Source organism: Herbiconiux aconitum, from assembly GCF_024979235.1.
In the GTDB taxonomy this organism is placed as follows: domain Bacteria; phylum Actinomycetota; class Actinomycetes; order Actinomycetales; family Microbacteriaceae; genus Herbiconiux; species Herbiconiux aconitum.
In genome coordinates, this window is sequence record NZ_JANLCM010000002.1 from 455181 (window position 1) to 682197 (window position 227017).

Below are 227017 nucleotides of genomic sequence, written 5' to 3' on the forward strand. Positions count from 1 at the left end.
CCGGTCGGCAGCCAGATCGGCAGCTCGGTCCAGGGCTCGATCCCGGCGGCGAGGATGCGGTCCTCCGGCACCCAGCGCAGCCGGGCATCCGAACCGGTCGCGGTGATGCAGGCGGTCAGCAGTTCGCCGAGGGTGTGCTGTCCGGCCGGCGTCACGACGTTGAAGGGCCCGGATGCGCCCTCGAGGCCGGCATCGAGCGCGAACTCCGCGAGGTCACGGGCGTCGACGTATTGGATGCCGGCGTCCGGATGCCCGGGCGCGAGCACGTCGCCGCCGCGCGCGATCCGCGTCAGCCACCAGGGAAGCCGCCCGATGTTCTCGTAGGGGCCGAGCACGAGACCGGGGCGCAGCAGGAGTGCCCGCTTGCCGAACACCTCCTGCAGCGCGAGTTCGGCCCCCGCCTTGCCGCGCGCGTAGTCGACCTCGAGCGCGGGCGGCACCCCGAAACCCGTGCCCGGGGTGCCGAGGTGGCGGCCGGCCGCCACGGCCTCGGCGTCGCCGTCGGACGGGTTCGCCGGCACGAGCGGCGCCGACTCGTCGGCACCTGCCGGCAGCGGATCGGCGTGCACCGAGCGGCTCGAGACGAGCGTGTAGCGATCGGCGAGCGGCGCCAGCGCCCGCGCGCTGTCGCGCACGGCGAAGGGCTCCCACGACCAGGTGTCGACCACGAGGTCCCACCGGCCGGCCCGGGATGCCTCGTCGAGCAGGCCCGCCAGGGCGCGACCACCTGGTTCCCGTCGATCGCCGATGACGGAGGTCACACCAGGCGCCGTCGGATGCGTGCCGCGGGTGAGCGTGGTCACGGCGGCACCGCGGGCGAGCGCGGCCTGCACGACGGCGGTGCCGACGAATTCGGTGCCGCCCAGCACGAGGATTCTCATGACCCGAGTCAACCGCACCGAGCCCGCCATGGCGACGCCGTCTGCTCGGAGCAGACGGTCACTTTCGTGCCCTAGTCTCGTTCGGAGAAGTCCGGGTGCCGTTTCGGCCAGCCTCCAGGAGACCCTCATGCGTTCGCGAACCCTCGCCCTCGCGATCCCCGCGCTCACCGTCGTCGCGGGTGCGCTCGTCGTCGCCGGGTGCACCGCGCATCCGACCGACGCGTATTCGAAGATCGCGCACCTCGACCAAGGCACCGTTCTCGCCAAGGGCGAGACGCCGCCCGTCGTTCCGGGAACCGATTCGGAGATCGTGCGCTCCTCGCTGCGGTTGCTCGCCGTGCACGACGAGACGGAGTTCTGGGTGGGTGTGACGCGCGACGACGACGTCTGCTTCATCGCGGAGGGCACCCTCTCCGGCGAGCAGACCGAGGCGAGCTGCGTCGACGCCGAGAGCTTCGGCCGCTACGGCGCGACCCTGCGGCTGGAGTCGCCGGAGCAGCGCGTGTGGCTGCACACCGAGTACATGACGGTGGGCACGAACTGGACCGAGATCTCGGCCAACATCGCCGTGCGCAGCTGACCTAGCTCTACCGCACCGACCGGGATCTCCGGACTTCTCCACGCGACGCGCCGACCTCGCCCGCAGGGCTCGGTGCTTCGCGTCTGGTTGGGAGAAGTCCGCGCCGGGTCAGGCGTCGCGGCGCTTCGCCGCCCGCTTCTCTTCGGCGGCGGCCTCCTTGGCGGCCACCTTGTCAGCTCGCGCCCGCGCCGCGACGAGCGCCTCGCGCTCACGCTTCAGCGCCTCACGCAGCTTCTGCTCCGCCTCGCGTCGGGCCTGGGCGGCCGCGCGCACCTTCTCGTCCTTCGGGTAGAAGTCACGGCGGTCGGCCGTCGCCCGGTCGAGGGGGGCCGGGTCATCCGGCGTGCCCTCCGACCGCCGCTGCAGGTGCTGCGCGATTCCGTCGAGGATGCGCTGCAGCCCGTACTCGAAATCGTCGAAGCCGTCGTCGTCGCGCTCCAGGTCGTCGAGGTAGGCACCCGAGGCGAAGACGGGACCGAGGTAGGGAAAGCGCTCCTCGGTGACGAGGGTGGCGAGCGCGGCGCCGTAGTTCGTGCCCGGCACCGCGGCCTGCGGCCCGGCCTGGGCAGTGGCCTGCCGGATGTCGCGCTCGAGGGTGCCGAAGGTGCGGCTGTAGCCGGTGGCGAGGAGGATCGTGGCCATCTTCTCGGTGTCGGAGAGGCCGGTGTCGCGGAGGCAGCGCAGCCCCCAGTCGACGATCCGCAGGTTGTTCGGGGTGATCGGCACGCCGCCGATCGGGATGTCGGCGTACCACGGATGCGCTCGGAAGACCGCCAGCGTCAGCGTCACCCACTCGTGCAGTTCGGCCCGCCAGTCGGAAACCCTGGGCTCCGGCGGCGTCGGGATGTCGAGCGCGGCATCCTGCATCAGCAGCAGCAGGTCGTCTTTGCTCGTGATGTAGCGGTAGAGCGACATCGTGGTGAAGCCGAGGGAGGTGGCGACCCGGTTCATCGAGACGGCGCCGATGCCCTCGGCGTCGGCCAGTTCGATGGCGGCCTCGACGATGCGCTCGATGCTCAGCTCGCGGCGCGGACCTTTGTGTGGCTGCTCGGCGACGCCCCAGGAGAGGGCGACCGCGTGCGGGAGGGCGACGTCGTCGAGATCGGTCATCGTGGTTCCCTCCCGCCGCGGCAGATGCGCCTGAGCTGTCATTCTAGGGGCGACTTCCCGGCCTCACTGGGAGGTGCGGCGACGGTACGCGAGCGTCGCGGTGAGGTAGCTCGCCACGAGCACGCCGACCAGCCAGGCGAGGGCTTCCCACAGTGACGCGCCGGGCTGCTGGCCGCTCAGCAGGGCGCGGAGGGTCTCGATGATCGGCGTGAAGGGCTGGTTCTCGGCGAAGCCGCGGAGCCATTCCGGCATGGTGTCGACCGGTACGAATCCGCTCGAGACGTAGGGCAGGAAGAGAAACACGAAGTTGATGCTCGCGGCGGCGTCGACGCTGAGGAACAGGCCTGCCGCAGAGGCGAGCCAGGTGAACGCGACGATGACGAGCGTGGCGAAGCCGAGCGCCCCCAGCCAGCCCAGCGCATCCGCCGTGGGCCGGAATCCGAGCAGCAGCGCGACTCCGACGACGGGGATGCAGGCCGCGAGGTTGCGCAGCACACTCGCCATCACGTGGCCGAAGAGCACTGCCGGTCCGAAGATCGGCAGGGTCTTGAAGCGGTCGAAGGTGCCGCTCGTGAGATCCTGCGCGACACCGATCGCGGTCGATGCCGAGCCGAAGCCGAGGCAGAGGATGAGCACGCCCGGCACGACGTAGTCGATGTACCTGCCGCCGTCGTCGATCGCTCCGCCGAACACCACGACGAACACGAGCATGATGGCCACCGGGATGGCGAAGGCGGTGACGAGGCTGTCGACACTGCGCACCGTGCGGCGGAGCTCCCGAGCCACCATCGCGCCGATGTCACTGAAGCCGCGCCCGAGGGCTGTGCCGTGCGCGGGGGCTCCGCGGAATCCGCCAGGACCCGAGGATGTCGCCGGGGCAAGAGCGCCGTCGGAGCGGGTCAGGGTAGGGGAGTAACTGGTCATGCTGCCACCTCGTTCGTCTGGTCGGTGCGGGTGTCGGTCTGGTCGCGGGTCTGGTCGTCGGCGCGCACGTGTCCGGTCAGGGCGAGGAAGACGTCGTCGAGCGATGGCTTCACGATGGTGATGTCGGCGACGTCGAGGCCGTGCGCCGATGCCCCGTCGAGCGCCTCTCGGATCGTGCGCACCGGGGTGTCGCTCGCGATCGCGATGCCGAATCCGTCGGTGTCGGCGGCGGCCTCGCCGAGCCCGGCGGCGATCGCGGTGCGGGCGTCGTCGGCGTTCCCGAACAGCACCTCCACCCGGCCCCCGCTCACCCGTGACTTCAACTCGTCGGCGGTGCCGGAGGCGATGACCCGGCCGTCGTCGAGCACGGCGACGTGGTCGGCCAGCTGGTCGGCTTCCTCGAGGTATTGCGTGGTGAGCAGGATCGTGGTGCCTGCGGCGGCCAGCGCACGCACGACCTCCCACATCTGCGCCCGACTTCGTGGGTCGAGCCCGGTGGTGGGTTCGTCGAGAAAGACGACGGGCGGCTCGGCGATCAGGCTGATGGCGAGGTCGAGGCGTCGCCGCATCCCCCCGGAGTAGGTGCCGGCGCGTCGGCCCGCGGCCTCCGTGAGGTCGAATTGCTGGAGCAGCTCGTCGGTGCGTCGGCGGGCGGCGCGACTGCCGAGGTGGGCCAGGCGCGACATCATCAGAAGGTTCTCGCGGCCGGTCTGGAACGCGTCGACCGAGGCGTACTGCCCGGTCAGGCTGATGACGCGGCGCACGCGCTCAGGATGCTTCGCGACGTCGATCCCGCCGATGATCGCTCGTCCGCGATCGGCTGCGACGAGGGTGGTGAGGATGTTGACGGTGGTGGTCTTGCCCGCGCCGTTGGGTCCGAGCAGGGCGAAGATCTCGCCCGCCGCGACGGCGAAGTCGACGCCTCGTAGCACGGCGTGCGCGCCGTACGACTTGGCAAGGCCGGTCACCTCGATGACAGGGTCGGTGCTCATGGTTTCTCCATTCGTTCTGTGTATGCCTTACACACGTGTACAAGATACACAGTGTGTATAGGGTACGCAATACCCTTCGAACGCAGCCTGAGAAGGCCACCGGATGCGATGCGGCGGCTTGAGGTGCACGCCGAGCGGCGCGCAGACTCGAACCATGGAATCGCAGCTCTCCGTCGACGTCGTGTCCGTTTTCACCGACGCGGAGGGAGGTCATGGCAATCCGCTCGGACTGCTGCGGTCGTCGGCCGAGACGCGTGGCCGCGAGCAGGAGATCGCCACGGCTCTCGGGTTCAGCGAGACGGTGTTCGTCGAGGAGATCGAGGAGGGGCCGGCGCCGCACGGGCGCAGCGCGCGCATCCGCATCTTCACCCCGGCGGCAGAATTGCCGTTCGCAGGGCATCCGTGTGTGGGCACGGCCTGGTGGCTGGCCCGGGCGGGCCTCCCGGTCTGCGCGCTCCGGGTGACGGCGGGCGATGTGGCGGTGCGGTACGACGGCGAGCTCACCTGGATCACCGGCCGCGCATCCTGGGCGCCGGAATTCACCTGGCATCCGCTGGCGACGCCGGCCGAGGTCGATGCCCTCGACCCGGCCGACTTCGGTGAGGGCAAGCACTACTTCTGGGCGTGGGTCGACGAGGGGTCGGGCCACCTGAGGTCGCGGATGTTCGCGCCCGCAATGGGCATCGCCGAAGACGAGGCCACCGGTGCTGCGGCCGTACGCATCACGGCGCAGCTGGGCCGTGACCTCGCGATCGATCAGGGTGCCGGTTCACGCATCCTCACCCGTCGTCTCGGTGGCGACGACATCGCCGTCGGTGGACGCACGGTCGAGGCGCCCTCCGTCACCGTCGACCTCACCCCGACGCACTGAGCCGCGGATGTGATGACACCCGGACGACATTTGTTCTGGAGTAGCAAGAAATAGACGATTCTGCAAGTGGCTCGACCCGTCTATAGCAGCGAACTCAGCTCAATGGGCGGGCGTCAAAGGCCGCGGAGTGGTTTGTTTTGACGCCCCGCAAAATATCGTCTACGGTCGGGAGAGCCGACGAGATCGGCTTGTGTGCGATGACGGACACCGAGGATGGAGCAGTTCGACGATGAATGGTGTTTCTGGCAAGGGAACGGGCCTGTGGCTCGTCGGTGCACGTGGAAGCGTGGCCACAACTACGGCGGTGGGAATTGCCGCCCTGAGCCGCAACCTGGCGGGGCCCGTCGGCCTCACCACCGCGAGCGAGGACTTCGCCGGTGTGCCCCTCGCGGCATTCGGTGACATCGTCATCGGCGGACACGATGTCGGCACCACTCCGCTTGCCGAGAAGGCGCTCGCGCTGAGCGCTGCCGGCATGATTGACGGCGCGCTCGTCGCTGCTGTCTCCGACGACCTCACGGCCTTCGACCCCAACATCCTCCCGGTGCCCTCCGCTCCCACCCAGCAGGGCGAGATCGAGGCGCGCGCCCTGGACATCCTCGACTTCAAGGCCAAATTCGACCTCGCACACGTTGTCGTGATCGACGTGTCATCCACCGAACCGCTGCCCGCCTACCGCAGCGAGTTCGAGGATCGTGCCCTGCTCGAGGCATCCCTCGCGACCCCCGGGGTGACTGTGCTCCCGCCGAGCTCGATCGGCGCCCTCGCGGCTGTGCAGGCCGGGGCCGCCTACGCGTGCTTCACACCCTCGACGTCGCTCAATCTGCCCGTGCTGTGGCAGTGGGCGACGGATGCCGGAATCCCCTTCGCCGGACAGGACGGCAAGACGGGCGAGACCCTGCTGCGCACGGTGCTCGCCCCGATGTTCACCTCACGCGGTATGAAGGTTCGCTCGTGGGCGGGGACCAACCTCCTCGGTGGCGGCGACGGTTCAACCCTGGCGGACCCTGAGGCGGTGCGTTCCAAGCTCGCGTCGAAGAATCGCGGCCTCCACGCCCTTCTCGGCAACGACGTCGTCGCCCCGCTGCACATCGACCACGTTCCCGACCTCGGTGACATCAAGACCGCGTGGGACCACGTGAGCGCTGAGGGTTTCCTCGGTAGCCGCGTCCTCCTTCAGACCACGTGGAGTGCCTACGACTCGATGCTCGCGGCGCCCCTCGTGATCGACCTCGCGCGCCTGCTCTCTCTCGCGCAGGCGACCGGCGAGTCAGGCCCGATGGGCGCGGTCGGCTGCTTCTTCAAGGACCCCTGGGGCAGTGACGTCCACGCGTTCGCCGAGCAGTCGAAGGTGCTTGTGGAGTGGGCACAGCGCGTAGCGACGCGCCTGCCGGTCGGTACCCCGTAATGCCCCTGAGTGACTACCGGGAACTCGTGCGCGCCCCGGCGGCTTTCTCGGTGCTCGGTGACGCGATCGTGGGCGCCAGCTGGGCCGGTCGCCCCCTGCATGGTCGCGCGCTCGGCATCCCCGTGGCCTCGGTGCTCCTGTACTGGGCAGGCATGGCGCTCAACGACCTGGCCGATGCCGACCTCGACGCGGTCGAACGGCCCGAACGCCCTATTCCCTCTGGTCGCATCACGCGCCGTGCGGCGGGGATCACCGCTGCCGTGCTCGCCGCGGGCGGGATCGCCGCGGCTGGCATCTTCGGTGGCCGCCGCTCCGTGGCCATCGCCGTGCCGCTGACGGCAGCTATCGCCACATACAACCTCGCCGCCAAGAATGGCCCATTCGGGCCCGTGGTGATGGCGGCCTGCCGCGGACTCGATGTGCTGATGGGCGCAGGTTCCGACCGGATGCTCGCCGCAGCGCCCGCCGCAGCGATAGTGGCAGGGCATACCGCCAATGTCACCGTGCTCTCCCGCGGTGAGGTGCACGGATCGACAAGTCGCGCCGTCGCGGGATCGGTTGCCGCCACGGCTGCCGTCGCTCTGGCCACGGTCGCCGTGCCGGCTCCGGCCGCCGCTGCACCCGACGCGTCACTCGGCCGCACCGCCGGCGCCGTCGCAACCGCACGCTTCGGCGTCACCGTCGGGCTGCCGCAGTCGGCGGCTGCTGCTGAGCCGACCGCGGGCACCATTCGCACGGCGACGCGAGCCGGCATCATGGGCATGATTCCCCTGCAGGCAAGTCTCGCAGCGCGTGCCGGTAACCTCGTCGCCGCGATCGCGATCGCGGGCCTGGATCTCGTACTCGAATCCCGCGCCGCCCGCGCTCGTTCTGCCCGGCAAGGTCAGGAGGGGGGCTCGATCACGTGATCGCCCCGCTCCCCATCCTCGGCTATGGCACCAACGGCTTCACCGACCACACCCTCTCCGACACCCTCGACGTGCTGTCGGGCTACGGGTACGGCGCCGTAGCGCTCACACTCGGGCACCCGCACTTCGATCCCTTCGGCGACGACTGGGAAGCCCGAGCTCGGGAGCTGCGCGACGATCTCGCCGAGCGTGGCATGCGTGTGGTCGTGGAGACCGGCGCGCGATACCTGCTCGACAAGCACGTGAAGCACCGCCCGACCCTCGTCGATGTCGACGCCGGCCGGCGCATGACCTTCCTCGCCCGCGCGATCGAGATCGCGGAGGTACTCGGTGCCGACTGCGTCTCGATGTGGTCCGGGGTCACGCCTGACGGGATGTCCGACACCGAGGCGTGGCGACTCCTGGTGGAGCGCACGGCCGACGTCGTGGCCCTCGCGTCCGTGCGTGGCGTGCGACTGGGCTTCGAGCCGGAGCCTGGCATGCGCGTCGAGACGGTCAGCGACGCGCTCGCCCTACGGTCGGAGCTCGGCGACCCCGACGCGTTCGGCATCACCGTCGACCTCGGGCACTGCGTCGCGGTGGAACCCGGCGGTGTCGCCGAAGCACTGCGCCAGGCGGGAGACCTGCTCGTCAACGTGCAGGTCGACGACATGATGCCCGGTGTCCACGAGCACCTCGAGCTCGGCACCGGTCAGCTCGATGTCGATCTCGCGTTTCGAACGCTGAGCGAGATCGGGTACACCGGAGTTGCTGCGATCGAGCTCCCGCGGGATTCGCACGCCGCACCCCGACTGGCCAAGGAGAGCATCGCGAGGATGCAGCAGGCTCTCGACGCCATCACCCACGATGTTGTGAGGAGTGCACGATGACAGCAGAGGAGTGGATGGCCCGAGCGCGCGAGGCCGTGCGCGAGAAGCCGACGGCAGCCCTCCGCTGGCTTGCTCAGGCCGGCATCGGAGTCGGTCGCGACCTCGTGGACGAGGCATCCGACCCCCACGGCCAGATCCTCGGCACGACGGCGGATGCCGCGCGCGCAGAGCTCATCGCCGTGCTGGCCGAGGCGCAGACCCCGCAGGAATTCGCGGTCTCCGTCGAGACGCTCTACGCCCAGGGAGACAACGATGTGAAGCGCGGTGTACTGCGCGGCCTGAACCTGCTCACCGAGCGGGGTGCACTCCCCGACGAGACCGTGACCGCGGGAGTCGCGTTGGTTCACGACGCCTTGCGCGCGAACGATCCGCGGCTCGTGGCATCCGGAATGGGCGCCTTCGCCGGCGCGCACCTCGACCAGGACACCTGGCGCCAGGGCGTCATCAAGCTCGTCTTCATGGACGTGCCGTTCTCGGCAGTAGCCCGGCTCGACGAGCGCCGCGACGCGGAACTCGGACGCATGGCCCGCGACCTCGTGCGCGAGCGCAGCTCCGCCGGTCGCGTCATCACCACAGACCTCGGCACTCTCGCCGAGCCGATCGCGAAGGGATAGCGCGATGCGCATCTTCGACCCCCACGTCCACATGTCCGCCCGGACGACGGATGACTACGAGGCCATGTACGCGGCTGGCGTTCGCGCCGTCGTCGAGCCGGCGTTCTGGCTCGGACAGCCGCGTACGGGCGTGACGTCGTTCGTCGACTACTTCGACCTCATCACCGGGTGGGAGCGTTTCCGCGCGTCGCAGTTCGGCATCCGTCACCACGCGACGATCGGGCTGAACCCCAAGGAGGCCAACGATCCGCGCTGCCGTGAGGTGATGGCCGAGCTGCCCCGGTTCCTCGTGCGCGAATCGGTTGTCGCGATCGGCGAGACCGGCTACGACTCGATGACCGCCGCGGAGCAGGACGTGTTCGAGGAGCACATGTCGCTCGCGCTCGAGTACGAACTGCCCGTGCTCGTGCACACGCCACACCGCGACAAGCTCTCCGGCACGCAGCGCACTCTCGACGTCGTCGCGGCCTCCGGAGTTGCTCCCGAGCTCGTCGTGGTCGACCACCTCAACGAGCTGACCGTCGACATCGTTGCCGACAGCGGATGCTGGATGGGCTTTTCGATCTACCCGGACACCAAGATGGACGAACAGCGCATGGTCGCGATCCTCCAGCGCATCGGCACTGACCGCATCCTCATCAACTCGGCGGCGGACTGGGGCCGTTCCGACGTGCTCAAGACGCTCAAGACCGGCGAACTCATGCTCGAGTCCGGGTTCACCGAGGCCGACGTCGACCGCGTGCTGTGGCAGAACCCGATCGACTTCTACAGCCAGAGCGGACGCGTGGATGTCACGCCCCTCCCCGGGTTCGAGGCCTTCATCGCCCCACCGCTGTTCGAGGGCAACTCGGTGCAGCGCGGCGCTCCCGCGACGACGCCGGATGCGGTCCGGGCATGAATCGGGTACAGCCGTGATGCACCTGTCGTACTGCACCAACGTGCATCCCGCCGAGGACCTCGACGGCGTGATCGCCCAGCTCAGGGAGTTCGCAGGCCCGGCGAGGCGACAGGCGGGGTTCGACACCCTCGGCGTCGGCCTGTGGCTGCCGGCGCAACTCGCGCACGAGTTGGCCACCGATGAGTCCGCACGCGATCGACTGCGCGCCGTGCTCGACGAGCAGGGTCTCGAGGTGCGCACGCTCAACGCCTTCCCCTACGCGGCCTTCCACGCCGAGGTCGTCAAGCTCGACGTCTACCTGCCGGACTGGACCGACCCGCGGCGGCTCGAGTACACGATCGATGCCGCGCGTGCGCTTGCTGCCATGCTGCCCGCGCGGGCAGACGGCAGTATCTCGACCCTGCCCCTCGGCTGGCGTACCGGTTGGGGGCCCGAGCAGGATGCCGCAGCCACCGAGGCGTTCGCGGTGCTCGTTGCCGCCCTCCGACAGATCCACGACACGACCGGTCACACGATCCGCATCGCTATCGAGCCGGAGCCCGGGTGCATCCTCGACAACGTCGCGGACATCGTCGACTGGCTCTCCGCGCGCACGGATGTCATCGACCCCGAGTTCGTGGGAGTGTGCCTCGACACCTGCCACCTGGCTGTTTCCTTTGCCGATCCCGTCGCCGCTGTTGCTGCCATTCACGACGCCGGGCTCACGGTCGTGAAGATCCAAGCCTCGGCCGCTCTCGAGGTTCTGACGCCGGCCGACCCCGCGTCGCGCGAGGCGATCGCCGCCTTCGCCGAGCCGCGCTACGTGCACCAGGTTCGCGAGAACCAGGGCGACCGGATACTGCGCGTCGATGACCTCGACGAGGCTCTCGCGACGCTCCCGGCCGATGGCCCGTGGCGCGTGCACTTCCACGTGCCTCTGCAGATGGTTCCGGATGCCCCGCTCTCGGCAACCACGGATGTGCTGCTCTCAGCAGTCGACGCCGTCGTCAGCTCCCGCCCGGAACACGATGTGCACGTCGACGTCGAAACCTACACCTGGTCGGTGCTGCCCGAGCCGCCGGCGGACCTCGCAGCGGGCATCGCGAGCGAGCTCCTCTGGGCACAGCGCGAACTGATGGGAACCCGAACAGAATGACCACTCGCCCGATCCTTCTTCTCGACATCGTCGGACTCACCGCCCCGATCCTGAAGAACATGCCGCGCCTCGCGGCCCTCGCGAGCAAGGGTGCACAGGCGAGCCTCGGCACGGTGCTGCCCGCGGTGACGTGTTCTGTGCAGTCGAGCATCCTGACCGGCACGATGCCCTCCGAGCACGGCATCGTCGGCAACGGCTGGTACTTCAAGGGGCTCGGCGACATCTACCTGTGGCGCCAGCACAACAAGCTCGTGCACGGCGAGAAGATCTGGGAGACCGCTCGGCGCACGCAGCCGGGTTACCTCGCGGCCAATGTCGGCTGGTGGTACGCGATGGGTGCGACGACGGATGTCACGATCACCCCTCGCCCCATCTACCACGCGGACGGCCGCAAGTCCGCTGACGACTACGTAAGACCGCCCGCCCTGCACGACGACCTCGAGAAGCGGCTCGGCGTGTTCCCGTTGTTCCAGTACTGGGGGCCGACTGCCACGATCACGTCGTCACAGTGGATGATCGACGCGACCCGGTACATCCTCGAGGGTGGCGGCACCGGCGGGGCGGTGCCCGAGCTCACGATGACCTACCTCCCTCACCTCGACTACGACCTGCAGCGCTTCGATCCTGAAGGCCCGGAAGCCGCGAAGGCGGCAGCAGAGTTGGACGCCGCGCTCACGCCGCTCCTCGACCAGGCCGAGGCCCAGGGCGTGACCGTCGTCGCCCTCGCGGAGTACGGTCTTTCGGCGGCCACCAAGCCCGTCGACATCAACCGCGCTCTGCGCCGCGCGGGCCTCCTGGAGGTCTACGTGCAGCAGGGCCTCGAGCAGCTGGACCCGTGGACGTCCCGCGCCTTCGCCGTTGCCGACCACCAGATCGCTCACGTCTACGTGGACGACCCCGAGGACATCCCCGCCGTCCGCGCAATCCTCGAGGCGCTCGACGGAGTGGACGAGGTGCTCGACCGCGAGGGACAGGCTCGCTACGGTCTCGACCACGAGCGTGCCGGCGACCTGGTCGCCGTCGCCGAGCCCGGTGCCTGGTTCACCTACTACTTCTGGCTGGACGACGCGAAGGCGCCGGAGTATGCGCGGGGTGTCGATATCCACCGCAAGCCCGGCTACGACCCGTCCGAGCTCTTCTTCAACCCGTCTGACCCGCTCGTGAAGGTGAAGGCTGCGGCCAACCTCGCGAAGAAGGCCGTCGGCCTGCGCTACGCGATGAACGCGATCTCCCTCGACCCGTCGATCGTCAAGGGCACCCACGGGCGCCTCCCGAGCGGCCCGGCGGACACCCCGATCATCCTGTCGTCAGACCCGACGTTTCTAGTGGGCGAGGGCGACACGGTCCCGGCAACGTCGGTGAAGGGTCTGATCCTGAAGGCGCAGGGCCTGAGGTAAGCCGTTTCGGGTGGCTAGTGGGCGATCACCGGCTCGGGGGCGGCATCCGTCGCGGCCGCGGCGGGGGAGTGCGAGAGCGAGAGCCCCTGCCCCTTGCGGCGGAACAAGAGGGCAGCCAGCACCGCGCCGAACGCGAAGAAGCCGGCGCCCCACCAATACGCGGTGGAGTAGCTGGCGATGGCGGCGTCGGCCGCCACCTGGGCGGTGGCCGGCCCGTTCGAGGCGATGAAGTCGGCTGCGGCGGTGGCCGCGAGCGTGTTGAGCAGGGCCGTGCCGATCGACCCGCCCACCTGCTGGCTGGTGTTGACCATCGCCGAGGCGACGCCGGCGAATTGCCGGTCGACGCCGAGCGTCGCGGTCTGCATCGCAGCCGGCATGATCGACCCCATGCCGAACCCGAGGATCATCAGGGGCGGCAGGATGTCGGCCGCGTAGACGCTGTCGAGGTTGAGGTGGGTGAGGTAGATCATGCCCGACATCGCCACCAGCATGCCGAAGGGCACCATGATCTTCGGCCCGAAGCGGGGCACGAAGATGTTGGTCGAGAGCTGCGCCGCGAGCACGAGCATGCCGATCATCGGCAGGAACGACAGACCCGTCTGGATGGGGGAGTACCCGAGTGACGCCTGCAGGTAGTAGGTCACGAACAGGAAGATGCCGAACATTCCCGCGCCCGCGATCAACACGGAGCTGTAGGCCGCGCCGCGGTTGCGGTCGAGCACGATGGAGAGCGGGAGCAACGGATGCGCCGCGCGGCGCTGCCAGAGCACGAAGGCGATCAGCAACACGCCGCTCGCGGCAAGGAACCCCCAGGTCAGCGGCGAATCCCAACCGTCGGTCTCGGCGTTCGAGAAACCGTAGACCAGCGAGAACAGGGCGCCGGAGACGAACAGGGTGCCCGGGATGTCGAGCTTCGGCCGCGGCCCGGTGCGCGTGAGGCTCGTGACGAGGATGGCCGCACCGATGACCGCGACCACGGCGATGACGACGTTGATGTACAGGTTCCAGCGCCAGTCGAACGCCTCGGTGAGGAAACCGCCGAGCAGGAGGCCCACCGCTCCACCCGCGCCTGCGATGGCGCCGAAGACGCCGAAGGCGCGGGCGCGCTCCTTCGGGATGGTGAAGGTGGTGGTCAGCACGGCCAAGGCGGTCGGCGCGAGCAGGGCGCCGAAAGCCCCCTGCAGGGCGCGCGCGGCGACCAGCGTGCCGAAGCTGTCGGCGGCGCCACCGAGGGCGGAGGCGACGGCGAACCCGATCAGTCCGATGATGAAGGTGCGCTTGCGGCCGATCAGGTCGGAGAGGCGCCCGCCGAGCAGCAGCAGGCTGGCGAAGGCGAGGGAGTAGGCGGTGATGATCCACTGACGGTCGCCGTCGGAGAACCCGAGGTCGGCTTGAGCGGCGGGGAGGGCGATGTTCACGACGGTGGCGTCGAGCACCACCATGAGCTGCGCGAGGGCGACGGTGACCAGGGTCCACCAGCGGCGGCTGGAGACCGTGGGAGCGCCGACGGGAGCGGCGTTGTCGGAAGGATTCTGAGGCATGAGGAAGACTATATACGGTACTGGGCAGTTTCGGATCTATTCGGTCTAGAATTAACCCGAACGTCAGGAAAGGAGATCGCCGCAATGACGCAGAACGATTTCGACGACGCATCCGAGGCCACCGCATCCGCTGCCCCCTCGCCGGAGGTGCCCGAGCAGGTCAAGCTCGGCCGCAAGCGCGACCACACGCGCGATCCCGAGATCCTGGAGGCCGCACTCGACGTGCTGGCCGAAGAGGGGTACGACGGGATGACCATCGACATGGTGGCCGCCCGTGCCAAGGCCGGAAAGGCGACGCTCTACCGTCGCTGGGCCTCGAAGGGCGAGCTCGTGGTCGACGCCGTGGCCTGCATGAAGAAGAACGACCTGCAGCCCGATCGGCTGCCCGACACGGGCACTCTCCGCGGCGACCTCGTCGGCATGATCAAGCAGCGGTCGATCGCCGATGCTGAGCGCAAACTCCAGATCATGGGCGGTCTGATGTCGGTGCTCTCGCGCTCACCCGAGATGTCGGAGGTGATCCACGCCGCCATCATCGAACCCCGCGTCGAGGCGAACCGGGTCCTCCTGCGCCGGGCGCTCGACCGTGGTGAGATCGCACCGGACTGCGACATCGACACACTGGCTCTGGTGTCGCCCTCGATGGCGTCGTATCGCACACTGGTGCTGAAGAAGCCGGTCGACCGCGAATTCCTGATCTCGGTGATCGACGGTGTCATCCTGCCGGCGGCGGGCATCCGATCGCCGTCGTCTGCTACCGCCTGACCATCGCCGAACTGCGGTCCCAGAGCGCCGCGGCCAAGGCCGGATCGTCGACGCCCTTCTTCAGGCGCGCCGGTTTGCGTTTCGCGAAGTAGCCGCCGCTCGGCCAGTCGAGATCGGGGGTGGTGGTGGCGAGCCACACCAGTGTGTCGGCGCCCTTGGCGGGCGAGAGGATGACGCGGTTGAGCACCGAGCCGTACATCACTCGCAATCCGCTCTGCGATCCGGCTGAGAAGCTGGTGGCCACCACCCCGGGGTGGAATGCGGCCGAAGAGATGCCCCGATCGTGGAAGCGCTTGTGCAGTTCCCGGGTGAACAGGATGTTCTCGAGCTTGGCGTTGCCGTACGCGAGTTCGGGTCGGTAACGGCGCCGGGATTCGAGGTCGTCGATGTCGAAGTCGCTGTAGAGGCGGTGCGCGACGCTGGAGGTGGCGATGACCGTGGCCCGGCTCTCGGCCAGCCGGTCGGCCAGCAGCATGGTGAGCAGGAACGGCGCCAGGTGGTTCACCTGGAAGGTCTTCTCGTGGCCGTCGACGGTTCCTTCCCGCGGCCCCATCAGGCCACCGGCGTTGTTGGCGAGCACGTCGATGCGCGGGTAGCGGGCGAGCAACTGCCCGGCCAGCTCGCGCACGTCGTCGAGGCGGGCGAAGTCGGCGGTGAACGAGGCCGCGCCGAGCTCGGCGGCCACCGCGGCCGTCTTGTCGGCCGAGCGTCCGATAACGACGACCTCCTCGCCCTGGCGGGAGAGTTCGCGCGCCGCGGCGGCTCCGATCCCGTCGCTCGCCCCGGTGATCACGACCGTCCTGCCCGCCATGGTCTGAGACTAGCCCGACTCCCCCGTGTCGGTGGCCGCGACTAGCCTGATGGTGACCTCGAACGGAGGTCGGGCAAGAAGGAGAGCGGATGATCGTCGCCGGCGGAGCAGAGCACCCCCAGACGGTGCTCTACAGCGCCACCGACCTCACCGCTGCCGCGAAATGCGAGTTCGCGTTGGTGCGCCGGCTCGACGCGAAGCTCGGTCGCATCCCACCGGTCGCCGATGGTGCCGACGCGATGCTCGAACGCGCGGCCCGGTTGGGTGACGCGCACGAGGAGCGCGCACTCGAGGCATTCCGGCGGCGGTTCGGGACTTTCGACGGCGTCTCGCCCGCTGGCGTCGCCGAGATCGAGCGGCCCGAACGCACCACCCCCGAGGCGCTGCTCGCGCGGCAGGATGACACGGTCGCGGCCCTGCGCCGCGGTGCCGACGTGGTGTTCCAGGGCACCTTCTTCGACGGCCGATTCCTCGGCTTCGCCGACTTCCTCGTGCGGGTTCCGGATGCGGCCGGTGCGGCGGGCGCATCCACCCCGGTGTACGAGGTCTACGACACGAAACTGGCCCGGCATGCGAAGGTCACCGCGCTGCTGCAGGTGGCCGCCTACGCCGACCAGCTGGAGCGACTCGCTGTGCCCGTCGGTGCGCAGGTGCATCTGCTGCTCGGAGACGGATCGACCTCGACGCACGAGCTGCGCGACATCCTGCCGGTCTACCGCGACCGACGCGCGCGCTTGGAGGCGCTGCTCGACGAGCGGTTGACGGCGCCGCCGGTCGAGTGGGGCGACCCCCGTTACACCATCTGCGGCCGCTGCGAGGTGTGCGCTCCCGAGGTGGAGGCGCATCGCGATCTGCTGCTGGTGGCGGGCATCCGCATCACCCAGCGAACGCGGTTGCGGGATGCCGGCATCACCACGATCGATCAACTCGCCGAATCGGAGGGGCAGGTGGCCGACCTGCCCGAGTCGACCCTCGAAGCACTGCGCGACCAGGCGCGCATGCAGGTCGCCGGGCGCGCGGGCTTGGCGTACCGGGTCTACGATCCGAACGGGTTGGCCGGACTGCCCGTGCCCGATCCCGGCGACATCTTCTTCGACTTCGAGGGCGACCCGCTCTACTCCGAGAACGCCGGCCCCGACTGGGGGCTCGACTACCTGTTCGGGGTGGTCGAGCACGCGCCCGCGACCCGTGGTGGCGCCGGCATCGGCGAGACCGTCTTCCGTCCGTTCTGGGCGCACGATCACGCCGAAGAGAAGGAGGCCCTGCGGGCCTTCCTCGACTATGCGACCGAGCGCCTCCGCGAGCATCCGGGCATGCACATCTACCACTACGCCAATTACGAGCGGGCCCACCTGCAGTCGCTCACCGCCCGGCACGGCGTCGGCGAGGAGCAGCTCGACGAACTGCTCCGCCGCAACGTGCTGGTCGATCTCTATCCCGTGGTGAAGAAGAGCATCCGGGTGAGCTCGCCGTCGTACAGCCTGAAGAAGCTCGAGCCGCTCTACATGGCCGAGCTCTACCGCAACAGCGAGGTCACCAACGCGGCCGATTCGATCATCGCCTACGTCGACTACGTCGAGCTGCGCGAACGGGGACGAACGGATGCGTCGGCCGCACTCGCCGCCGAAGCCCAGTTGCACGAGATCGCCGACTACAACGAGTACGACTGCGTCTCGACCCTGCGACTGCGTGACTGGCTGCTCGCGCGAGGTGCCGAGAACGGGGTGACCCCGGCAGCCGACGAAGCGCTCTTCGCGGCGAGCGACCTCACGCTCGATGGCGTGGCCGGCGCGTTCGCCGCAACGCCGCCACCCGCGAACGCGGTGGAGGCGGCCGCCCCCTTCGAACCGAGTGCCCTGCACAAGGCGCTCAGCGCGCGGCTCGACCATGCCGACCCCGCCCACCGCACGGCCGACGAGACGGCGATCGCCCTCGCCGCCGCGGCCATCGACTATCACCGCCGCGAAGACAAGTCGTTCTGGTGGGAGCATTTCAACCGGCTCGACCAGCCGGTCGAGGAATGGGCCGACACGCGCGACGTGCTGGTGGTCACGGCTGGCGTCGTGGAGACGGATTGGTACCGCAGGCCCGGTCAGCGCACCGATCGGCGCGAGGTGCGCCTGCGAGGGCAGCTCGCGCCCGGAAGCCGGCTCGAACCGGGGGAGACCGGGCGGTTCTTCGTCTACGACCCGCCGCATCCGTGGCCGTCGCCGCGTTCTCGGGTGAGCGACCGCGTGGCGCACTCGCGCACGTCGCTCCTCGACGTGATCGTTCTGCCGAACGGCGTGACCCAGTATCTCTTCGAGGAGCGTCAGACCATGAACGGCGTCGGCTACTCGGCGCTGCCGGTGGCCATCACGCCCTCAGCACCTCCGAAGACGACCTCGTTGCAGATCGCGATCGCGGAGTGGGGGCAGCAGCTCGCCGATGCGCTGCCGGGCTTCCCGGCCGATGCGGCGCTCGACCTGCTGCGCCGCCGACCGCCGCGGCGGAGCGACGGGCGAGCGCTCGAGCCCGTGCGCGAAGGCGCGCGCGGGGCGATCGACGGCATCCGCGACTCCTTGCTGGCGCTCGACGACTCCTACCTCGCCGTTCAAGGCCCGCCCGGCACAGGCAAGACCTATACCGGTGCGCGTGTCGTCGCCGACCTGGTGAATCGGCACGGTTGGACGGTGGGGGTCGTGGCCCAGTCGCACGCCGTGGTCGAGAACATGCTCGACGCGATCGTGGCGGCGGGCGTGGCACCGGATGCGGTGGGCAAGGCGAGCGAGTCGCCCGACGTGTCGTTCACCCGGCTGCAGCGAGACGGGCTCGGTTCCTTTCTCGGGCGGGCGCGGGCCGCCGGTTCCGGTTCGGTCATCGGCGGAACGGCGTGGGACTTCACGAACACGGGCCGCGTCGACCGCCGCCAGCTCGACCTGCTCGTCGTCGACGAGGCCGGACAGTACTCGCTCGCCAACACCATCGCCGTGAGCGTCGCCGCCCGCAACCTGCTGCTGCTCGGCGACCCGCAGCAGCTTCCGCAGGTGACACAGGGCACGCATCCCGAACCCGTCGACACCTCGGCGCTCGGCTGGCTGACCGAAGGGCACGACGTGCTCCCGGCGGAGCTCGGCTACTTCCTCGATGTGAGCTGGCGGATGCACCCGGCCGTCTGCGAACCGGTCAGCCTGCTCTCCTACGAGGGGGAGCTGCACGCCAAGCTCCCGGCGACCACCGATCGCTCGCTCGCGGGGGTCGCGCCCGGTCTGCACCTGCATCCGGTGATGCATCACGGCAACTCGACGGAGTCGGTCGAAGAGGCCGAGAGGGTGACGGAGATCGTGCGGGGGCTGATCGGAAGGGAATGGAGCGACCCGGCCGACACCGGAGCGCGTGCCCTCACCGAGACCGACGTCATCGTCGTCGCCGCGTACAACGCTCAGGTCGAACGATTGCGGGCCGTGCTGACGGCCGCAGGGCTGCCCGACGTGCCAGTGGGCACGGTCGACAAGTTCCAGGGGCGCGAAGCGGCCGTGGCCATCGTGTCGCTCGCCGCATCATCCGCCACGGATGTTCCGCGCGGCATCGGCTTTCTGCTCATGAAGAACCGCCTCAACGTCGCGGTGTCCCGCGCGAAATGGGCGGCCTACCTGGTGTTCTCACCCGAACTGGGTGACCACTTGCCGGTGAATGCGGCCGATCTGGCCACCCTTTCGGCGTTCTTGCGCCTTACGCGAGAGGCTCCCAGCGCCCCTGAACCTGCCGGGTGACCTGCCAGGCGATCGGCTCCGCCGAGACCCGTGCTCCGTCGATGCCCTGCTCGGCGATCAGGTAGGCGGCTTCGTCGGTGTCGGCGGTGAAGCGCACGGTGACGCGCGGCGATCCGCCCACGACAGCGATGTCCGACGCCTCGACGGTGGTGAAGTCGGCGATGGCCTGGGTGAGGGTCGGAAGTACCTCTTCGGGGCGCACGCCCAGTTCGAGGGTTCCGACGATCATGATGACACGGTAGGAGGGCATGGTCCCAGCGTAGGGGGAAGGCATACGGTGGGCAGATGGAGCTCGTCGAATTCCGTGTCGAGGGGGAGGCTCCCGTTTCGGCGCGACTGGCCTTCAGCCGGGTGGTGCCGCGCGACGACCGCACGCTGTTCCGTGGCTACCTCCGGGTACTCCCCGCCGTGGTCGACGTCTCCGACCAGACCGGGCCGTGGAACCATCCCGGCGAGCAGCGCACGGTGCACCTCTCCGACGGCGGCGAGTTCCGCGAGGAACTCGTGCGCTTCGCGCCCCCCGACGACCCGGATGCGACGGGACTGTTCGAATACCGTGTCACCGGATTCACGAAGGCGCTCAGCCGGCTGGTGTCCGACGCCTATTCGAGCTGGCATTTCGAACCCAGCCCGGGTGGATCGGTCATTCGGTGGAGCTACGGCTTCCGGCCCCTGCCGCGCCGGCGCTTCGTGGTCGAGCGGGTGATCGGTCCGATCTGGCGCCGCTACATGCACCGCTCGATGAAGGAATGCGTGCGCGTCGCGGCTGGTGCGTGAAATCATCGGACGATGAGCTATCTCGCATCCGACGACCGTTACTCGACGTTCCCGTACCGCCGCACCGGCCGGAGCGGATTGCTGCTCCCCGCGGTGTCGCTCGGCCTCTGGCAGAACTTCGGCGACGCGACTCCGCTCGACACGCAGCGAGCCATCCTGCGCCGTGCCTTCGATCGCGGGGTGACCCACTTCGATCTGGCGAACAACTACGGCCCGCCCTACGGCAGCGCCGAGACGAATTTCGGCCGCATCTTCTCCCAGGACTTCCGGCCCTATCGCGACGAACTCGTGATCTCGAGCAAGGCCGGCTACGACATGTGGCCCGGTCCCTACGGCGATCACGGCTCCCGCAAGTACCTACTGGCCTCTCTCGACCAGTCGCTGGCGCGGATGGGTCTGGACTACGTCGACATCTTCTACTCGCACCGGGCCGATCCCGACACGCCTCTCGAAGAGACGATGGGCGCGCTGCACACAGCGGTGCAATCGGGTCGGGCGCTCTACGCCGGCATCTCGTCGTATTCGCCGGAGCGCACCGTCGAGGCGGCGCGCATCCTGGGCGATCTCGGCACTCCGCTGCTCATCCACCAGCCTTCGTACTCGATGTTCAACCGCTGGATCGAAGAAGGATTGCTCGACACGCTGGAAGACCTGGGGGTGGGGTGCATCGCCTTCTCGCCGTTGGCGCAAGGACTCCTCACCAAGAAGTACCTGGGCGGAATCCCCGCCGAGTCTCGGGCGGCGCGCGAGGGGTCGATGTCACAGCGGATGCTCTCCGACGAGACGCTGGCCCGCGTGCGTTCCCTCGACGAGATCGCCTCGAGCCGCGGTCAGTCGCTCGCGCAGCTGGCGCTGTCGTGGGCGCTGCGCGACGAGCGGGTGACCTCGGTGCTGATCGGCGCCTCCTCGGTCGAGCAGCTCGACGACAACCTCGACGCCACGAACGACCTGGCATTCGACGCGGCCGAACTGGCGCGCATCGACGAGTTCGCAGTGGATGCGGGTATCAATCTCTGGCAGTCCTCCAGCGCGGTCTGAGCGCCGGATGACCGCGGTGCTCCTCACCGGGTCGCGGGCGCCCGCCACCCTCGACCTCGCGCGCCGTTTTGCGGAGGAGGGTGCCTTCGTCGTCGTCGCCGACAGCGAGCCGACGCTCACCTCGGCATCGCGGGCCGTGGGAGCCGCCTACCGAGTGCCCTCGGCGCGGTTTCGGCCGTGGGAGTTCGCGGAGGCCGTCGCGGGAATCGCCCGACGCCACGCGGTCGACCTCGTGGTGCCGACCTGCGAGGAGACGTTCTGGCTCGCCGCTGCCGTCGACGGCGCGTCGGCGGGCCTGCTCTCCGAATTGCATCTTTCCGAATTGCGCCCCCGGCTGTTCGCCCCGTCGATTGACACGTTGCGGCGCCTGCACGACAAGGCGGCCTTCGCCCGGGTGCTCGACGAGATCGGGGCGAGCCGTCCGGCGACCGAAGTGATCGACTCGCGCATCGCGTGGCGACGGCGGGCGGCGGCCCGGGCCGCGCATCCCGAAGCCGCCTTGGTGGTCAAGCCGGCCTTCTCGCGTTTCGGAAGTCGCACCCGCTTCGTCGGCCCGGGCGAGCCGTTGCCCGCAATCGATCGGATCACCCGCGATGAGGCCTGGCTCATTCAGGAGCGGCTCGCCGGCGCCGAGTTCTGCAGTTACGCCGTCGCCGTGGAGGGGCGGGTGACGGCATTCGTCGCCTACCGGCCGGTGTGGCGTGCCGGTGCGGGAGCCGGTGTGGCCTTCGAACGCCTGGACGCCTCGGTGGGGCCGGGAGCGGAGGCGCGCGCGATCGCCGAGCTACTCGCTGCCCACCTCTCGCTCACCGGCCAGTTCGGGCTCGACCTGATGGCGACGCCGGCCGGGGTGCGAGTGCTGGAATGCAATCCCCGGGCGACCAGCGGCGTGCATCTCTTCGCGCACGGCGACGGACTGGCCGGTGCGTTCTCGGGAGTCGCCGCCCACCCGCCGAGTCTCGCGTCGGCGCGGCTCGCGATCCCGCACGCGATGTACGCCGTGGCGGGCATGAAGCGACCCGCCGACGTCGCGAGCTGGGTGGCGCAATTACGGTCACCGGATGCGCTCCGGCCGCCGGGCGATCGCGTTCCGATGGCGACGCTCCTGCGCTCGGTGGCCGTGCAGTGGAGAACGTCGCGACGGGCACGGGTGGGGCTGACCGAGGCCTCGACGTACGACCTCGAGTGGAACGGAGAACTCGTTCCGGGCCGTTCCGGCGCGGTGCCGTCGAGGTTCGCCGCCGCCGAGCCGTCGGCTCCGCCGTCGAGGTTCGTGACCGACGACTCGGCCGCTGCGACGTCGCGGAGCTGTCAACCGTCAGCGGATGGCGTTCACAGCGGAGCGATGGCAGCCTTCGTCGATGGCGTGCGTGCAGCGGGTGGCACCGCCGCCTTGGTCGCGAACGTCGACGTCGAGATGGGGAGCACCGAGGTCGGGGGAGAGGTTCTCCCGGTGACGAGTCCTGCTCGGCGGCGCCCGGGCGCGTCACCCGCGAGTGGACCACCGAGCTACGTCGTGTCGCCGTTCACCCACTACGTGCACTACGCCCGCGAAGAACTGGGCGAACTGCCGTCGCCTGCGCTGCGAGTCGTCGCTCGCCTGACGCTCGGTGCCCTGAGCGCTGTGCTGCGCGCCGGCCGGGTCGACGAGGTCGTGATGGTGGGCAACGCCTTGCTCTCCACAAACCTCCTGCCCGATCCCGAGGAGCGCGCCGTCGTCGAGGTGACCGCACGGCTCGTCGCGGAGCATCCGGGTCGTGCGATCGCCTGGCGCAGTGTGCACGGTCGGGGGAGTCAGTTGCCCGAGACGCTTCGGCGCGCGGGCTACCGGCTCATCCCCTCGCGGAGTGTGCTCTTCGCGGCCACCCGCGACACGGAATGGTCGACCCTCCGCGACGTCAAGCGCGACCGCGCCCTCCTCGAGGGCTCCGGGTTCACGGTTCGCCGCCTCACGGCACGCGATGCCCGCCCGCCGACGCCGGCTACCGCTGCCACCCCGCCGCCACCCGACCCCGTCCACACCCGTATCGCCGAGCTCTACCGGCAGCTCTACATCGCGAAGTACTCCACCTCGAATCCGCAGTACACGGCTGAGTTCGTCGCCCTCGCTCAGCACACCGGGCTGCTCGAATTCACGCTGCTCGAACGCGACGGCCGAATCGTGGGCGTGTTCGGCTCCCGAGTGGCCCACGGTTTGCTCACCGCGCCGCTCGTGGGCTACGACACATCCGTCCCGCAAGAGATCGGCCTCTACCGGATGCTGAGCTACCTGATCGCCCGCAACGCCCACGACGAAGGCGTCGACCTGCACAACTCCAGCGGCGTCGCCGACTTCAAGCGCAACCGGGGAGGGGAGCCCGAACTCGAGTACACCGCGGTCTCCACCCAGCACCTGCCCGCGCGGCAGCGTGCCGCCTGGGCCGTGCTCGACGCCGTCGTGAACCGACTCGCCGTGCCGATGGTCACTCGTCACCACCTCTGAGCGGTACAGCGCAAACACCACCACTGTGAAAGCGAGCGGTGCACATGCTCTGGTTGCGCGAGCATGGGGCCGGTAGGCATGAGGTGTGAGTTCCGTCCATTCCGATGCCGCGCGTGTGCTCGGTGCCCGCATCCGAGACGAGCGTCACCGCTTCGCGATCAACCAGATGGAGCTCGCCGAGCTCGCCGGTCTGCATTTCACGAACCTCGGCAAGATCGAACGCGGTCAGGCGAACCCGTCGCTCCACACCATCCTCAGGATCGCGGGCGCGTTGAACGTCAACCCCGCGGTGCTGCTCGACGGACTGTCGGCCGACATGCTGCCCGACCGGCCGCACAAGGTCACGGTGGCCGATCTGATCCGAGCCCGCGAGGCCGGCGAGAAGCCGACGCCGTAGCCCGGCCGACCGGCATCAGAAGCTCACCCGCCAGAGATACTCATCTCCGTTCGGGCGGAACCAACGGATGATCAGCACCGCCGACTGGGGCAACGACTCGCCCCGGATGCGCAGCAGCACCTCCTGCCCCGGGGCGAGGAGAAGTGGTGCGGTCGCGCGCATCAGCCCCGAGCCCAGCAGGCTGAACGACAGGCCCCGAATGGGCTCGTCGCTGATGTTGCTGAGTCGATAGCTCCGGGGTGCATCGCGTCGATCGAGGCGGAGCGGTACGGGGTAGGCGACGGAATCGGTTTCGTGATGAGTGATGTAACTGCTTGCCATGCCCAGAGCCAAACCCCCACCACCGACAATGGAGCCCTTCAGAGGCCCCTCGGCGACCAACTGTGGATAACTTCGTCAGGAAGGGTCGGCTGTGTCGGAGGAGTAGCGGGCCAGGGCCTCGTCGATCGGGCCGTCGAAAACCAGCCGCCCTTTGTCGAGATAGAGCCCCCGGGTGCAGAAGCGGCGCAGGTCGCGCTCGTTGTGCGACACGAAGAAGAGGGTACGCCCGCCCTCCAGCAGTTCCTCGATGCGTCGGTAGCACTTCTCGCGAAAACCCTTGTCACCCACGGCGAGCACCTCGTCGACCAGGATGATCGGCTCCTCCAACTGGGCGATGACCGAGAACGCGATCCGCACGCGCATCCCGCTCGACAGGTGCTTGTAGGGGGTGTCGAGGAAGTCGCCGATCTCGGCGAAGGCGATGATGTCGTCGAATCGGGCATCCACTTCGCGGCGGGTCATGCCGTGCAGCCCCGCCGTGAGGTAGACGTTGTCGCGCACCGAGAGGTCTTCGACGAATCCGCCCGTGATCTCGATCAGCGGAGCGACGCCCTCGTTCACCCGCACGTGCCCCTCGTCGGGCAGCACCACCTCGGCGACGAGCTTCAGCAGCGTGGACTTGCCCTGCCCGTTGCGTCCGATGACGCCGATCGCCTCGCCCTGCCGCACCGTGAAGCTCACGTCGCGCAACGCCCAGAATTCGCCCGGCCGGGAGCGGCGGGTGCTGCCGGCGAAGAGGTCTTTGAAGCTCCGGCGGGCGCGCTTGTTGCGCTTGAACCGGATGCCGACGCGGTCGACCGAGATGACGTCGCCCTGCACGCTCAGATCTCCTTCAACACGCTGCGCTCGGACTTCTGGAACACCAGGATGCCGATGGCCAGCAGCACGAGGGCCATGCCGGCCCCGACGCCGACCTGATACCAGTCCAGCTGATCGGAGAAGAACCCGGCCCGATAGAGAGAGAACACCCCGCTCAGCGGGTTGAAGGCGGCCCAGGGCTGCAGCCCCTCCGGCAGGTCGTGGGTGCCGTAGATGATCGGCGACGCGTAGAAGAGAAAGCGGAGGGCCAGCTTCACGGCCCGCTCGAGGTCGCGGAAGAACACCACGAGAGGGGCGACGATGAGCGCGACACCGACGGTGAGCACCGCCTGCAGCACGATGCCGAGCGGGAAGAGAAGGATGTCCCAGTTCACGGTGGCGCCGGCGAACACGGCGAACAGCACGAGCACCGGGATGCTGGCCAAGAACTCGATGCCCTTCGACAGCACCAGCCGGTTCACCCAGATGGTGCGGGGGATCTTGGTCGAACGGATCAGCTTGGCTTCCCTCAGGAAGGCGCGCGTCGAATCCGACACGGTGCCGTTGAACCACATCCACGGCAGCAGCGCCGACAGCAGGAACACGATGTAGGGCTCGGTGCCGACCGGGCGGTGGAACACCTGCGTGAAGACGAACCAGTAGATGCCGGCCATCACGAGCGGGTCGAGGATCGACCAGACGTAGCCGAGCGCCGATGTCGAGTACCGCACGCGCAGGTCGCGACGGGTCAGCAGCCACAACGAATGACGGTACCGCGACCACCCGCCGCTCTTGCGAGACAGCGGCGCCAGTGTCGCTGCGCTCACGTGCCGGGGCCCTTCCGTTGTCGGTAGGCCCCTACTCTATTTCAGACGAACAGGTTTGCTCGTTCCAGGTCTTCCTGGAAGTCGACCTCGACGGCGTACAGGTCGGAGATGTCGACCGGCTCGATCAAGACTCGGTCTTTCTCGATGGCGAGCTCGAGGCCGCGCTCGAAGTAGTCCTGGTCGTTCACCTTCTGCAGGTGACGGATGAACGAGGCCTTGTCGCGTGCCGAGATGTAGTTGATGCCCACGGCTTCGCCGAGTCCGCCGACCACCGTCTTCGAGAGCTCGTCGATGTAGCCCTCGGCCGTCGTCGTGTACTTGACCTCTTCATCCGACACCTTCGCGGTGTTGACCATCACGAAGGACTGGTCGCGCGCGATCATCGGCACGGCCCGGTCGAGAACGCTCGGGTCGAAGACGACGTCGCCGTTCATCCAGAGCACGCCGCCCGACGTCGAGGCCTGGAGCGCACGCAGCAGGCTCTTCGAGGTGTTCGTCTGGTCGTACTCCTCGTTGTAGACGAAGGATGCTTCGGGGAACGCCTCGATGATGTGCTCGAGCTTGTAGCCCACCACGATGGTGACCTTCGCGTTGGAGTCGAAGGCGTGCCGGATGTTGTCGAACTGCTGGCCCATGATGGTGCGGCCGTCGCTGAGTTCGGTGAGCGGCTTCGGAAGGGAGCGGCCGAGCCTGCTCCCCATTCCTGCGGCAAGTATGACGACCTGAGTGGTCACGTTTGTCTCCTCTGGTTGGCGGTCATTGCTGACCATGAAGTGCTGGGAGAGGACGGACATGAAGCAATATCGCTACCGAGCAACACCGCAGAGTTCAGGCCCGATTAACCTCTCGGAATCGATCCAGACACCTCGTCATGCCTCAGAACAGTGTACTGTGCCCCCATTTCGGGGCAAGGGCAGGTCTGTGTATCGTTTCTGTTTCGTGATGCGGCCCCCGGGCCCAAGAGATGTCAGACTGAGGGCTTCGCGACTGAGTCCTTCACGCAAGGACGACGAAGCCCGATGCAGGGCAGTAGAGGGATTGATAGGTTAGTGCGGTGAGCTCAGAGTCAGACACTCCAGATGCCGGGGGAGCACGGTCTGGCGGCCCACGCGCCCCTCGTCGCGCACCCGCGAAGGCGGCCGGCACGGCGTCGGCGAGCACGGGTCGTGCTCCGGTGAAGCGCACCGCCGCGAAGAAACCCTCCACCCCGGTGAAGCCGACGACCCCGGCGAAGCCCACCACGGCGCGCCGCCCCTCCACGGCTGCCAAGCCCGTTCCGGCCGATGGCCCTGAGGTCGCCGCCGCGGCGACCTCCGCTCCCGCACCGGCCCGCAAGAAGCCCGCCGCGCCGCGGAAACCGGTGCAGCGCAAGACCGCGGCCACGACGGCAGCCGCAGCGCCCGAATCCGACGTCGTCGAAGCGCCGCCGACGACCGCCCCCGGCGACGAGAGCGTCGTCATCCCTGCCATCCCGGCACCGGTGTCCGCGTCCGCCCCCGACATCGCCTCCGCCCCCGACACCGTTCCGGCTCCCGCCGCCCGCACGCCGCGCGTTCCGCGCACGCCCCGCAAGCCGCGCACCGCCGTGTCGACCCCGCCACTCGTCGTGCGCGACATCGACCCGAACAACATCGTGCTCTCGATCTCGGGCCTCATGAAGAAGTTCGGCAGCACCACCGCCGTGGCCGGCATCGACATCGACGTGCCGCAGGGCTCCTTCTACGGCATCGTCGGCCCCAACGGTGCAGGCAAGACGACCACGCTCTCGATGGTCACCGGGCTCCTGCGGCCCGACGGCGGAACCATCACGGTGCTCGAGCAAGACGTCTGGCGCGACCCGGCGTCGGCCAAACGTCTGATCGGCGTGCTGCCCGACCGGCTGCGGCTCTTCGACCGCCTCACCGGCCGTCAGCTCCTCTACTATTCGGGCACGCTCCGCGGGCTCGACTCGGCGACGGTCGCCCAGCGCAGCGACGATCTCGCCGTCGCTTTCGGCCTGGAGGACGCCCTCGGCCGCCTGGTCTCCGACTACTCCGCGGGCATGACCAAGAAGATCGCGCTCGCCTGCTCGATGATCCACTCGCCGCGCATCCTGGTGCTCGACGAACCGTTCGAATCGGTCGACCCGGTGTCGGCCGCGAACGTTGTCGAGATCCTCCAGAAGTACGTCTCGGGCGGTGGCACCGTGGTGCTCTCCAGCCACAGCATGGACATGATCCAACGCGTCTGCGACCGTGTCGCCATCATCGTCGAAGGCCAGGTGCTCGCGAAGGGCACGGTCGACGAGGTGCGCGACGGCGGCACCCTCGAACAACGATTCGTCGAACTCGCGGGCGGCCGCAAGAGCGCAGAAGGCATGGAATGGTTGCTGAGTTCCTCCGACTGAGGCTGCGCCTCCTCGCCAACAACGTCAAGCGGCCGACGCCACAGCTGGTCGGGGTGATCATCGGAACGGCGTACGCCGTGATCATGGGCATCGCCCTCATCGCCGTGCTCTTCTCGCTGCGCACGGGCGAGCCCGAACTCACCCGCAACATCGTCGTGATCGGCGGTTCGGTGGTGGTGGCCGGGTTCTTCCTGCTGCCCTTGTTCTTCAGCACCCGCGACCCGATGGATCCGCGGTCGTTCTCGCTCTACGGGGTGAGTGACGGTTCGGTCGCGTTCGGGCTCTTCGTCGCCGCCTTCCTCAGCGTGCCGTCGGTGATCGTCACCCTGGTGAGCCTCGCCACCATCGCCACCTGGTCGCAATCGCCGGGCTCGGTCGTTCTCGCCGTGGTCTCGGCCGTCGTCGGCGCGCTCACCTGTGTGCTCGGCGCGCGGCTCGCCACCTCGATCTCGGCCTTCGTGTTCGTCACCCGCCGGGCGCGGGAGATCGGCGTGACCGTCGGCGTGCTCGCGATCATCCTCATCGTGCCGGGCATCCTGCTGCTGATGCTCACCGGCTGGGGCAACGACGGCGGCGGCTTCTTCTCCGCGCTCGAGAACGTTCTGGGCTGGACGCCACTCGGCGCCGTGTGGGCCATCCCGGCCGACGCGGCGAACGGCCAGTGGGTCTTCTCGGTGCTGAAGCTGCTGATCGCCCTGGCGACCCTTGCGCTCCTCTGGCTCGGCTGGAAGGGCCTCGTGGCCCTGATGATCGTGACCCCGGGCCACCAGAACGAGACCCGCGAGCACGCCGGTCTCGGCTGGTTCGGCCGCACCCCCACGACGCGTACGGGCGCCATCGCCGCCCGCTCGCTCACCTACTGGGGCCGTGACGCGCGCTATTACGCGCAGCTCGTGATCGTGCCCGTGGTGCCGATCATCGCCGTCGTCGTGTTCGTCTTCGTCGGCATCCCGATCGAATACACGGCTCTGCTACCCATCCCGTTGATGTGCGTCTTCCTCGGTTGGGTGGTGCACAACGACGTCGCGTTCGACCACACGGCCATCTGGCTGCACGTCGTCGCCGGGCGCGTCGGCGTCGCCGACCGCATCGGGCGGATGATCCCGGTCGTGCTCATCGCCATCCCCCTGATCGGCATCGGTTCGTTCCTCAGCGTCGTCTTCGCCGGCAACCCGGATGCGCTTCCCGCGGTGCTCGGCACCAGCACCTGTCTGGTGCTCACCGGCCTCGGTCTCGGCAGCATCTTCTCGGCGCGCTTCCCCTATCCGGCCAGCCGCCCCGGCGACAGCGCCTTCACGCAGCCGCAGTCGACCGGAGCCACCTCGGTGCTGGCCCAGGGATTCTCTCTCGGGGGCACCCTGATCCTGTCGACGCCCGCCGTCGTCTACGGCGTGCTGGGCGTGTTCGTCGACCCCGAGTACTTCTGGGTGTCGCTCTGGACGGGTCTCGGCATCGGCGTCGTTGTGGTCGTGATCGGCGTCGCGTGGGGCGCACGCATCTTCACCCGCCGTGGGCCCGAGATCCTGGCTGCCGCACAGCGCAACTGATGCTGGAGCGATCTACAATCGTCTTCATGGTCAATCCCGTTTTCGACAGCATCTCCGAGCCCGGGGACATCCCATCCGGGGGTGGCACGGCAACGCTCGATCGTGAGCTCCAGGAGCTGATCGAGGCAGAACAACTCGATCCTGGAGACCACGAGCGCTTCTCGCACTACGTGAAGAAGGAGAAGATCCTCGAGTCCGCGCTCACCGGCAAGCCGGTGAAGGCGTTGTGCGGTAAGAAATGGACCCCGGGTCGCGATCCGGAGAAGTTCCCGATCTGCCCCACCTGCAAAGAGATCTACGAGAAGCTCATCGACGAGTAGTCGGCGCGTCGACGTACACGGTCGGCAACGCCGGGTCGCCGGCCGCGAGGCGGAACGCCTCGGCCGGCAGTTCGCGGAGCGCCGTGGCCCGGCGCTCCCGTGCCGCTTCGACGCCCTGCCCGCCCGTGTAGGCCGGGTCGGCGACGCCGTCGGTCATGAGCGCTGAGTGCAGCGTGCGTCCTCGCACGATCGCGGGCGCCGTGGCTCCGACGTAGATGGTCTCCGAGGAGGCGGTTCCGGATGCGTCGAGCAGCCGAACCGGATGCTTGCGGCCCCCGTGGGTCGCCTTCTCCGGCGACTTCTTGGCCACCGAGATCCACTCGCCCTGCGAATCCTGTCGGGCCACGAGCTTGTAGACCATGCCGGCAGCGGGGGAGCCGGAGCCGGTGACCACGGAGGTGCCGACACCGAAGGAGTCGACCGGCGTCGCGGCGAGGGCGGCGATCGTGTACTCGTCGAGGTCGTTGGTGACGGTGATCTTGGTGTCGCGGTTGCCGAGTTCGTCGAGTTGAGCGCGCACGGTGGAGACCAGGGTGAGAAGGTCGCCCGAGTCGAGCCGCACGGCCCCGAGTTCGGGCCCGGCCACGCGCACGGCCGTGCGCACCCCTTCGGCCACGTCGTAGGTGTCGACGAGAAGCGTCGTTCCCGCGCCGAGAGCGGCGACCTGCGCGCGGAAGGCCTCCTCTTCGGTGTCGTGCAGCATCGTGAAGGCGTGTGCCGCGGTTCCCATCGTCGGCACGCCCCAGGTGCGTCCGGCCTCGAGATTCGAGGTCGCCGCGAAGCCCGCGATGTAGGCGGCGCGGGCGGCGGCGACGGCCGAGCGCTCGCCCGTGCGCCGCGACCCCATCTCGGCGAGCGGACGGCCGCGGGCGGCGGACACCATGCGCGACGCGGCACCGGCCACCGAGGAGTCGTAGTTCAGCACGCTGAGGATGAGGGTCTCGAGCAGCACGCCCTCGGCGAAGCTGGCCTCGACGACGAGGATCGGCGAGTTGGGGAAGTAGATCTCACCCTCGCGGTAGCCGGTGATCGTTCCGGAGAACCGGTAGTTCGCGAGCCACTCGAGAGTGGGGGTGCTGACGACCCGCTGCTCCCTCAGGAACTCGAGTTCGGCATCCTGGAACCGGAAATCACCGATGAGTTCGAGCAGGCGTCCCGTGCCGGCGACCACGCCGTAGCGGCGGCCGGCCGGGAGCGAGCGGCCGAAGGCCTCGAAGACGCTGCGCCGGTCGTGGGTTCCGGCGCGGATGGCCGCGTCGACCATCGTGAGTTCGTAGCGGTCGGTGAGCAGGGCGGTCGACGAGGTCACCCTTCCGAGCTTAGGCCGTGGCACTCGGGCTAGGCTGTCCTATCGTGAGTGATGCCCCCATTGGAATCTTCGACTCCGGCGTGGGAGGTCTGACGGTCGCCCGGTCGGTGCGCGACCAGCTGCCGCACGAATCCATTCTCTACGTCGGCGACACCGCCCACTCGCCCTACGGGCCGCGCCCGCTGGCCGAGGTGCGCCGCTTCGCGCTCGAGGTGCTCGACGACCTGGTGGCGCAAGACGTGAAGATGCTCGTCATCGCCTGTAACACGGCGTCGGCGGCGATGTTGCGGGATGCCCGTGAGCGCTACAGCGTGCCCGTGATCGAGGTCATCCAGCCGGCCGTGCGCACCGCGGTGTCGGTGACGCGCAACAACAAGGTCGGCGTGATCGGCACCACCGCCACCATCACCTCGCGCGCTTATGACGACGCCTTCGCGGCCGCACCGCACCTCGAGCTTTTCAGCCAGGCCTGCCCCGAATTTGTGGAGCACGTCGAAGCCGGCGACACCACGAGCCGCGAGCTCGTGGCCCTCGCCGAGAAGTACTTGACACCGCTGGTGGAGCAGGGGATCGACACCCTCGTTCTCGGCTGCACGCACTACCCCTTCCTGAAGGGTGCGATCTCCTACGTGGTGGGCGAGGACGTGCGGTTGGTGTCGAGCGACACCGAGACCGCGAACGACGTCTACCGCACCCTGGTGCGGGCCGGCATCGAGCGCACCTCGCCCGGCCGGGCGGTCTACCGTTACGAGGCGACCGGGGGCAGCGCCGAGGAGTTCATCCGCTTGTCCGAGCTGTTCCTCGGGCCCGAAGTCTCGTCGGTCGAGCTGGTGGCGACCGGCACCATTCCCATCACCGATTCCACAAGGAGCCATTCGTGACCGACATCATCCGCAAAGACGGCCGAACCCCCGACCAGCTCCGCCCCGTCACCATCGAGCGTGGATGGAGCGACCAGGCCGAGGGGTCGGCGCTGATCTCCTTCGGCAAGACGAAGGTGCTCTGCACCGCCTCGTTCACCAACGGCGTTCCGCGCTGGAAGTCAGGATCGGGCAAGGGCTGGGTGACCGCCGAGTACGCGATGCTTCCGCGCTCCACGAACGACCGGATGGACCGCGAGTCGGTGAAGGGCCGCATCGGTGGCCGCACGCACGAGATCTCCCGCTTGATCGGCCGCTCGCTCCGGGCCGTGGTCGACATGAAGGCGCTGGGCGAGAACACCATCGTGATCGACTGCGACGTGCTGCAGGCCGACGGCGGCACCCGCACGGCCGCCATCACGGGCGCGTACGTCGCCCTCGCCGACGCGATCGAGTGGGCGCGTGAGAAGAAGTTCATCGGCCAGCGGTCACAGCCGCTGCTCGACACGGTCTCGGCGGTCTCGGTGGGCATCATCGACGGCGATCCGATGCTCGACCTGGCCTACGTCGAAGACGTGCGGGCCGAGACCGACATGAACGTCGTCGTCACCGGACGCGGGCTCTTCGTCGAGGTGCAGGGCACCGCAGAGGGCGCGCCATTCGACCGCACCGAGCTGAACGCGCTGCTCGACCTGGCGCTCGTCGGCACGACGGAGCTGGCCGTGCTGCAGAACGCGGTGCTGGCCGCCGGCGCCGTCGCAGGCCAGGGCGAGTAGCGGAGGGCATCCGGATGCGCGTCGTGCTCGCCACCCACAACGCCCACAAGGTGCAGGAGTTCCAGGGCATCCTCGGGTCGGCACTGCCGGAGCTCGAGATCGTGGCCTACGACGGCCCGGAGCCCGTCGAAGACGGCACGACCTTCGCCGAGAACGCCCTGATCAAGGCGCGGGCAGCGGCCGCCCACACCGGACTTCCGGCCATGGCCGACGACTCGGGCATCTGCGTCGACGTGCTGGGCGGCGCCCCCGGCATCTTCTCGGCCCTCTGGGCGGGCCACGGGCGCGGGTCTTCGGCCAACCTCGACCTGCTGCTCGACCAGCTCGCCGACATCGCCCCCAGACATCGTGCGGCTCACTTCGACTGCCACATCGCGATCGTGGTGCCGGCGACTGGATTCGAACAGGTCGTCTCCGGCCGCTGGCCCGGGCGGCTCGCCACGACAGCGCACGGCGGGGGCGGCTTCGGTTACGATCCGATCTTCGTTCCTGAGGGCCTCGACGTCACGGCCGCGGAGTTGCGCGCCGAGGAGAAGAACGCGATCAGTCATCGGGCACGGGCGTTCGAAGCCGCCATCCCGGTACTGAGAACGAGCCTCATTCCCGAGTAGCCGCGGCAGTGGCATCCGGCTCTCCCGGGCGGCTACCGTTGATGGTGATGACGAACGATTCCGGCGCGCACGAGCACGCGCACGAGCACGGAGGCGCCTCCGGCTGCGGGCCGGGCTCGGCGCACGCCGAGGCGGCAGCGCGCGACGAGGCGGCCCGCGCGGCCGCCGACGGATCGGGGCGCACCTCGGGTGCAGGAGGCCACGGCCACAGCCACGGCTCCGGTGCGAACCGCTCTCGTCTCACCATCGCCATCGCCATCGTCGCCACCGTCTTCGTGGTGGAGGTGTTCGGCGCCGTCTTCACCGGCTCGCTGTCACTCTTCGCCGACGCCGGCCACATGCTCTCCGACCTGATCGGCCTGATCATCGCGCTGATCGCCACCATCGTGGCCGCCCGGCCCGCCAACGACCGGCACAGTTACGGCTACCAGCGGGCCGAGGTCTTCGGTGCTCTCGCCAACAGCCTCATCCTCATCGTCGTGGCCGTGTTCGTCACCTTCGAGGCCGTCACCCGCCTGATCTCCTCCGAACCGGGGGAGGTGCGGGGCGGCCTCATGCTGATCATCGCGTGCATCGGCCTGGTGGCGAACTTCGCCTCGCTGATGATCCTGCGCGGGGGCGCCAAGTCGTCGATCAACATGCGCGGCGCCTATCTGGAGGTGCTGGGCGACCTGCTCGGGTCGATCGCCGTCATCCTGGCCGCCGTCGTCATCCTCACCACCGGATTCGAGAAGGCCGATGCGATCGCGTCGCTCCTGATCGCCGCCATGATCGTGCCGCGTGCCATCTCGCTCCTCCGCGACGTGGTCTCGGTGCTGAGCCAGTCGACGCCCTCGGCGATGGACGTGCAGGAGATCCGCACGCACATCCTCGAGGAGCCGGGCGTGGTCGACGTGCACGACGTGCACGTCTGGGCCATCACCTCAGGTCAATACGTGTTCTCGGCGCACGTGGTGGTGGCGCGGGAGGTCTTCGAGCGGGGCGAGACCGGACCGCTGCTCGACTCGCTCGGCTCGTGTCTCACCGCGCACTTCGACGTCGAGCACTCGACCTTCCAGCTCGAGCCGGCCGAGCACGCGCGGCACGAAGACCAACAGCACCTCTAGGCGAAGGCCTCAGGGGCGGTTGTCGACATCGTTGCCGAACACCTCGGGCTCGAGGGTGAGCTTCTCGGCGGCGGCCTTGATCTCCATCTCCTCGGCCAATCCGGCGGCGGCGTTCTTCTTGGCCTTGCTCCGCTCGCGGAGGTAATGGATCGTCGTGGGCACCACGGTGAGCACCACGACCCCGATCAGCACGATGTCGAGGTACTTCTCCGTGAACTCGCGCACCGGCTCGATCTGGCCGAGCGCGAAGCCGAGCAGCACGATGCCCGAACCCCAGATGAGGGCGCCGATGGCGTTGTAGAGCGAATAGCGGCGGTAGTTCATGTGGCCGACACCGGCGGCGATCGGGGCGAAGGTGCGCACGATCGGCACGAAGCGGGCCATGATGACGGCCAGGGCGCCGAATCGTTCGAAGAAGGCGTTCGTACGCTCGACGTTGCGCACACTGAACAGGCCCGACTCCTTGCGTTCGAACACCCGGGGGCCGAGCTTGTGCCCGATCAGATAGCCGACCTCACCACCGAGGAACGCGGCCAGCGAGATGGCCAGACACACCCACCAGATATCGATGCCGAACTTGCCGCCCACGGCGAGCACTCCCGTGAAGAAGAGCAGCGTGTCGCCCGGAAGCAGGAATCCCACGAGGAGACCGGTCTCTGCGAACACGATGGCGCACACCACGAGCAGGGCCACGGGGCCGAAGACTCCGCCCAGGAGGGTGTTCGGGTCGAGCCAGGGGATGAGGGCGTTGGGTACGGCGGCGATCACAGGGGGTTCTCCAGTCGTCGGGGTGGTCCGTCCACCCGGCGGGCCCAGACATCAGGCACGGGCACATCGAGAGTACGGGAGAAGGGACTTGAACCCTCACGCTCGAAAGCACAGGAACCTAAATCCTGCGTGTCTGCCAATTCCACCACTCCCGCAAAGCTAATTCCAGTGTAGGGGGTGCGTATTGAGCATCCTTGGAGTATGCCGTTCAGCGCGCCGCGCGCGGGATGTGCGGGAGATACCGTGGCACGTTCCGAATCAGGATGCCTGCGCCCACCAGACCGATCACCCCGACGAGCCCGGTCGCCAGCGAGAGCGAAGCCACCGCCACGATGGCCGACACCGCGAGGGGCGCGGCGGCGGCCCCAGCGTCGGCCGTGAAGCGGAAGGCGCCGAGGAACGGAGCCGGGTTCTCCCGCGGCGCGAGGTCGGCGCTCAACGTCATGATGATGCCGCTGCCGACGCCGTTGGCGACGCCCATCACGATGGCCACCACGACGAACCACTGCACCGCACCGGGCAGGTCGTGGGTGAACGACAGCGTGATCAGGGCGAGCCCCATCCCCACCATCGAGGGCACGACGCTCCACAGTCGCCCGAAACGGTCCATGATCTGCCCACTGGTGTAGAAGAGCGCGAAATCGGCAGCGGCGCCGATGCCCACGATGAGCGCGGTCGACGATTCCGAGAGGCCGATGCTCACTGCCCAGAGGGGCAGGATGGCCATCCGGCTGGCGCGAAGGGCGCCCACGACGCCGGCGCCGCTGCCCATGCGCAGCAACACCCCGCGGTTCTGCCAGATCGTGCTGAACAGGCCCACCGATTCGGCACGCACCTCGAGCTCCCCGGCATCCGGCTTCGCCCTGCCCCGCGTCTTCGTCGAGCCCGCCGCCGTCGCGGTCGGGTCGGGCATCACGATCAGCACCACGGCCACGATCACGGCGCAGCTGATGTGCAAGACGAACGCGGCCTGCACCGAGCCGGTGAGTGCGATCACGGCGGCCCCGAGGAACGGGCCGATGAACCAGCCCGCCCGGAACGAGCCGCCGAGGGTCGAGAGGGCGCGAGCCCGGATGCGCACGGGCACGAAGGTGGTCATGAACGCCTGGCGGGCGAGCGCGAACACGGCGGCCGAGAGGCCGAGGAAGAAGATGGCGACACCGAACAGCGCGGCGGTGGCGGCGAACATCGCGACCGTGACGGAGGCGATCGAGAGCACCGCGGCCGAGATCATCGAGACCCGCTCGCCGATCTTCGACACGAGCCAGCCGCTCGGGATGTCGCCGACCAGCTGCCCGACCACGATCATCGCAGCGATCAGGCCGGCACCCGCCAGCCCGGCTCCGAGCGACGAGGCGACGGCCGGGATGATCGGGATGATGGCGCCCTCGCCGATGCCGAACAGGAGGGAGGGAAGAAGGGCAGGGAGCGCGATCGACCGGAACCGGAAGTCGTCGGCCGCCTGCACACTCATTGCAACTACTTTACGCCTGCTAAGCAATACTCCCTCCCTGGGCTGGCAGCGCCCACTCGATAGACTGTCGGGACGATGTTAGACATTGACCTTTCAGAACAGATCGCCCAGCTCCGGAGCACCTTCAGCGACATCCGATCGGTCGTCGACGTCGACGCTCTACAGGCCGAGATCGCGCGCCTGAGCGAGGAGGCCGGCGTTCCCGATCTGTGGGACGATACCGACAAGGCGCAGAAGGTGACCAGCGCCCTCAGTCACCGCCAGGGCGAACTCGCGCGCATCGAGTCGATCGAGAGCCGCCTCGACGACCTCGAGGTGCTGATCGAACTGGCGAACTCGGAGAACGACGAGGAGTCGGCCGAGGAGGCCAAGGCCGAACTCGTCTCCCTGCAGAAGGTGCTCGGCGACCTCGAGGTGCAGACCCTGCTGAACGGCGAGTGGGATGCGCGGCCCGCCGTCGTGACCATCCGCTCCGGCGCAGGGGGAGTGGATGCCGCCGACTTCGCCGAGATGCTGATGCGCATGTATCTGCGCTGGGCCGAGAAGCACAACTACTCCACCACGGTGATGGACACGAGTTACGCCGAAGAGGCGGGCATCAAGTCGGCGACCTTCGAGATCGACGCGCCCTATGCCTTCGGAACCCTGTCGGTCGAGGCCGGAACGCACCGTCTGGTGCGGATGAGCCCCTTCGGTGCGGCGGGCAAGCGCCAGACCAGCTTCGCCGCCGTGGAGGTCATCCCGCTGATGGAGGAGGCCGGTGCGATCGAGATCCCGGAGAACGACATCCGCGTCGACGTCTTCCGGTCGAGCGGCCCAGGTGGCCAGTCGGTCAACACCACCGACTCCGCCGTACGCATCACGCACCTTCCCACCGGAACGGTGGTCTCGATGCAGAACGAGAAGAGCCAGATCCAGAACCGTGCCGCCGCCATGCGCGTGCTCGCCTCCCGGCTGCTCGTGCTGCAGCGCGAAGCCGAGGCGGCCCAGAAGAAAGAACTGGCCGGAACCATCACCGCGAGCTGGGGCGACCAGATGCGCAGCTACGTGCTCGCGCCCTACCAGATGGTGAAAGACCTGCGCACGGAGTACGAGGTCAACAACCCCTCGGCCGTGTTCGACGGCGACCTCGACGGGTTCATCGCTGCGGGCATCCGGTGGCGTAAGCGCAAGACCGAGTAGGTGCCGCGCGAACCCGTCGGCGGCCGTTTCTATGAATCGGCGTGTCCAGCGAGTCGTGCGCTGCAAAAGGGCGAAGCCCTGCTTAGTCTCAACACGTCATGATTCGGTTTGATCACGTAACCAAGACCTACAAGGGCACCAAGCGGCCGGCCCTCAACTCGGTCGACCTCGAAATCCTGCGCGGGGAGTTCGTCTTCCTGGTGGGGGCGTCGGGGTCGGGTAAGTCGAGCTTCCTCCGCCTGATCCTCAAGGAGGACAGGCCGACCAGTGGAAACATCCACGTGCTCGGTCAAGACCTCAATGCCATCTCGAACCGCAAGGTTCCCTACTTCCGCCGCAACCTCGGGGTCGTCTTCCAGGACTTCCGGCTGCTGCCGTCGAAGAACGTCTTCGACAACGTGGCGTTCACGCTGCAGGTCATCGGCAAGTCGCGCGGCTTCATTCAGGAAGCGGTTCCGGATGTGCTGCAGATGGTCGGTCTGGCCGAGAAGGCGAACCGCCTGCCGCACGAGTTGTCGGGCGGTGAGCAGCAGCGTGTCGCCATCGCTCGCGCCGTGGTGAACAAGCCTGCCATCCTGCTGGCCGACGAGCCCACCGGTAACCTCGACCCCTCCACGAGTGCGGGCATCATGACGGTTCTCGAACGCATCAACGCCGGGGGCACCACCGTGGTCATGGCCACCCACGACAACGCGATCGTCGACCACATGAAGCGGCGGGTGATCGAGCTCGTGACCGGCCAGATCGTGCGCGACGAAGACCAGGGCGGCTACGGCATGACCGCCGAGATCGCGCTGCAGGACTCGGGGCTCACCGCCGAGATCGCGCTCTCCGAAGGGCTCGTGCGCCCGGTCGGTCCGGCGCAGCCGCACGTGGCTCCGCCGCGCTATGCGCCGCCGGTGCCCACCTCGACCCAGGCCACGCCCGTGGTCGCGCCACCGCCGCTGCAGCCCGTTTCGCCGCCGATGCCGGCCTCGCAGCCCGTGCCGGTCCAACAGCCGGTGCCCGTGCAGCAGCCTGCCGCCGAGCCGGTCACCGTGCCTCCGACCCCGCAGTACGCGCAGTTCGACCGGCCGCAGCAGCCGGCGCCTGCTCCGGCCGCACCCACGCAGACCGGCCCCGTCGCACCGGCAGGTGCGCATCCGGGAACCCCGCCGATGCCGGTGAATCCACCGCAGCCGGATGCGAGTGACCCGGCCACCGAATCACTCACCCTCGCCGAGAAGCTCGGCCTGCGGGCGCCCGGCGCCCCGGCCGATCAGGCGAACGACCAGAACGTAGGACCGACGACGTGAGATTCGCACTCATCCTGGGTGAGGTCGGCACCGGCCTCCGGCGCAACGTCTCGATGGTCATCTCGGTCGTTCTCGTCACCTTCATCTCGCTGACCTTCGTGGGCACGGCCGGTCTGATGCAACTGCAGATCAACCAGATGAAGAACTTCTGGTACGACAAGGCGCAGGTCGCCGTGTACATGTGCACCGCGACATCCGGCGGCGACAATTGTGCGGGTGGCGAGGCCAACGCCGACCAGATCGCGGCGGTGAAGGCTCAGCTCGACTCGCCGACGCTGGCGCCCTTCATCCAGCAGTACTACTTCGAAGACCACGAGCAGGCCTACGAGAACTTCAAGCAGCAGTTCGCCGACAACCCGGTCACCGCCTACGTCACACCCGACCTGCTGAGTCAGACCTACTGGGTGAACCTCAAAGATCCGCAGCAGTCGGACGTGCTGGTCGAGAGTCTCTCCGGCCTGCCCGGCGTCGACGGAGTGACCGACCAGCGGAGCTACCTCGAGCAGATCTTCAACATCCTGAACATCGCCAGCATCACCGCTCTCGGAATCGCGATCATCATGCTCGTCGCGGCGGTGCTGCTGATCGCCACCACCATCCGGCTCTCCGCCTTCTCGAGGCGGCGGGAGATCGGCATCATGCGGCTCGTCGGAGCATCGAACCGCTTCATCCAGACACCCTTCATCGTCGAGGGGGTCATCGCGTCGCTCATCGGCTCGGTGCTCGCCGGCCTCGCGTTGGTGCTGGTCGTGAAGTTCTTCGTGCAAGACCAGTTGGCGACCGCATTGCCGTTCACCTCCTTCATCGGCTTGGGGGAAGCGTTCTTCGTGGCGCCGATTCTGATCGTCGGTGGCGCGCTGCTCGCTGCCTTGGCGGCCAAGGTCGCGATCACCCGGTATCTGAAGGTCTAGAATGGTGGGCTGCCCCATTTCGGGCATCCACCCCTGATCGAGGAGACGCCGTGCCACGCGAACGCGGAGAGAAGGTCGTCGCGACCAACCGCAAGGCGCGACACGACTACACCATCGAAGACACCTATGAGGCGGGCCTGGTTCTCACCGGCACCGAGGTGAAGTCGCTGCGGGAAGGCCGGGCCTCGTTGGTCGACGGCTATGCCTTCGTCGAGGGCGGAGAAGCCTGGCTCGACGCCGTGCACATCCCGGAGTACAACCAGGGCACCTGGAACAACCATCCGCCGCGCCGCAAGCGCAAGCTTCTGCTGCACAAGGAGCAGATCCTCAAGATCCACAACAAGACCAAAGAGGGCGGCTACACCCTCGTTCCGTTGAAGCTGTACTTCAGCGACGGTCGCGCGAAGGTCGAGATCGCGGTGGCGAAGGGAAAGCGCGAGTACGACAAGCGCCAGGCCCTCCGCGAGCGGCAAGACAAGCGCGAGGCCGATCGCGCCATCTCGAGCCACCGCAACCTCGGCGACTGACTCGCCCTCACCCCTCTCCGCGTCATCCCGCCCCGTCGAAACGACGGAGTTTCGCCGCGAAACGCACACACTACGGTGTGACACCCCGAACCCCGGGAGGAACTCCGTCGTTTCGACGCGGTAAGACGCGGTAAGGGGGAGGGGTGTGGGTCAGTCGGGGAGGTCGTAGGTGGCGCCCGTGAGGTGCTCAGCGGCGGCCCAGAGAGGGCGCGCGATCGCGGGGTCGCGGGCGTAGGGCTTCGCGCCGACGACGGCCGGACGGCCCTTCAGCTGTCGCCAGCCGGCGGGGCCCCAGTACTGCCCACCAGCGGCGGCGGCGTCGGTGGCGGCGGCCACGATCGGCCAGGCGCCCGCATCCTTGCCTTGGGCGATCACACGATAGCCCGGGCGGAGGAGTGCCGGGGCGCTCTTCGGGGTGGGCAGGATGTCGCGTCGCGGTGCGAGCTCGTCGACCGAGTACCCCGGATGCGCCACCAGGCTCGCCACCGGAGCTTCCGCCAGGCGGAGCCGCCGGTCGAGCTCGAACCCGAAGGTCATTACGGCGAGCTTCGACCGCCCGTAGGTGCGGAACTCACGGAATCGCCCCGCCTCCGACTGCAGGTCGTCGAGATCGAGGCGGAAGAACTCGTGACTGATGCTGCCGAGGTGCACGATGCGACCGGGCGTCGGCTGGGCCAGGAGAGCCGGGAGCATCCGCCCGATGAGGGCGAAGTGGCCGAGGAAGTTCGTGCCGATCATGGCTTCGAAGCCGTCAGCCGTGGTCTGTCGGCCGTGGGAGGCCAGCACACCCGCGTTGGCGATCAGAGCATCGACGCGGGGGAGCGCCGAGAGCTCGGCAGCGGCATCCGCGATCGAGGAGAGATCGGCGAGGTCCAGGCGCACGAAGCGCGCGTCGGCCGCCGGCACCTGGGCGGAGAGGGAGCGGAGGGCTGCCGCGCCGCGTTCGGCGTTGCGGGCCGCGATCACCACCGTGCCGCCGGCTGCGGCGAGCTGCTCGCTCGCCCAATAGCCGAGGCCCCCGGTTCCGCCGGTGATCACGAAGGTGCGGCCCGTGAGGTCGGGCACGACGGGGGCGCCGCCTTGCGAGGCCACGGAGCGGGAATCTGCGCCGCTCACGCGAGCGCGGTCTGCGACGAGAAGCGGGCGTGCACGGTGGCCTCGATCACGATCGCGCTGGGCCGCAGTTCCATGCCTCCGCCGCCTGGCGCCCCTTTGGCCATGGCCATGGCGGCGAACTGCGTCGCCGGTGCCGGGTTGTCGAGCAGGCCGGGATCGGAGATCGAGATCGGCACGACATCGCCGAGCCCCAGCGCCGCGGCGTATTCGCGGGCCTTGGTGACGGCATCCACGACCGCGCCCCGACGGGCCTCGGCCTGCAGTTCCTCCTCGGTCTCGCGGGAGAGCAGCCAATCGATGCCGTCGATCGCGATGCCGTCGCGGATGGAGACGACGTCGATCCACTCGGACAGGGCTTCGAAGTCGTCGAACTCGGCGTCGACGAAGACGGCGCTGTGGAACTCCACCGGCAGCCGGGTGGCGTCCTGACTCCAGGGGCGCTGCCCCCAGACGCGGATGTCTTCGGAGTGCCAGCCGATCACCGGCCCGTCGTGCTCGTCGAGGATCGACTCGAGAGACCCCGTGAGCGACTCGTGCGCCGCCCGCGTGGCCGCGAGCACACTGTCGCGTTTGGAGCCCTCGAAGCCCACCCCGATGCGCACCCGGGCGCGTTCGGGATTGCGGCGCAAGCGGCTCGACCCGGCCACGGTGATGATCGTCTCTGACATGCCTCCACGATATTCCATGCGAAAGCACCGGCTCGTCCGCGTTCAACCGCGGTGCGGAACTCGTGCGGGAGAATGAATCATGAGCTCAGCGTCACCCTCCGGATCTCTCGTTCCCGGCACCGTCAATTTCCGCGACGTGGGCGGCCTGGCCGCTGGTTCGGCCCTCGTGCGCAACGGTCGGCTGTTCCGATCGGATGCGCTGCACAGCCTGGGTGAGACCGGCCGCGCCGCGGTGCGCTCCCTCGACGTGCGCACCGTCATCGACCTCCGCGACGAACTCGAGGTGACGGCTGAACCCGACGAACTCGGCGGCCTCGACGTCACGGTCATCCACGACCCGGTGCTCGAGGGCTCGGCGATGTCGCTGGTGGCGCAGGGCGCCGACCTCGCGGCTCTGTACCGGCACATGACCGAACAGAGCGGCGCGGTGCTCACTCGCTGCGTCGGCCAGATCGCCCGCGCTGCCGAGGGTGGAGTCGTGGTGCACTGCACAGCCGGGAAAGACCGCACGGGCATCGTCGTCGCCCTTACGCTCGCAGCTCTCGGGGTCTCCCGCGGCGACATCGTGCGCGACTACGCGGTCACCGAGCAGAACCTCGCCGGCGCCTGGCTCGACGGCATGGTGGAGCGCGCCTCCCACCATGGCATCACGGTCGACGACGCCATCCGAGAACTGATCGGCGGCAGCCCGGCGACGGCGATCGAGGCCGTGCTCGACGAGGTCGACGAGCGCTACGGCTCCGCGGAGGGCTTTCTGCGTGCCCACGGATCGAGCGACGACGATCTGATCGCCCTGCGGCGCACACTTCTGGTCGAATCTGTCGTAGACTAGAGGGCTGCTTCAGGGTGAGAGCCTTGGGCAGCGCTTGGCAACTCAACAGCGTGCACCAGTGACCCACCAGGGGGATGATCGGTTTCGACATCGCCTGCGAAACTGCGAGAAGCGGGTCGAGGATGCGGGGTTATCTCGTTAACGCCCTCCGCAAACTATAAGTGCCAATTCAAACAGCACTGTTGCGGCCAAGAAGGCCTCCTTCGCCCTTGCGGCGTAGGACTTCCTTCCTAGCTAAATAGCAACTGTCGGTCCGGGAATGCTCTCTACCCGGGTTCCGGCATTATCTAGAGAGATTGCTGCGTGGTTATGCCTTAGGGCCACGCGGGACTTGCACTAAGACTGGGCTCGTCGACCTAGATGCCTGTAGCAAAGGTCGGAGCCGAGCAGAACGCCTCAACAGGCTACGCCCGTAGAAGGCGCAGAATCACAGCGATGGACGGGGGTTCAATTCCCCCCATCTCCACCACCGGTCACTGGTGCACGTTCGTTGGGATTGCCACCTTCTGTGCCTGCCACGTCTTCAGGCGGCAACCTCCTGTTCATCCGGCTACGACATCATCGGGTTCGTGTCTGAGGTGCAGCGGTATCGGGAACTCGCTGAAGCGTTGCGCGAACGGATAGCCGCGGGCGAATTCGCCCACGGGAATTCGTTGCCGAGCGAGCAGGCGTTCGCGGTCGAATACGGGGTGACGCGCACGATCGTGCGCAGCGCCCTGCGCTGGCTGGAGCAGCGCGGACTCGTCACCGCGCGCCGCAACATCGGGTGGTTCCTGCGTGCGCCGCACCAGGTGCAAGGGTTCGACCGGCTGCGCTCCTTCACGCAGTGGGCGGAGGGGCGGGGCATGCTGGCCGGCGCGCGCATGGTGAGCCGGGAAAGTGGGCCGGCGACCGAGCGTGAGGCGCAACTTCTGCGCATCCCGATCGGCGAACCGGTGCTGCGCTGGAGCCGGATTCGCACGCTCGACGACCGCATCGTGATGCTCGAGCGTTCGAGTTGGGCGCCGTGGGTCGCGCCGCTGCTCGAGACCTTCCCCGATGACGGAGTGTCGTCGACCCAGGCTCTCGCAGAGGCGGGGGTGGCGGTGGTCTTCGGCAACCACCGGATCGAAGCCGTGGCCGCGTCGAGCGAGGAAGCTCGCCTGCTCGGGGTGCGCCGGTCGAGCCCCTTGCTGCAGGTGCGACGCGAGGTGTTCGCGAAAGATGGGCGTGTCGTCGAATTCGGCGTGGATCGCTACCTTCCGAACACGATCGCCTTCGAGGCGCAGGCGGCCGGGACAGCAGACCACGCCGAGCGCGGACGACGCTCGGGGCCGGGGATGGCCGCGGGAGCAGCGATCCTGTTCGGCGCCCTCGTGGCCCACTGCGTACCGTGGGCCATCGCGGCCAACGATCTCGTGTCGGCGGCGAGCGATCTGGTCGCGTGACGTTTACCTCCAGGTCACGAGAACCGGCTGCACTGAGCGGCATGCCCCATCGTCGAATCGCACCACTCCTCCTCGCCGTGTTCGCCGCACTCCTCGCGCTGCTACCGGCCGCGCCCGCCGTCGCGCACACCTACTCCGCGACGGTGTACGCCGAGGTCACCGAACCGCAGCCGGGGCTCGTGCATGCCGTGCTCGACATCGAATACGTGCTGCTCGCCGTCGACGGCGGCGCGGCGATGGGCGATTCGGACTTCACCGAAGCCGCCTACGACGACGTGCAGGCGAGCGGGCAGGATCCCACGAAGCTCACCCCGAAGGTTCTCGACGAGTACTCCGACACCGTGCTCGGTTACGTGCAGCCCCGTTTCGACATCGCGGTCGCTCCGGGCGCGGGTGAAGAGCCTGAGCCCTGTGCGAGCGACCTCGTCGAACCCCTCTCGATCGTGCTGATCGAGAACGTGCCGCACGCCCACTTCGTGCTCGACTACGACTGCCGGGCGTCCGTCGGCGCCGCGGCCCCCGCGTACCGGATCTCCACCCAGCTGTTCCCGAGCACCGGCCCGGGCGGCAAGACGACCACGGTGCTCAGCTACGACACCCGGTCGGGCTCGGGCGTCGCGAACCTCGACACCGACACGAGCCCGACCGTGACCACCGTGCAGGACTGGGGATCGCGGATGTGGGAGTTCTTCCTTCTCGGCGCCGAACACCTGCTGACCGGACTCGACCACATCCTGTTCCTGCTGGCGCTCATCGTCGGCTCGCGACGTCTGCGCGACATCGTGCTCGCTGCCTCGGCGTTCACCGTGGCACACTCGCTGACCTTCATCCTCGCCGCGCTCGGCGTCGTGTCGGTTCCCGCGATCATCGTGGAGCCGCTCATCGCGGCCTCCATCGCGTTCGTCGCGATCTGGTACCTGTACGGCGTCTGGCGTCGACGGCCGACGGTGATCGTGGAGACGGCGATGGTGCCGCCGCGCGCGCCCATGCGCGGCGCGGATTGGCTGCGGGTGGGCGTGGTGTTCCTCTTCGGCCTCATCCACGGTGTCGGTTTCGCGGGCGCGCTCGGCATCGACGAGCCCTTCAGTTGGGGCCTTCTCGGCGCCCTGCTCGTCTTCAACGTCGGCATCGAGGTGGTGCAGCTCAGCATCATCGCGATCGTGTTCCCGATCATGGTGCTGCTTCGGCGACGCTTCTCGCCGGTCGGCTTCTGGGTCGGAGTCGCCGTCTCGGCGGGAGTGGCGGTCGTCGGTCTGTACTGGTTCGTCGAGCGACTGGTCAATGCAGCCTGATCGGCGGGCCCCTGCGCTCAGTGCGCACAGTGGGCCCGCGAGTTCGGCGGAAATCGGGCGGGGAGAGCCCTCCTGACCGCTTCCGTTCACCTCCGCGTCGCTTGGCGGCGGTGGTCTTCATCCGTATCAATCGGCACTCGTCATCGGAGTCTCATGCCTCTTCGCACACCCCCCTTACCTCCCCATCCTCGACACCCGTGGCTCCGCCGCGGTCTCGCGGCGACGATCGCTGCGGGTCTCGTGACGACAGCGGTCGTGGTCGCCGGTCCGGCGTTCGCCGCCGCTCCCGGCCCGGACGACGCCACCCACGAGACGGCGAGCACGCCGGCTCCGAGCGCCGACCAGGTCGACGTCGTGGACACGGTCGCTCCGATCGTGAACGCGGTGACCACCCCCGCCGGCAAGGCTGAGCTGAACGTCGAGTACGTCGCTCCACAGGCCGAGGCCAGCGATGACCTCGATGCGGCGCCCGCCACCTCGATCTCGGTGACCGGACCGGATGGCGTCACCGCCCCGCTCGACCTCGCGACCCTCGCCTTCACGCCGAACGTCGACGGCGTCTACAGCCTCGTCTACCAGGCCGTCGACGCCGCGGGCAATGTCGGCACGATCCAGTATCCCGTCGCGGTCGGCGATGCGTCAGCCCCCGAGTCGGCGCAGAAGGCGGATGCTCTGCCCGCTTCGACCGCCGACGGCGTGAACGACTGGAAGTTCTCGGCCATCGGCGACATCCACGACAACTGGGACGAGCTCAAGGAGGCCTACGACTTCTGGGCCACCCAAGACGTCGAGACGACCCTCTGGCCCGGTGACCTCACCAACGGCAACTCCGAAGAGGAGTACTCCCAGCTCAAAGACGTCATCGACTCGGAGGACCACTACGGCATCGAGCACTACGTCTCGCTCGGCAACCACGACACGACGAGCGGCGCCGACCTCGGCGACTACGCGCTCTTCGAGACCGCGACCGGGCAGCGCCCGAACGCCGACTACACGGTCAACGGCTACCACGTCATCACGGTGAGCCCCGGCTCGGGCGAGTTCGCCGAAGACGCGGATGCCGCGCCCGGCACCGACTCCTCCGGCATGCCCACCACTGCGGCCAGCGGTTCCTACGGCTACGCGTCCACGTGGCTCAACACCCGCCTCGCGGCCGACACGGCCGCGGCTCCCGAGAAGCCCGTGTTCGTGCTGGTGCACGCCCCGCTCCGCTGCACGCACTACGTCTCGAACGAGTGGTACGGCTCGGGACTGGCCACCGGCTGCGGCGACAATTTCGACTCGCTCTTCGAGAGCTACCCGCAGGCTGTGGTCTGGTCGGGCCACATCCACACGCCGAACCACATCCCCACCTCGCTCTGGCAGGGCACCCAGGCCGGCGGCGGTTTCACCACGGTCAACGCCCCGCCGCTCGCGTACTACGAGATGGAGACCGGCGTCGTCAGCTCGGTCTCGAACGACGTCTCCGACTCGACGCCGGATGACGCGGGCAACAACCGCGAGACCGCGATCGTGGAGGTCGACGGCAGCAAGGTGACCATCACGAACTACGACCTCCAGGCCGACATGTGGGAGCCGACGGTCTGGGAGTGGGACGTCGCCGAGTCGCTCGACACCTCCAAGAGCTACGAGGAGCGCTTCCCGCTGGGAGACGCCCGTGCGAACCACACGGCAGGCCCGGTCTGGGATGCGAGCGACGCGATCACCGTGACGAACGTCAAGGAGAACACCGCGCAGGTCGACTGGACGCAGGCCGAGGCCGCGCCGAACGACGTGCACGACATCGTACAGAAGTACCTCGTCGAGGTGATCGACCCCGAGACGCGGGAGACCGCGGTCTCGTTCTACCGCTGGTCGCAGTACTACGTCATGCCGCTGCCTGACAGCGTCGGACACGAGGTCTGGGATCTCAAGCCCGGCACGGAGTACACGGTGCAGATCACCCCGATCAACGCCTGGTCGAAGGCCGGTGCGCCGCTGACGACCACGTTCACCACCACGGGCGAGAGCACGCACGAGACGTCGACCTTCGAGGACCACGGTGCCGCGATGCCCGCAGCCGACATGCTGGACATCGACTTCGACACCGTCAAGGACGTCTCGACGAACCCGGTGCCGTACGCGCTGCTGGATGCGACCGGAAAGGCCCCTGCGACCGGACAGCCGGCCCAGGTGCTGGTCAGTGCCGCCGACAAGCTGAAGCTCGTCGACGGGTACACCACGAGCGCGGCGTTCGTCGCGAACGGCCCCGGAGACGTCTTCACCTACGGCAACCCCGCGCTGGTGTCCAACGTCATGCGGATCACTCCGTTGAGTGCGACCCGCGGCACGTTGACCGACATCGCGGTCATCCAGGGCGCCGAATACGAGCTGGTTCGCCAGGTGATCACCTACGGACAGCCCTACCACGCCGCCCTGCGCTTGGACGGCGCCAACATGGACGTGTGGTTCGACGGCAAGAAGGTCGGAGGGTCGGATGTCTCGGCAGACCTTCTCGCGATCATGGCGGCTCCGCAGTACGACTACTACATGGTGGCCGGCGGCTCGACCGACGGCACGGGAACGATCGTCAACCCGTTCGACGGTGAGCTGAGCGTGGCGCGTGCCTACTCGACCGCCCTCACCGACGTCGAGATGGCCCGCATCGCCCACCAGGCGCAGCCGAGCACGGACTTCGTCCTGCCCGCGGTGCGCGCGGTCTCCGCGCCGGTGGGCGCCGGGACGGCGGGTGTCGAGTCCTCGTTCCCCGCCCTCGAGTCGGTGGACGACTCCGGCGTGGTCGCGGAGACGTCGATCACGGTTCTCGGACCGTCGGGCGACGAGCTGGGGTCGACGACCGGTGCGGCGGGTGCCTTCACCCCCGAGCTGCCGGGAGGCTACACCCTCGTGTATGCGGCCACCGACGGCGCCGGCAACGAGAACTCGGCACGGTACTCGGTGACCGTCGCGGCCGACCCGACCGTGCCGGCCGACCCGACGAACCCGGGCGACCCGGCCGATCCTGCCGACCCGACGAGCCCGTCCGCTCCCACGGACCCCTCCGGTTCCGCGGGTGCATCCGATCCGTCGGATGCGAGCGGGGCGTCGCAGAACGCCGGGGCACTCGCCAACACGGGTAACGCCCTCGGCGCACCGATCGGCCTCGCCCTCGGCTTGCTGCTGCTCGGGGCGGTCACCATCGTGGTCATGAGGCGGCGGCGAACGACGTCGTAACCATCCTGCGATCGCAGGCACCACCGCGCGGTGCGGGCAGGTTCGTTCTTCGACGAACCGGCCCGCACCGTCGGCGTTTCAGCCCAGGGCTTCGCCGGTGGGGTCGGGCGCCGACACGTCTTCGAGCGCCAGACCCCCGAGCGGGGTGCCTTGCCAGTGCGTGGTGATCCAGCCCTCCGCAGCCGAGCCCTCGAGCGTCACGACACCGGTGTTCTCGAGCGGATGCGCGCGGCTGAAATCCGCGTCGAGGTTCGACGACGACCAGGACGCCCAGGTGCGGATGGCGGCGCCATGGCTCACGACCGCGATCGTGCCCTCATACTGCTCGCTGAGCGCGGAGATCGCGCCGTCGTACCGCTCGTAGAACTCGGTTCCGTTCTCGCCTCCGGGGATGCGGGCGCTGAAGTCGGTCCACCAGGTGAAGATCGTGCCCATGTAGCTGCGGATCGCCTCCTCGTCGGAGCGGCCCTCGAGGGTGCCGGCGTCGATCTCCTGGATGCCCTCGAGCACGACCGGGCGGAGCCCCAGCGCCCGCGCGAGCGGAGCAGCAGTCTCCTCGGTGCGGAGCATCGTGGAGACGAAGACCGCCTCGATCTCCTCGTCGGCGAGAGCGGCCGGAACCGCGGCCGCCTGCTCGCGCCCGAGGTCGGTGAGACCGGGGCCGGGCACCACGGTGCCGAGGGCGCCGCGCACGTTGTCGATGGTCTGGCCGTGTCTGATCAGAAGGAGTCGCATCCCTGCCAGCCTACGGCCACCACCCCGACGTCGCTGCGGTCAACCCAATCGCTCCCGCAGGCGCATCGCGTCGAACGGCGCGTGACCACGGGCGTCGTTGTCGAAGTACAGGTAGACGTCGCGAGGGCGATGGTCGGTTGCGCCGCTGCCGTCGAGCCAACCCTTCGTGCGTGCGGCCCATCCGTCGAGCGACGAGTCGTCGTAGCCGCTCGCGTAGAGTTCCTCGGCGCCGTGCAGACGCACGTAGACGAAGTCGGCGTTGACGGCGTCGATCACGGGCCAGCGACCGGCCGTGTCGGCGATGACCGACCCGACGTCGTGGGCTGCGAGAAGCGAGGCAAAGTCGGGATCGGTGTAACTCGGGTGCCGCACCTCCAGACAGTGCCGGAGGGGCGCATCCGTCTCGATCTCCAGCCAGTCGCGGCCGTCGAGCCGCTCGTCGTGCCGCCGGGCGAGTTCACGGGCGGCACCGGTCGTGCGAGGAAGCAGCGTGAGGAAGTGCTCCAACACCTCCGGGTCGAACGGCAGGCGCTCGGGCAACTGCCAGAGGAGCGGTCCGAGCGTGGGCCCCAGCGCGAGCACCCCTGACGCAAAGAAGTTGGCCAAGGGAGTCTCGACCTCGCGCAACCGTTTCATGTGGGTGATGAACCGACCGCCCTTCACCGCGAACACGAAGTCGCCGGCACCTCCGAGCGCCAACGCCGGTAGCTCTCCGGCCGCTGCAGCGAATAGAACGAACCGTTGATCTCCACGGAGTCCAGACGCTCGGCCGCGTATTCGAGCTCGCGGCGCTGCGCGAGCCCTTTCGGGTAGAAGTCGCCGCGCCATCCCGGGTAGCGCCAGCCCGAGATGCCCACGAGTGCCCGGGTGCTCTGCGCGTCCATATCGCGGAGCGTACGCTGGGGTGGTCGTCTCCGAAAGGATGCAGCATGACGGATGCCCCGCAGAGCTTCGTGATCGTCGGCGCCGCCCTCGCGGGTGCCAGCGCCGCCAAGACGCTCCGGGAGGAGGGCTTCGACGGGCGGATCGTGCTCGTGGGTCTCGAGGAGCATCATCCGTACATCCGCCCTCCGCTGTCGAAAGAGTTCTTGAGCGGTGCTGCCGAACGGGATTCCGTGTTCGTCGAGAAGCCCGAGTGGTACGGCGAGCACGAGGTGGAATTGCGCCGCGGTGTGCGTGCTCTGAGCGTCGACCCGATCGACCGTCTCGTGGCGCTCGATGACGGCCGCGAGCTCCATTACGAGAAGCTGCTGCTCGCGACGGGGTCGCATCCGCGCCGTCCGCCGCTCGAGGGTCTCGATCTGCAGGGCGTGCATCTGCTGCGCACGCTCGACGACGCAGAGGTGCTGCGCGCGGAGCTGGCCGGGGGCGGCCGCAGCGTGGTGTCGGTCGGTGCCGGCTGGATCGGCCTGGAGGTCGCGGCGACGGCGCGCACCCTCGGAAACGACGTCACGGTGCTGATGCGGGGGGCAATGCCGCTCGCTTCGGTGCTCGGCGACGAGGTCGGTCGCGTGTTCGCTCGGCTCCACAGCGACAACGGCGTCGAGCTGCTGGGCCACGTTTCGGTCGCCCGACTCCTCGGAACGGGCGGAACCGTCATCGGCGTCGAACTCGCCGACGGCACCGTGCTCTCAGCCGACCTCGTGGTGGTGGGCATCGGTGCGGCTCCGAACCTCGAGCTGGCGGAGTCGGCCGGACTCGAACTCACCACAGGCGTCGCGGTCGACGAGCACCTGCGCTCGAGCGATCCGCACATCTGGGCGGCGGGCGACATCGCCGACGCCTGGCATCCGCTCGTCGGTCTGCGCCTGCGCACCGAGCACTGGGCGAACGCGCTGAACGGTGGAGCGGCGGCGGCCCGCTCCATGCTCGAGCAGGACTCGGTCTACGACGACATCCCCTACTTCTACACCGATCAATTCGACCTCGGCATGGAGTACTCCGGCTTCGGGCTGCTCGCTCGTGGTGCCGAGGTCGTGTTCCGTGGCGACACGGATGCGCGCGAGTTCATCGCCTTCTGGCTGGCCGACGGCAAGGTGGTCGCCGGCATGAACGTGAACGTCTGGAACGTCAACGAAGCGGTGCAGGATCTCATCCGCCGCGGCACCGTCGTCGATCGCGCCGCCCTCGCCGATCCGGGCGTGCCGTTGGCCGATCTCTGAAGGTCAGCTGATTCCCGGCAGACCGTGTCCTCCGCGTTATCTGCCGTTGTTACGGTGGAGCCAGATCCGGTCCTCCGACCGGCGCGCACCGTGAACGGGAGTGATGGGAATGAAGCTCCACGCAGTCACGACGCTGGGCCTGGCGGCCCTCGGTCTTGCCGCCGTGATGTCGCTCGGCGCGTGCGCCTCGGGCGCCTCGTCACCCGCGTCGAGCCCCGCCTCGACCAACGGTGCCGGAGAGGCCGACCCGGCGACCGAGGCCGATCTCGTGGGCGCCTGGGTGACGAGCGAGAGCTACGGCTCGCCGAACACGCCCTTCCTCGACTTCGCCGACGACGGCACGTGGACGGGGTCAGACGGCTGCAACGGTGTGCAAGGCGAGTGGGCGGTGGCCGCCGACGGATCACTCACCGTCTCGGCAGGCCCGAGCACCTTGATCGCGTGTGATGGAGCGGCACTGCCCGCGATGCTGAGCAGCGCCGCCGTCGCCTTCATCGACGGCGATTCGCTCGTTCTCGCCGACGCCGAGGAAGAGGCCTTGGTCACCCTCGTGAGGGCACCTGACGGAATGGTTCCGGGTGCCGGCGGCGTCATCGGAACGTGGACGGCGGATGCGCCGGACGGCGTCGACGTGTTCCTCACCTTCACCGACGGCAAGGTCACCGGCAAAGACGGGTGCAACAACCTGATGGGCTCCTGGAGCGCCGGTGAGGGGAGCTCGGTCGTGCTCTCCGGATTGGCCTCGACGATGATGTACTGCGAAGGCGTCGACACCTGGCTCTCGAAGGCCGTCGGCCTCACCCTCGACGGCCGCACCGCGGTCGTGCTCGACGACACCGGAACCATGATCGGCACGCTGACCAAGCAGGGCTGACAAAAGCTCGTTTCTCTGTAAGATGATGGATAGCTGAGCAGCGCTCACTATCGACCATCGAAAGAGAGATCATGAGCCGATCGAATCCCATCCGTGCGGCAGTCGCCGCCTCCGTCCTTCTCGCGACCGGCACGCTCGCGGGCTGTGCCGGAGGTGGGGGAGGTGCCGCGGGCTTCGACGGCGTACAGTCCGCGACCATCCAGATCGAGTCAGAGGGAACGTTCGCGAATCCCGACGACGGCCAGACGGCCGAGGAGGCCGGGCTCGGCTCGGGCTTCTTCATCTCGGCCGACGGTCTGGCGCTCACGAACAACCACGTCGTGGCCGGCGCCGGCACCACGAAGGTGTACGTGGGTGGGGGCGATGAGGAGTTCAGCGCCGAGATCCTCGGCTCGTCGGAGTGCCTCGATCTCGCGGTCATCAAGGTCGACGGAACGGGCTTTCCGTTCCTCGGCTGGCAGAAGGGCGAGATCACCACGGGTGAAGAGGTCTACGCCGCTGGGTTCCCCCTCGGCGACCCCGACTTCACGCTCACCAAAGGCATCGTGTCGAAGAACGACACGGCCGGGCAGTCGGCCTGGGCGTCGATCGATCACATCATCGAGCACGACGCGAAGATCCGGCCCGGTAACTCCGGCGGGCCGCTGGTGAACGCCACCGGCCAGGTCGTCGGGGTGAACTACGCCAGCGTCGCCGAACTCGACTCGAACTTCGCCATCCATCGCGACGAGGCGCAGAAAGTCGTGAAGAAGCTCATCGCCGGAGAAGACGTGTTGAGCCTCGGCGTGAATGCGCAGGCGTTGCCGGTGGATGACGAAGGAACAGCACTCGGCGTCTGGGTCAGCTCGGTCAAGGCCGGTTCGCCGGCGGATGCGGCGGGCGTGCTGCCGGGCGACATCCTGATGCGTATGTCGGGCACGACGCTGGCGGCCGAGGGTTCGCTCGAAGAATACTGCGACGTCATCAAGACGCAAGGCGTCGACGGAACGATCGACGTCGATGTGTATCGCCCCTCAGAAGACGCGCTCTACCGCGGCCAGTTCAACGGCAAGGAGCTGGCGGCGGTGACCGTGCCCGGCATCGGTGCCCAGTCGGGCGGCGGAACCGACGACCGCGACTACGTCACGATCACCGACGACTCGGGCGTGCTGAGCGTCGAGGTGCCGGCCGACTGGACAGACGTCGACGGAGCCGCCTTCGAAGGGATCGGCGGGCATCAGTTCATCGACGTGCGGGCGAGCACCAACCTGCAGCAGTTCTCGGAATCGTGGGGAACCTCGGGGGTCACCGTGTCGGCCGCCGAGATGGCCGACGACCTCACTCCGCAGGCCGTCTTCGACTCCTACGCGGGCCTCACCGGCCAGTGCACGGCGACGGATGCCGACGTCTACTCCGACGGGGTCTACGAAGGTCAATACCAGTACTTCTCGCAATGCGGCGGGCAGAGCGACTTCGTCATCGTGGTCGCGTATCCCGAAGATCAGAGCTTCGTGCTCGTGGTCACGGTCGCCATCGCGAGCGACGCCGATCTCCCGGCCATCGAACGCGTGATGGGCAGCTTCGCGGCGACGTTCTGAAGCCCCGCTGGGGTGGCTACTCGGCCACCCCAGCGAGGGAGCCCACGACCTTGGCCTCGGGGTCGCCGATGAGACAGGAGACGAGGCGGTCGTCACCATCGGTCCACGATTTCTCAGTGGGCGTGAAGTAGGTGTACCCGTAGACGGAATCGTCGTAGGAGATGCCGACGAACGGCTGGAAGAGCTCGAGACACTGGGCGTCGGACTGCTCGTCGATCGCGTCATCACCCGGGAATTCGTCGCCGGCGAGTTCGAGTTCGCCGTAGACCTCGAAGTCGTGCTCATCGGCGCAATCGACGAGAGGCACCTCGCTCACCTCAGTTCCGTCGGTGTCGTTCAGACACTGGCCCACCGAGAGCGTGAAGACGTCGGTGTCGGTCTGCTCGATCTCCTCACCGGACTGCGAGTCCGTGGCAGCCGGTGCAGCGCTCGGGAACAACTCAGAGCACCCCGAGAGGGTCAGGCCGAGGGCGAGAATCGCTGCGACGCTGAGAGTGAGCTTGCCGGAGGGAGAAGTCGCCATGCTCCATTCAACCCTGTTGACCGGCGATCAGCGCGAGTGCTTCGCTGTGGAGCAGTCCGTTGGTCGCCAGAGCGCTGCCGCCCCACGGTCCGTCCTCGCCGTCGGCGGAGCTGAAACGTCCGCCGGCCTCCTGCACGATCGGGACGAGAGCCGCCATGTCGTAGGGCTTCAGGTCGAACTCGGCGGCGATCTCGAGTTGGCCCTCGGCCACCATCATGTACGACCACATCTCGCCGTAGGCGCGGGTGCGCCAGACCGCGCGCGCGAGCGCCGTCAGCTCGTCGAGGCGACCCTCCTCGTCCCAGCCCTTGAAGCTGTTGTAGCTGAGTGAGGCGTCGGCGAGCGCTGCGATGCCGGAGACGTGGATGGGGCGGGGCGATCCGGTGCGGTCGTCCAGCGCATCCGTCGTGAAAGCACCGAGCCCGGTGGCACCCCACCAGCGGCGGCCGAGAGCGGGGGAGCTGACCACGCCCACCACGGGCACGCCGTCGACGGCCAGAGAGATGAGGGTCGCCCAGACGGGGACGCCGCGCATGAAGTTGGCGGTGCCGTCGATCGGATCGAGAATCCACTGCCGCGACGATTCGCCGGCGCTGCCGAACTCCTCCCCGAAGATCGAGTCGTCGGGTCGCTCGGTCGACAGCGCATCGCGGATGGCCTGCTCGACGGCCCGATCAGCGTCCGTCACCGGTGTGCGGTCGGGCTTTGTCACGACCGTGAGGTCGGTGGCGCGAAAACGTTCCCGGGAGATGGCATCCGAGAGGTCGGCCAGCCGCAATGCGAGGGCGAGATCGTCGGGGGAGGCGGCAGCGGCAGGCGTGGTCGAAGTCACGCATCCAGGCTATCGGGCGCCCCAGTCGCTCCGGGACTGATCAGGCCGTGTGGTCGATGAGTTTGCGCAACGACTCGATGCGTGCCTTGCCGCTCTCGCCCAGCTCACCGGCCTCGACGCGGTCGATGATCTCCCAGTCGTGGGCTTCGGTGAGCGGAATGCCGCCGGGAGGTTCGCCCTCGGGCACGCGGGCGGTGGCGGCGAACGATTTCAAGATGTTCGCCGGATCGACATGTCCGAGACCGAAGGAACGCACGCCGGGGGTGTCGATGATCCACCCGGTGCGGCCGTCGGCGGCGCGCAGCCGGAGACAGATGGTGGAGGAGGAGGTGTGCCGGCCGCGTCCGGTGACGGTGTTCACGACTCCGGTGGCGCGGTCGGCGCCCGGCACCAGGATGTTGACGAGAGTCGACTTGCCGACGCCGGAGTGGCCGACCGTCACCGTCGTCTGTCCGACCAGCAGGTCGGTCAGCTCCTCGACCGGAACCGAATCGCGCGAGAGCGTGACGATCCGGAGGTCGAGGGCGTCGAATTCGGCCAGCAGAGGTGCCGGGTCGGCCAGGTCGGTCTTCGTGATGCAGAGGATCGGCGTGATGCCGGCGTCGAAAGCCGCCACGAGGTAGCGGTCGATCAGCCGGGCCCGCGGTTCGGGGTTGGCTGCCGCCACCACGATCAGCATCTGATCGGCGTTGGCCACGACGACGCGTTCGACGGCGTCGGAGTCGTCGGCACTGCGCCGCAGCAGAGTGCTGCGCTCGTGCACGCGCACGATGCGCGACAGTGTGCCCTGATCGCCGGTGGTGTCGCCGACGAGGTCGACCCAGTCGCCGGTGACGATCGGGGTGCGGCCGAGTTCGCGGGCGCGAGACGAGGTGATCTCCCGCTCGTTCGGTGTGTCTTGGTCGATCAGCACCGAGAAGCGCCCGCGGTCGACCGTCATGATGCGACCGGACAGGGCATCCTTGTGCTCGGGGCGCGTCTTCGTGCGGGGCCGGTTGCCCTTGGGATTCGGGCGCATCCGGATCGACGACTCGTCGAACTCGTCGTCGTCATCCTCGTCGCCGTCGGCCCACCAGCTCATACGCCACCCGTGAGCATGGCGCGCCAGAGCTCGGGGAACTCGGGCAGGGTCTTCGACGTGGTGCCGATGTCGTGAATCAGCACACCCTCGGTCGCGAGGCCGATGACCGCGCCGGCCGTAGCCATCCGGTGGTCGGAGTAACTCGACCAGATGCCGCCGTGGAGCGGTCGCGGCGAGATGGCGAGGCCGTCGGAGAGCTCTGTGACGTCGCCACCGAGCTGGTTGATCTCGGTCGCCAGCGCGGCGAGCCGGTCGGTCTCGTGGTGACGGATGTGCCCGATGCCCGTGATCTCGCTCGGCCCGCTCGCGAGCGCGGCGAGCGCGACGACGGTGGGGGCGAGCTCGCCGCCGGTGCTGAGGTCGAGCGTGACGCCGTGGATCGTGTCGCCGCCGATGACGGTCAGGCGGTCGCCGTCGCGCTCGACGGTGGCGCCGAAGAGGGGAAGGATGTCGGCGAGGTCGGCGCCGACCTGGGTCGTCGCCTCCGGCCACCCGGTGATCGTGACGCGCCCGCCCGTGACGACTGCGGCCGCGAGGAACGGCGCGGCGTTGGAGAGGTCGGGCTCGATGGCGACCTCGGCCCCGGCGATGCGGCCGGCCCGAACGGTCCAGCTGTCGCCTTCGGCGCCGACCGCCACGTCGACACCGCGAGCCCGAAGCGCGGCGATCGTCATCTCGATGTGCGGCTGGCTGGGCAGACGCGAGCCGGAGTGCTGCAAGTCGAGGCCGTCGTCGAAGCGCGCGGCTGCGAGCAGCAGCCCGCTGACGAACTGGCTCGAGGCGGACGCATCGATCGTGAGCGCACCGCCGGCGACCTTCCCGGTGCCGTGCACGGTGAAGGGGAGCGCGGCGCGGCCGTCGTCGCCGATGTCGACGCCCAGCGAACGGAGAGAGGTGATGGTGGTGGCCATCGGCCGGCGCCGGGCGCCCTCGTCGCCGTCGAAGGTGGTGGGGCCGAGGGCCAGGGCTGCGACCGGGGGCAGGAAGCGCATCACCGTTCCGGCCAGACCGCAGTCGATGGTCGTGCTGCCGAAGAGCTCGTCGGCCGGCGTGATCGTGAGATCCGGGCCGAAAGCGCCCGATCCGGCGACCTGCGTGATCGTGGTGCCGAGCGATCGCAGAGCCTCGACCATGAGGTCGGTGTCGCGCGAGCGCAGGGGCGCACGGAGGAGAGAGGGGGAGTCGGCGAGAGCCGACAGCACGAGTTCACGGTTGGTGAGCGACTTCGATCCGGGCACCGAGACGATGGCATCGACGGGCGCAGCAGCGTGAGGCGCCGGCCAATGCTCTTCGGTGGTCTGGGGCGCGTCATCGCCGTAGGGATTGAACTCCGGCTTGGAATATCTCGAAACAGGCATCGGTTATCAGAATAGTCGGCAGAGAAAATCCTGGAGGTAATGCGCGTGGTGGCAACGTCGGTGCTCGCAGACCCGGTCGAGATCTCGCTCGGGGTGGATGTTTCCGCCCCGGTCGTAGACTGGAGCGTGATGAGCACACCCACTCCAGATCCTCGCGCCCTATTCGAAGAGCAGGCCATTCCGTTCCTCGATCAGCTCTACGGCGCGGCGCTGCGCATGACCCGAAACCCCAGTGACGCTCAAGACCTCGTGCAAGAGACGTTCGTGAAAGCGTTCGCGGCGTTCGCGCAGTTCGAGCAGGGCACCAATCTGAAGGCCTGGCTCTACCGCATCCTCACGAACACGTTCATCAACACCTACCGCAAGAAGCAGCGCGATCCCTACCAGGGCTCCACGAGCGACATGGAGGATTGGCAGCTCGGAACAGCCGAGTCGGCCACCGCCAGTCTCTCCAGCCGTTCGGCCGAGGCCGAAGCGATCGATCACCTGCCCGACAGCGACGTCAAAGAAGCGTTGCAGTCGATCCCAGAAGACTTCCGTCTGGCCGTCTACCTGGCTGACGTCGAAGGCTTCTCCTACCAGGAGATAGCCGACATCATGAAGACCCCAGTGGGAACGGTCATGAGTCGCCTGCATCGTGGCCGGCGACTCCTGCGGGGTCTGTTGACTGATTACGCACGGGAGCGCGGTTTGGCCACCGCGTCCGTCAAAGGGAGCAAGAAATGACTGACTGCGGCTGCGACAAGGCACGAGCGGAACTCGAAGAGTATCTGCGCAACGAGATCTGCCGAACGGATGCCTCGGAGATCCGAGCTCACCTGGAGACCTGCGAGGGGTGCCAGTCGGAACTCCACATCGGCATCGTGCTCACCCAGACCGTGCAGCGCGCCTGCAAGGAGACCGCGCCCGAGGAGCTGAAGGACCAGCTCCTCGCGCGGTTGCGCACCCTGCAGGTGCTGTAGGCGCAGGGTCGAGAACGGGGTACCCTCCGCCTGGGGCGGGGAACTTGGTACCGCGCCGCATTCTTCGGGCTCGCCCGGCCTTCGGCTGGGCGGGCCCTTATTGCTCGCGCCGCCGCTACTGCGGCGCGAGGCGACATGTTCGGCTGAGGTCGGAGGGCCCGGCCTGCGGTCGGACCCTCCGGCCTCGGCCTCACCCTGGGTCGTCCGGGAGCGGCCCGCGGCCTGCGGTCTCGTGCCCCATGACTTGGGAAACGAGAACGAGAACGAGAACGAAACGACGGAGGGGGCGCGGAATTGCGGGCGGAGGCTCCGTCGTTTCCGGTGTGGGGCCCGAAACTCCATCGTTTGGCACACGAGAGCGCGGGACGGCACGCAACGGGCCCTACTCGACGACCCAGGGTGAGCGCGCGGCCGCGTCAGCGACCGCACGCGAACATGTCGCGGCGCGCCGCAGAAGCGGCGGCGCGCCCTGAAGGGGCCGCGCAAAGCACGGCCCCTTCAGCAGCTAGCACTCCTAGTGCGCCACAGCCCGCGCGATCAGCTGCGCCTGCTCCACCGCGTGACGCTTCGCCGACCCTGCCGCGGGCGATGCCGCCGCGGGGCGGGACACGACCGCGATGGTGCGCCCGTCGAGGTGGCGCGCCAGTTCGGTGCAGATGAACGGCCAGGCGCCCTGGTTCTGCGGCTCGTCCTGCACCCACACCAGTTCGGCGTTCGGGTACTGCGCGATCACGGCGTTGATCTCCTCGAGCGGCAGCGGGTAGAACTGCTCCACCCGCACCAGGGCGATCGTGTCGTCGGGGTTCTTCTGCAGCTCGCTGGCGAGGTCGTAGTAGACCTTGCCCGAGTGCAGCAGCACCTTCGTGACGGCGGCCTTGTCGGTGATGCGCACATCGTCGATCACCGGCTCGAACCGCCCGGCGGTGAGGTCGTCGACCGAACTCGTCGCGCCGCGGAGCCGCAGCATCGCCTTCGGGGTGAAGACGATGAGGGGCCGGCGCGGACGGTCGTAGGCCTGACGGCGCAGCAGGTGGAAGTACGACGCCGGCGTGGAGGGTCGCGCCACCACCATGTTGTCTTCGGCGCACATCTGCAGGTAGCGCTCGATGCGAGCGGAGGAGTGGTCGGGGCCCTGACCCTCGTAGCCGTGCGGAAGCAGCAGCACGAGGGAGGAACGCTGTCCCCACTTCTGCTCGGCCGAGGAGATGAATTCGTCGATGATGGTCTGCGCACCGTTCGCGAAGTCGCCGAACTGCGCCTCCCAGAGCACCAGGGCATCCGGCCGCTCCACCGAGTAGCCGTATTCGAAGCCCATCGCGGCATATTCGCTGAGCAGCGAGTCGTAGATCCAGAAACGTGCCTGGTTGTCGGTGAGGTTCGCCAGAGGCAGCCATTCCTGACCGTTCTCGCGATCGTGCAGCACTGCGTGACGCTGCACGAAGGTGCCGCGGCGGGCATCCTGACCGGCGAGACGCACCGGGGTGCCCTCGACCAGCAGCGATCCGAGCGCGAGTAGCTCGCCGAAGGCCCAGTCGATGTTGCCCGACCGGCTCATCTCGAGTCGCTTGGACAACAGCTGCTGCAGCTTGGGGTGCACCGAGAAGCCCGAGGGCGGGTTGTCGAAGGCGTCGCCGACGAGGTGGATGGTCGACTCGGCGACCGCCGTCTCGAACGGTGTCTTCGAGCTGTCGTCGCGCTGGGCCTCGGGTCGCTCCAGGTCGGCGATCGCGTTCGTGTCGCCTGTGATCACGGGGATCGACGAGGTCTGGGCCGCGTGGGTCTCGGCGAAGGCGCGCTCGAGGCGGTCTTGGAAGTCGCGGTGAGCGGCTTCGTACTCCTCCTCGGTGATGTCGCCACGACCGACCAGCGACTCGGTGTAGAGCTTGCGTACGCTGCGCTTGGCCTCGATGAGGTTGTACATCAGCGGCTGCGTCATCGACGGGTCGTCGCCCTCGTTGTGACCGCGGCGGCGGTAGCAGATGAGGTCGATGAACACGTCGCGGTGGAACTGCTGGCGGTATTCGAAGGCGAGCTGCGCCACGCGCACCACCGACTCCGGGTCGTCGCCGTTCACGTGGAAGATCGGCGCCTGGATGGTCTTCGCGACATCGGTCGAGTAGACCGAGGAGCGCGACTCCGACGGGGGCGTGGTGAAGCCCACCTGGTTGTTGATGTTGATGTGGATGGTGCCGCCCGTGCGGTATCCGCGCAGCTGCGACATCTGCAGCGTCTCCACCACGACGCCCTGGCCCGCGAGGGCAGCGTCGCCGTGGATGAGGATGGGCAGGGTCGAGAAGGTGCCGATGGGCTTGCGATCCTGCTTCGCCCGGGCGATGCCTTCGAGCACGCCGTCGTTGGCCTCGAGGTGCGAGGGGTTCGCCGCCAGGTAGACCGGGATCTCCGTGCCGGCCGACGAGGTGAAGGTGCCTTCGGTTCCGAGGTGGTATTTCACGTCGCCGGAACCCTGAACCGTGCGGGGGTCTTGCGTGCCCTCGAACTCGCGGAAGATCTGGCCGTAGGTCTTGCCGGCGATGTTGGTGAGCACGTTCAGACGGCCGCGGTGCGCCATGCCGATCGCGACCTCGTCGAGGCCCTCCTCGGCTGCGCCCTGGATGATGCGATCGAGCAATGCGATCGTCGACTCGCCACCTTCGAGCGAGAATCGCTTCTGGCCGACGTACTTGGTCTGCAGGAAGGTCTCGAAGGCTTCGGCCTCGTTGAGCTTCTCGAGGATGCGCATCTGCTCGTCGTGGCCGGGCTTCGCGTAGGGGCGCTCGACCTTCTCCTGGATCCAGCGGCGCTGACCGGGGTCTTGGATGTGCATGTACTCGATGCCGATCTTGCGGCAGTAGGAGTCGCGCAGCACGCCCAGGATGTCGCGCAGGTAGGCCTGGCGGGTGAGGCCGAACTCGCCGGTCACGAACTCTCGGTCGAGGTCCCAGAAGGTCAGCCCGTGGGTGGCGATGTCGAGGTCGGGGTGCGAGCGCTGGCGGTATTCCAGCGGATCGATGTCGGCCATCAGGTGCCCGCGCACGCGGAAGGCGTTGATGAGCTCCTGCACGCGCGCCGTCTTGTCGATGGCGCTGGCCTCGTCGACACTGATGTCGGCGGCCCAGTGGATCGGCTCGTAGGGGATGCGGAGCTCGGCGAAGATGTTCTCGTAGAACTTGCGCTCACCGAGCAGCAGCTCGTGCACCTTCTTGAGGAACTCGCCGGAGCCGGCGCCCTGGATGACGCGGTGGTCGTACGTTGACGTGAGGGTGATGATCTTGCCGATGCCGAGATCGCTGAGCACCTTCGGCGAGGCGCCCTGGAATTCGGCCGGGTACTCGAGAGCACCGGCGCCGATGATGGCGCCCTGCCCCTTCATGAGGCGTGGCACCGAGTGCACGGTGCCGATGCCGCCCGGGTTGGTGAGCGAGATCGTGGTGCCCTGGAAGTCGGTGGCGGTGAGCTTGTTGGCCCGGGCGCGCTGCACGAGGTCTTCGTAGGCGGCGAGGAACTCGTTGAAGCCCATCGTGTCGGCGCGCTTGATGCCGGGAACCAGAAGCGCCCGCGAGCCGTCGGGCTTCGGCAGGTCGATCGCGATGCCGAGACCCACGTGGGCCGGGGCGACGACCGACGGCTTGCCGTCGACCTCTTCGTAGTAGACGTTCTGGCTCGGGAACTCCTTGAGCGCCTGCACCAGCGCCCAGCCGATGAGGTGGGTGAAGGAGACCTTGCCGCCGCGGGCGCGGCGCAGGTGGTTGTTGATGACGATGCGGTTGTCGATCAGGAGCTTCGCCGGGATGGACCGCACGCTGGTCGCGGTGGGAACCGTGAGGCTGGCGTCCATGTTCGTCGCGAGCGACTTCGACATCCCGCGCAACGGGGTGACGGTGTCTTTCTCGGCGTCTTCGGCGGCATCCTTCGCCGCTTCTTCGGGCGTCATCGGCCGGGCGCTCGGCGCCTCGGCCGGGATCGGCTGCGGTTTCGCCTCGACGCTCGTGGTGCGCGCGATCGGCTGGGTCAGCTGGCGGGAGTCGGCTCCCGACGCCTCGGCGATCTGCTGCGATTCGGTCTTGGCCGTGGGCGGCGTCGCGACCGCTTCGGCTGGGGCGGACCCCTCCGCGGGTGCAGCCCCCTCTGCGGGCGCTGCGGATGCCGCGGGGGGCGTCACGCCTTCTGCCGGTGCTGCACTGCCTCCGGAGACGTGCGATCGGTAGCTCTCCAGCACCGGCCACCACGACTTGTCGACCGAGTTCTTGTCGACGAGGTACTGCTCATACAGCTCGTCGACGAGCCACTCGTTCGCCCCGAATTCTCCCGATGTTCCGTCATCGGTGCTCGTACCCGTCAATTGGCTAGCCAAAGCCGATCGCCCACTCTCCGTTTGCCTCACGTCCGTGGCACGTGCCGGTGTCTGCTGCGTTGCTTCTCCACGCGTGGACACGTGCTTCTTCAACCCTAAACCTTTCGCGGCTGTGGTCTGATCATCAGGCGTCGGGGTTAGCGTTGAGACATGGAGTTCTATGGCGGGGCCGGGCACACCGACCTCACGTATTCAGACGTCTTCCTCATCCCGTCGCGCTCGGCGGTGACGAGCCGACTCGACGTCTCGCTCGCCCCGGCCGACGGCACGGGCGCCTCGATCCCGATCGTCTCGGCCAACATGAACTCGGTCACCGGCCCGCGCCTCGCCGCGACTCTGGCTCGCCGTGGCGGCCTCGGCGTGCTGCCGCAGGACATGCGCTTGCAAGATCTGGATGCCGCCATCCGCTGGGTGAAAGATCAGCCGGTCGCGTTCGACACACCCTTCGATTTCCGGCCGTACGACACGGTCGAACAGGCCCTCAAGACGGTTCCCGCCGTGGCCGGCCACGGCATCGTGCTGCATGACGACGACGGAACGTTCGTCGGCTGCATCATGGCTTCCCGGCTCGCCACTGCGCTTCCGGATGCGCAGCTCGGCGACCTGGTGCACGGCGCCCTCACCTCCATCTCCGCCGACGACGTGGCGGGTGCGCGCGAGGCCTTCGACGCCATGGTCGCCGCCGACATCGACTTCGCGCCGGTGATGCAGCACGGCGCCGTGGTCGGCACCCTGAGTCGCACGAGTGCGCTCCGCTCCACGATCTACCAGCCGGCGGTGGATGCGAACGGGCGGCTCCGCGTAGCCGCCGCGGTCGGCATCAACGGTGATGTGGTGACGAAGGCGCGCGCCCTCGTTGCCGCGGGCATCGACGTGCTCGTGGTCGACACCGCACACGGGCACCAGGAGGGCATGCTCCGCGCGCTGCGGTCGCTGAAAGAGGCGAAGCTGGGCATCCCGATCGCCGCCGGCAACGTCGTGACTGCGCGCGCCGTCGCCGACCTCGTCGACGCGGGCGCCGACATCCTGAAGGTCGGAGTCGGCCCCGGCGCCATGTGCACCACCCGCATGATGACCGCGGTCGGGCGGCCGCAGTTCTCCGCGGTGCTCGAGACGGCAGCCGCGGCGCACGAGCTCGGGGCGCACGTCTGGGCCGACGGGGGAGTGCGCTACCCGCGTGACGTGGCGCTCGCCCTCGCGGCGGGCGCGTCGTCGGTGATGATCGGCTCCTGGTTCGCGGGAACACTCGAGGCGCCCGGCACCCTCGACCGCGACGCCGAGGGCCGTCTCTACAAGGAGAGCTGGGGGATGGCGTCGACGAAGGCCGTCAAGGAGCGCTTCGGCCGGCTCGACGCCTATGAACTGGCGCGCAAGACGCTGTTCGCGGAGGGCATCTCGTCGAGCCGGATCTACCTCGACCCGCTGCGGCCGTCGGTCGAGGATCTGCTCGACATGATCACCTCCGGAGTGCGGAGCTCGTTCACCTACGCCGGTGCCGCGACGCTCGCCGAGTTCCACGACCGAGCGCTGGTGGGCATCCAGTCGGCCGCAGGCTACGAAGAGGGGAAGGCGTTGCCGGTCAGCTGGTGAGCCCTCTGCCCAGCCCTGTATAATCGCACGGACAATGGACGACCCTCCCTCTGCCCATCATCATCCTCCGTCACCGATCATGATCGAACGCGATCGACTCCATTCCGGAGGCCCCCGTGGCCTTTGAGTTGATCATGCTGGGGGTCGGCGTTCTGCTGACGGTCGGCACCGGTTTCTTCGTCGCTTCCGAGTTCTCGCTGGTCAACCTCGACCGCTCCGACCTCGAGGCGCGCACCGCCCGCGGAGAGAAGGGGCTGCAGCCGGCCATCACGGCGCTGAAGCACACCTCGACGCATCTCTCGAGCGCCCAGCTCGGCATCACGCTCACGACTCTGCTCACCGGTTACACGATGGAGCCGGCCATCTCGAGCCTGCTGCGCGACCCGCTGACGGCCGTCGGCATCCCTGTTTCGGTGGTGCCCGCCATCAGCGCCACCATCGGTATCGTCATCGCGACCCTGTTGTCGATGATCGTCGGCGAACTGGTGCCGAAGAACTTCGCGCTCGCGCTGCCGCTGAAGACGGCACGCATCGTGGTGCCGTTCCAGCTCGCGTTCACCATGGTCTTCAAACCGGCGGTGGCACTGCTGAACAACACGGCGAACGCCTTGCTCCGGCTGGTCGGCATCGAGCCGAAAGAGGAGCTGTCGGGCGCACGCACGGCCGAGGAGCTCTCCTCGCTGGTGCGCCGCTCGGCCCTGCAGGGGAGCCTCGACGAAGACACCGCGACGCTGCTGAACCGCACGCTCCTGTTCTCGTCGCACACGGCGTCGGATGCGATGACCCCGCGCCCACGCATCGCGAGCGTCAGACGCAGCGACTCGGCCGTCGCGGTGCTCGACATCGCGCGCTCGACGGGGCATTCGCGCTTTCCGGTGGTCGACGACGACATCGACGATGTCGTGGGCCTGGTGCATGTGAAGCAGGCCGTCGCCATTCCCCGCGAGCGGCGCAGCGAGGTGCCTGTGGCCGCGATCATGACCGACACCGTCCGGGTTCCCGAAACGATGATGCTCGACGTGCTGCTCGGCGAACTGCGTGGTCGTGGCTACCAGATGGCCGTCGTGGTCGACGAATACGGCGGAACCGCGGGTGTCGTGACCCTCGAAGACCTCGTGGAGGAACTCGTGGGCGACCTCGCCGACGAGCACGACCGCACGCGGGCCGGTGTCGTGCGATCCCGCGGTGCAACGACGTTCCCGGGCATGCTGCGACCCGACGAGCTCGCCGACCAGGCCGGCATCCGCGTGCCCGAGGAAGGGCCGTACGAGACGGTCGCCGGTTTCGTGATGAGCGAACTCGGTCGACTGCCGGTCGTGGGAGACACCGTCTCGCTCCCCGAGGGAGCGCTCCGTGTGGAGCGGCTGGACGGGCGCCGGATCGACCGACTGCGCTTCATCCCGTCACCGGATGAGGCGGAGTTGACCGCTGAGGAGGCGGCGCCCGGCCGGCTCGCGCAGGAATCCGCGCACGCTGACGACGATCGAAAAGACAAACGCAAGCACGAGCGAAAGGAGGCGACCCGTGGCTGATTGGCTCGGAATCGTCTGGCTCGTGGTGCTGCTCGCCGGCAATGCCTTCTTCGTCGCGGCCGAATTCGCCGTCATCTCCGCGCGTCGCTCGCAGATCGAACCCCTTGCCGAGCAAGGCAAGTCGAGCGCGAAGACGGCCCTGTGGGCGATGGAGCACGCGACGCTCATGCTGGCCACCAGCCAGCTGGGCATCACCGTGTGCTCGCTGCTCATCCTGAACGTGTCGGAGCCCGCCATCCACCACCTGCTGGAGGTGCCGCTCCACCTCACCGGTCTGCCGGAGGAGGTCATCGGAACCGTCGCGTTCATCATCACGCTGCTGCTGGTGTCGTTCCTGCACGTCGTGCTCGGCGAGATGGTGCCGAAGAACCTGTCGTTCTCGATGCCCGACCGGGCCGTGTTGGTGCTCGCGCCGCCGCTGGTCGGCATCGCCCGCATCTTCAAGTTCATCATCGTGGCGCTGAACTCCACCGCGAACGGCGTGCTGCGGCTGTTCCGCGTCGAACCCAAGAGCGAGGCGGCGAGCGCGTTCACGCTCGACGAGGTGTCGACGATCGTGGCGCAGTCCACAAGGGAAGGCGTGCTCTCCGACCGCGCCGGAACACTCTCGGCAGCATTCGAGTTCACGGCGAAGACGGTCGCGGAGGTCGCGGTGCCCCTCGAATCACTGATCAGCCTGCCGGTTTCGGCGACTCCCGCCGACGTCGAGCGGGCCGTGGCGAAGTACGGATTCTCACGCTACGTCGTGCTCGATGCCGACGGGCTGCCTGCGGGATACGTGCACCTGAAAGACGTGATCGACCTCGACGACGACGAGTTCGACGACCCGATTCCGGCCAAGCGCATCCGGCAGCTGCCGTCGCTCTTCGAGAAGACCGATCTCGAAGACGCGCTCGCCTCGATGCGTCGCACCGGTGCGCACCTGGCGCGGTCGTTCACCGAGTCCGGGCTCACGAAGGGTGTGCTGTTCCTGGAGGACATCATCGAGGAGCTGGTCGGAGAGGTGCAGGACGCGACCAGGAGATAGTGTCGCTGGCGTGAAGTCGCTGTCGCGGCCTCGCGCTCACCTTGGGTCATCGAGTAGGGCCCGTTGCGTTCCACTGCGCGCGGAGGTATTGCGCCGGCCAGTAGTCGATGTCGACGCCGAGCTCGTGCGCGGCCCGCAGCGGGAAGTGCGGGTCGCGCAACAGTTCGCGGGCGAGCATGACGGCGTCGGCCCGGCCACTCGCCACCACGTCGTCGGCCTCCTCGGGCGTGGTGATCAGGCCCACCGCCGAAACCGTGACACCGGCCAGCGACTTCACGGTGGACGCCAGCGGCACCTGATAGAGCGGACCGAGCGGGATGCGCGCCCCGGCCACGTTGCCGCCGCTCGACACGTCGAAGACGTCGGCTCCGGCATCCCGAGCCCATCCGGCCACGACGGCGGTCTGCTCCTCGTTCCAGCCGCCCTCCGTCCAGTCGGTCGCCGAGAACCGCACGAACAAGGGCAGCTCCTCGCCGATCTCGGAACGCACTGCGCGCACGGTCTCGAGCAGAAGGCGCGACCGATTTTCCAGCGATCCGCCGTACTCGTCGGTGCGGACATTCGACAACGGCGAGAGGAACTGGTGCAGCAGGTAGCCGTGTGCGGCGTGCAGTTCGAGCACCGCGAATCCCGCGTCCACGGCCCGCCGGGCCGCCGCCCGGAACGCCTCGACCAGGCCGTGGATCTCCTTCACGCTCAGTTCCCGGGGCGCGGCGTAGTCACCGAACGCGACCGCCGAGGGGCCGACGGTCGGCCAGCCGCCGTCGGCAGCCGGCACGGTGCCTCGGCGGCTGTCCCAGGGTCGGAAGGTCGACGCCTTTCGGCCGGCGTGGGCGAGCTGAATGCCCGGAACCGCGCCCTGCGAGCGGATGAACGCGGTGATGCGCGCGAAGGCGTCACGCTGTGCGTCGTTCCAGAGCCCCAGGTCTTGCGGTGCGATCCGCCCCTCGGGAGTCACGGCGGTGGCCTCGGTGAAGACCAGCCCGGCGCCGCCCGTCGCGAAGGAGCCGAGGTGCACGAGGTGCCAGTCGGTGGGCACGCCATCGCGTTGCTCGGCCGAGTACTGGCACATGGGCGCCACCCAGATGCGGTTGCGCACGGTGACCGAACGGATGTCGAGGGGGGCGAAGAGCGCCGACGCAGCCACGGATGACCTTTCACGGAGGGGGTTCGGCAGAGCGTCGCCGACTCTTCGATTATCACCCCGCGCAGACCTCCTCCGGCCGCCCTATCGTGGTCACATGACGACGGATGCGCACGACACCGAGACGCCGGACACGCCGGAGACACCCGGAACCCCCTGGCGGGATTGGACCGAACTCGACGCGGCGGAGTGCATCGTGGTTCCCGGAGCCTCCGACGACAAGTACTCCCGCGGTGTTCTCGGCGTGGTCACCGGCTCGGCCGAGTTCCCCGGAGCCGCCGTGCTCGGCGTGGAAGCGGCGGTGCGCACCGGGCTCGGCATGGTTCGCTACCTCGGCCCCGGACGGCCGAGCCGGCTGGTGCTCCAAGCACGGCCCGAGGTGGTGACGATGTCGGGTCGGGTGCAGGCCTGGCTGGTCGGGTCGGGAATGGATGCGGCGCAGCGGAGCGCCGAGACGGCCATTCTCCTCGACCACGCGCTCGATGACGGGGTGCCGCTCGTCGTCGACGCCGGCGCCCTCGATCTCAGCGGGAGAATAGACGGCCCCGCCGTGCTCACCCCGCACGCGGGCGAGCTGGCGACCCTGCTGAGTGCCCGGGGAACCGAGGTCGACCGCGCGACGGTCGCGGCGCATCCGGAGCACTGGGCGGCGGTCGCCGCCGACGCCACCGGCCACGTCGTGCTCCTGAAGGGGCGCCTGACGCATGTCTGCGCCCCGGCCCGCGAAGGCACCGAGCGCGTCGCTGTTCGTATCGAAGCGCCGTCGAGCTGGGCGGCGACCGCCGGATCGGGCGACGTGCTGGGCGGCATCGTGGGCGCGCTCGTCGCCACGAACGCCAGTGCCCTCCAGCAGCTCGACGAGACGGCTGCCGCCGAGCGTCTCGTCGCCCTCGCCGCGACGGGGGCGTACGTTCACGCCTGGGCCGCTGAACGCGCCTCCGACAAAGGCCCGATCGCCGCTCTCGACATCGCGCACGCCGTTCCTCGCGTCATCGCACGGCTCGCAAGCGGCACTCGCGACTGACCGGGTCAGCGCGCGGGCGAGGCCACGAGGTCGACGTCGATGTAGGCCGTGTCGTCGAGATCGAGCACCCCGAAGTCGGGCACATCGATGCCGTACGACGCCAGATCGACCGGGATGCTGCCGGTCATCATGCCGGAGTCGCCGTCGAACGCGAGGGAGACCTCGGCCTCCACGGGGTTCGTGATGCCGCGCACCGTGAGTGCGCCGACGATCGATACGGTGCGGGGAGCGGGCACGGCATCAGCGGACGCGTCGATGGCGTCGCCGAGGTCGACCGGTTCGGTGAGCACGAACGAGGCCGTCGAACCTCCGCCGGCCAGGATGAGTGACTGGAGCAGCGCATCCATGCCGCCGTCGTCGCTGGCGAGCGTCGACAGATCGACCATGAACTCCGCGTCGGTCAGCCGGTCGCCGCTCATTTCGATCACGCCCGAGAGCTCGGAGGTCTCACCGCTCACCACGTGGTCGCCCGACGACGAGATGCGGTATCCCACGGTCGACGCGGGGTCGAGGTGCCAGGAGCGGGACTCGTCGCCGGTGCCGGTCGTGTTCTGCTCCGGCGAGTCGAACACCGTGGGCACCACCTGCTGCACCGAGGCGCCCGGGTCGAGGGAGACGCCGCGGCTCACGATGGGCAGCGCGACGACCGCCACGACGCCGACGGCGGCGACCCCTGCCACGAGGGCGAGGGCATATTTGGCTGTGCTGTTCACGAAGGACTTCCGGTTCGGGTCGACGCCACAGTCAACCAAGCGAAGGTGTTCGGCGGCTGAGAGCGCGCGGAGCGGCACCTGAGTCCTTCGTCACCCTCCTTTCAGAAAGCTCAGAATAGGATCGACGCGTGCTGATACGCGTACGACGACTCGCGGCAAGGCCTGTCGTCCTCTGGGCCGCATTCCTCGCCACTCACCTGTGGCTCGGGTATGCGGGCCTCACCCATCCGAATCTGCCCTTCGGCGACGTCACGAACGTGTACCTGCCGTGGGTGGAGCAGTCGCTCGACGGATTCCGGCTCGGGATCGACGGGCCGTGGGTGTATCCGATCCTCGCCTTCCTGCCCATGCTGGCTTCGATGGTGCTGGGCCCGGGCCTGTACGGCATCGGCTGGATGATCATGGTCACCATCGCGAACGCCGCGATCTTCGCCTTCCTGATCACCCGCCGCCACCCCGGAACGGTCGACGGCCCGTTGCGGCTGACCGCCGCCTGGTGGTGGCTCGCTTTCCTGCTGCTGCTCGGCCCGGTCTCGGTGGGGCGGATCGACATCTTCACCGTCGACCTCGTGATCGCGGGGCTCCTCGTCATTCGCAACCGACCCGCCGTGGCCGGAGTTCTCCTCGGGCTCGCGACCTGGGTGAAGGTCTGGCCCGCGGCGCTCATCGCCGCCGGGATCATTGCGATGCGCAGCCGCCTCCGCGTGGCAGTGGGTGCCGTGATCACGCTGGTCGGTGTGGCCGTGGGTGCGCTCGCCTTCGGTGCCGGGATGAACGCCTTCAGCTTCGTGAGCGAGCAGACCGGCCGCGGCATGCAGGTCGAGTCGCCGGCTTCGAGCCTCTGGATGTGGCTCGCCTTCGCCGGCGACCACTCCCGGGTCTACTACGACCACGAGATCCTCACCTTCCAGGTCACCGGCCCCGGGAGCGAGCTCGCCGCCAAGCTGATGACGCCGCTGTTGGTCGTCGCGGTCGCCGCCATCCTCGTGCTCGCCTTCTTCGTGGTGCGCTCCGGGGCGGCTTCGACGGTGGTGCTGCCGCCGCTCGCACTCGCCCTGGTGACCGCTCTGATCGTGTTCAACAAGGTCGGGTCGCCGCAGTTCATGGTGTGGCTGTCGGCGCCGATCATCCTGGGCATCGTCACGCAAGGGCGGCGCTTCTTCGTGCCGGCGATCACGGCGTTCGTGATGGCGGGCCTCACGCAGATCATCTACCCGATCGCCTACGACCAGGTTCTCGGCCTCGATCCGGTGATGCTCACCGTGCTCACCCTGCGCAACCTCTTGACCGTCTGCCTCCTCGTGCTCGCCGTGGTGATGCTGTGGCAGAGTAGGAAGACATCGAGAGAGGTGGATGACGATGCTGGTGGCCTTTTCCGTGGCACCTTCCGGCGGGCCGTCGCAGAGCGATAGCGTGCACGACGCGGTCGCGGCCGCGGTAGCCGTGGTGCGAGCCTCCGGCCTCCCGAACTCGACTGATTCGATGTTCACCACGATCGAGGGCGAGTGGGACGAGGTCTTCGACGTCGTGAAGCGCGCCACCGAGGCCGTACAGGCCTTCGGGCCGCGGGTCTCGCTCGTGCTGAAGGCCGACATCCGCCCGGGTCACACCGGTGAACTCACCGGCAAGGTGGAGCGCCTCGAGTCAGCCCTCGAGCGGCGAGACTCCTAGGTTCAGCCAGGCAGCACGTCGTCCTCGAAGTCATCCGCCGTCTGGTTGCCGAGGTATTCGTCGCGGGGGAGCAGTCCGTCTTGGATGGCGCGCTTGCGCAGGGCCACCTTCGTGCCCACGTCGATGCCCACCACGCGATATTTCTCACGGATGCGCTTGAGATACGACTTGGCTGTCTCCTCGGAGATGTCGAGCGCTTTCGCCACCTGTTTCACCGGCTCACCACCGCCGTAGAGCGCCATCACTCGGCGTTCTTGAGCCGAGAGGCGCGGTGACGACTCGAGGTCGTCGGCTGCGAGGGCCAGGTCGAGTTCGGTGGAGATGAAGCTGTCGCCGGCGGAGGCCGCGCGGATGGCCTCCACGATCATGTCGGCCTCTTCGCTCTTCACGAGGTAGCCGAGGGCTCCGGAAGCGATCGCCTCGCGCACCACGACGGGCTCGGAGTAGGTGCTCATCAACACTGTCTTCACTCCGGCCGACTTCAGCGCGCGGAGCTTGACCGACACCGGGAGGTTGTCTTTCAGGTCGAGGTCGAGCAGCACCACATCGACGGGGAACTGCGGATGGGTGAGCAGATCGGGCCAGGTCGTCACCGCTGCCACCATGCTGATGTCGTCGGCGGCGCCGCGGATCCACTCGGTCAACGCGCCGAGCAGCATGCGATGGTCGTCGACGATGGCCAGGCGGATCGGTTCGCGGGTTATCGTCACGAGTTCTCCTTCCGTCCGGATCACCGTGAGGCATCCGGAACGACAACATGAGCGTCGACACTGACCCGCAGGCGGCCGGCACGGGCATCCACCGAGTACTGGCCGACACGGGAAAGTGCCGACCAGACAGCCGGGTCGATGCGGCGTCGGGCAATCCCGCCGACCGACATGACTATCGGGAGCCCCATCCTATCGTCAGCCGTTGATCTGCTCGGAACATCCTGGCCGTTCACCGACAGGTCGATGGTGGGGTTCGAACGACCCGATTCGTCGACGATCAGCCAGATGGCCGAGAGCAGGCCGTCGCGCTGCACGGGCTCGAGGTAGCCGGCGAGACCGCCCGGGTCGCTCAACGTCACCGCGGGGGCGAGGTATTCGGATTCGGTGATGGCGTGGTGGAGCCAGGTCTCGCGCCGACCGGCCACGAGGGTGCGTCGGAGATCGGTGGCGAGCGAAGAGGCCGTGGAGGCGAGTTCGCGATCGAGCGGCAGATCGACGCGCCCGGTCGCGACATCCTGCAGCAGCTCCTCGGCGGCGAGGTCGAGGCGGGCGAGTTCGGAGGAGGCGAGGAGTCCGAGACCGAAGCGGGGCGCATCGATCGTGCTCTCGATGACGGTGCGGTCGAGTTCGCGCTGCACCAGCTGACCGAACGACCGCACGATCACGATGCCGGCGAAGGCGGGCATGACGGTGAGCACGAGCTGGGCGAAGCCGAACGCGGCGCTCTGCGGTTCGGTGAATGACTGCCAGCCCAGGAAGGTCAGGGAGATCGCGGTGAGCCCGATGGTGGCGGCGAGGATCGACCCGAGTGGCCGGAAGGTGACGCAGGCGAGCAGGCTGCCCCCCACGCCGATGCCGATGGTGAGGTAGTTCTCCGGGTCGTCGCCGAGCAGCAGTGCCGCGTAGTCGAGACCGAGAGCCACGGCGTCGACGGCGAGGAGCGACCGGAAGGCCCACGGCGCCAGAACGCCCCGGCTGCGTCGGGCCATCAGCACCACCGCCGCGAAGGCCGCGATCACGATCACCCACGCCACGAGCGTGAGCAGCCGCCAGTCGTTCGCCGCCCAGGTCCAGGCGAAGGAGACCAGGCCCCGGATGAGCATCATGATGCCGACGATCACGGCGCCGATGCCGAGATATCCGATGCCGAGTCGCGAGTCGCGTTCGATGTCTTGCCGCACAGCGTCGACCGCGCGCGGGCCGATGCGGCGAGCACGCACGAGCTGGGTGAGCACCCCGCCGTCGGGCGTGCGGGCGCGGCTGCGGCCCGGGGTGGTCATTTGGGCACCTCCAGCACCACGGTGGTGCCCGATCCGGGTGCCGAGAACAGGCGCACCTTGCCGCCGACGTCGCGGATGCGCGCGATCACCGATTCGGCGAGCCCCAGCCGCCCGACGTCCACCGCTTCGAGATCGAAGCCCACGCCCGAGTCGGTGACCATGGCGCGCACGGTCACGTCGTCTTGCGTGATGGTGACATCCGCCGAACCCACCTCGGCGTGTCGGCGCACGTTCTCGAGGCATTCGGAGAGCGAGAGCAGGAAGGCGTCGAGCACGTGGCTCGGCAGCAGGATCTGCCCGGCGCCGTGCCAGGCGACCTGGAGCCCCATGCGGCCGAAGCGTTGCTTCACCGACTCCAGGGTGTGGCCGAGGTCGCCGGTCTCCACCGGTTCGAGGGTGTAGCCGCCGGAGGCGCGCGGCATCGGAGTGCCGCCGAGCCGCAGCTGACGGAGCAATCGCGCGTCTTCACCCGCCTGGTTGCGGAGCGCATCCGGGTTCACACCGATGCCCGAGTGCGCCAGCAGGGTCAGCGTGGCGAGCACTGTGTCGTGCAGCAGCCGCGCACCCTGGCGACGCTGCGCCTCCATCTCGCTGGCTTGCCGCTCGACGGCGTGGGCGCGGCCGAGGCGCGCCATGCCGTCGAAGGCGCGGCGAAGGCTGGCCGAGATCCAGGCGGCGGCCACGAAGAGCGAGATCCACCCCACCGCCAGCGCGAGGATGACCACGGCTGCGCGCCCGGACGGCCAGGTGGCGAGCGTGACCAGCACCAGCACCGGCACGTAGCCGGCCAGCACGAGCAGATGGAGGCGCGTGGAGGTGGCGATGGTGGCGATGAGGGAGGGCACAGCCGTGGCTGCGAAGAACGTGATTCCGCTCGCTGTCGGCGCGTCGACGCCGGGGGTGCCGGGGAGGAGGAAGGCCGCGAGCGCCGCGAGGGCCAGCAGGTAGGTGACGAGGGGCCAGAGCAGCGAGCGGGATTCGCCCACCAGGTAGAAGCCGGCGCCCGTCACCACCATGAGACCCAGGCTCGGTGCGAACCCGCCCAGCTGCCCGAGGTTCGGAACCGCGATGGTGAGCACGGCCGCACCCGTGAACATCATTCCCAGATTGCGCGCCGAACGGGTGAGGAGCTTGCGGCGTTCACGATCCGTTCTCGGCATCAGGCCTCCTGGAGACCTGTGAGGTGGGGACTCCATCGACGGTGCAGCAACACAGTCTGCATGATACAGCCGCCCCGTACCCCCTGAACTGGGGAGAGTGGATATCGACAGCTGTCGCTAACCTCGAGATAGATCCTGGGGGGAATTGGCCGGGGAACCGTTGGCAAGGCGGTTCCCCGGCCGCACTTTTGTGTGCGGGGCGATTCAGATCGCCAGCAGGCGGGTGATCTCGCGTCCGACGAGGTCGAATTCGATCAAGAATCCGTCGTGGCCGAAGTTCGATTCGATCACCACGGGCACGTCTCCGTCGATGTTGTTGGGGAGATGCTCGGCGATCAGCTCCTGGTCGGGCACCGGGAAGAGACGATCGCTGTCGATGCCGATCACGAGGGTCTGAGCCGTCACTGACTCCAGAGCCGGGATGACGCCGGCTCGTCCGCGCCCGATGTCGTGCGAGTTCATCGCTTCGACCAGGGTGATGTAGCTGTTCGCGTCGAAGCGGCGCGTGAATTTGTTGCCGTGGAAGTCGAGGTAGGACTCCACGGCGAACCGCCCGCCACCCCCGAGCGGGCTGATGCCGCTCTGCCAGCTGCGCTGGAAGCGATCGTTCAGTTCCGACGGGCTGCGGTAGTTGAGCAGCGCCATCCGCCGCGCCAGCGCGAGGCCTTGGTGCGGGCCCTCGCCGTCGGGAGCGTCGTAGTAGGCGCCGCCGTGGAAGAGCGGATCGGCTCGAATCGCCTGGATCTGCACCGAGTTCAACGCGATCTGGTCGGCCGAGCTGGTGGCGGGTGCGGCGATCACGGCCATCCGCGTGACTTCGTCGGGGTAGCGAACACCCCACTCGAGCACCTGCATCCCGCCCATCGAGCCGCCGACGACTGCGAACCAGCGGTCGATGCCGAGCACCTCGGCGAGGCCGTGCTGTGCTCGCACCTGGTCGGCGATGGTGGTGTACGGGAAGCGGGCGCCCCATTCGGCGCCGTCGGGCGCCATGGATGACGGGCCGGTGCTGCCCTGGCAGCTGCCCAGCATGTTGGGGGCCACCACGAACCAGCGATCGGTGTCGATGGGGAGGCCGGGGCCGACGAGGCCCGGCCACCATCCGTCGGTCGGATGCCCGGGCTCGGCCGGGTGATTGAGGTTGCTGTCGCCGGTCAGCGCGTGCAGCACCAGGATCGCGTTGTCCCGCGCTGCCGAGAGCGTGCCGTAGGTCTGGTAGGCGAGATGTGTGTGGGGAACGACTTCCCCGTGCTCGAAGGCGAATTCCCCGATGTCGGCGAATTTCCGTCGCCCGACCGGGTCTCCTTCGCGCCACGCCCCGGAGGCCGGCGGTTTGCCGAGCACAGAGCGGATCTGCGCCTCGGTGATGAACCCACTGGGAACGGTGTCTTCGTTAGTCTGCCAGTCCATGTCCCTACGATTCTGGCCGAACAAATGGCCCGGGGCGTGTTTGTTACGCCCCGGGCCATTCGGTGAGCGCTACAGCGCGTTCGCCTTGACTGTCTCGCGTGCCGCGGCGAGCCCGGTCTCCAGATCGGCCTTCAGGTCGTCGACGTTCTCGAGACCCACCGAGAGCCGCACGAGGCCGGGGGTGACGCCCGCGGTCAGCTGCTGCTCGGGGGTGAGCTGCGAGTGCGTCGTCGACGCCGGGTGGATGACGAGAGAGCGCACGTCGCCGATGTTGGCCAGGTGGCTGAACAGCGTGAGGCTGTCGACGAAGGTGCGTCCGGCATCCACTCCGCCCTTGAGTTCGAAGGAGAGCACGGCACCGACGCCCTTGGGGGCGTACTTGTTGGCGGCCGCGTACCAGGGGCTCGAGGGCAGGCCCGCGTAGTACACCGTGGCGATGTCGGGGTGGCCGTCGAGCCACTCGGCGATCTCCTGAGCGTTCTGCACGTGACGCTCGACCCGGAGCGAGAGGGTCTCGATGCCCTGGATGAGCTGCCAGGCGCTGGCCGGTGCGATCGAGGAGCCGAGGTCGCGGAGCAGCTGCACCCGCGCCTTGATGATGTAGGCGATGCCGTCGCCGAGCACCCCGGTGTAGCTCGCGCCATGGTAGGAGGGGTCGGGCTCGGTGAGACCGGGGAACTTTTCGACGTTCTTCGACCACTCGAACTTTCCGCCGTCGACGATGATGCCGCCGATGACGGTGCCGTGCCCGCCGAGGAACTTCGTGGCCGAATGCACCACGATGTCGGCGCCGTGCTCGAACGGGCGGATCAGGTAGGGCGTCGCGATGGTGTTGTCGACGATCAGCGGCACGCCGCTTTCGTGGGCGACGTCGGCGACGAGGGCGATGTCGAGGATGTTGATCTTCGGGTTGCCGATGGTCTCGGCGAAGAACAGCTTCGTGTTGGGGCGCACCGCGCGGCGCCACTCCTCGGCGTCGTCCTGGTTCTCGACGAAGGTGGTCTCGATGCCGAGCTTCGCGAGGGTGTACTTGAACAGGTTGTAGGTGCCGCCGTAGATCGACGACGACGACACGATGTGGTCGCCGGCCTGGGCGATGTTCAGCACGGCGAAGGTCTCGGCGGCCTGTCCGGAGGCCACCAGCAGCGCTGCTGTTCCGCCTTCCAGTGCTGCCACGCGCTCTTCGACCACGTTCTGGGTGGGGTTCTGGATGCGTGTGTAGATGTTGCCGAACTCGGCCAGCGCGAACAGGTTCTGCGCGTGCTGCGAGTTGTTGAAGACGTAGGAGGTGGTCTGGTAGATCGGCGTCGCACGCGCGTTGGTCACGGGGTCGGGCTGGGCGCCGGTGTGGATCTGCTTGGTCTCGAACTTCCAGTTCGCAGCGTTGTCGCTCATGGACTTCTTCCTCAAAGTCGGGTGATGGATTGCCTGGAAGCCTAGGTATCCGTGGCGAACGGGTCAATCAACGCGACACGCGGCGTAACGCGCCGCGTCAGCCTCGATCGCGCTCGGCGAACAGCCAACGGGCACGGGGCTCGACAAGCGGTCGGAAGATGCGGCGCACGATCGGTGTCGAGAGCACGACGGCGATCAGGATGCTGAACAGGATCATCCCGATCAGCAGCAAATCGGACTGCGGGCCGTCGAGCATCCCGGACTCCCGGATCGGGTAGAGCACGAAGGTGTGCAGCAGGTAGACGTACATGGTGGCCTGACCGAGCGGCGAGAACCAGGTGGTGCGCCGGGGGACGAGTGTGAGGAAGGCGAAGATCAGCACCACGGCGAGCGCGATGGCGCCGAGCCGAAGCGCCCCCGCCCACCACTGGTCGTAGCCGAAATCGGGGTAGGCCTGCTGGAAGAGCAGCACGCGGCGAATCTTCAGCTCGCGCCAGAGCGGCACGTCGAGGGCGATCACGAGCGCGAGCACGCCGAAGACGACGATCGCGCCGGCCCGCACGAGCCACACCGTGCGAACGGATGCCCGCAGCCAGATCTCGGTGAGAGGCAGCTGGCGCAGCTTCCAGCCGAGCACGAAGAACGGCAGCAGCGCGAGCGTGCGGTCGAGCGCGAAGACCCCGCCGACCCCCGGCAGATAGCCGCTGGCCACCGACACGATCACCGAGATGAGAAAAGCGAAGCGCACCAGCGCGAGGTAGGGGAGGGTGACCCGCCAGATGATCAGGGCGATGAGGAACCAGAGCGTCCAGGAGGGGTTCACGAAGTCGACCAAGGCCCGGCCGGCCCGGAGACTGTGGATGACCGACCAGATCGCTTCGAAGATCAGATAGGGCAGCACCAGGTCGGTGATGATGCGCTTCAGTTGCTTGACGCCCGGCGGGTCGGCTTTGGCGAAGTATCCCGCGACGGCCACGAAGACCGGCACGTGGAAGGCGTAGACGAAGAGGTACACGCCGTAGGCGGTGTCGGATTCGGCGATCAGTTTCAGGATGGCGTGACCGATCACCACAAGGGTGATCGCGATGAAACGCGCGTTGTCCCACATCGGCACCCGGGTCGTCGCAGCGGGCTGCACGAGCGCGGGCGTGGCCGGGACGGACATCATTCCACACTACCTTTGAAGGCAAGGACGGCACCGGGTGACCCCGGTCGGCGAGAGGATGCGGATGAAGCGCGCAGTGGTGACCGGGGCGAGTTCGGGGATCGGGGCCGCCACCGTGCGGCTCCTGCGCGACCACGGCTGGAACGTGGTGGGTGTGGCCCGCCGCGCCGACCGACTGGAGCAGCTCGCCGCCGAGACGGGCGCCGAGGTCTTCGTGGCCGACCTCACGAAGCAGGCCGACGTCGACGCCTTGCGCGACCACCTCGCCGCCACCGGTGGCGTGAGCACGCTCGTCAACAACGCGGGTGGAGCGATGGGCCTGGACTCGGTCGAGGCTGCTGATCCGGCTGACTGGCAGGCGATGTTCGACGTGAACGTGCTTGCCGTGCAGCGCGTGACCGCGGCGCTGCTGCCGCTCCTGCGCGCATCCGTCGAACCTGGTGGAGCGGCCGACATCATGACGGTGTCCTCGATCGCCGGCCACATCGCCTATGAAGGCGGTGGGGGCTACAACGCCTCGAAGTTCGCGGTGCACGCGATGATCGATGTGTTGCGGCTCGAGCTGAGCGGTGAACCCATCCGGGTGCTGGAGATCGCGCCTGGCATGGTGAAGACCGAGGAGTTCTCGCTCAACCGTTTCAAGGGCGACCAGGCGCGGGCCGACAAGGTCTACGACAACGTGCCCGATCCGCTCTCGGCCGACGACGTGGCGCGCACGATCGTGTCGACCCTCGAGCTGCCACCGCACGTCAGCCTCGATCTCGTGGTGATCAAGCCGGTGGCGCAGTCGGCGGCCTACAAGGTGGCGCGCGGGCAGTTGAAGGTCAAAGCGGCGGAGTAGGCACCGGCGCGGGTTCCGGCTCGGGCTCGGGCTCGATCGGCACGGTCGCGTCGGCGAACGCGAGCTTCGGCACGAAGAACAGCAGCACCCCGGCCACCAGCGCCCCGCCGGCGCAGATCGCCCACACCGTCATGTAGCCGGAGAGACTGGACGCGGTCGCCGTGACCGCCGTGGAGGCTCCCTGGAACAGCACCACGCCGAAGACCGCTGAGGCGAACGAGCCGCCGATCGTCTTCGTGGTGTTCGTCAAGCCTGCGGCGATGCCGGTCTGGCCCCGGGGAGCGGCGGCTGCGGCCGCGGCGGGGAGTGCTCCGACCAGTGCGCCCGATCCGATTCCGGCGATGAACATGTTGACGAACACCTGCCAGGTCTCGGCGTGGAAAGGAAGGAACAGGGCATAGCCGAGCGCCACCAGGAAGGTCGCGCCGATCAGGGCGACCCGCGGACTCGACCTTCGGGAGAACAGCGGGAACAGCAGCGCACCGATGATCATCGACAGCAGATACACGCCGATCAGGATGCTGCGGCTCGACGATCCGAGGCCGAGTCCGTAGCCGTTGACCGGGTCGGTGCCGGCGAAGGTGCTGAGCGGTGCCTGCGCGCCGAGCAGGCTGATGCCGATGAGAGCGGCCGTCACCTGCACCGGCCACATGGTCGGCTGTCGGAGCACGCGGAGATCGATCGCCGGATCGGGCTGCTTCAACTCGTAGAAGCCGAACGGCACGAACACCAGCACGCCGATCACCACCAGCAGCCACACCCACCAGGTCTCGGGTCCGTTGATGCGCAGGAAGGTGAGGCCGCTCGTGATGAGCAGGAGCCCCAGGGTGAGGATCGTGAAACCCACCAGGTCGAGCGTGCGACCCGGCACCGGTGACGATTCGGGCACCCCGAACAGGATGGCGAAGAACACCAGCGTCACGGCGATGGCGGGAACCGAGAGCGTGAGGGGCACGTTCTTGCCGAAGACGTCGAACAGGATGCCGCTGGAGAGCGCTCCGATGATGGCGCCCGCCTCGAGGGCCACGACGAGGAGTCCGGCGGCTCGGCGGGTCTGCGAGGCTGCGCTTCCGGTGCGGCGGCCCCGGTCGAAGATCAGGGCGACCTCGAGCGGAAGCCACACGACGTAGAAGCCCTGGAGCGCCCAGGCGATCAGGAAGCTCGTGAAGTCACCCGCCGCGACGAGCCACCAGCTCGCCGCCGCCGTCAGCACGGTCGAGATGAGGAGCATCCGCTTGTGCCCCACCATGTCACCGAGCTTGGCGAGCACAGGCACGACGATCGCCGAGAGAAGGAGTTGCGCGGCCTCGAACCAGTTGAAGTCGGCGTCGCGGATGCCGAGGTGCTGCACCAGATCGGGGATGAGTGGAACGTAGAACCCCTGGATGATGCCACTCGTGATCTCGACGAGAAACAAGAACCCGATGAGCGATGCGGTGACCCCCACGGCCCCACTGCGGAATCCGGGGAACCCGCTCGACGACGATGCCATGAACGGATGCTAGTGGCTGGCGGGATGCAGCGGGGAAGCGGCTCGCTCTCGCGATGCTGCCGCGCGCTTCGCGCTTGCCGACGGTGGGTCGTGGCCGGGTTCCTAGGAAGGTTCCGGATGCGCGTGACCGGGCGCGTACGCATCCATCTGTTCGTCCCAGCCACGTTCCATTTCGGGCAAGCGCGGAGCGCGCGGCAGCAGATCGGCGTGGCAGGTCGAGTGTCAGTGGCTCATGCTTGAATTATTCTCATGAAGAGTTTGTTCGTGGCCCGCACCGAGGAGCTCGACGCCCGCCTCGATGCCGTCATCGACGAGCTCCGCGAGGTCGACCTCCTGACGGCCGGGTTGGATGCGCGGCGGGCCCGGGGCCTGGCCGCGGCGGCGGTGATCGCTGACGAGCGGGCCGGGTTGGTGTCGCCGGTCGGCCGGGAGTTCTCGGCCGCGCGGGACGGTGAACGCACACTCGTGGCGGTCGAGATCGCCACGGCGACATTGCGGTCGGAGCGCACCGTGGCGCGGATGATGAATGAGGCCGAGCAGCTCGTGCGCGACTACCCGACCACCCTCGCCGCCCTCGAAAACGGCCGCGTGTCGGCGTTACACACCCGGCATCTCGTCGCGCACGCCTGCACCCTGCCCGCGGAGGCCCGGCCCGAGTTCGAGGCCCGGCTGCTCGCGGAGGCGGTCGTGTTGCCGGCGCACCGTTTCGCCGAGCGGGCCCGCCGGATGCGGGAGACCGCGCACCCGGAATCCATCATCGTGCGCAATAGGCAGGCGCGGGAGGAGCGGAGCGTGTGGTTGTCTCCCGAGTGCGACGGGATGGCGACCCTCACCCATCACCTGCCCGCGGTCGACGCGGTCGCGATCGATGACCTGCTCGATAAGATCGCCCGCGCCGAACGCTCCGACACCGACCCGCGCACCCACCCGCAACGCCGCGCCGACGCCCTCACCCGCCTGGTGCTCACCCCCGGCAATCCGGCCCGGCCCGCGTCGATCACCGCCGCCGTGCTCGTGACGGTGCCGGCGGCGACGGTCGCGGGGGTGTCGGATGAGCCGGGCGAGCTGCACGGTTACGGCCCGATCGACCCCGACACCGCCCGCCAGATCGCGGCGACCGCCCCGACGTTCCTCCGGGTCCTGACCCACCCGGTGACGGGGGAGCCGACGGTGGTCACCCGGCACTGGGGCCGCGCCACCGCCGACCACCTGCCCACGCGCGACGCAGCCACCCGCCCCACGACCGGCGTCGGCCGCCGCACTGGCACTGCTGCCCCCTTGACCACTGGCGCCACCCGCCCCACCGCCCGCACCGGCCGCCACGCCGAGGGCACCACCCTTCCCACCCCCGGCACCGGCCGCCACACCGCCGAAACCCACCCCACCGCCGACACCGGTCGCCACGCCGAGGGCACCACCCACCCCACGACCGGCGCCGGCCGACACGATGAGACCGGGCGCGACCGCTACAGCGCCCCACCCGAACTGCGGCTGGTACTGGCCGCGATCGACCAGACCTGCCGATTCCCCGGCTGCGGGCGCCGCGCCAACCGGTGCGAACTCGACCACACCCGCGACTGGGCCCACGGCGGCGGCACCACCGCTGAGAACCTCACCTACCTCTGCTCCCGCCACCACCACCTCAAACACGACACCGGCTGGACCGTCAAGCCCGACCCCGACCGGCCACGCCACCTCAACTGGCGCAGCCCCCACGGCCGCCACCACCACACCGCACCCCCACGCGCCCCCGCCGACGGGTAGACCACGCGGGCGGCCAAGCCCGCACATCGGGATCGAAGCCACGGTCGTCTCCCGTCATCCAGCCTGCGCGGGAACATTCATATCGCATGTGGCGATGTCCGCTGCGCCGGATTTTCCGTTCGCTACCTTCCCCCGCCTCTGGATTCGCCGCACCGTCGGCCTCGGGCGTAGCGGGGCTTCACGGTGACAAGGCTTGCCCTGCACAGTTCATGCGCCGTGCCTCGGCATCGTCACGTCAACGACGGCGCTGTCCACACCTGTACCGCCGGGCGGGCGGGCCGTGGGCGGTGCGGATAGCGGATGTGAAGCCCGGGCACCCGCGCTCAGCGAACCACAGGGTCGAAGCGCGTCGCCGACGCCGTCGGGTCACCCGAGCCCGAACTCATCAACACCGACCTTGCCGGGCAGACAGACCGCGGGCTCAAGTGGCTCGGCTCCAAGACGCACGCGTCAGGCAGAGCGCAGTTGCGACAGCCAGGCATCCGGTAGCGTGGCTGCATGAATTCCGGCGCGAACGACCTTGAGACTGTAGAAGACGCGCCGGCGGCGCCGGAGCGGGAGGTACTCGGCTGGCTCGAGTTCGGCGACGCCTCGCGGGCACTGGCGCGCGACATCGTGGAGTCGGGCTTCGAACCCGATTTCGTGATCGCGATCGCGCGCGGCGGCCTCATCCCGGGCGGTGCACTCGCCTATGCGCTGGGCGTGAAGACCTGCGGAAGCCTGAACGTGGAGTTCTACTCCGACGTCGAGGAGACCCTGCCCGAGCCGATCATCCTGCCCCCGCTGCTCGACAACGAGCCGCTGATCGGCAAGAACGTCCTGCTGGTCGATGACGTCGCCGACTCCGGTCGCACGTTGGCTCTCGTGGTGGAGTTGCTCGAGAAGGTCGACATCACCGTGAAGTCGGCCACGCTCTTCCTGAAGCCCCGCTCGGTGATCGCGCCCGACTTCCATTGGAAGGTGACCGATCGGTGGATCGTCTTCCCGTGGTCGGCACATCCGCCGGTGAGCAACGATCTGCAGACCGAAGCGTGAGCATCCATCTGGTCGGCGGCGGCTGGCCGCTGGTCGACGACGGAGCCGTCTACCGCCCCTTCTTCGAGGAGGTGACGGCGCACGCCGAAGCCGCCGGCAAGCTCGACGGCGCGCGGGTGGTGCTCGTGCTGGTGCGCGATGGCGACGGCCCGCAGAAGTATGCCGAACTCGTCACCGCCTACCAGCAGCTCGCCAAGATCGAGCCGGTGGCGGTCATTTCGGCCGAGGGGCGCCCGATCGAACCTTCGGTGTTCGCCGAGGCCGACGGCATCGTCGTCTGGGGTGGGCTCACTCCGGCCTACCGGCAGTCTCTGGAGCCGTCGTTCGGCGAGATCAGGCGACTCGTCGCATCCGGAGTTCCCTATCTCGGATTCTCGGCCGGTGCAGCGATCGCAGCAGAACACGCGATCGTGGGCGGCTGGAAGATCGATTCGGTCGAGATCGGCACCGAAGACGCGTCGGAAGACCTCGAGCAGCTCACCGTCGAGCAGGGCATCGGGTTGATCGACCTGGCCGTCGACGTGCATGCGGTGCAGTGGGGTTCGGTCTCGCGACTGATCGCTGCCGTCGAGGCCGGTGCGGTCGACGGCGGAGTGGCGATCGACGAGCACACGGCGCTGATCGTGGGAGAAGGCCCGCTCCGCGTCGCCGGACGAGGCAGCGTGTGGAAGGTCACTCCCGACACGGGCAGCGTGCGCGTATCGACCGTGGGCGCCGACGCGAGCTGAGGATGACGGCGCTCTCGCTCTCCGAACTGGCCGAGAACGGCCTGATCGATCCCGGCTGGGCAACCGCGCTCGAGCCGGTGGCCGGCACCATCGCCGAGCTCGGCGAGTTCCTCCGGGCCGAGAGTGCCGCCGGGCGCGGCTACCTGCCGGCCGGGGAGAACGTGCTCCGTGCCTTCGCCGCGCCGCTGCAGGATGTGCGCGTGCTGATCGTGGGGCAAGACCCGTATCCGACACCGGGGCATCCGATCGGCCTGTCCTTCGCGGTGGAGCGGCACGTGCGCCCGCTCCCGCGCAGCCTCACGAACATCTACCGCGAGCTGAACGACGACCTCGGCATCCCGCCCGCCGAGCACGGCGACCTGTCGTCGTGGGGCGCCAACGGGGTGATGCTGCTGAACCGGGTGCTCACCGTGCAGCCCGGTGCCCCCGCCTCGCACCGTGGCAAGGGCTGGGAGAAGGTCACCGAACACGCCATCCGGGTGCTCGTCGAACGCGTCTCCCCACTCGTCGCCGTGCTCTGGGGAAAGGATGCCGCGGGGCTGGTGCCGATGCTCGGCAGCGTGCCCTCTGTCACCTCACCGCACCCGAGCCCGCTCTCGGCGAGCCGCGGATTCTTCGGCTCGAAGCCGTTCAGCCGAGCCAACGAGCTGCTCGTGGCTCAGGGTGCGCCGACGGTCGACTGGACAGTGGCATGACCTCCTGCTCGGTAGGCTGAATCCATGTTGGAAGAGGAGTATCAGCCCCGTCGCAAACTGCCCCGGGAGCTGCGCCCGGCACCCGCGGAGCACCCCCCGCTCGAGGTGCCCTTCGAGTTCACGATCCGGGATGCGACCGAGACCGATCTGCCCTACATCCGCGAGATCTACAACCACTACGTGGCCAACACCGTGGTGACCTTCGACGAAGACGCCATGACGCTCAAGGAGTGGCGGCACAAGTTCGCGTGGACGCAGAAGCAGAAATACCCGTTCCTGGTGGCGCTGTCGCCGAGCGGTACGCTGCTCGGCTTCGCCTACGTCTCAGCCTGGAAGCAGAAAGCCGCCTACCGCCGCACCGTGGAGAATTCGATCTACCTGGGGCCGGCCGCCACGGGTAAGGGTCTCGGCCGGGTGCTGCTCGGGGAGCTGATCGAACGGTCGCGCGAGGCGGGCATCAAGGAAATACTGGCCGTCATCGCCGATCAGGGCGCTGAGGCGTCCATCAAACTGCACGAGAGTTTCGGCTTCAAAGAAGTGGGCCGACTCGGCCGGGTGGGCTTCAAGTTCGGCCACTGGCTCGGCACGGTGCTGCTGCAGAAGTCACTCAAGTGATGGCGGTGCCGCCGCCTGGCCGGTCACGCTTCGCGACGGGCGTGCCGCGGCCACTGCGCGGCGTTCAGCCGCCGTCGCCTGGAGCTCCTGCGCGGCCGCCCTGCCTTCGGCCGTGAACTCGTAGAGACGCCGGCGAGGACCGCTCCGATCGATCTCGGTCTCCCACGATCCGACGATCCAGCCTTGGCGTTCGAGGCGCTCGAGGATGGGGTAGACCGTTCCGGAAGGCCGCGCGGTGCGCTTGACGAGCAGGAGTCCCCAGAGTGGCTCGGTCTCGCCGAGGAGAGCCTCCAGGATGTCGAGCGTCGGGGCGGTGACGCGCTGCAACGGTTCCATGCGCCCAATCTAGCGATGTACGCCCGATCCAGCTCTGGAGAAGAGGGCCTCAAGCAGTCAGCCGAGTTTGCCGGTGGCCGGCGCGCCGTGGTTGCCGCCGAGTTCGAGCAGCAGCACGCCACCCACCACCAAGGCGATGCCGACGAGCTGCTGCCAGGTGAGCAGTTCGCCGAAGGCGAGCCAGCTCACCACAGCCACCAGCACGACTCCCGCTCCCGCCCACACCGCGTAGGCGATGCCGAGCGGAACGCCGGCACCCAGCGTGAGGCTCAGCATGGTGAAGGCCAGCAGATAGCCCGCGGCCACGATGAGATAGGCCCACCACTTCGATCCTTCGCCCGAGGCCACTTTGAGGAAGGTGGTGGCGATGACTTCGGCCACGATCGCCACGGACAGGTACAGATAACCCACGATTGCTCCTCCGGATGGTCGCTCGCTCGGACGCCCCCGAGGAGACGTTACATGTATCCTCTCGTTCCATGACGGAGATCCATCGCCTCACCGCGCTCGAACAGTACCGGCTCCTGCAGAAGGGCGAACTCGGGGTCGTAGAGGTCGTCGACCACTACCTCGAGCGCATCGAGCGGCTGAATCCGGAGCTCGGCGCGTTCCATACGGTGACCGCGGAACGGGCACGGGCCCGGGCGACCGAGGTGGAGACATCCGTTCCCCGCACCGCGCCGCTCTGGGGGCTGGCGTACGCCGACAAAGACCTGGTGCGTCGCGCCGGCGTGCGCACCACCTTCGGGTCGCGGCTGTTCGCCGAGTTCGTGCCCGACGAGTCCGACGAGCTGCCCTTGCTGCTCGACCGCGCCGGCGCGATCAGCCTGGGCAAGACGGCGACGCCGGAGTTCGGCCTGCCGAGCTACACCGAGAACCTCGTGGCGCCGCCCGCACGCGATCCCTACGACCTGCGGCTCGGTGCCGGCGGCTCGAGCGGGGGAGCGGCGGTGGCCGTGGCGGCCGGGATGCTGCCGTTCGCGCCGGGTTCAGACGGCGGCGGGTCGATCCGCATTCCCGCCGCAGCGTGCGGGCTGGTGGGGTTGAAGCCCTCGCGCGGCCTGGTGCCGGCCGGATCGGGGCAGGACTCGCTGGCCGGGCTGCCGGTGGCGGGGCCGCTCGCACGCACGGTGGGGGATGCCGCGTTGCTGCTGGATGGCATGATCGCTCGCCGAGGCGACCGCATCCTGCACCACCACACGCTGCGTGCACCGAGTGACGGCGGTCCGTACCTCGCGGCGGCGGTGCGTGGGGAGGGGCGGTTCCAGATCGGCTTAACGACGGGCTCGCCGTGGGACACCGAGTACGACATCACGATCGCGCCGGAGGCCCGTGATGCGCTCGACACGGCCCGAGACGCGCTGGTCGAACTGGGGCACGGCATGGAGGAGTTCCAGGTGGAGCCGGCGCCGGAGTACGCGGAGGCGTTCCGGGTCATCTGGCAGGTGGGGGCGTCGCAGATACCGGTCGACGAGGCCGCCGAAGAACTGCTCGAACCGCTCACCCGATGGCTGGTGCATCGGGGGCGCTCCATTCCCGCTTCGGATCTCGCCCGCGCACTGGCGACACTCTCGGGCTACGAGCGGTCGATCATCCGGCAGTTCGACAGCTACGACGCCGTGCTGATGCCCACGCTCGCGATGACACCGCGCCCTCTCGGCTGGTACGACCAGGAAGACGGCGACCGCAACTTCGCCCAGCAGGTGCAGTACACCCCGTTCACCTCGTTCGTGAACGTCGCCGGGCTGCCCGCGATCACCCTCCCGGTGCATCGCACGATCGACGGCCTGCCGATGGGCGCCCAGCTCATCGGCCGCCCCGGGGGCGAACCGACGCTGCTGGCGCTGGCCCGTCAGCTCGAACGCCGCCTGCGCTGGGATCGCACCCACCCTCCCCAGTGGTGAGGGCGGGATGCCTCACACGAGGGCGCGGGACTTGTCGACGCTCTCCAGCAGCGATGTTCGCAGGAGGAAGGCTCGCGCGCGCTCCGGATCGGCCGCGAGTGCCGCCATCGCCTCCTGGGCCGAAGCGCGCTTGACCGGATCGCTCTCCTCCAGCCGCTTCTTGTTCGCGATGGTCTGCTGCTGCACGAACTCGACGTTCAGGGTCTTGCGGCGCTCGGCGTAGGCGTCCAGCAACCCGGGTGACGCGCCGGCGCTCACGTCGGCCAGCGCTCGCACGAATTCCGTGGCGTCATGGATGCCGCAATTGAGCCCGAGGCCGCCGATCGGGTTGTTGGCATGGGCCGCGTCACCCGCCAAGAAGACGCGCCGGTCGCGGAAGGAGGCGGCGACACGCTGGTGCACGCGGTAGGACTTGCGATGCAGCAGCTGATCGGCCGGGTTGCCGTGGAGCGAGAGACGGGCGAGCCGTTCGCGAACCGCGTCGTCGGAGAGGGCTTCGTCGTCTTCCTGACCCGTGGGCGCCGGGAAGACGGCGCGCCAGCGCCCGCCCGGCTCCTCGCCGGGCACCTTGAAGAGGTTGACCCACTCTTCGGGGTCGGAGAAGTAGTTGCGGTAGCTGCAACCGAATTCCGCTTCGAAGTCGAACGCCGTGGTGAGCACGAGAAATCTCTCCGGCCAGGTGTATCCCTCGAACTCGATCCCGAGTGCTTTGCGAACAGTGCTGCGAGCCCCGTCGGTGCCGATCACGACATCGGCCTGGAGCTCGGTCTCCACGCCGGCCTCCTCGACGAGGAGGGTCACGCCGGCGGCGTCCTGGCGCAGGTCGAGCGCCCGGGTTCCGCGGCGCACGTCGGCATCGCCGAACTCCGCGAGCCGTTCCAGCGCCCGTTCCACGAGCTTGTGCTGCTCGAGTTGCACCACGAACGGGAAGCGCGTGACGTCGGCGAGGAGCTGGTGATCCAAGCGCGCGGTAAGTGCGCGGGTCGGGCGGTCCCAGTGGTCGAAGTACCGGGCGACCAGCCCGAGTCGCACGACCTCGTCGGCCAATCCGACCACGTCGAGCATCTCGAGCGTCGACGGGTGGATGGTCGCAGCCCGCGGATTCTCGTCCACGGCCTGGTCGGCTTCGATCAGGGTGACGCGGAATCCGCGCTGGGCGGCGGCGAGCGCGAGAACGGCTCCGACCGGGCCTGCTCCGACGACCGCGAGATGCTCACGCGACATCCGTCACCCCCGGAATGCTCGACGCCAGGCGAGAGGGAGAGGCATGAGTGCTGATGCGCTCGTACAGCCAGCGTCCGGATCGCCCGAACCAGGGCTGGTCGGCGAGCCGCTCGCGGAGGGGCCCGCTGCGCGCTCGTGCCCGCTCCGGTGACTCCATGACGTCAAGAGTACGGAGTTCGTGCAGGGCGAAGTGCGTCCACGGACCGCCCTCGCCACTCACGACGCGGTAGCGGCGCACGCGCAGCCAGTCGTCGGCTTCGAGCAACATCGGCACGTGTTCGCCGCCGTACCATTCGTCGAATTCGGCCACGTGCTCGTCGGGCACGGCGAAGGCCACGGCGGAGAGGTAGTCGCCCGTCTCGCGGGAGCCGGCATCCTCGATCTGGCGAAGGGTGTACCGGGTGAAGCCGTTCACGATCGACAGCATTTCCTCGGTCACGGCCGACGGGGTGGTCTTCAGCGCTCGGTAACCGTCGGTCGTCAGTGCGTCGAGCGTGTCGAGCTCGTAGATGGCGAGGTAGTCGGGCGACCCTTGCAGCGCGCGGTAGCGGCGTGCTCCAGAGAAGCCCGGAAGAGCCATGCGGGCGGGGATGTGGTCGGTCTCGTACCACTCGTGGAAATCGCTCGACCGGCCGGCGGGCGGTTCCATCTGCGAGAAGAGGATGGCGGGGGTCAGTGGGTCGTGCATGTCACTCCCTTGATCGGAGGCGGCGTGTTGCGGCTTCGGGTGACGCGCACCTCGCCCATGGTGATGACGACGGCCACGGCGGGGATGTCGCCCCGCTCCAGGGCTCCGAACGCGGTGTCGACGCTGCAGCCGACGGGCGCATCGAGCACGACGAGGTCGGCTGGCGCGCCGACTCGCAGGCGACCGGCATCCAACCCGTAGACATCCGCCACGTTGCCGGTCGATGCGGAGACCGTCTGCGCCGCGCTCAGCGGGCCGAGCGAGGCGAGTTCGGCCATGCTGCGGAGCATGCCGAGCGGCAGCACACCGGTGCCGGTGGGCGTGTCGGTGGCGATGAGGATGCGACGGAAGTCGTCGATCTCGAGTGCGCGCTCGGCGACGTCGATCGCCGACCGCAGGTTGCCGGCCTGCACGAGCTGCAGCGCGATGCCACGCCCCTCCTGCACGATGCGCCGATTCTCCTCCACGGTCAACGAGGTCGGTCCGCCATTGACATGGCCGGCGACATCCGGCTCCATCTCGATGAGCAGGTCCGCATCGATCTTCGCCTTGCTGCCGGGAATCGACCCGCCGCCCGAGTGGCACATCACGACGATGCCCTCGGCTCGGGCGTCATGCACCATCGGGATGTACTCCCGCGCGTCGGCGAAGGCACCGAAGCCGCCCTTCGCCAGACGCACGCCCAGCGAGCGCAGCTCCGCGAAGTCGGCGCGGGTCAGACCCGGCTCGAGGATCACGGCGCCGGCGTGCACGGTCATGCCGCCGGGGTGGTAGTCGAGGAAGCTCCGCTGGGCGGCCACGGCCAGCGCCTTGACCCCCGCGACATCGCGCGGGCGACCCGGCACGTGCACTTCGCTCGCCGAGATCGAGGTCGTGGTTCCCCCGTGCACATAACTTTCGAGGAATCCGACCGTCTGCTGCCGGGGGGTGTAGTCGCCGAAGGTCGAATGCACGTGGCTGTCGATCAGACCCGGGATCAGCGTCGCGCCGGCAGCGTCGACGATCGTCGCATGGTCGGCCGGCACCACATCGGCGCTGTCACCGATCCAGGCGATGCGGTCGCCTTCGCAGACGACGGCATCGCCGGCGAGCTCAGCGCCGTCGAGCGACCCGTCGTGCGACCCTCCGATGTTGATGACCGCGAGGCTCACCGCACACCGTCGCCGATGGCCTCGGCCACGGTCAGTCCGCCGGTCCGGGCGTGCGGGCGTCCCCCGGTGGCGACGGCGACCGCGATGACCAGCTCGCCGGGCTTCGGCGCATCCGGGAGCGATAGGGTCACGGCGTCGTAGTGGCTCCGCACGTACAGAGCGTCTTTGTAGGCCAGCGGGATGTCGAGGGCGACACCGGCGGAGCCGACCTTCGTGACCGAGGAGATCCACGCGGCTCCGCCACCGACGGCATCGCGGAAGGCGTCGCCGAACACGGTCGTGATGCAGGCCACGACGTGCTCCTGCTCGCCGGCGATGCCGGCGATGCCACCCTTGCCGTAGCTCTCGACCGGCCGGCCGCCGAGCAGTGCTGCCGCTCGCTCGCCGAGCTCGGTTCCCAATGCGGCGCTCGGTGTGGTCAGGTCGGAGAGGTCCTCCTGCCAGAGGCCGGCGAACGGATTCTCGATCACCACGGCGACGGCGGCCTTGAAAAGTGGCCCGTCGAGCGGAGCGCCGCCCGCGTGACGGATCTCCTCGACCTGGCTGTGCCAGGAACGCACGCGGTAGGCGGTGGTGACGTCGGACGTGGATCGTTCGATCATGCTGTCTTTCCTTCGTTGGGCAGTGCGCCGATCCAGTCGGCGACGGTGGTGACCAGTCGGTCGCGGGAGTGTTCGAACCAGTGCGAGTCGGGTCCGGGTTCCGACGGGAGTTCGGCGGCGGTCACCGAGGGAGAGATGCCGTCTCGCGCGAGGGCGCGCAGCTCGTCGAACTCCCAATGGGCCACCACCGGGTCGTGCTCGTCGCGCAGCAACGCGAGCGGATACGGGATGCGCGGAAGCCACTCCACGGTGCGGGCACCCGCGACCTGCGTGTCCCGGTAGCTCAGGAAGTGGCGCGCCGTGACGGGCACGGCCCGGCCGAAGATCCACGGCATCCTGGTCGGCAGTTCATCGTCGGGATGACCGGCGACGACAGCCTCGCGCGCCTCACGGCGAAGCGTGAGGTAGGTGTCGTCGTCACCGACGAGCAGGTGGCGGGTCTTCCACGGGAGGTTGGAGAACGCTCCTGTCAGCACGACGCCGCGGAGCTCCGGACGCCAGAGGGTGGCAGCGAGGTAGGCGGCCTGTGTGGAGCCCAGGCTGTGGCCGTGCAGCACGATCCGGGTGTGGCCGCGGGCGATGGCCGCCCAGAAGGCCGCCTCGATGTCGCGCACGCTGTCGTAGAACGAATCGGTGTTGACACCGTCGCCGGACTGGCGGGTGCGGATGCGCAGACTCGCGATGCCCCGTTCGGCCAGTCCTTCAGCGACGTGGGCGTGCATCGGGTGTTCCGGCTGTTCACCGCTACCGTGCACCGACAGGAAGAGCGGGGTCTCCGCAGGCGGGCCCGGCTCGATGAGAAGTGCTCGCGCCACGCGACCGTCGACGGTGGTGACGTCGAGCTCGCCGGTGTTCGCCATCAGCCGGCCACCGTGAGGGAGTCCACATCGACGGCGCCGGCGAAGCCGTTGTACTTCGTCATCGCATCCAGCCAGGTGCTGAAGGTGGCCGGCGCGATCGCGGTGCCGTAGCCGCTGATGGGTGATTGCTTGGCGACGTCGACGCTCACCTTCGTGAAGTCGGCGACGGTCTGGTAAGCCTCGTCCTTGTTCGCGCTGATCCAGGAGGCCGCGTCGTCGAGCGCCGCACGGAAGCGCTCCGCGAGTTCGGGGTTCGCCTTTGCCCAGTCGCTGGTCGTGATCCAGAAGCTCTGCCCGACGTAGTCGCCGCCCAGGGCCTTGTCGACCGAACCGAGAATGGGCATGCCCGCCCCCTCGGCTTGCGAGATGAACGGATTCTGCAACTCGGCGGCGTCGATCTGCCCGGCCTTCAGCTGGTCGACCATGTTCGGAGTCGCCACCTGGATGAACTGCACCGTCGACGGGTCGACCCCCTCGGAGTCGAGCCAGGCCTTCGTGAGGAGGTTGATGTTGCCGGTGAGGGTCGGCGTGCCGATCTTCATCCCGGCGAGCTGACTGGCTTCTGTGATGCCGTCGCGACCGGCCACCTCGAAAGACGGCACATCGGATTCGGTGTCGTTACCCGAGATGGCGACGATGCCGACACCCGCGGAGGCGGCGTTGATGATCATCGGGGCGACGCTGAATCCGATGTCGTACTGCTTGCCGAGCAGGGTGGGGATGACGGTGATGTCGGCGAGGGACGTCACTTCGGCGTTCACGTCGTGAGCGTCGAAGTAGCCCTGCTCTTGAGCCACGGCGACCAGGAGTGAGCTCGCCGTGTTGTTCGCGGCGATGCGAACCGTTCCGTCGGAAGCGGACCCTGAGGCGGGAGTGGCGCTGGAGTTCGAGCTGCAACCGGCGAGACCGATCACGGCGGTGATGGCGACGGCGAGAGCCGCGGCCGTTGCTGTACGACGCATGATTACTCCTGAGTGGTCATCCGCTGGGGCGGAGGGGTGGTCGGTGGTTGAAGGTGACTCAAGTAACGTACTTCGGTAATGCACTATTTGAGTTTCAACCATGTTGCAGCCTTGTTACAGCTTACTCAAGTGATTGACCTACATTAGGTAATTAGGCAGCATGGTCACATCGTCAGCGAAAGGTGCCGCCCATGCCTCCCACCACCCCCCTCGTCGCCAGCGCATTCGCGTGCGAGAACGTCTCTGTGACCTATGACACGAGGAACGGACCGCTCCGTGTCTTGGAGAACGTCTCGTTCACCTGCGCACGGGGCGAGTTCGTCACGCTGCTCGGGCCGTCCGGAACGGGCAAGACGACGCTGCTGCGCATTCTCGCCGGGCTGCTGCCGCCGGGAGACGGGTCGTCGGTCTCGCTCGACGGTGAGCCGCTCACCGGTCCTGCCGACGGTGTCGCGCTCGTGTTCCAGAACTACGCGGCTTCGCTCCTCCAGTGGCGCACCGTCGAACGGAATGTCGGGCTCGGGCTCGAGGGTCGTGTCGGCAAGGCCGAGCTCGGCGACCGCGTGCGTGCGGCCCTCGACCTGGTGGGCCTCGACTCGCGCCGGCGGGACTACCCCTGGCAGCTCTCCGGCGGCATGCAGCAACGCGTGCAGATCGCCCGAGCACTCGTGACGCGGCCCGAAGTTCTGCTCATGGATGAGCCCTTCGGTGCTCTCGACGCCATGACCAAGGCGCAGCTGCAGGATCAGCTGCTCGAACTCCGGGCGTCCACCGGGGCAACCGTCGTGTTCGTCACGCATGATCTCGACGAGGCCGCCTACCTCAGTGACCGCGTGATGGTGCTGTCGGGCACCCCCGCATCCATCACGGCCGAATTCGAGGTCGACCTGCCCGCCCAGCGCGATCAGATCAGCACGAAAGAGCTGCCGGGTTACCTCAGCGCACGGCACCGCATTCACGACGCGATCGGGGCGCTGCACGCATGAGCGCCCCTACCGTCACCGCGGCGCGCGGCGACGCCTCTGCACCGGCCACCCGCTCCGTGATCACCCGGGAACGGCCGGCGCGATCCGGTCGAGCACGTCGCCTCCTGCTCGGCGCGCTCCCTCCCGTCGCCCTCGTCGTGCTGTGGCAGATCGCCAAGTCGACGGGTCTGCTCGCCTACGACAGCGTTCCCTCACCGATCGACGTGGCCGCGGCTCTCGGCGAGCTGCTGGTGAGTGCGGTCTTCTGGGATGCCGTCACCCACACCCTCCTCGCCGTGTTCGCCGGCTGGGCGATCGGATCGGCTGTCGGCCTGGTGCTCGGTGTTGCACTGGGCGTCTGGCGAGGCGTCAGAGTGTGGTCCATGACCTCGGTGCAGGTACTGCGGGCCATCCCCGCCATCGCCTTCGTCTCGCTCGCCGTCATCGTCTTCTCGCAGACCCTGCAGATGGAGATCGTGATCGCCGCCTGGGTCGCCGTCTGGCCTGTGGCCATCAGCACCATGCAGGGCATTCTCGGTGTGAGCCCCTTGCACCGCGAGGTCGCGCATTCGCTCCGGCTCAGCACCGCCGCCCGCGTGGTCAAGATCGATCTGCCCTCCGCGGCCCCGAGCGTTTTGGTCGCGCTGCGGCTGTCGCTCGGAGGCGCACTCGCCCTCGCGATCGTGGCCGAGATGATCGGCAACCCCGCGGGCATCGGCTACCAGCTCGTGCAGCAGCAGTTGGGGCTGCGCCCAGACGCGATGTTCGCCTACGTCATCGTGACGGGTTTCATCGGACTCGGGCTCAATGCACTCATCCAGGCCGCCGCACCGTTCGTTCCCGGCGCCATCCGCAGATCAGGAGCAGACGCATGAGCCTCACCGTCAAGTCCGCACGCTCCCGCGGCGGCGGCCGCCGTGGCGGCATCCTCGTGCTGGGACTCGCGCCCCTTGCCGTGCTGCTCGCGCTCTGGCAGGTCTTCGGCACCATCGCCCCCAGCCCCTTCTTCCCTCCGCCCTCCGCATGGATCGGGGCGCTCACCCCACTGCTCGCGGGCAATGCCCTGCTGCTCGGCATCCTCTCGACGCTCGGCACTTACGCGGAGTCGCTGGCCATCGCCTTCGTGCTCGGAACCGCCATCGGCATCGCCATCGGACGCAGTCGTCTGGCCGACCGGGCCTTCGGACCGCTGCTCGACTACCTGCGCTACCTGCCGGCGGTGGCGGTCGTGCCGGTCATCGTGCTGTTCGCCGGATACACGCAGGAGATGAAGGTCTACGTCGTCGTGTTCGGAGCGATCTGGCCGATCCTGCTGCAAGCACGCATGGCCGCGGCTTCGATCGACCCGATCCTGAACGACGTGCGCCGGTCTTTGCGCCTGTCGCGGCGGGCGGCCTTCGTCAAGATCACGCTGCCCTCCGTCATGCCGAGCGCCCTGCTCGGGCTACGCCTCGCCTCACCGCTGACGCTCATCCTGGTTCTGGTCGTCGAGATCAGCACCCAGGTGTCGGGCCTCGGCCGGATGCTCGGCGTGGCCCAGCAGAACTATGCGACCGCTCAGGTGTTCGGTCTGATCGTCGTGATCGGGGTGATCGCCCTGGTGGTGGACGCGGTCATCGCCGCGATCGAGCGCTGGACGCTGCGCTACCGGCCAGCGGCCGACTGATCCGCGACCGGGACGCGCCGAGAGGCGCTGAGTTCAGGAGTGCGTGACGACGTCGATCCCGGTGAAGAGGGGGGTGATCCGAGGGTCGGCGTCGAGCCCGACGTAGGAGGCGAAGGTGGCCAGCGCCCCGATGCGTCCCGCGTCGTCCAGGCTGTCGGACAGACGCCGGATCTCCTCGTGCACGTGCTGGTCGATCTCCCGCAGCTTCTCGACTCCCAGGGGCGTCGTGCTGACCACGACGACGCGCTTGTCGTCGCTGATTCGGGAACGCTGCACCAGCCCGTCCTCCTCGAGTCCACGCACGGTGCGCGACACCAAGGCCGGCGGCACCGACAGGCGCTCGGCGAGTCCGGAGACCGAGATCGGCTCTGCGGCGCCGAAGGTCTGCAGCAGCGCTTGATGGCTGAGTGGCTGCAATCCGCCGCGCACGGCGCAGTCGTCGAGGATCTTCAGCACCTGCCGCAGCACGAAGCGGCCGTGGGCGATCGCGGCCACGTGTCCGGGGAAGTCGCGATGGCTCGCCTCGTCTGCCCCGACGGCCCACACCTCGCGCACGCTCTCTGCAGTCATGGGACAACTATATGTGCCAGGTACTTGACACAGGACGAGCATTGGACGGGTGTCGCCAGAGGACCGTGTCTTCAGAAAAGAGTCAGGCAATCCTTACTTAGGCATGCCTATACTTAGTGCAACATGTACATCATCGCCTCCGACGCCACCATCGTCTCCCGTGCAGCCGGCCGTGTGCTCATCGCCGGTACCGAAGCGAGCCTGGACGAGATCCGCGCCATCGTCGCGACGCTCACCGAGAAGGCTCGCGGTCAGGTGTTCATCGAGGTGCCTTCGGCAGAGCACGTCGATCCGATCGCCACGCCCGAGTGCGTGACCGTCACCTGGCTGCCCCGCGACGCGCGTTCGGGCGACATGGGCTCCGGCCTCGCGTGCGCCCCCGGACAGGCCGTCGGCCGCGCCGTGCGGGCCTGGGTGGGCGAGATGTCGACCGGCGACGCCGAGATCGACGGCGATGCCGTGTGCGTCTGGGTCGGCCGCGACGTGCCGAACGACTTCGCCACCGTCTGATCCGATCTCGGAACGACCCGCTTCAGCGCTTTCGCGGCAGGTAGTTGCCGTCTTCGAGCCCGGCTTCGATCTCGAAATGGTTGCTCAGCGGATCGCGACCCGCCAGCCAGTAGAGCAACGGGAACACCAACCCGTACTCCTTCCACTGCCGTCGATGAACGGCCTCGTGCCGAAGAACGGCCGGCGCATCGTTCGTGTCGGTGAGGTAGACCCCGCCCACACACGTTCCGCCGCGCCGGAACGCCCAGCGTGGCATCCCGACACAGACGAACAGGCCGTCGACCCGCCGGATGCGCCCGGTGCTGAACAGCACACCGAGCGCCAACCCGACAACGGTGGCGTAGAGGTAGCCGGCACGGGCGACAGGGGGAGCGTAGAGGATGCGACGGAGCCGCTCCATCAAGCGCTGTCGTCCCGTCCGTAGGTCTCGAGCAGGCGCAACCACACCTCACTGATGGTGGGGTAGGCGGGAACGGCGTGCCACAGCCGGTCGAGCGGCACCTCACCCACGATGGCCACGGTGGCGCTGGTCAGCAACTCCTGCACGTCGGGCCCCACGAAGGTGACCCCGAGCACGACTTTGCGGTCTTCGTCGACGACCATCCGCGCGTGCCCCGTGTACCCGTCGCTGTGCACGCTGGCGCCGGCGACGTAGCCGATCTCGTAATCCACCACCTTGGTGCGGTAGCCCGCCTTCTCGGCTGCGAACGAGGTGAGCCCGACGGATGCGACGGGCGGGTCGGTGAAGGTCACCTGCGGCACCGACTGGTGGTCGGCCGTCGCCACGTGCCGCCCCCAGGGGGCGTCGTGCACGGGCCGTCCGGTGGCGCGCGCGGCGATGACGTCGCCGCAGGCGCGCGCCTGGTACTTGCCCTGGTGGGTCAGCAACACGCGATGATTGACGTCGCCTGTCGCGTAGAGCCACTCGCCCTCGAGGGGTTTGCCGTCGTCGCCGAGCACGAGGAGGGTGTCGTCGGTCTCCAGCCACTGGTGCGGGGTGAGCCCGATGTTCTCGAGGCCGAGATCGCCGGTGCGTGGCAGGCGACCCGCGGCCACGAGCAACTCGTCGGATTCGATCACGGTGCCATCGGCGAGAGTCGAACGCACGACGCCGTCGGCGCCGCGCTCGACGGCGGTCGCGGACTCGCCGATCCGCACGTCGACACCCATCTCGCGCAACGAGCGGGTGACGGCCTCGCCCGCGAAGTCCTCCTCCTTCTCGAGGAGCTTGCTGCGCGCGAGCACGGTGACGGTCGTGCCGAAGGACGCGTAGGCGGTCGCCATCTCGGCCGCCACCACGCCGCCGCCGACGATGACGAGACGCTTGGGCACCGAATGGGCGCTGGTGGCCTCGCGGCTGGTCCAGGGGTCGGCGTCGGCGAGACCCGGGATGTCGGGCAGCAGAGAGGTCGACCCGGTGGAGACCGTGATGGCCTTGCGGGCGCGGAGTTGCGTCACCTCGCCATCCGGCCCCACCACCTCCAGCTCTTTGACACCGGTGAAGGTGGCGTGGCCGCGGAGGAGTTCGATGCCCGCTCCCTTGACCCAGGCGACCTGGCCGTCGTCGTTCCAGTTGCTGGTGAAGTAGTCGCGGCGCTTCAGCACGGCCTCGACGTCGAGATCGCCCGTCACGGCCTGCTTCGCGCCATCGACGTGCTGCGCGGCGCGTTTCGCCTCGCCGGGGCGCAACAGCGCCTTCGAGGGCATGCAGGCCCAGTAGGAGCACTCGCCGCCGACGAGTTCGGCTTCGACGAGCAGCGCGGTCAAGCCGCCCTGCACGGCGCGATCGGCGACGTTCTCGCCGATCGCCCCGGCTCCGATGACGATGAGGTCGTATTCCGTGGTCATGGTGTCACTCCTCCGTGTGCCGACACGTTTTCAGGCGCAGAATCATCGTACGAGCGCGGAGACGATGCGGAGGATGGTCGGCAGATCCTCCACAGCAGCCTCGGGCGCCGAGGGGGCGAACTCGGTGATGCCCGCGCCCACGAGAGTGAACTCCTCGCGGATGGCGCGGATCGCCGCGGTCAATTGGGCGGTGGTCACCCCGAAGGGCTCGGGGAAGGCGACCCCGTCGATCTCGCTCGGGTCGAGCACGTCGAGGTCGACGTGCAGGTACACCTCGGTGGCGCCGGTGTCGCGGAGAGCCGCGATGACGGCATCCGCGGTGTCGAATCGGTCGGGGGAGAGCAGCGCGATGCCGGCCTCCTCGGCGTAGTCGGCCTCGGCGTCGTCGAGAGCGCGGGTGCCCGCCAGCACCACCAGTCCGGGGTCGAGGATCGGCTCCGCCGTCAGTTGCTCCGGTCCGCCGCCGAGCAGCGTGCGCAGCACCATGCCGTGGAAGGCTCCGGATGGCGAGGATTCGGGTGTGTTCAGATCGGCGTGCGCGTCGAACCAGACGACGGCGACCGGACCGGTGGAACGCGTGACGGCGTGCCGGATGGCGGCGAACTCCACCCCGCAGTCCCCACCGATCACGACCGGCACCTCCGCCACCTCGCCGAGCACGGCCGCCGCCGCATCGGCCACCCTGCTCAGCGACGAGAACCGGTGCACCCCCGTCTCCAGGGATTCACCGGCTCCCGCCGGCACCTCGACCACGCGGGTGGTCGTCGAGGGCAGATCGCCGCGGATGGCCTCGGCGCCGTCGATCAGCCGCATCGCCCGGCTCGAACCAGAGCCTTGCCATTGGGGAACGACGACGAAGGTCGCGGACATGAGTGGTGCCTGCCTATTCGCCGCTCGTGACGGCCTTGGCCGAGCTCGTTTTCAGGGCTGCGAGCCGGGCCTCGACCTCGGTCAGCTCGCCGATGTCGTCGAGGCTCTCGAACTGCGCGTCGAGGCTGGATGCGTTGAGCTCCTCCTGGCCCCGCACGCGGGCCTCTTCGCGACGGATCTTGTCCTCGAAACGACCGAGGTCGCTCGTGGGGTCGAGCACGTCGATGTTCTTCAGCGCATCCTGAACCTGGCCCTGAGCCTCGGCCGTCTTGGCGCGGGCGACCAGGTTGTCGCGCTTGGTCTTCAGCTGGTTGAGCTTGTCCTTCATCGAGGCCAAGCCCGACTTCAGCTTGTCGACCGACTCGGTCTGCGACGCGATCGACGGCTCGGCGCTCTTCGCCTCGTTCTCGGACTGCAGCTGACGGGTCAGCGCCACCTTCGCCAGGGCGTCGAACTTGTCGGCGTCCACGATGTTGCCGGTCGCACGGTATTCGTCGGCCTTCGTGCTGGCGGCGAGCGCCTTACGGCCCCAGTCCTCAGCCGCGGCGACGTCGTCGCGGTGATCCTCTTCGAGCAGACGCAGATTGCCGATGGTCTGCGCGATCGCGCTCTCCGCGTCGGCGATGTTCTCGGTGTAGTCGCGCACGAGCTGGTCGAGCATGAGCTGCGGGTCTTCGGCCTGGTCGATCAGGGAATTGATGTTCGCCTTCGCGAGCTGGGCGATGCGACCGAAGATGGATTGCTTACTGGACATCGTGATCTCCTTCTGTGCTGACTTGTCGAGGTACTGACGCGGATGCTGGTGGGAACGAGGGATCGGCGAGTGCTGGGCGGGTCAGAATCGACCTCCGCCCCCGCGCCGGCCGCCGGAGCTGCCGCCGCTTGACCGCCCGCCGGAGAAACCGCCTCCGCCTCCACGGCTGCCGCCACCCCAACCGCCGCGGGAGCTTCCGCCTCCGCCCCAACCGCCGAAGCCTCCGCTGGAGCGGCCGCCTCCGCCGCCGAGGAGGCTGCCGATGATGCCGCCGAGCAGTGCGCCGCTGAAGTCTCCTCCGCCTCCGCCGCCGGTCGGCATGCCCTGGTTGCCGGAGGTCTGCGCCCAACTGACGTCCTGCTGCGCCGACGCGGTCGCCCGCGATGCGAGGCTGGCCGCCGTTGACGCCTCCCGGAGCGAGGACTCCGGATCGGTGGTGGCCAGCGCGAGCGACTGGTCGAGGTGACGCTGGGCCTCGGAGAGCCGCGTGCGCGCATCCGGCCCCACCGCACCGCGTCGCGTCTGCAGGTAATTCACTGCTGCGGCGACCTCGCTCTGCGCCGTGGCGATGGCTCGGTCGCGCTGTGCGATCAGTCGCGAGACCCGCTCCTGCTCGGTGCGGGCGGTGGCGAGCGCCTGGTCGAGCGGGGTGTTGGAGGCCTCGAGGGCCATCCGTGCGTTCAAGGGGTCGCGCGCGCCGGTGGTCTGGGCTCGGTGCACGGCAACTCCGAGTGCCGTGGCGAGACCCGGCAGGTTCGGGTCGGGGGAGGTACCGGAGGCTTGGATGCGGGCCGCCTCGGTGATGTCCTGCTGTGCGTCGGCGATCGCGGCGGCGAGGCCGGCGCCGGCCTTCTGCAGATCGGTTTCGAGAGTGGCGATCGACGTCACCAGGGTGCTCGCCTGCGCGACCGCCTGCCGCGCCGCGCTGATGCTCAGGGCAGCCTGGGCGGAGTCGCCCGCGGTGATGGCGGTGGCGGCTGACGCGAGCTGGGCGTCAGCGAAACTGCGCAGCTGGTCGGCCTGCTCGATGCTGCCACCGGCCGTGATGAGCGCCGGCGGGTCGTACTGCTCGGTGAGGCGGGCGAGCCGCTCGCGCGCCTGGGTTCCACTGCCGGAAAGAGCCGCGAGTTCGGTGTTCGCGGTCGCCAGCGCCGTCGCGGGGTCGCGCTCGAGGTCGCGCAACGCCGTGAAGGCGTCGGCCTGGGCGTCGAGAGCGTCGGCAGCCTCGTCGCAGATGGCGATGATCTGCTGCGACCAGGCGCGGCGCTCCTCGTCGGTGTCGGGTTCGGCGTCATCGAGCCTCTGCTTGAGGGCGAACGCCTCGGACAACTTGCCCTTCACCGTGGCAAGCACGTCGGAGAAGTTCTTGGTGGCTTCGGCGCCGAACTGCGCGACGGCGAAACCCAGTTCCTCTTCACTCGTCGTCACGGCGTCGTCGAGATCGACGAGCACGGCACCGACCTCTCGATCGAGTTCTTTCTGCGTCGGGCCCGCGGCCGCGGCCTTCGCGGTGACGCCGGCGTCGATCTTCTTGCGGCGTCGCAACACGACCACGACGATGATCGCGGCCACCACGACGATGATCAGGATGGCGACCACCCAGACGAGACCGCCGCCGAAGCCGCCCTCCCCGCTGCCACCGCCTCCGCCGAGCTCCCGGCCGATGCCCTGAGCGGCGCCGATGCCGGCTCCCGCCCAGTCGTCGTCGCGCAGCGCGGGCACGATGTCGTCGGTCTCGATGGCGGCGAGCTGATCGTCGCTCAGGGGGAACCCTTGATCGACCGAGAGCTGGTACACCCGGTCTTCGGTTGCCACGGCGAGCAGCACGTCGTTGGTGCCGAACTGGTTCTTCTCCGCGACGTCGTTCGCCCACTGCTGGCGGTCGGAGGGGTTGGTGAAGCTGTCGGTGTAGACCACGAAGAGGTTCACGCCGTGCTCGGTCGACAGGGTGTCGAGCGCATCCTGGAGCGCCGCCTGATCAGAACCGAGCACTCCTGATTCGTCGAGGATGTAGGCGCCGTTCAGATCGACTGGGTCACCCGCGAAGGCGGGCAGTGCCGGGGCCAGCACGGAGAGCCCGATCGCGGCGACGACGACGGCGAACAGTGAGCGGAGCGTCGCCGCTCGGCGATTCCGGTGCGGGGGTCTCATTGACCCAGATTCTAGGAGAGCGGGGAGGGGGCCGTCTATGCGAACTGGATGTTCTCCCGACGATTCCCGGGAGCTGCGCAGGCGAGCGGGAATCGGATGCCCGCTGCGGCATGTGTCGCTTCGTTACGCATCCGGATGCACTGCCCACTCGGCATGGGCAGGATGAAGGGGTGAATTCCGCAGCCCGCCTCAGCGTCGTCGTCGTGACGCGCGAGCGCCTGCACGCTCCGGACTATCACGCCTATTCGAGCATCCTGATCGAGCGGGCCGTCGCCGCAGCGGTGCAGTCCGGCTGGCAGGTCGACGTGGTCGCGGCACAAGACGAGGGGCGCGACGAGACGCTCCGCCGCACCGACGACTCCGCCGCCCTCCTCATTCTCGGAGGAGAGGATGTCGCGCCCGAGTTCTACGGCGCCGCCCGCGGCTACCGCGGCGAGGGCGCACACGCCGAGCGCGCCGACGAGGCCCAGATCGCCCTCGTGCAACGCGCCGTGCAGCGGGGCACGCCGCTGCTCGGGGTCTGCCGCGGACACCAGATCATCGACGTCGCCCTCGGCGGAACCCTCATCCAAGACCTGGGTGAGGGGTCGTCGCACCGCCACGACGACGTGCCCATCGAGCGGGTCATGTCGACCCACGAGGTGCACATCGCTGCGGGCAGCCGACTGCTGGACGGCCTGGGTCCGGTTGCTCAGACGCGCAGTGCGCATCACCAAGCCGTCGACCGTTTGGGTGCGGGGCTCGCTGTCGTGGCCCGCGCATCCGACGGACTGATCGAGGCGATCGAGCACACGAGTGCGCCGGTGCTCGGTGTGCAGTGGCACCCCGAAGACCCGGGCGCCCCACGCGGCCAGCTCGCCGCCCTCCTCGGCACGCTCGCCGTGCCCGCCTCGCTCGCGGCCTGACCACCGCCTGACCGCCGCCTGGCACGTCGCCAGGCGCGTCGGCGACGCGGACTATAACGCCGCCGCCACGCATCCGGCTGTTAGAAACGCCGGTGAGTTGCTATTGTGATCAGCGTTGTTGCTGTTGCGTGTGTGACTGATGTGAATTGGCGCCGCGTCACCGATCGTTCGGGGGAGTCATGCGGGTCACCGCGTCAAGCACGTTCCGCGGTAAGCGCGGGTTGGGCGCTGCTGCGCTGGTGTCGGCGATGGCGCTGGCCGCCACGCTGCTCGTCACCTCGCCCGCTGCCGCCGACGACTACCCCTCCTGGGACGACGTGGTCGCCGCGCAGGCGAACGAAGGCGCCAAGCAGAGCCAGATCGCCGAGATCCAGGGGCTGATTTCCGGTCTCCAGGCACAGGTCGACTCGGCCCAGGCGGTGGCGCAGAAGGCGTGGGAGGCCGATCAGGTGGCGCAGAAGGCCCTCGCCGACGGCACGGCGAAGGCGGCATCGCTTCAGTCGCAGGCCGACGCCGCGAAGATCGGGTCCGAGGAGTCGAGCAAGCGCGCCGCCGGTCTCGCGGCTCAGTTCGCCCGCAGCGCCGGCAACGACCTCACCTCGCACCTCATGGTCTCCGGGGGAGACACCGAAGACCTGCTCTACCAGCTCGGCACGATGTCGAAGCTCAGCGAGACCAGCCAGGGCGTTTTCGACAAGGCGAAGCAGGATGCGAACACCGCGTCGTCGCTCAGCCGCCAAGCGGCCCTCGCCCAGTCGGAGCTCGAAGGTCTCGCATCGGCCGCGGATGCCTCGTTGCAGGCCGCGCGCGACGCCCAGAAGGTGGTGCAAGGCGCTCTGCTCGACCAGGAGGAGCACCAGGCCGAGCTCACCGTGCAGCTGGCCGCCCTGCAGCAGAACACGGCCCAGACGGTGGCCGACTTCAACACCGGGCAGGCCGTCGCAGCAGAGAAGCAGCGGCTGCAGGACGAGCAGGATGCCCGCGCACGCGCCGAGGCGGCTGCGGCCGCGGCTGCTGATGACGGCGACAGCGGCTCGGGCGGCGGTGGCGGTGGTGGTGGCTCCGACAGCGGCAACTCCGGCGGTGGTGGCAGTGGTGGCGGTGGAGACATCAACATCACGCCGCCCGCGCAGTCCTACAGCGGCGATGCCGTGGTGGCCTTCGCCGAGCAGTTCGTGGGCGTGGTGCCCTACGGCTACGGCGCCGACCCCAGCGACAGCTTCGGGTGCGACGGCCTGACGCAGTACGTCTACGGTCAGTTCGGCATCCGGCTTCCCCGCTTGGTCAGTCGTCAGGCCGCCATGGGCGTGCAGGTCTCCCCGCAGGACGCCCTGCCGGGCGACCTGGTGGTGTGGCCCGGGGCGCACATCGGCATCTACGACGGTCACGGCGGCGTCATCCACTCGCCCGACTGGGGTCGCTACGTCACCCACAACCCGGGCCTCTGGGGCAGCTACTACTTCGTGCGCTTGCTCTGATCCCTACCGCGCTCACGCCTTCGGGCGTAGCGTGCACGGCATGAGCGATCAGAGCGATTCCACGAAGCCCGGCACCGACCCCGACGAACTGCCCGATGGTGCGGGCAACGATGCCGAGTCGTCGCAGCAGAAGAACCACGACGCGGAGACCCAGGAGGACACGGCATCGGGAGGCCCCGCCGACTGAGGCGGGTGGCGAATGGTGCCCCCAGTAGGATTTGAACCTACGGCCTTCTGCTCCGGAGGCAGACGCTCTATCCCCTGAGCTATGGGGGCCCGGGTGCCTGACTAGGTTAGCAGGATGTGGAGCCCCGCTCGGTCAGGCTCCGGCCCGTCGTCGATCGGCACACAACCGTGACAGGATCGTGATCATGCAGCGATCCGTCACCGCCTACATCGACGCGACCGTCGACCAGGCGACCACCGTCGTGTTCTCGATCGCCGCCGCACCCGACGCGACGTTCGCTCGCGAGATCATCGACTTCCGGGTCGACGGCCGCCCCATCGAACCACTCGAGATCACGGATGCGCACGGCACCCGCCTGCACCAGTTCGAGGTGGTTCCGGGCCGCTTCACCGCGGTCTACGAGGCGACCGTCGAGGGCGAAGCCCCGGATGCGCCGGTGGAGCCGGTCGACCTCATCCGCTACCTCCGGCCGAGTCGCTACTGCGAGTCCGACACCTTGATGCCCACGGCGCTGGGCGAGTTCCGCGGGCTGTTCGACCGCGACCTGCTCGAAGCCGTGAGCTCCTGGGTGGGGTCGGAGCTCAGCTACGTGCCGGGATCGAGCCTGCCGACCGACGGCGCCGTGCAGACCCTGCTGTTGCGTAAGGGCGTCTGCCGCGACTACGCCCACCTCGTGATCGCGTTGCTGCGCGCGCTCGATGTGCCGGCGCGACTGGTCTCGGTGTACGCGCCGGGGCTCTACCCGATGGATTTCCACGCGGTCGCCGAAGCCTTCGTCGAGGGCGCCTGGCACGTCGTCGACGCCACCACCCTGGCACCGCGTCAGTCGCTCGTTCGGATCGCGACCGGGCGCGACGCGGCCGACACCGCCTTCCTCACCAACCACGGCGGCAACCTCGTGCTCGACCGCCTCGAGGTCACGGCCGTCGTCGACGTGCTGCCGTACGACGACATCACGCAGCTGGTGCGTCTGCGCTGAATCCCGGTGCCTGGCCGTCAGGTGCGCGCGATAGGCTTGTCCGCCGTGACTCCCGAAGACCTCTCCGCCGCTCTGTTCACCATCGTGACCGACCGTCTCGACTCCGTCGAGGGCGTCACGATCACCGAGTCGGATGTCGCGCTCGAACGCCCTCGCAACCGCGACCACGGCGACTGGGCCTCGAACATCGCGATGAAGCTCGCCAAGCGCATCGGCACGAATCCGCGCGACTTGGCGGGGGAGCTCGTTCCGCTGATCGAAGCGATCGACGGCGTCGCTTCGGTGGAGGTCGCCGGCCCCGGCTTCATCAACATCACGCTGGAGACGGCGGCAGCAGCCGAGATCGCCCGCACGATCGTGGAGGCCGGAGACGGCTACGGCCACAACGAGGTGCTGGTGGGGCACACCATCAACATGGAGTTCGTCTCGGCGAACCCGACCGGCCCCCTGCACATCGGCCACACCCGCTGGGCCGCGCTCGGTGACTCGATCGCCCGCGTGCTGAAGGCATCCGGAGCCCAGGTCACCACCGAGTACTACATCAACGACGCCGGCAGCCAGATGGATGTCTTCGGTCTCTCGGTGCTGCACGCCGCCAAGGGCCTGCCGACGCCTGAGAAGGGCTATCCGGGCCCCTACATCCAGACGCTGGGTGAGCGCGTGCTCGCCGCCGTTCCCGACCTGCTCGACAAGCCCGAAGACGAGGCGGTCGCCATCGCGCGCGATCTCGCCTACGAGTATCAGCTGGCCGAGATCAAGCAGTCGCTGGCGAACTTCCACGTGCACTTCGACGTGTTCTTCTCCGAGCGGTCGCTGCACGCCCCGGATGCCGCGACGGGGCTGACGGCGATCGACGACGCCGAGGCCCGTCTGCGCGCCCAGGGTCACGTCTACGAGGCCGACGACGCGGTGTGGGTGCGCACCACCGATTTCGGCGACGACAAAGACCGCGTGCTCACCCGTGGGAACGGCGTCGTGACCTACTTCGCCGCGGATGCCGCCTACTACCTGTCGAAGAAAGACCGCGGCTTCCCCGAGAAGATCTACCTGTTGGGCGCCGACCACCACGGTTACGTCGGCCGGTTGAAGGCTCTCGCCGCCGCCGCGGGCGACGACCCCGACACCGGCCTCTCCGTGCTGATCGGCCAGCTGGTGAACCTCAACGGCGCGAAGCTCTCCAAGCGCGCCGGCAACATCATCGAACTCGACGACCTGCTGGCCTGGCTCGGCGCCGACGCGCTGCGCTACTGGCTCGCTCGCTACCCGGCCGACTCGCCGCTCGCGCTCGACGGTGAGAAGCTCCGCTCGCGCACCAACGACAACCCCGTGTTCTATGTGCAGTACGCGCACGCCCGCACCCGGTCGGTGGCCCGCAACGCGGCCGATGCCGGGGTGACCCGCGATACTTTCGAGCCCGCGCTTCTCGTACACCCCACCGAGACGGCGCTGATCGGCGTGCTGCAGGAGTTCCCGCGCATCGTGGCCCACGCCGCCGAGCTGCGCGAACCGCACCGGGTCGCCCGCTACCTCGAGGAGCTCGCCGGCTACTACCACCGGTGGTACGACGCGACCCGCGTGCTGCCCTTCGGCGACGAACCGATCTCGGCCATCCACGCCACGCGCCTCTGGCTGAACGACGCCACCGGCCAGGTCATCCGTAACGGACTGGCCCTGATCGGGGTCTCCGCTCCCGACCGCATGTGATGTGAAGATAGGGGCATGAGCACCGAGTTCCACGTGGCCCCCACCGAGCCCGCCGCCCCGAAACGGCACTCGTTGCGCTGGTTGTGGTGGCTCATCGGCATCGTCGTGGTGCTTGCGGTGCTGGTCGTGGTGGCCGACATCGCCATCCGTGCCTATGCCGAGGGACAGGCCGAGTCGGAGATCGAGTCGCAGCTGCCCGACACGGTGCAGGGCGATGTCGACGTGCAGATCGGTGGCTTCTCCTTTCTCGGCCAACTCCTCTCCGGCAGCTTCGGCGAGGTGCAGCTGGATGCCCCTGAGCTCACCGTGAACGGTGTGCCGATCTCGGCGCACGTGGTCGCGCGCGACGTGCCCACCGATCTCAGCCAGCCGGTGGGCGACATCGAGGCGGCGGTCTCGCTCGATCAGGATGCGGTGAACGGCATCGTGGAGCTGCCGGGCGACGCGACGCTCGGCCTCGATGACGGAGGTGTGTCCTACGAGGGAACGGTGACGATCTTCGGCCTCGAGCTGGGCTACCGGGTGACCGGCGAGGTCACGGCCTCCGGCACCGACGTCGTGATCCAGCCGCAGAACGCGACGCTGACGCAGGGGTCCAACGACGTCGACGTCGATCTCGGATCGATCCTCGGCGGTCTCACGAAAGATCCGATCACCGTCTGCGTGGCGCAGTACCTGCCGCAGGGCGCCGAGGTCGATTCGCTCGAGATCTCCGACGGGCGGGCCACGGCGCACCTCACCGCGCGCGACTTCGTGCTGAGCGAGGACAGCCTGCGCACCCTCGGCACCTGCCCCTGAGCGATCACCGGCCGAACCCCGCGTAACACAGGGAAGGCACCCGGTAGAATTTTGTCATCTCCGAGAGTTCGGACGGCTTCAGGGACCAATCCGGGTCCGCTCGCCCCAGTGCCTCCCCGCACAGTGCTTCCGTGCACCGTGCCAATCCGTCGAACCCGTCCTGGGTGACGACACAGTAAAGGGATTCCCATGACGTCCAGCCCGCTGGCCCCTGCGTGGCTCGCCCACCCCGACGACGCGAACGCGTTGCCGGCGCCGATCTGGTCTCGCACCGCAGCCCGCGCGGCCGACGGCGAGATCGAGATCGGCGGCGTCTCCGCCGGCGCCCTCGCCGCCCGGTTCGGCACCCCGCTCTACGTCGTCGACGAGACGGATGCGCGTTCCCGCGCCCGCGAGCTGCGTGACGTCTTCGCCGCGGAGGCTGCCCGCGTCGGGAGCTCGGCGAAGATCTACTACGCCGGAAAGGCGTTCCTCAGCATCGAGGTCGCCCGCTGGATGGCCGGCGAGGGCCTCTCGATCGACGTCTGCAGCGGAGGGGAACTGGCCGTCGCCGTGGCCGCGGGGGTCGACCCAGCCCGGATCGGGTTGCACGGCAACAACAAGTCGCTCGCCGAGATCGACCGCGCGGTGAGCGCCGGGGTCGGCGTGATCGTGATCGACAGCGCCATCGAGGTGGAGCGGGTGGCCGAGGCCGCCCGCCGGCACGGCCGGGTGCAGTCGGTGCGCGTGCGGGTGAACAGCGGAGTGCACGCCCACACCCACGACTTCCTCGCCACCGCCCACGAAGACCAGAAGTTCGGCGTGCGTCTCGACCAGGCGGAGGAGTTCGCGGAGGCCATCCGTTCGCATCCTGAACTCCACTTCCTCGGCCTGCACTGCCACATCGGTTCGCAGATCTTCGGGTCGGAGGGTTTCGCCGAGTCGGCGGCCCGCCTGCTCGACGCCCACGCCGCGCTGCTCGGCGGCGGCGAGGTGCCCGAGCTGAACCTCGGCGGCGGGTTCGGCATCGCCTACACCACGGCCGACGACCCGACGCCCATCGCCGAGCTCGCGGCCGCCATCGTCGACGCGGTGGCGGGGGAGTGCGCGCGTCTGGGCATCCCCGTTCCCGCCCTCGCCTTCGAGCCGGGCCGGTCGATCATCGGCACCGCCGGCGCCACGCTCTACGAGGTGGGCACGATCAAAGACGTGCTCGTCAGCGTGCCGGGTGAGAACGGCGCGCACGCCGACGAGGTGCGCAAGTACGTCAGCGTCGACGGCGGCATGAGCGACAACGCGCGCCCCGCGCTCTACGGCGCCGATTACTCGGTGCGCCTCGCCAACCGGGTGTCGGATGCCGACCCCGCCCTGGTGCGCATCGCCGGCAAACACTGCGAGAGCGGCGACATCGTGGTGCAGGCCGACTACCTGCCGAGCGACGTGCAGCCCGGCGACCTGCTGGCGGTGCCGGCCACCGGCGCCTACTGCTGGTCGCTCTCGAGCAACTACAACTACCTCGGCCGCCCCGCCGTCGTCGCGGTCGAAGGCGGACAGGCGCGGCTGATCGTGCGTCGCGAGACCGAGCACGACCTGCTCGCGCGCGACGCCGCCTACACCGGAGAACGAGTCGGAGACCAATGATGATCGAATACCGCAACCTCCGGATCGCCCTGCTCGGCGCCGGCTCCGTGGGCTCCCAGGTGGCGCGCCTGCTGCTCGAACAAGGCGACGAGCTCGCCGCACGCGTGGGGGCCGGCCTCGAGCTCGTGGGCATCGCCGTGCGCGACGTCGACGCCCCGCGCGACACCGACCTGCCGCGCGAGCTGTTCACCACGGATGCGCACACCCTGATCCAGTCCGCCGACATCGTGGTCGAGCTCATGGGCGGCATCGAGCCGGCGCGCGAATACATCCTGCTCGCCATCAACTCCGGCGCCGACGTCGTGACGGGCAACAAGGCGCTGCTCGCCACCCACGGGCCCGAACTCTTCGACGCCGCTGCGCAGGTGGGCGCGCAGCTCTACTACGAGGCCGCGGCCGGCGGCGCCATCCCGATCATCCGGCCGCTCCGCGACAGTCTCGCGGGCGATCGGGTGCGCCGCGTGATGGGCATCGTCAACGGCACCACGAACTTCATCCTCGACCGGATGGACACCGAAGGCGACACCTTCGAGGGCGCCCTGGCCACCGCGACCGCGCTCGGCTACGCCGAGGCCGACCCGACCGCCGACATCGAGGGCTACGACGCCGCGCAGAAGGCCGCCATCCTCGCCAGCCTCGCCTTCCACACCGCCGTGCCGGTCGAGGCCGTCTACCGCGAGGGCATCACCGCGGTCACGGCCGACGAGGTCGAGGCTGCGAAACGCGCCGGGTTCGTCGTGAAGCTGCTCGCCATCTGCGAACGGCTGACGGATGCGTCGACCGGCATCGAGGGCGTCACGGTGCGGGTGCATCCCGCGCTGATCAGCCGCCTGCATCCGCTCGCCGCCGTGCACGGAGCGAAGAACGCGGTGTTCGTGCAGGCCGAGGCCGCTGGAGACCTGATGTTCTACGGCGCGGGTGCCGGCGGCCTGGAGACGGCTTCGGCCGTGCTCGGCGACCTCGTCTCGGCTGCTCGTCGGCACGTGGCCGGTGGTCCGGGCGTGGGGGAGTCGACCCACGCGAACCTGCCCATCCTCGGCATCGGCGCGGTGAACACGCGCTACCAGATCACCCTGCTGGTGACCGACAAACCCGGTGTGCTCGCGCAGGTCGCCGGCCTGTTCAGCGAGCACGGCGTGTCGGTGGAGGCGGTGCAGCAGACCGTCGCGTCGGCCGAACCCGGGCGTCCACCGGGCGAAGCACTCACCGCTACCCTTGTCATTGTGACGCACGAAGCCCCCGAAGCCGCCCTGTCGGCGACGGTGGCGGCTGTTTCCTCGAACGACGCGGTCGTTCGGGTCGAATCAGTCCTACGAGTTGAAGGAGACACGCCCTAGTGGCCGACGAAACCCCCCGCATCCCGTCCCGGCCGATCCCGTCACGGCAGTGGCGCGGGGTTCTGCGCGAATACGCCGACCGTCTCGACATCACGGATGCGACCCCGATCGTCACCCTCGGTGAGGGCGGCACGCCGCTCATCCCGGCGCCGGCGCTGTCGGCTCGCACGGGAGCGAACGTCTACGTGAAGTTCGAAGGCATGAACCCCACCGGCTCGTTCAAAGACCGTGGCATGACGATGGCCATCTCCAAGGCCGTGGAGCACGGCGCGAAGGCCGTCATCTGCGCCTCGACCGGCAACACCTCGGCCTCCGCCGCCGCCTACGCCACCCACGCCGGCATCACGGCCGCCGTGCTGGTGCCCGAGGGCAAGATCGCGATGGGCAAGCTCAGCCAGGCCATCGCCCACAACGCGCAGCTCATCCAGGTGCAGGGCAACTTCGACGACTGTCTCGACCTGGCCCGCGATCTCTCGGCGAACTACCCCGTGCACCTCGTGAACTCGGTGAACCCCGACCGCATCGCCGGCCAGAAGACGGCCGCCTACGAGGTGGTCGAGGTGCTGCAGGATGCGCCCGACTTCCACATCGTGCCGGTCGGCAACGCGGGCAACTACACCGCCTACACCCGCGGCTACACCGAGGAGCTCGAGCGCGGCGCCACCACCAAACTGCCGCGCATGTTCGGCTTCCAGGCGGCTGGCTCGGCCCCGATCGTTCTCGGCCACCCGGTCACGAACCCCGAGACCATCGCGAGCGCCATCCGCATCGGCAACCCGGCCTCGTGGGAGCTCGCCCTCGCGGCACGCGACGCGACCTCGGGCTACTTCGGCGCGATCAGCGACGAGCACATCCTGGCCGCCCACCGCATCCTCTCGGCCGAGGTCGGCATCTTCGTCGAACCCGCGTCGGCGATCAGCGTGGCCGGACTGCTCGAGCGATCCGAAGCCGGAGTCATCCCGGCAGGCTCGACCGTGGTGCTGACGGTCACGGGTCACGGCCTGAAAGACCCGCAGTGGGCGCTCCGTTCCGAGGACGGCTCCGAGGTCACCCCGACCATCGTGCCGGTGGACTCCGCCGAGATCGCGAGCGTGCTGGGTCTCGCCCGCGACGCCTCGCAGAACGGCGACTCGTGACCCTCGCCGGTGCGTCGCCGGTGTCGTTGGCCGGCCGCACCGTGACGGTGCGGGTGCCCGGCACCACGGCGAACCTCGGCCCCGGCTTCGACACGCTCGGACTCGCGCTCGCACTCTACGACGAGCTGACCGTCTCGGTGCGCGAGGAGCCCGGCGCTTTCGTCGAGGTGAACGGCGTGGGCGAGGGCGAGGTGTCGACCGATGAGACGAACCTCGTGGTGCGGGCGATCGCGCACACCTTCGCCGCTTACGGGCAGCCGCTACCCGGGCTCCACCTGGTGGCGAGGAACGCGATCCCGCACGGTCGCGGGCTCGGCTCCTCGGGCGCCGCGATCGTGTCCGGCGTGATGGCCGCCAAGGGTCTGCTGGAAGGCGTCGTCGAGATCGACCCGCTCGGGCTGCTCGCCCGCGCCACCGAGCTCGAGGGCCACCCCGACAACGTGGCGCCGGCCCTGTTCGGCGGTCTCACCATCGCCTGGACCACGCCCGACGGCCCCCAGTTCAAGAAACTCATCGTGCATCGCGGCGTCTCGCCGCTCGTGCTGGTGCCGCAGGAGACCATGTCGACGGCGCTGGCCCGCAGCCTCCAGCCCGAATCGGTGCCCCACGCCGATGCCATCTTCAATGTGTCGCGCTCGACGCTGCTGATCGCGGCGCTCATCCAGAGCCCCGAGCTGCTGTTGGCCGCCACCGAAGACAAACTGCACCAGAGCTACCGCGCGAGCGCGATGCCCGAGACGGATCGGCTGATCCAGGAATTGCGCGCGGCCGGGTTCCCGGCCGTCGTCTCCGGGGCGGGGCCGAGCATCCTGGTGCTCTGCAGCGACCCGGGTCAGCGACTCGCGGCCGCTGAACTGGTGGGTTCGCGAGCCGCGACACCCTGGCAGGCGTTGGTTCTGGCTGTTGACTTCAAAGGTGCTACAGTTGTGCTGCACCCGGACGAAGTCAAGTAGCCCTCAGGTATTCGCTACTGAGTAGGCGCTTCGAATCCCGTCCCGGTCGCATTTCTTCCAACTCATTTCCTGCCGCGTGCAGAGACGTATCCGGCTCCGATTCTCCGTGTGGAGAGTCCTACCCTGGTGCGTTCCCGTTCGTGGACAGTTCTCTGCCTGGCTTTTCGTAGCCGACAGGGGAAGGACACAATCTCCGTGACTGACGTCAACACCCAAGCCGACCTCTCGACCTTGAAGGTCTCCGAATTGCAGGCCATCGCGGCCCAGCTCGGAATGGCCGGCGCTTCCAAACTCCGCAAGGGCGATCTGGTCGAGGCCATCCGCCTGGCCCAGGCGGGGGCTGCCGAGCAGCCCGCCGCGCTGCCCACGCTCGACTTCGAGGCGGCTCCGGCCGCCGCCGAGACCGCGCCGGTGGCCGAGAGCGCCCCGGCCGAGACCGCGCCCGAGACTCCGGATGCGATCGGCCCGATCGTTCCCGACGAGCTGCTCCTCGCCGCTCCTGTCACCACCAACCCGCCCAAGGAGCCGATCGTCATCGAGCTGCCCGAGGGCCCGGTGTCGCCCAAGCGACGCGGATCGCGCCGGGTCACCTCGGTCGACGGCGGCATCGCCATCGAGCGCAGCACCGGCCGCTCCACCGGCAGCCGCGTCTCAGCCGGCTCGCACGTGAATGCCGACTCGGCGGCCGAGACGCCGTCGGCGCCCGTCGTCGACGACGCCGTCGCCCCGGTCACCACCGACGCGCCGACCGCGTCCACCACGACCGAGCAGACGGATGCGTCGGCCGACGCCGCCAGCGACACCCAGGGCGAGCAGAGCGAGCGCTCCGAGGGCCGCCAGAGCGGCCGCAACCGCAACCGTCGCAACCGCAACCAGAACTCCGACGGCGGCCAGCAGGGCGGCAACGCCCAGGGCGACGCCCAGACCGGCACTGGCCAGACCGGCACTGGCCAGAACGGTCAGAACCAGCGGGGCAACCAGAACCAGAACGACCGCGCCGCCCAGAACGAGCGCGGGCAGAATGACCGCACCGACCGCAACGCGCAGAACGAGCGCGGCCAGAACGAGCGCAACAGCCAGAGCGAGCGCGCTCAGCAAGACCGCGATGCGGCCAAGCAGGATGCGCAGCAGGGCGACCGCGGTCAGGGCCAGAACCAGCGCGGCGCCGGCGACGACGACCGCAGCGAGCGTGGCGCCCGCAACCGTTACCGCGACCGCAAGCGTCGCGGTCAGGGCGGCGGCGACGAGATCGAGCCCGAGATCTCCGAAGACGACGTGCTCATCCCGGTCGCCGGCATCCTCGACATCCTCGACAACTACGCCTTCGTGCGCACCAGCGGCTACCTGCCGGGCAACAGCGACGTCTACGTCTCGCTCGGCCAGGTGAAGAAGTACAACCTGCGCAAGGGCGACGCCGTCGTCGGCTCGATCCGCCAGCCGCGCGAGGGCGACAGCAACGGTCGCCAGAAGTACAACGCGATCGTGCGCATCGAGTCCATCAACGGACTGCCCGTCGAAGAAGCCCTGAACCGCGTCGAATTCGGCAAGCTCACGCCGCTCTACCCGCAGGAGCGCCTGCGCCTCGAGACCGAGCCGGGCAAGCTGACCCAGCGCATCATCGACCTCGTCGCTCCGATCGGCAAGGGTCAGCGCGGCCTCATCGTCGCGCCGCCCAAGGCCGGCAAGACCATCGTGCTTCAGCAGATCGCCAACGCGATCTCGACGAACAACCCCGAGGTTCACCTCATGGTCGTGCTCGTCGACGAGCGGCCCGAAGAGGTCACCGACATGCAGCGCACCGTCAAGGGCGAGGTCATCGCCTCGACCTTCGACCGTCCGGCCGAAGACCACACCACGGTCGCCGAACTCGCCATCGAGCGCGCCAAGCGCCTGGTGGAGCTCGGTCACGACGTCGTCGTGCTGCTCGACTCGATCACCCGCCTGGGCCGCGCCTACAACCTGGCGTCGCCGGCCTCCGGTCGCATCCTCTCCGGTGGTGTCGACGCGTCGGCGCTCTACCCGCCGAAGCGCTTCTTCGGAGCCGCTCGCAACATCGAGAACGGCGGCTCGCTGACCATCCTCGCCACCGCGCTGGTGGAGACCGGTTCGAAGATGGACGAGGTGATCTTCGAGGAGTTCAAGGGCACCGGCAACTCCGAGCTGCGCCTCTCGCGTCAGCTCGCCGACAAGCGCATCTTCCCGGCGGTCGACGTCAACGCGTCGAGCACCCGCCGCGAAGAGCTGCTGATGGGCGCCGACGAGACCAAGATCACCTGGAAGTTGCGTCGCGCCCTCGCCGGTGTCGACCAGCAGCAGGCTCTGGAGATCGTTCTCGGCCGGCTGAAGGAGACCACGTCGAACGTGGAGTTCCTGATGCAGGTGCAGAAGTCGATGCCGACGCCGGCGCAGAACGGCAATGGCCACAACGGCTCGTCGCACAACGGGGCTGCGCACAACTGATGTTCGAGTCCGTCAGCACGCTGCTGGCCGAACACGACGACCTGCAGCAGCAACTCTCCGATCCCGAGCTCCACAGCGATCCGGCGCGGTCGAAGCGGGTCAACCGGCGCTATGCCGAGTTGAGCCGCATCGTCGCCGCGCATTCCGCCTGGAAGCAGGGTGTCGAAGACCTCGCCGCAGCGCGGGAGTTCGCGGCCGACGACGAGAGCTTCGCCGAAGAGGTGCCGGCACTCGAGGAGAGCCTCGCCGAGGCGGAGGAGAAGCTTCGGCGCCTCCTCATTCCGCGCGATCCGGATGACGCGCGAGACGTGATCATGGAGATCAAGGCCGGCGAGGGCGGTGCCGAGAGCATGCTTTTCGTCGCCGACCTGCTGCGGATGTATCTGCACTACGCCGAGTCGAAGGGCTGGAAGACCGAGCTCCTCGAACGCACCGAGAGCGATCTGGGTGGCTACAAAGACGTGCAGGTCGCTGTCAAGGGTCGGTCGACCGACCCCGCCGAGGGCGTCTGGGCGCACCTGAAATACGAGGGGGGCGTGCACCGCGTGCAGCGCGTGCCGGCCACCGAGTCGCAGGGGCGCATCCACACCTCCGCTGCCGGTGTTCTCGTGTTCCCCGAGGTCGACGAGCCCGAAGAGGTCGAGATCAACCCCAACGATCTCAAGATCGACGTCTTCCGTTCCTCCGGTCCCGGTGGCCAGTCGGTCAACACCACCGACTCCGCCGTGCGCATCACCCACCTCCCCACCGGGATCGTGGTCTCGATGCAGAACGAGAAGAGCCAGCTGCAGAACCGCGAGGCCGGCATGCGCGTGCTGCGTGCGCGCATCTTGGCGAAGCAGCAGGAAGAGCTCGATGCCGAGGCGTCGGCCGCCCGCAAGAGTCAGATCCGCACGGTCGACCGCTCCGAGCGCATCCGCACCTACAACTTCCCCGAGAACCGCATCGCCGATCACCGCACCGGATACAAGGCCTATAACCTCGATCAGGTGATGGACGGCGCGCTCGAGCCGATCATCCAGTCGGCCATCACGGCCGACGAGGAGAGCCGTCTCGCCGCCGTGGGCACCGACGTCTGATGACCGCCATCGACACCGCTGAACGCCCCGTGACCGTGCGCTCGCTCTTCGAGCGCTCGGTGGCGATCCTTTCCGCGAGCGGCATCGTCGACCCGCAGGTCGACGCCGAGCTCCTCATCGGGCACGTGCTGGGCACCTCGCGGGGTCGCGTTCAGTCGCTCGCGGTGACGGATGCTCCACTCGGCGTCGAAGACAGCCTCGCCATCGTTGACGCGGTCGAGCGCCGCGCCGCGCGCGAACCCCTGCAGCACATCACCGGTGTCGCCTGGTTCCGTTCGCTCGAACTCGCGGTGGGCCCGGGCGTGTTCGTGCCGCGGCCCGAGACGGAGTTCGTCGCGGGCCTCGCCATCGATTCGCTGCGCGCCGTCGTCGCCGCCCCGGATGCGCGACCGGTCGCCGTCGACCTCGGAACCGGGAGCGGCGCCATCGCGCTCGCCCTGGCGACCGAAGTGCCGCACGCCGACGTCGTGGCCGTGGAGAACTCGACCGCGGCGTTCATCTGGGCGAAGCAGAACCTGCGCACCGTGGGGGCCGAGAACGCACGTCTGGTGTTCATCGACCTGGCCGACGCCCTGCCCGAACTCGACGGAACCGTCGACGTCGTGGTGTCGAACCCTCCTTACATCCCGACCGGAGCCGTTCCGCGCGACCCCGAGGTGCGGCTGCACGATCCCGAGCACGCGCTGTACGGGGGAGTGGACGGCCTCGAGGTCGTGCGCAGCGTCTCCGCGACAGCACGCCGTCTCCTCCGTCCGGGCGGCAGCCTGGTGATCGAGCACGGCGACCTGCAGGGCGACGAGATGCGTGCCCTGCTCACCGCTGACGGTTGGCGCGCCGCGGCAACTCATCGCGACCTCACCGGTCGCGACCGCGCCACCACCGCCCTCCGCTGACCGCGGCCCACTAGGCTCGGATTTCCGACCCGCTTCAGGAGGACCCATGGATCCGATCAGTATCAGCGTCTCCCTCATCGCCTTGGTGATCTTCATCATCACGGTGGTGTCGATCGCGAACAACCCGAACCACGGCGGTTTCGGAAAGTTCCTGTGGATACTGGTGGCGTTCTTCCTGTCGATCCTCGGCTCGATCCTGTGGCTCATCTTCGGGCGCGGGCGCGTCAACAAGTAGCGAGGTGCACGCGGGCGTCCAGAGACCCCGACTATCATTAGGGGCGAGATGGCTGCCATTTACGACTGCTCTGCACCGACGGAGCTTCTCACCGGAATGCGGCTCGCACGGGCGGCACTCGGCAAGGGCGAACTCGTCGTACTGCCGACCGACACGGTGTACGGCCTCGCTGCCGACGCCTTCGACCCTGCCGCGGTGCAACGGCTCCTCGATGCGAAGGGCCGCACCCGGCAGTCGCCCCCGCCGGTGCTGATCCCGGGCCTCACCACCCTCGACGCCCTGGCCACCGACATCCCCGATTCCGCGCGCGAGCTCGTGACCGAGTTCTGGCCGGGCGGTCTCACTGTCATCCTGCGCGCCACACCGTCGTTGCTGTGGGACCTGGGGGAGACCGGTGGCACCGTCGCCCTCCGCATGCCGGGCGACCCGCTGGCACTCGAGTTGCTGGCCGAGACCGGCCCGCTCGCCGTCTCCAGCGCCAATCTCACCGGTCAGCCGGCTGCGACCACCGCCCAGGAGGCGTTCGAGATGCTCGGCGACAGCGTCGAGGTCTACTTGGATGGCGGTGAGCGCCCACAGGCGGTCGCCTCCACGATCGTCGACGCCACCGATCCCGACGGCCGCATCAGAATCGTGCGACTCGGAGCAGTGTCGGCCGAGCGCATCGGTCACGTGGTCGGCGATCTCCTGCTGCCGGAAACCAGCGTCTGACGCATGCGGTTCTATCTCCTCGTCGCTCTCGTCTCCGCGGTCGTCACCTTCGGGTTGACCTGGGTGATCTACAAACTCAGCCACAAATATCGGCTGTACCCGAAGATCCGCGAACGCGACGTGCACACCCGGCCCACCCCGCGCCTCGGCGGCATCGCGATGTTCATCGGCGTGGTCGTGGCCTTCGTGGTGGCCTCACAGATCAGCTGGTTCCGCCTGGTGTTCGCCGAACCGGGCAAGGTCTGGGCCATCCTCGGCGCCGCCCTCATCATCGTGCTGATCGGTGTGGCCGACGACATCTGGGATCTCGATTGGCTCACGAAGCTGGCCGGGCAGATCATCGCCGCAGGGCTCCTGGCCTGGCAGGGCGTGCAGATCGTGTCGCTGCCGATCGGCGGGTTGACCATCGGATCGAGCGGGATGTCGCTGGTGATCACGATCCTCGCGGTCGTGCTCGTCATGAACGCCATCAACTTCATCGACGGACTGGACGGCCTGGTGGCGGGTGTCGCCCTCATCGCCAACGGCGTCTTCTTCATCTACAGCTACCTGCTGGTGCAAGACACCTCGCCGTTCGACTACTTCAACCTCGCCTCGCTCATCACCGCTGTGCTGATCGGCGCCTGTGCGGGCTTCCTGCCGCTGAACTTCCACCCGGCGAAGCTGTTCATGGGCGACGCCGGAGCACTCCTCGTGGGCCTTCTGATGGCCACCAGCGCTATCGCCGTCACCGGCCAGGTCGACCCGGCGCAGCTCGGCCGCTCGCAGCTGTTCCCGGCGTTCATCCCGATCCTCCTGCCCTTCGCCATCCTGGTCATCCCGCTGCTCGACTTCGGTCTCGCAGTGTTCCGGCGGCTGCGCGCCGGCAAGAGCCCCTTCAGCGCCGACCGCCAGCACCTCCACCACCGGCTGCTCGACATGGGGCACTCGCACCTGCAGGCTGTGCTGATCTTCTACGCCTGGACGGCGGTCATCTCCATCGGCTGCCTGCTCTTCTTCGTACTGCAGCCCTACTGGCTGGCCTTCATCTTCCTCGGCGTCGGCCTCGTGGTCTGCACGGCCGTCACGCTGAGCCCGCTCAGCCGGGAAAAGCGACGCGAGATCGAGGCACAGTCGGCGGATGCGGGTACCCTCGAAGCCGAAGTGAAAGCCGGCGACGATCCGCTCGACGCGGCCGCCGACGAAATCAAGGAGCCCTAAACCGTGACCGACCCGACGAACGCGACCGAGCCTGCGAACGGCACCGAGCCTGCGAACGGCACTGAGCCGGTGATCCGCGGGAACTACCCGACGCCATCCTCCAACAAGGTCTTCTCGACCATCCTGCGCTGGGACATCGTGCTCGCCGTCGCGATCGCCGTGATCGGGGGAGTGATCGGCTATCTCGTCGACGGCTGGCCCGGTGCGATCAGTGCTCTGATCGGCACCGCGCTGGTGCTGGTGTTCGCCGGCATCACGGTGGCGAGCATCCTCGTGGCCAACCGCTTCACTGCGTCGCCGCTGTACACCACGCTGTTCTTCGTGATCGTACTGGGCTCCTGGATGCTCAAGTTCGTGCTGTTCATCGTGATCGTGCTGCTGCTCCGCGGGCAGCCGTGGACCAACGGCACCGTGCTCTTCCTGAGCATCGTCGCAGCCGTCATCGGAACGCTCGTGGTCGACGTCGTCGTGGTCGCCCGCACGCGCATGTCGTACGTTTCTGACGTGAAGCTTCCCAACGGGGAATGACGCCACTACGATTCGTCAGGATGCCCTAAGTATTGATAGGGTTATGACGATCGTTCCGCTGTCCAGCAATGCCGTCGAGGCTTGTATACAGCACACCCCCCAACCGTTCGTCGTCGCGAGAACCGTGAAAAGTTCCACGCCCCGAAACAGGAGATAGCGCTGATAGCTAACGCTGTGAACCTGCTAGCCCCAATGGCAACCTCCGACGATGGTGGTTTCCACGGTCCGTCGATCGAGGAGTTCTTCCCCGAGGCCATTTTCTTCGCTGGCACGCCGTTCGAAATCAACCGAATCATCATCATCCGCTTCATCGCGATGCTGGCCATCATCCTGATCTTCTGGATCGGCACGCGGCGCATGAAGGTGGTGCCTGGTCGCTTCCAGAGCGTCGTCGAGATGGGCCTGGACTTCACCCGGGTGAATATCGCCGAAGACCTGCTCGGCAAGAAGGACGGACGTCGCTTCCTGCCGCTGATCACGACGATCTTCTTCATGGTGCTGTTCGCCAACCTGACGGGCATCATCCCGTTCTTGAACATCTCGTCGAACGCCATCATCGGCATGCCGCTCGTTCTCGCCCTTGTGGCCTGGTGCGCGTTCATGTACGCCGGCATCAAGAAGCATCCCGGCGCCTTCTTCAAGAACGCCCTGTTCCCGCCCGGAGTGCCCCCGGCGCTCTACCTCATCGTGACGCCGATCGAGTTCGTCTCGACGTTCATCCTGCGGCCGATCACGCTGACGCTGCGACTGCTGATGAACATGCTCGTCGGCCACCTCCTGCTGGTGCTGTTCTTCTCGGCCACGCAGTTCTTCTTCTTCACCGCCACGCAGACCAGCCTCTTCTACGGTCTGTTCGGTGTGGGAACGCTGGCCTTCGGCTTCGTCTTCACGCTCTTCGAGATCCTGGTGGCCGTGCTGCAGGCCTACGTCTTCGCACTCCTCACCACGGTCTACATCCAGCTCGCGCTGGCTGACGAACACTAATACGGCGCCAGGCACCCGCCTGCTCCACCATCACGAAAGGGAACAACAATGGCAGACACAGCCATCCTCGCCGAGGTCTCCGGTAGCATCGCCACCGTCGGTTACGGCCTCGCCGCAATCGGCCCGGCCATCGGCGTGGGCATCGTCGTCGGCAAGACCATCGAGGGCGTCGCCCGTCAGCCCGAACTGGCCGGCCGACTCCAGGTGCTGATGTACATCGGTATCGCGTTCACCGAGGCTCTGGCCTTCATCGGTATCGCCACCGGCTTCATCTTCGGCTTCTGAACCTCTTTCACCCTAGGAAGGAGGCGCCATGCTTAAGACCATTCTCGTAGCAGCCACCGAAGAAGCACAGCCGAACCCGTTGCTTCCGGAGGCCTACGACATCATCTGGTCGCTGGTCTGCTTCGTCGTCATCCTCTTCTTCTTCTGGCGGCTCGTGCTGCCTCGAATGAAGAAGTTGCTCGATGAGCGCTCCGCCGCCATCGAGGGCAACATGGAGAAGGCCGACGAAGCACAGCGCGAGGCCGAAGCTGCTCTCGAGCAGTACACGGCTCAGCTCGCCGAGGCTCGCGCCGAGGCCGGCAAGATCCGTGAGCAGGCCCGTTCCGATGCCCAGCGCATCGGTGCGGAGATCCAGGCCCAGGCCCAGACCGACGCCGAGCGCGTGAAGGCGAACGCCCAGGTGGCCATCGAGGCCGATCGCCAGTCGGCGCTCGTTTCGCTGCGCACCGAGGTCGGCAGCCTCGCCATCGACCTCGCGTCGGGCGTCGTGGGGGAGTCGCTCTCCGACGACAAGAAGGCGACGGCACTCGTCGACCGCTTCCTGGCCGATTTGGAAGCATCCGACACTGCAGGAAAGAAGTAATCACCGATGGGTAGCGCGACCAGAGTAGCCCTCGTGGAGGCCAAGGCTCGTCTGGCGAGCCTCGGCTCGCGGGTCGATCTGGCCACGGGAGAAGAGCTCTTCGCCGCGGGCCGGATCATCGGGGATTCGACACACCTGCTCGGTGCTCTGTCCGACCCGGGCGTCGACGTGCCGATCAAAGTGGCACTCGTGCGGCAGTTGTTCGCACCGGGCTACGGCCCAACCACGGTGGAGCTGCTCGAGGGCATCGCGTCGAGCCGGTGGTCGAGTCAAACCGACCTGCTGGCCGGCATCGAGGAGATCGGCATCCGTGCCGTTGCGGGCTCCGCGCCCACCTCGGCCGCGATCGACTCCGAACTGTTCGAGTTCGGCCGCGCGATCACGAGCGATGCGAAGCTGGAGCTCGCGCTCGGGTCGAAGCTCGGTTCCACCGATCAGAAGCGCGGCCTGGTCGAGCGTCTGCTCGGCGGGCGAGCATCTGAGCAGACGGTCGCCATCGCGCGTCAGCTGGTCACCCAGCCGCGTGGTCGGCGCATCGGTGAGCTGATCCGTTACGCCTCCACGATCGTCGCCGACCAGTCGGGTTCGGCGGTCGCGACGGTCACCACGGCTATTCCGCTCGGTTCGGCTCAGCTCCAGCGTCTGGAGACGGTGTTGGCCTCGCAGTACGGCCGCCGCGTGCAGCTGAACGAGGTGATCGACGCGTCGGTCATCGGCGGAATCCGCATCCAGATCGGCGACGACGTCATCGACGGAAGCGTCGCCACGCGCATCAACGATTTGAGACTTCAGCTCGCTGGCTAATCGGCGGGCACAGGAACACACTGGGGGCATACCCCATCAGAAAAGGGAAAACGATGGCTGAACTTACGATCCGCCCCGATGAGATCCGCGACGCTCTCAAGGACTTCGTCGCGGCGTACGAGCCCGGCAAGGCCGCGACCACCGAGGTGGGCTACGTCATCGACGCCGCCGACGGTATCGCGCACGTCGAAGGTCTCCCGGGTGTCATGGCGAACGAGCTGATCCGCTTCTCGGACGGCACGCTCGGCCTCGCCCAGAACCTCGACGAGAACGAGATCGGCGTCGTCGTGCTCGGCGAGTTCACCGGCATCGAAGAAGGTCAAGAGGTCACACGCACCGGTGAGGTGCTGTCCGTTCCGGTGGGCGACGGCTACCTCGGCCGCGTGGTCGACCCGCTCGGCGTTCCGATCGACGGCCTGGGCGACATCGCCACCGAGGGTCGCCGCGAGCTCGAGCTCCAGGCCCCCGGCGTCATGGCCCGCAAGAGCGTGCACGAGCCGATGCAGACCGGCATCAAGGCGATCGACGCCATGATCCCGATCGGCCGCGGTCAGCGCCAGCTGATCATCGGCGACCGCCAGACCGGCAAGACCGCCATCGCGATCGACACGATCATCAACCAGAAGGCCAACTGGGAGTCGGGCGACGAGAACAAGCAGGTTCGCTGCATCTACGTCGCGATCGGCCAGAAGGGCTCCACCATCGCCTCCGTCAAGGGTGCGCTGGAAGACGCCGGAGCGATGGAGTACACCACCATCGTCGCGTCGCCGGCCTCCGACCCGGCCGGCTTCAAATACCTCGCCCCCTACACCGGCTCGGCCATCGGTCAGCACTGGATGTACGGCGGCAAGCACGTGCTGATCATCTTCGACGACCTGTCGAAGCAGGCCGAGGCCTACCGCGCCGTGTCGCTCCTGCTGCGCCGCCCGCCGGGACGCGAGGCATACCCCGGCGACGTGTTCTACCTGCACTCGCGTCTGCTCGAGCGTTGCGCCAAGCTCTCCGACGAGCTGGGTGCCGGATCGATGACGGGTCTCCCGATCATCGAGACCAAGGCGAACGACGTGTCGGCCTACATCCCGACCAACGTGATCTCGATCACCGACGGCCAGATCTTCCTGCAGTCCGACCTCTTCAACGCCAACCAGCGCCCCGCGGTCGACGTCGGTATCTCGGTGTCGCGAGTCGGTGGCGACGCGCAGGTGAAGTCGATCAAGAAGGTCTCCGGAACGCTGAAACTCGAGCTGGCGCAGTACCGCTCGCTCGAGGCCTTCGCGATGTTCGCCTCCGACCTGGATGCGACCTCGCGACGTCAGCTCGCCCGAGGCGCCCGCCTCACCGAGCTGCTCAAGCAGCCGCAGTACTCGCCGTTCCCGGTCGAGAAGCAGGTTGTGTCGATCTGGGCCGGAACCAACGGCAAGCTCGACGAGGTGCCGGTCGACGACATCCTGCGCTTCGAGGCGGAGTTCCACGACTTCCTCGACCGCAACACCGAGGTGCTGACCGTGCTCCGCGACACGAACGTGCTCTCCGACGAGACCGTCGCCGACCTCGAGAAGGCCGTCGACGACTTCAAGCTGGAGTTCCAGACGGGCGAGGGCAAGCCGCTCGCTTCGGTGGGTCGCGAGGAGTTCGCTGCCACCGCTCCTGAGGATGTCAACCAGGAGAAGATCGTGAAGGGTCGCCGCTAAGCCATGGGCGCACAACTTCGGGTCTACCGGTCGAAGATCAAGTCGGCCCAGACGACCAAGAAGATCACGAGGGCGATGGAGCTGATCTCCGCGTCGCGCATTCAGAAGGCGCAGACGCGGGTGAAGCAGTCCACGCCGTATTCGCGGGCGATCACGCGCGCCGTCTCGGCGGTGGCGACGTATTCGAACGTCGAGCACCCGCTGACGACCGAGCGCGAGAAGCTCGACACCGCGGCGATCGTCATCTTCACGTCCGACCGCGGTCTGGCCGGCGCGTTCTCGTCATCGGTGCTCAAGGAGGCGGAGCAACTCGCCGAACTCCTGCGCAGCGAAGGCAAGCAGGTCGTCTACTACCTGGTGGGCCGGAAGGCCGTCGGCTACTTCAGCTTCCGCAGGCGCGACAGCGCTCGGTCGTGGACCGGTGGAACCGACCAGCCGGTGTTCGAGACCGCCAAGGAGATCGCGGATGCGGTCGTCACGGCCTACAACCTCGACGACGAAGAGGGTGGCGTCGACGAGATCCACCTCGTCTACAACCGCTTCGTGAGCATGGTGAGCCAGGTTCCCGAGGTCGTGCGACTGCTGCCGCTCGAGATCGTGGAGGGCGAGGCGCCCGAGGCTGACTCCCACGAGGTCTTTCCTCTCTACGAGTTCGAGCCGGATGCCGAGACCGTACTCGACGCGCTGCTGCCGATCTACGTCGAGAGCCGCATCTTCAACGCGATGCTGCAGTCGGCCGCGGCCGAGCACGCCGCTCGCCAGAAGGCGATGAAGTCGGCCAGCGACAATGCCGACAACCTGATCCGTGACTACACGCGACTGGCGAACAACGCTCGTCAGAGCGAGATCACGCAGCAGATTTCCGAGATCGTGGGTGGGGCCGACGCACTGGCCCCCGCCAAGAAGTAACCGAAGAGAAGAGAAAGCACTATGACTGACACTGCCGTTGCGCCAGTCCAGGCTGAGGAGACGCCGGGCGGCGCCGGACGTATCGCCCGTGTCACGGGCCCGGTCGTGGACATCGAATTTCCGCACGACTCGATCCCCGAGCTCTACAACGCTCTGAAGACCACTATCACCATCGGCGAAGACTCGCACGAGATCACGCTCGAGGTCGCTCAGCACCTCGGCGACGACCTCGTTCGCGCCATCGCCCTGAAGCCCACCGATGGTCTGGTGCGCGGCCAGGAGGTGCGCGACACCGGTGCCGCCATCTCGGTTCCGGTCGGCGACGTCACCAAGGGCAAGGTCTTCAACGTCATCGGCGAGGTGCTGAACGCTGCTCCCGGCGAGAAGATCGAGATCACGGAGCGCTGGCCCATCCACCGCAAGCCCCCGGCGTTCGACCAGCTGGAGTCGAAGACTCAGCTCTTCGAGACCGGCATCAAGGTCATCGACCTGCTGACGCCGTACGTGCTCGGCGGAAAGATCGGCCTGTTCGGTGGTGCGGGCGTCGGCAAGACCGTGCTCATCCAGGAGATGATCCAGCGCGTCGCGCAGAACCACGGTGGTGTGTCGGTGTTCGCCGGTGTCGGCGAGCGCACCCGTGAGGGCAACGACCTCATCAAGGAGATGGAGGAGGCGGGCGTCTTCGACAAGACCGCCCTTGTCTTCGGCCAGATGGACGAGCCGCCCGGAACCCGTCTGCGCGTGGCGCTGTCGGCGCTGACCATGGCGGAGTACTTCCGCGATGTGCAGAACCAGGACGTGCTGCTGTTCATCGACAACATCTTCCGCTTCACGCAGGCGGGCTCGGAGGTGTCGACCCTGCTGGGCCGCATGCCTTCCGCGGTGGGCTACCAGCCGAACCTCGCCGACGAGATGGGTGTGCTCCAGGAGCGCATCACCTCGACGCGTGGACACTCGATCACGTCGCTCCAGGCGATCTACGTGCCGGCCGACGACTACACCGACCCGGCCCCGGCCACCACCTTCGCCCACCTCGACGCCACCACGGAACTCTCCCGTGAGATCGCGTCGAAGGGTCTGTACCCGGCGGTCGACCCGCTGACGTCGACCTCGCGCATCCTCGACCCCCGTTACTTGGGCGCCGACCACTACCGCGTGGCCACCAACGTCAAGCAGATCCTGCAGAAGAACAAAGAGCTCCAGGAGATCATCGCGATCCTCGGTGTCGACGAGCTCTCCGAAGAAGACAAGATCACCGTCTCCCGGGCTCGCCGCATCCAGCAGTTCCTCTCGCAGAACACCTACATGGCGAAGAAGTTCACGGGTGTCGAGGGTTCGACCGTTCCTCTGAAAGACACGGTTGAGTCGTTCGACGCGATCACCAAGGGTGACTTCGACCACGTGGCTGAGCAGGCCTTCTTCAACGTCGGCGCCATCTCCGACGTCGAAGAGAAGTGGGCTCAGCTCCAGAAGGAGAACGGCTAGTCATGGCTGCTCCCCTGAACGTGAGCGTCGTCGCGGCCGACCAGGAGATCTGGGCGGGCGAGGCGTCAATGGTGATCGCGAAGACCGTGGAAGGCGAGATCGGTATCCTCGCCGGCCACGAGCCGCTGCTCGCGATCCTCGCTGCCGGCGAGGTGCGGGTGAACACGACGAGCGGTGAGCGCCTGGTGGCACGCGCCGACGACGGGTTCCTCTCGGTCGAGAACGACACCGTCACGATCGTCGCCCGCGACGCCGAACTGATCAAGTAGACGTCTCCCGTCTGACCAGCCGCATCACGACCGCCGCGTCCGCTCCTCGGAGCCGGGCGCGGCGGCGTTTTTGGTGAAGAAGCGCTTCTCGTGAGGGAAGCGCCGTTTTCGTGAAAGAAGCACCGTGCTCATCGTCCTCCCTCCATCGGAGACCAAGCGCGACGGAGGCAGCGGTGGCGCGCTCGATTTCGCCGCGCTGTCGCATCCGCGCCTCACCGCAAAGCGCCGTGCTCTCACCCGACGGGTGTCTCGCTTGGCACGCACGCCGGACGAGATGATGGCTCGGCTGAAGCTCGGCCAGAAACTCGCCTTCGAGGTGGAACGCAATCGCACGCTCTCGACGGCTCCGACGATGGCTGCGATGGATCGCTACACCGGGGTGCTCTACGAGGCGTTGGATGCGCCGTCGCTTTCGCCCGAGGCCCGCGCCTTCGCCGAGTCGCACGTGCGCATCCATTCCGCCCTGTTCGGGCTCCTGGGAGCGGGAGACCCTATCCCGGCATACCGCCTCTCGTCGAACGCACGACTCGGTGAGCCGACACTCAAGGTCAGTTGGTCGAGCGCGGTCTCGAAAGAGTTCGAGGCGCACCGCGGTGAGCTCGTGCTCGACCTGCGCTCGGAGTCCTACGTGGCACTCGGGCCCATTCCGCCCACCACGCCCTCGTATTTCCTGCGCGTGGTGACGACGGGGGAGGACGGCGCCCAGCGCGCCCTCAACCACTTCAACAAGAAGGGCAAGGGAACCCTTGCGCGGGCGATCGTGGAGAACGGCCTCGACTTCGCCGACGTCGACGCGCTCATCGCGTGGGGCCGCGCATCCGGACACCACCTCTCGCTCGCCCCGAACGGCGAACTTCTGCTGCTGGTGTGAGCCGAACCGTCTCAGGCATGACCGATGCTTTCGTGATCGAGCAGCCAGGCCTTCGTCTTCACGCCCTCACCCCAGCTGTACCCCGTGATGCGCCCGGTGGCTGAGAGCACACGGTGGCAGCCCACCAGCAGAGGAGTGGGGTTGGAGGCGATCGCACCGCCCACGGCACGCCCTGAGCCGGTCTTGCCGACGGCTGCGGCGATGGCGCCATAGGTGGTGACCTGGCCCCAGCGCAGGCGGGCCAGTTCTTGCCAGACCGACACCTGGAATGGCGTGCCCCGGTGGGCGACCGGAACCGAGAATCCGCGCCGATAACCCTGGAAGTAGTCGAGCAACTGGGCGATCGCTTCGTCGGCCACGGCCGTGGAGTCGTAGGCCAGACCATCGTGCGGAAGGGAGCCGTTGTGCTCGATCGCCACCCCTGTGATCGCCTCGCCGTCGCTGGTCACCTCGATCCGGCCGATCGGGGACTCGCAGCGCTGGAGATAGGGCGATGCGGAGCGGAGTTGAGTGAGAGTGTCCATGGCCCCGACGGTAGGCCGCGAGATGAACGCCGACGGGCCGGCGGAGGTATCTGTGGATGATTCCGACCACTCCCGAGAACAGGGAGGAGAAGACAGCGCAGGCAGGCTGGCTAAACTCGTTCTCGTGCCTACTCGCTTGTCGACCTACTTCCTCCGAACCCTCCGCGACGATCCTTCCGACGCGGAGGTGACCAGCCACATCCTCCTCGTGCGGGCGGGCTACATCCGCCGCCAGGCGCCGGGCATCTTCGCCTGGCTGCCGCTGGGTCTCCGGGTGAAGGCGAAGATCGAGGCCATCATCCGCGACGAGATGGCGGCGGCCGGAGCCTTCGAGGTGCACTTCCCGGCGCTGCTGCCCAAGGAGCCCTACGAGGTCACGGGGCGCTACGAGGAGTACGGGCCCGGGATGTTCCGGCTCTCCGACCGCCGCGACGCGGGTCTCGTGCTGGCCCCGACCCACGAAGAGGTCTTCACACTGCTGGTCAAAGACCTGTATTCGAGCTACAAAGACCTTCCGCTCACGATCTACCAGATCCAAGACAAGTACCGCGACGAGGCTCGGCCTCGGGCAGGTCTCCTGCGCGGTCGCGAGTTCACGATGAAAGACGCCTATTCCTTCGATGCCTCCGACGCAGGTCTCGACGCGTCGTACCAGGCGCAGCGCGACGCCTACGAGCGCATCTTCCAGCGGCTCGGTCTCGAATACGTCATCGTGCAGGCCGATGCCGGCGCGATGGGCGGGTCGAAGAGCGAGGAGTTCCTGCACCCGACACCGGTCGGTGAAGACACCTTCGTACGGTCGGCGGGCGGCTATGCCGCGAACGTCGAGGCATTCACCACGATCGCCCCGGCCCCCAGGTCTTACGAGAAGCTGACACCGGCCGAGGTGCTCGACACGCCGGACACGCCCACCATCCAGACCCTCGTCGACCGGGCCAACACGGCGCATCCACGACCCGATGGCCGGCCGTGGACGGCCGCCGACACCCTCAAGAACGTGGTGCTGGCGCTCACCCACCTCGACGGCACGCGCGAGCTCGTGGTGATCGGCCTGCCCGGAGACCGCGAGGTCGACATGAAGCGCGCCGAGGTGGCTTTCGCGCCGGCCGAGATCGAACCGGCGACCGACGCCGACTTCGCCGCCAACCCCGGACTGGTCAAGGGTTACATCGGGCCGTGGTCGCCTGAGGGCGCCGTTCTGGGCGAGAAGTCGAGCACGGGCATCCGCTATCTGGTCGACCCCCGGGTCTCCGACGGCAGCGGCTGGATCACCGGTTCGAACGTGCACGGCAAGCACGTCTTCGGCCTCGTCGCCGGCCGCGACTTCCAGCCCGACGGCACCGTCGAGGCCGCCGAAGTGCTCGCGGGCGACCCCGCGCCCGACGGCTCGGGCCCCGTCGAACTCGCCCGTGGCATGGAGATCGGCCACGTCTTCCAGCTGGGCCGCAAGTACGCCGACGCGCTCGGGCTGAAGGTGCTCGACGAGAACGGCAAGCTGGTGACCGTGACCATGGGGTCGTACGGCATCGGCGTGACGCGCATCCTCGCGATCATCGCGGAGCTCAACAACGACGACAAGGGCCTGATCTGGCCTCCGGCGGTTGCGCCGTTCGACGTGCACGTGATCGCCACCGGCAGAGACCCCGAGATCTACGAGGCGGCGGAGCGCGTGGTGGTCGATCTCGAGGCCCAGGGTCTCGACGTGCTGTTCGACGACCGGCCGAAGGTGTCGCCCGGTGTGAAGTTCGGCGACGCCGAATTGATCGGCGTTCCGAAGATCGTGATCGTGGGCCGCGGGGTGGCCGAAGGGCTCGTAGAACTCTGGGATCGCGCAAGCGGAGAGCGAACGCAGGTCGCTCTGGATGCTGTGGGCGCAAGCTTCCGGTAGTCTGTGCGTTTGACTGCCGGAGTTTTCGGCACCTGAGATCTGAACAGAGGAGGCCGGAAATGGACATCGACCTCAGCGTCTTACGTCTCTTGGAACGCGAGCGAGAGATTCCCTTCGAGGAACTCGTGGGAATCATCGAGCAGGCCATCCTGACGGCATTCCTCAAGCACACCGATCGACCGGCCACAACCGAAGACGGCACCCCTGCTGCCCGCGTGCACCTCGATCGCAAGACGGGACACATCGGCATCTTCGTGCCGGAATTCGACGAAGACGACGTGCTGATCGGCGAAGCCGAGGAGAACCCGAGCGACTTCGGTCGCATCGCGGCTTTCGCGGCGAAGCAGGTCATCAACCAGCGTCTGCGCGACATCGCCGACGACCACGTGCTCGGCGAATTCAAGGGCCGCGAAGGCGACATCATCGCCGGCGTGATCCAGCAGGGCCCGAACCCGCGCATGGTGCACGTCGACCTCGGCACGATCGAGGCCATCCTGCCCCCCGAGGAGCAGGTGCCGGGCGAGAACTACACGCACGGTTCCCGCATCCGGGTCTACGTGACGAGCGTGGCGAAGGGGCCGAAGGGCCCGTCGATCACCGTGTCGCGCACGCACCCGTCGCTCGTGCGCAAGCTCTTCGCCCTCGAGGTGCCGGAGATCGCATCGGGCGTGGTGGAGATCGTGTCGCTGGCCCGCGAGGCCGGTCACCGCACGAAGATCGCCGTGCGGGCCACGGAACCCGGCGTGAACGCCAAGGGCGCCTGCATCGGCGAGCTCGGCCAGCGCGTGCGCGCCGTCACCTCTGAGCTCGGCAACGAGAAGATCGACATCGTCGACTACTCCGACGACCTGCCGACTTTCGTGGCCAACGCGCTCTCGCCGGCGAAAGTGTCGAGCGCCTTCGTGATCGACGAATCGCTCAAGGCCGTTCGGGCTCTCGTGCCCGACTACCAGCTCTCGCTGGCCATCGGCAAAGAGGGCCAGAATGCCCGCCTGGCCGCGAAACTGACCGGTGCGAAGATCGACATCCAGCCGGATTCGATCCTCGACGGCGACTGATCGCCGCCGATTCCGGGAGTCGGTCAAACGGGCTCCCGGGAATATGGAGTACGATGGAACCCGTTAGAACGTGCGTCGGATGTCGTGCGCGCGCCACACGATCCTCACTTCTGAGGGTCGTTGCCAAGGAAGTTGTTCCTGAGGGACAAGCTCTGGTCGTCGACGAGTCGGCCACTCTTCCCGGGCGAGGCGCATGGTTGCATCCCTCAAGCGAGTGCTTTCACACCGCGGTCACGCGACGCGCTTTCGGGCGTGCGCTCCGCGTTGAGGGTGCGCTCGACACGACAACATTAGAGAACAGGCTGAACGGCACCGTGAACCCATGAGTGACAACTGATGAGCGGCTCGAAATGAGACCCGTCCGCTATTAATGGTCTGCCCTGTCTGGGTAGACCCCAGACAGGAGAATTGTGGCTGCAAAACCACGTGTACATGAAGTCGCCGCCGAACTCGGCGTCGACAGCAAGGTCGCCCTTGCAACCCTCAAAGAGATGGGCCAGTTCGTCAAGGGCCCGTCGTCGAGCATCGAGCCCCCCGTGGCCCGACGTTTGAAAGAGGCTTTGATCGCTGCCGGCGCGACGTCGAACGGCGGCGCTCCCGCTGCTGCGGCGCCCGCTGCCGCGCCGCGCTCCACCTCGTCCGGGCCTCGCCCCGGCGCGCGTCCGGGTGCTCCGGCTCCGGCTGCACCGGCCGCTGCCCCGGCTCCGGCCGCCTCGTCGGCGCCTGCCCCGGCGGCCAGCGCACCGGCGGCACCCGCTGCTCCGGCAGCGCCCGCTCCGGCAGCTGCCGCGCCCGCCGCCCCCAAGGCGGAGACGCCGGCAGAGGCACCGGCCGCTCCCGCGGCCCCGGCAACCGGTTCAGCCGCACCGTCCGGTTCGGCTGACGCCGCTGCGCCCCGCCCCGGCGGACCGCGTCCGGGCATCCCGCGCCCCGGCAACAACCCCTTCTCGAGCCAGCAGGGCATGCAGCGTCCCGGCGCTCCGCGCCCCGGCAACAACCCCTTCGCCAGCCAGCAGGGCATGCAGCGCGGCGGTGCCTCCGGTGGCGCCGGTGGCGCGGGCGGCAACTCCGCCATCCCGCGTCCTGGTGCACCCCGTCCCGGCGCCCCGCGCCCTGGCGCTCCTCGTCCGGGCGCTCCGCGTCCCGGCGGGCCGGGCGGATTCCGTCCCGGCGGCGCCGGAGCCGGCGGCTTCCGCCCCGGCGCGGCCCAGGGTGGCGGCGCGCGTCCGGCTCCCGGTACGCCCGGCTACCGTCCGGGCGGCGCGCCCGGTGGTGGCGGCGGCTTCGCACCCCGTCCGGGTGCAGGCGGTCGCGGCCGTGGCCCCGGTGGTGGAACCGCCGGTGCGTTCGGTCGCGGCGGAGGCAAGAGCAAGGCTCGCAAGTCGAAGCGCACGAAGAGAGCAGAATTCGAACTGCGCGAAGCCCCGTCGCTGGGTGGCGTGAGCGTACCCCGCGGCGACGGCAACACCGTCGTGCGGTTGCGTCGTGGCGCCTCCATCACCGACTTCGCCGACAAGATCGACGCCAGCCCCGGCAACCTCGTGACCGTGCTGTTCCACCTCGGTGAGATGGCCACGGCGACGGAGTCGCTCGACGAGGCCACCTTCCAGGTGCTCGGCGAAGAGCTCGGCTACAAGATCATGGTCGTCTCCCCGGAGGAAGAAGACCGCGAGCTGCTCGAGGGCTTCGACATCGATCTCGACCAGGAGCTGGAAGACGAGACCGACGAAGAGCTCGAGATCCGTCCGCCGGTGGTCACCGTCATGGGTCACGTCGACCACGGTAAGACGCGCCTGCTCGACGCGATCCGTAACGCGAACGTGGTCGCCGGTGAGGCGGGTGGAATCACCCAGCACATCGGTGCCTACCAGGTCGTCACGGAGCACGAGGGCATCGAGCGCCCGATCACCTTCATCGACACCCCGGGTCACGAGGCGTTCACCGCCATGCGTGCACGTGGTGCTCAGGTCACCGACATCGCGATCCTCGTGGTGGCGGCCGACGACGGCATCATGCCGCAGACGATCGAGGCTCTGAACCACGCCCAGGCGGCCAACGTGCCGATCGTGGTCGCGGTGAACAAGATCGACAAGCCCGACGCCAACCCGGCCAAGGTTCGTCAGCAGCTCACCGAGTTCGGCCTCGTGGCCGAAGAATACGGTGGAGACGTCATGTTCGTCGACGTGTCGGCGCGCAACGACATCGGCATCCAGGATCTCCTCGACGCCGTGCTGCTCACCGCAGACGCCGGTCTCGACCTGCGGGCCAACCCGAACAAGGATGCCCGCGGCGTGGCGATCGAAGCCAAGCTCGACAAGGGTCGTGGTGCGGTCGCAACCGTGCTCATCCAGTCGGGAACGCTGCGCGTCGGAGACGCGATCGTCGCCGGAACCGCCTACGGACGAGTCCGCGCGATGGTCGACGAGAACGGCGACACCGTCACCGAAGCCACCCCGTCCCGTCCGGTTCAGGTGCAGGGTCTGTCGACCGTGCCCCGCGCCGGCGACACCTTCCTCGTCACCGAGGAAGACCGCACCGCCCGTCAGATCGCTGAGAAGCGTGAAGCCGCCGAACGCAACGCCTCGCTGGCCAAGGCCCGCAAGCGCATCTCGCTCGAAGACTTCACCCGTGCCCTCGAAGAAGGCAAGGTCGAAGCGCTCAACCTCATCATCAAGGGTGATGTCTCGGGTGCCGTCGAGGCCCTCGAGGAATCGCTCCTCAAGATCGAGGTCGACGACTCGGTTCAGCTCCGCATCATCCACCGCGGTGTGGGTGCGGTCACCGAATCCGACGTCAACCTGGCGACCGTCGACAACGCGATCATCATCGGGTTCAACGTGCGGCCCGACACGAAGGCACGGGAACGTGCCGCTCGCGAAGGCGTCGACATCCGGTTCTACTCGGTCATCTACAACGCGCTCGACGACATCGAGAACTCGCTCAAGGGCATGCTCAAGCCCGAGTTCGAAGAGGTGCAGTCGGGTGTGGCGGAGATCCGCGAGATCTTCCGTTCTTCCAAGTTCGGAAACATCGCCGGTGTCATCGTGCGATCGGGAACGATCACACGCAACGCCAAGGCTCGGGTCATCCGCGAAGGCGTCGTCGTCGGCGACAACCTCGCCATCGAATCGCTGCGTCGATTCAAGGATGACGTCACCGAGGTGCGTACGGACTTCGAAGCCGGTATCGGTCTCGGCAAGTTCAACGACATCCAGATCGGTGACGAGATCGAGACGATCGAACTCAAGGAGAAGCCGCGCGTCTAGCGTGAGCTGACGGAGGAGTGGTGAGGCGGATGTCTCACCACTCCTTCTTCGATATCGACAGAAAGGCAGGACGCTCATGGCTGATCCGGCTCGGGCCGCCAAAATGGCGGATCGTATCAAGGTGATCGTGGCCAAGAGACTGGAACGCGGAATCAAAGATCCGCGCCTCGGGTTCGTGACCATCACCGACGTCCGGGTGACCGGCGACCTGCAGCACGCCTCGATCTTCTACACCGTCTACGGCACGGATGAGGAGCGCGCCGATTCGGCCGCTGCGCTCAAGTCGGCCACGGGGATGCTGCGGAGCGAAGTCGGCAAGAACATCACCGCTCGGCTCACGCCGTCGCTCGAGTTCATCGCCGATGCTCTGCCCGAGAACGCTCAGGTGCTCGAAGGGTTGCTCGCCGAAGCTCGGGCTCGGGATGCTGAGGTCTCGGGTTTGGCCAAGAGTGCTCAGTATGCGGGCGAAGAAGATCCGTATGTGAAGCCTCGGGTTCTCGACGAGGACGCCGAATAGGGTCCCGGACGACGACGACGGGGGTATTTCACTCTCCGCCTAGGGGTTGAGCGGAGCTCAAAGGCGGCGGAGAGCAAAATACCCCCGTCGTCGTCTGCATTCAGGGGAGGGTGAATTCATCGTCGGCTGACGCCACGATCAGGCCATCGGTCAGGAGGCCGGTGATGGCTCGTCCTCTCTGCGCTGGGTCTGGCACCGCTTCTGCGAAGCGTGTGCCGGCTACGGGGTGCGCTGTGGCTCGGAGGAGCTTGAGGATGGCGCCTCGGGCCTGGCGGTCGGAGCCCTCGTACTTCTTCTGCTTGGGCTTGCGGGTGATTTCTCTGTCGGGGTAGCCGGCTGTGCGCCAGGCGCAGACGTGCGCGAGCGGACAGATCTCGCACTTCGGCGAGCGGGCGGTGCAGACGAGGGCGCCGAGTTCCATCATGCCGGCATTGAAACGGGCTGCCGCCGAGTCGTCGGCGGGGAGCAGGGCGGTCATGGCGGGGAGGTCGCGTTTGGGGTTCGGGGTCGACGCATCCGGGTGGCCGTCGACGGCGCGGGCGATGACCCGGCGGATGTTCGTGTCGACCACCGGATGGCGGGAACCGAAGGCAAAGACCGCGACAGCCCGCGCTGTGTAGTCACCGACGCCGGGGAGGGACAGGAGGGCCTCGACGTCGTTCGGCACGGCGCCGCCGAAGCGCTCGGTGATGGCGACCGCACAGGCGTGGAGGTTGAGAGCCCGGCGGGGGTAGCCGAGCGACTGCCAGGCCCGCACTGCTTCACCCGCGGGTTCGGCTGCCAGATCGGCGGGCTCCGGCCAGCGGGTGAGCCACTCGTCGAGGCGGGGGATGACGCGGATGACCGGGGTCTGCTGCAGCATGAACTCGCTGACGAGGGTTCCCCAGGCGGGGAATCCGGGCCGACGCCAGGGGAGGTCGCGGGCGTGCACGGCGAACCAGTCGACGACCAGCGACGCGAGATCGCCGGCGGAAGCAGTGGTCGACGGAGGCACCCGTCCACCCTACGGAACGTAGACTCGAAGCATGGTGCAGACCGCTACTCCGGCGAGCGACTTCGCCGACGCCCTGATGGGGGAGATCCGTCACAACTACCGGCTCGGCCGGGTGCTCGTGGCCGTCGACGGAGTGGAGGGCACGCGTGCCTTCGCCGACGAACTGGCGGCCTCCTACCGTCGCGCCGACGTGAACGTGGTGCGGGCCTCGCTCGACGATTTCCAGCGCCCCCGTGCCGCCCGCGAGCTCCGCGGAGCCGATTCGCCCGAAGGCTACTACTTCGACCGTTACGACCTCTCCACCCTGCAGCGCGTGCTGATCGAACCGTTCCGCTTCGCCGGGAGTGCGGGGTTCCAGACCGCGTCGTTCGACGCCGCACGCGATGTCGACCGCGAATCGAAATGGCTCACGGCGCCCGCCGATGCGGTGCTCATCCTCGACGGTCCGTTCCTCCAACGCCCGGGCATGCCCGGCCTGTTCAACTTCACCGCTTTCCTCGAAGGCCGTCAGTTCGGCCTCGACCCCGCCGTCATCGGCGCCGACGAGCTCTACCAGGCCGAGGCCGGGCCGCGGTTCGGTGCGAGCGCCATCATCGACGTGGCCGACCCCGAGCATCCGCGGCGCACTTTCGCCGACTCCTGCTGACCACACCCGACCTGTTAGCGTGTCAGGCGTGCCGAATCAGCCTCCCACCCGCTCCAACCGCCCGGATTCTGCACGCAGCGGCATCCTGCTCGTCGACAAGACCGGTGGGCTCACCAGCCACGACATCGTCGCACGCACCCGTCGCCTGGCCGGCACCCGCAAGGTCGGGCACGCGGGCACGCTCGATCCGCTTGCGACCGGGCTGCTCATCCTGGGGCTGAACAGCTCGACCCGGCTGCTCACCTACGTCGTGGGCCTCGACAAGGAGTACCTGGCCACCGTGCGGCTCGGCGCCGCCACCACCACCGACGACTCCGAGGGTGAGACACTGACGACGGGCGATCCGGACGCGGTAGCCGCCCTCGACACCGAGTCCCTGTCCGCCGCGTTCGCCACCCAGCAGGGTCACATCGTGCAGGTGCCGAGCTCGGTCAGCGCCATCAAGGTCGACGGCAAGCGCGCCTACGCCCGGGTGCGGGCGGGGGAGGACGTGGTGCTGGCCGGACGAGCCGTCGAGATCGCCGAGATCGAGTTGCTGGGGCCGCCGCGACCGGCGATGGGCGAGGACGGGCATCCGGTCGTCGACGTCGACGTGCGAGTGGTCTGCTCGTCGGGCACGTACATCCGGGCGATCGCGCGTGACGTCGGCACCGCTCTCGGCGTGGGTGGGCACCTGACGAGCCTTCGGCGCACCAGGATCGGGCCGTTCCCGGTGGCGGCCGCGCAGACCCTCGAGGAGCTCGGCGCTGTGGCCGAGCGCGACGAAGCGCTGCCGTTGCTCGGGCCGGCCGAGGTGGCGCGTCAGCTGTTCCCGGTGCTCGAGGTCTCGGCCGCCCAAGCCGCCGCGCTCGGTCACGGGCAGCGGATCGACGTCGCGGATGCGCAGCCCAGCGGCCCGGTCGCGGCCATCACCCCTGAGGGCCGGCTGCTCGGTCTCATCGAGATCGCCGGAGGCCGGGGCAAGAGCATCGTGAACTTCCCCCCGGACGAATACAGTCCGCCCGCCCAGCCCAGTTCGCCCGCCCAGCCCAGTTCGCCCGCCCAGCCCAGTTCGCCCGCCGAGCCGTCAGGAGACACCGCGTGATCGAGTGGTTCACCATCGTGCAGGTCGCCGTGGCGCTGGCTGCGGGCCTGCTCTGCGTCGTGCTCGGGCTCGCCGGGCGCAAGCCCAACGACCTCACCTTGGGCGCTGCGGCGCTGGTCGAACTCCTGCTGATCGTGCAGCTGTTCGTGGCGATCTTCTCGCCCCTGTTCGGCAACGATCCGCGCGGTAGCCTGCTGGAGTTCTACATCTACCTGATCTCGGCCGTGCTGCTGCCCATAGCCGGCGGCTTCTGGGCGTTGATCGAACGCAGCCGCTGGAGCACGGTCATCCTGGGCGCCGTCTGTCTCGCGGTCGCGGTGATGGTGTACCGGATGAATGTGATCTGGTTCGTGCAAGGCGCGTAGGCGCGTCTGCGGGTGCCATAAACTCGTAATGCCATGGCACAAGAGACACTCGTTGAACGACCCAGAACCCGCGCACGTGGAATCGGGCGGGTGCTCATCATCGTCTACGGCATTCTCGCCCTCGCGGCCACCGGCCGCTCGGTGTACGAGATCATCGCCAAGTTCGACGAGGCGCCGTTCGCCTACACGCTCTCGGCCCTGGCGGCCGTGGTGTACATCGTGGCCACCATCGCGCTGATCGCCCCGGGGCCGGTCTGGTACCGCGTGGCCTGGATCACCATCAGCTTCGAGCTCGTGGGCGTGTTGACCGTGGGCACCCTGAGCCTGTTCCTGCCCGATCTGTTCGCGAAGGCGTCGGTGTGGTCGTGGTATGGCATGGGCTATCTGTTCATCCCGCTGGTGCTCCCCGTGCTCGGCATGCTCTGGTTGCGGCGGACCAAGTGAAGACCTACCGCGGCCTCGCCGACGCCCCACTCGGTCTCGGCCCGTCGGCCGTCACCATCGGCAAGTTCGACGGCGTGCACGCCGGCCACCGGGCGGTGATCTCCGAGCTCCTCTCGGTGGCGGAGTCTCGCGATCTCACGTCGATCGTCATCACCTTCGACCGGCATCCGCTGGCCCAGCTCGATCCGCAGGCCCGGCCGGATGCGCTGGTGAGCACCGAGCAGAAGCTCGAGCTGCTCGCCGAGACCGGCGTCGATGTCACCATCCTGCTGCGCTTCGATGCGGCGCTGGCCGCGATGCCGCCGCGCGAGTTCGTGTCGCGCGTGCTGCACGACATCTGCGGCACCCGCGTGGCGATGGTGGGCCAGGACTTCCGCTTCGGCGCCCGCGGTGAGGGAACCATCGAGACCTTGCGCACGCTCGGCACCGAGTTCGGCTTCGACGTCGATCTCATTCCCGAGGTGAAGCCGGGGGAGGCCCGTAAGGTGTCGTCGACCTGGATCCGCGAGTTGCTCGCCACAGGCGACGTGCAGCGGGCGGGTGAACTTCTCGGGCGCACTCCGTCGGTGCGCGGCGTGGTGGTGCACGGAGCCGCGCGCGGGCGCGAGCTCGGCTACCCGACCGCGAACCTCTCGCCGGAGTCGGAGGGGTTGATCCCGGCCGACGGGGTCTACGCCGGCTGGCTCACCGACCTCAGCAACGAGGGGCGGCGCTATCCGGCCGCCATCTCCGTCGGCAGCAACCCGACCTTCGCGGGCGTTCCGCCGAAGCAGGTCGAGGCCTACGTGCTCGACGAAGAACTGGATCTCTACGATCACGTGGTGGACGTGTCGTTCGTCTCCCGCATTCGAGGCCAGGTGCGCTTCACCGGCATCGAGCCGCTGATCGCGCAGATGAGCGACGACGTGGCGGGCGTTCGGGCCCTGTTGAGTGACGCCCCCTAGGGGCGGCGGACGCGACGGCGGCGCCGCGGCCGACCTCGGCGGCACCGTGCGTCCGCTCTGGCGAGGCCGCGTGCTCGCGCTCCTCGCCATCGTGTTCGTGGCGCTGAACCTGCGAACCGCGGTGGCAGCGCTCTCGCCCATCTTCGAGGAGATCTCGGCCGACATCCCGCTCACGAGCGTGGGCATCGGTCTGCTCGGTATGCTGCCGCCGATCTGCTTCGCGGTGGTGGGCCTGTTCGCCCCGGCGCTGCACCGCCGCTTCGGTCTCGAGCGGGTGGTGATCGGCGCACTGACAGCGATCCTCCTGGGCCAGCTCGCCCGCGGGGCGTCCGGATCGTACCTCGTGCTCGCTCTGGCGAGCACACTCACCTTCGCCGGAATGGGCGTGGCGAACGTGCTGCTGCCCCCGCTCGTGAAGCGCTACTTCCCCGACCGCATCGGGCTCCTCACCTCGCTCTACGCGACCGCACTGGCGATCGGCGCGTCGGCTCCAGCCCTGGTCGCCGTGCAGGTCAGCGACTCCGCAGGGTGGCGCATCGCGGTGGGCATGTGGTCGGTGCTGGCCGTGCTCGCCCTGCTACCACTCGTGCTGCTGAGTGTTCGTGAAGGGCGCGCGCGGCGCGCGGGGAGCGACGGACCGGCCGCGGCGGATGCTCCCGACGCAGCCACCTTCGGCCGGGTCTGGCGCTCGCCCATCGCCTGGTCGTTGATGCTGGTCTTCGCGGTCACCGCCCTGAACTCCTATGCGTTATTCGCCTGGCTGCCCGAGATCCTGCTCGACGTCTCGAGCGTCAGCCAGGAGCAATCGGGCGCCCTGTTGTCGCTCTTCGCCGTGATGGGTCTCCCGGCGGCGCTGCTCGTTCCGATCCTGGCGGTGCGGATGCGCAACGTCTTCCCATTGGTCGGCGCCGGGGTCGTCTTCTACATCGTGGGGTACGGCGGTCTGCTGCTCGTGCCCGACACCGGCACCTGGGTCTGGGTCGCGTTCGCCGGCATCGGCGGGATGCTCTTCCCGCTCTGCCTGGTGTTGATCAACCTGCGCACCCGCACCCACGAGGGCTCCGTGGCGCTGAGCTCCTTCGTGCAGAGCTTCGGCTACGCGCTGGGGGCGCTCGGGCCGCTCCTTCTCGGAGTGCTGCACGAGGCATCCGGCGGCTGGACGATTCCTCTGCTCTTCCTGCTCGGAACCGCCCTCACCCTGACGATCTGCGGCATTGTGGTCTCGAAACGCCGGATGCTCGAAGACGAGTGGCACAATTGATCGGTGCGCTGACCACGAATCTCGTGCAGCGCGGCAACGACGAGAGAAGTACGGAGACGTCGTGACGATAGAACGAGCGGTCAGTCCCGCCCAGCGTGCCATCCAGGTGCTGGGGGACGACCTCACCGAAACAACACTGAAGCGCTACCTCGAAGGCATCCCCGGCATCGACGCCGTGGGCCTCGAGCAGCGGGCCGCCGGTCTCGGCACCCGGTCGATCAAGACCACGTCGAAGGCCTGGGCCCTCGACAAGATCATCGAGCTGATCGACCTCACCACGCTCGAGGGTGCTGACACCCCCGGCAAGGTGCGGTCGCTGGTGGCCAAGGCGCTGCTGCCCGACCCCTCCGACCTCAGCACCCCCCGGGTCGCGGCGGTCTGCGTGTACGGCGACATGGTGCCCTATGCCGTGGAGGCGCTCGGCGCCGCCCACTCGGCCGGAACCGACGAGGGCGTCAACGTGGCCGCCGTCGCCACCGCTTTCCCCTCCGGTCGCGCGTCACTCGCCGTGAAGCTCGCCGACACCTCGGATGCGGTGGCTGCGGGCGCGGACGAGATCGACATGGTGATCGACCGAGGAGCGTTCCTTTCCGGCCGGTTCGGCCAGGTCTTCGACGAGATCGTGGCCGTCAAGGAGGCGTGCCGCCGCGCCGACGGCTCCTTCGCGCACCTCAAGGTCATCCTCGAGACCGGCGAGCTCAACACCTACGACAACGTGCGCCGGGCCTCGTGGCTGGCCATCTTGGCCGGCGGCGACTTCATCAAGACGTCGACCGGCAAGGTCGCCCCCGCGGCCACACTGCCGGTGACTCTCTCGATGCTCGAAGTGGTGCGCGACTGGCACCGCCTCACCGGCGAGAAGATCGGCGTGAAGCCGGCCGGCGGCATCCGTTCGTCGAAAGACGCGATCAAGTACGTGGTGACCGTGGCCGAGACCGTCGGAGAGGAATGGCTGCAGCCGCACCTGTTCCGCTTCGGTGCGTCGAGCCTGCTGAACGATGTCTTGCTGCAGCGGCAGAAGATGAAGACCGGGCACTACTCCGGCGCCGACTACGTGACGATCGACTAGGACCTGACATGACATTCCTCGAATACGCGCCGGCGCCCGAGTCGACGGCCATTCTGAACCTCAAGCCCGAATACGGGCTCTTCATCGGCAACGAGTTCGTGGCGGCCGAGGGGGAGTCGTTCGCCACCATCTCGCCGGCCACGGAGAAGGAGATCGCCCGCGTCGCGAACGCGAGTTCCGCCGACGTCGACCGCGCTGTGGCGGCCGCACGTCGGGCCTACGACAAGACCTGGTCGAAGATGTCGGGTCGTGACCGCGGCAAGTACCTGTTCCGGATCGCCCGCCTCGTGCAGGAGCGAGCCCGTGAACTGGCGGTCGCGGAATCGCTCGACAACGGCAAGCCGATCAAGGAGAGCCGCGACGTCGACGTGCCGCTCGTGGCCGCGTGGTTCTTCTACTACGCCGGCTGGGCCGACAAGCTCGACTACGCGGGCCTCGGCGGAAACCCGCGCTCGCTCGGGGTGGCCGCGCAGGTCATCCCGTGGAACTTCCCGCTGCTGATGCTGGCCTGGAAGATCGCGCCCGCGCTGGCGGCCGGCAACACGGTGGTGCTGAAGCCCGCCGAGACCACTCCGCTGACCGCACTGATCTTCGCCGAGATCGTGCAGCAGGCCGAACTGCCGCCGGGCGTCGTGAACATCATCACCGGCGCCGGCGAGACGGGCCGCGCGCTCGTCAACCACCCGGATGTCGACAAGGTCGCCTTCACAGGATCGACCGACGTCGGCCGTCAGATCGCCCGCTCCACCGCGGGGTCGGGCAAGAAGGTGACGCTCGAGCTCGGCGGCAAGGCGGCGAACATCGTCTTCGACGACGCGCCGATCGATCAGGCCGTCGAAGGCATCGTCAACGGCATCTTCTTCAACCAGGGGCACGTCTGCTGCGCCGGATCGCGTCTGCTCGTGCAGGAGAACATCCACGAAGACGTCGTCGAGCGGTTGAAGAGCCGGCTGTCGACGCTGCGCCTCGGTGATCCGCTCGACAAGAACACCGACATCGGGGCGATCAACAGCGCCGAGCAGTTGCAGCGCATCCGCGAGCTCTCCGACATCGGTGAGGCCGAAGGCGCCGAGCGCTGGACGGCGGAGTGCGCCATTCCGGAGAACGGGTTCTGGTTCGCGCCGACGATCTTCGACAACGTTTCGACCAGCTCCCGCATCGCGCGCGAGGAGATCTTCGGACCGGTGCTCTCGGTGCTCACCTTCCGCACCCCGGCCGAAGCCATCGCTAAGGCCAACAACACGCCCTACGGCCTGTCGGCAGGCATCTGGAGCGACAAGGGCAGCCGCATCCTGGCTGTGGCCGACAAGCTGCGTGCCGGCGTGATCTGGGCGAACACCTTCAACCGCTTCGACCCGGCGTCGCCGTTCGGCGGTTACAAGGAGTCGGGCTACGGCCGCGAAGGCGGCCGGCACGGCCTCGCCGCATACCTGAAGGGCGCGAAATGACGCACATCGCTGTTCCGAAGACCTACAAGCTGTTCATCGGCGGCGCGTTCCCGCGCAGCGAATCGGGTCGCACCTACGAGGTCGCGACGCCGAAAGGTGTCTTCCTGGCCAACGCCTCGAAGGCGTCGCGGAAGGACGCGCGCGATGCGATCGTGGCCGCGCGCGGCGCCGTCTCCGGTTGGGCCGGTGCCACTGCGTACAACCGCGGCCAGGTGCTCTACCGGGTGGCCGAGGTGCTCGAGGGCCGTCGCGCCCAGTTCGAAGACGAGATCGTGCGTCAGGAAGGCGTGTCCGCATCCGTCGCCCGCGCCCAGGTCGACGAGGCGATCGACCGCTGGGTCTGGTACGCCGGGTGGACCGACAAGTACACCCAGGTCGCCGGCAACGCGAACCCGGTGGCCGGGCCGTATTTCAACCTGACCGTGCCGGAGCCCACCGGCGTCGTGGCGATCATCGCCCCGCAGGATTCCTCGTTGCTCGGTCTCGTGAGCGCCGTGGCGCCCGCGCTGGTCTCCGGCAACGCGGTGGTCGTGGTGGCGAGCGAGGCCTTCCCGCTCTCGGCCATCACGCTCGCCGAGGTGCTCGCCACGAGCGACCTGCCGAAGGGCGTGGTGAACGTGCTGACCGGGTCGCCGGCCGAGATCGCGCCCTGGCTCGCCACGCACGCCGACGTGAACGCGCTCGATCTCGTGGGCGCCGGTGCGCTCGACTGGATCGACCTCGAGATCGCCGCGGCCGACACCTTGAAGCGGGTGTATCCGCCCGAGAACGGCCCGGATGCGGCGTCACCCGCTCTCTCGCGCATCACGGCTTTCACGGAGACGAAGACCGTCTGGCACACGAAGGCGCTGATCTAACAACAGCGCGGGTTTCACCATCCAATGAGCCCGCACGGGATGGCAAGCCGCGGGCCATTCTCGACGACCCAGGGTGAGCGCGCGGCCGCGTCAGCGACCGCACGCGAACATGTCGCCTCGCGCCGCAGTGGCGGCGGCGCGAGCAATGAGCGACGCGCGACCGCAGGCCGCGCATCGCGAAAAGCGGCGAAGCGGTACCCGGTTCGAGCGCCCCGAAGACTCGGGTTCCGTCAGGGTGCTGGGAGTGACGGGCGGATCGAGGTGCGCGGGGATAGCGTTCAGGGGATGGAACCCGCACGTAGAGCACTCGTCACCGGCGCCACTGGATACATCGGCGGACGACTCGTGCCGCGGCTGCTGGACGCGGGATTCACGGTGCGTGTGCTGGTGCGCAATCCTGACAAGTTGCGCGACGTTCCCTGGGCCGACCGGGTGGAGATCGTCGAGGGCGACCTCGGTGATCCCGCGTCGCTCGAACGCGCCTGCGTCGACGTGCAGGTGTTCTACTACCTCGTGCACTCGATGGGCGGTCGTCAGGACTTCGAGGAGACCGAGCGCGAGTCGGCGCAGAACGTCGCCACGGCCGTCGCCGCTGCGGGCGTCTCACGGGTCGTCTACCTCGGCGGCCTGCACCCCGACGAGGGCGAGCTCTCGCCGCACCTGCGTTCGCGGGTGCAGGTCGGGCGCATCCTGCTCGACTCCGGCGTGCCGACGGCGGCTCTGCAGGCGGGTGTGGTGATCGGATCGGGGTCGACCTCGTTCGAGATGATCCGTCACCTCACCGAAGTTCTGCCCTACATGCCGGCACCGAAGTGGGTGCGCAACTTCATCCAGCCGATCGCCGTGCGCGACGTGCTCCACTACCTCGTGCACGCGGCCGACCTGCCTCCCGAGGTGAACCGCACCTTCGACATCGGTGGGCCCGACGTGCTGCGCTACGGACAGATGATGAACGGCTACGCACTCGAGGCCGGGCTCAAGCAGCGACCGATCGCCGCCCTGCCCGTGCTGACGCCGTGGCTCGCCTCGCAATGGGTGAACCTCGTCACCCCGATCCCTCGGGCACTCGCGATGCCGATCATCGCGTCGCTGCAATTCGACTGCGTCACGCACGAGCACGACATCCGCTCGTACATCGACGATCCGGAGGGCGGGCTCACCCCGTACCGCCGTGCGGTGCGCCTGGCCCTCGAGAAGACCAAGGGTGGCGCGGTGGAGACCAGCTGGCAGGGCGCTTTCGTCGACGGCTCGGTGAGCGATCCGCTGCCGAGCGACCCCGACTGGGCCGGCCACACCGTCTACCTCGATGTGAAGAAGCGCCGGACCGCCGCGCGCGTCGACGACCTGTGGAAGGTGATCGAGGGCATCGGCGGCCAGAACGGGTGGTACTCCTTCCCCCTGGCCTGGGCGGTGCGCGGCTGGATGGACAAGCTCGTCGGCGGCGTCGGCCTCCGCCGCGGACGGCGCAGCGCGACCGAGCTGCACACCGGCGACGCACTCGATTTCTGGCGCGTCGAGCAGATCGATCGCGGCTCGTTCCTCCGACTGCGCGCCGAGATGCGCGTGCCCGGTCGCGCCTGGCTCGAGATGCGTGCGAGCGCGACGGATGACGGTGGCTCGGTCTACGATCAGCGGGCGGTCTTCTTTCCGCGCGGGCTCGGCGGGCGACTCTACTGGTTCGCCATCCTCCCGTTCCACGGTGTGATCTTCAACGGCATGGCGAACCGCATCACGGCCACGGCGCTGGCGACGGGCGAGGCCGAGAAGGTGAGCGGGTAAACTGTGATGATCTTCAGCAGGAGGCTCAGATGACGTCCGGAAAAGCGAAGACGGTGTTCGTCGGTGACTCTCTCACCGAGGGCGGCCGCTGGCAGGAATGGTTCCCCGAGGTCGAGGCGGTCAATCTCGGCATCGCGGCCGACACCACCGAGGGGCTGATCGACCGGCTCGACGAGGTGGCCGCGCACGACCCCGACACCGTGGTGCTGCTCATCGGCACCAACGACGTGGCCAATCGGCGTGCGGTGGAGCAGGTGGTGCGCAACATCGAGACCATCCTGGTGAACCTGCGCCAGGCCCTGCCGGATGCGCGCATCCTGGTGCAGTCGGTGTTGCCGCGCGGCCGGGAGTACGCCGAGTTCGTGAAGGAGATCAACCGCCACGTGTGGCAGTTCGCCGCCACCGTGAAGGCGCACTATCTCGACCTCTGGCCGGTGATGGCGCTCGACGACGGCGAATTGAACCCCGAGTACACCACCGACCGCCTGCACTTGAACGACGCCGGCTACGAGGCCTGGCTCTCCGAACTGATTCCGGCGCTCGAGCGCGTGCACGATCTGCCGCCGTCGAGCCGTCCGATCCGCCTGCCGGAGCTCGGCAAGGTCGACCAGTAGCGGGCACGCCGACGTCACCGCCGGGTGCGCTCAGAGGCGGGCGATCAGGCCGTCGTAGAAGCGGATGCCGGTGAAGAATGTCTGCACGTGCATCCGCTCGTTCTTCGCATGCAACGTGCCGCGCTCGTCGGCCGACATCTCGAAGGGGCTGAACCGGTAGACCGTACGGCTGACCCGGGAGAACTGGCGGGAGTCGGTGGCACCGGTCTGCACGTACGGCGTGACGACCGCCGTGGGGTAGGCCGCGGTGATCGACTCCGCGAGCAGATTCCAGACCGGACCCTCCATCAGCGAGACCGGGGCGGGGTCGTTGGCGCTCACGATCTCGACCCGCACCAGGGGGTCGGCGATGGCGCGTTCGAGATGACGGCGGGTCTCGCCGACCGTCGAGCCGATCGCGATCCGCACATTCAGCACGGCCTGCGCCCGCTCGGCCAGAGCATTCGCGGCGAGGCCGGCGGAGAGCTGCGTGACCGCAACGGTGGTGCGCACGATGGCGGCGGTCTCGTCGCTCATCCGCAGGAAGACGGCGACCAGGAGCGGCCGGAACACGCGCACGTTGGTGAAGACGAATTTGAGCGGATGGCGGCCGTGCGCGCCGACAGAGGCGATCATCCGTTCGGTCACGTCGTTCATCCGCGCCCGGAACGGCCGGTCGGTCAGCCGCACGATCGCGCGAGCGAGCCGCGCGGTCGCCGTCAGTCGCGGCGGCGTCGACGCGTGCCCGCCCTGCTGCTCCACGGTGAGGGTGAAGCTCGTGGTGCCTTTCTCGCTCACGCCCACGACCGCGATCGGCACGTCGACGGTGGGGAAGAGACGGTCGACGACGGCGCCGCCCTCGTCGAGCACGAAGCCCACCGTCACCCCGCGCTCCTGCAGCAGCGCGACCACCGCCTCGGCGCCGGTGCCCGCGGTCTCCTCGTCGTGTCCGAACAGCAGGTAGAGGTCGTACTGCGGGGTGAAGCCGGCAGCGGCGGCGGACTCCGCGGCCTCGAGGATGGTGGTGGCCGACCCCTTGTTGTCGAGCGTGCCTCGCCCCCAGAGCACGCGATCGGCGCCGCTCCCGGTGACCTCGGCGGCGAACGGCGGATGCGTCCAGCCCTCGTCGGTCGCGGGCACCACGTCGTAGTGCGCCATGAGAACGGATGCCGGCCCGGGCTCCCGGCCCGCCCACCGGTAGAGCAGGGTGTGCCCGGCGACGACCTCTCGGTCGAGCACGCGATGGATCGCGGGGTAGAGGCGCTCGAGAGTGTCTGCGAAGGCCTCGAACGGCGACCAGTCCGGGGCGGCTGAATCCAGGGGCGAGACGGTGCGGATGCGGATCAGCTCGCGCAGCCGGGAGAGGGCCGCTTCGTTTCGGGAGTCGTCGCGGGTCACGGGATCCTCTCGGAAAGCGGCGGCCGGGCGCCGAGCTGGGTGACGGCCACCGCCGCGCACGCGACGCCTGCCTGCGCGGCCGCCTCGAGCCGCGCGGCATCCATGGCGTCGGCCGTGACCGGTCCGGAGCGCAGCAGCGAGTGCACGAAACCGGCTCCGAATGCGTCTCCGGCGCCGGTGGTGTCGACGGGCGTGACCGGCACCGCCGCCACGCGCACCCGCACTGAGCTGTCAGAGCCGCGGCTCGCGACGAGGGCGCCGGCACGGCCGAGGGTCAGCGCCAGGATCTCGTGCCGCTCGAGCAGAGCGGTCACCACCTCGTCGGGGTCGTCGGCGCCGGTGAGCGCGCGCCCCTCGTCGAGGTTCGGCAGCACGACGGTCGCGCCGGCGGTGGCGGCGAGGAGGCCTTCGGCGCCGTGTTCGGCGATGAAGCCCGCCGATCCGGGGTTCACCGACACCGAGAGGCCCGCGGCGCGCGCCTCCTGCACCAGTGCGGCGAAGGTGGTGACCGCATCCGGTGTTCCGTCGCTGAAGACGGAGTACCCGGTGAAGTGGAGGTGACCACCCGGCCGGAACAGCGCGCGATCGACGTCGGCCGGTGAGGTGAGCGCGTTCGCACCGCGCTCGGTGAGCATGGTGCGGGTGCGATCGGATTGCAGGATGACGACGATCGCGCCGGTGGGCAGTTCGACGCCGGTGAGGTGCGGGGTGACGCCGTGCTGCTGCAGCAGCAGCTCGTGGCGGCCGACGTCGGTTGCGTTCACGTGCCCGGTGAAATCGACCCGACCGCCGAGGTGCCCGAACCAGGCCGCGGCATTCGCCGCCGATCCGCCGGCGTGCCGCTCGATGCGGGCCGAGGTGTCGGTATCGGGCCGGATGTCGCCCGAGGGAGTCACGATCACGTCGTCGATCACGTCGCCGAAGACGACGACGTGCGGGGCTCCGCGGTCGTGGTCAGTCATCCACGGAGGCGTTCAGAGCGCTCCAGGCGATCGCGATCTCGGCAGCGAGCCGCACGTTGTTGCGGGCGATGTCGAGGTTCACTTCGAGACTCCTGCCGCCGGACGCGTCGACGATGAAGCCGAGCAGGAACGGCGTGACCGCCTTGCCCGTGATCCCGGCTGCGTCGGCGGCGGCGAAGGCGGCCGCCAGCGCGCTGTCGTGCTCGGTCGGGTCCCATTGCAACTCGTCGGGGATCGGATTCGCCACCACGATGCCCTGCCCGTGGCCCAATTCGTCTTGGCCGCGCATCACCCGGGCGATCTCGGCGGCGTCGTCGACCTGCCAGTCGAGCGTGTGGCCCGAGGCACGAAGCCAGAAGCTCGGGAAGTCGGTGGTGCGGTAGCCCACCACCGGCACACTGAGCGTCTCGAGCCGTTCGAGGGTGGCCGGGATGTCGAGCACCGACTTGACGCCCGCCGACACCACGGTCACACCGGCGAGTGCCAGCGAGCTGAGATCGGCCGATTCGTCGAACGACTCGGATGCGCCGCGATGCACGCCGCCGAGACCACCGGTGGCGAACACTCGCACTCCGGCTCGCCCCGCGAGGTACGCCGTGGCGGCGACGGTGGTCGCTCCGCTGGCGCCCTTGGCGGCGAGGATCGGCAGGTCGCGCACGCTGGCCTTCGCCATGTCGTCGCCCGCGATGCGACGCACTCCCTCGTCGTCGAGCCCGATGCGCGGCACTCCGTCGAGCACGGCGACGGTGGCGGGAACGACCCCGGCCTCGCGCAGGATCTGCTCGAACTCCTGGGCGGCCTCCAGGTTGCGGGGCCGGGGGAGTCCGTGCGAGATGATCGTCGACTCGAGGGCCACAACGGGCCGCCCGTCGTCGAGCGCCTCGGCCACCTCGGGGGAGACCTCGAAGGGATGCACGGTGCGACTCATCGACCGGCCCGTGCTCAGTGGAGCCGGGCCTTCAGCGCGGCGACCGGGTCGGCCGCGGTGAGAACCCCGGGGCCGAAGCGCAGCATCGTGATGGTGTGGGAGACCGGCCCGGCACCGGCGCTGAGGCGCGTGGCGACCGTTGCGCGTTCCCAGATCAGGATGGCCTCCTGGGCCAGCTGCACGGTGAGACCGAGTGGCTGGGTGTTGCCGGAGCGCACATCCGGGAGCGAATAGCCGCCCAGGGCAGCGAGCGTCGCGTAGACCTCGGAGACCTCCTTCTGCGGCAGCGGCACGGCGCCCTGACCGGCGAAGACGGCGAGGAACAGACGGGCGGCGAGCTCTTCGGGATCCGCCGTCCACAGCCCCTCGGGACCAGCGAACTGAGGACCTGATGCAGCCGAGGGAAGTGTCATGACTTCACCATATCGACCGCCGCGTAGGATTGGCGAGACATGAGCAATCGATACGCCACCCCGGCATTCACCCGCCCGGCACTCGCTCCAGGAATCCTCGGTGCGATCGCGCTCCTGGCCTTCATCGCCGTCGTGGGGGACTCCGGCTGGTTCACCATCGCGCGCTACGTCGTGAGCATCCTCGCCCTCATCATGTGCGTGTTCGCCTGGCAGGCGAAACAATGGTGGTGGCTTCCGCCGCTCGCCGCGGTGGCTGTGTTGTGGAATCCGGTGCTGCCGATCGACCTGCCCGTGTTGGCCTGGCAGATCGCCCACATCCTCGGCGCTGCGCTCTTCGTGGCGAGTGGCCTGTTTATCAAGGTCCATCGCGTAGACTGAGAGGGCAACGGGGAATCCCGCTCTTCGTGCCGACCGCGACTCATGTCGCGTTGCTCGGCCCAGGCCTCCGTTTCGTATTGCCCGCAAGTCTGAAGCGGCACCGCTCCGGTGCCGGCCGATCGACTGGCCGCGTGGTCTCCGGCGAAGACGAGGCCCCGCCCTTACTCCACAGGAGAACGATGTCAAGGTCCGGCACCCGCCGAACACGCAGTGCAGACAACACTGGTCTCATTCCGATCCTCGCCCGCAAGGTGCGCGAGGTCGAAGCCGCAGCGCAGCGGGGCAAGGTCGCTCCGGCGAACCGCACGAAGTTCCTCGTGGTGGCGCTGCTGATGCGCGAGGAGCGAGCCACGATCAAGACGGATGCCGCGTTGAGCGACTCTGAGCGCGCCGAGCAGTTGAAGCGGCTCGACGGCATCGCCTCGATCCTCGCCCGCACCGCTGCCCGCGACACTTCGCTGATCGCGCTGCTCGAGAACGATGCTGCCCTCTCTCCCGCGGCGAAGAAGCTCCGCCGCGAATACCTCGAAGACGCCGGCTACGACGTTCCCGAGGAAGAGCCCGAGGCTCCCCGCCCGGTGGCCACCGTCGTGCCGCCCGAGCTCGCCGAGCGCCAGGTGGTGCCGGTCTCGGTGAAGTCGCGGCAGCTGGCCAACCCGTTCATGGCACCCGACCTCACTCCCTCGAAGCCGCACGGTGTCGGCCGCCTCTCGAACTGGGAACTGCTCGGACCGCTGTACCGCGCGTTCGAATACGGAGCCGGCGGCCAGGCGGCCAGCATGGAACTGCCCGAGGCCCCCACGATCGACCGCCTCTCACCCCCTGGGCGTGAGCTGATGGTGCACCAGTCGCGCTTCCTTCAGAGCGTGCAGGCCGGGCACCGCACCTTCCTGCTGGCCGACGAGCCCGGTCTCGGAAAGACGGCGCAGTCGCTCTTGGCCGCATCCGTCGCCGACGCCTATCCGCTGCTCGCCGTGGTGCCGAACGTCGTGAAGATGAACTGGGCGCGCGAGGTCGAGATCTGGACCCCGCACCGCCGCGCCACCGTCGTGCACGGTGACGGCGACACCCTCGACGCCTTCGCCGACGTCGTGATCGTCAACTACGAGGTGCTCGACCGCCACCTCTCCTGGCTCGGCACGCTCGGCTTCCGCGGCATGGTGGTCGACGAGGCGCACTTCATCAAGAACATGTCGTCGTTGCGCTCGCGCAACGTGCTCGCGCTGGCCGACCGCATCCGCCGCACCGCTCCCGGCGGCAACCCGTTGATGATGGCGCTCACCGGAACGCCGCTGATCAACGACGTCGACGACTTCCGGGCCATCTGGCAGTTCCTCGGCTGGATCGACGGCACGAAGCCGACCCCTGTGCTCATGGAACGCCTCGAAGAGGTGGGCCTGACGCCCGCCGACACCGGATTCTTCACCGAAGCCCGCGAAGCCGTGATCGACATGGGCATCGTGCGGCGCCGCAAGATCGACGTGGCCGCCGACCTGCCCTCGAAGCGCATCGTCGACCTGCCGGTGGAACTTGACGACGACCTCGGGCGAACCATCCGCGAGGCCGAGCGTGAGCTCGCCGCCCGCCTGGTCACCCGGTACCGCCGCCTCATCGCCGCGCGCGCCAATGCCCGGGGCGACGACGTCGACGACATCCCCGACGACGACCTGATGCGGCTGGTTGCCCGTCAGGAGCTGGAAGACACGCAGGCCACCGAACAGGGTCTCAACGTCTTCACCATGGTGCGTCAGATCGGAACGGCCAAGGCCGGACTCGCGGCCGACTACGCCGCGCAACTGGCGCGGTCGGTGGGCAAGGTGGTGTTCTTCGCCAAGCACATCGACGTGATGGATGCCGCGGAGGAGCTGTTCGCGAAGCGCGAGCTCAAGACGGTCTCGATCCGCGGCGACCAGTCGGCGACTCTGCGGCAGCGCCAGATCGACGCGTTCAACGACGACCCCGAGGTCTCGGTGGCGGTCTGCTCGCTCACGGCCGCCGGCGTGGGGCTGAACCTCCAGGCTGCGTCGAACGTGGTGCTCGCGGAGCTGTCCTGGACCGCCGCCGAGCAGACGCAGGCCATCGACCGGGTGCACCGCATCGGTCAGGAGGAGCCGGTGACGGCGTGGCGGATCATCGCTGCGCAGACCATCGACACCCGCATCGCCGAGCTGATCGACTCGAAGCAGGGGCTCGCGGCGCGCGCCCTCGACGGGTCGGACGAAGAGATCGGTTCGTCGGACAGCGTGCAGCTGGATGCGTTGGTGGGCCTGCTACGTTCGGCGCTCGAAGCGTAGAGCGGCGCTCCCGATCGCGGCAGGGGGAATCGGGGTGTGACACTCCGCTTCGTCGCGGACATGTCTGTTGTGTCGGTCACCGTAGCAGGTGACCGGCTCGACGAAAGGCACCCCATGCATTCCCTCCGCCACGCCCTCCTGCCCGCAGCGGCCCTCACCCTCACCGGTGGACTCCTCTTCGGCATCACCGGCTGCGCCCCCACGCCGACCTCCGCCCCGCCCCGGCCGTCGGCCATGAGCTCGATCATCACGGTCGGCTCCACGACCGACGACGGCACGATCATCCTCGCCACCACCTCGGTGGGCGACAACACCTTCGTGCTCGGTCAGAACGGGTCGGCCATCCGCTTCGGCGCCTCGTTCCACGGCACCGACCCGAACCAGAACTGGGAGACCTTCGGCGACCCGGTCGCTGTTGCGGCCGACGATCTCACCGTGGTGAACCCGGGCAATTTTCCGGACGCCGCTCCCGGCGGGCTCGCGACCGTGACGGGGCAACTCGGATCGGACGTCACCGCCCTCGACATCGTCACCCACGCCGGCGACACCGTTGAGGCATCCGTCAGCAGCGGCTACTACGTTGCCGCCTGGGAGGGACGTGATTTCGACGACCGCGACACCCTCGATGCCACCTTCGTGCTGCATCTGGTCGACGGCTCCACCTCCACCGTGAGCTACGCCGACGCGACCGAGGAATGACGACCACCCGGTGAGGTGCACCCTGAACACCGACCACGAGAAGCCCGGTGAGGCGATCACGAACGAGGATCGCCTCACCGGCCTGCACTGTGCCCATTACGCCGATCTCGTGCGGTATTTCTTCCGCCGCGGAATGCACTCCGACGCCGACGAACTCGCCGCCGAGGTGTTCGTGATCGCCTGGCAGAAGCTCCCGGCCGACATCGAGAACCCGCGCCCGTGGCTGTTCGGCGTCGCCCGCAAGGTGCTCGGCAATGCACGACGCACGCGGGAGCGCAAACGGTCTCTCGATGTGCCGATCGACCCGGATGCCGGCGACGCCGACGTGCCCCGCGTCTCCACCCACTCCGGCGCGATCGCCTTGCGCGTCGACCTTCAGCGGGCCTGGAACCGGCTCGCCGAGAGCGATCAGGAGATCCTCGCGCTCACCGCCTGGGAGGGTCTGACCGCCGCCGAAGCGGCCCACGTTCTCGGCCTGCGGCGCTCGGGCGCCGCGATGCGGCTCTCCCGGGCACGCGAGCGGCTCCGGCTGCTCCTTTCTCCGACTCCGACTCCGACTTCGACTGAGCAGGTGTGACATGAACGACGAATTCCCGGAGCGGGAGCTGCTCCGCACGATCGATCCCGCCCCACGTGCCGTGTCCGACGGCGATCGCCTCCGCAATCTGAACGAGGTGCTCCGTCGTGTGGAGGACGCACGAGCCCGGCCACCGCGTCGGCCCGGCCCGCTGCTCCGTGGCGCCTTCTGGTTGCGCATCGCCGTGCCCGTGGGGTTGGCCGCGGCCGCGGCTGCGGTGGTGGTTCCCCTCGCGTTCCCGGAGGGCGGCGGCGCCCCGGGGATCGGGGTGGTGCAGTCGGCTGCGATCCGGGTGGGCACCACCACCGACGCCGGCGTGCGCATCCTCGCGAACACCACCGTGGGAAGCGCACAGTTCCTGCTCGGTCGCCGGGGTGACGACATCCGTTCCGGAGCGTCGTTTCGGGGAAGTGATCCCGACGACAACTGGGAGACCTTCGGGGCGCCCCGCGAGGTGGCTTCCGACGACTTCACCCTGGTCAATCCGGGCAATTTCCCGGATGCCGCCCCGGGAGGAATCGCCACCGTCACCGGTCAGGTGGGCGCAGACGTCACGGGTCTCGACATCCGCACCCATGCGGGTGACGTCGTGGCCGCGACGATCGTCGACGGGTACTACATCGCCGCCTGGGAGGGTCGCGACTTCGATGGAGTGGACACGCTCGACGCGGAGTTCCTCCTCCATCTCGCCGACGGCAGCACCACCAGGGTGCCCTACGCACAGGCTTCAGAGGAGGGCGCGCGATGACGGCGACGGCTGACCCGCAGACGATCCCGGGCTCGACGGCGGTTCGGTCGTGGCGGTGGGTGGCGGCAGGTCTCGTCATCGCCGCCGTGGGCGGCCTCCTGGCGGGCGGCCTCACGAGTTTCGGCCAGACCGTGCTGCCCGATCCGCTCCGCCCGTTCGCGAACTCGGCGGGCGGCTGGTCGATGATCGCTTTCGCACTCGTCTGGTTGGGCCGGGCGAGGCCGCTGCTGGCAGCAGTACTGGGCATCGTCGCCTTCGAGGCACTGGTCGAGGGCTACGCCCTGGTATCGCTCTGGCGAGGCTACTTCTACGAGGCTCCGTTCAGCGGCATCTTCTCGCTGATCGGCCTGGTCTGTGGCCCGGTACTCGGGGTCGCCGCTTCGCTCGCCCGTCACGGCTCGGCCCGCTGGGCGACGCTCGGGGTGACGCCCCTGGTCGCCGTGCTGTGGGGCGAAGCGGTGTACGCACTCATCAACGTCGCCGAACACACCGGCGCCACGTATTGGCTCATCCAGGCGGGTCTCGGAGTGCTGTTCCTCGTGATCGCCGTGCTGAGGCGTCGGCCGCGACCCCTGGTCGCCGTGCTGGCTGCGGCGGTGTCGGCCGCAGGAGCCGGCGTCTTCGTCGTGCTCTACTCGCTGCTCTGACCGGGCGAGTGGAGTCGCGCATCCGGCGCCGTCCTCGCTGCCGGAGCGTATACACGCTTCCGCGTGCGTTGGCCACGGGTGATGTGCGATCACACCTTCCGATACGGTGTAACCACAACGGGGGATCTGCGCTGGCTTTGTCGCGCCCATCTGGGCGTCGGTGGGCACGGGCTCTCACGAGAGCGAGGACGATCGATGACGCATCATTCAGCCGACAGCGGAGCACCGAGCAACGAGGCGACCGCACCGACCACGCCGACCGCGAGGGGCGGTGTGCTTCCCGCCGGAAGGCTCTCGCGCCGAACCGTCCTGGCAGCCGCGGCGTGGACGACTCCCGTGATGGTGATCTCGGTCGCCGCGCCGGCAGCCGCCGCGAGCGGCGAGGGGTTCGACCTCACCTTCGACTCCTACCAGGCCGGAGACAGCCTGACGGTCTACAGCGCCGACTTCAGTCGCCGATGGGAGGCCGGCGTGCCGATCGGAACCGTCGTGAGTAACCACGGCACGATCGCCTCCCCACCGGGCGCGACGCTGACCGTGAGTTGCGACTCGCGCATCTTCCAATTCACCGGCATGCGCGGAGATTTCGGCGGCGGCTCAGGCTCTGACCCCCTTACCATCCTGTCGAACACCACGTCGGATAATCGTTCGACCATCACCGGGGTGATCCCGTACGCCATCCCCGCCGGCACCGATTCGTTCACCGGTTTCCGGGTGGCGATGGAGTTCGACACGATCGCGGTCTACCCGAACGACGCCGTGCAGCCGATCCTGAACACGACCTGGGTCATCGGGTCACCCGCGGGCGACCTCGACACCACCAACGATGCGGTGAGCTACCCCGCATACACGGATGTCGCGCCGGGCGCAGCCTGGGGCGTGCTCGTCGATGCCGTCTGGGAGCGGGTCGACTTCGCCGGGGGAACCGGATACAACCATCGGGCCACGAGCGCCACGATGACCTCGACCGGCCCGAACCCGGCCGTCGCCGGTGCGGAGATCCAGATCCTCACCGACCAGCGGGTCAGCACCGCGATCTCGGTCGATGACATCCAGCTGAACGGGCAGCCGGCCGGCGGAGCGATCGTGTTCGATCGCGACGACACCTGGTTCGGCCAGCAGATCTACAAGTACTACAAGACCACGGTCGATCTCGTCGAAGGGGATGTCGTCACCTTCTCGCTGAGCTACACCGACGGCAATCCCACGACGGTTCCCGACAACCTCAGCGGATCGCAGGTGAACTTCAACGGCATCGTGCTGAACGACGTCAACCGCCGGGCCACGAACCGCGGCTTTGCGAGCAACACCGACCGAACCGGTTTCGAAGCGACACCCTGAGCGAGCGGGTCCCGGCTGGGCTGACAGCCGGGACCTGGATGCTCAGGGCAGCTCGCTGCGCCGGCGCAGACCGCCGTTCTGGTCGAGCTCGATCACCGTGTCGATGCCCAGGCGTCGGAGGAACGCGTGGTCGTGGCTCACCACCAGCACCGCACCCCGGTAGGCGTCCAACGCCTCGGCGAGCTGCGCGACGCTCGCGATGTCGAGATTGTTCGTGGGCTCGTCGAGGATGAGCAGCTGAGCGGGCGGGTCGGCCAGGAACAGCTTGGCGAGGCTGACCCGGAATCGTTCGCCGCCCGACAGCGAGCCGACCGGCCGGTCGACGGCCGCGCCACGGATCAGCAGGCGCGCCAACTGGTTGCGGATGTCGCCGGGTGCCGACTTCGGGGCAGCCTCCCGCACGTTCTCCAGGGCCGAGCGCGCGTCGTCGAGGCCGTCGAGCCGCTGCGGCAAGTAGCCGAACCGCTCGGTGGCCAGGGTTCCGGTGACCCGGCCATGCGCGGCCAGGGCCTCGAGTGCTCCGTCGGTGCGGGCGTGCGCTGATGCACCGCCGCCGACCAGCTGCTCGAGCAACGTCGTCTTCCCCGCGCCGTTCGGCCCGATGACCGCCACACGCTCCGGCCCTTGGATGATGATCGTGTGCTCGCCGTCGGTCAACTCCGCCACACGGCGCCCGCGTGGCACGTCCGGATCGGGCAGGGTGAGGTGGATGTGCTCCTCGTCGCGCACCCGGCTGGCGGCCGCATCGACCGCGGCCTGCGCCGACTGCACCTTGTCGTCGAGGGTGGACCGCATCGACCCGGCCGAGGCCTGCGCTCTGCTGGCCCGGGCGCCGGCGAGGATCTTCGGGATGCCGCCGCTCGCCTGCGTCTGCTTCGCGGTACGTGCCCGTTGGGCCAGCTTCGACTCGGCCTCCAGACGCGTCTTCTTCTCGACCTTCAACGTCTGCTGAGCGCTCTTCGCGGCTTGGGCGGCAGCGGCCTGCTCCTGCTCGAGATGCTCGGTGAACTGGCTGTAGGGCCCGCCGAACACGTCGAGCCGGCCGGAGTACAGCTCCGCCGTGGCATCCATGTGTTCGAGCAATTCGAGGTCGTGACTCACGACGACGAGGGTGCCCGACCAGGTGTCGACGAAGGCGGCGAGTTTGGCGCGGGTGTCGCGGTCGAGGTTGTTCGTGGGTTCGTCGAGGAGGGTGATCGGTGTGTGACGGATGCGCAGACCGGTGATGGCGATCAGCATCGCCTCCCCGCCCGAGACCTCACCGACGCTCCGACCGAGGTCGGCAGCCGAGAAGCCGATCTCGTGCAGGGCCTCATCGGCCCGGGACTCGATGTCCCAGTCGTCGCCCACCACGTCGAAGTGCCGCACGTCGACGTCGCCGCCCTCGATCGCCTTCAGCGACGACAACACCTCGTCGATCCCGAGAAGCGAGGCGACGGTGGCGTGCTGACCGAGCGTGAGCGTCTGAGGAAGGTAGCCGACGCCGCCGACGGTGTCGATACGCCCGGACGTCGGGGTGAGGATGCCCGCGACCAGACGCAGCAGTGTCGACTTGCCGGCGCCGTTCTGGCCGACGAGGCCCGTGCGGCCGGTCGTGAGGGTGCCGTTCAGGCCCTGCAAGGCGGGCGTGCCGTCGGGCCAACTGAACGAGAGGTTGTGAAAGGTGATGGCGGATTGCGTGGACATGATGAGATCGCCGAATTCTGCCCGTCATCGGGCCGAGAAGGAACAGGGAACAGAGCTGTGCCGTCGCATCGGTGGAGCCACCGTGCGTCGGTGGCTACGCTCTGTCGACCTCGATATCCATGCCCACCATCATAAGTCACCGCTCCGGATTCTTTCCGGTCACCCTCGCGCACCCCGACCAGCTCGCCGAGGTCGTCGCCTGATCACCGTGCCGTCAGACGCGTTGGTCGCGCTCGAAGAGCCAGAGGTTCCAGTCGGCGAACTCGTCGACGGTCATCAGTTCCGCGTCGTCGACGAGGGTCACGAAGGCCGCGACGTCCAATCGACCGCCGCTCACCTCGATGCGGGAGCCGTCGCGGATGCGCACGACGGATCTCTCGCCGAAGGCCTCCAGCAACCACGTGTCGTCGTCGATCTGCTCGCAGGAGTTCGAGGGGGAGCCGCCGGCGTCAGGATTGAGGATCCAGCCGCAGACCTCACTCGGGATGCTCTGCCCCGCGATGAGTGGCGACGTGCTGATGGTGATGTCGTCGTCACCGACCTGGTAGTCGTCGCGCACCGGCTCGTCGGGATCGCGAGCGATCCTGACCTCGGTGCGGTAGTCGGTCGGGAGCACGATCTGCACGCTGTAGCCCGCCACCGCATACGGTCTCGTGAACAGCTCGTTGCGCCGGGCGATCTCGGCCGCATCGTCGGCCGTTCGCTGCTCGCTCTGCTGCACCTGTGCGTTCGCGAAAGGGATCGAGACCACCGCCACCTGAGCGACGACGGCGAGGATGCCGACCACCCGTGCGAGTCGAGGCAGCACGATCAGACTGGTCACCCCGGCAGCGATGCCGAGCGTGAGAGGCAGCATCGGAACTCCTCCGAGGAGAGAGACCGCTGCTTCGGAGACGCTGACGGTCACCCCGAACGCAACGAGGGTCGCCGCGAGGAGGATGTTCCACGCGATGCTGGCACGACCGGTGGTCGCTCGGGTGATCGCGGCGATCACGACCACGTAGAGCACCGGAATGGCCACCACCACGACGATCAGAACTGCGACGTCGGAAAAGGCCCCGACCAGAAGGCCCCAGACAGCGATCTGCGCCCAGAGGGCGGTCACGATTCCGATGATCAGCGGGTGCAGGTATCGCAGGGCCGGGGCGGGGGCTTTCGCCTCCGCGATCTTCACATCCACTCGAGCCCCCGTCGATCAACGATGAACCGACTGTACGAGCACACCCATGCCCGCGGCGGAATGTGCCGCCGTCCCAGCGTGTCCGGACCGCGCGGGGCGAGAATGGCGGGGGGCACCGCAGAAGAGGAGATCGCAATGCACATAGTCACCGTGGGAGGCACCGGAACCACCGGGGTGCCCCTGGTCAACGACCTGCTCGGCGCCGGGGTGCACGTGAAAGTGCTGACCCGGGATGCCGCCCGTGCTCGCGAGGTGCTCCACGACTCCGACCTGCTGACGCTCGCCACCCCCGACTTCGCCGACGCCGAAGCCGTGGCGGGGGAGATGCGGGGCGCCGACGCCGCATTCGTCGCGATGCTCGCTCTGGGGCCCGACGGCGAGACCTCGAGGCGGGTTCTGACCGCCGCACACGAGGCCGGTGTGCCGTATGTGCTCCGCATCTCGGTGCTCAGCGCGTCACCGACATCACTCGCCCTCAACCAGCGAAGCCACGCCGCGATCGACGAGTTCGCCGCCTCACTCGCCTTCGCCTACACGGCCCTCCGCCCGGCCTTGTTCATGACATCCGTTCTCGCCGTCGCCGCCGACATCAGGGCGACCGGCTCCTGGTCGCAATCGGCGACGACCGGCCGCAACCCCCTCGTCGACCCGCTCGACGTGTCGCTGGTGGCAGCCCGGATCCTCCGGAGACCCGAGCTCCGAGACCCCGTCATCGAGGTCACCGGGCCGCAGATCCTCTCCTGGCCGGATGTCGCGGAGATCCTGACGGGGGTGCTCGGAAAGCCCGTGTCGTACGTGCCGATTCCCGAAGACACGATGCTCTCGCGTCTGGCCGACAAAGGTGTGCCCGAGCTGATGCGAGAGGTGGCCGCCTCCCGCGACCAGGCCAACGATGCCGGCGAGAACGATCGACTCAGCTCCGCGGTGATGTCGATCCTCGGGCGGCCGCCCCGCGACCTCGGGTCGTATCTGCGCGATCACCGGAGCTCATTCCAGTGACATCGGCGCCGTTCAGGTGATTCCCGCCGCCCGTAGGAGGTCGACGCCGATCGGCCCCGGGTTGTACGCCACCTCCCAGCGGAAGCCGTCGGGGTCGGAGAAGTAGCCGGAGTATCCGCCCCACTCCCGCTCCTCGGCGCGACTGACGAGCGCTCCGGCGGCAGCTGCGGCAGCCAGCACCTGGTCGACGCCGCCTCGATCGGGCATGTTGTGCGCGAGCGTGAGGGGCGGGATGCCGGGACCGGTCTGGATCGGCCCGACTTCCGCCTCGAACTGCGATGCGCTCCACAGCGACAGCGTCACCATCGGGGCGACACGGAAGAACATCACCTCGCCCGGCGACTCGAACTCAGGCTCCCAGCCCAAGCCGTCGACGTAGAACCGACGGGTGGCCGCGACCTCCGCGACGGCGAGGGTGATGAAGGTGACACGGGCATCCATGACGACGTCTCCTCGGGGTGATGTGTTCGTTCACCGCGCGCAGCGGAAACCGATGTGGGTCATGGACGTGTCGTCCGACTGCGGCGAGCGTGCGGCGGGGCGATAGCGCAAACAGTACTCGGGCGAGCACAGATGCGAGCCGCCCTTCAGCACCCGGCGCGGCTCCTCCTCGGCGACCGGCAGCGCGAGGTCGGGTCGCAGACCGCGCTCGGGCGGCTGCGCATCCGCTGGCTGGTGCCGCGAGGTGTAGAGATCGCTGGTCCATTCCCAGACGTTGCCGGTCATGTCGAACAGCCCGAATGCGTTGGGCGGGAAGGTGCCGACCGGAGAGGTGCCGACCCAGCCGGCAGCGCCCGTGTTGAGAAAGGGGAACCGCCCTTGCCAGTGGTTCGCCCGGAGGTCGTCGGCCGAGTCGGGATCGTCGCCCCACGCGAACGCCGCACCGTCGATGCCGCCGCGAGCGGCGTACTCCCATTCCGCCTCGGTGGGGAGCCGCTTGCCCGCCCAGGTGGCGAAGGCGCTCGCATCGCGAAAGGCCACTTGAACCACCGGATGCTCGAGCCGGTCGTCGATCCGGCTGCCCGGCCCGAACGGCTCGTTCCAGCGGGCTCCCGGCACCCAGGCCCACCACTGGCGCCAATCGTGCAGATCGACGGGCCCCCGGGTCGGGGTGAACACCATCGCCCCTGGTGCTCGCTCCTCGTCGCTGAGCGTCGGAAAGACGGCGGCGTCGAGCGGTTCCTCGGCCACGGTGACGTAGCCCGTGGCTTCGACGAACTCGGCGAACTCCCGATTGGTGACCGGATGCTCGTCGAGGGCGAACGAAGCGATCGTGCGTGCGTGCACCGGGCCCTCGTCGGCGTAGAAGGCGGTGGAACCCATCCGGAAGGTGCCGCCCGGCAGGTCGATCATGGTCACGAGGGCGTTTCGGTCCAAGGGAGCTTCGCCATGAGATCCCTTCATTGTCTGATGCCGACCCTAGTGAGCCCCCAGCACCCGCCGCAACCGAAATCCGCGCACTGTCCTCGCGCGCGCCGGCCCGTGTCTAACGAGCCACGAGTGTCGACTGGATGCGCGCTGCCACTGCCTCGCGAAGGGGGCGCACAGCATCCGTGTCCCACGCCTCCGGGTTCGGGAACGACCATTCCAGCACCTCGCCGCGAGGGGTCGACGGCAGGGTGAGGCCAGGCTTCATCAGCACCACGACGTCGGCCTCCTCGAGGTCGGCGGGCGTCACGGCGCGGGGCACGTTGGCCGAGATGTCGACACCCAGTTCCGCGACTGTCGCGGCAACCGCCGGATTCACCTCATCGGCAGGCGAGAGCCCTGCTGATGTCGCGGTGAACCGGTCGCCGGCCAGGTGGTCGAGCAGCGCGGCCCCGAGCTGGGAACGACCGGCGTTGTGCTGGCAGATGAACAGAACCGTGGGTGTGGTGGTCATGAATCGCTTTCCGTGAAGGGGTGCTCGGTCAGGGGCGTGCGCGGTCGAATCGAGGGGCGACGCTGAGCTCGGCCAGAAGGGCGAGCACGCGGCGTTCGATTTCGTCGCGGATCGGACGGATATCCGTGGCGGCGAGCCCGGCGGGGTCATCGAGTACCCACTCTTCGTACCGTTTGCCGGGGAAGATCGGGCAGGCATCGCCACAGCCCATCGTGATCACGACGTCGGCGGCGCGCACGATCTCATCCGTCCACGGCTTCGGGTATTCGTTCGAAATATCGATCCCGCGCTCGGTCATCACGGCGATCGCCTCGCCGTTGACCCGGTCGCCAGGTTCTGAGCCGCCTGACCAAGCGACCGCGTCGTCTCCGGCGTAGTGCTCGAAGAACCCGAGCGCCATCTGCGAGCGGCCGGCGTTGTGTACGCAGAGGAACAGCACGGTGGGTTTTCCGCCGAGGTGCTTTCCCTCGACCCGGGCGAGTGCGTTCAGCCGCTGGCGCGCGAATCGCTCGGCCAGCAGAGGCAGGAACGTGGTGATCTTGGCGCGGCCGGCGAATTGATCGTAGGAGGAGGAGAGGAACCGTTCGATCGTCTCCACGCTGAACGTGCCGGCGAAGTCGCGTTCGAGGCGAGTCGCCGCGGTCTTCAACGCGTACTGCTGGTCGAGAGTGATTTCGGGGTGCATGATGGACTCCTTTGTCAGGATGCGGCTTCGTCAGGATGCGGCCAGCCGCGGAGCGAGTTCTGCGATGCGACGGCTCAGCTCGGAGTAGGCGGCGTCGAAGGCGGCAGCGGTGCCGATCCGAACCGGGTCGGGGATCGACCAGTGGAGGTTTCCCGACATGCCCAACTCTTCATGGGCGTTGTCGCAGACGGTCACGACGAAGTCGGTGTCGGTCAGAAGGTCGTCGAGGAGGCGCGGCTGCTCACCCGAGAGCGTCAGCTGGTGGCGTTCGGCGGTGGCGATTGCCCCAGCGTCGATGCGGTCGGCCGGATGCGTGCCCCCGGAGGCCACCGGGATGCTCGACTGCTGGTTCCACAGCGCAGCCGCGAGCTGAGAGCGGGCCGAGTTGGCCGTGCACACGAACACCACGCGGTCGGCGTGCTCCGCGGCTCCCGGAGTGAGTCCGTCGAGCGCGCTGGCGGTCAGGCGCACGTAGGAGCGTCGCTTGTCGGCCTCCGAGCGGGAGCGGGACACCATGCCGACGGCTTCGAGCGTGTTCAGGTGGTGGGTGATGAGATTGGCGGGGATGCCGAGCGCGACCCGGATCTCGGTGGGGGAGAGGTCGCCGAGCGTGAGCAGGTCGACGATGCGGAGCCGGGCCGGCTCGCTGAGCGCGGCGTGCTTCGCGGCACGCCATTCCGTGGTTCCAGTTATCTCAATGTTCATTGTTTCAATCTTGACTGAACTAGTTGGTCTGAGTCAAGATGAGCCGACATGAAAAGCGAGCAACGTCATCCTCCAGTTCCTTCCCGGCCGCACCTGGTGCGCCGGGTGGCTGCCGAATTCGTCGGCACCGGACTGCTCGTGACGGTGGTCGTCGGTTCCGGCATCGCCGCGCAGCAGCTCTCGCCCGGCGACGTCGGGTTGCAACTGCTGGAGAACAGCCTCGCGACCGCGCTCGGACTCACCGTGCTGATCCTGATGCTCGGACAGGTATCCGGGGCGCACTTCAATCCGGTCGTCTCGATCGCGGACTGGCTGATCGCACGGCGCGGTGAGGGCGGGTTGCCTCCTAGAGACCTCTTTGCCTATCTGCTGGCTCAGATCGGGGGAGGAGTCGCGGGCACGGTTCTGGCCGGCGTCATGTTCGACATCGCCCCGGCGCTCTCGACCACCGAGCGTGCCACCGGCGGGCACCTGGTCGGGGAGGTCGTCGCCACTGCGGGCCTGGTGCTGCTGATCTTCGCACTCGCCCGCAGCGGCCGGAGCGCGGTCACCGCGGCTACGGTGGGCGCGTACATCGGGGCGGCGTACTGGTTCACCAGCTCGACGTCGTTCGCGAACCCGGCCGTGACGATCGCCCGCATGGTCACCGACACCTTCGCCGGCATCGCTCCGGCATCCGTGCCGCCGTTCATCCTGATGCAACTGATCGGCGGTGCACTCGGCCTCGCCCTGCTGCTCGTGTTCTACCCCACCGCATCGAACGGCGCCGGCGACGTCATCGTGCCGCCCGCGACACCCACCGAAGCCACCGTCTGAAAGGCACACCCCCATGCATCTTGTAGCGATCGGCGGAAGCGACGCCGGAATCTCGACCGCATTCCGCGCCCGCGAACTCGACCCCTCCGTCGACGTGACCGTCGTCGTCGCGGACGCCTACCCGAACTTCTCCATCTGCGGCATTCCGTACTACTTCTCCCGCGAAGTGAACCCGTGGCAGTCGCTCGCGCACCGCACGCACGCCGACCTCGAGGCGACCGGGATGCAGCTCCGGCTCGACACGCTCGCCACTGGAATCGACGTCGCCGACCGACGACTCACGGTGCAGGACGCCGACGGGCACGAGTCGACGATCGCCTACGACGAGCTGATGGTCGGCACCGGGGCCTCCCCGTCGACGGCCGGCATCGCGGGTATCGGCGCACCCGATGGGCTCGGCCCGGCCCAGGGCGTGCACCTGCTGCACTCGATGGGCGACACCTTCGCACTCGAGCGCTACCTCGACGAGCACCAACCCGAATCCGCGATCATCGTCGGGGCCGGCTATGTGGGCCTCGAGATGGCCGAAGCCCTCACGGTGCGCGGCCTCCGGGTGACCCAGTTGCAGCGCGGCCCCGAGGTGCTCTCCACCCTCGACCCCGAACTCGGCACTCTCGTGCACGGCGAACTCACCCGGCATGGCGTCGACGTCGTGACCGGAGCCCGAGTCGAATCGGTCGCCCGAGACGGCGGCCGACTCGCGGTAACCGGGTTACAGGATGGTGCGGGCTTCACCCGCACCGCCGACCTCGTGCTCGTCGTCGTCGGCGTGCGCCCCAACACCAGCCTCCTCGCTGCGGCCGGAGCGGTCACCGGCGCCGGGGGAGCGGTCGTTGTCGACGAACGGATGCGCACCGGCCTGCCCCACGTCTGGGCGGCGGGTGACGGCGTGGTCACCCACCACCGCCTCCTCGGCGTCACCTACCTCCCGCTCGGCACGACCGCGCACAAGCAGGGGCGGGTCGCCGGCGAGAACGCGATCGGCGGAGATGCCCGTTTCGCCGGCAGCCTCGGCACCCAGGTCGTGAAGGTCTTCGACCTGGTGGCGGCGCGCACGGGTCTTCGCGACCACGAAGCATCATCCGCCGGTTACACGCCCCTCAGCGGCACCGCGATCGCCGACGACCACAAGGCCTACTACCCGGGCGCGAAACCGCTGAGCATCCGCATCACGGGCGACACCGACTCCGGACTCCTGCTCGGTGCGCAACTCGTCGGCGCCCGCGGTGCGGAGATCGCGAAGCGCGTCGACACGTATGCCACCGCGCTCCATCACAGCATGACCGTCGACGCGATGAGCGACCTCGACCTCTCTTACACCCCGCCGCTCGGCTCCCCGTGGGACGCCGTGCAGGTGGCCACCCAGGCTTGGACCCGCCACCGCCACCTGACCCCCACGCCCTGACCACCCCACCGCACCGCCACCGTCACCCGTCGACGGAAGCCCGCCCCAGCACATCGAGCATCCACGCGTACTCCTCCGCGATCTCCTTCCACCGCTCGTACCGACCGCTCACCCCGCCGTGTCCGGCCGACATCTCCGTGCGCAGCAGCACCGGAGCCCCGACCGCCCGCAGGCGTGCCGTCCACTTCGCCGGCTCCACGTAGAGCACCCGGGTGTCGTTGAGGCTCGTGACCGCGAGAATGCGCGGATAGGCCTGCTCGGTGACGTTCTCATACGGCGAGTAGGACTTCATGTAGGCGTAGACCTCCGGGTCGTGCAGCGGGTCGCCCCACTCGTCCCACTCGATGACCGTCAGCGGGAGTGACGGATCGAGGATGGAGGTCAGGGCGTCGACGAACGGCACCTGGGCCAGGATGCCCGCGAACAACTGCGGCGCCAGGTTCGCGACGGCGCCCATCAGGAGACCACCGGCGCTCCCGCCCTGCGCCACCAGGCGGTCGGGAGCGGTCACACCCACGTCGATGAGGCGCTCGGCCGAGGCGACGAAGTCGGTGAAGGTGTTCTTCTTCGCGAGGGTCTTGCCGTTCTCGTACCAGTGCCGGCCGAGCTCCCCGCCACCGCGCACGTGCGCGATGGCGAACACCACGCCACGATCGAGCAGCGACAGCCGTGCCACCGAGAAGCCCGGGTCGATCGAGGCCTCGTAGGAGCCGTAACCGTAGAGCACGAGGGGCGCGGGGGAGCCGGCATCCAGCACGCCCTCGCGCGCGACGATCGACAGCGGAACCTGTGTGCCATCGGGCGCCGTGGCCCATTCGCGCCGTTGCACGTAGTGGGCGGGGTCGTAGCCGCCGAGCACCGGATGCTGCTTCAGCAGCGTCGAGACGCCGGTCGTGACGTCGTAGTCGAACACCGAGGAGGGCGTGACGAACGAGGTGAAGCCGTAGCGCACCGTCGGCTGCAACCACTCGGGGTTCCCGGCGGTGCCGACCGAGAACAGCGGCTCGTCGAAGGCGATCTCGACCAACGCCGAACCGTCGATCTCCGCGGCTCCGGCCTGCAGGGGCAGAACGCCGATGCGGGTGAGTCCCTCGCGCCGGTAGTCGACCGTGAGGTGCGCAGCGAAGGCCTCCACGTCTTCCAGACGCGCGGCGGGGTCGTGCGCGAAGATGGTGTGCCAGCCGGCGCGGTCGAGCGGATGCGCGGGGTCGACGTCGATCAGCTCGAAGTTCTCGGCGCCGTCGTTGTGCAGGATGAGCAGACGGTCGCGCCCGTTCACGACGGCGTGCTCGACCGAGTACTCCACGCCTTCGCGGCGCGGCCAGACCACCTCGAACGCGGCATCCGGATCGGTGGTGTCGAGCAGCAGCACCTCGCTGGTGATCTTCGAGCCGATCGCGATCTCGAGGTATTTCTTGCTGCGGGTGAGGCCCACACCCACCCAGTAGCGCTCGTCGGGCTCGGTGAAGACCTTCTCGTCGTCGGTTGCGGCAGTGCCCACCCGGTGTCGCCAGATGGTGTCGGGGCGCCAGGCGTCGTCGACCGTCGGGTAGTAGACGCTGCCCCCCTCTCCCGAGAAGACGGCGCCCGGGAAGGTGTCGGCGATGACGTCGGGGAGGTCCTCCCCGGTGCGGAGATCGCGGATGCGCAGGGTGTAGCGCTCGTCGCCGACGACGTCGACGGCGTAGGCGAGCAGATCGCCGTCGGGGCTGACGTCGAAGGAGCCGAGCGAGAAGAAGTCGTGGCCTTCAGCCTCCACGTTGTCGTCGAGCACGATCTGCTCACCCGCGATGGTGGCGCCTGGTTCGACGGCCGGCGGAGTCCAGTCGTCGTCGCCGGCGATCGGGGCGCGGCAGTGCACGCCGTACTGCGAGCCCTCCGAGGTGCGGGTGTAATACCAGTACCGGCCGTCACGCACCGGCACGGAGAGGTCGGTCTCGAGCGTGCGCGACTTGATCTCGTCGAAGATCCGCTGCCGCAGGCCTGCGAGATGCTCGGTGGCGGCGTCGGTGTAAGCGTTCTCGGCCTCGAGATACGCGATCGTCTCGGGGTTCTCCTTCTCGCGCAGCCATTCGTAGTCGTCGACGACCACGTCGCCGTGGTGCGTGCGTTCGAGCGGGATCGTGCGGGCCACGGGAGGGAGAGCATCCATTCCCTAAGCGTAGAGCGAACCGTCCGCAGAGCGATCCCGAGTTGACCTCGGCGAGGGCGGATGCGATTATCGTGACGGTTCCTGTTCGGGCCACCCGACGCGCATGAACTTCCGATGAATTCCGAGCTGCGCGCCGCACGCGATCGATGCTGGAGAGGCACGGGTGGATCTGACCGTCATCGTCGTGCTGGTGATCGCTCTGGCGTTGTTCTTCGACTTCACCAACGGCTTCCACGACACGGCGAACGCCATGGCGACGCCCATCGCCACCGGAGCGCTGAAGCCCAAGGTGGCGGTCGCCCTCGCGGCGAGCTTGAACCTGGTGGGCGCCTTCCTCAGCACCGAAGTGGCCAAGACCATCTCGAACGGGCTGATCAAAGAGGGCGACGGCGGCGTGCTGATCACCCCGGAGATGATCTTCGCCGGCCTGATCGGCGCCATCGTCTGGAACCTCGTCACCTGGCTGTTCGGTCTGCCCTCGAGCTCGTCGCACGCGCTCTTCGGGGGCCTGATCGGCGCTGCCATCGTGGGTGCGGGCTTCGGCGTGGTCGACTACACCACTCTGGTGAGCAAAGTCATCCTGCCCGCCCTGATCGCGCCGGTGGTGGCCGGACTCGTCGCCTTCACGGCCACCCGTCTCGCCTACGCCATCACGCGGATGCCCGCATCCAGTGCCCAATCGGGCGTGCGCGGCCGGTTCCGCTACGGCCAGATCTTCTCCTCGTCGCTCGTCGCTCTCGCGCACGGCACGAACGACGCCCAGAAGACCATGGGCGTCATCACCCTGATGCTGATCGCCGCGGGCCTGCAGGAGTCGGGCACGGGTCCGCAGGCCTGGGTCATCGTCACCTGCGCCGTCGCGATCGCGCTCGGCACCTACATGGGCGGCTGGCGCATCATCCGCACCCTGGGCGCCGGCCTCACCGATGTGAAGCCCGCGCAGGGCTTCGCCGCCGAGACGAGCACCGCGGCCACCATCCTGGCGTCCACCCATCTCGGATTCGCCCTCTCCACCACCCAGGTGGCCTCGGGCTCGGTGATCGGCTCGGGACTCGGCCGCCGCGGCTCCTCCGTGCGTTGGCGCACCGCGGGGCGCATCGGTCTCGGCTGGGCGATGACGCTTCCGGCCTCGGCCATCGTGGGGGCGCTGGCCGCGTTCGTGGCCACTATGGGCCCGGCAGGCATCATCATCGATCTCGTGGTCGGCCTGGCCGTGATCATCACGATCTTCCTGCTCTCCCGCCGCAACCGGGTCGACTCGAACAACGCCATCAGCGAAGTCGATGCGGCCACCATCGCCGTGCGGAGCCCGAAGGCCACCCGCCGCAAGAGGAGGGTGACCGGATGATCGAGTGGGGTTCGTTCCTGGCCGTCGCCGTCGCGTCGCTGGTCTCCACCGCCGTGGTGGTGAGCCTGTATTCCTTCGGCCTGCGATTTCGCGGGCTCACGCATCCGGATGCCCGCACGGGCGAACAGGTGCGGCCCGCCTACGCGACGGTGCTGTCGTATCTCTGCTTCGCCTTGAGCGCCTGCGCGGTGCTCTACGGCATCTATCTGATCGTGCCGTTCTTCCACGGGTAGGCCGCCCGCTCGTACGATGGGCACATGACTCTGGAGTCCACCACCGGTTCTGCCGCCGTTCCCGATGCCGTGCCGGTCGCTGCGATCGTTCCCGCGCTCCGCACCGCCTTCGAACGCGGGGTCACTCGTTCGTTGCGGTGGCGCGCCGAGCAGCTGACCGCGTTGAAGCGGATGCTCGTGGAGCGCTCCTCGGAGTTCGAAGACGCACTCTTCCTCGACCTCGGCAAGAACCCGACGGAGACGCAGCTCACCGAGATCGGCATCGTGATCGCCGAGATCGAGCACACCCTCACGCACCTGCGCCGCTGGCTGCGACCCCGCCGGGTGGGTGTTCCCCTGGCGATCGCACCGGCATCCGCGTCGACGATGCTCGAACCCCTCGGTGTGGTGCTCGTGATCGCACCGTGGAACTACCCGCTGCAACTGCTGCTGGCCCCGATGGTGGGTGCTCTGGCTGCCGGCAACGCGGTGCTGCTCAAGCCCAGCGAGCTGGCCCCGGCCACCTCCGCACTGATGGCGTCACTGGTGCCCGACTACCTCGACCCCCGAGCCGTTGCCGTGGTCGAGGGCGGGGTGGCCGAGACCACGGAGCTGCTCGCGGAGCGCTTCGACCACATCTTCTACACCGGCAACGGCGCGGTCGGCCGCATCGTGATGACCGCCGCCGCGAAGCACCTCACGCCGGTGACCCTCGAACTCGGCGGCAAGTCGCCGGTCTACGTCGACGACACGGTCGACCTGGCCGTGACCGCTCGCCGGATCGTCTGGGGCAAGTTCCTGAACGCCGGCCAGACCTGCGTGGCCCCCGACTACCTACTCGCCACGCCGGGCGTGTCGGCCGCGCTCACGCCGCACCTGGTCGAAGCGATCGGCGAGCTCTACGACGGCGACCCGCGATCGAGTTCGAGCTACGGCCGGATCGTGAACGACCACCACTTCGCCCGGCTCACCGGATTGCTCGAGGGCGAACGCATCCTGAGCGGCGGTCGCTCCGACGCGCGCACCCGCTATCTCGCGCCGACGATCCTCGGCGATGTCGGGCGCGATTCCCCGGTGATGCAGCAGGAGATCTTCGGTCCGATCCTGGCGATGGTGCCGGTGGACGGCCTCGACGACGCGATCGCGTTCATCCGGGTCGGTGACAAACCGCTCGCGCTCTACGCGTTCACCAACTCGCCGTCGACGGCGCGCCGCATCCTCACCGAGACGTCGTCGGGTGCCGTGGGCTTCGGCGTGCCGGCGGCCCACCTCGGGATTCCTGGACTTCCCTTCGGCGGCGTGGGGGAGAGCGGGATGGGGCACTACCACGGGCGGCGCAGCGTCGAGACCTTCAGCCACGAGAAGGCGGTGCTGCGGAAGCGCCTCACTCCCGACACGCTGCGACTGATCTACCCGCCGTACACCGAACGCAAGGACGGTTTCATCCGGGGGCTGTTGCGCAAGCTGAGCTAGAGTCGGTGGCGTCCAGCCACAAGCGACACGACACAAGCAATGGAGCTCACCCGTGACATCCTCACCGGCGTCCGCAGAACGAACGCAGAACACACCGCAGCCCGGCGACGAGACGCCCGCCATCACCCGTCTGGAGACCGACAGCCTGGGTTCGATCGAGATCCCGGCTGACGCGTACTGGGGCATCCACACCGCCCGCGCGCTGGAGAACTTCCCGATCAGCCGGCGGCCCATCTCGGTCTACCCCGATCTCATCAACGCCCTCGCGATCGTGAAGCAGGCTGCGGCGCGCGCGAACCGGGAGATCGGCGTGCTCGATGACGAGAAGGCCGAGTGGATCGAGGATGCCTGCGAGCGCATCCGTGCGGGGGAGTTCCACGACCAGTTCGTGGTGGGCGTCATCCAGGGCGGCGCCGGCACCTCCACGAACATGAACGCCAACGAGGTCATCGCCAATGTGGCACTCGTCGCCCACGGCCATGCGCCGGGCTCCTACGACGTGCTGCATCCGCTCGACGACGTGAACCGCAGCCAGTCGACCAACGACGTGTATCCCACCGCGGTGAAGCTGGCGATGTGCTTCTCGCTCGACCGCCTGATGGCCGAGCACGCTCAACTGCGCGACTCCTTCGGTGCGAAGGGGCTCGAGTTCGCGAACGTGCTGAAGGTCGGTCGCACGCAGTTGCAGGACGCCGTGCCGATGACCCTCGGCCAGGAGTTCCACGGATTCGCCACGACGCTCACCGAAGACCTCGAGCGCATGCGGCACACTCTTCCGTTGCTCTGGGAGATCAACCTCGGCGCCACGGCCATCGGCACGGGCATCACGGCCGATCCGAACTACGCGGCCACGGTGTGCCGGCATCTGCGGGCGCTCACCGGTTTCGAGCACGTGACCGCCATCGACCTCGTCGAGGCCACGAGTGACGCGGGCGTGTTCATGACACTGTCGGGTGTTCTGAAGCGTTCGGCCATCAAGCTGTCGAAGATCTGCAACGACCTGCGGCTGCTCTCCAGCGGGCCCCAGGCGGGCCTCGGCGAGATCAACCTGCCGCCGCGCCAGGCCGGATCGAGCATCATGCCCGGCAAGGTGAACCCGGTCATCCCGGAGGTCGTGAACCAGGTGGCGTTCGCCGTCGCCGGCGCCGATGTCACCGTGATGATGGCGGCCGAGGGTGGGCAGCTGCAGCTGAACGCGTTCGAGCCGGTGATCGCCCACTCGCTGCTGCAGAGCCTGGCCTGGATGACCGGCGGATGCCGCACCCTCCGCATCAACTGCGTCGACGGCATCTCCGCCAACCTCGACCGGCTCGACACGATGGTGTCGACCTCCGTGGGTGTGGTGACGGCGTTGACGCCGTACATCGGTTACGCTGCCGCTTCCGCCCTGGCGAAGGCTGCCCTGCTGACGCACCGCAACATCGCGGACCTCGTGGTGGAGGCCGACCTGATGAGCCGCGAGCGCGTGATGAAGTTGATCTCGCCCGCCCGCCTCTCGGGCCTGGAGACCATCACCTCGGCGATCCCGATCGTCGACGACGAGGGGTGAGGTGAGGAATACTCTGTTATGATCTGACGGTATGAAGCTCTCTCGTCGCACGTCGTTTCCTCTCTTCGGCATCACGCTCGGCGCATCCCTAGCGCTGGCGACCGTGGTGCCGACGACTGCCCACGCGGCGACGCCGGTGCGACAGGTCATCCCGCACGACAGTGCGACTGGCATAGGGGACAACCCGTTCGATGTCGCTGTGGATACGGGACTGCACAAGGCCTATGTCCTCAACAACGGCGACAAGACCATCTCCGTCATCGACACCCAGAACGACGCGGTAGTGACTGTGATCGGCCGCGGCACTCCGGCCGGGATCGGTCGAAGTTTGACGCACGTTGCAATCGACAGCAGTGCCCATGAGGCCTACGTGGTGGACGTGAGTGGCCAGACGGTGACCGTGATCGATACGTCGACTGACAAGATCGTCCGGGTCATCCAGCCCGACAGGACGCAGGGAATCGGTTCGATTCCCATGGGCGTGGGGATCGACTCGATGACTCACCGAGCGTATGTCGCGAATCACGGAGACAGCACTGTCTCCGTCATCGACACGGTCTCGCACTCCGTGGTCAAGGTCATGGCCCTCGCTGCCGGGTCGAATCCGAACGGCATCGCCGTCGACCAGATCGCCCATCGCGCCTACATCGCCAACGAGGGCGACGGTACGGTCTCGATCATCGATACGACAACCGACACCGTGTTGACAACGATCGGCCACGGCGGAGCGACGGGGATAGGCGACAAGCCGCGAGGGATCGCGGTCGATCCGGTCAGGCACAAGGCGTATGTGACTCAATTCACCATTGGCACCGCCGAGGGCACAGTGGCAGTAGTCGACACAGTGACGAATAGGGTCACGAAGGTGCTCCCGCACGCTGCAGCCGGCGGAATCGGGATCGGGTCGCATCCGTCCCACATCGCGTTCGATCCGGTCTCGTCCACTGCATACGCAGCGAATACGACGGACGGCACTGTTTCGGTGATCGACACAGTGTCGGATCTCGTCACCGAGGTCATCGGCCATGACAGCTCGACTGGAATCGGCGCGAGCCCCTACGGACTCGCCATCGATCCAGGCACGCAGCGGGTCTATGTCGGGAACAGCGACGACGACACCGTGTCGGTGATCGGCATCCAATCCACGGCGGCCGTGGTGAGGATCGGCGGAGCCGATCGGTTCGCCGTGTCCGCAGCGACCTCAGCCGGCACTTTCGCACCAGGCGTTCCGACGGTATACGTCGCGTCTGGCGAGAATTTCCCCGATGCGCTGTCCGCATCCGCGGCCGCTGGGGTCAAGAAGTCTCCGGTGCTCTTGGTGACCAAGGACAGCATTCCCGCCGTGGTCGCGGCAGAACTCAGACGACTAAGACCAGGCAACATCGTGATCATGGGTGGCACCAACACCATCAGCGACGCGCTGTCCGCCGCCCTGAGCGGGTTCGCGCCCGCTACTCGGGTCGGCGGCGCCGATCGGTACGCGGTGTCCGCCGCCCTCTCCACACGGGAGTTCGGCGTCGGTGTTCCGGTCGCGTACGTCGCATCCGGCCAGAATTTTCCCGACGCACTTTCCGGCTCGGCCGCTGCGGGACATCTGAACGGCCCAGTGCTGCTCGTCACGAAGGATGGCGTCCCTGGAACTGTCGCGACGGAGTTGGAGCGCCTGAAGCCCCGGAAGATCGTCGTTCTCGGCGGACCGAACAGCGTCAGCGACGCCACACTCACCGAGGTCGTCGCCCACACACCACCAGGCACACCCGCAGCACGCCTCAGCGGTGCCGATCGATATGCCGTCTCCGCGGCCGTCTCCGCCGACACATACCCCACCGTCGCATCCACTGTTTACGTGGCTTCTGGCGCTGTCTTCCCCGACGCTCTCTCCGGATCGGCTGCTGCCATCGTGAACAACGCGCCGGTGCTCCTCGTCACCAAAGACGGCATCTCCGACGCCGTCGCAGCAGAACTCGAACGACTCAATCCACGTCGCATCGTCGTGCTCGGCGGACCCAACACGGTCAGCGACGCGGTCGTCTTCCAGCTCGCCCGCTACATTTTCACCCTGTGACAGCCTTGGTGAGCATCACCCCGAACGGATGACGACCGCGCCGGAGCGCGGCGGTACTGTCGGCCCAGTCGCACCTCGACGAAAGGCAGGCGGATCGACATGTGCAGATGGCTGGCGTACACGGGGGAGCCCCTCCAACCCTCGACCGTGATCCTCGACTCCCCGCACTCGCTGGTGGCGCAGTCGATGAACTCGCCGCTCGGCGCGGAGACCGTCAACGGCGACGGATTCGGGTTCGGCTGGTATCCGGTCGACGGCGGCCCCGGAGCCCTGCCCGGCTACTTCCACAGCACCGAGCCGGCCTGGAACGATCAGAACCTTCGGGAGCTCACCCGCAGCATCCGGAGCCCGCTGTTCTTCAGTCACGTGCGCGCAGCCGCAGGCCCGCCCATCCAGCAGACCAACTGCCACCCCTACCGCTACGAGAACTGGCTGTTCATGCACAACGGCTACCTGGCCGAATTCCCGAAGGTGAAGCGCGATCTGACGTACGCGGTGGATCCGTCGCTGTACCCCCACATCCTCGGCACCACCGACTCGGAGGTGCTCTTCCACCTGGCGTTGTCGCTCGGGCTCCGAGACGACCCGATCGGCGCGCTGGGCGCCGCCATCCGGATGGTCGAATCGGTCGGTCATGACAACGGCATCCCCTTTCCGATGCAGGGCACGATCGCGGTCACCGACGGCGAGACCGTGTGGGCCTTCCGCTACTCGTCGCAGGGCCGCAGCCGTTCGCTCTACCACTCGGTCGACATCGAGATCGTGCGCGAGATGTATCCCGACGCGGAGCGTCTGAAGCTGTTCGGCAGCCGCGCGCGTGTGATCGTCTCGGAGCCGTTGAACGACACGCCGGGCGTGTTCGCCGAGGTTCCCGAATCGACGGTGGCGGTCGTGGACAGCTCGGGATACCGCCACGAGCCGTTCCTGGTCAGTGCGTGAAAGTCGAGACCAGCCCTTCGGTGGGCATGGGAGATTCCAGCGCGTCGAGGTAGTCGACGGCCTCACGGATGTCGTTCATGAGACTCTCGGCGAGATTCATGCTCAGGCCGTTCCGCACGACGATGCCTTGCACCACGAGGTCGCTGAGGTCGTCGGGCATCGGGTAGGCCGGGATCAGCCAGCCCTTCAGCCGCAGCCGCTCCGACAGGTGGTAGAGGTTCCACTTGTCGGTGTGCCCCTTCGCCAACTGCCAGGCGAAGACGGGGATGTCGGTGCCGTCGTTCCACAGGTCGAACGCGGGCATCGCACCGATCTCGTGAGCGAGGTAGACCGCGACATCCTGTGACGCCTTCTGCACCTGGTAGTAGCCGTCCCAGCCGAGCCGGAGGAACAGGTAGTACTGCAGCAGAACCTGGGCGCCGGGCCGCGAGAAGTTGAGCGCGAACGACGGCATGTGGCCGCCGAGGTAGGTGACGTCGAACACGAGGTCGGCCGGCAGCCGGTCGACGGTGCGCCAGATCACCCAGCCCAGACCCGGATAGACGAGTCCGTACTTGTGGGCGGAGGTGCTGATCGATGCCACCCGTTCGAGCCGGAAGTCCCAGGGCAGCTCCGGCTGCAGGAACGGCGCGATCATGGCCCCGGATGCGCCGTCGACGTGGATGGGCACGTCCAGCCCGGTCTCGTTCTGGATGCGATCGAGCGCCGCAGCGATCTCGGCGACGGGTTCGTACATGCCCGTGTAGGTCACCCCCATGATGGCGACCACGCCGATGGTGTTCTCGTCGACGAAGCTGTCGAGGTCGTGGCCGTCGAGCACCTTGTGTTCGAGGGAGATGGGCACATAGCGTGCTTCGACGTCCCAGTAGTTGCAGAACTTCTCCCAGCACACCTGAACGGCGCTGGAGAGCACCAGGTTGGGCTTCTCGGTGGAGAGACCGGCGGCGCGGCGGGACAGCTGCCAGCGCCGCTTCATGGCGAGGCCGCCGAGCATGCAGGCCTCGGAGGAGCCGATGGTGGAGGTGCCGATCGCGTTCGCGGCATCGGGCGCATTCCAGAGCGCGGCCAGCATCCTCCAGCAGCGGGTCTCGATCGCGGCGGTCTGCGGGTATTCGTCCTTGTCGACCATGTTCTTGTCGGCCGTCTCGGCGTAGAGCTTCTGGGCGAACGGGTCCATCCAGGTGCCCACGAAGGTGGCGAGGTTCAGGCGCGAGTTGCCGTCGAGCATCGCCTCGTCGTGCACCACCTGGTAGGCGGTCTCCGGAAGTGATTGCGTCGCCGGGAGCACGTCGAGGGGGAACTCCATCACCTCGCCGACCCGAGCGAACATGGGGTTCAGTTGATTCTGGGTGCCGTTGCCGGTGAATGCCCGGGGTGCGCCACTCGACGTCGGAGCTGGGGTGATAGTCGTCATGCACCGACAGTAGGAAGCGTCGGCGCGCGCGTCGTCATACGAGCTGCATGATGTCGTCGGCTCGCGGCGCGGTCTACCCTCACCTCATGCCGGCCGCCCGCGTGATCCGCCTCCGACGCGAGGCCTGGGGGTTCGCGATCGGGTCGCTCTGCTTCCTCGTGGGCGCGGTGCCCTTCTACGCGGAGGCGGTCGGGGTGGCGATCACCGACCTCACCTTCTTCGTGGGCGCACTGTTCTTCACGGCGGCCGCGTTCATCCAGCTGGCTCTGAGCGGAAGACGACGACCAGCCAGAGGAACGGCCAGACCCGATGTGTTCGATTGGTGGGCGTCGGCGGTGCAGTTCGCGGGAACGCTCTTCTTCAACGTGAGCACCACGGCCGCATTGCTCACTGCTGTCGACTCCACCACGCGCGTCGGCAGCGGATGGCGTCCGGATGCCTTCGGCTCGGTGTGCTTCCTGCTGGCGAGCGTGCTCGCGGTGGTGGCGAGCACCGAACGCGATCGCCTCTGGGATCCGAACGCGCGCACCTGGCGGTGCACCTGGCTCAACCTCCTCGGGTCGGTCTTCTTCGGAGCCTCGGCCGTCGGGGCGTATGTCATCCCGACCACCGACGACCTGGTGAGCCTCTTCTGGGCGAATCTCGGCACCCTCCTCGGCGCCGTCTGCTTCCTGGTGGCGGCCCTGCTCAGCCGGCCCGCGCATCCGGTGGCGCGTCGGTCGACGGAGGGGTGACGCCCGGAGGCCCCTTCGGCGCGGGGTGAAGCGTTCCCCGGTGCACCTCGTAGGCGCGGGAAAGCCCGGGGGAGTCGGGGTCGTCGACGATCGGCTGATCGGCCATGAACAGCCGGATGATGTGGGCCAGCTCGCCGGGATTGCTGAAGTTGATCGCGTGGGCGGCGCCCTCCATGACCACCACGAGCACGTGGTTGTCGGTCATGGAAGCGACCTCGCGGATGCGGTCGGCCCCGGGCATCAGCGGGTCGCGATCGCCGATGACGACCAGGGTCGGGATCTCGAGCGCCAGCAGCCGATCGAGCGAGGGATAGCGGGTGAGGGCCTGGAACATCCGCACCGTGCTCGGCACACCGAAACGCACGTAGTCGGGCGCGGCCACACGCATCATGCGGGGCGGCTCCCGGGTGCCGTCGCGCGCGAGCTGGCCCATCGCACGGCGAAGCGGCTGGTTGTGCACGCCACCGGCCGGTGACACCAGCACCGCTCGGTCGATGCGGTCGGGGTGGTTGAAGGCGAACTCGCAGATGATCGGACACCCCATCGAGTTGCCGACCAGCGTCGCCCGTTCGACCCCGCGATCGTCGAGGAATCTGGTCGCCGCGTGCGCGAGTTCGGGCACGTCGAGGGGCTCAGAGGGCTTGCCGCTGCGACCGAAGCCGGGCAGATCGGGCACCAGGGTGTGGAACTCGTCGCGCAGCAGTTCGGCGGTCGGCAACAGGTAGCGGCCGGAGAGACCGAAGCCGTGCAGGTGCATCATCACCGAGGCATCCGGAGGGTCGGGCGATTCCCGGTAGAACACGTCGACGTCGTCGACCGTGGTCCAGCGCTCGGCCAGCGCCGACGCCGGGCGCCGCGGCGAGCGCCGAGGAGTTCGCGTGTCGGATGACTCCGGGTGCCCCTTCCGCTCGCTCACCCACTTGCGGTAGGCGTCGTACGGATCATCGAGGGTGTTCTCCGGGCTCGCGTTCCAGGGCTGACCGATCCGGCGACGGGTCATGACGCCATTCACCTCCCTCGCCGCCTGCCCGCGGGTGTCGGGTAGGCGAACGTGCGTCTGACGATAGCCACGAACCGGGGTGCAGGACGTCACCCGAACGGGGTGACTCATGACCTTTCGGGGAGCTGTTGATTTCGGGATTTCGACGGTCGTAACATGTGGTCACTCGACTGGGAGGATTTGCCAAGATGAGCGAATCACTGGAAGGCCAGAACGTCGTCGTTGTCGGAGGCACCGCCGGAATCGGATTCGCGGTCGCTCAGCAGGCGCTCGAGTCGGGTGCGACCGTGACCGTCACCGGCCGCGACGCCGACCGGTTGGCGAGCGCGCTCGGCGAGCTGCCGGGCGCTCGGGGTCAGGCGTTCGACGCCGACGATCCTGTCGCGTTGGCCGACTTCTTCGCCGGTCTCGAACAGCCGGTCGATCATGTCTTCGTCTCGGCCGGCGGCCCCTATTACGGTCGTCTGGCCGACCTCGACGCACGCGAGGCGGGTGAAGCGATCGGGCGGGGTCTCGAACTGATGATTCGCCTGGCCCAGATCGTGCCGCCGTTGTCGCGCGCCGGGGGCAGCATCACGCTCATGTCGGGAACGGGGTCGAAGCATCCGGCGCCCGGCCTCACGGTGATCGGCGCCGAGGTGGCGTCGCGAACCGCCGCTGCGGCGAACCTGGCCCTGGAGATCGCACCGGTGCGGATGAATCTCATCGCCGCCGGCTTCGTCGACACACCGCTCTCCGCACGCCTCCTCGGCGACGGGTTGGAAGATCGGCGACGCCAGCTGCGCGAGACGCTTCCCGTGCGCCGGGTGATCGAGGCCTCGGATGTCGCCGACCTCGCCCTGCACCTCATGACCAACACGGCCATCACGGGGGCGGTCTACGATCTCGACGGGGGGCAGCAACTGCTTCCGGCCGTCGAAGCCTGAGACGATCCGCCGCCCCTCATGGTCGACGTCGAAACGGTGCCGCTGCGGAGCAGCCGTGGCGTGTTCGTGCTCGCAGCCACCGTGCTGGCCTCCACCATCGGATTCCTCGACGCCTCGGTCGTGAATGTCGCCATCCCGGCGATTGGCAAAGACCTGAATGCAGCGGTCGGCGACCTGCAATGGACGGTGACGAGCTATCTCGTCGCGGTCACCGCGCTGCTGCTGGTGGCCGGTGCGCTCTCGGATCGTTACGGACGTCGCCGCATCCTGGTCATCGGTCTGTCGATCACGCTGGTGGCCTCGGTGTTCTGCGCGCTCGCGCCCGACTCGTCGCTGCTGGTGGTGGGCCGGATCGCCCAGGGAATCGGCGGCGCCCTCACCGTGCCCAGCAGCCTGGCGCTGCTGAACGGCACACTGCAGCCGCGCGACCGTCCCCGCGGCATCGGCTTGTGGGCCGCGCTGTCGACCGTGGGCTACACGGTCGGGCCGTATGCCGGGGGCTGGCTGGTCGACAACGCATCGTGGCGCTGGCTGTTCATCCTGAACGTGCCGCTGGTCATCCTCGCGCTCCTCGCCCTGATCCGCGTTCGGGAGCAGAAGGATCCGGCGGCGGCGGGCGGTATCGACTACCTGGGCGCGGTGCTCATCGCCATCGGACTCGGTGCCGTCGTCTTCGCGCTGACCGACGGCTCCGCGAGTGGTTGGGGGCGACCATCGATCATCATCTCGGCCGTGGTGGGCATCGGATGCCTCGTCGCCCTCGTTCCGGTGGAGCTGCGTGTCGCGAATCCTGTGCTGAACCTCCGGCTGTTCCGGTCGAAGCAGTTCTCGGCCATCAACGCCAGCACTCTGCTGTTCTACGCGGCCATCAGCGGAGTGGGATATCTCGTGCTGCTCCGCCTGCAACTGCAGCTCGACTACACCCCGACGCTCGCGGGGGCGGCCCTCATTCCGTCGTCGGTGGTCTTTCTCGTCGTCGCTCCGATCAGTGGAAACCTGGTGGCGAAGTTCGGGCCCCGCTGGTTGATGGCGGTCGGAATCCTGGTGGCGGGGCTCGGCTTCTTCTGGCTGTCGTTCCTGGGGCCGACGTCGAGCTACTGGCTCGGTGTTCTTCCCGGCAACCTGTTGCAGGGGCTCGGCTTCGGGCTGGCCGTCACGCCGCTCACCTCGGCGGTGCTCGCAGCCGTTCGCAGCGCCGACCTCGGCGAGGCGTCGGCGATCAACAACGCCGTGTCTCGACTCGGTGGAGCCGTGGCGATCGCCGTCATCCCCGCCCTTGCAGGGCCCGGAGTGCACACCCTGGCCGAGACCATCGACCTGGCCTACCAGCCCGGGATGGTGATCACGGCGGTGCTGTGCCTCGCCGCTGCGGTCATCGCGGCCGTCTTCGTGTCGAATGCTCCGGCCGCGGCTCCGCTCACAGCGGCACCGATGCCGCACGCCTGCTTGCCCGAGGCCGTCGAGGAGCGTGTGCCCGCCTGACGCCGGCGACCCCATCGGGCGTCTCGGCGCCAGGCGGTCGTCGGGGGTCAGGCGTTCGACGGGCGGCTGTCGGTCCAGTCGATGATGAGGCCACGCTCGGAGAACAGCCACCGGCCGTCGACGCGTTCGAGCGACTCGCGGTAACGGATCGACATCACCAGGAGGGTGCGCACGCCTTCGACCTCGAACAGGTGGTGCGCGAGGCAGTAGCTCTCACCGCTCGCGCGGTCGCCGTCGATCGTGATGGTGCTCTGGCCGTTGAAGTGGGTGGTGGCCTGGTAGGCGCTGAGACCCGAGAACGCCGCCTCCAGCTCGGCGCGGCCGTTCAGCACCTGCACGGGCTCGGTGGTGTCCGGATCTCCGGAGTACACCGAGACCCGTGCATTCTCGGTGAACAGGGCTGCCTGCTCTGCAGGGTGTCGGCGGTCGGCGTTGCGAGCGTAGGCGTCGACGAGGGCGCGGATCTCGAGCTGGTCGGCCAGGTCGTTGAGGGTCGTGGTGTCGTTCATGTCTTTTTCCTTGTGTTCAGAGGAGTTCCGCGATCGCCTGGGCGATCGGAGTCGGGCCGGCGACGAGTTGCCATTGGCGGCCGACGCTTCTGTCGTCGTCGAGCACGGCGATCATGGTCGCCGCGACATCCGCGCGTGGCACGGCGCCCATCGGGAGGTCGCGGTCGCCCAGCCGGATGCGGCCCGTCGGGGGATCGTCGGTGAGCCAACCGGGTTCGAGGATCGTCCAGTGCAGATCCGACGCCCGGAGGTTGGCGTCGGCCGCCCGTTTTGCCGCGTAGTAGGGCGCGAACTCCGGCGTGTCGATGACGGGCGGGATGCGGTCGCCCGCGCCGATCGACGAGATCTGCACGAAGCGACGCACGCCGGAGCGCTGCGCGGCGGCGACCGAGCGCACCGAACCGTCGCGATCGACCGCGTTTGCCGCACCGGCATTCGTGGTTCCGGCCGCGAACAGCACTCCGTCGCATCCGGTGAACGAGGTCGCCAACTCGGCGACGGATGCGCGGGTCAGATCAAGCGACACCGTGCGGGCGCCGGCTCTCGCCGAAGCGGCCAGACCCCGGCCGCCGCGCCCGAGCGCCACCACCTCGTCGCCGCGCTCCAGGAGTGCTGTGACGAGATGGCGACCGGTGCGACCGGTGGCGCCGAGGACTGCATATCTGCTCATGTGTGCTTCAGGATATCGCCAATCGGACAGGGTGTCCGATAGAATCGACCCACCTCTGAGCGAACTCCAAGGAGAGCCATGTCGACCCCCGAGAAGCGTCCGTCCTCATCGCCCGCCCGACGCGCAGAAGTGCGATCCCGAGCCCTCGCCGCGCTGGAGGGTTTCCTGCGGGCCGGAACGCGGTATCCGGATGTCTCGGTCGAGGCGATCGCGAAACGAGCGGGCATCTCCCGGTCGACGTTCTACCTCTACTTTCGCGACAAGACGGAACTCCTGGTCGACGCGACCGACTGGCTGAAAGACCTCGTCTTCGAGGTGCGACTCGATCGGGGAGCGGACGGATCGCTCGGCGACCTCCCGGGCTATGTCTCCTCCGTCGAGCGGGTGATCGGCCGCTATCGGGAGCACTCGGCACTTCTGGGCGCCGTGAACCACGAAGCCGAGTTCGACGAGAGGGTGGGCGCGACCTGGTCGGGGGCGCAGCGGCGCTACATCAGCTGGGTCGCCGGTATCCTGCGCGAAGAACAGGCGCGTGGGTTGACGGCCGGATCGTTCGACCCTGAGCTCGCGGCGTCGATCCTGGTGACCGGGGGAGAGCAGGTCATCGCCAAGCACATCGCCCGAACCGCGGCATCGGAAGACACGCAGCTCGCGCAGGAACTGGGTGCGAGCCAGTGGTTCGGGTTCTTCCGCCGGCCGAACTAGTTCCCCCAGCGACCGTTCTTCGAGTAGACGCCGACGACGCCAGAGCTGGTCGGATCTCCGGCGGATCCTGCGCACGCGCCAGTGCGCACTCGCGACCACACCTTGCCCTTCTCAATTTATAGCGGGGAAGGGGGCTTGCGGCAAGGCCCCCGCCGTGCGGCAGACTGGGCGGCCGCAGCCCGATCGAGAGGACCTGATGACCCTGACCACGAGTGCGTTCGACCTAGCCGAGCGCCTGGCCCGCAAGGCCGCCCCAGCGTTGATCGCCGATGACGACAGGCATTTCGCGGCCCTCGTGGAGAGCCTCGAGCAGTCGATCGCCGCACTCTCCGACCGACTCGACCGCGTGCGCCGGAGCCCGGGTGGAGTGGGCCAGGAGGCGATGGATCGCGACATCGAGATCCACCAGCTGACGACCCGCCTGCGTGCGCTGCGCCGCTACGGACTCGACGTGTGTCTCGGCCGCGTCGTGCGCGCCGACGACCCCGAACCTCTCTACATCGGGCGGTTCGGCCTCACCGACAGCGCCGGTCGCCGACTGCTGCTGGATTGGCGGTCTCCGGCGGCCGAACCGTTCTTCGGAGCTACCCTGGCCGATCCGATGGGGCTCACCAGCCGCCGCCGCTATCGCTGGACGCGGGGCCGCATCAGCGACTACTGGGACGAGGTGTTCACGGTGGACGGATTCGACGGTGCCGTCGCGCTCGACGACCAGTCCGCGTTCATCGCGAGCCTCGGCAGCAGCCGGTCGAGCCGTATGCGCGACGTGCTCGGCACCATCCAGGCCGATCAGGATGCGATCATCCGTGCCGGCTCCCGAGGGGCGCTCGTCGTCGACGGAGGGCCGGGCACCGGGAAGACCGTGGTCGCGCTACACCGCACCGCGTATCTGCTGTACTCCGATCCGCGCCTCGACCGCCGCCGCGGCGGCGTGCTGTTCGTGGGCCCGAGCGTCGGGTATCTGGCCTACGTCGACGATGTGCTCCCGAGCCTGGGGGAGGAGGGGGTGCGGATCGCCACCGTGCGCGACCTGGTGGTCGAAGGTGCCGACGCCGCGATCGAGAGTGATGTGGAGGTGGCGCGACTGAAAGCATCCGCCGATCCGGTGAGGGTGATCGAGCGGGCTGTCGCGATGCACGAGCAGGCACCGACACGCACGGTCACGGTCGAGACCCCGTGGTCGGAGGTCGAGGTGGGGCCCGACGACTGGGCCGAGGCCTTCGACGCGCCCGAACCCGGCACGCCGCACAACGACGCCCGCGACGAGGTCTGGGAGGCGCTCGTCGACATCGTGCTCGACAGGCACGGGCGCGAGGGTGACGACGACGTCACGGCCGCGCAACTCCGCCGCTCCCTGGTGCTGAACGATGAACTCACGAGCACCTTCAACCGGTGCTGGCCGCTGCTCGATCCGGTCGGCGTCGTCAGCGACCTCTGGTCGGTGCCCGCCCACCTGCAGCAGTGCGCACCCTGGCTGAGCGCCCACGACATCCTGGCTCTCCAGCGCGCAGACGCCCGCGCCTGGACGGTATCGGATCTGCCCTTCCTCGACGCGGCCCGACTGCGGATCGGCGACCCGGAGGCATCCCGTCGCCGCCGGCGGCGCGAAGCAGCCCTCGCCGCCGAGCGGGAGAGCCGGGATCGGGTGATCGACGACCTCATCGCCGCCGACGACTCCGAGCTGCTCCTGATGTCGATGCTGCGCGGTGATGATGCCCAGAACAGCCTGGTCGACGAGGCGGCGCTGCCGAGCATCGATCCCGACCGGCTGGCCGGCCCGTTCGCGCACATCGTGGTCGACGAGGCGCAGGAATTGAGCGACGCCGAGTGGCAGATGCTGCTGCACCGCTGCCCGTCGCGGAGCTTCACGATCGTCGGCGACCGAGCACAGGCCCGGCACGGCTTCACGGAATCGTGGCGGGAACGGCTCGAACGGATCGGGCTCGGTCACGTCACGCTGGCCTCCCTCAGCGTCAACTACCGCACTCCCGAGGAGGTCATGGCTGAGGCCGAGCCGGTCATCCGAGCCGTGCTTCCCGATGCCAACGTGCCGACCTCGATCCGTCGCAGCGGGGTTCCGGTCGTGCACGGATCGCGGGAGGAACTCGAAGGCATCCTCGAGACCTGGCTGGCCGAGCACCAGGAGGGGATCGCCTGCGTGATCGGCGACCCCGCCGTGCCCTCGACGCCCCGGGTGCGTTCGCTCACCCCTGAGCTGTCGAAAGGGCTCGAGTTCGACCTGGTCGTGCTCGTCGATCCGGACGCCTTCGGCGGCGGCATCGAGGGACACGTCGACCGCTATGTCGCGATGACCCGCGCCACCCAGCAGCTGGTGATCCTCAGCTGACTCCCACTTGGTTGTGCGGTGGCCGCCGTCAGGGCTGCAGAATCACCTTCACGCACCCGTCTTCCTTGTTCTTGAAGGTCTCGTACATGCGCGGCGCGTCTTCGAGCGGCACATGATGCGTCACGAGGTCGTCGATGCCGAGCGGATCGGCCGGGTCTTCCACCAGAGGAAGCAACGTGTCGATCCAGCGGTGCACGTTGCACTGGCCCATGCGGAGGGTGAGCCCCTTGTCGAACATGCTCATGAAGGGCATCGGATCGGCCGCTCCCGCGTAGACGCCGCTGAGCGACACGGTGCCCCCGCGGCGCACCACCTCGAGCGCGAGGAGCATCGCCGCGAGGCGGTCGACGCCGACCGTGGTCATGGCCTTCTTGGCCAGTGGTTCGGGCAGCTTGCCCACGGCGTAGGTGGCGAACTCCACACCCGGGTTGCCGTGCGCCTCCATGCCGACCGCGTCGACCACGGAGTCGGGACCTCGACCGTCGGTCGCCGAGCGCAGCACCTCGATCACGTCGTCGGTGAGGTCGAACACCTCGATGCCGTGGCGTGCCGCCATGGCGCGGCGCTCGGGAACGGGATCGACACCGAGCACGCGATAGCCGAGGTGCCGGCCGATCCGGCCGGCGAACTGGCCCACCGGCCCGAGCCCGATCACGGCGAGCGTGCCGCCTTCGGGCACCTCGGCGTACTGCACACCCTGCCACGCGGTGGGGAGGATGTCGCTCAGAAAGAGGTAGCGGTCGTCGGGCAGCTCCGTGCCCACCTTGATGGCGTTGAAATCGGCGAGAGGCACGCGTAGCTTCTCGGCCTGCCCTCCCGGCACCGATCCGTAGAGCTCGGTGTACCCGTAGAGCGAAGCGCCGGTGTCGGTGTCACGGTTCTGGGTGGTCTCGCACTGGGTGGTGAGGCCCTGCTCGCACATGAAGCAGTGCCCGCAAGCGATCACGAACGGAATGACGACGCGGTCGCCCACGGCCAGACCGGTGACGGCGGCTCCGACGGACTCGACGATTCCCATCGGTTCGTGGCCGAGGATGTCGCCCTTGTCGAGGAACGGCCCGAGCACGTCGTAGAGGTGGAGATCCGATCCGCAGATCGCCGTTGACGTCACGCGGATGACGGCATCGGTCGGATCGATGATCTCGGGATCGGCGACCTCGTCGACGCGAACCTTCATCGTGCCTTGCCAGGTGAGTGCTCTCATGATTCCTGCCTACGCCCCGCGCCGCCCCTCCGCTCGGGCTTGACAGGTGGTATGCCGGGAACATGCTCACGACGTTCGGGATCGAAGAGGAGACCATGCTGGTCGATCGGGCATCATTGGCGCCGGTCGACGGCGACGCGGTGTTCCACGCCGTGCGGGCCGATCCCTTGTCGGGGCCGTTCGTGTCGCGGGAATACCTCGCCTCGCAGGTCGAGTTCTCGTCGCCGGTCTACACGTCGCTTCAGGATGCGTCCGATGGGCTCGCCCGGTTCCGCGCTGCCGTGGCAGGCGGATGCTCCGAATCTGGCGTGCTGGCCTGGAACGGCGGTGTGCCGTTCCGAACGGTGGGCCGGCGCCCCCGGGTGACCCGGTCGCCCCGCTACGAGGGCATTTCGCGCGGATTCGGGGCGGTCGTCGACGACCACCAGATCAGCGCCCTGCACGTACATGTCGGCGTGCCGAACCGCGCCGAGGGGGTGCGGGTGATGAACGCGGTGCGGCCCTGGTTGCCTGTGCTGCTGGCCCTCGGGGGCAACTCGCCGTTCTGGCGCGGCAGCGACACGGGATTCGCCAGCTGGCGCAGCATTCTGATGAGCCGCTGGACAACGAACGGGTGCCCGCCGAGCTTCGACGGACCGGGCGACTACGACGCGCGTCTCGCTCGGCTGGTGGGGGTCGGCGGCACGGCCGATGCCGCGACCGTCGCCTGGAACCTCCGCCTCTCGGAGACTCACCCCACGATCGAGTTCCGGGTGTTCGACGCGCAGCTCGAGTCCTGGCAGAGCGTCCTTCTCGCGGCGATCTGCCGGGCCCTGGTGGTCACGGCGCTGGACGAACCGCGCCCGGAAATCGCGATTCATCCGGAGCTCCTCGATGCTGCCGCGTGGCATGCGGCCCGCGACGGCCTGAGCGCTCGGCTCGTGCATCCGGTGACCGGCTCGCTGGAATCCGCCGCAGACGTCGTCGCCGAACTGCTGCGCCGGATCACCCCCGCGCTCCAGCACCTCGGCGACGCGGCATCCGTCGACGATCGCCTGCAGCAACTCCTGCGAGAAGGAACCGGCGCGATGATGCAGAGGGCGGCGCACGCGAAAGCCGGAATCGAGGGGTTGCGCGCCCTCACGTCGACGGCGGCCGGCAGCTGATGCCCGCGGCCCGGCCTTGCGTACACGCTGTGGATCGGTGGCCGGATGCGGCGCACCCTGCCATATTCAGATGATGACCGATCGATTCGCCCCGCTCCTCGGGCCGACCCTCCGCGGGGCGGTCTGATGCCGCAGAACGTCGTGCGACGTGAGGCCCGGCATCTCTATGCCGAGGCCCCGAAGTCCGAGGCGGCGAAGGCTGCCGTCGACGCCTTGCTCCGACTCCAGCGGGCGGAGGAGGCGGAGGTCGACCGGGTGCGGGCCGTCATCGGACTGAGCAACAACGAATTCCACGCCATCCGCTATCTCCTGCAAGCGCAGCGCGAGGGCCGGGACACCGGGCCGAAGGATCTCGTGGTCATGCTCACGACCTCGAATGCCTCGGTCACCAAGATCATCGACCGCCTGGAGCAGATCGGCGACCTCCGTCGACGGCCGCATCCCACCGACCGTCGCGCGCAACTGCTGGAGCCCACTCCCGCGGCGGCGGCGAAGGTCGAGGCCGGCTACCGCACCTTCCACGAGACTGTCGTCGACGTGATGGACCACCTGTCCCCGGGTGATGCGGCCATCGTGGCCCGAGCCCTCAACGACGTGACCGACCGGATCGAGAAGGGCCAGGCCGACACCGGCCGCCCTTGAGCCCCGCCGGGTGCGGACGTATCCTTCCTGCATGACAACGCAGCCGCCCATCGCCGTGACCGGCGCCACCGGAGTGGTCGGGGGAATGGTGGCGCGTGAGCTCGCCGCTCGCGGGGTCGCTCAACGACTGCTCGTGCGCGACCCCTCCCGCGCACCTCAGCTGCCCGAGAGCTCTGTGCACCGGATCGAATACCGAGACCGCGATGCCGCACGAAACGCTCTGGAGGGCATCGATACGGTGTTCATGGTGTCGGCCGCCGAGACCGTCGAGCGACGCGAGGAACACGCCGCCTTCGTCGATGCCGCGGAGGCGGCCGGTGTGCGCCACATCGTCTACACCTCGTTCTTCGCGGCGGCGCCGGACGCGATCTTCACGCTCGCGCGCGATCATTACGCCACCGAGGAGCACATCAAGGCCTCGGGCCTCGAGTGGACCTTCTTGCGCGACAACCTCTACACCGACTTCATCGAGAACATGGTGGGGGAGGATGGCGTCATCCGCGGGCCGGCGGGCGACGGCCGGGTGTCGATCGTCGCGCGCGTGGATGTGGCGCGTTCGGCCGTCGCGGTTCTCGGCGATCCGGCTTCCCACGCCGACCGCCGCTACGACCTCACCGGCCCGGAGGCAATCACGCTTGCGGAGGCCGCTGCCACGATCGCACGGGTGCGCGGCCGCGACGTGCGATTCGAGAACGAGACCATCGACGAGGCTTTCGCCTCCCGCGCCCGGTACGGCGCGCCCGATTGGCAGGTCGAGGCGTGGGTGAGCACCTACACCGCGATCGCGAGCGGAGCACTGGCGCCCGTGAGCGCCGACGTCGAGGCCCTCACGGGCGCCGAACCGGTGTCGCTGGAGGCGTTCCTCCGCGGAGGCGGCTCCACCCTCTGAGTGCGCCGCGTCGCGGCTTCCCCTGCTAGCCTCGAATCCGCGCGCGGGGTGCACGCGAAGGGGTGACGGGGGAGCGGGATGCCGGGCGACGCGACCCTGTCCCTGCTCGGTGTGACCGAGCTCGGCGAGCGCATCTACCGCGAGGTCGTGGCCGACTCGACCACCTCCATCCAGAATGCGGCCCGCTCGTTCGGCCTCAGCGACGACCGGGCGATGGCGGAGCTGGAGACGCTGCGGTCGCTGGGTCTCGTGAACCGTCTCGCTGTCGACGGGGAGTATTCGGCCGTCGATCCGCGGTTCGCCATCCGCGTGCTCGCCGACCGCACGGCCGACCAACTGAACCGCATCCGCGACGCGGTGCCGCAACTCGCCGCCACCTTCGACGACGCCCAGCGTTCCCAAGCCGACCCGAGCCTCAGCCGCATCGTGAGCGGTGCCGACGAAGTGGGCGGGTGGTACAACCGGCTCGAGCACCAGGCGGGCTTCGAGTTCCTCGCCTTCGACCGTCCGCCCTACGTTCTCGCCACCAGCAACCCGCTCGAAGAGGTCGTGCTCGGGCGGGGTGTGGTGTGGCGGGCGGTGTATGCCGCCGCGAGTCTCGACGAGGAATCGGCGTTCGACGACCTCCGGCGGCTGGTGGCGATCGGCGAGGAGGCCAGGGTCACGACCGATCTTCCGGTGAAGATGGCCATCGCCGACCGTCGCATCGCGCTCGTGTCGCTCGTCATGTCGGGCTCGGCGCCGGTCGCTCTGGTCACCGAAGCCGAACCTCTCGTGAACGCTCTCATCGAACTCTTCGACTCCCACTGGCGCCGTGCGGTGCCCATCCCGACCGAGCGCTCCGAGCTGGAGACGATGACGCAGCACCGGATGCACCGCCCATCGAGCCTGGGCGGGCGTGACGCGGCCGACGCCGGGGCCCCCACTGCCGCCGGAGCGACCGGAGCGCAGACGTTCCGCCCGGCGACGGATGCCGAACGCGCGCTGCTGGCCCTGTTCTCCACCGGCCTCAAAGACGAGATGATCGCTCGCCAACTCGGGGTGTCGGCCCGCACGGTGCGCCGGCGCAGCCGGGAGCTCCTGCACGAGCTCGGCGCGGCGAACCGTTTTCAGGCCGGTGCCGAGGCGGCTCGGCGCGGCTGGATCTGAGCGCGGTTCGTATCGAATTCGCTCGGTGTGTTTCGCCGCGGTAAAAACTCCTGTCCGCTCTAGGACAGTGACCGCGGAAGGACAGCCCACCCCCTAGTGGGGGCCACGGATGCTCCGGTAGCAAAGACACCACGGTCGACGATTCCGCGCGCTCCTCGAGGCTCGAAGAAGTGGACGACCGGTCAGGTCAACAAGGAAAGGTCGTTCATGCCGCCCACCCCCCAACCCCGCAGATCGGGTCGCCGTCGCTTGACGGCGACAGCTCTCGCGATCTGCCTCGTGACTCCGCTGTCGGCGTTCGGAGTCGCCGCACAGGCGTCGACTCCCGCTCGGCAGGGAAGCACGGATGCCGCCGGCCCCGTCGATGTGATCGTCGAGTTCGCGGGCGACTCCGCGGTTCGCACCATCGGCGCCGAGCGTCTGCAGCAGGCCCGGTCGAGTGCGGACATCGGCATCGCCTCCGCCGTCGCCGCCGACTACACCGCGGCCGCTCAGGCACTCGAGGCCGAACAACGCGCTTTCGTCGACTCCGCCCGCACGACCGGCGTCGCGATCGACGACGCCCGTTACCTCACCGGCGTGATCGACGCCGTGGCCGGCACCGTCGACTCCGCCGATCTGGCTGCGCTCCGCGCCCTGCCCGACGTCAGTCGCGTGTCGGTCGACGGTCGCACGGAAGCGCTCACCGACGTGAGCGTGCCCGCGATCGGCGCCCCGGAGGTCTGGGCGCAGACCGCGCCCGATGGCTCGGCCGCGCGCGGGGCCGGCGTCACCGTCGCGATCCTCGACACCGGCATCGACTACACCCTGGCCGACCTCGGCGGGGGTTTCGGTGAAGGGTTCAAGGTGGTAGACGGCTACGACTTCACCAACGACGACGCCGACCCGATGGACGACCACTACCACGGCACCCACGTCGCCGGCATCGTGGCCGGCGCCGGCGTCGACGAGATCACCGGCGTCGCGCCCGACGCGACCCTCACCGCCTACAAGGTGCTCGACGCGGACGGCGGGGGACAGGTGTCCGACGCCATCGAGGCCCTCGGCGCCGCGGTTTCGCCGGCGGGCGCGCATCCGGCCGACGTGATCAACATGAGCCTCGGACTTCCCGGCGACGGCTCGGATCCGCTCGGCGTCGCCGCCGCGAACGCGCTGATCGCCGGAGCCGTCGTCGTGGCCGCTGCCGGCAACGCCGGACCGGGGGAGCAGACCGTCAGCAGCCCCGCCTCCGCAACCGATGTGGTCGCGGTCGGAGCCTCGACGACGAACTTCAGCATCCCCACCATCTCGTTGACGACGCCCGAAGAACACGCGGTGCCGACCTCACGGGTGCTCTACTCCGCGAACCCGCCGGCGGAAGGCTTCACCGCGCGCGTCGTCGATGTCGGCGAAGGAACCGATGCCGACTTCGAAGCCGCCGGTGACCTGAGCGGGGCGATCGTGGCCTACAGCGGCATCGTGCCGCGCAGCACCGCCGAGATTCAGGACGACTTCCACAAGGCATGGGTCGCCGAGAGCAAGGGCGCCGCGGCCGCGCTCGTCTATGAACTCCCCCCGGTCTTCGGCGGAGGCATCTCCCGCACCGACTCCATCGACCCGGATTCCGGCATCCTCGAGGCGAAGGCATCCGGGAGCGGAGCCGACGCGCTCGGCAGCGGGTCGGACCTCCGGCTGGACTCGATCGTGGTGATGGGCACCACGGCCGACCAGTACGCGCAGATCCGCGACGCCGTGCTCGCCGGTGATGCCACGGCGACGGTGTCGGCGAAGGACATGACCGACACCATCGCGTCGTTCAGCTCGCGGGGCCCGTCGGACGCCATGCGGCTGAAGCCCGAGATCGTCGCCCCGGGCGTCGAGATCCGCTCGCTCGTGCCGGCCGCTCAGGGCATCGACGACGACGCCTATCGGCTGTCGGGAACCTCGATGGCCGCTCCGCACGTCGCAGGCGCTGCCGCGTTGCTGCGCCAGATGCGGCCGGATGCCGATCCGTGGCAGGTGCGCGACATCCTGATCGGATCGGCGGCACCGCTCTCCAGCAGCGCTGTGGATGCCTCGCCCTCCGACCAGGGAGCCGGTCTCCTCGATGTCGCCGCAGCCGTTCGGCAGAGAGTCACGGTGCAGCCTGCCGTCGCCTCGCTCGGCCTCGTCGACGCAGACGCCACCGACCCGAGTCGCGCGACCGTGCTGATCGTCACGAACTCCAGCGATCAGGCGCTCACGGCGACCCTCACCATCGAGCCCTCCGTCGCGAGCACGGGCTCGGCGACACTCGATGTCGACACTCTCGACCTGCCGGCCGATTCGAACTCGTCGGCCGTGCTCATCGCCACACCCGACGTGACATCCGGTCACGCTGAGGTGTCCGGCATCGTTGTGGTGAGCCTGAGCGACGGTTCGGAGGTGCGCGTGCCCTATCTCGCGGTCTCCCGCGAGCTGCTCGTTCGCGCCACCCCCGACCCGTCGTCCGGTCACGCCAAGGTGTTCGTGCACGCCGACGCACAGCTCGACGCCCCGCCGACGGTGCAGGTGACGACTCCGTCGGGCGCGGTGCTGTCGGTCGCGATGGAGCTCTCCGGCGAGATCGACGACGAGGGCATCAACACCCGCCCGGGCTGGTACGAGGGATCGGTCGATTCCACCGAGGTGGGCGGCCACACCATCTCCGTCTCCGGCGAGTCGCAGGGTTCGACGCAGCTCGGCGCGGGCTCGTTCGAGGTGCTGCCCACGGTGACCGGAGACGGCACCTGGCAGCAGCTCGGGCGTGACAGCAACAGCGCGTTCGTCGCGACCTCGCCGGTCGACGGCGAGACGGCGATGCTGACGGCCGAGGGTACCTCGCGGCCGTTCTTCACCTCCGACAAGGGGCAGACCTGGAACCAGGCGCGCGACCTCCCGGTCGGTGACGGCGAAGGGCGTCCGTTCGCCGACCCGGCCGATCCGAACGCGTTCTGGTACTTCCTGAACGGCACCGTCGGGCGCGTGGCCCTCGATCCCAGCTACGACGGCATGCTCGTTCGCACCGACGACCTCGGGGCGACCTGGGATGTGCTGCCCTTCCCGGACAAGCACATCTTCTCGTCCACCACGAGCGGGCAGACACTCGTCGCCACGGTCGGCGACGGCGTGGAATACAGTCACGACGGAGGTCGATCGTGGTCGCACCTGGCCTACCGCTGGGAGCAACCGCCGACCGACATCGCGATCGACGGCTCGGATCTGGTGCTCGTCAGCGCGACCGGCCTGTTCCGCATCGCAGGCATCGACGGCACCCCCGGCACGCCGGAGCTGATCGACGAAGCGACGTTCACCCACACCTTCACCGGCGTGACGGCACAGGAGGGCACGTTCGTCGTCAGTCTCTTCGAAGAAGGGCTGCTGCGTTCCACCGACGGGGGAGCCACCTGGGATGACCTCGCCACACCGACGATCAGCCCGACCGCGATCGAGTTCGATGGCGACTCGCTCTACGTCGGCGCGCCGGAGGGGTACTACACCAGCTCCGACGACGGCAATTCGTTCGCGAAGACCGAGTATCCCTACCACGGGCCGGTCGCACTGGACTTCGCGCACTGGGCCGGCGACGAATCGTTGCTGGTGTCGCTCGACGGCGCGGGGCTCTACTCCACCGACGACGGCGCGACCTTCGAGCGCCTCGGCGTCTCCGGCAACTCGGTCGCCTCGATCCTCAGCGGAGTGGATGCGGAAGGCGAGCCGGTCGTGCGGGTCTCGGACAGCCACGGGGTCGGGTCGACCCGTCTGCCGGATGCCGCGGTGCTCGGCGACGACGTCACCGAATGGGGGCGCACGGGCGGCGAAGGCTGGATCGGGGTGGGCAGCACCGACATGGTCGCCGATCCGACGCATCCGCTCGGCCTCTGGCGACTGCGACAGGATGCCTTCGGCGGTGCCCGCATCGAGCACAGCACCGACGGGGGCGCCACCTTCGTGCAGACCGGGCCGTCGGGGTTCGAGAGCCGGGCCTTCACCCTCGATCCGAGCAACCCGGGCAGCATGGTCGCCGCCTTCAAGAACGAGCGCGATTCCGGGCTCATCGTGACGGGCGACGGATGGGCGAACTGGGACACGTACGCGCATCCGATCGCGGTCAACCAGCTGAGCCCTGACCCGTCGACAGCGGGCCGGTTGTGGATCGCTGCCGACGAGGGCGTGTTCGTCTCGGACGACTTCGGCCGGAGCATCCGTTCGATCTCCGACGAGAGCGCTCAGTCGGTGTGGGTCGATCCGGCCGACCCGAACCATGTGTTCGTGGGCCGCAACGGCATCCAGGTGTCGACGGATGGCGGTGCGACCTTCGCCCCCGCCGTGGTGCCGTCACCGGACATCCTGGTCGGGTCGTTCACCTCGGTGGAGCGATCGACGGGAACCGTGCTGTTCGCGGGAACCAAGTCGTTCCGGCCGAACGGCTTGGTGACCCTCGGGCGCGGCGTGCTCATGAGCATCGACGGCGGTTCGACCTGGTCGAACGTCTCCGCCGGACTCGACGCCACATCGATCCGGTCGCTGACCACGAGTACTGACGGAAAGTGGCTGCTGGCCGGCACGAACGGGGGAGGAGTGCACCGTGCGAGCATCGCGGTGCTGCTGGGGGAGGAGGCGCCGCCGATCGGGCCCGCGGACCCGGGTGAGCCCGGTGACCCTGGCGACCCCGGCGATCCTGGTGATCCCGGCCAGCCCGGCGATCCGTCCGACCCCGGCGCGCCTGGTCAGGGTGGCAATGGTTCGGTCGGAGATTCCGGTTCCGGTTCCGGTTCCGGGTCGCTCGCGGCGACCGGTCTCGATGCCCTGTGGCTGATCGTGGGCGGGCTCTTCACCGCCGCCGCCGGCGCCGGGCTGCTGGCGCTGCGATCGGCACGACGCCGGGCCTAGACACCCGGTCGGTCTGAGTGGCTGCGCGGGGCGTTCTCTCCCCGCGCAGCCACTCACTGCCTGCGCTGCGCGCTGCCGGGGTCAGGATGCCGCAACGGAGACGTTGGTCTTCCACAGCGACTCGGCCCGTCGGAAGTGCCGCAGGATCAGCCAGAGCGTGATGATCCCCGCGGCCGAGACGATCACGAGGCCCACGACGTAGAGCACGGTGGCAAGAGTCGAGACCGAGTTCTCCACGCTCTGGGTGAGGAACCCCCTCTGGAGCTCCTGCATCGCCCGACCGTTCAACTGGAGCGCGATGAAGGCCGCGACCTCTGATGACGAATCCCACAGGGCGTGGAAGAGGGCGCTGGCCACGAAGGCCAGCAGTATCCACGGCGACCAGCGGAATCGGGGTCGCAGGTGCGCGCATCCGAAGAGCACGGCTCCGAGCACCGCCGTCCAGAGCACGTGGCCCACCGGGGCCAGGATGGCACGCACCACCTCGGTCTGGAGCAAGGAGACGAGGTCGATGCCCTGCGCGGTGATCGCCGCGGTGAAGGCGTAGCCCGCCGATTCGAACGCGGCGAATCCGGCACCGATCGTGGCGCCGAGGAGCGCGCCCTGGGCAGCCGTCTTCGGAACCACCCGCCAGCCGATGATGACGAGAAGCACGCCCTTGACGAACTCTTCGATCAGGCCCACCAGGCCGTAGATCCAGAACGACTTCTGCAGCGGGAACTCGAGCAGCGATGCCCCGAGCACGCCGAAGATGCCGCCGACGAAGAACGCGAGGATGAGTTGCAGCGTGCTGATCGATCCGGTCACCCGTTCAACGACGAACAGCACCACGCAGAAGGGCACGAGGAAGCTGCCGAGGAGGATGAGAGTCGGCACGAGATTCGTGTTGCGGGTGAAGAGTGTGACGATGATCGTCACGATCCAGAGCGCGAGTCCGGCGAGCAGCGTCTTCCACCACCAGCCGTGGTGGTGATGCGGATGGGGGGCCGCCGGCGCGGGCACAGGTGCGGGATCGGGGTGAGCGGGGGCGGTGCTCGTTTCCTGCAACTCGTTCGACATCGTGACGTCTCCATTCTGAGGAACGCATCCCAATTCGCCGCTGGTTCGGCGATGATGTGCGCAAAGTTATCAGAACTTACATTCCAGCAATACCCCGACTCTGGGCATTCTCGGGAAAGAGCATCGACCCTGATTTTGGCTATGTGATCGAGCCTAACTTTCAGGCCGCTGCGATGCCACCCATCGCGTGCCGAGGCGGGTAGGGGAACGGTGATCGAGACCATGGAGAGATCGGCGGCTATTCGGAGGCATGCCTCATGTTTGCTAGAGTGCGTAACCTGAGGCATAGCTCGACTTAGCCTCGAATCGACACTCTGGAGGTCACCATGCTCGAAATCGACAAGGAAATGCTCGCCGCCCTCGCGCCACTCGGCGCCGCGATGCCGCCCGAGGCTCCCGCAGTGGGGGACTGGCGCACGCGCCGCGCCAACATCGACGGTCTCTACGGCTTCCTGGCCGCCGGAGCATCCGGTGATCACCGCGACATCACGACGATGGACCTCAGCACGACTTCAGCCGACGGCCACGATGTACCGCTGCGACTGTACCGCCCGCAGGGCGACACGAAGGCGCTCGTCGTCTACTTCCATGGCGGTGGCCTCATCGCCGGCTCGGTCGACGGATACGACCACGTTCACCGTCGCTACGCTGCAGAAGCCGGGGTCACGGTGGTCGCGGTCGACTACCGTCTGGCGCCCGACGCTCCGTACCCCGCAGCGCTCGAGGACGGCGTCGCGGCCGTGAGGTGGGCGAGCGAGCATGTCGCCGAGCATGCACCGGGCACGGCGGTGGCGGTGATGGGTGACTCGGCTGGCGGAGGTCTCGCAGCGGCGGTAGCTGTAGTGTGCCGCGATCGCGGCATCGGACCGGTCGCCGCGCAACTCCTGATCTATCCGATGCTCGACGACCGCACTGTCGGCACCACCCCGGCGGTCGAACCCTTCTTGACCTGGTCCGTGGGCGACAACGTCACCGGGTGGACGGCGTACCTCGGTGATGCTTATGGCACGGACGCGGTGCCGGCACTCGCGGCCGCGGCACGCACCGAGGAGCTGGCCGGCCTTCCCGCTGCCTACGTCGAAGTCGGCCAGCTCGACCTGTTCTGTGTGGAGACCGTCGCCTATGCGACGCGACTCATGGGGAGCGCCGTGCCGGTTCATCTCGTCGTGCGTCCGGGGGCATTCCACGGCTTCGACCAGTTCGCGGGCGAATCGCACGCCGCACGAGCGGCAATCGCTGACCGCGTGGTGTTCCTGCAGCATCTCTGAGCCGTCGGCGGGCCGGTCACCCCGTCGGCTCGCCTCGCTCGCTGCCATCACCAGCTCTCACAGGAAGATCTCCATGAATTTCACTACCGCACTGATCACGGGTTCCACCAGCGGATCGGCCGCGCCACCGCCCGACGCCTCGCCCGGAAGGGCATCCATGTCATCGTCTCCGGACGCAACGAGGAACGAGGGTCAATCGTCGTCGACGAGATCCGCGCCGACGGCGGCACGGCAGACTTCGTGCGCGCGGACCTGCTGGGCGCCGCCTCGGCGGCCGACCTCGCCGCGGAGGCGACCGAGGCCGCAGGAGGAAGGATCGACATCCTCGTGAACAACGCGGCGATCGGAGCCGGCGGACCGACGGCCGGATTCGACGAATCGACCTTCGAGGCCGTGCTCGGCACTAACGTGACCGCCCCGTTCTACCTGGTTTCCCACCTGGCACCCGGGATGGTCGCGCGCGGAGGCGGCTCGATCGTGAACGTCTCCACCCTCGCCGCGCACATCGCGCTCCCTGGGCTGGCTGTGTACGGCGCCAGCAAGGCGGCCGTGGACCTTCTCACCAAGAGTTGGGCGGCCGAATACGGAAGCGCCGGCGTCCGCGTCAACTCTGTCAGCCCGGGCCCGACCCGCACGCCGGGCAGCGAGGCGGGACTCGGAGAAGGCCTGGCACAGCTCGCTGCACAGTCCCCATTGGGCTTCGTTGCCGAAGCGGATGACATCGCCGCGGTCATCTCTTTCCTCGCCAGCGATGACGCCCGCTTCGTCAGCGGCGAACTGATTCACGTCAACGGCGGGCGCACGGCGGTGTGAGTGCAGCAGACGCTGATGGAGGGAGGGCGGGCTTGTACTCTGACGGTATGAACGTCGATGCGAGCAGCCGGACTCCGCAGTTGCGACGAGACGCCGCTCTCAATCGGGAGCGAATCCTGCTCGCTGCCCGCGAGTCTTTTGCCGAGAACGGTATCGACGCGTCGCTCGAGCAGATTGCCAAGAGTGGGGGAGTGGCGATCGGAACCCTGTATCGCCATTTCCCGCAGCGGATCGATTTGATCCTGGCGGCGTTCGACGACAAGTTCGCGCTCTTCATGCAGACCGCCGACCTGGCACTGACGGCCGACGACCCATGGCTCGGACTGAGTCAGTTCCTCGAAACACTGTGCGCCATGCAAGCGGATGATCGCGGGTTCAACGACTTCGTGTCGATGCGATTTCCCGCCAATCGGGAGACCGAGGTTCTGCATGACCGGGTGTGCGACGTGATGGCCCGCATCCTCACCCGCGCTCAGGACGCGGGACTGGTTCGCCCGGAACTCACGATCGGCGACCTGATCGCTGTGACCTGGGCGAACGCTCGCATCATCGAAGCGACGACGGGAATTGCACCGAGAGCCTGGCGCCGGCAGCTCCTGCTGATGCTTGATTCTTTCCGGTTCCGCGGGGAGGAACCCCTCGCTGAGCCTGCGCTCACCGACGAGCAGCTCTACGCTGCGATGGCGAGACTCGGTCGGGCGTGAGGGCCGAGTCTCGCATCGTCGAGTTCAGGCCGAAGGAGCTCCCTGCGAGAGCTGAGCGATGTCATCCCATTGCTCCCAGAGAGCGAGCCGGCGCTCGAATTCCGGGCGGATGAGTGCGAGACCGTTCGCACCGAACAGCACCCGCAGGGGAGGGTTGTCGGCATCGGCAATGGCGAGCAGGGCCTTTCCGGCCGCTGCCGGGTCGCCCGGACCGATGCCGCTGCCGGCGAAGCCGGCCATGACCCCCGCCCGGGCGCTGTCGTACTCGGGCATCTGTGGGGCGCCCGAGCCGAGCTCCGTCGGGAACGTGAGCGGCTCTACGAGCGTCACGTGGATGCCGTATTCGGCCACTTCGCCTGCCAGGGCCTGGCTCAGAGCTTCCAGTGCCCACTTCGTCGCGTGGTAGCTCCCCATGGTGGGCAGGGACACCACGCCGCCCATGGACGAGATCTGGATGATCCGACCGCTTCGGCGCTCCCGCATGCGTGGCAGCACAGCCTGCGTTGCGGAGAGGGCGCCGAAGTAGTTGACCTCCATCTGCTCACGGGCCTGTGCGGTTGAGACCTCCTCCACCGCGCCCATCACGGCCTGGCCTGCGTTGTTGACCAGGATGTCGATGCCGCCGAACCGTTCTTCGACGGCATCGATGGCCTGATGCACCGCCATCTCATCGGTCACGTCGAGCTCAAGGGGGAGGACCAGGTCTCCGAAGCGCTCCACGACCGAATTCAGCGACGTGATCGAGCGGGCGGTGGCGGCCACTCGATCACCACGCGGTTCTCCGGTACGCACGCGGAACCGCGCTGCACTGATCGCGGCCGGAGCTGAAATGTTCGACACGGCCGGATTGATGCCGACTCTCGACGACGTGGCTCGGCACGCCGGCGTCGGGGTCGGCACCGCCTACCGCCACTTTCCCAATAAGTACGTTCTGGCGCAGGCCGTGTTCGCGGAGACGATGCGGTCGATGCTCGAGACCGCAGAACGCACGGCACAAATCGAGGATGCGGCAGCAGGGTTCGCGGCGTTCTTCGAAGCCGTGCTCGAACCGCAGGCGAGCAAGCGCGCTCTCGGTCCGCTCCTCAGGGGCGCTCCGAACTCCGGACCGGACGCCGGCGAGGTCCAGACCCGGATCGGGCGCTGCGTCCAGGCGTTACTGCGGCGCGGTCGCGAGCAGCACACGATCCGCACCGATGTGACGGCCACCGATATCGGCGTCCTGATGGCGGCCATGGCCCACATCATCGACACTTTCGGCGCTGCAGAGCCGCAGCTCTGGCGACGCCTGCTGCCCGTCCTTCTTGACGGCATCCGGGCGGATGCCCCCACGCCGCTCGTCGGTCGGCCTCTGGAGATGTCCGCGTTTCTCAATGGGCTCGCCGCACAGCACTGATCAGGTTATTGCGCACCCCCGCTGCGGGCAGATGTCAGAAGAAGAAGCTGGTGCTCCGGTGCGGGGGCCCCAAAGTCCTGTCAGAAGGTTGGGCGAGGGGATATCGCGATCCAATCGGCCCCTATTTCTTGGCTCTCTGATCCAGCCGAACTTTCAGGCCGTCATCCGGCGGGCCATGGTCCGTACAGCTCTGCCATCTGCTCCGAGGGCACCATCACGAAGTTCTTGTGCACAGCGGTATCGGGCAATCCCAGCTCGGCCGCGACGTCGGTGAGGTCGAGCCTCAGCGGAATCTGTCCGTCGGGAACGGATTGCGCGCCGTCGACGAAGGAGACCGAGACCCCGGAGGGCTCGTAGACGTCGAACGACCACGCCGCGTCCAGGGTTCGATCGAGGTAGTCGGGAAGATCGGCGGAGGTGGTGTCGTCGAGCGTGACGTCGACGGAGAGCGTGCGGCTGGTCGGCAACCCGTTGAAGGCGCCGCCTACCACGACCGCCTCGACTCCCTCCCACGAGGCGATCGTCGATTCGATGCGGTTGAAGCCGTCATCGGCCTGAGGTGAGACCGTACATCCGGTCAGAGTCAGGATGACGACCACGGCCGCCAGTGCCGGTCGTGCCGCGGGGGAGATCATCGTCCAAGGCTAGTGATAGTTCGACAGATGTGGAGAAGCTCTCGCGCCGCGCAGCTGCCATGACGGAGTCTTCGACTGCGGAGTCCAGGCTGAAGCCTTCGAGCCCACGGCGTCTAGAAGGGGGAACCGGCGGAACGGCGTTCGATGAGGACGGTGTCTCGCCACTGCCCGGTCCACGGGCCGTAGGTCATCAGCGCGATGCGCTCGCGCGTGCCGATCCGGCGGAACCCGGCCCGGTCGTGCAGCGCAAGGCTGGCCGTGTTCTCGGGGAAGATGCTCGACTGGATCGTCCAGATACCCGCCCTTTCCGTGGCGGCGATGAAGGCCTCGACGAGTTGGCGCCCGATGCCTCGGTTTGCGGCGGCCGGAGCGATGTACACGGAGTGCTCGACCACGCCGCGATAGACCTCGCGGGACGACACCGCCGAGGCGGCGACCCAGCCGAGAACGGTGCCGGCGTCGTCGACGGCGACCAGTCGGCCCACATCCAGCTTGCCGGAGTTGAAATGCTCCCAGCTCGGCGGTTCCGCCTCGAAGGTGGCGTTGCCCGTGGCGATCCCGGCGCGGTAGATCTCCTCGATCTCCGGCCAATCCGAGCTCTGCATCGGTCGGATGCTGAGCGCGCCGGTCATGAACGGAGGGCTTGGGCCGCCCGGTCGAGGGCATCGTCGACGACTCGGTAGTAGGCCCAGCGGCCACGCTGCTCGCGCACGGCGAGGCCGGCATCGACGAGCAGTTTCATGTGGTGCGAGACGGTCGGCTGCGACAATCCGACGGGCTCGGTGAGGTCGCAGATGCACGCCTCTCCGCCCTGGCTCGCCGCGATCAGCGAGAGCAGGCGAACCCGTGTGGGGTCACCGAGCGCCTTGAACGTGTGGGCGATGCGCTCCGCCTCATCGACGGTGAGCACCCCGCCGGTGACGGGGGTGCAGCAGGCGGCTGCGTCCGTGGTCAGCAAGGGGGAGGCGATCGTCATGCTTCAATTCTTGCACGTCGTATTGACATTCGTCGATACATCGAGCAATGTCGATGTATTGAGAGATGTCGATGTGAGGAGTTGATGGTGCAGAACGAACTTCCTGTCGCCGTGATCGGTGCCGGCCCCCAGGGGTTGGCCGCCGCCGCGCACCTGGTCGAGCGCAACCAGCCGGTGGTGGTTCTCGAGGCCGGCGAGAGCGCGGCTTCAGCGGTGTCGCAGTGGGGGCACGTGCGACTGTTCTCGGAGTGGAGCGAGCTGGTCGACAAGGCAGCGGCGCGCTTGCTCGAGCCCGCAGGCTGGGAAGCGCCCCCCATGGGCTACCCGACCGGCGCGCAGTGGATCAGCGCCTACCTCGCCCCGCTCGCCGCCGAGCTGGGCGACCGCATCCGCTACGGATCACGGGTCGTGGGCGTCTCCCGGCGCGGTCGCGACCGTCTGGTCGACGCTGGTCGGGCGGAGCAGCCTTTCACCGTGCACATCGAAGCGTCTGACGGAACCGAGTACCGGGTGGAAGCGCGTGCCGTCATCGACGCATCCGGCACCTGGTCGACTCCGAACCCGGCCGGCGCCGACGGCCTTCCTGCGCTGGGGGAGCGGGCGGTCGCGGAGCTGCTGGACTACCGCATCCCGGACTACCGGATGCGCACGCAGTACGAGGGCAAGCACAGCGTCGTCGTGGGTTCCGGTCACTCGGCCGTGACGGCCGTCATCGCCCTGGGCCGGATCGCCCGCCGCGACCCGACGACGAAGGTCACCTGGGTGCTGCGCCGCGGCACCGTCGGCAACACCTTCGGGGGAGGGTCAGCAGACGAGTTGCCCGCGCGCGGCCAACTCGGCATCACTGCGAAAGAACTCGTCGACGCGGGCCTGATCGACGTGGTGACCGGATTCCGGGTCTCGAAGATCGCTCGGGACGGCGACCTGGTGCTCCTCACGAGCGAAGACGGCCGCACCCTTCCAGCGGCCGATCACGTCGCCGTACTGACCGGGTTCCGGCCCGATCTGTCGTTCCTGTCGGAGCTGCGGCTGGAGCTGGATGCGACCCTGCAGGCTCCGGTGCGGATCGCGGCCGAGGTCGACCCCAACATCCATTCCTGCGGCTCCGTAGCCGCGACCGGCGCGGCCGACCTCGCCCAGCCCGAGCCCGATTTCTACCTGATCGGCGCCAAGTCTTACGGACGCGCACCCACGTTCCTGGCGATGACCGGGTACGAGCAGGTGCGTTCTGTCGTGGCGGAGCTGGCCGGCGACCACGAGGCCGCGGCACGCGTCGAGCTGGTGCTTCCTGACACGGGGGTGTGCGGGGGAGCGGGCCTGTTCGATGCCACCGGCACGGCGGTCGGCGGGAGCTGCTGCGCTCTGCCGGAGCGACAGGTCATCCAGCTCGGCCGCGCGCCCGCCAGTGTGTAGACCGCAGCGTCTGACCTGTCGCCATGAGGCGTCGGGATTCACTCGGGCGGCACATCCTTGGCCTGCACGAATCGCTGATACCGCTCGGCGCTTTCCGCAGCGAGCTCGTCGAAGATTCCGTCCCCGTCGGTGAGAAGGGGGTGCGCATGCTCCTGCAGGAGAACGGCAAGATGGTGCAGCCCGCGAGAGAGCTCGTTCGCGGTCTTCGCCGACGGATTTCTCTGAGCCGCAAGGAAATGGTCAGTTCGAAGCGCCACGAGATCAAAGAGCGGAACTATTTCCTTGACCGGCGTGCCGTCCGGCTCCGTCACGAAGCGACCGAGATCCACGCACACACTGCGGGAATGTCGACCGTACATGATGTAGACGATTCGGCTTTCCGAAGCGTAGATGACCCAATAGTCGTTGGATTTGACTATCTCGAAGCCGAAGTCCTCCGCGAGGTACTGGAACTCATCCCGAGCGGTCGTCTCGAATTTCAGCATCGAAATCTCATCATCAAGCAATGGCGCCACACCTCACGAAGATCAATCAGCGATGTTTGCTCATTATATCCACGGCGGGAGGGGGAGGTCGGGGGAGCGCGGAACGCTCGACCATCCGAGGCGATTCGGTGCGAAGATGAACTCGTGTCGGGCGCGGATCATCAGACATTGCGGGTACTCGAGGGCCGGTACGTGCTCGAGCGGCTTTCGGGTGCCGAAGCCGTCGGCGATGACGAGGTGCTCGCCATTGTGCGAGGGCCGGATGGCGGAGCTCGCATGCGTCGCAATGATGCGACGGTGGAGGCGTGGGTGGCGCTGTGGAATGGCGACGCCGCCCATCCGCCGGACGCGACTGGCATGTGCGCCGCGATCGTTGCGCCGCTCGCGGCGGGTGGCGTGCCCGTCTGGGTCGCGGCGAGCTTCGACGGCGACATCGTCTTGATCCCCGGCGACAGTATCGGCCTGGCCACTGAACTGCTGCAGAAGGCGGGCCACCGCGTGACCGGAGCATCGGGTCAGTCTCTCTGATACGCGCGCAGGAAGGCGTTGCTGCCGGCGGTGATGATCCGATCGAGTTCGTCCTCGGTCACCGGGAGGGCTGCGCCGGCGAACATGATCCGGTTGCTCGGAATCCACAGCAGCATGCCCGCGAAGTGCTCGACCGCAATTCGTAGGTCGGGGATCGCCAACAGCTGCCGCTCGTCGAGGATCTGCAGGCAGCGGCCGACCGACTCGGACACCCGCACGAATCCCCGCTCCCAGAACAACAGGCCCAGTTCGGGAAAACGGGTGGCCTCGGCGATCACGAGGCGCCGCAATTGCTGCACATGGGGGTTCAGGATCGAGCGGGTGAACTGAGTGGCGAGCAGCCGCAAGGCCTCCTCGGCCGTCGCCGCCTCCCGCATGGTGTCCAGCAGCGGGGCGAACGGATCGCGGATGCCGTCAGCCGCGTGGTGGATGAGAGCGGCGAACACGCCCTCCTTGTCTCCGAAGGTCTTGTAGAGGGTCTGCTTGGAGACGGCGGCCGCTGCAGCGAGCTGGTCGGTCGACGTGCCCACGTAGCCGTTCGTCACGAACACGGTGAGCGCTGCGTCGATCATCTGCCGGCGCTTCGCTTCGGTCTTGGTGATCGTCGGCTCGGCGCCTTCTGTCTGCGGACTCATGGACTTGACCTCCTCGGTACTAAACAGTACCGTACTGAGTGCCGGTACTGATCGGTACCGCACAGGCTCGGCCGATGTGCCCGCCGACCTCACGACCAATCGCCCGACTCGCTCGACCACCACCGATCACCATCGACGAAAGGACACCACTGTGTCATTCCAGGCCTACCTCGACACGATCGAAGACAAGACCGGCCTCACCCCACGCCAGTTGCTCGACATCGCCGACAGCAAGGGGCTCAGCGACCCGGACGTGAAGGCCGGCCAGATCCTCGACTGGCTGAAGACCGACTACGCACTCGGACGAGGCCACGGCATGGCCCTCGTGCACGTCATCAAGAAGGGTCCTCGCATCGACAAGAAGCACGTCGGCACGACCGGCACCCACCGCGACGAATCCGAGATCCTCTGGCTCGAGGGAAAGGCGAGCAAGCCCGCATGATGACCGTCACCCATCGCGAGCAACTCCGGCAGAACCGCACCGGAACCGCCCTGTTCGTCGGTGCCGATCACGGCTCGGGCGTCTCCGTGTTCTGGGTCGACACTGCGCCCGGCGGCGGCCCCGACACCCACTGGCACCCGTACACCGAGACCTGGTTCGTGCTCAAGGGCGAGGCGATGATCGTGGGCGACGGAAGAGAGCTCCGCGCCGGCCCGGGCGCCATCGTCACCGTCACCGCGAACACGCGGCACCAGTTCCGCAGCGTCGGCGTCGAGAACCTCGAGATGGTCTGCATCCACGCGTCACCCCAGGTCATTCAGGAGTTCGCCTCGGAGGCTCCGGACAACTAGCCGATCCGTCGAAGTCGCGAGCGGGGGGAGCCCTTCATACCAGAAGGCATCTCGACACGCCGATCTGCGGACGTCGCAGGCGACTCGATCCAGCGCGGCAGATCCAAGTACTCAATATGTGTATTGACATAATGTGCATTATCAGCGTGCGTTATACCTCCGGAGACAAGGCGGAGATCTGGGCGATCTCGTCCGCGCTCAATTCGATGGCGGCCGCCGCGACGTTGTCGCGAAGATGCAGGAGATCCGTCGTGCCGGGAATCGGCAGGATGTTCTGAGAACGACTGAGAAGCCACGCCAGAGCGATCTGACGCGCTGATGCGTCGTGGGCGCGAGCGATCGCCTCCATCGTCTGGCGAACCCGGTCCACGTTGTCGCCGCCGTCGGACAGACTCACCGGGTGCCACGGTGAGAAGACGGCTCCTGTCTCCTCGCTAGCGCGAAGAAGCGCGCTGCCAGACCGATTCCCGACGTTGTACAACGCGGTCACTGCAGCGATCGGCACGATCCGGCGCGCCTCGGCGAACTGCTCCGCTGTCACGTTCGACAGGCCGATGTGCAGGATGAGACCCTCCTCCTGCATCGCCTTCAATTCCCCGACCTGATCGGCGAACGGAGCGTCGGTGGCGTAGCCGCTGTGGAGGTAGTACAGCGGCATCCGCTCGAGCCGGAGTCGTCGAAGGCTTCCGGTCAACGCCTGCCGCAGGTATTTCGGGTTTCCCACCCAGCCCAGTGACGAATAGTCGGGTCCACCGCGCACGAACCCGCCCTTGCTGGCGATGATCAGGTCGTCGGGATAGGGATACAAGGCGTCGCGGATGAGTTCTTCGTTCGTGTGTGGTCCGTAGACATCGGCCGTGTCGATGAAATTCACGCCCTCGTCGAGCAGCGATCGAAGGAGCGCGATCGCCTTGTCCTGATCGGGATACGGGCCCCAGACCTGAGGGCCGGTGAGTTGCATCGCCCCGAAACCGATGGGATGCACGGGTGGCAGCCCATCGAACAGACGGCGGGGCATCGGCGTGACCATGATCCTCCTCGCGCTCAGTCGACCGGCGCAGTGGCCGGGGCGCCCTTGAGCAGCTTCGCGGTCGACCAGGCCGAGCCCACGTTCGCGCGGCTTGGCTGCTTGGCCAGCAACTGCCTATAGAAGTCGAGCGCGTCGGACGTGCGTGCAGCGATCTGCACCACGTCGTGGAAATACCGCACGGTCGCTTCGATGTCATCCGGGGAATCACCGTTCTGCGGCTGCTTGTGCCCGCTCACGACAGCGCGTGGCTGCAGGGCCTTCAACCGACCCAGCGCAGCGACCCAGTTCAACCGGATGTCCGGGGTCGTCTCCGCGAGGTAAGGATGGGTGGCGTTGTAGACGACGTCTCCCGCCACGACCAGACCGAGGTCGGGCACCCAGAGCGACGTGGTTCCGGCGGTGTCGGTCTCCCCCGCCTCGATCACCCGCAACTCATGCCCCTCGAGCTCGAAACGACCCGTCTCGAGAACGTCGGGCAACTCGACATCCGGGATCTGGCCCGGGAAGAGCTTGCCCCAGAAATCATCGAGCCACGCCGGTGTGGTCTGGATCGTGAGCGCGGCCAGAGTGCCAGCAGTCGCGAGGATGCGCGCGGCCGGGAACGCAGCCCGCAGCTGACCGACACCGAAAGCGTGATCGCCGTGCCCGTGCGTCAGGTACACGGCCGTCAGGTTCTTGCCGTGACTGCGTATCCACTCGATCAGATGGGCGTTCTGCTCGATCGTCGCGAAGGTGTCCACCAGCACCGCATCGTTCTCGCCCCAGATGAGTGTCGACGTGTTCGCCACCCAACGCCACTCGTCGTTGCCGGCGGGCAGGTCACGCGTCAGCCCCTCTCGACGCTGGGTCATCACCTCGTAGCGCAATTCTTCAGGCATGCCTAAAGTTATCAACGATTACTTCAGTGTGCCAGCATTTTCCAGAGGGAATCCGCCTTTGGCAGCCGACCAACGGTATTCCTATGTGATGGTTACTAACTTACGAAGTCGTGTCAACGAGGAACGGAGCGGCCGATCCCCAGTCCTGATGGGTCACGACGAGCCTGGTCAACCGCTTGGCCTCGAGCATCGATTGCGCGATCTGCTCCGAGCTGGGATCGCGGAAGGAGTCGACCAAGAACACGGCGACCCCTTGGGCGATGACCATCACGGAGTTCAGCACACTCGCCGCCTCCGCCTCCGTTTCGCGAACATCGCGGGTGAGCTCGAGGAGCTCGAGGTAGCCCTTCTCCCCCGCGGCCACGATCGCCGGATACTTCGATCGGTCGAGTCCCGCATGGTGCACGACATTGAAGAGAGCGCGCTCCTCGGCCGCGAATCGCACGTACTCCGAGGCGAACCGCTCCAGGCGAGCGGCTGCTCCGATCTCCAGCCGCGCCGCGCTGATCACGCGCCGCCCCTCGTGGTATCCGCGCACGGCGAGCGCCGCCAGGAGGGACTCGCGGTCGGCATAGTGCTTGTAGGGCGCTGCCACGCTGACCCCCGCGCGTCGACTCGCCTCGGCGAGAGTGAACGATTGGGGCCCCTTCTCGGCCACGAGCTCGAGCGCAGCATCCTCCAGAGCCGCCTTCAGGTCGCCGTGGTGATAGGTCGCCTTGGCCGCGGTTTTCACGCCGACCGCCCAGCGCCGCGGTGCCGAGCTCGATCGGAGGTCACATGCTTCATCTGCACGATTGTAGTGGAGTGGGATGCGTTTTCCAGGATATGTTAGCGCGTATCACTTAGCCGGGATAGTGTGGGGGCCATGACTGCGACACGTGTCGACTTCACTGGCTGCGCATCCGCATCGGGGGGCAGCGCTGCCTGATGAAGTCCTCGCCCCCCGGGAAGACTCCCTACCACCACGGCGACCTGAAAGCCGCCCTCGAAACCGCCGCGCTCGATCTCGTGACCGAGAAGGGCCCGCGCGCCTTCACGCTCGCCGAGGCGAGCCGCCGTGCCGGCGTCAGCGTGGGCGCTCCGTACAAGCACTTTGCCGATCGCGACGCCCTGCTCGCGGCCCTGGCAGCCAGGGGCTACCGCTTAGGCGAGAAGCGCATGACGGCTGCGGTGCGTCTCGAAGTCGGCTCGACGGCACGATTCGAGCGGTTCGCCGCCGAGTACGTTCGATTCGCTGCCGAAGAACGGGCGCTCTTCGAGATCATCCATCTGGCCGGTCTCGACAAGAGGCGATATCCGGATGTCGTCGCCGCCCAGCAATCGGGCTACCGAGCCATGCTCGAGCTCACTCGAGAGGCCCGCGACGACGAGCTCGCTGCGATGAGTGTGCTCAACTCCGTCGTCATCGGGTCGCACGGGGTTGCGATGTTCCTCCTGGACTCCATCACCCAACCGACCACCGAGAACATCGGCCTCGCCATGCGGGAGGCCAGCCGAATCGCCCGGTTGATCGCTGAGAACCAGGATTGGGTAGCAGCTTCACCCTTCAGCTGAGAGGGAGGTCTGGCGCGCCAGAGTAAATGATGCTAACTTGCCACTAAGTTAGTGCAACTTACATTAACCTGGTCTCGCCACCGCCGCGAGATGATCCGCAGCCCGCTCGCCCGAAGGAGCAATGATGTTGGCCACCGCTACGCGATCCACCTGGCATGTCGACGTCACGCGGAGCGAGTGGATCACCTCCCGATCCTTCGACGAGGTGCTCGAGCGCCTGCATGCCGGACTGGGTCGACCCGACTTCACCGAGTTCGTCACGCGCATCAACACGATCCAGGGCTGGGATGCCTATCGTCGGGAGCTCATGCCCGAGGCGGGCTCGTCGGGTCTCATCCAGTTCCTCGAACTCGACCTCGGGGCGGTCGTCCCCCGCGACCCCGATGCCGGCCCCTACCGATCGGTTCGTATCATCGCGGGGAATCCCGCAGCGATGGAATCGCTCACCCGCACCAGCCCTGCCGTCGGGGCGTTCGCGCCCATCACCATCCTTCTCTTCGAGGCTGCCGACGGCGTGCACATCCGCTACGACACCGTCGCTTCCGAAGCCGGGGCGGAGCTCTCCGATGCGGCCATGAGCGCCGCCGCCCGCCTCGATCACGCCGTCGTGACGCTCATCGTGACCGCCGCTCAGTTCGGTCGACCGCGGGCCGGCTGACGCGATCCCCAGGCTCTGACCACCGTCAGGTGTCGCGCAAAGCATCCGCCGGCTCCACTCGGGCGGCCTTGAGCGCCGGAACGCACCCGGCGGCCAGGCCGACGGCGCCGCCCAGCCCCGTGCTCCCGAGCACGCCGCCTCCTCGGTCACTTCGACGCGTCTCCGTGACGCGCGACCAGGGCGTCGAGTTCTGCCTTGTGCTCATCGATGAAGGCCTGCTCGATGCGGAACTGCTCGGAGGTCAGCGTCTCGGCGTATCCGCTGTCTCGCGCGCAAGCGAAGTCGGCGGTCGCCTGTGCGATCTCACGCTGCCGAAGGGCGTCGAGCGCCTCGGGGTCGGGCTCCGGCGGGGCGCTGCTCGAGGGGTCTCCGACATCCGGCGTGGGGAACAGACTGCTGTACCCCTCACTGATCGCCGCAGAGGCGTCGTCTTTGTGCTCGAAATCTCCGTACCCCATGTCGGCGAGACAGTCCGACCAGGCGCGCTCCTTCTCCCGTACGGCCGGAGTCTCCCGCACCTCGGTGTAGAGGGCGTTCATCTCCTCGCTGAGGGCCTCAAACTCCGGGTTCCCGCCGAAGCCGCCTTCGCCGAACACGTCATGCTGTGCCTTCCCACTGCAGCCGGATGTCTTCCAGTCGTATTCGATCGGCTCGTCGGTGCTGACGACGTTCAAGCTCGGGCCCCACAGCGCGTCGTTGTAGGCCATTGCCTCGGATTCACTCAGGGATGCGACGTATCCAGCGTTCGGATCGACGGGTTCCTCACCTGGCTTGGACTCCATGCCGAACGGATCCGTGGTGATGCCGTACCCATACGTCTTCGCAAACTCTTCGCTCTCCGGATCCAGATCGGAATCGCCAATGACGACAAACGCGCCGGCGCGTTCGTTTGGCAGATAGTCGAACCCCAGCTCCCCCATGCACTCGGCGATCTTCTCCTGCAGCTCTGCATTCCGACGGTCGAGCTCAGGCTGGTCCTCATCTCCATGAAGAAGGGACCAGTATTTCTGCAGCGGGCTCTCGGGCGCAGCCTGGGTGTCAGCCGCCCGACCCTGCCCCGCGCATCCGGCGAACAGAATGCTCGCGGCGAGACAGAAGGTGACGATCGGCATGTTGTGCTGAACTCTCATGGTCAGTCCTTTGTGAAGTGACGAATGCTCAGCAGTGAGAATAGGTCACTCCTCCGACATCGTCGCAAGGCCCACGACATGCTCACGGTGAACTCCCATGCTCCGCGGGCCAAGCGCTAGATTGATCAGCGACAGAACACACAGCCGTCAGGCGCCCACGAGGGGGAATCTCATGACCACACCGACCGCTTCGAATCCGCTCGGATTCTGGCTGCACGACGCCGACATCACCGCCACGGCAGCCCGCTGGCTCAAGGGTGGTCTCTGGCTGCGCGCCATTCTCTCCGTGGTGCTCGGCATCGTGGTCCTGGTGCTCGCCTTCAACAACCCCGACGCCATCGTCTACACGATCGCCTGGCTGTTCGCGATCTACTTCTGGATCGTCGGCCTGATGCGCGTGGTCTCCGGAATCGTGAACAACTCGGTCACGGGCGGCATCCGGGCGCTCAACATCATCCTGGGCGTGCTGCTCATCCTCGCCGGCGTCGTCGCGGTGCGGAACCCGGTCGTCTCGCTCGTGGCGCTCGCCCTGGTGATCGGCTTCTCCTGGATCATCGAAGGCGTGCTGGCCATCATCGAGACCGCGAAAGACTCCTCCAAGTGGTTCGGCACCATCCTCGGCGTCATCTCGGTGCTCGCCGGGATCGTCGTGATCTTCCTGCCCCTGCAGTCGATCGGAATCCTGGTGCTGTTCGCAGGCATCCTGCTCATCGTCACCGGCATCATGTCGGCGATTACCGCGATCATGCTGGGGCGCACGCCGAAGACCGCGAAGGCCTAGCGCAGCAGGGGCGTGTTCAACGCCCGGCGAAGAAGATCGGTGAGGACGGTCGGCTCCAACGAGTCGGCCGTCTTCTCCATTTCGTCGAGCGTCCACCAGCGCCACGCTTCGACGTCGATGCGCTCCTCCGGAGTCCAGTGCGTGTCGACGGGCAGGAACGCTTCGGTGCGCAGCAGGTACCACTCCTCGCGATACTGCCGCAGCACGTCCGGGGCGGGCTCGCCCGTGAAGTCCTGCGACCAGAACACCGCGCCGAGCTGCGCCTCGCTCACGACCAAGCCGGTCTCTTCGAACAACTCACGCACTGCCGCCCGCCGGTGGGTCTCCCCCGCTTCGAGGTGCCCGCCCGGTGTCAGCCAGCGGGTGGGGTTGGTCGCAACGTCGGCTCGCGTGAAGAACAGGAGCGCCCGGCCTGCCTGATCGATCAGGAGCACCCGGGATTTCAGGATGACGGCGTCGTCGGCGGTCGCCGCATCCGCCGCCCCGCTCATTCGCCCTCGATGGGCCCGAAGTCGGAGACGTCGCCGACGTAGCGGGTGTGGTGGGGCGGGATCGGATCGACGGCGGCCGCGGCCACCTCGGCGGCGAACTCGCTCACGTTGTAGAGCCGCCCGGCAGCTTCTTTGCGGGCGCCGATCGCGCCCGGGTTGGCGCGCTCGAGCAACGTCGCCGTGATCGTGCCCTCGATCATGTCGCCCGACACCACGACGAACCCGATGCCCGCTTCTTCGAGCCGAGGAATCAGCGAGCGCAGCGCATCCTCGCCGGCGCGCTTCGACAGCGCCACGGGCAGGTACTCCGGCATCGTCTCGGTGGTGCCGATGAAGTGCGCCTGGTGGCTCGTGACGAACACGACGCGGGAACCCGGTGCGAGCAGCGGCATCGCCGAGGTGAGCAGGTCGACTTGGGCGTCGCGGTTGAGTGTCATCGCGTAATCCTCGGCCATGCCGCTCTCCATGCCGCCGGAGGCATTCAGAACGAGGATGTCGAGTCCGTCGAGCTCGGCCTGCACCTGGTCGAACATCGCCGCGACCGATTCCGGGTCGGTGAGGTCGGCGCCCACCACGATAGCGGTGCCGCCGGCCTCGCGGATGCCGTTCGCGAGCTTCGTGGCCCGCGCCTCCTTGTTGCGGTAGTTGATCACGACCGACGCCCCGGCCTCGGCGAAATAGCCGACCGTGTCGGCTCCGATGCCCCGAGAGGAGCCCGTGACGAGCACGCGCTTTCCTGCGAGCGAACCGGGGGCGAGTGGATTGGGCACAGAGACTCCTCGTGGATCGAAACGACCCTCCGAGACTACCAAGTAGCCGATACCCCAACCGCTCATGTGTAGAACACTGATAGCGTCGAAGCACACCCGATCGACGCCGAGAGGAGACCGTGGATGCTTGAATTCCTCGACTCGTACGCCTGGATCTTCTGGCTCGGGTTGATCCTCGTGTTCGTGGTGATCGAGATGCTCACGCTGGAATTCACCTTTCTGATGCTCGCCATCGGCAGCCTCGGCGGCCTGATCGCCGGGGTCTTCGGGGTGCCGTGGTATTGGCAGATCGTGATCGCCGGGGCGCTGTCTCTGCTGCTCCTTCTCACCCTCCGGCCACCTCTGCTGCGCCTGCTGAAACGAGGCGGCGACACCGCGAAGAGCAATGTCGACGCTCTGCTCGGCCTCGAAGGCCTCGTGGTCGACCAGGTCACCGGCAACGCGGGTCAGGTGAAGCTCTCGAACGGCGACATCTGGACCGCGAGGGTCTCCCCGCTCACCGAGAACCGCGAGTTGCGCCGCGGCGAACGCGTGCTCGTCACGGCCATCGACGGCGCCACCGCCATCGTCGTTCCGGCCGAACGCACCCACGAACAGAAGGAAGGCACCCTGTGAACGATCTCGTCGGGCAGATCATCGTGATCATCGTCATCGTGATCATCGTCATCTTCGTGGTGGTGGTGGTTTCGCGTGCCGTGCGGATCATCCCTCAAGCCCGCGCCGGTGTCGTCGAGCGGCTCGGCCGCTATCACAAGACGCTCATGCCGGGCCTGAACATCCTGGTGCCGTTCATCGACCGGTTGCGTCCGCTGATCGACCTCCGTGAGCAGGTCGTCTCCTTCCCGCCGCAGCCGGTGATCACCGAAGACAACCTGGTGGTCTCCATCGACACGGTCGTGTTCTTCCAAGTGACGGATGCGCGTGCTGCGACCTACGAGATCGCCAACTACCTCGGCGCGGTCGAGCAGCTCGCCACCACCACCCTGCGTAACGTGGTGGGTGGGCTCAACCTCGAAGAGGCTCTCACCAGCCGCGACGAGATCAATGGCCAGCTGCGGATCGTGCTCGACGAGGCCACCGGCAAGTGGGGTATCCGCGTCTCGCGGGTCGAGCTCAAGGCGATCGATCCGCCCCTCTCCATCCAGGACTCGATGGAGAAGCAGATGCGCGCCGAGCGGGAGCGCCGCGCGGTCATCCTGACGGCTGAGGGAACCAAGCAGTCGGCGATCCTCGAGGCCGAGGGGCACCGGCAGGGCGAGATCCTCCGGGCCGAAGGTGACGCCAAGGCCGCGGTGCTGCGCGCCCAGGGTGAAGCCGAGGCCATCACGACGGTGTTCGGTGCCATCCATCGCGGTGAGCCCGACAACCTGTTGCTGGCCTATCAATACCTGCAGACCCTGCCGAAGATCGCCGAGGGCAGCGCCAACAAGCTCTGGGTCATCCCGAGCGAGCTCACCGAGGCACTGAAGGGTATCGGGCAGGCTTTCGGCGAGCGAGGTGCGGCAACCCCGGGCGCTGCTGAGCGTCACGCCGCCGCGGGTGCCGCTGAGCCCAGCGCGCTGGCGGAGGCCGCCGAGCGTGCGGCGGGTGACGCGGCCGCTGCCGCAGCAGCGGCATCAGACGAGGCCACGAGCACACTGCCCGGCAGTATCACGGGCACGGTGCCGAGCACCACGGAGCCCGGCGCGTCGGCGACGGGCACGCCCGGTGCCGCGCCGCAGACCGAGTGACGAGCGGGAGCCGGGCTGGTTCCAGCCCGCGCTCCCCCGCATCCTGGCCCATCGCGGCCTCGCCCTCGGCGTTCCCGAGAACACCCTCGCCGCATTCGAGCAAGCGGTCGCTGCCGGCGCCGGGTACATCGAGACCGACGTCAACGCGTCGGCCGACGGCGTCGCCATCGCCAGCCACGACCAGACGCTCGACCGCATCGCCGGCCGTCCGGAGCGCATCGCCGACCTGACACTCGCCCAGCTGCTGGAGATCGATCTCGGCGGCGGCGTGCGCCTCGTGACCCTCGCCGATGTGCTCGCCGCGCATCCCGGCATCCGGTTCAACATCGACATCAAGTCCGAAGACGTGGCGGCGCCGGCCGCCCGCGCGATCCACGAAGCGGATGCCGCCGATCGGGTGCTGCTCACCTCCTTCTCCACTCGGCGTCGGCGCGCGGCTGTCGACGTGCTCGATGACCGAGTGGCGGCTTCGGCCTCCGTCGGCGAATTCGTGCCGGCGCTCTTCGCGGCGAAGCTGGGACTCGTGCCCGTGGTGCGGTGGCTCCTGCGGCGAGTGGATGCCGTGCAGATTCCGTTGACCGTCTTCGGAATGCGCACCACCACGCCGCGGATGGTGCGGCGCCTGCACGCGGCGGGCGTCGAGATACACGTCTGGACGATCAACGACGTGGCCGTCGCCCGCGGGCTCCTCATGCGCGGAGTGGACGGTCTGGTGACCGACCGCGCCGATCTGATGCTTCCCCTCGCGGAGGAATTCCGCGCCCGTTTTCGGTGAAACGGTGGTTCGCTGAGAGAGTACTGACAATAGGCGTCAGCGGAAAGGTTTCACGCAGCCCGACGGTTTATAACGTTTGAAGCAACGCGAGAGGAGACCACACAATGGCAGATCGCAGTTTGCGTGGAATGCGTCTGGGCGCACAAAGCCTGCAGAGCGAAGAGGGCGTGGTTTTCTCGCCCCGAACGACCTATACGTACCGCTGCGCGACATGTGGCCGCGACACCGACATGGTGTTCTCGGCCGAGGCCGAGGCACCGGAGACCTGGGAATGCAAGTATTGCAGCCACGAAGCGACCCTCATGGTCGGTTCGGAGCCCGTCGAGGTCGACCACGGAGACGTCAAGACGCCCCGTAGTCACTGGGACATGCTGCTCGAGCGGCGCACGCGTGCCGAGCTCGAGGAGCTCCTGGAGGAGCGCCTCCAGTACCTCCGGGCACGCCGGGGAACGCAGAAGATCGGCGCCTGACCGCTCGTCAGCATTTGGCGCCATCACGATCAGGAACGTCGCCTGGCCTTCACGGGCCGGGGCGACGTTCTCGTCGTTAAGGCCACCGCCAGTCCGATGATGCCGAACCCGGCCACCAGCCACTCGATCTGGAACCCGACGAGCGCGGCGGGCGTCGGCACAGTGGCCAGCGGCACGTCGGAGACCATCGCGCCGGCCTGATAGGCCGGGATGCCGGTGATGGTGCGCCCGTCGGGCCCGATGATCTGACTGGTGCCCACCGTCGAGATGTTCACCACGCTCCGGCCGAGCTCGATCGCCCGCAGTCGCGCGATGGCCAGCTGCTGCAGGTTCTCGTCGGTCTTGCCGAAGTCGGCGTTGTTCGTCTGCGAGAGCACGACCTGCGCCCCTTCGTCCGACATCTCGCGCATCACGGCGTCGTCGGTGATGTCGAAACAGATCGAGATGCCGGCGATCAGCCCGTTGATGTCGAAGGTGAGGTCGGTGCTGCCGAACTGGTAATCGCGCGTCACCAGGTCGACGAGGTCGGGTTGGAGGGCATGGAAGAAGTCGCGGTTGGGCATCCACTCGGCGAAGGGCACCGGATGCCGCTTGTCGTAGAAGTCGGCGACTCCCCCGTTCTCCCAGAGCAGTGAGGTGTTGTAGACCTTGTCGCCGCGCTGCTGGATGGTGCCGACCACGAGCGGAACCCCGCCGAGCGACTCGCTCACGGCATCGAGGGTCTGCGCCGCCACCGGGTAGCGGGCGGGATCGATGTCGGAGGCGTTCTCCGGCCACACCACCACGTCGAGCTTCTGGCCTTCGAGCGGCACCGACGCCGCCACGTGGTCGCTCAGGATGTCGCCCGGCTGGTGCACCGCGAACAGGCCCGCGTTCGAGTTGCCCTGCACGGCAGCGATCCGCGAGGTTCCGGATGTCGGTGCCGGCCAGGCGGGAACGGCGAGGAGTGCGGCGATCGCGATCGCCCCGGCCAGCACGCGGCTCGAGCTGCGGAGGTCGAACTCCCGACCGAGCTGGATCAGGAACACGACCGTCCACACGAGCACGAAGCTGAGCCCTGACATGCCGAGCCAGGCCACGATGTCGGCGAACGGGCTCTCCGACTGCGACATGGCGACGCGGCCCCAGGAGAATCCGCCGTAGGGCGCGATGGAGTTGATGCCTTCGCGCAGCACCCAGAGCCCGGAGACGATGATCGGCACGAGTCCCAGTCGACCCCAGCGGCTCGGCCAGACCCGTTCGGCGCGGCGGTAGACGAGCGCGATGAGGATCGAGCCGAGTCCGAAGTAGACGGCCTCGAAGCCCGACAGGCCGAGCCACGGAACAGGGCCGAGGTACAGGGTGAGCCAGAAGATGTGCACGCCCCAGAAGGTCGCGCCGGCGACGGCTCCGATGAGGAACGCGCTCTTCCATCCGCGCCCGATGAGACCGGCGAGCACGATGCCGACACCGACGAGCGTGAGCGGCCACCACCCCTTGTCGGGGAACCCCGCGTCGAGGGCGATTCCCGCCCCCACAGCGCCGAGCAGAGCCAGCCAGAGGGGCATCAGCGGTCGTGCGAAGCGGCGGGGCTCCTCGAGCGAACGGCGGAGGTCGATCAGCTGCGGATCGGCGGTGGTCGTCGTGACCGGACGAGTGGGCGGGGTCAGTGTGGCGCTCATGTTCGCTTCTCTCACGCCACCGAGGAGTAAGCGACGATGCCGCGACGCACCGCATCGATGGCCGAGCGCGCCGTCGACGAGAGGTGAGCATCCGAGGTTCCCTGCAGCTGGTCGAGCAGGTCGATGGTCTGCTTCGACCAGCGCACGAAGTCGCCGGCGGCCATGTCGGCCTCGTTCAGCACGTCGTCGAGGGTGCCGCCGCGCGCCCACTTGTGCATCGCCGTGGAGAGACCCGTGGCCACCGGATCGCTGCCGGGCAGCTTGTGTTCGCGCTCGATGTCGTCGATCTGGGCCCAGAGCGTCTGCGTCTTGTCGAGAGCCACACGGAAGGCGCCGCGCGGCAGGAACCGTTCGGCCGCCTCGCTCTCGTCGCGCCGCGGTTCGTACACCAGAGCGCACGCGATGGCGGCCAGCGACGCCGGGTCGAGGTCGCGCCAGACCTGGCGGCGGATGCACTCGGCCACCAGCAGATCGCGTTCGCCGTAGATGCGCTTCAGGGTGTGGCCGTGCTGGGTGAGCACCGTCGCACCTTCGTCGTCGATGGCGAGGTAGCCGAGGCCGAGCAGCACGTCGGTGACGCGATCGAAGACCTTGGCGATGACGTTGGTGCGGGTCTGGATCTGCTGGGTGAGGCGATCCGTCTCCTTCTTGAGGGTGAACCAGCGCTCGGCCCAGCGGGCGTGCGCCTCGCGGTCTTTGCAGCCGTGCACCGGATGCGAACGCAGCTGTTTACGCAGCGACTCGATGCGCCGCTGCCGCTTCTCCCGCTCGCCCCGCGATGCCGTGGCTGAGCGCCCCGCGCCGGCCCGTTCGAGGTCGGTGAGTTCGCGACGGATGCGCGCGTACTCCTTGAAGTCGCCGAGGTGGCAGGTCATCGACTTCTCGTAGCCGGCCAGCGACTCCTCCTGCTGCCGCACCTTGCGGGCCAGGTCGACGACCGCTCGGTCGGCTTGGAACTGCGCGAACGACGACTCGAGGATCTCGCGGGTGCGCGGCCGGCCGAACTGGTCGATCAGGTTCACGGCCATGTTGTAGGTGGGCCGGAAGCTGGAGTTCAGCGGATAGGTGCGCCGCGAGGCGAGCGAGGCCACCTCCTGCGGGTCGAGGCCCTCGCGCCACTGGATGACCGAGTGCCCCTCTACGTCGATGCCGCGACGGCCCGCACGGCCCGTGAGTTGGGTGTACTCCCCCGCCGTGATGGACACCCGCGCCTCGCCGTTGAACTTCTCGAGCTTCTCGAGCACGACGGTGCGGGCGGGCATGTTGATGCCGAGGGCGAGCGTCTCGGTGGCGAAGACCACCTTCACCAGCTTCTTCTGGAACAGCTCCTCCACCACCTCCTTGAAGGCGGGCAGCATTCCGGCGTGGTGGGCGGCGACACCTCGCATCAGCCCCTCGGTCCATTCCCAGTAGCCGAGCACCGCGAGATCTTCGTCGAGCAGGGTGCGGCAACGCTCGTCGACGATGCGACGGATCTCCTCGCGTTCCTCCGCGGTGGTGAGGCGCACTCCCCCGCGCAACACCTGCTTGACGGCCTGGTCGCATCCGATCCTGCTGAACACGAAGAAGATGGCCGGCAGCAGCCGATGCTCGTCGAGCAGGGCGACCACGTCGGGCCGATCCATCCGTTCGAAACCCTGGCCGTGCGGGCGGTAGCCGCCGCCGCGGCCACGTCCGCCGCCGCCGCCGCGGCGACCGCCGCCCTGACGAGCCGACGCCAGCGAGGCGCCGCCACGCACCAACTGGGCGAGTTCGGGATTGACCCGGTTGGTCGCTGCGCGCCCGGTCGAGTCGAAGAGATCGATCAGCTTCGTCTTCACGAGGGCGTGCTGATCGAGGGGCACGGGTCGCTCTTCGGAGACGATCACCTCGGTGTCGCCGCGCACGGCCTGCAGCCAGTCACCGAACTCCTCCGCATTCGAGACCGTCGCCGAGAGGGAGACGAGTTTCACGGTCTGTGGAAGGTGGATGATCACCTCTTCCCAGACGGCACCACGGAAGCGGTCGGCCAGGTAGTGCACCTCGTCCATCACCACGAAACGCAGATTCGTGAGCAGTCCGGAATCGGCGTAGAGCATGTTGCGCAGCACTTCGGTGGTCATCACCACGATGCGGGCGTCAGCATTGATGTTGGTGTCGCCGGTGAGCAGCCCCACCTCGTCGGGACCGTACTCGGCCACGAACTCCTGGAACTTCTGATTCGAGAGCGCCTTCATCGGCGCCGTGTAGAACACCTTGTCGCGCACCGATTGCATCGCCAAATGCACGGCGAACTCGGCCACGACGGTCTTGCCGGCGCCGGTCGGAGCGGCGACGAGCACACTGCGGCCGTCTTCGAGGGCCCCTGCCGCCTCGATCTGGAACGGGTCGAGATCGAACGCCAGCCCGCTCCGGAACTGCGCGACCTGCGGATGCCCCGCACGGGTGCGGCTCGCTGCGAACCGCTGCGCCGGACTCAGCACGTCGCTCGTCTCTCCCGCGGCGGCCATCAGACGGCCAACTCGATGTCGAGCTTCTCGATCGCACGGCGCTTGCGGCGGTCGTGCAACCAGGCGATCCCCGCGGCGGTGAAGTAGAGCAGCAGCATCGGGATGGCGAGCAGGAACATCGACATCACGTCGGCGGCCGGGGTGGCGATGGCCGTGAACAGGGTGATGGCGAGGATGGCGATGCGCCAGGACTTCAGGATGGCGACAGCGCTCAGCACGCCCGCGAAGTTGAGGATGACGAGGAACACCGGCAGCACGAACGCGATGCCGATCGCGAGCACGAGCTTCAGCACGAAGTCGTAGTAGGAGCGCGCGGTGAGCAGCGCGGTCGTGCCCTCGGGCGCGAACCCGGTGAGCAGTGTCACCATGTGCGGCAGCACGAACCACCCGGCGACGCAGCCGGCCAGGAAGAGCGGAACGGCGGCGCACACGAAGCCGAGGGCATACCCCTTCTCCTTCTTCTTCAGACCCGGCATCACGAACGCGAACACCTGGTAGAGCCACACGGGCGAGGAGAGCACGACGCCGACCGTGAAGGCGATCTGGATGCGCAGATCGAACGCCGAGGAGACGTCGGTGAAGTTGAGGCTGGCTTCGCGGCCCTGCTGCGCGGCCAGATCGGCGATCGGCTGGGTCAGCGCGGAGAGGATGAAGTCGGAGAGGATGAACCCGACCACCATGCCGAGCACGATGGCCAGCGCTGAGATGAACAGCCGGTTGCGCAGCTCGACGAGGTGGGCGCCGAGTGACATCCGGCCGTCACGGGAGCGCCGCCGGGAAGACTTGACGGCCACCGACCCTACGACTTCGGTTCGGACTTCGTCTCCGGAGCGATCGTCGCCTCAGAGGGCGCCGTGCCGGAGGCCGGCGGTGCAGCGGGTGCAGCCGGAGCAGCTGGAGGGGTCGTCTCGACCGGAGGGGTGGCCTGGTCGGCGTTCTCCTCCTTCATGGCCTTCGTCTCGCTGCGGAAGATGCGCATCGACTGGCCGAGGCTCTTCGAGAGCGCGGGCAGACGGGTCGCCCCGAACAACAGCAGGATGACGACGAGGATGATGACCAGGTGCCACCCGTTGAGGTTACCGAGCATTGGTCCACTTCCTTATCGTCGGAATCGTTTCGGGATTCACCAGCAGTTTACCGCGTTTGATCCGGGCTTCTCTGCGTGCCTGCTTCAATTCGGCTTTGCGCTCCAGATGGAGTTCGCGCCGCCGTACGGTCTCGACGTAGCCGAGCAGGATCGCGCGATCGGTCGGCTCCTCCGGGGCCAACTCCTCGACGTTCTCGTTGAGCCGCGCCACCTTGTCGGAGAGCTCCTCGAGCGCGTGCATCACCGCGACGCCTTTGCGGAACAGGCGGTAGCCGAGCCACGCGAGCATGCCGAAGAATCCGAGCCCCAGAACCACCCAGATGATCAGCCACGCCCACCACGCCATGGGCACAGCCTACCGAGCTATCCGGAGGGGGCGTCGCGGTACCGCGCGAGAGCCGCTTCCGCCCATCCCACCACGGCAGCGCGGGCCTCCGGCGGGTCGACGATCGTCACGGCCGACGACATCGCCGTGACCAGGCGCTTCAGGCTGTGGATGTGGGCGACGCGGATGCGGGCGCGCACCCGTCCGGAGGCGTCGGCCGCGGCATCCGGTGCCCGCGTCTCGACACTCGAGACGAACTCGCCGAGCAGGGAGAGCGCCGAAGGATCGAGTTCGATGGTGACGATGAGGTCGTCGGCCGCCCCCTGGAACAGGCTGTCGCCGAGGCGTACGTCGTCGTGCGGGTCGGAGACCGGTTCGTCGGTGACTCGGATGCCCGTCATCCGGTCGAGACGGAAGGTGCGCACGGCCTCGCGCAGGTGGTCCCAGGCGCGGAGGTACCAGTCCTCGTTGTCGGAGTCGATGCGCAGCGGGTCGACCCTCCGCCGCTCCCGCGAACCGCGGGAGGTGAGGTAGTCGAACTCGATCTGCACCCGGCGGCCGAGAGCATCCCGCACCTCGGCGAGGGATCCGGCGGCGTCGGATGACGCGACCGCGACCTGGCTGGGGCTCTCGGAGGCGCCGCGCGCCAGCTTGTCCATCAACGAGGAGTAGACACCGCTGTCGACGTTCTCGGGCAGCGACTGGAGGTACTGCAGCCCCGCGATCAGCGCGGCGGCCTCGCGGGCCGAGAATCGGGGTGAGTCGTCGAGCGCCACCATGTGGGTGATCACGATCTCGTCGCGCTCGTCGAAGTCGTCCCAGGAGATGTCGAAAAGGTCGCCGTGCTGGTACTGCATCGTGTCGCCCGGCACTCCCGAGACGGCGATGAGCGAGACCGCGTCGCGGATCTGCTTCTCCGAGACCTGGAAGTGCGTCGCGGCATCCGCCACCGACACCCGTCCGTTGTCGATCAGATAGGGAACGAGTGCGAGGAGGAAGGTCAGCTTGTCTTGTGCGTAGGCCAGGGGCTGGCCGGAACGAGGAGTGGCCATCAGTCGCCCGCCCCCGCGGGCACGGCATGAGCCCGCGCGGTGGCTTCGAGCCGCGAGACCACCGCGTCGACCAGCCGCGCCGGGCCGACCACGCGCACTTCGGGCCCGAAGCCCGCCAGTTCGTCGGCCAGCAGATTGACATCGGTGAAGTGCAGCAGCACGCGGCCCTGGTCGCCTGATTCGGCGCCACGACGGCGGGACAGCCGTACCTCGGCGTCGGTGCCCGGTTCGACCTCGAGCTCGGCCACGTTCGCCTCCCAGATCTCGTCGAGCTCCTCGAGCGCCGAGGCGGCATAGTTGCCGGGCGGCACATCGACGCTCTGCCGGCCGAGCTTCACCGCGCCGGTGATGCGTGAGAGCAGGAAGGTACGCTGTTCGCCCGACCCTCGGTCGATCGCCTTGAGGTGCCAGCGGCCCTGGTGCTGCACGAGCGCGAGCGGGGTCACCGTGCGCTGGCGCGCACCGGGGTCGCCGGGTTTGAGGTAGGAGAACGACGCCGTGACGCGCCGGGAGAGCGCATCCGAGAGCGGGTCGAAAGCAGCGTCGCGCGTGCGGATGCGCGGCGCGTAGCCGAGCACCGGATCACTGGTGTCCACACCGATCGACCGCAGCTTCAACAGAGCGCGCTGCGACTCCCGGGACAGGGATCCCTCCCGCCAGGCCATCGCGGCGAGGTTCAACAAGGTCGTCTCGGCCGCCGAGAACGCGATGTCGGCCGGCAGCTCGTATGCCGTGCGGGGAATGCGATAGCGCGACGACTGATTGTTGCCCGGGTCTCCCGGTGACTCGATGGTCTCGAGCGGAACTCCGAGCTCGCGGATGTCGTCTTTGTCGCGTTCGAACTGGCGCTCGAGCGAGCCGTTGTCGCCGTAGGCGTCGTAACGCTGACGATAACCCTGCACCGTGGAGAGGATTTCGTTCTTCGTCAGCCCCGACTCGGTCGCGAGAAGCGCCAGTACCAGACTGAACAGCCTCTCCTCGACCGGGACAGGCGCGGGCGATTGCTTCTGCGGCGACACGCAAGAATTCTAGTTCGTGCGCGGGGTGCCGCAGACTCTCCGCCGCCGCATCAGTTCCCTGAAGCGGTCGGCAGGACGCCCAGGATGTCGACGACGTAGGCCGTGGCCGTGCCACCCGCCGCATCCGGAAGCACCACGAGCACCTCGGAGCCGACCGTCTGACCCACCAGGAACGGCGTGATGCC

General features: G+C 68.2%; 221 protein-coding genes, 2 tRNA genes, 1 other RNA gene and 1 pseudogene (2 of these 225 only partly in view). 136 read left to right on the top strand and 89 right to left on the bottom strand.

What is annotated here, in order from left to right:
• Positions 1 to 881: the 5' portion of a Rossmann-fold NAD(P)-binding domain-containing protein gene (locus tag N1027_RS13640; RefSeq protein WP_259508682.1), read on the bottom strand. 199 nt of this gene lie to the left of the window's left edge; the window shows 881 of its 1080 coding nt (coding positions 1-881); its start codon is at positions 879 to 881; its stop codon lies beyond the left edge, outside the window.
• 127 nt (positions 882 to 1008) lie between these two features.
• On the opposite strand from N1027_RS13640, the gene N1027_RS13645 reads away from it, so the two are divergent.
• Complete coding sequence (locus tag N1027_RS13645; RefSeq protein WP_259508683.1) at positions 1009 to 1461, top strand: hypothetical protein; 453 nt, start codon at positions 1009 to 1011, stop codon at positions 1459 to 1461.
• A 108-nt stretch (positions 1462 to 1569) separates the two neighbouring features.
• Here the strand turns inward: N1027_RS13645 and N1027_RS13650 are convergent, their stop codons facing one another.
• The 3 genes from N1027_RS13650 to N1027_RS13660 all read right to left on the bottom strand — a co-directional run bounded on the left by N1027_RS13650 (position 1570) and on the right by N1027_RS13660 (position 4487).
• Positions 1570 to 2571, bottom strand: a complete 1002-nt coding sequence (locus N1027_RS13650; RefSeq protein WP_259508684.1) for a TetR/AcrR family transcriptional regulator — start codon at positions 2569 to 2571, stop codon at positions 1570 to 1572.
• Positions 2572 to 2634: 63 nt separating this feature from the next.
• Positions 2635 to 3495, bottom strand: a complete 861-nt coding sequence (locus tag N1027_RS13655; protein ID WP_259508685.1) for an ABC transporter permease — start codon at positions 3493 to 3495, stop codon at positions 2635 to 2637.
• On the bottom strand, positions 3492 to 4487 hold the full coding sequence (locus N1027_RS13660) for an ATP-binding cassette domain-containing protein (RefSeq protein WP_259508686.1): 996 nt from the start codon (positions 4485 to 4487) through the stop codon (positions 3492 to 3494). The genes N1027_RS13655 and N1027_RS13660 overlap by 4 nt, the downstream gene beginning before the upstream one ends.
• A gap of 154 nt (positions 4488 to 4641) precedes the next feature.
• Here N1027_RS13660 and N1027_RS13665 point away from each other — a divergent pair, with 154 nt between their 5' ends.
• The 8 genes from N1027_RS13665 to N1027_RS13700 all read left to right on the top strand — a co-directional run bounded on the left by N1027_RS13665 (position 4642) and on the right by N1027_RS13700 (position 12587).
• On the top strand, positions 4642 to 5358 hold the full coding sequence (locus N1027_RS13665; RefSeq protein ID WP_259508687.1) for a PhzF family phenazine biosynthesis protein: 717 nt from the start codon (positions 4642 to 4644) through the stop codon (positions 5356 to 5358).
• A 229-nt stretch (positions 5359 to 5587) separates the two neighbouring features.
• Positions 5588 to 6766, top strand: coding sequence for an inositol-3-phosphate synthase (locus tag N1027_RS13670; RefSeq protein WP_259508688.1), 1179 nt, complete (start codon positions 5588 to 5590; stop codon positions 6764 to 6766).
• Complete coding sequence (locus N1027_RS13675; protein ID WP_259508689.1) at positions 6766 to 7674, top strand: SCO3242 family prenyltransferase; 909 nt, start codon at positions 6766 to 6768, stop codon at positions 7672 to 7674. The genes N1027_RS13670 and N1027_RS13675 overlap by 1 nt, the downstream gene beginning before the upstream one ends.
• On the top strand, positions 7671 to 8543 hold the full coding sequence (locus tag N1027_RS13680; protein ID WP_259508690.1) for a sugar phosphate isomerase/epimerase family protein: 873 nt from the start codon (positions 7671 to 7673) through the stop codon (positions 8541 to 8543). Before N1027_RS13675 ends, N1027_RS13680 begins: the two co-directional genes overlap by 4 nt.
• Entirely contained in the window at positions 8540 to 9157 is a 618-nt protein-coding gene (locus N1027_RS13685; protein WP_259508691.1) for an EboA domain-containing protein, read from the top strand. Before N1027_RS13680 ends, N1027_RS13685 begins: the two co-directional genes overlap by 4 nt.
• Before the next feature lie 4 nt (positions 9158 to 9161).
• Positions 9162 to 10055 carry a TatD family hydrolase gene (locus N1027_RS13690; protein WP_259508692.1) on the top strand — a complete coding sequence of 298 codons (894 nt, stop codon included), beginning with the start codon at positions 9162 to 9164 and terminating at the stop codon, positions 10053 to 10055.
• 16 nt (positions 10056 to 10071) lie between these two features.
• Positions 10072 to 11190 carry a metabolite traffic protein EboE gene (gene eboE / locus N1027_RS13695; protein WP_259510394.1) on the top strand — a complete coding sequence of 373 codons (1119 nt, stop codon included), beginning with the start codon at positions 10072 to 10074 and terminating at the stop codon, positions 11188 to 11190.
• Positions 11187 to 12587 carry an alkaline phosphatase family protein gene (locus tag N1027_RS13700; protein ID WP_259508693.1) on the top strand — a complete coding sequence of 467 codons (1401 nt, stop codon included), beginning with the start codon at positions 11187 to 11189 and terminating at the stop codon, positions 12585 to 12587. The genes eboE and N1027_RS13700 overlap by 4 nt, the downstream gene beginning before the upstream one ends.
• Positions 12588 to 12601: 14 nt before the next feature.
• Here N1027_RS13700 and N1027_RS13705 read toward each other — a convergent pair whose 3' ends face one another.
• Positions 12602 to 14128 carry an MFS transporter gene (locus N1027_RS13705; protein ID WP_259508694.1) on the bottom strand — a complete coding sequence of 509 codons (1527 nt, stop codon included), beginning with the start codon at positions 14126 to 14128 and terminating at the stop codon, positions 12602 to 12604.
• Between the two features lie 84 nt (positions 14129 to 14212).
• Here N1027_RS13705 and N1027_RS13710 point away from each other — a divergent pair, with 84 nt between their 5' ends.
• The gene (locus tag N1027_RS13710; RefSeq protein ID WP_259508695.1) at positions 14213 to 14893 is read left to right on the top strand and encodes a TetR/AcrR family transcriptional regulator; all 681 of its coding nucleotides are present in this window, start codon (positions 14213 to 14215) and stop codon (positions 14891 to 14893) included.
• Here N1027_RS13710 and N1027_RS13715 read toward each other — a convergent pair.
• Complete coding sequence (locus N1027_RS13715) at positions 14883 to 15704, bottom strand: SDR family NAD(P)-dependent oxidoreductase (RefSeq protein WP_259508696.1); 822 nt, start codon at positions 15702 to 15704, stop codon at positions 14883 to 14885. The genes N1027_RS13710 and N1027_RS13715 overlap by 11 nt on opposite strands.
• Before the next feature lie 89 nt (positions 15705 to 15793).
• Between N1027_RS13715 and N1027_RS13720 the strand changes: the two genes are divergently transcribed.
• Positions 15794 to 19456: a TM0106 family RecB-like putative nuclease gene (locus N1027_RS13720; RefSeq protein WP_259508697.1), complete on the top strand. Its 3663-nt coding sequence runs from the start codon at positions 15794 to 15796 to the stop codon at positions 19454 to 19456.
• Here the strand turns inward: N1027_RS13720 and N1027_RS13725 are convergent.
• Complete coding sequence (locus N1027_RS13725; protein ID WP_259508698.1) at positions 19416 to 19706, bottom strand: hypothetical protein; 291 nt, start codon at positions 19704 to 19706, stop codon at positions 19416 to 19418. The genes N1027_RS13720 and N1027_RS13725 overlap by 41 nt on opposite strands.
• A 35-nt stretch (positions 19707 to 19741) precedes the next feature.
• Here N1027_RS13725 and N1027_RS13730 point away from each other — a divergent pair, with 35 nt between their 5' ends.
• The 4 genes from N1027_RS13730 to N1027_RS13745 all read left to right on the top strand — a co-directional run bounded on the left by N1027_RS13730 (position 19742) and on the right by N1027_RS13745 (position 24150).
• The gene (locus N1027_RS13730; RefSeq protein WP_259508699.1) at positions 19742 to 20233 is read left to right on the top strand and encodes an SRPBCC family protein; all 492 of its coding nucleotides are present in this window, start codon (positions 19742 to 19744) and stop codon (positions 20231 to 20233) included.
• Positions 20234 to 20245: 12 nt separating this feature from the next.
• Positions 20246 to 21271, top strand: a complete 1026-nt coding sequence (mgrA, locus tag N1027_RS13735; RefSeq protein ID WP_259508700.1) for an L-glyceraldehyde 3-phosphate reductase — start codon at positions 20246 to 20248, stop codon at positions 21269 to 21271.
• Between the two features lie 7 nt (positions 21272 to 21278).
• Positions 21279 to 23753: a GNAT family N-acetyltransferase gene (locus N1027_RS13740; protein WP_259508701.1), complete on the top strand. Its 2475-nt coding sequence runs from the start codon at positions 21279 to 21281 to the stop codon at positions 23751 to 23753.
• 85 nt (positions 23754 to 23838) lie between these two features.
• The gene (locus tag N1027_RS13745) at positions 23839 to 24150 is read left to right on the top strand and encodes a helix-turn-helix domain-containing protein (protein ID WP_259508702.1); all 312 of its coding nucleotides are present in this window, start codon (positions 23839 to 23841) and stop codon (positions 24148 to 24150) included.
• A 15-nt stretch (positions 24151 to 24165) separates the two neighbouring features.
• Here the strand turns inward: N1027_RS13745 and N1027_RS13750 are convergent, their stop codons facing one another.
• From N1027_RS13750 to N1027_RS13765, 4 genes are all read right to left on the bottom strand, one after another.
• Positions 24166 to 24471, bottom strand: coding sequence for a hypothetical protein (locus N1027_RS13750; protein ID WP_259508703.1), 306 nt, complete (start codon positions 24469 to 24471; stop codon positions 24166 to 24168).
• Positions 24472 to 24546: 75 nt separating this feature from the next.
• Complete coding sequence (locus tag N1027_RS13755; protein WP_259508704.1) at positions 24547 to 25290, bottom strand: ABC transporter ATP-binding protein; 744 nt, start codon at positions 25288 to 25290, stop codon at positions 24547 to 24549.
• A 2-nt stretch (positions 25291 to 25292) separates the two neighbouring features.
• Positions 25293 to 26096, bottom strand: coding sequence for an ABC transporter permease (locus N1027_RS13760; protein WP_259508705.1), 804 nt, complete (start codon positions 26094 to 26096; stop codon positions 25293 to 25295).
• Positions 26097 to 26137: 41 nt separating this feature from the next.
• Entirely contained in the window at positions 26138 to 26830 is a 693-nt protein-coding gene (locus tag N1027_RS13765; protein ID WP_259508706.1) for a phosphocholine cytidylyltransferase family protein, read from the bottom strand.
• 320 nt (positions 26831 to 27150) lie between these two features.
• Between N1027_RS13765 and N1027_RS20155 the strand changes: the two genes are divergently transcribed.
• From N1027_RS20155 to N1027_RS13780, 3 genes are read left to right on the top strand one after another with little or no spacing between them, the layout of a single operon-like run.
• Positions 27151 to 28482 (top strand): ABC transporter ATP-binding protein, encoded by a 1332-nt coding sequence (locus N1027_RS20155; protein ID WP_259508707.1) that lies wholly within the window; start codon positions 27151 to 27153, stop codon positions 28480 to 28482.
• A complete protein-coding gene (locus tag N1027_RS13775) occupies positions 28458 to 30029 on the top strand; it encodes a hypothetical protein (RefSeq protein WP_259508708.1) in 1572 nt (523 codons plus the stop codon). Before N1027_RS20155 ends, N1027_RS13775 begins: the two co-directional genes overlap by 25 nt.
• 26 nt (positions 30030 to 30055) lie before the next feature.
• On the top strand, positions 30056 to 30349 hold the full coding sequence (locus tag N1027_RS13780; RefSeq protein ID WP_259508709.1) for a DUF3039 domain-containing protein: 294 nt from the start codon (positions 30056 to 30058) through the stop codon (positions 30347 to 30349).
• Here N1027_RS13780 and N1027_RS13785 read toward each other — a convergent pair.
• The gene (locus N1027_RS13785; RefSeq protein WP_259508710.1) at positions 30336 to 31658 is read right to left on the bottom strand and encodes a nicotinate phosphoribosyltransferase; all 1323 of its coding nucleotides are present in this window, start codon (positions 31656 to 31658) and stop codon (positions 30336 to 30338) included. The two genes, N1027_RS13780 and N1027_RS13785, sit on opposite strands and share 14 nt — an antisense overlap.
• 44 nt (positions 31659 to 31702) lie before the next feature.
• Between N1027_RS13785 and murI the strand changes: the two genes are divergently transcribed.
• Genes murI through N1027_RS13805 form a run of 4 tightly spaced genes read left to right on the top strand, consistent with a single transcriptional unit; the run spans position 31703 to position 35011 of the window.
• Positions 31703 to 32539 carry a glutamate racemase gene (gene murI / locus N1027_RS13790; protein ID WP_259508711.1) on the top strand — a complete coding sequence of 279 codons (837 nt, stop codon included), beginning with the start codon at positions 31703 to 31705 and terminating at the stop codon, positions 32537 to 32539.
• Positions 32536 to 33294, top strand: a complete 759-nt coding sequence (rph, locus tag N1027_RS13795) for a ribonuclease PH (protein WP_259508712.1) — start codon at positions 32536 to 32538, stop codon at positions 33292 to 33294. Before murI ends, rph begins: the two co-directional genes overlap by 4 nt.
• A 14-nt stretch (positions 33295 to 33308) precedes the next feature.
• A complete protein-coding gene (gene rdgB, locus N1027_RS13800) occupies positions 33309 to 33905 on the top strand; it encodes an RdgB/HAM1 family non-canonical purine NTP pyrophosphatase (RefSeq protein WP_259508713.1) in 597 nt (198 codons plus the stop codon).
• Positions 33906 to 33952: 47 nt separating this feature from the next.
• Positions 33953 to 35011 carry a cation diffusion facilitator family transporter gene (locus N1027_RS13805; protein ID WP_259508714.1) on the top strand — a complete coding sequence of 353 codons (1059 nt, stop codon included), beginning with the start codon at positions 33953 to 33955 and terminating at the stop codon, positions 35009 to 35011.
• Between the two features lie 9 nt (positions 35012 to 35020).
• Here N1027_RS13805 and N1027_RS13810 read toward each other — a convergent pair whose 3' ends face one another.
• The 3 genes from N1027_RS13810 to N1027_RS13820 form a co-directional block, all read right to left on the bottom strand.
• Positions 35021 to 35779, bottom strand: a complete 759-nt coding sequence (locus N1027_RS13810; RefSeq protein ID WP_259508715.1) for a DedA family protein — start codon at positions 35777 to 35779, stop codon at positions 35021 to 35023.
• Positions 35780 to 35852: 73 nt separating this feature from the next.
• Positions 35853 to 35934, bottom strand: a tRNA-Leu gene (locus N1027_RS13815).
• A 53-nt stretch (positions 35935 to 35987) separates the two neighbouring features.
• Positions 35988 to 37253 (bottom strand): MFS transporter, encoded by a 1266-nt coding sequence (locus tag N1027_RS13820; protein ID WP_259508716.1) that lies wholly within the window; start codon positions 37251 to 37253, stop codon positions 35988 to 35990.
• Between the two features lie 75 nt (positions 37254 to 37328).
• On the opposite strand from N1027_RS13820, the gene prfB reads away from it, so the two are divergent.
• The 4 genes from prfB (at position 37329) to smpB (ending at position 41168) form a co-directional block, all read left to right on the top strand.
• Positions 37329 to 38435: a peptide chain release factor 2 gene (prfB, locus tag N1027_RS13825; protein ID WP_259508717.1), complete on the top strand. Its 1107-nt coding sequence runs from the start codon at positions 37329 to 37331 to the stop codon at positions 38433 to 38435.
• Between the two features lie 98 nt (positions 38436 to 38533).
• Complete coding sequence (gene ftsE, locus N1027_RS13830) at positions 38534 to 39730, top strand: cell division ATP-binding protein FtsE (RefSeq protein ID WP_259508718.1); 1197 nt, start codon at positions 38534 to 38536, stop codon at positions 39728 to 39730.
• Positions 39727 to 40641: a permease-like cell division protein FtsX gene (gene ftsX / locus N1027_RS13835; RefSeq protein WP_259508719.1), complete on the top strand. Its 915-nt coding sequence runs from the start codon at positions 39727 to 39729 to the stop codon at positions 40639 to 40641. The genes ftsE and ftsX overlap by 4 nt, the downstream gene beginning before the upstream one ends.
• Positions 40642 to 40691: 50 nt before the next feature.
• A complete protein-coding gene (gene smpB, locus N1027_RS13840; RefSeq protein WP_259508720.1) occupies positions 40692 to 41168 on the top strand; it encodes an SsrA-binding protein SmpB in 477 nt (158 codons plus the stop codon).
• A 150-nt stretch (positions 41169 to 41318) separates the two neighbouring features.
• Here smpB and N1027_RS13845 read toward each other — a convergent pair whose 3' ends face one another.
• Together N1027_RS13845 and N1027_RS13850 are read right to left on the bottom strand one after the other, a co-directional pair.
• Positions 41319 to 42284, bottom strand: coding sequence for an SDR family NAD(P)-dependent oxidoreductase (locus tag N1027_RS13845; protein WP_259508721.1), 966 nt, complete (start codon positions 42282 to 42284; stop codon positions 41319 to 41321).
• Positions 42281 to 42952: an SIMPL domain-containing protein gene (locus tag N1027_RS13850; protein ID WP_259508722.1), complete on the bottom strand. Its 672-nt coding sequence runs from the start codon at positions 42950 to 42952 to the stop codon at positions 42281 to 42283. The genes N1027_RS13845 and N1027_RS13850 overlap by 4 nt, the downstream gene beginning before the upstream one ends.
• A gap of 79 nt (positions 42953 to 43031) precedes the next feature.
• Between N1027_RS13850 and N1027_RS13855 the strand changes: the two genes are divergently transcribed.
• The 5 genes from N1027_RS13855 (at position 43032) to N1027_RS13875 (ending at position 49716) form a co-directional block, all read left to right on the top strand.
• Entirely contained in the window at positions 43032 to 43784 is a 753-nt protein-coding gene (locus N1027_RS13855) for a tyrosine-protein phosphatase (protein ID WP_259508723.1), read from the top strand.
• A 70-nt stretch (positions 43785 to 43854) separates the two neighbouring features.
• Positions 43855 to 44253, top strand: a transfer-messenger RNA (tmRNA) gene (gene ssrA, locus N1027_RS13860).
• A gap of 100 nt (positions 44254 to 44353) precedes the next feature.
• The gene (locus N1027_RS13865; RefSeq protein ID WP_259508724.1) at positions 44354 to 45211 is read left to right on the top strand and encodes a GntR family transcriptional regulator; all 858 of its coding nucleotides are present in this window, start codon (positions 44354 to 44356) and stop codon (positions 45209 to 45211) included.
• 41 nt (positions 45212 to 45252) lie between these two features.
• Positions 45253 to 46503 (top strand): HupE/UreJ family protein, encoded by a 1251-nt coding sequence (locus N1027_RS13870; RefSeq protein WP_259508725.1) that lies wholly within the window; start codon positions 45253 to 45255, stop codon positions 46501 to 46503.
• 153 nt (positions 46504 to 46656) lie between these two features.
• Positions 46657 to 49716 carry a fibronectin type III domain-containing protein gene (locus N1027_RS13875; RefSeq protein ID WP_259508726.1) on the top strand — a complete coding sequence of 1020 codons (3060 nt, stop codon included), beginning with the start codon at positions 46657 to 46659 and terminating at the stop codon, positions 49714 to 49716.
• A gap of 78 nt (positions 49717 to 49794) precedes the next feature.
• Here N1027_RS13875 and N1027_RS13880 read toward each other — a convergent pair whose 3' ends face one another.
• Entirely contained in the window at positions 49795 to 50451 is a 657-nt protein-coding gene (locus N1027_RS13880; RefSeq protein ID WP_259508727.1) for a histidine phosphatase family protein, read from the bottom strand.
• Positions 50452 to 50490: 39 nt separating this feature from the next.
• Positions 50491 to 51335 (bottom strand): annotated as a pseudogene (locus N1027_RS13885) (DUF72 domain-containing protein).
• Between the two features lie 45 nt (positions 51336 to 51380).
• Here N1027_RS13885 and N1027_RS13890 point away from each other — a divergent pair.
• From N1027_RS13890 to N1027_RS13900, 3 genes are all read left to right on the top strand, one after another.
• Positions 51381 to 52613, top strand: coding sequence for an NAD(P)/FAD-dependent oxidoreductase (locus N1027_RS13890; RefSeq protein ID WP_259508728.1), 1233 nt, complete (start codon positions 51381 to 51383; stop codon positions 52611 to 52613).
• A 109-nt stretch (positions 52614 to 52722) separates the two neighbouring features.
• Positions 52723 to 53487, top strand: a complete 765-nt coding sequence (locus tag N1027_RS13895; protein ID WP_259508729.1) for an META domain-containing protein — start codon at positions 52723 to 52725, stop codon at positions 53485 to 53487.
• Between the two features lie 71 nt (positions 53488 to 53558).
• Positions 53559 to 55064, top strand: a complete 1506-nt coding sequence (locus tag N1027_RS13900) for a S1C family serine protease (RefSeq protein WP_259508730.1) — start codon at positions 53559 to 53561, stop codon at positions 55062 to 55064.
• A 16-nt stretch (positions 55065 to 55080) separates the two neighbouring features.
• On the opposite strand, the gene N1027_RS13905 is transcribed toward N1027_RS13900, so the two are convergent.
• From N1027_RS13905 to aroA, 4 genes are read right to left on the bottom strand one after another with little or no spacing between them, the layout of a single operon-like run.
• Positions 55081 to 55587 carry a septum formation family protein gene (locus N1027_RS13905; RefSeq protein ID WP_259508731.1) on the bottom strand — a complete coding sequence of 169 codons (507 nt, stop codon included), beginning with the start codon at positions 55585 to 55587 and terminating at the stop codon, positions 55081 to 55083.
• A gap of 7 nt (positions 55588 to 55594) precedes the next feature.
• Positions 55595 to 56419 (bottom strand): histidinol-phosphatase, encoded by an 825-nt coding sequence (gene hisN, locus N1027_RS13910; RefSeq protein ID WP_259508732.1) that lies wholly within the window; start codon positions 56417 to 56419, stop codon positions 55595 to 55597.
• A 40-nt stretch (positions 56420 to 56459) separates the two neighbouring features.
• Positions 56460 to 57500: a ribosome small subunit-dependent GTPase A gene (gene rsgA / locus N1027_RS13915; RefSeq protein ID WP_259508733.1), complete on the bottom strand. Its 1041-nt coding sequence runs from the start codon at positions 57498 to 57500 to the stop codon at positions 56460 to 56462.
• Entirely contained in the window at positions 57497 to 58858 is a 1362-nt protein-coding gene (gene aroA / locus N1027_RS13920) for a 3-phosphoshikimate 1-carboxyvinyltransferase (protein ID WP_259508734.1), read from the bottom strand. Before aroA ends, rsgA begins: the two co-directional genes overlap by 4 nt.
• Before the next feature lie 39 nt (positions 58859 to 58897).
• On the opposite strand from aroA, the gene N1027_RS13925 reads away from it, so the two are divergent.
• Together N1027_RS13925 and N1027_RS13930 are read left to right on the top strand one after the other, a co-directional pair.
• Complete coding sequence (locus N1027_RS13925; RefSeq protein ID WP_284439043.1) at positions 58898 to 59584, top strand: sigma-70 family RNA polymerase sigma factor; 687 nt, start codon at positions 58898 to 58900, stop codon at positions 59582 to 59584.
• Positions 59581 to 59820 (top strand): zf-HC2 domain-containing protein, encoded by a 240-nt coding sequence (locus N1027_RS13930; RefSeq protein WP_259508735.1) that lies wholly within the window; start codon positions 59581 to 59583, stop codon positions 59818 to 59820. Before N1027_RS13925 ends, N1027_RS13930 begins: the two co-directional genes overlap by 4 nt.
• A gap of 514 nt (positions 59821 to 60334) precedes the next feature.
• Here the strand turns inward: N1027_RS13930 and N1027_RS13935 are convergent.
• The gene (locus tag N1027_RS13935; protein ID WP_259508736.1) at positions 60335 to 64171 is read right to left on the bottom strand and encodes a multifunctional oxoglutarate decarboxylase/oxoglutarate dehydrogenase thiamine pyrophosphate-binding subunit/dihydrolipoyllysine-residue succinyltransferase subunit; all 3837 of its coding nucleotides are present in this window, start codon (positions 64169 to 64171) and stop codon (positions 60335 to 60337) included.
• A 150-nt stretch (positions 64172 to 64321) separates the two neighbouring features.
• Between N1027_RS13935 and guaB1 the strand changes: the two genes are divergently transcribed.
• The 3 genes from guaB1 to N1027_RS13950 all read left to right on the top strand — a co-directional run bounded on the left by guaB1 (position 64322) and on the right by N1027_RS13950 (position 68320).
• A complete protein-coding gene (guaB1, locus tag N1027_RS13940; protein ID WP_259508737.1) occupies positions 64322 to 65761 on the top strand; it encodes a GMP reductase in 1440 nt (479 codons plus the stop codon).
• 134 nt (positions 65762 to 65895) lie between these two features.
• Positions 65896 to 67293, top strand: a complete 1398-nt coding sequence (locus tag N1027_RS13945) for a hemolysin family protein (RefSeq protein ID WP_259510396.1) — start codon at positions 65896 to 65898, stop codon at positions 67291 to 67293.
• Positions 67286 to 68320 carry a hemolysin family protein gene (locus tag N1027_RS13950; protein WP_259508738.1) on the top strand — a complete coding sequence of 345 codons (1035 nt, stop codon included), beginning with the start codon at positions 67286 to 67288 and terminating at the stop codon, positions 68318 to 68320. The genes N1027_RS13945 and N1027_RS13950 overlap by 8 nt, the downstream gene beginning before the upstream one ends.
• A 46-nt stretch (positions 68321 to 68366) precedes the next feature.
• Here the strand turns inward: N1027_RS13950 and N1027_RS13955 are convergent, their stop codons facing one another.
• Complete coding sequence (locus tag N1027_RS13955) at positions 68367 to 69467, bottom strand: NADH:flavin oxidoreductase/NADH oxidase (protein ID WP_259508739.1); 1101 nt, start codon at positions 69465 to 69467, stop codon at positions 68367 to 68369.
• A 94-nt stretch (positions 69468 to 69561) separates the two neighbouring features.
• On the opposite strand from N1027_RS13955, the gene N1027_RS13960 reads away from it, so the two are divergent.
• Complete coding sequence (locus N1027_RS13960; protein ID WP_259508740.1) at positions 69562 to 70488, top strand: ADP-dependent NAD(P)H-hydrate dehydratase; 927 nt, start codon at positions 69562 to 69564, stop codon at positions 70486 to 70488.
• 5 nt (positions 70489 to 70493) lie between these two features.
• Here N1027_RS13960 and N1027_RS13965 read toward each other — a convergent pair whose 3' ends face one another.
• Positions 70494 to 71201, bottom strand: a complete 708-nt coding sequence (locus N1027_RS13965; RefSeq protein WP_259508741.1) for a YceI family protein — start codon at positions 71199 to 71201, stop codon at positions 70494 to 70496.
• A 128-nt stretch (positions 71202 to 71329) separates the two neighbouring features.
• Here N1027_RS13965 and N1027_RS13970 point away from each other — a divergent pair, with 128 nt between their 5' ends.
• Entirely contained in the window at positions 71330 to 72613 is a 1284-nt protein-coding gene (locus N1027_RS13970) for a glycosyltransferase 87 family protein (protein WP_259508742.1), read from the top strand.
• Positions 72561 to 72872, top strand: coding sequence for a thiamine-binding protein (locus N1027_RS13975; protein WP_259508743.1), 312 nt, complete (start codon positions 72561 to 72563; stop codon positions 72870 to 72872). Before N1027_RS13970 ends, N1027_RS13975 begins: the two co-directional genes overlap by 53 nt.
• 2 nt (positions 72873 to 72874) lie before the next feature.
• On the opposite strand, the gene N1027_RS13980 is transcribed toward N1027_RS13975, so the two are convergent.
• The 6 genes from N1027_RS13980 to N1027_RS14005 all read right to left on the bottom strand — a co-directional run bounded on the left by N1027_RS13980 (position 72875) and on the right by N1027_RS14005 (position 79992).
• Positions 72875 to 73582, bottom strand: a complete 708-nt coding sequence (locus tag N1027_RS13980; RefSeq protein WP_259508744.1) for a response regulator — start codon at positions 73580 to 73582, stop codon at positions 72875 to 72877.
• Between the two features lie 20 nt (positions 73583 to 73602).
• Positions 73603 to 74862 (bottom strand): hypothetical protein, encoded by a 1260-nt coding sequence (locus N1027_RS13985; protein WP_259508745.1) that lies wholly within the window; start codon positions 74860 to 74862, stop codon positions 73603 to 73605.
• Entirely contained in the window at positions 74859 to 76022 is a 1164-nt protein-coding gene (locus N1027_RS13990) for a sensor histidine kinase (protein ID WP_259508746.1), read from the bottom strand. The genes N1027_RS13985 and N1027_RS13990 overlap by 4 nt, the downstream gene beginning before the upstream one ends.
• Before the next feature lie 204 nt (positions 76023 to 76226).
• On the bottom strand, positions 76227 to 77432 hold the full coding sequence (gene metX / locus N1027_RS13995; RefSeq protein ID WP_259508747.1) for a homoserine O-acetyltransferase MetX: 1206 nt from the start codon (positions 77430 to 77432) through the stop codon (positions 76227 to 76229).
• 69 nt (positions 77433 to 77501) lie between these two features.
• Positions 77502 to 78827 (bottom strand): bifunctional o-acetylhomoserine/o-acetylserine sulfhydrylase, encoded by a 1326-nt coding sequence (locus N1027_RS14000; protein WP_259508748.1) that lies wholly within the window; start codon positions 78825 to 78827, stop codon positions 77502 to 77504.
• A gap of 97 nt (positions 78828 to 78924) precedes the next feature.
• Positions 78925 to 79992, bottom strand: a complete 1068-nt coding sequence (locus N1027_RS14005; protein WP_259508750.1) for an acyltransferase family protein — start codon at positions 79990 to 79992, stop codon at positions 78925 to 78927.
• A 64-nt stretch (positions 79993 to 80056) separates the two neighbouring features.
• Here N1027_RS14005 and N1027_RS14010 point away from each other — a divergent pair, with 64 nt between their 5' ends.
• Complete coding sequence (locus tag N1027_RS14010; RefSeq protein ID WP_259508751.1) at positions 80057 to 80833, top strand: SDR family oxidoreductase; 777 nt, start codon at positions 80057 to 80059, stop codon at positions 80831 to 80833.
• Here the strand turns inward: N1027_RS14010 and N1027_RS14015 are convergent.
• Positions 80817 to 82325 carry an MFS transporter gene (locus N1027_RS14015; protein WP_259508752.1) on the bottom strand — a complete coding sequence of 503 codons (1509 nt, stop codon included), beginning with the start codon at positions 82323 to 82325 and terminating at the stop codon, positions 80817 to 80819. The genes N1027_RS14010 and N1027_RS14015 overlap by 17 nt on opposite strands.
• A 249-nt stretch (positions 82326 to 82574) precedes the next feature.
• On the opposite strand from N1027_RS14015, the gene N1027_RS14020 reads away from it, so the two are divergent.
• From N1027_RS14020 to N1027_RS14040, 5 genes are all read left to right on the top strand, one after another.
• Positions 82575 to 84089: an HNH endonuclease signature motif containing protein gene (locus tag N1027_RS14020; RefSeq protein ID WP_259508753.1), complete on the top strand. Its 1515-nt coding sequence runs from the start codon at positions 82575 to 82577 to the stop codon at positions 84087 to 84089.
• A gap of 498 nt (positions 84090 to 84587) precedes the next feature.
• Positions 84588 to 85124 carry a phosphoribosyltransferase gene (locus N1027_RS14025; protein WP_259508754.1) on the top strand — a complete coding sequence of 179 codons (537 nt, stop codon included), beginning with the start codon at positions 84588 to 84590 and terminating at the stop codon, positions 85122 to 85124.
• Positions 85121 to 85852, top strand: coding sequence for a Type 1 glutamine amidotransferase-like domain-containing protein (locus tag N1027_RS14030; RefSeq protein WP_259508755.1), 732 nt, complete (start codon positions 85121 to 85123; stop codon positions 85850 to 85852). Before N1027_RS14025 ends, N1027_RS14030 begins: the two co-directional genes overlap by 4 nt.
• Before the next feature lie 2 nt (positions 85853 to 85854).
• Positions 85855 to 86547 carry a uracil-DNA glycosylase gene (locus tag N1027_RS14035; RefSeq protein WP_259508756.1) on the top strand — a complete coding sequence of 231 codons (693 nt, stop codon included), beginning with the start codon at positions 85855 to 85857 and terminating at the stop codon, positions 86545 to 86547.
• Between the two features lie 24 nt (positions 86548 to 86571).
• Positions 86572 to 87162: a GNAT family N-acetyltransferase gene (locus tag N1027_RS14040; protein WP_259508757.1), complete on the top strand. Its 591-nt coding sequence runs from the start codon at positions 86572 to 86574 to the stop codon at positions 87160 to 87162.
• Here the strand turns inward: N1027_RS14040 and N1027_RS14045 are convergent.
• Together N1027_RS14045 and N1027_RS14050 are read right to left on the bottom strand one after the other, a co-directional pair.
• The gene (locus N1027_RS14045; protein WP_259508758.1) at positions 87151 to 87498 is read right to left on the bottom strand and encodes a PadR family transcriptional regulator; all 348 of its coding nucleotides are present in this window, start codon (positions 87496 to 87498) and stop codon (positions 87151 to 87153) included. The two genes, N1027_RS14040 and N1027_RS14045, sit on opposite strands and share 12 nt — an antisense overlap.
• A 57-nt stretch (positions 87499 to 87555) precedes the next feature.
• Entirely contained in the window at positions 87556 to 87909 is a 354-nt protein-coding gene (locus N1027_RS14050; protein WP_259508759.1) for a DMT family transporter, read from the bottom strand.
• Between the two features lie 68 nt (positions 87910 to 87977).
• Between N1027_RS14050 and N1027_RS14055 the strand changes: the two genes are divergently transcribed.
• A complete protein-coding gene (locus N1027_RS14055) occupies positions 87978 to 89402 on the top strand; it encodes an amidase (protein WP_259508760.1) in 1425 nt (474 codons plus the stop codon).
• A 12-nt stretch (positions 89403 to 89414) separates the two neighbouring features.
• Here N1027_RS14055 and N1027_RS14060 read toward each other — a convergent pair whose 3' ends face one another.
• Genes N1027_RS14060 through N1027_RS14085 form a run of 6 tightly spaced genes read right to left on the bottom strand, consistent with a single transcriptional unit; the run spans position 89415 to position 94889 of the window.
• A complete protein-coding gene (locus N1027_RS14060) occupies positions 89415 to 90626 on the bottom strand; it encodes an FAD-dependent oxidoreductase (protein ID WP_259508761.1) in 1212 nt (403 codons plus the stop codon).
• Positions 90616 to 91314: a DUF4286 family protein gene (locus tag N1027_RS14065; protein WP_259508762.1), complete on the bottom strand. Its 699-nt coding sequence runs from the start codon at positions 91312 to 91314 to the stop codon at positions 90616 to 90618. The genes N1027_RS14060 and N1027_RS14065 overlap by 11 nt, the downstream gene beginning before the upstream one ends.
• Entirely contained in the window at positions 91299 to 92465 is a 1167-nt protein-coding gene (locus N1027_RS14070) for an amidohydrolase family protein (RefSeq protein WP_259508763.1), read from the bottom strand. The genes N1027_RS14065 and N1027_RS14070 overlap by 16 nt, the downstream gene beginning before the upstream one ends.
• The gene (locus tag N1027_RS14075) at positions 92462 to 93067 is read right to left on the bottom strand and encodes an amino acid synthesis family protein (RefSeq protein WP_259508764.1); all 606 of its coding nucleotides are present in this window, start codon (positions 93065 to 93067) and stop codon (positions 92462 to 92464) included. Before N1027_RS14075 ends, N1027_RS14070 begins: the two co-directional genes overlap by 4 nt.
• Positions 93064 to 93927: an alpha/beta hydrolase gene (locus N1027_RS14080; protein WP_259508765.1), complete on the bottom strand. Its 864-nt coding sequence runs from the start codon at positions 93925 to 93927 to the stop codon at positions 93064 to 93066. The genes N1027_RS14075 and N1027_RS14080 overlap by 4 nt, the downstream gene beginning before the upstream one ends.
• Positions 93927 to 94889, bottom strand: coding sequence for an ABC transporter substrate-binding protein (locus N1027_RS14085; RefSeq protein WP_259508766.1), 963 nt, complete (start codon positions 94887 to 94889; stop codon positions 93927 to 93929). The genes N1027_RS14080 and N1027_RS14085 overlap by 1 nt, the downstream gene beginning before the upstream one ends.
• A gap of 191 nt (positions 94890 to 95080) precedes the next feature.
• Between N1027_RS14085 and N1027_RS14090 the strand changes: the two genes are divergently transcribed.
• The 3 genes from N1027_RS14090 to N1027_RS14100 are packed head-to-tail and all read left to right on the top strand — an operon-like array spanning position 95081 to position 97520.
• Positions 95081 to 95875, top strand: coding sequence for an ABC transporter ATP-binding protein (locus N1027_RS14090; RefSeq protein WP_259508767.1), 795 nt, complete (start codon positions 95081 to 95083; stop codon positions 95873 to 95875).
• Positions 95872 to 96729: an ABC transporter permease gene (locus N1027_RS14095; protein ID WP_259508768.1), complete on the top strand. Its 858-nt coding sequence runs from the start codon at positions 95872 to 95874 to the stop codon at positions 96727 to 96729. The genes N1027_RS14090 and N1027_RS14095 overlap by 4 nt, the downstream gene beginning before the upstream one ends.
• Positions 96726 to 97520, top strand: coding sequence for an ABC transporter permease (locus N1027_RS14100; RefSeq protein WP_259508769.1), 795 nt, complete (start codon positions 96726 to 96728; stop codon positions 97518 to 97520). The genes N1027_RS14095 and N1027_RS14100 overlap by 4 nt, the downstream gene beginning before the upstream one ends.
• 33 nt (positions 97521 to 97553) lie before the next feature.
• Here N1027_RS14100 and N1027_RS14105 read toward each other — a convergent pair whose 3' ends face one another.
• Positions 97554 to 98090, bottom strand: a complete 537-nt coding sequence (locus tag N1027_RS14105) for a MarR family transcriptional regulator (protein WP_259508770.1) — start codon at positions 98088 to 98090, stop codon at positions 97554 to 97556.
• A gap of 123 nt (positions 98091 to 98213) precedes the next feature.
• Between N1027_RS14105 and N1027_RS14110 the strand changes: the two genes are divergently transcribed.
• The gene (locus tag N1027_RS14110; protein ID WP_259508771.1) at positions 98214 to 98600 is read left to right on the top strand and encodes an SIP domain-containing protein; all 387 of its coding nucleotides are present in this window, start codon (positions 98214 to 98216) and stop codon (positions 98598 to 98600) included.
• A gap of 22 nt (positions 98601 to 98622) precedes the next feature.
• Here the strand turns inward: N1027_RS14110 and N1027_RS14115 are convergent, their stop codons facing one another.
• From N1027_RS14115 to N1027_RS19945, 5 genes are all read right to left on the bottom strand, one after another.
• A complete protein-coding gene (locus N1027_RS14115) occupies positions 98623 to 99000 on the bottom strand; it encodes a Fe-S oxidoreductase (protein ID WP_259508772.1) in 378 nt (125 codons plus the stop codon).
• Positions 99000 to 100448: a dihydrolipoyl dehydrogenase family protein gene (locus N1027_RS14120; protein ID WP_259508773.1), complete on the bottom strand. Its 1449-nt coding sequence runs from the start codon at positions 100446 to 100448 to the stop codon at positions 99000 to 99002. Before N1027_RS14120 ends, N1027_RS14115 begins: the two co-directional genes overlap by 1 nt.
• A 42-nt stretch (positions 100449 to 100490) precedes the next feature.
• Complete coding sequence (locus N1027_RS14125; RefSeq protein WP_259508774.1) at positions 100491 to 101318, bottom strand: arginase family protein; 828 nt, start codon at positions 101316 to 101318, stop codon at positions 100491 to 100493.
• Between the two features lie 13 nt (positions 101319 to 101331).
• Positions 101332 to 102072 (bottom strand): PspA/IM30 family protein, encoded by a 741-nt coding sequence (locus tag N1027_RS14130; RefSeq protein WP_259508775.1) that lies wholly within the window; start codon positions 102070 to 102072, stop codon positions 101332 to 101334.
• 81 nt (positions 102073 to 102153) lie between these two features.
• Entirely contained in the window at positions 102154 to 104223 is a 2070-nt protein-coding gene (locus N1027_RS19945; RefSeq protein ID WP_284439045.1) for a TPM domain-containing protein, read from the bottom strand.
• Positions 104224 to 104393: 170 nt separating this feature from the next.
• Between N1027_RS19945 and N1027_RS14140 the strand changes: the two genes are divergently transcribed.
• From N1027_RS14140 to N1027_RS14150, 3 genes are all read left to right on the top strand, one after another.
• Positions 104394 to 105128, top strand: a complete 735-nt coding sequence (locus N1027_RS14140) for a gamma-glutamyl-gamma-aminobutyrate hydrolase family protein (RefSeq protein WP_259508776.1) — start codon at positions 104394 to 104396, stop codon at positions 105126 to 105128.
• Positions 105129 to 105307: 179 nt separating this feature from the next.
• The gene (locus N1027_RS14145; protein WP_259508777.1) at positions 105308 to 106606 is read left to right on the top strand and encodes a C40 family peptidase; all 1299 of its coding nucleotides are present in this window, start codon (positions 105308 to 105310) and stop codon (positions 106604 to 106606) included.
• Positions 106607 to 106646: 40 nt separating this feature from the next.
• On the top strand, positions 106647 to 106793 hold the full coding sequence (locus tag N1027_RS14150; protein WP_259508778.1) for a hypothetical protein: 147 nt from the start codon (positions 106647 to 106649) through the stop codon (positions 106791 to 106793).
• 13 nt (positions 106794 to 106806) lie between these two features.
• On the opposite strand, the gene N1027_RS14155 is transcribed toward N1027_RS14150, so the two are convergent.
• Positions 106807 to 106882: transfer RNA gene (locus N1027_RS14155), tRNA-Arg, on the bottom strand.
• A 95-nt stretch (positions 106883 to 106977) separates the two neighbouring features.
• On the opposite strand from N1027_RS14155, the gene N1027_RS14160 reads away from it, so the two are divergent.
• The 23 genes from N1027_RS14160 (at position 106978) to N1027_RS14270 (ending at position 130307) form a co-directional block, all read left to right on the top strand.
• Complete coding sequence (locus tag N1027_RS14160; RefSeq protein WP_259508779.1) at positions 106978 to 107772, top strand: transglutaminase-like domain-containing protein; 795 nt, start codon at positions 106978 to 106980, stop codon at positions 107770 to 107772.
• Between the two features lie 45 nt (positions 107773 to 107817).
• Positions 107818 to 109476: an arginine--tRNA ligase gene (gene argS, locus N1027_RS14165; RefSeq protein ID WP_259508780.1), complete on the top strand. Its 1659-nt coding sequence runs from the start codon at positions 107818 to 107820 to the stop codon at positions 109474 to 109476.
• A 15-nt stretch (positions 109477 to 109491) separates the two neighbouring features.
• Complete coding sequence (locus N1027_RS14170; protein ID WP_259508781.1) at positions 109492 to 110274, top strand: LmeA family phospholipid-binding protein; 783 nt, start codon at positions 109492 to 109494, stop codon at positions 110272 to 110274.
• 189 nt (positions 110275 to 110463) lie between these two features.
• A complete protein-coding gene (gene lysA, locus N1027_RS14175; RefSeq protein WP_259508782.1) occupies positions 110464 to 111894 on the top strand; it encodes a diaminopimelate decarboxylase in 1431 nt (476 codons plus the stop codon).
• Positions 111894 to 113231: a homoserine dehydrogenase gene (locus N1027_RS14180; protein WP_259510398.1), complete on the top strand. Its 1338-nt coding sequence runs from the start codon at positions 111894 to 111896 to the stop codon at positions 113229 to 113231. Before lysA ends, N1027_RS14180 begins: the two co-directional genes overlap by 1 nt.
• Complete coding sequence (gene thrC / locus N1027_RS14185) at positions 113231 to 114367, top strand: threonine synthase (RefSeq protein ID WP_259508783.1); 1137 nt, start codon at positions 113231 to 113233, stop codon at positions 114365 to 114367. The genes N1027_RS14180 and thrC overlap by 1 nt, the downstream gene beginning before the upstream one ends.
• Complete coding sequence (gene thrB / locus N1027_RS14190) at positions 114364 to 115320, top strand: homoserine kinase (protein ID WP_259508784.1); 957 nt, start codon at positions 114364 to 114366, stop codon at positions 115318 to 115320. The genes thrC and thrB overlap by 4 nt, the downstream gene beginning before the upstream one ends.
• A gap of 195 nt (positions 115321 to 115515) precedes the next feature.
• A complete protein-coding gene (rho, locus tag N1027_RS14195; RefSeq protein WP_259508785.1) occupies positions 115516 to 117780 on the top strand; it encodes a transcription termination factor Rho in 2265 nt (754 codons plus the stop codon).
• The gene (prfA, locus tag N1027_RS14200) at positions 117780 to 118859 is read left to right on the top strand and encodes a peptide chain release factor 1 (RefSeq protein WP_259508786.1); all 1080 of its coding nucleotides are present in this window, start codon (positions 117780 to 117782) and stop codon (positions 118857 to 118859) included. Before rho ends, prfA begins: the two co-directional genes overlap by 1 nt.
• Positions 118859 to 119752 carry a peptide chain release factor N(5)-glutamine methyltransferase gene (gene prmC, locus N1027_RS14205; RefSeq protein WP_259508787.1) on the top strand — a complete coding sequence of 298 codons (894 nt, stop codon included), beginning with the start codon at positions 118859 to 118861 and terminating at the stop codon, positions 119750 to 119752. Before prfA ends, prmC begins: the two co-directional genes overlap by 1 nt.
• A 46-nt stretch (positions 119753 to 119798) precedes the next feature.
• Positions 119799 to 119987 (top strand): PLDc N-terminal domain-containing protein, encoded by a 189-nt coding sequence (locus N1027_RS14210; protein ID WP_259508788.1) that lies wholly within the window; start codon positions 119799 to 119801, stop codon positions 119985 to 119987.
• A gap of 48 nt (positions 119988 to 120035) precedes the next feature.
• Positions 120036 to 120698 carry an L-threonylcarbamoyladenylate synthase gene (locus tag N1027_RS14215; protein ID WP_259508789.1) on the top strand — a complete coding sequence of 221 codons (663 nt, stop codon included), beginning with the start codon at positions 120036 to 120038 and terminating at the stop codon, positions 120696 to 120698.
• A gap of 3 nt (positions 120699 to 120701) precedes the next feature.
• Positions 120702 to 121898 (top strand): MraY family glycosyltransferase, encoded by a 1197-nt coding sequence (locus tag N1027_RS14220; protein ID WP_259508790.1) that lies wholly within the window; start codon positions 120702 to 120704, stop codon positions 121896 to 121898.
• 3 nt (positions 121899 to 121901) lie between these two features.
• Positions 121902 to 122426: a Cg1360 family ATP-synthase-associated protein gene (locus N1027_RS14225; protein ID WP_259508791.1), complete on the top strand. Its 525-nt coding sequence runs from the start codon at positions 121902 to 121904 to the stop codon at positions 122424 to 122426.
• Between the two features lie 192 nt (positions 122427 to 122618).
• Entirely contained in the window at positions 122619 to 123410 is a 792-nt protein-coding gene (atpB, locus tag N1027_RS14230; protein ID WP_259508792.1) for a F0F1 ATP synthase subunit A, read from the top strand.
• A gap of 48 nt (positions 123411 to 123458) precedes the next feature.
• Positions 123459 to 123695, top strand: coding sequence for an ATP synthase F0 subunit C (gene atpE / locus N1027_RS14235; RefSeq protein ID WP_022895070.1), 237 nt, complete (start codon positions 123459 to 123461; stop codon positions 123693 to 123695).
• Positions 123696 to 123723: 28 nt separating this feature from the next.
• The gene (locus N1027_RS14240; protein WP_259508794.1) at positions 123724 to 124278 is read left to right on the top strand and encodes a F0F1 ATP synthase subunit B; all 555 of its coding nucleotides are present in this window, start codon (positions 123724 to 123726) and stop codon (positions 124276 to 124278) included.
• Positions 124279 to 124284: 6 nt separating this feature from the next.
• On the top strand, positions 124285 to 125082 hold the full coding sequence (locus N1027_RS14245) for a F0F1 ATP synthase subunit delta (RefSeq protein ID WP_259508795.1): 798 nt from the start codon (positions 124285 to 124287) through the stop codon (positions 125080 to 125082).
• A 53-nt stretch (positions 125083 to 125135) separates the two neighbouring features.
• Positions 125136 to 126773, top strand: a complete 1638-nt coding sequence (gene atpA, locus N1027_RS14250) for a F0F1 ATP synthase subunit alpha (RefSeq protein WP_259508796.1) — start codon at positions 125136 to 125138, stop codon at positions 126771 to 126773.
• 3 nt (positions 126774 to 126776) lie between these two features.
• Positions 126777 to 127682, top strand: a complete 906-nt coding sequence (locus N1027_RS14255) for a F0F1 ATP synthase subunit gamma (protein WP_259508797.1) — start codon at positions 126777 to 126779, stop codon at positions 127680 to 127682.
• 21 nt (positions 127683 to 127703) lie between these two features.
• Positions 127704 to 129167, top strand: a complete 1464-nt coding sequence (gene atpD, locus N1027_RS14260; RefSeq protein WP_259508798.1) for a F0F1 ATP synthase subunit beta — start codon at positions 127704 to 127706, stop codon at positions 129165 to 129167.
• A 2-nt stretch (positions 129168 to 129169) separates the two neighbouring features.
• A complete protein-coding gene (locus tag N1027_RS14265; RefSeq protein ID WP_259508799.1) occupies positions 129170 to 129436 on the top strand; it encodes a F0F1 ATP synthase subunit epsilon in 267 nt (88 codons plus the stop codon).
• A 124-nt stretch (positions 129437 to 129560) separates the two neighbouring features.
• Positions 129561 to 130307: a YaaA family protein gene (locus N1027_RS14270; protein ID WP_259508800.1), complete on the top strand. Its 747-nt coding sequence runs from the start codon at positions 129561 to 129563 to the stop codon at positions 130305 to 130307.
• Positions 130308 to 130318: 11 nt separating this feature from the next.
• Here the strand turns inward: N1027_RS14270 and N1027_RS14275 are convergent, their stop codons facing one another.
• Positions 130319 to 130831, bottom strand: coding sequence for a methylated-DNA--[protein]-cysteine S-methyltransferase (locus N1027_RS14275; RefSeq protein ID WP_259508801.1), 513 nt, complete (start codon positions 130829 to 130831; stop codon positions 130319 to 130321).
• A 124-nt stretch (positions 130832 to 130955) separates the two neighbouring features.
• Here N1027_RS14275 and N1027_RS14280 point away from each other — a divergent pair, with 124 nt between their 5' ends.
• From N1027_RS14280 to rbfA, 5 genes are all read left to right on the top strand, one after another.
• Positions 130956 to 132719 carry a proline--tRNA ligase gene (locus N1027_RS14280; protein WP_259508802.1) on the top strand — a complete coding sequence of 588 codons (1764 nt, stop codon included), beginning with the start codon at positions 130956 to 130958 and terminating at the stop codon, positions 132717 to 132719.
• Between the two features lie 59 nt (positions 132720 to 132778).
• Complete coding sequence (gene nusA, locus N1027_RS14285) at positions 132779 to 133777, top strand: transcription termination factor NusA (protein ID WP_259508803.1); 999 nt, start codon at positions 132779 to 132781, stop codon at positions 133775 to 133777.
• Positions 133778 to 133830: 53 nt separating this feature from the next.
• Positions 133831 to 134103, top strand: coding sequence for a YlxR family protein (locus N1027_RS14290; RefSeq protein ID WP_259508804.1), 273 nt, complete (start codon positions 133831 to 133833; stop codon positions 134101 to 134103).
• Between the two features lie 84 nt (positions 134104 to 134187).
• Positions 134188 to 137043, top strand: a complete 2856-nt coding sequence (gene infB, locus N1027_RS14295; protein WP_259508805.1) for a translation initiation factor IF-2 — start codon at positions 134188 to 134190, stop codon at positions 137041 to 137043.
• Positions 137044 to 137119: 76 nt separating this feature from the next.
• Positions 137120 to 137560, top strand: a complete 441-nt coding sequence (gene rbfA / locus N1027_RS14300) for a 30S ribosome-binding factor RbfA (protein ID WP_259508806.1) — start codon at positions 137120 to 137122, stop codon at positions 137558 to 137560.
• A 100-nt stretch (positions 137561 to 137660) separates the two neighbouring features.
• Here rbfA and N1027_RS14305 read toward each other — a convergent pair whose 3' ends face one another.
• Complete coding sequence (locus tag N1027_RS14305) at positions 137661 to 138554, bottom strand: iron-sulfur binding domain-containing protein (protein WP_308199801.1); 894 nt, start codon at positions 138552 to 138554, stop codon at positions 137661 to 137663.
• A 31-nt stretch (positions 138555 to 138585) separates the two neighbouring features.
• Here N1027_RS14305 and N1027_RS14310 point away from each other — a divergent pair, with 31 nt between their 5' ends.
• From N1027_RS14310 to N1027_RS14360, 11 genes are all read left to right on the top strand, one after another.
• Entirely contained in the window at positions 138586 to 139200 is a 615-nt protein-coding gene (locus tag N1027_RS14310; protein WP_259508807.1) for a nucleoside/nucleotide kinase family protein, read from the top strand.
• Positions 139201 to 139228: 28 nt separating this feature from the next.
• Positions 139229 to 140284 (top strand): tRNA pseudouridine(55) synthase TruB, encoded by a 1056-nt coding sequence (gene truB / locus N1027_RS14315; RefSeq protein WP_259508808.1) that lies wholly within the window; start codon positions 139229 to 139231, stop codon positions 140282 to 140284.
• Positions 140281 to 140649 (top strand): hypothetical protein, encoded by a 369-nt coding sequence (locus N1027_RS14320; protein ID WP_259508809.1) that lies wholly within the window; start codon positions 140281 to 140283, stop codon positions 140647 to 140649. Before truB ends, N1027_RS14320 begins: the two co-directional genes overlap by 4 nt.
• A 33-nt stretch (positions 140650 to 140682) precedes the next feature.
• Positions 140683 to 141093: a hypothetical protein gene (locus tag N1027_RS14325; protein ID WP_259508810.1), complete on the top strand. Its 411-nt coding sequence runs from the start codon at positions 140683 to 140685 to the stop codon at positions 141091 to 141093.
• Positions 141090 to 142037, top strand: a complete 948-nt coding sequence (locus tag N1027_RS14330; RefSeq protein ID WP_259508811.1) for a bifunctional riboflavin kinase/FAD synthetase — start codon at positions 141090 to 141092, stop codon at positions 142035 to 142037. The genes N1027_RS14325 and N1027_RS14330 overlap by 4 nt, the downstream gene beginning before the upstream one ends.
• The gene (locus N1027_RS14335; protein ID WP_259508812.1) at positions 142024 to 143298 is read left to right on the top strand and encodes an MFS transporter; all 1275 of its coding nucleotides are present in this window, start codon (positions 142024 to 142026) and stop codon (positions 143296 to 143298) included. The genes N1027_RS14330 and N1027_RS14335 overlap by 14 nt, the downstream gene beginning before the upstream one ends.
• A 61-nt stretch (positions 143299 to 143359) precedes the next feature.
• Complete coding sequence (gene deoC, locus N1027_RS14340) at positions 143360 to 144367, top strand: deoxyribose-phosphate aldolase (protein ID WP_259508813.1); 1008 nt, start codon at positions 143360 to 143362, stop codon at positions 144365 to 144367.
• Between the two features lie 8 nt (positions 144368 to 144375).
• Positions 144376 to 145815: an aldehyde dehydrogenase family protein gene (locus N1027_RS14345; RefSeq protein WP_259508814.1), complete on the top strand. Its 1440-nt coding sequence runs from the start codon at positions 144376 to 144378 to the stop codon at positions 145813 to 145815.
• On the top strand, positions 145812 to 146672 hold the full coding sequence (locus N1027_RS14350) for an aldehyde dehydrogenase family protein (protein ID WP_259508815.1): 861 nt from the start codon (positions 145812 to 145814) through the stop codon (positions 146670 to 146672). Before N1027_RS14345 ends, N1027_RS14350 begins: the two co-directional genes overlap by 4 nt.
• Positions 146673 to 146957: 285 nt before the next feature.
• Positions 146958 to 148451: an SDR family oxidoreductase gene (locus N1027_RS14355; protein WP_259508816.1), complete on the top strand. Its 1494-nt coding sequence runs from the start codon at positions 146958 to 146960 to the stop codon at positions 148449 to 148451.
• A gap of 29 nt (positions 148452 to 148480) precedes the next feature.
• Complete coding sequence (locus N1027_RS14360) at positions 148481 to 149065, top strand: GDSL-type esterase/lipase family protein (protein ID WP_259508817.1); 585 nt, start codon at positions 148481 to 148483, stop codon at positions 149063 to 149065.
• A 30-nt stretch (positions 149066 to 149095) separates the two neighbouring features.
• Here N1027_RS14360 and N1027_RS14365 read toward each other — a convergent pair whose 3' ends face one another.
• The 4 genes from N1027_RS14365 to N1027_RS14380 are packed head-to-tail and all read right to left on the bottom strand — an operon-like array spanning position 149096 to position 152745.
• Positions 149096 to 150442 carry a M20/M25/M40 family metallo-hydrolase gene (locus tag N1027_RS14365; RefSeq protein ID WP_259508818.1) on the bottom strand — a complete coding sequence of 449 codons (1347 nt, stop codon included), beginning with the start codon at positions 150440 to 150442 and terminating at the stop codon, positions 149096 to 149098.
• Positions 150439 to 151404, bottom strand: a complete 966-nt coding sequence (locus N1027_RS14370) for a carbohydrate kinase family protein (protein ID WP_259508819.1) — start codon at positions 151402 to 151404, stop codon at positions 150439 to 150441. Before N1027_RS14370 ends, N1027_RS14365 begins: the two co-directional genes overlap by 4 nt.
• Positions 151397 to 152332 (bottom strand): pseudouridine-5'-phosphate glycosidase, encoded by a 936-nt coding sequence (locus tag N1027_RS14375; RefSeq protein WP_259508820.1) that lies wholly within the window; start codon positions 152330 to 152332, stop codon positions 151397 to 151399. Before N1027_RS14375 ends, N1027_RS14370 begins: the two co-directional genes overlap by 8 nt.
• Positions 152333 to 152346: 14 nt before the next feature.
• Positions 152347 to 152745, bottom strand: coding sequence for a hypothetical protein (locus N1027_RS14380; RefSeq protein ID WP_259508821.1), 399 nt, complete (start codon positions 152743 to 152745; stop codon positions 152347 to 152349).
• A 39-nt stretch (positions 152746 to 152784) separates the two neighbouring features.
• On the opposite strand from N1027_RS14380, the gene N1027_RS14385 reads away from it, so the two are divergent.
• The 7 genes from N1027_RS14385 to N1027_RS14415 all read left to right on the top strand — a co-directional run bounded on the left by N1027_RS14385 (position 152785) and on the right by N1027_RS14415 (position 159429).
• Positions 152785 to 153123: a DUF6804 family protein gene (locus N1027_RS14385; protein ID WP_259508822.1), complete on the top strand. Its 339-nt coding sequence runs from the start codon at positions 152785 to 152787 to the stop codon at positions 153121 to 153123.
• Positions 153124 to 153302: 179 nt separating this feature from the next.
• A complete protein-coding gene (locus tag N1027_RS14390; RefSeq protein ID WP_259508823.1) occupies positions 153303 to 155417 on the top strand; it encodes a DEAD/DEAH box helicase in 2115 nt (704 codons plus the stop codon).
• Between the two features lie 114 nt (positions 155418 to 155531).
• Positions 155532 to 156116, top strand: coding sequence for a hypothetical protein (locus N1027_RS14395; RefSeq protein WP_259508824.1), 585 nt, complete (start codon positions 155532 to 155534; stop codon positions 156114 to 156116).
• Between the two features lie 10 nt (positions 156117 to 156126).
• Positions 156127 to 156693, top strand: a complete 567-nt coding sequence (locus tag N1027_RS14400; RefSeq protein WP_259508825.1) for an RNA polymerase sigma factor — start codon at positions 156127 to 156129, stop codon at positions 156691 to 156693.
• 1 nt (position 156694) lies between these two features.
• Positions 156695 to 157441 carry a hypothetical protein gene (locus tag N1027_RS14405; protein ID WP_259508826.1) on the top strand — a complete coding sequence of 249 codons (747 nt, stop codon included), beginning with the start codon at positions 156695 to 156697 and terminating at the stop codon, positions 157439 to 157441.
• Entirely contained in the window at positions 157438 to 158088 is a 651-nt protein-coding gene (locus N1027_RS14410) for a DUF6518 family protein (protein ID WP_259508827.1), read from the top strand. The genes N1027_RS14405 and N1027_RS14410 overlap by 4 nt, the downstream gene beginning before the upstream one ends.
• Before the next feature lie 195 nt (positions 158089 to 158283).
• Positions 158284 to 159429 (top strand): hypothetical protein, encoded by a 1146-nt coding sequence (locus tag N1027_RS14415; RefSeq protein WP_259508828.1) that lies wholly within the window; start codon positions 158284 to 158286, stop codon positions 159427 to 159429.
• A gap of 42 nt (positions 159430 to 159471) precedes the next feature.
• Here the strand turns inward: N1027_RS14415 and N1027_RS14420 are convergent, their stop codons facing one another.
• Complete coding sequence (locus tag N1027_RS14420) at positions 159472 to 161115, bottom strand: ABC-F family ATP-binding cassette domain-containing protein (RefSeq protein WP_259508829.1); 1644 nt, start codon at positions 161113 to 161115, stop codon at positions 159472 to 159474.
• A 214-nt stretch (positions 161116 to 161329) separates the two neighbouring features.
• Complete coding sequence (locus N1027_RS14425; protein ID WP_259508830.1) at positions 161330 to 162295, bottom strand: hypothetical protein; 966 nt, start codon at positions 162293 to 162295, stop codon at positions 161330 to 161332.
• Positions 162296 to 162430: 135 nt separating this feature from the next.
• Between N1027_RS14425 and N1027_RS14430 the strand changes: the two genes are divergently transcribed.
• A complete protein-coding gene (locus tag N1027_RS14430; protein WP_259508831.1) occupies positions 162431 to 163294 on the top strand; it encodes an NmrA family NAD(P)-binding protein in 864 nt (287 codons plus the stop codon).
• Positions 163295 to 163306: 12 nt separating this feature from the next.
• Here N1027_RS14430 and N1027_RS14435 read toward each other — a convergent pair whose 3' ends face one another.
• From N1027_RS14435 to N1027_RS14455, 5 genes are all read right to left on the bottom strand, one after another.
• Positions 163307 to 163735 carry a VOC family protein gene (locus N1027_RS14435; RefSeq protein ID WP_259508832.1) on the bottom strand — a complete coding sequence of 143 codons (429 nt, stop codon included), beginning with the start codon at positions 163733 to 163735 and terminating at the stop codon, positions 163307 to 163309.
• A 30-nt stretch (positions 163736 to 163765) separates the two neighbouring features.
• Positions 163766 to 164698, bottom strand: coding sequence for a formylglycine-generating enzyme family protein (locus N1027_RS14440; RefSeq protein ID WP_504923086.1), 933 nt, complete (start codon positions 164696 to 164698; stop codon positions 163766 to 163768).
• Positions 164699 to 164780: 82 nt separating this feature from the next.
• Positions 164781 to 165176 carry an arsenate-mycothiol transferase ArsC gene (locus tag N1027_RS14445; protein ID WP_259508833.1) on the bottom strand — a complete coding sequence of 132 codons (396 nt, stop codon included), beginning with the start codon at positions 165174 to 165176 and terminating at the stop codon, positions 164781 to 164783.
• 28 nt (positions 165177 to 165204) lie between these two features.
• On the bottom strand, positions 165205 to 165861 hold the full coding sequence (locus N1027_RS14450) for an arsenate reductase ArsC (protein ID WP_259508834.1): 657 nt from the start codon (positions 165859 to 165861) through the stop codon (positions 165205 to 165207).
• A 30-nt stretch (positions 165862 to 165891) separates the two neighbouring features.
• The gene (locus N1027_RS14455) at positions 165892 to 166566 is read right to left on the bottom strand and encodes an arsenate reductase/protein-tyrosine-phosphatase family protein (RefSeq protein ID WP_259508835.1); all 675 of its coding nucleotides are present in this window, start codon (positions 166564 to 166566) and stop codon (positions 165892 to 165894) included.
• 48 nt (positions 166567 to 166614) lie between these two features.
• Here N1027_RS14455 and N1027_RS14460 point away from each other — a divergent pair, with 48 nt between their 5' ends.
• Positions 166615 to 167382, top strand: a complete 768-nt coding sequence (locus N1027_RS14460) for an aquaporin (RefSeq protein WP_259508836.1) — start codon at positions 166615 to 166617, stop codon at positions 167380 to 167382.
• 13 nt (positions 167383 to 167395) lie between these two features.
• Complete coding sequence (locus N1027_RS14465) at positions 167396 to 168787, top strand: FAD-dependent oxidoreductase (protein ID WP_259508837.1); 1392 nt, start codon at positions 167396 to 167398, stop codon at positions 168785 to 168787.
• Between the two features lie 22 nt (positions 168788 to 168809).
• Here N1027_RS14465 and N1027_RS14470 read toward each other — a convergent pair whose 3' ends face one another.
• Positions 168810 to 170939 (bottom strand): S9 family peptidase, encoded by a 2130-nt coding sequence (locus N1027_RS14470; protein ID WP_259508838.1) that lies wholly within the window; start codon positions 170937 to 170939, stop codon positions 168810 to 168812.
• 163 nt (positions 170940 to 171102) lie between these two features.
• Here N1027_RS14470 and N1027_RS14475 point away from each other — a divergent pair, with 163 nt between their 5' ends.
• From N1027_RS14475 to N1027_RS14500, 6 genes are all read left to right on the top strand, one after another.
• Positions 171103 to 172287: an inorganic phosphate transporter gene (locus tag N1027_RS14475; RefSeq protein ID WP_259508839.1), complete on the top strand. Its 1185-nt coding sequence runs from the start codon at positions 171103 to 171105 to the stop codon at positions 172285 to 172287.
• Positions 172284 to 172520, top strand: coding sequence for a hypothetical protein (locus N1027_RS14480; RefSeq protein ID WP_259508840.1), 237 nt, complete (start codon positions 172284 to 172286; stop codon positions 172518 to 172520). Before N1027_RS14475 ends, N1027_RS14480 begins: the two co-directional genes overlap by 4 nt.
• Positions 172521 to 172544: 24 nt before the next feature.
• Complete coding sequence (locus N1027_RS14485; protein ID WP_259508841.1) at positions 172545 to 173972, top strand: aldehyde dehydrogenase family protein; 1428 nt, start codon at positions 172545 to 172547, stop codon at positions 173970 to 173972.
• Between the two features lie 121 nt (positions 173973 to 174093).
• Positions 174094 to 175521 (top strand): aspartate ammonia-lyase, encoded by a 1428-nt coding sequence (locus N1027_RS14490; protein ID WP_259510404.1) that lies wholly within the window; start codon positions 174094 to 174096, stop codon positions 175519 to 175521.
• A gap of 31 nt (positions 175522 to 175552) precedes the next feature.
• Positions 175553 to 177586 carry a cell wall-binding repeat-containing protein gene (locus N1027_RS14495; protein ID WP_259508842.1) on the top strand — a complete coding sequence of 678 codons (2034 nt, stop codon included), beginning with the start codon at positions 175553 to 175555 and terminating at the stop codon, positions 177584 to 177586.
• Positions 177587 to 177685: 99 nt separating this feature from the next.
• Positions 177686 to 178525: a class II glutamine amidotransferase gene (locus N1027_RS14500; RefSeq protein ID WP_259508843.1), complete on the top strand. Its 840-nt coding sequence runs from the start codon at positions 177686 to 177688 to the stop codon at positions 178523 to 178525.
• Here N1027_RS14500 and gad read toward each other — a convergent pair.
• A complete protein-coding gene (gene gad / locus N1027_RS14505) occupies positions 178515 to 179855 on the bottom strand; it encodes a glutamate decarboxylase (protein WP_259510410.1) in 1341 nt (446 codons plus the stop codon). The genes N1027_RS14500 and gad overlap by 11 nt on opposite strands.
• Before the next feature lie 170 nt (positions 179856 to 180025).
• Between gad and N1027_RS14510 the strand changes: the two genes are divergently transcribed.
• Positions 180026 to 180673 (top strand): YrhK family protein, encoded by a 648-nt coding sequence (locus tag N1027_RS14510; protein WP_259508844.1) that lies wholly within the window; start codon positions 180026 to 180028, stop codon positions 180671 to 180673.
• Here the strand turns inward: N1027_RS14510 and N1027_RS14515 are convergent.
• On the bottom strand, positions 180627 to 181673 hold the full coding sequence (locus tag N1027_RS14515) for an alpha/beta fold hydrolase (protein ID WP_259508845.1): 1047 nt from the start codon (positions 181671 to 181673) through the stop codon (positions 180627 to 180629). The two genes, N1027_RS14510 and N1027_RS14515, sit on opposite strands and share 47 nt — an antisense overlap.
• 188 nt (positions 181674 to 181861) lie before the next feature.
• Between N1027_RS14515 and N1027_RS14520 the strand changes: the two genes are divergently transcribed.
• Both N1027_RS14520 and N1027_RS14525 read left to right on the top strand, forming a co-directional pair.
• The gene (locus tag N1027_RS14520) at positions 181862 to 182599 is read left to right on the top strand and encodes an SDR family oxidoreductase (protein WP_259508846.1); all 738 of its coding nucleotides are present in this window, start codon (positions 181862 to 181864) and stop codon (positions 182597 to 182599) included.
• 18 nt (positions 182600 to 182617) lie between these two features.
• Positions 182618 to 184081 carry a DHA2 family efflux MFS transporter permease subunit gene (locus N1027_RS14525; RefSeq protein ID WP_259508847.1) on the top strand — a complete coding sequence of 488 codons (1464 nt, stop codon included), beginning with the start codon at positions 182618 to 182620 and terminating at the stop codon, positions 184079 to 184081.
• Positions 184082 to 184128: 47 nt separating this feature from the next.
• Here N1027_RS14525 and N1027_RS14530 read toward each other — a convergent pair whose 3' ends face one another.
• Positions 184129 to 184590, bottom strand: a complete 462-nt coding sequence (locus tag N1027_RS14530) for a nuclear transport factor 2 family protein (protein WP_259508848.1) — start codon at positions 184588 to 184590, stop codon at positions 184129 to 184131.
• A gap of 16 nt (positions 184591 to 184606) precedes the next feature.
• Complete coding sequence (locus tag N1027_RS14535) at positions 184607 to 185260, bottom strand: SDR family oxidoreductase (RefSeq protein WP_259508849.1); 654 nt, start codon at positions 185258 to 185260, stop codon at positions 184607 to 184609.
• Between the two features lie 78 nt (positions 185261 to 185338).
• Between N1027_RS14535 and N1027_RS14540 the strand changes: the two genes are divergently transcribed.
• Together N1027_RS14540 and helR are read left to right on the top strand one after the other, a co-directional pair.
• Positions 185339 to 185965 carry a TetR/AcrR family transcriptional regulator gene (locus N1027_RS14540; RefSeq protein WP_259508850.1) on the top strand — a complete coding sequence of 209 codons (627 nt, stop codon included), beginning with the start codon at positions 185339 to 185341 and terminating at the stop codon, positions 185963 to 185965.
• Positions 185966 to 186161: 196 nt separating this feature from the next.
• Positions 186162 to 188312 carry an RNA polymerase recycling motor ATPase HelR gene (gene helR, locus N1027_RS14545; protein ID WP_259508851.1) on the top strand — a complete coding sequence of 717 codons (2151 nt, stop codon included), beginning with the start codon at positions 186162 to 186164 and terminating at the stop codon, positions 188310 to 188312.
• A gap of 28 nt (positions 188313 to 188340) precedes the next feature.
• On the opposite strand, the gene N1027_RS14550 is transcribed toward helR, so the two are convergent.
• A complete protein-coding gene (locus N1027_RS14550; RefSeq protein ID WP_259508852.1) occupies positions 188341 to 189516 on the bottom strand; it encodes a zinc-dependent alcohol dehydrogenase in 1176 nt (391 codons plus the stop codon).
• Positions 189517 to 189578: 62 nt separating this feature from the next.
• Between N1027_RS14550 and N1027_RS14555 the strand changes: the two genes are divergently transcribed.
• The 5 genes from N1027_RS14555 to N1027_RS14575 all read left to right on the top strand — a co-directional run bounded on the left by N1027_RS14555 (position 189579) and on the right by N1027_RS14575 (position 198231).
• The gene (locus tag N1027_RS14555) at positions 189579 to 190661 is read left to right on the top strand and encodes a carboxylate-amine ligase (RefSeq protein ID WP_259508853.1); all 1083 of its coding nucleotides are present in this window, start codon (positions 189579 to 189581) and stop codon (positions 190659 to 190661) included.
• Positions 190662 to 190787: 126 nt separating this feature from the next.
• Complete coding sequence (locus N1027_RS14560) at positions 190788 to 191303, top strand: MarR family winged helix-turn-helix transcriptional regulator (RefSeq protein WP_259508854.1); 516 nt, start codon at positions 190788 to 190790, stop codon at positions 191301 to 191303.
• 31 nt (positions 191304 to 191334) lie between these two features.
• A complete protein-coding gene (locus N1027_RS14565; RefSeq protein ID WP_259508855.1) occupies positions 191335 to 192192 on the top strand; it encodes an SDR family oxidoreductase in 858 nt (285 codons plus the stop codon).
• A gap of 78 nt (positions 192193 to 192270) precedes the next feature.
• Complete coding sequence (locus N1027_RS14570) at positions 192271 to 193341, top strand: helix-turn-helix transcriptional regulator (protein WP_259508856.1); 1071 nt, start codon at positions 192271 to 192273, stop codon at positions 193339 to 193341.
• 207 nt (positions 193342 to 193548) lie between these two features.
• Complete coding sequence (locus tag N1027_RS14575; RefSeq protein ID WP_259508857.1) at positions 193549 to 198231, top strand: S8 family serine peptidase; 4683 nt, start codon at positions 193549 to 193551, stop codon at positions 198229 to 198231.
• Positions 198232 to 198312: 81 nt separating this feature from the next.
• Here the strand turns inward: N1027_RS14575 and N1027_RS14580 are convergent, their stop codons facing one another.
• Positions 198313 to 199290, bottom strand: a complete 978-nt coding sequence (locus N1027_RS14580) for a PrsW family intramembrane metalloprotease (RefSeq protein ID WP_259508858.1) — start codon at positions 199288 to 199290, stop codon at positions 198313 to 198315.
• A 326-nt stretch (positions 199291 to 199616) separates the two neighbouring features.
• Between N1027_RS14580 and N1027_RS14585 the strand changes: the two genes are divergently transcribed.
• From N1027_RS14585 to N1027_RS14595, 3 genes are all read left to right on the top strand, one after another.
• On the top strand, positions 199617 to 200558 hold the full coding sequence (locus N1027_RS14585) for an alpha/beta hydrolase (protein WP_259508859.1): 942 nt from the start codon (positions 199617 to 199619) through the stop codon (positions 200556 to 200558).
• Positions 200559 to 200720: 162 nt separating this feature from the next.
• Positions 200721 to 201371 (top strand): SDR family NAD(P)-dependent oxidoreductase, encoded by a 651-nt coding sequence (locus N1027_RS14590; protein WP_259510413.1) that lies wholly within the window; start codon positions 200721 to 200723, stop codon positions 201369 to 201371.
• A 47-nt stretch (positions 201372 to 201418) separates the two neighbouring features.
• The gene (locus N1027_RS14595; protein WP_259508860.1) at positions 201419 to 202075 is read left to right on the top strand and encodes a TetR/AcrR family transcriptional regulator; all 657 of its coding nucleotides are present in this window, start codon (positions 201419 to 201421) and stop codon (positions 202073 to 202075) included.
• A gap of 24 nt (positions 202076 to 202099) precedes the next feature.
• Here the strand turns inward: N1027_RS14595 and N1027_RS14600 are convergent, their stop codons facing one another.
• The gene (locus N1027_RS14600) at positions 202100 to 202837 is read right to left on the bottom strand and encodes an SDR family NAD(P)-dependent oxidoreductase (RefSeq protein WP_259508861.1); all 738 of its coding nucleotides are present in this window, start codon (positions 202835 to 202837) and stop codon (positions 202100 to 202102) included.
• Between N1027_RS14600 and N1027_RS14605 the strand changes: the two genes are divergently transcribed.
• Positions 202812 to 203468, top strand: coding sequence for a TetR/AcrR family transcriptional regulator (locus tag N1027_RS14605; protein ID WP_259508862.1), 657 nt, complete (start codon positions 202812 to 202814; stop codon positions 203466 to 203468). The two genes, N1027_RS14600 and N1027_RS14605, sit on opposite strands and share 26 nt — an antisense overlap.
• A gap of 161 nt (positions 203469 to 203629) precedes the next feature.
• Here N1027_RS14605 and N1027_RS14610 read toward each other — a convergent pair whose 3' ends face one another.
• From N1027_RS14610 to N1027_RS14620, 3 genes are all read right to left on the bottom strand, one after another.
• Positions 203630 to 204103: a hypothetical protein gene (locus N1027_RS14610; RefSeq protein WP_259508863.1), complete on the bottom strand. Its 474-nt coding sequence runs from the start codon at positions 204101 to 204103 to the stop codon at positions 203630 to 203632.
• 113 nt (positions 204104 to 204216) lie between these two features.
• A complete protein-coding gene (locus N1027_RS14615) occupies positions 204217 to 204735 on the bottom strand; it encodes a GNAT family N-acetyltransferase (RefSeq protein ID WP_259508864.1) in 519 nt (172 codons plus the stop codon).
• Positions 204732 to 205079 (bottom strand): ArsR/SmtB family transcription factor, encoded by a 348-nt coding sequence (locus tag N1027_RS14620; protein WP_259508865.1) that lies wholly within the window; start codon positions 205077 to 205079, stop codon positions 204732 to 204734. The genes N1027_RS14615 and N1027_RS14620 overlap by 4 nt, the downstream gene beginning before the upstream one ends.
• An 87-nt stretch (positions 205080 to 205166) precedes the next feature.
• On the opposite strand from N1027_RS14620, the gene N1027_RS14625 reads away from it, so the two are divergent.
• Positions 205167 to 206492, top strand: a complete 1326-nt coding sequence (locus tag N1027_RS14625) for an NAD(P)-binding domain-containing protein (protein WP_259508866.1) — start codon at positions 205167 to 205169, stop codon at positions 206490 to 206492.
• Positions 206493 to 206530: 38 nt separating this feature from the next.
• On the opposite strand, the gene N1027_RS14630 is transcribed toward N1027_RS14625, so the two are convergent.
• Complete coding sequence (locus N1027_RS14630) at positions 206531 to 206977, bottom strand: hypothetical protein (protein ID WP_259508867.1); 447 nt, start codon at positions 206975 to 206977, stop codon at positions 206531 to 206533.
• A 144-nt stretch (positions 206978 to 207121) separates the two neighbouring features.
• Here N1027_RS14630 and N1027_RS14635 point away from each other — a divergent pair, with 144 nt between their 5' ends.
• On the top strand, positions 207122 to 207505 hold the full coding sequence (locus N1027_RS14635) for an ACT domain-containing protein (protein WP_259508868.1): 384 nt from the start codon (positions 207122 to 207124) through the stop codon (positions 207503 to 207505).
• On the opposite strand, the gene N1027_RS14640 is transcribed toward N1027_RS14635, so the two are convergent.
• Positions 207493 to 208140 (bottom strand): TetR/AcrR family transcriptional regulator, encoded by a 648-nt coding sequence (locus N1027_RS14640; RefSeq protein WP_259508869.1) that lies wholly within the window; start codon positions 208138 to 208140, stop codon positions 207493 to 207495. The genes N1027_RS14635 and N1027_RS14640 overlap by 13 nt on opposite strands.
• Positions 208141 to 208291: 151 nt before the next feature.
• Here N1027_RS14640 and N1027_RS14645 point away from each other — a divergent pair, with 151 nt between their 5' ends.
• On the top strand, positions 208292 to 208582 hold the full coding sequence (locus N1027_RS14645) for a DUF4287 domain-containing protein (protein WP_259508870.1): 291 nt from the start codon (positions 208292 to 208294) through the stop codon (positions 208580 to 208582).
• Positions 208579 to 208932 (top strand): cupin domain-containing protein, encoded by a 354-nt coding sequence (locus N1027_RS14650; RefSeq protein ID WP_259508871.1) that lies wholly within the window; start codon positions 208579 to 208581, stop codon positions 208930 to 208932. Before N1027_RS14645 ends, N1027_RS14650 begins: the two co-directional genes overlap by 4 nt.
• 151 nt (positions 208933 to 209083) lie before the next feature.
• On the opposite strand, the gene N1027_RS14655 is transcribed toward N1027_RS14650, so the two are convergent.
• From N1027_RS14655 to N1027_RS14665, 3 genes are all read right to left on the bottom strand, one after another.
• Positions 209084 to 209962: an aldo/keto reductase gene (locus tag N1027_RS14655; protein ID WP_259508872.1), complete on the bottom strand. Its 879-nt coding sequence runs from the start codon at positions 209960 to 209962 to the stop codon at positions 209084 to 209086.
• A gap of 14 nt (positions 209963 to 209976) precedes the next feature.
• Positions 209977 to 210840: an MBL fold metallo-hydrolase gene (locus tag N1027_RS14660; protein WP_259508873.1), complete on the bottom strand. Its 864-nt coding sequence runs from the start codon at positions 210838 to 210840 to the stop codon at positions 209977 to 209979.
• A 100-nt stretch (positions 210841 to 210940) separates the two neighbouring features.
• Positions 210941 to 211573, bottom strand: coding sequence for a TetR/AcrR family transcriptional regulator (locus N1027_RS14665; RefSeq protein ID WP_259508874.1), 633 nt, complete (start codon positions 211571 to 211573; stop codon positions 210941 to 210943).
• Between the two features lie 194 nt (positions 211574 to 211767).
• Between N1027_RS14665 and N1027_RS14670 the strand changes: the two genes are divergently transcribed.
• Entirely contained in the window at positions 211768 to 212394 is a 627-nt protein-coding gene (locus N1027_RS14670) for a TetR/AcrR family transcriptional regulator (RefSeq protein WP_259508875.1), read from the top strand.
• 124 nt (positions 212395 to 212518) lie between these two features.
• Entirely contained in the window at positions 212519 to 213052 is a 534-nt protein-coding gene (locus tag N1027_RS14675; RefSeq protein ID WP_259508876.1) for a DUF302 domain-containing protein, read from the top strand.
• 25 nt (positions 213053 to 213077) lie between these two features.
• On the opposite strand, the gene N1027_RS14680 is transcribed toward N1027_RS14675, so the two are convergent.
• Both N1027_RS14680 and N1027_RS14685 read right to left on the bottom strand, forming a co-directional pair.
• On the bottom strand, positions 213078 to 213185 hold the full coding sequence (locus N1027_RS14680; RefSeq protein WP_259508877.1) for an ABC transporter permease: 108 nt from the start codon (positions 213183 to 213185) through the stop codon (positions 213078 to 213080).
• Between the two features lie 13 nt (positions 213186 to 213198).
• Positions 213199 to 214164, bottom strand: a complete 966-nt coding sequence (locus tag N1027_RS14685; protein ID WP_259508878.1) for a hypothetical protein — start codon at positions 214162 to 214164, stop codon at positions 213199 to 213201.
• A 190-nt stretch (positions 214165 to 214354) separates the two neighbouring features.
• Here N1027_RS14685 and N1027_RS14690 point away from each other — a divergent pair, with 190 nt between their 5' ends.
• The gene (locus N1027_RS14690) at positions 214355 to 214963 is read left to right on the top strand and encodes an HdeD family acid-resistance protein (protein ID WP_259508879.1); all 609 of its coding nucleotides are present in this window, start codon (positions 214355 to 214357) and stop codon (positions 214961 to 214963) included.
• On the opposite strand, the gene N1027_RS14695 is transcribed toward N1027_RS14690, so the two are convergent.
• Both N1027_RS14695 and N1027_RS14700 read right to left on the bottom strand, forming a co-directional pair.
• Positions 214960 to 215454 carry an NUDIX hydrolase gene (locus N1027_RS14695; protein ID WP_259508880.1) on the bottom strand — a complete coding sequence of 165 codons (495 nt, stop codon included), beginning with the start codon at positions 215452 to 215454 and terminating at the stop codon, positions 214960 to 214962. The genes N1027_RS14690 and N1027_RS14695 overlap by 4 nt on opposite strands.
• Entirely contained in the window at positions 215451 to 216224 is a 774-nt protein-coding gene (locus N1027_RS14700) for an SDR family oxidoreductase (RefSeq protein ID WP_259508881.1), read from the bottom strand. Before N1027_RS14700 ends, N1027_RS14695 begins: the two co-directional genes overlap by 4 nt.
• A 123-nt stretch (positions 216225 to 216347) precedes the next feature.
• Here N1027_RS14700 and N1027_RS14705 point away from each other — a divergent pair, with 123 nt between their 5' ends.
• The 4 genes from N1027_RS14705 (at position 216348) to N1027_RS14720 (ending at position 219199) form a co-directional block, all read left to right on the top strand.
• Entirely contained in the window at positions 216348 to 216839 is a 492-nt protein-coding gene (locus N1027_RS14705; protein WP_259508882.1) for an NfeD family protein, read from the top strand.
• Positions 216836 to 217954, top strand: coding sequence for an SPFH domain-containing protein (locus tag N1027_RS14710; RefSeq protein ID WP_259508883.1), 1119 nt, complete (start codon positions 216836 to 216838; stop codon positions 217952 to 217954). The genes N1027_RS14705 and N1027_RS14710 overlap by 4 nt, the downstream gene beginning before the upstream one ends.
• Positions 217932 to 218729, top strand: a complete 798-nt coding sequence (locus tag N1027_RS14715; protein ID WP_259508884.1) for a glycerophosphodiester phosphodiesterase family protein — start codon at positions 217932 to 217934, stop codon at positions 218727 to 218729. The genes N1027_RS14710 and N1027_RS14715 overlap by 23 nt, the downstream gene beginning before the upstream one ends.
• Positions 218730 to 218833: 104 nt before the next feature.
• The gene (locus tag N1027_RS14720; RefSeq protein WP_092553238.1) at positions 218834 to 219199 is read left to right on the top strand and encodes an RNA polymerase-binding protein RbpA; all 366 of its coding nucleotides are present in this window, start codon (positions 218834 to 218836) and stop codon (positions 219197 to 219199) included.
• Positions 219200 to 219228: 29 nt separating this feature from the next.
• Here the strand turns inward: N1027_RS14720 and lnt are convergent, their stop codons facing one another.
• The 8 genes in view from lnt to N1027_RS14760 are tightly spaced (at most 50 nt apart) and all read right to left on the bottom strand, a layout consistent with a single transcriptional unit that may run on beyond the window.
• Positions 219229 to 220860, bottom strand: a complete 1632-nt coding sequence (gene lnt, locus N1027_RS14725; protein WP_259508885.1) for an apolipoprotein N-acyltransferase — start codon at positions 220858 to 220860, stop codon at positions 219229 to 219231.
• A gap of 11 nt (positions 220861 to 220871) precedes the next feature.
• A complete protein-coding gene (locus tag N1027_RS14730; RefSeq protein WP_259508886.1) occupies positions 220872 to 223349 on the bottom strand; it encodes a DEAD/DEAH box helicase in 2478 nt (825 codons plus the stop codon).
• A complete protein-coding gene (gene tatC, locus N1027_RS14735; RefSeq protein ID WP_259510415.1) occupies positions 223349 to 224101 on the bottom strand; it encodes a twin-arginine translocase subunit TatC in 753 nt (250 codons plus the stop codon). The genes N1027_RS14730 and tatC overlap by 1 nt, the downstream gene beginning before the upstream one ends.
• A gap of 47 nt (positions 224102 to 224148) precedes the next feature.
• Positions 224149 to 224436 carry a Sec-independent protein translocase subunit TatA gene (tatA, locus tag N1027_RS14740; protein WP_259508887.1) on the bottom strand — a complete coding sequence of 96 codons (288 nt, stop codon included), beginning with the start codon at positions 224434 to 224436 and terminating at the stop codon, positions 224149 to 224151.
• Entirely contained in the window at positions 224426 to 224782 is a 357-nt protein-coding gene (locus tag N1027_RS14745; RefSeq protein ID WP_259508888.1) for a hypothetical protein, read from the bottom strand. The genes tatA and N1027_RS14745 overlap by 11 nt, the downstream gene beginning before the upstream one ends.
• 17 nt (positions 224783 to 224799) lie before the next feature.
• Positions 224800 to 225813 carry a helix-turn-helix transcriptional regulator gene (locus tag N1027_RS14750; RefSeq protein WP_259508889.1) on the bottom strand — a complete coding sequence of 338 codons (1014 nt, stop codon included), beginning with the start codon at positions 225811 to 225813 and terminating at the stop codon, positions 224800 to 224802.
• The gene (locus N1027_RS14755) at positions 225813 to 226832 is read right to left on the bottom strand and encodes a helix-turn-helix transcriptional regulator (protein WP_259508890.1); all 1020 of its coding nucleotides are present in this window, start codon (positions 226830 to 226832) and stop codon (positions 225813 to 225815) included. Before N1027_RS14755 ends, N1027_RS14750 begins: the two co-directional genes overlap by 1 nt.
• 50 nt (positions 226833 to 226882) lie before the next feature.
• Positions 226883 to 227017 carry the 3' portion of an FKBP-type peptidyl-prolyl cis-trans isomerase gene (locus tag N1027_RS14760; protein WP_259508891.1) on the bottom strand. 786 nt of this gene lie beyond the right edge of the window, so only the last 135 of its 921 coding nucleotides appear in the window; its start codon lies off the right edge, out of view; its stop codon occupies positions 226883 to 226885.

Bases quoted from the DNA above. Each gene is read 5' to 3' on its own strand.
- N1027_RS13645 (WP_259508683.1), top strand. From the start codon at position 1,009: ATGCGTTCGCGAACCCTCGCCCTCGCGATCCCCGCGCTCACCGTCGTC.
- N1027_RS13650 (WP_259508684.1), bottom strand. From the start codon at position 2,571: ATGACCGATCTCGACGACGTCGCCCTCCCGCACGCGGTCGCCCTCTCC.
- N1027_RS13655 (WP_259508685.1), bottom strand. From the start codon at position 3,495: ATGACCAGTTACTCCCCTACCCTGACCCGCTCCGACGGCGCTCTTGCC.
- N1027_RS13660 (WP_259508686.1), bottom strand. From the start codon at position 4,487: ATGAGCACCGACCCTGTCATCGAGGTGACCGGCCTTGCCAAGTCGTAC.
- N1027_RS13665 (WP_259508687.1), top strand. From the start codon at position 4,642: ATGGAATCGCAGCTCTCCGTCGACGTCGTGTCCGTTTTCACCGACGCG.
- N1027_RS13670 (WP_259508688.1), top strand. From the start codon at position 5,588: ATGAATGGTGTTTCTGGCAAGGGAACGGGCCTGTGGCTCGTCGGTGCA.
- N1027_RS13675 (WP_259508689.1), top strand. From the start codon at position 6,766: ATGCCCCTGAGTGACTACCGGGAACTCGTGCGCGCCCCGGCGGCTTTC.
- N1027_RS13685 (WP_259508691.1), top strand. From the start codon at position 8,540: ATGACAGCAGAGGAGTGGATGGCCCGAGCGCGCGAGGCCGTGCGCGAG.
- N1027_RS13690 (WP_259508692.1), top strand. From the start codon at position 9,162: ATGCGCATCTTCGACCCCCACGTCCACATGTCCGCCCGGACGACGGAT.
- eboE (WP_259510394.1), top strand. From the start codon at position 10,072: ATGCACCTGTCGTACTGCACCAACGTGCATCCCGCCGAGGACCTCGAC.
- N1027_RS13700 (WP_259508693.1), top strand. From the start codon at position 11,187: ATGACCACTCGCCCGATCCTTCTTCTCGACATCGTCGGACTCACCGCC.
- N1027_RS13705 (WP_259508694.1), bottom strand. From the start codon at position 14,128: ATGCCTCAGAATCCTTCCGACAACGCCGCTCCCGTCGGCGCTCCCACG.
- N1027_RS13710 (WP_259508695.1), top strand. From the start codon at position 14,213: ATGACGCAGAACGATTTCGACGACGCATCCGAGGCCACCGCATCCGCT.
- N1027_RS13715 (WP_259508696.1), bottom strand. From the start codon at position 15,704: ATGGCGGGCAGGACGGTCGTGATCACCGGGGCGAGCGACGGGATCGGA.
- N1027_RS13720 (WP_259508697.1), top strand. From the start codon at position 15,794: ATGATCGTCGCCGGCGGAGCAGAGCACCCCCAGACGGTGCTCTACAGC.
- N1027_RS13725 (WP_259508698.1), bottom strand. From the start codon at position 19,706: ATGCCCTCCTACCGTGTCATCATGATCGTCGGAACCCTCGAACTGGGC.
- N1027_RS13730 (WP_259508699.1), top strand. From the start codon at position 19,742: ATGGAGCTCGTCGAATTCCGTGTCGAGGGGGAGGCTCCCGTTTCGGCG.
- mgrA (WP_259508700.1), top strand. From the start codon at position 20,246: ATGAGCTATCTCGCATCCGACGACCGTTACTCGACGTTCCCGTACCGC.
- N1027_RS13740 (WP_259508701.1), top strand. From the start codon at position 21,279: ATGACCGCGGTGCTCCTCACCGGGTCGCGGGCGCCCGCCACCCTCGAC.
- N1027_RS13750 (WP_259508703.1), bottom strand. From the start codon at position 24,471: ATGGCAAGCAGTTACATCACTCATCACGAAACCGATTCCGTCGCCTAC.
- N1027_RS13775 (WP_259508708.1), top strand. From the start codon at position 28,458: ATGGTTGCTGAGTTCCTCCGACTGAGGCTGCGCCTCCTCGCCAACAAC.
- N1027_RS13780 (WP_259508709.1), top strand. From the start codon at position 30,056: ATGGTCAATCCCGTTTTCGACAGCATCTCCGAGCCCGGGGACATCCCA.
- rdgB (WP_259508713.1), top strand. From the start codon at position 33,309: ATGCGCGTCGTGCTCGCCACCCACAACGCCCACAAGGTGCAGGAGTTC.
- N1027_RS13805 (WP_259508714.1), top strand. From the start codon at position 33,953: ATGACGAACGATTCCGGCGCGCACGAGCACGCGCACGAGCACGGAGGC.
- N1027_RS13820 (WP_259508716.1), bottom strand. From the start codon at position 37,253: ATGAGTGTGCAGGCGGCCGACGACTTCCGGTTCCGGTCGATCGCGCTC.
- prfB (WP_259508717.1), top strand. From the start codon at position 37,329: ATGTTAGACATTGACCTTTCAGAACAGATCGCCCAGCTCCGGAGCACC.
- ftsE (WP_259508718.1), top strand. From the start codon at position 38,534: ATGATTCGGTTTGATCACGTAACCAAGACCTACAAGGGCACCAAGCGG.
- N1027_RS13850 (WP_259508722.1), bottom strand. From the start codon at position 42,952: ATGTCAGAGACGATCATCACCGTGGCCGGGTCGAGCCGCTTGCGCCGC.
- N1027_RS13855 (WP_259508723.1), top strand. From the start codon at position 43,032: ATGAGCTCAGCGTCACCCTCCGGATCTCTCGTTCCCGGCACCGTCAAT.
- N1027_RS13870 (WP_259508725.1), top strand. From the start codon at position 45,253: ATGCCCCATCGTCGAATCGCACCACTCCTCCTCGCCGTGTTCGCCGCA.
- N1027_RS13875 (WP_259508726.1), top strand. From the start codon at position 46,657: ATGCCTCTTCGCACACCCCCCTTACCTCCCCATCCTCGACACCCGTGG.
- N1027_RS13880 (WP_259508727.1), bottom strand. From the start codon at position 50,451: ATGCGACTCCTTCTGATCAGACACGGCCAGACCATCGACAACGTGCGC.
- N1027_RS13890 (WP_259508728.1), top strand. From the start codon at position 51,381: ATGACGGATGCCCCGCAGAGCTTCGTGATCGTCGGCGCCGCCCTCGCG.
- N1027_RS13895 (WP_259508729.1), top strand. From the start codon at position 52,723: ATGAAGCTCCACGCAGTCACGACGCTGGGCCTGGCGGCCCTCGGTCTT.
- N1027_RS13900 (WP_259508730.1), top strand. From the start codon at position 53,559: ATGAGCCGATCGAATCCCATCCGTGCGGCAGTCGCCGCCTCCGTCCTT.
- N1027_RS13905 (WP_259508731.1), bottom strand. From the start codon at position 55,587: ATGGCGACTTCTCCCTCCGGCAAGCTCACTCTCAGCGTCGCAGCGATT.
- rsgA (WP_259508733.1), bottom strand. From the start codon at position 57,500: ATGAGCTGGTGGGCCGACGGCGACGAGGATGACGACGACGAGTTCGAC.
- aroA (WP_259508734.1), bottom strand. From the start codon at position 58,858: ATGCCTGTTTCGAGATATTCCAAGCCGGAGTTCAATCCCTACGGCGAT.
- N1027_RS13925 (WP_284439043.1), top strand. From the start codon at position 58,898: ATGCGCGTGGTGGCAACGTCGGTGCTCGCAGACCCGGTCGAGATCTCG.
- N1027_RS13930 (WP_259508735.1), top strand. From the start codon at position 59,581: ATGACTGACTGCGGCTGCGACAAGGCACGAGCGGAACTCGAAGAGTAT.
- guaB1 (WP_259508737.1), top strand. From the start codon at position 64,322: ATGGAGTTCTATGGCGGGGCCGGGCACACCGACCTCACGTATTCAGAC.
- N1027_RS13945 (WP_259510396.1), top strand. From the start codon at position 65,896: ATGCTGGGGGTCGGCGTTCTGCTGACGGTCGGCACCGGTTTCTTCGTC.
- N1027_RS13960 (WP_259508740.1), top strand. From the start codon at position 69,562: ATGACGACGGATGCGCACGACACCGAGACGCCGGACACGCCGGAGACA.
- N1027_RS13975 (WP_259508743.1), top strand. From the start codon at position 72,561: ATGCTGGTGGCCTTTTCCGTGGCACCTTCCGGCGGGCCGTCGCAGAGC.
- N1027_RS13985 (WP_259508745.1), bottom strand. From the start codon at position 74,862: ATGACCACCCCGGGCCGCAGCCGCGCCCGCACGCCCGACGGCGGGGTG.
- N1027_RS13990 (WP_259508746.1), bottom strand. From the start codon at position 76,022: ATGCCGAGAACGGATCGTGAACGCCGCAAGCTCCTCACCCGTTCGGCG.
- metX (WP_259508747.1), bottom strand. From the start codon at position 77,432: ATGGACTGGCAGACTAACGAAGACACCGTTCCCAGTGGGTTCATCACC.
- N1027_RS14000 (WP_259508748.1), bottom strand. From the start codon at position 78,827: ATGAGCGACAACGCTGCGAACTGGAAGTTCGAGACCAAGCAGATCCAC.
- N1027_RS14005 (WP_259508750.1), bottom strand. From the start codon at position 79,992: ATGTCCGTCCCGGCCACGCCCGCGCTCGTGCAGCCCGCTGCGACGACC.
- N1027_RS14010 (WP_259508751.1), top strand. From the start codon at position 80,057: ATGAAGCGCGCAGTGGTGACCGGGGCGAGTTCGGGGATCGGGGCCGCC.
- N1027_RS14015 (WP_259508752.1), bottom strand. From the start codon at position 82,325: ATGGCATCGTCGTCGAGCGGGTTCCCCGGATTCCGCAGTGGGGCCGTG.
- N1027_RS14020 (WP_259508753.1), top strand. From the start codon at position 82,575: ATGAAGAGTTTGTTCGTGGCCCGCACCGAGGAGCTCGACGCCCGCCTC.
- N1027_RS14025 (WP_259508754.1), top strand. From the start codon at position 84,588: ATGAATTCCGGCGCGAACGACCTTGAGACTGTAGAAGACGCGCCGGCG.
- N1027_RS14035 (WP_259508756.1), top strand. From the start codon at position 85,855: ATGACGGCGCTCTCGCTCTCCGAACTGGCCGAGAACGGCCTGATCGAT.
- N1027_RS14040 (WP_259508757.1), top strand. From the start codon at position 86,572: ATGTTGGAAGAGGAGTATCAGCCCCGTCGCAAACTGCCCCGGGAGCTG.
- N1027_RS14045 (WP_259508758.1), bottom strand. From the start codon at position 87,498: ATGGAACCGTTGCAGCGCGTCACCGCCCCGACGCTCGACATCCTGGAG.
- N1027_RS14055 (WP_259508760.1), top strand. From the start codon at position 87,978: ATGACGGAGATCCATCGCCTCACCGCGCTCGAACAGTACCGGCTCCTG.
- N1027_RS14060 (WP_259508761.1), bottom strand. From the start codon at position 90,626: ATGTCGCGTGAGCATCTCGCGGTCGTCGGAGCAGGCCCGGTCGGAGCC.
- N1027_RS14065 (WP_259508762.1), bottom strand. From the start codon at position 91,314: ATGCACGACCCACTGACCCCCGCCATCCTCTTCTCGCAGATGGAACCG.
- N1027_RS14075 (WP_259508764.1), bottom strand. From the start codon at position 93,067: ATGATCGAACGATCCACGTCCGACGTCACCACCGCCTACCGCGTGCGT.
- N1027_RS14080 (WP_259508765.1), bottom strand. From the start codon at position 93,927: ATGGCGAACACCGGCGAGCTCGACGTCACCACCGTCGACGGTCGCGTG.
- N1027_RS14085 (WP_259508766.1), bottom strand. From the start codon at position 94,889: ATGCGTCGTACAGCAACGGCCGCGGCTCTCGCCGTCGCCATCACCGCC.
- N1027_RS14090 (WP_259508767.1), top strand. From the start codon at position 95,081: ATGCCTCCCACCACCCCCCTCGTCGCCAGCGCATTCGCGTGCGAGAAC.
- N1027_RS14095 (WP_259508768.1), top strand. From the start codon at position 95,872: ATGAGCGCCCCTACCGTCACCGCGGCGCGCGGCGACGCCTCTGCACCG.
- N1027_RS14100 (WP_259508769.1), top strand. From the start codon at position 96,726: ATGAGCCTCACCGTCAAGTCCGCACGCTCCCGCGGCGGCGGCCGCCGT.
- N1027_RS14105 (WP_259508770.1), bottom strand. From the start codon at position 98,090: ATGACTGCAGAGAGCGTGCGCGAGGTGTGGGCCGTCGGGGCAGACGAG.
- N1027_RS14110 (WP_259508771.1), top strand. From the start codon at position 98,214: ATGTACATCATCGCCTCCGACGCCACCATCGTCTCCCGTGCAGCCGGC.
- N1027_RS14115 (WP_259508772.1), bottom strand. From the start codon at position 99,000: ATGGAGCGGCTCCGTCGCATCCTCTACGCTCCCCCTGTCGCCCGTGCC.
- N1027_RS14120 (WP_259508773.1), bottom strand. From the start codon at position 100,448: ATGACCACGGAATACGACCTCATCGTCATCGGAGCCGGGGCGATCGGC.
- N1027_RS14125 (WP_259508774.1), bottom strand. From the start codon at position 101,318: ATGTCCGCGACCTTCGTCGTCGTTCCCCAATGGCAAGGCTCTGGTTCG.
- N1027_RS14130 (WP_259508775.1), bottom strand. From the start codon at position 102,072: ATGTCCAGTAAGCAATCCATCTTCGGTCGCATCGCCCAGCTCGCGAAG.
- N1027_RS19945 (WP_284439045.1), bottom strand. From the start codon at position 104,223: ATGAGACCCCCGCACCGGAATCGCCGAGCGGCGACGCTCCGCTCACTG.
- N1027_RS14145 (WP_259508777.1), top strand. From the start codon at position 105,308: ATGCGGGTCACCGCGTCAAGCACGTTCCGCGGTAAGCGCGGGTTGGGC.
- N1027_RS14150 (WP_259508778.1), top strand. From the start codon at position 106,647: ATGAGCGATCAGAGCGATTCCACGAAGCCCGGCACCGACCCCGACGAA.
- N1027_RS14160 (WP_259508779.1), top strand. From the start codon at position 106,978: ATGCAGCGATCCGTCACCGCCTACATCGACGCGACCGTCGACCAGGCG.
- N1027_RS14170 (WP_259508781.1), top strand. From the start codon at position 109,492: ATGAGCACCGAGTTCCACGTGGCCCCCACCGAGCCCGCCGCCCCGAAA.
- lysA (WP_259508782.1), top strand. From the start codon at position 110,464: ATGACGTCCAGCCCGCTGGCCCCTGCGTGGCTCGCCCACCCCGACGAC.
- N1027_RS14180 (WP_259510398.1), top strand. From the start codon at position 111,894: ATGATCGAATACCGCAACCTCCGGATCGCCCTGCTCGGCGCCGGCTCC.
- prfA (WP_259508786.1), top strand. From the start codon at position 117,780: ATGTTCGAGTCCGTCAGCACGCTGCTGGCCGAACACGACGACCTGCAG.
- prmC (WP_259508787.1), top strand. From the start codon at position 118,859: ATGACCGCCATCGACACCGCTGAACGCCCCGTGACCGTGCGCTCGCTC.
- N1027_RS14210 (WP_259508788.1), top strand. From the start codon at position 119,799: ATGGATCCGATCAGTATCAGCGTCTCCCTCATCGCCTTGGTGATCTTC.
- N1027_RS14215 (WP_259508789.1), top strand. From the start codon at position 120,036: ATGGCTGCCATTTACGACTGCTCTGCACCGACGGAGCTTCTCACCGGA.
- N1027_RS14220 (WP_259508790.1), top strand. From the start codon at position 120,702: ATGCGGTTCTATCTCCTCGTCGCTCTCGTCTCCGCGGTCGTCACCTTC.
- atpB (WP_259508792.1), top strand. From the start codon at position 122,619: ATGGCAACCTCCGACGATGGTGGTTTCCACGGTCCGTCGATCGAGGAG.
- atpE (WP_022895070.1), top strand. From the start codon at position 123,459: ATGGCAGACACAGCCATCCTCGCCGAGGTCTCCGGTAGCATCGCCACC.
- N1027_RS14240 (WP_259508794.1), top strand. From the start codon at position 123,724: ATGCTTAAGACCATTCTCGTAGCAGCCACCGAAGAAGCACAGCCGAAC.
- N1027_RS14245 (WP_259508795.1), top strand. From the start codon at position 124,285: ATGGGTAGCGCGACCAGAGTAGCCCTCGTGGAGGCCAAGGCTCGTCTG.
- atpA (WP_259508796.1), top strand. From the start codon at position 125,136: ATGGCTGAACTTACGATCCGCCCCGATGAGATCCGCGACGCTCTCAAG.
- N1027_RS14255 (WP_259508797.1), top strand. From the start codon at position 126,777: ATGGGCGCACAACTTCGGGTCTACCGGTCGAAGATCAAGTCGGCCCAG.
- atpD (WP_259508798.1), top strand. From the start codon at position 127,704: ATGACTGACACTGCCGTTGCGCCAGTCCAGGCTGAGGAGACGCCGGGC.
- N1027_RS14265 (WP_259508799.1), top strand. From the start codon at position 129,170: ATGGCTGCTCCCCTGAACGTGAGCGTCGTCGCGGCCGACCAGGAGATC.
- N1027_RS14275 (WP_259508801.1), bottom strand. From the start codon at position 130,831: ATGGACACTCTCACTCAACTCCGCTCCGCATCGCCCTATCTCCAGCGC.
- nusA (WP_259508803.1), top strand. From the start codon at position 132,779: ATGGACATCGACCTCAGCGTCTTACGTCTCTTGGAACGCGAGCGAGAG.
- N1027_RS14290 (WP_259508804.1), top strand. From the start codon at position 133,831: ATGGAACCCGTTAGAACGTGCGTCGGATGTCGTGCGCGCGCCACACGA.
- rbfA (WP_259508806.1), top strand. From the start codon at position 137,120: ATGGCTGATCCGGCTCGGGCCGCCAAAATGGCGGATCGTATCAAGGTG.
- N1027_RS14310 (WP_259508807.1), top strand. From the start codon at position 138,586: ATGGTGCAGACCGCTACTCCGGCGAGCGACTTCGCCGACGCCCTGATG.
- N1027_RS14325 (WP_259508810.1), top strand. From the start codon at position 140,683: ATGGCACAAGAGACACTCGTTGAACGACCCAGAACCCGCGCACGTGGA.
- N1027_RS14345 (WP_259508814.1), top strand. From the start codon at position 144,376: ATGACATTCCTCGAATACGCGCCGGCGCCCGAGTCGACGGCCATTCTG.
- N1027_RS14350 (WP_259508815.1), top strand. From the start codon at position 145,812: ATGACGCACATCGCTGTTCCGAAGACCTACAAGCTGTTCATCGGCGGC.
- N1027_RS14355 (WP_259508816.1), top strand. From the start codon at position 146,958: ATGGAACCCGCACGTAGAGCACTCGTCACCGGCGCCACTGGATACATC.
- N1027_RS14360 (WP_259508817.1), top strand. From the start codon at position 148,481: ATGACGTCCGGAAAAGCGAAGACGGTGTTCGTCGGTGACTCTCTCACC.
- N1027_RS14370 (WP_259508819.1), bottom strand. From the start codon at position 151,404: ATGACTGACCACGACCGCGGAGCCCCGCACGTCGTCGTCTTCGGCGAC.
- N1027_RS14375 (WP_259508820.1), bottom strand. From the start codon at position 152,332: ATGAGTCGCACCGTGCATCCCTTCGAGGTCTCCCCCGAGGTGGCCGAG.
- N1027_RS14380 (WP_259508821.1), bottom strand. From the start codon at position 152,745: ATGACACTTCCCTCGGCTGCATCAGGTCCTCAGTTCGCTGGTCCCGAG.
- N1027_RS14385 (WP_259508822.1), top strand. From the start codon at position 152,785: ATGAGCAATCGATACGCCACCCCGGCATTCACCCGCCCGGCACTCGCT.
- N1027_RS14390 (WP_259508823.1), top strand. From the start codon at position 153,303: ATGTCAAGGTCCGGCACCCGCCGAACACGCAGTGCAGACAACACTGGT.
- N1027_RS14395 (WP_259508824.1), top strand. From the start codon at position 155,532: ATGCATTCCCTCCGCCACGCCCTCCTGCCCGCAGCGGCCCTCACCCTC.
- N1027_RS14405 (WP_259508826.1), top strand. From the start codon at position 156,695: ATGAACGACGAATTCCCGGAGCGGGAGCTGCTCCGCACGATCGATCCC.
- N1027_RS14410 (WP_259508827.1), top strand. From the start codon at position 157,438: ATGACGGCGACGGCTGACCCGCAGACGATCCCGGGCTCGACGGCGGTT.
- N1027_RS14415 (WP_259508828.1), top strand. From the start codon at position 158,284: ATGACGCATCATTCAGCCGACAGCGGAGCACCGAGCAACGAGGCGACC.
- N1027_RS14420 (WP_259508829.1), bottom strand. From the start codon at position 161,115: ATGTCCACGCAATCCGCCATCACCTTTCACAACCTCTCGTTCAGTTGG.
- N1027_RS14430 (WP_259508831.1), top strand. From the start codon at position 162,431: ATGCACATAGTCACCGTGGGAGGCACCGGAACCACCGGGGTGCCCCTG.
- N1027_RS14435 (WP_259508832.1), bottom strand. From the start codon at position 163,735: ATGGATGCCCGTGTCACCTTCATCACCCTCGCCGTCGCGGAGGTCGCG.
- N1027_RS14440 (WP_504923086.1), bottom strand. From the start codon at position 164,698: ATGAAGGGATCTCATGGCGAAGCTCCCTTGGACCGAAACGCCCTCGTG.
- N1027_RS14445 (WP_259508833.1), bottom strand. From the start codon at position 165,176: ATGACCACCACACCCACGGTTCTGTTCATCTGCCAGCACAACGCCGGT.
- N1027_RS14450 (WP_259508834.1), bottom strand. From the start codon at position 165,861: ATGCACCCCGAAATCACTCTCGACCAGCAGTACGCGTTGAAGACCGCG.
- N1027_RS14455 (WP_259508835.1), bottom strand. From the start codon at position 166,566: ATGAACATTGAGATAACTGGAACCACGGAATGGCGTGCCGCGAAGCAC.
- N1027_RS14460 (WP_259508836.1), top strand. From the start codon at position 166,615: ATGAAAAGCGAGCAACGTCATCCTCCAGTTCCTTCCCGGCCGCACCTG.
- N1027_RS14465 (WP_259508837.1), top strand. From the start codon at position 167,396: ATGCATCTTGTAGCGATCGGCGGAAGCGACGCCGGAATCTCGACCGCA.
- N1027_RS14470 (WP_259508838.1), bottom strand. From the start codon at position 170,939: ATGGATGCTCTCCCTCCCGTGGCCCGCACGATCCCGCTCGAACGCACG.
- N1027_RS14480 (WP_259508840.1), top strand. From the start codon at position 172,284: ATGATCGAGTGGGGTTCGTTCCTGGCCGTCGCCGTCGCGTCGCTGGTC.
- N1027_RS14485 (WP_259508841.1), top strand. From the start codon at position 172,545: ATGACTCTGGAGTCCACCACCGGTTCTGCCGCCGTTCCCGATGCCGTG.
- N1027_RS14495 (WP_259508842.1), top strand. From the start codon at position 175,553: ATGAAGCTCTCTCGTCGCACGTCGTTTCCTCTCTTCGGCATCACGCTC.
- N1027_RS14500 (WP_259508843.1), top strand. From the start codon at position 177,686: ATGTGCAGATGGCTGGCGTACACGGGGGAGCCCCTCCAACCCTCGACC.
- gad (WP_259510410.1), bottom strand. From the start codon at position 179,855: ATGTTCGCTCGGGTCGGCGAGGTGATGGAGTTCCCCCTCGACGTGCTC.
- N1027_RS14510 (WP_259508844.1), top strand. From the start codon at position 180,026: ATGCCGGCCGCCCGCGTGATCCGCCTCCGACGCGAGGCCTGGGGGTTC.
- N1027_RS14515 (WP_259508845.1), bottom strand. From the start codon at position 181,673: ATGACCCGTCGCCGGATCGGTCAGCCCTGGAACGCGAGCCCGGAGAAC.
- N1027_RS14520 (WP_259508846.1), top strand. From the start codon at position 181,862: ATGAGCGAATCACTGGAAGGCCAGAACGTCGTCGTTGTCGGAGGCACC.
- N1027_RS14525 (WP_259508847.1), top strand. From the start codon at position 182,618: ATGGTCGACGTCGAAACGGTGCCGCTGCGGAGCAGCCGTGGCGTGTTC.
- N1027_RS14530 (WP_259508848.1), bottom strand. From the start codon at position 184,590: ATGAACGACACCACGACCCTCAACGACCTGGCCGACCAGCTCGAGATC.
- N1027_RS14535 (WP_259508849.1), bottom strand. From the start codon at position 185,260: ATGAGCAGATATGCAGTCCTCGGCGCCACCGGTCGCACCGGTCGCCAT.
- N1027_RS14540 (WP_259508850.1), top strand. From the start codon at position 185,339: ATGTCGACCCCCGAGAAGCGTCCGTCCTCATCGCCCGCCCGACGCGCA.
- helR (WP_259508851.1), top strand. From the start codon at position 186,162: ATGACCCTGACCACGAGTGCGTTCGACCTAGCCGAGCGCCTGGCCCGC.
- N1027_RS14550 (WP_259508852.1), bottom strand. From the start codon at position 189,516: ATGAGAGCACTCACCTGGCAAGGCACGATGAAGGTTCGCGTCGACGAG.
- N1027_RS14555 (WP_259508853.1), top strand. From the start codon at position 189,579: ATGCTCACGACGTTCGGGATCGAAGAGGAGACCATGCTGGTCGATCGG.
- N1027_RS14560 (WP_259508854.1), top strand. From the start codon at position 190,788: ATGCCGCAGAACGTCGTGCGACGTGAGGCCCGGCATCTCTATGCCGAG.
- N1027_RS14565 (WP_259508855.1), top strand. From the start codon at position 191,335: ATGACAACGCAGCCGCCCATCGCCGTGACCGGCGCCACCGGAGTGGTC.
- N1027_RS14570 (WP_259508856.1), top strand. From the start codon at position 192,271: ATGCCGGGCGACGCGACCCTGTCCCTGCTCGGTGTGACCGAGCTCGGC.
- N1027_RS14575 (WP_259508857.1), top strand. From the start codon at position 193,549: ATGCCGCCCACCCCCCAACCCCGCAGATCGGGTCGCCGTCGCTTGACG.
- N1027_RS14580 (WP_259508858.1), bottom strand. From the start codon at position 199,290: ATGTCGAACGAGTTGCAGGAAACGAGCACCGCCCCCGCTCACCCCGAT.
- N1027_RS14585 (WP_259508859.1), top strand. From the start codon at position 199,617: ATGCTCGAAATCGACAAGGAAATGCTCGCCGCCCTCGCGCCACTCGGC.
- N1027_RS14595 (WP_259508860.1), top strand. From the start codon at position 201,419: ATGAACGTCGATGCGAGCAGCCGGACTCCGCAGTTGCGACGAGACGCC.
- N1027_RS14610 (WP_259508863.1), bottom strand. From the start codon at position 204,103: ATGATCTCCCCCGCGGCACGACCGGCACTGGCGGCCGTGGTCGTCATC.
- N1027_RS14615 (WP_259508864.1), bottom strand. From the start codon at position 204,735: ATGACCGGCGCGCTCAGCATCCGACCGATGCAGAGCTCGGATTGGCCG.
- N1027_RS14620 (WP_259508865.1), bottom strand. From the start codon at position 205,079: ATGACGATCGCCTCCCCCTTGCTGACCACGGACGCAGCCGCCTGCTGC.
- N1027_RS14630 (WP_259508867.1), bottom strand. From the start codon at position 206,977: ATGCTGAAATTCGAGACGACCGCTCGGGATGAGTTCCAGTACCTCGCG.
- N1027_RS14640 (WP_259508869.1), bottom strand. From the start codon at position 208,140: ATGAGTCCGCAGACAGAAGGCGCCGAGCCGACGATCACCAAGACCGAA.
- N1027_RS14650 (WP_259508871.1), top strand. From the start codon at position 208,579: ATGATGACCGTCACCCATCGCGAGCAACTCCGGCAGAACCGCACCGGA.
- N1027_RS14655 (WP_259508872.1), bottom strand. From the start codon at position 209,962: ATGGTCACGCCGATGCCCCGCCGTCTGTTCGATGGGCTGCCACCCGTG.
- N1027_RS14660 (WP_259508873.1), bottom strand. From the start codon at position 210,840: ATGCCTGAAGAATTGCGCTACGAGGTGATGACCCAGCGTCGAGAGGGG.
- N1027_RS14670 (WP_259508875.1), top strand. From the start codon at position 211,768: ATGAAGTCCTCGCCCCCCGGGAAGACTCCCTACCACCACGGCGACCTG.
- N1027_RS14675 (WP_259508876.1), top strand. From the start codon at position 212,519: ATGTTGGCCACCGCTACGCGATCCACCTGGCATGTCGACGTCACGCGG.
- N1027_RS14685 (WP_259508878.1), bottom strand. From the start codon at position 214,164: ATGCCGATCGTCACCTTCTGTCTCGCCGCGAGCATTCTGTTCGCCGGA.
- N1027_RS14690 (WP_259508879.1), top strand. From the start codon at position 214,355: ATGACCACACCGACCGCTTCGAATCCGCTCGGATTCTGGCTGCACGAC.
- N1027_RS14695 (WP_259508880.1), bottom strand. From the start codon at position 215,454: ATGAGCGGGGCGGCGGATGCGGCGACCGCCGACGACGCCGTCATCCTG.
- N1027_RS14705 (WP_259508882.1), top strand. From the start codon at position 216,348: ATGCTTGAATTCCTCGACTCGTACGCCTGGATCTTCTGGCTCGGGTTG.
- N1027_RS14720 (WP_092553238.1), top strand. From the start codon at position 218,834: ATGGCAGATCGCAGTTTGCGTGGAATGCGTCTGGGCGCACAAAGCCTG.
- lnt (WP_259508885.1), bottom strand. From the start codon at position 220,860: ATGAGCGCCACACTGACCCCGCCCACTCGTCCGGTCACGACGACCACC.
- N1027_RS14730 (WP_259508886.1), bottom strand. From the start codon at position 223,349: ATGGCCGCCGCGGGAGAGACGAGCGACGTGCTGAGTCCGGCGCAGCGG.
- tatC (WP_259510415.1), bottom strand. From the start codon at position 224,101: ATGTCACTCGGCGCCCACCTCGTCGAGCTGCGCAACCGGCTGTTCATC.
- tatA (WP_259508887.1), bottom strand. From the start codon at position 224,436: ATGCTCGGTAACCTCAACGGGTGGCACCTGGTCATCATCCTCGTCGTC.
- N1027_RS14745 (WP_259508888.1), bottom strand. From the start codon at position 224,782: ATGGCGTGGTGGGCGTGGCTGATCATCTGGGTGGTTCTGGGGCTCGGA.
- N1027_RS14750 (WP_259508889.1), bottom strand. From the start codon at position 225,813: ATGGCCACTCCTCGTTCCGGCCAGCCCCTGGCCTACGCACAAGACAAG.